199 protein-coding genes, 5 tRNA genes, 1 other RNA gene and 2 pseudogenes (2 of these 207 cut by a window edge) are annotated in these 225,834 nt (G+C 67.9%); 94 read left to right on the top strand and 113 right to left on the bottom strand.

Annotation, left to right across the window (positions count from 1 at the left end; genetic code table 11):
- On the bottom strand, nt 1–42 hold the start of the coding sequence (locus tag ACQE3M_RS02320; RefSeq protein ID WP_430503853.1) for a DsbA family oxidoreductase. The gene continues 594 nt to the left of window position 1, outside the view; only the first 42 of its 636 coding nucleotides appear in the window; it begins with the start codon at nt 40–42; its stop codon lies off the left edge, out of view.
- A 93-nt stretch (nt 43–135) separates the two neighbouring features.
- The gene (locus ACQE3M_RS02315; RefSeq protein ID WP_430503852.1) at nt 136–1,353 is read right to left on the bottom strand and encodes an RNA-guided endonuclease InsQ/TnpB family protein; all 1,218 of its coding nucleotides are present in this window, start codon (nt 1,351–1,353) and stop codon (nt 136–138) included.
- A 237-nt stretch (nt 1,354–1,590) separates the two neighbouring features.
- Here ACQE3M_RS02315 and thiD point away from each other — a divergent pair, with 237 nt between their 5' ends.
- Complete coding sequence (gene thiD, locus ACQE3M_RS02310; protein WP_430503851.1) at nt 1,591–2,511, top strand: bifunctional hydroxymethylpyrimidine kinase/phosphomethylpyrimidine kinase; 921 nt, start codon at nt 1,591–1,593, stop codon at nt 2,509–2,511.
- 161 nt (nt 2,512–2,672) lie between these two features.
- On the opposite strand, the gene ACQE3M_RS02305 is transcribed toward thiD, so the two are convergent.
- Nucleotides 2,673–2,795: a hypothetical protein gene (locus ACQE3M_RS02305; RefSeq protein ID WP_430503850.1), complete on the bottom strand. Its 123-nt coding sequence runs from the start codon at nt 2,793–2,795 to the stop codon at nt 2,673–2,675.
- A 151-nt stretch (nt 2,796–2,946) separates the two neighbouring features.
- On the opposite strand from ACQE3M_RS02305, the gene yciH reads away from it, so the two are divergent.
- Complete coding sequence (gene yciH / locus ACQE3M_RS02300) at nt 2,947–3,240, top strand: stress response translation initiation inhibitor YciH (protein ID WP_430503849.1); 294 nt, start codon at nt 2,947–2,949, stop codon at nt 3,238–3,240.
- 32 nt (nt 3,241–3,272) lie between these two features.
- On the opposite strand, the gene ACQE3M_RS02295 is transcribed toward yciH, so the two are convergent.
- Nucleotides 3,273–3,479, bottom strand: coding sequence for a hypothetical protein (locus ACQE3M_RS02295; RefSeq protein ID WP_430503848.1), 207 nt, complete (start codon nt 3,477–3,479; stop codon nt 3,273–3,275).
- On the opposite strand from ACQE3M_RS02295, the gene ACQE3M_RS02290 reads away from it, so the two are divergent.
- Complete coding sequence (locus tag ACQE3M_RS02290) at nt 3,478–5,634, top strand: CARDB domain-containing protein (protein WP_430503847.1); 2,157 nt, start codon at nt 3,478–3,480, stop codon at nt 5,632–5,634. The genes ACQE3M_RS02295 and ACQE3M_RS02290 overlap by 2 nt on opposite strands.
- 37 nt (nt 5,635–5,671) lie before the next feature.
- Here the strand turns inward: ACQE3M_RS02290 and ACQE3M_RS02285 are convergent, their stop codons facing one another.
- The 4 genes from ACQE3M_RS02285 to ACQE3M_RS02270 all read right to left on the bottom strand — a co-directional run bounded on the left by ACQE3M_RS02285 (nt 5,672) and on the right by ACQE3M_RS02270 (nt 8,031).
- Complete coding sequence (locus ACQE3M_RS02285) at nt 5,672–6,034, bottom strand: rhodanese-like domain-containing protein (RefSeq protein ID WP_430503846.1); 363 nt, start codon at nt 6,032–6,034, stop codon at nt 5,672–5,674.
- Nucleotides 6,034–6,360 (bottom strand): cupin domain-containing protein, encoded by a 327-nt coding sequence (locus tag ACQE3M_RS02280; RefSeq protein ID WP_430503845.1) that lies wholly within the window; start codon nt 6,358–6,360, stop codon nt 6,034–6,036. The genes ACQE3M_RS02285 and ACQE3M_RS02280 overlap by 1 nt, the downstream gene beginning before the upstream one ends.
- Before the next feature lie 127 nt (nt 6,361–6,487).
- On the bottom strand, nt 6,488–7,144 hold the full coding sequence (locus tag ACQE3M_RS02275; protein ID WP_430503844.1) for a DUF4382 domain-containing protein: 657 nt from the start codon (nt 7,142–7,144) through the stop codon (nt 6,488–6,490).
- A gap of 53 nt (nt 7,145–7,197) precedes the next feature.
- Nucleotides 7,198–8,031, bottom strand: a complete 834-nt coding sequence (locus ACQE3M_RS02270; RefSeq protein WP_430503843.1) for a carboxypeptidase-like regulatory domain-containing protein — start codon at nt 8,029–8,031, stop codon at nt 7,198–7,200.
- Between the two features lie 192 nt (nt 8,032–8,223).
- Between ACQE3M_RS02270 and ACQE3M_RS02265 the strand changes: the two genes are divergently transcribed.
- Nucleotides 8,224–8,667 (top strand): hypothetical protein, encoded by a 444-nt coding sequence (locus ACQE3M_RS02265; protein ID WP_430503842.1) that lies wholly within the window; start codon nt 8,224–8,226, stop codon nt 8,665–8,667.
- A gap of 901 nt (nt 8,668–9,568) precedes the next feature.
- Here ACQE3M_RS02265 and ACQE3M_RS02260 read toward each other — a convergent pair.
- Entirely contained in the window at nt 9,569–10,246 is a 678-nt protein-coding gene (locus ACQE3M_RS02260) for a class I SAM-dependent methyltransferase (RefSeq protein ID WP_430503841.1), read from the bottom strand.
- Nucleotides 10,247–10,378: 132 nt separating this feature from the next.
- On the opposite strand from ACQE3M_RS02260, the gene ACQE3M_RS02255 reads away from it, so the two are divergent.
- The 3 genes from ACQE3M_RS02255 to ACQE3M_RS02245 are packed head-to-tail and all read left to right on the top strand — an operon-like array spanning nt 10,379 to nt 13,613.
- Nucleotides 10,379–12,358 (top strand): ATP-binding protein, encoded by a 1,980-nt coding sequence (locus tag ACQE3M_RS02255; protein ID WP_430503840.1) that lies wholly within the window; start codon nt 10,379–10,381, stop codon nt 12,356–12,358.
- Nucleotides 12,359–12,361: 3 nt separating this feature from the next.
- A complete protein-coding gene (locus ACQE3M_RS02250; RefSeq protein WP_430503839.1) occupies nt 12,362–13,135 on the top strand; it encodes an HAD family hydrolase in 774 nt (257 codons plus the stop codon).
- A 58-nt stretch (nt 13,136–13,193) separates the two neighbouring features.
- Entirely contained in the window at nt 13,194–13,613 is a 420-nt protein-coding gene (locus ACQE3M_RS02245; RefSeq protein ID WP_430503838.1) for a universal stress protein, read from the top strand.
- A 1,178-nt stretch (nt 13,614–14,791) separates the two neighbouring features.
- Here the strand turns inward: ACQE3M_RS02245 and ACQE3M_RS02240 are convergent.
- Nucleotides 14,792–16,222 carry a KaiC domain-containing protein gene (locus tag ACQE3M_RS02240; protein WP_430503837.1) on the bottom strand — a complete coding sequence of 477 codons (1,431 nt, stop codon included), beginning with the start codon at nt 16,220–16,222 and terminating at the stop codon, nt 14,792–14,794.
- A 224-nt stretch (nt 16,223–16,446) separates the two neighbouring features.
- Here ACQE3M_RS02240 and ACQE3M_RS02235 point away from each other — a divergent pair, with 224 nt between their 5' ends.
- The 3 genes from ACQE3M_RS02235 to ACQE3M_RS02225 all read left to right on the top strand — a co-directional run bounded on the left by ACQE3M_RS02235 (nt 16,447) and on the right by ACQE3M_RS02225 (nt 18,659).
- Nucleotides 16,447–17,268, top strand: coding sequence for an NAD(+)/NADH kinase (locus ACQE3M_RS02235; protein ID WP_430503836.1), 822 nt, complete (start codon nt 16,447–16,449; stop codon nt 17,266–17,268).
- A 1-nt stretch (nt 17,269) separates the two neighbouring features.
- On the top strand, nt 17,270–17,851 hold the full coding sequence (locus ACQE3M_RS02230) for a hypothetical protein (protein WP_430503835.1): 582 nt from the start codon (nt 17,270–17,272) through the stop codon (nt 17,849–17,851).
- Between the two features lie 148 nt (nt 17,852–17,999).
- Complete coding sequence (locus ACQE3M_RS02225; protein ID WP_430503834.1) at nt 18,000–18,659, top strand: DUF7119 family protein; 660 nt, start codon at nt 18,000–18,002, stop codon at nt 18,657–18,659.
- 51 nt (nt 18,660–18,710) lie between these two features.
- Here the strand turns inward: ACQE3M_RS02225 and ACQE3M_RS02220 are convergent, their stop codons facing one another.
- The gene (locus ACQE3M_RS02220; protein WP_430503833.1) at nt 18,711–20,123 is read right to left on the bottom strand and encodes a M20/M25/M40 family metallo-hydrolase; all 1,413 of its coding nucleotides are present in this window, start codon (nt 20,121–20,123) and stop codon (nt 18,711–18,713) included.
- A 99-nt stretch (nt 20,124–20,222) separates the two neighbouring features.
- Between ACQE3M_RS02220 and ACQE3M_RS02215 the strand changes: the two genes are divergently transcribed.
- A tRNA-Lys gene (locus tag ACQE3M_RS02215) sits at nt 20,223–20,326 on the top strand.
- 1,230 nt (nt 20,327–21,556) lie between these two features.
- On the opposite strand, the gene ddh is transcribed toward ACQE3M_RS02215, so the two are convergent.
- Nucleotides 21,557–22,504 carry a D-2-hydroxyacid dehydrogenase gene (gene ddh, locus ACQE3M_RS02210; protein ID WP_430503832.1) on the bottom strand — a complete coding sequence of 316 codons (948 nt, stop codon included), beginning with the start codon at nt 22,502–22,504 and terminating at the stop codon, nt 21,557–21,559.
- 48 nt (nt 22,505–22,552) lie between these two features.
- Nucleotides 22,553–23,695 (bottom strand): thiolase family protein, encoded by a 1,143-nt coding sequence (locus ACQE3M_RS02205; RefSeq protein WP_430503831.1) that lies wholly within the window; start codon nt 23,693–23,695, stop codon nt 22,553–22,555.
- Nucleotides 23,696–23,941: 246 nt separating this feature from the next.
- Here ACQE3M_RS02205 and ACQE3M_RS02200 point away from each other — a divergent pair, with 246 nt between their 5' ends.
- The gene (locus ACQE3M_RS02200) at nt 23,942–25,294 is read left to right on the top strand and encodes an ATP-binding protein (protein WP_430503830.1); all 1,353 of its coding nucleotides are present in this window, start codon (nt 23,942–23,944) and stop codon (nt 25,292–25,294) included.
- A 1,263-nt stretch (nt 25,295–26,557) separates the two neighbouring features.
- On the top strand, nt 26,558–27,775 hold the full coding sequence (locus tag ACQE3M_RS02195; protein WP_430503829.1) for a metal-dependent hydrolase family protein: 1,218 nt from the start codon (nt 26,558–26,560) through the stop codon (nt 27,773–27,775).
- A gap of 68 nt (nt 27,776–27,843) precedes the next feature.
- Here the strand turns inward: ACQE3M_RS02195 and engB are convergent, their stop codons facing one another.
- From engB to ACQE3M_RS02170, 5 genes are all read right to left on the bottom strand, one after another.
- Nucleotides 27,844–28,467, bottom strand: coding sequence for a GTP-binding protein EngB (engB, locus tag ACQE3M_RS02190; RefSeq protein ID WP_430503828.1), 624 nt, complete (start codon nt 28,465–28,467; stop codon nt 27,844–27,846).
- Nucleotides 28,468–28,576: 109 nt separating this feature from the next.
- On the bottom strand, nt 28,577–29,155 hold the full coding sequence (locus ACQE3M_RS02185) for a magnesium transporter (protein WP_430503827.1): 579 nt from the start codon (nt 29,153–29,155) through the stop codon (nt 28,577–28,579).
- Nucleotides 29,155–29,733, bottom strand: coding sequence for a magnesium transporter (locus tag ACQE3M_RS02180; protein WP_430503826.1), 579 nt, complete (start codon nt 29,731–29,733; stop codon nt 29,155–29,157). Before ACQE3M_RS02180 ends, ACQE3M_RS02185 begins: the two co-directional genes overlap by 1 nt.
- Before the next feature lie 113 nt (nt 29,734–29,846).
- Nucleotides 29,847–31,547, bottom strand: coding sequence for a GTPBP1 family GTP-binding protein (locus ACQE3M_RS02175; RefSeq protein WP_430503825.1), 1,701 nt, complete (start codon nt 31,545–31,547; stop codon nt 29,847–29,849).
- A 144-nt stretch (nt 31,548–31,691) separates the two neighbouring features.
- Nucleotides 31,692–32,231 carry a J domain-containing protein gene (locus tag ACQE3M_RS02170; RefSeq protein ID WP_430504030.1) on the bottom strand — a complete coding sequence of 180 codons (540 nt, stop codon included), beginning with the start codon at nt 32,229–32,231 and terminating at the stop codon, nt 31,692–31,694.
- Nucleotides 32,232–33,288: 1,057 nt separating this feature from the next.
- Here ACQE3M_RS02170 and mutS point away from each other — a divergent pair.
- Both mutS and mutL read left to right on the top strand, forming a co-directional pair.
- Nucleotides 33,289–36,138: a DNA mismatch repair protein MutS gene (mutS, locus tag ACQE3M_RS02165; protein WP_430503824.1), complete on the top strand. Its 2,850-nt coding sequence runs from the start codon at nt 33,289–33,291 to the stop codon at nt 36,136–36,138.
- A gap of 2 nt (nt 36,139–36,140) precedes the next feature.
- Nucleotides 36,141–37,859, top strand: a complete 1,719-nt coding sequence (gene mutL / locus ACQE3M_RS02160; RefSeq protein ID WP_430503823.1) for a DNA mismatch repair endonuclease MutL — start codon at nt 36,141–36,143, stop codon at nt 37,857–37,859.
- A 21-nt stretch (nt 37,860–37,880) separates the two neighbouring features.
- Here mutL and ACQE3M_RS02155 read toward each other — a convergent pair whose 3' ends face one another.
- From ACQE3M_RS02155 to ACQE3M_RS02135, 5 genes are all read right to left on the bottom strand, one after another.
- Nucleotides 37,881–38,222 carry a DUF7573 domain-containing protein gene (locus ACQE3M_RS02155; RefSeq protein WP_430503822.1) on the bottom strand — a complete coding sequence of 114 codons (342 nt, stop codon included), beginning with the start codon at nt 38,220–38,222 and terminating at the stop codon, nt 37,881–37,883.
- Complete coding sequence (gene lysS, locus ACQE3M_RS02150) at nt 38,222–39,907, bottom strand: lysine--tRNA ligase (RefSeq protein ID WP_430503821.1); 1,686 nt, start codon at nt 39,905–39,907, stop codon at nt 38,222–38,224. Before lysS ends, ACQE3M_RS02155 begins: the two co-directional genes overlap by 1 nt.
- On the bottom strand, nt 39,904–40,623 hold the full coding sequence (gene pyrH / locus ACQE3M_RS02145) for a UMP kinase (RefSeq protein ID WP_430503820.1): 720 nt from the start codon (nt 40,621–40,623) through the stop codon (nt 39,904–39,906). The genes lysS and pyrH overlap by 4 nt, the downstream gene beginning before the upstream one ends.
- A 1,299-nt stretch (nt 40,624–41,922) precedes the next feature.
- On the bottom strand, nt 41,923–42,966 hold the full coding sequence (locus tag ACQE3M_RS02140; protein ID WP_430503819.1) for an ATP-binding protein: 1,044 nt from the start codon (nt 42,964–42,966) through the stop codon (nt 41,923–41,925).
- 87 nt (nt 42,967–43,053) lie between these two features.
- Nucleotides 43,054–43,527 carry a deoxyuridine 5'-triphosphate nucleotidohydrolase gene (locus ACQE3M_RS02135; RefSeq protein WP_430503818.1) on the bottom strand — a complete coding sequence of 158 codons (474 nt, stop codon included), beginning with the start codon at nt 43,525–43,527 and terminating at the stop codon, nt 43,054–43,056.
- Between the two features lie 325 nt (nt 43,528–43,852).
- Here ACQE3M_RS02135 and ACQE3M_RS02130 point away from each other — a divergent pair, with 325 nt between their 5' ends.
- Entirely contained in the window at nt 43,853–45,841 is a 1,989-nt protein-coding gene (locus ACQE3M_RS02130) for an aconitate hydratase (RefSeq protein ID WP_430503817.1), read from the top strand.
- A gap of 330 nt (nt 45,842–46,171) precedes the next feature.
- On the opposite strand, the gene ACQE3M_RS02125 is transcribed toward ACQE3M_RS02130, so the two are convergent.
- The 5 genes from ACQE3M_RS02125 to ACQE3M_RS02100 form a co-directional block, all read right to left on the bottom strand.
- The gene (locus ACQE3M_RS02125) at nt 46,172–46,738 is read right to left on the bottom strand and encodes a hypothetical protein (protein ID WP_430503816.1); all 567 of its coding nucleotides are present in this window, start codon (nt 46,736–46,738) and stop codon (nt 46,172–46,174) included.
- A gap of 54 nt (nt 46,739–46,792) precedes the next feature.
- Entirely contained in the window at nt 46,793–47,248 is a 456-nt protein-coding gene (locus ACQE3M_RS02120) for a hypothetical protein (RefSeq protein WP_430503815.1), read from the bottom strand.
- The gene (locus tag ACQE3M_RS02115) at nt 47,245–48,489 is read right to left on the bottom strand and encodes an outer membrane protein assembly factor BamB family protein (RefSeq protein ID WP_430503814.1); all 1,245 of its coding nucleotides are present in this window, start codon (nt 48,487–48,489) and stop codon (nt 47,245–47,247) included. Before ACQE3M_RS02115 ends, ACQE3M_RS02120 begins: the two co-directional genes overlap by 4 nt.
- A gap of 7 nt (nt 48,490–48,496) precedes the next feature.
- Complete coding sequence (locus ACQE3M_RS02110; protein WP_430503813.1) at nt 48,497–49,144, bottom strand: hypothetical protein; 648 nt, start codon at nt 49,142–49,144, stop codon at nt 48,497–48,499.
- Nucleotides 49,145–49,541: 397 nt separating this feature from the next.
- Nucleotides 49,542–49,733, bottom strand: a complete 192-nt coding sequence (locus tag ACQE3M_RS02100; RefSeq protein WP_430503811.1) for a hypothetical protein — start codon at nt 49,731–49,733, stop codon at nt 49,542–49,544.
- Between the two features lie 92 nt (nt 49,734–49,825).
- On the opposite strand from ACQE3M_RS02100, the gene rimI reads away from it, so the two are divergent.
- Complete coding sequence (gene rimI / locus ACQE3M_RS02095; protein ID WP_430503810.1) at nt 49,826–50,305, top strand: ribosomal protein S18-alanine N-acetyltransferase; 480 nt, start codon at nt 49,826–49,828, stop codon at nt 50,303–50,305.
- Between the two features lie 130 nt (nt 50,306–50,435).
- Nucleotides 50,436–52,232: an oligoendopeptidase F gene (gene pepF, locus ACQE3M_RS02090; protein WP_430503809.1), complete on the top strand. Its 1,797-nt coding sequence runs from the start codon at nt 50,436–50,438 to the stop codon at nt 52,230–52,232.
- A 15-nt stretch (nt 52,233–52,247) separates the two neighbouring features.
- On the opposite strand, the gene ACQE3M_RS02085 is transcribed toward pepF, so the two are convergent.
- On the bottom strand, nt 52,248–52,541 hold the full coding sequence (locus ACQE3M_RS02085) for a hypothetical protein (RefSeq protein ID WP_430503808.1): 294 nt from the start codon (nt 52,539–52,541) through the stop codon (nt 52,248–52,250).
- A 228-nt stretch (nt 52,542–52,769) separates the two neighbouring features.
- On the opposite strand from ACQE3M_RS02085, the gene ACQE3M_RS02080 reads away from it, so the two are divergent.
- The 11 genes from ACQE3M_RS02080 to ACQE3M_RS02030 all read left to right on the top strand — a co-directional run bounded on the left by ACQE3M_RS02080 (nt 52,770) and on the right by ACQE3M_RS02030 (nt 69,038).
- Nucleotides 52,770–53,111 carry a DUF8134 family protein gene (locus tag ACQE3M_RS02080; protein ID WP_430503807.1) on the top strand — a complete coding sequence of 114 codons (342 nt, stop codon included), beginning with the start codon at nt 52,770–52,772 and terminating at the stop codon, nt 53,109–53,111.
- 196 nt (nt 53,112–53,307) lie between these two features.
- Entirely contained in the window at nt 53,308–54,702 is a 1,395-nt protein-coding gene (locus tag ACQE3M_RS02075; RefSeq protein WP_430503806.1) for a GntP family permease, read from the top strand.
- 89 nt (nt 54,703–54,791) lie between these two features.
- Nucleotides 54,792–55,238, top strand: coding sequence for a universal stress protein (locus ACQE3M_RS02070; RefSeq protein WP_430503805.1), 447 nt, complete (start codon nt 54,792–54,794; stop codon nt 55,236–55,238).
- Between the two features lie 310 nt (nt 55,239–55,548).
- A complete protein-coding gene (locus ACQE3M_RS02065) occupies nt 55,549–57,339 on the top strand; it encodes a nitrite/sulfite reductase (protein ID WP_430503804.1) in 1,791 nt (596 codons plus the stop codon).
- Nucleotides 57,339–57,632 carry a DUF6360 family protein gene (locus tag ACQE3M_RS02060; RefSeq protein ID WP_430503803.1) on the top strand — a complete coding sequence of 98 codons (294 nt, stop codon included), beginning with the start codon at nt 57,339–57,341 and terminating at the stop codon, nt 57,630–57,632. The genes ACQE3M_RS02065 and ACQE3M_RS02060 overlap by 1 nt, the downstream gene beginning before the upstream one ends.
- 488 nt (nt 57,633–58,120) lie before the next feature.
- Entirely contained in the window at nt 58,121–60,196 is a 2,076-nt protein-coding gene (locus ACQE3M_RS02055) for a PrkA family serine protein kinase (protein ID WP_430503802.1), read from the top strand.
- Entirely contained in the window at nt 60,193–62,487 is a 2,295-nt protein-coding gene (locus ACQE3M_RS02050; protein ID WP_430503801.1) for a PrkA family serine protein kinase, read from the top strand. The genes ACQE3M_RS02055 and ACQE3M_RS02050 overlap by 4 nt, the downstream gene beginning before the upstream one ends.
- Entirely contained in the window at nt 62,478–63,794 is a 1,317-nt protein-coding gene (locus ACQE3M_RS02045) for a YeaH/YhbH family protein (RefSeq protein ID WP_430503800.1), read from the top strand. Before ACQE3M_RS02050 ends, ACQE3M_RS02045 begins: the two co-directional genes overlap by 10 nt.
- Complete coding sequence (locus ACQE3M_RS02040) at nt 63,791–67,000, top strand: SpoVR family protein (RefSeq protein WP_430503799.1); 3,210 nt, start codon at nt 63,791–63,793, stop codon at nt 66,998–67,000. Before ACQE3M_RS02045 ends, ACQE3M_RS02040 begins: the two co-directional genes overlap by 4 nt.
- 229 nt (nt 67,001–67,229) lie before the next feature.
- Entirely contained in the window at nt 67,230–68,456 is a 1,227-nt protein-coding gene (gene pan2, locus ACQE3M_RS02035; RefSeq protein WP_430503798.1) for a proteasome-activating nucleotidase Pan2, read from the top strand.
- 102 nt (nt 68,457–68,558) lie between these two features.
- A complete protein-coding gene (locus tag ACQE3M_RS02030; RefSeq protein WP_430503797.1) occupies nt 68,559–69,038 on the top strand; it encodes a pyruvoyl-dependent arginine decarboxylase in 480 nt (159 codons plus the stop codon).
- Nucleotides 69,039–69,948: 910 nt separating this feature from the next.
- Here ACQE3M_RS02030 and ACQE3M_RS02025 read toward each other — a convergent pair.
- Together ACQE3M_RS02025 and ACQE3M_RS02020 are read right to left on the bottom strand one after the other, a co-directional pair.
- The gene (locus ACQE3M_RS02025; protein WP_430503796.1) at nt 69,949–70,407 is read right to left on the bottom strand and encodes an NOB1 family endonuclease; all 459 of its coding nucleotides are present in this window, start codon (nt 70,405–70,407) and stop codon (nt 69,949–69,951) included.
- Nucleotides 70,407–70,652, bottom strand: coding sequence for a PRC-barrel domain-containing protein (locus ACQE3M_RS02020; RefSeq protein ID WP_430503795.1), 246 nt, complete (start codon nt 70,650–70,652; stop codon nt 70,407–70,409). The genes ACQE3M_RS02025 and ACQE3M_RS02020 overlap by 1 nt, the downstream gene beginning before the upstream one ends.
- A 171-nt stretch (nt 70,653–70,823) precedes the next feature.
- Between ACQE3M_RS02020 and infB the strand changes: the two genes are divergently transcribed.
- The 3 genes from infB to ACQE3M_RS02005 all read left to right on the top strand — a co-directional run bounded on the left by infB (nt 70,824) and on the right by ACQE3M_RS02005 (nt 73,713).
- Nucleotides 70,824–72,617 carry a translation initiation factor IF-2 gene (gene infB, locus ACQE3M_RS02015; protein ID WP_430503794.1) on the top strand — a complete coding sequence of 598 codons (1,794 nt, stop codon included), beginning with the start codon at nt 70,824–70,826 and terminating at the stop codon, nt 72,615–72,617.
- A 267-nt stretch (nt 72,618–72,884) separates the two neighbouring features.
- Nucleotides 72,885–73,322, top strand: a complete 438-nt coding sequence (locus tag ACQE3M_RS02010; protein WP_430503793.1) for a DUF8015 family protein — start codon at nt 72,885–72,887, stop codon at nt 73,320–73,322.
- A gap of 70 nt (nt 73,323–73,392) precedes the next feature.
- Entirely contained in the window at nt 73,393–73,713 is a 321-nt protein-coding gene (locus ACQE3M_RS02005) for a DUF8015 family protein (RefSeq protein WP_430503792.1), read from the top strand.
- Between the two features lie 72 nt (nt 73,714–73,785).
- Here ACQE3M_RS02005 and ACQE3M_RS02000 read toward each other — a convergent pair whose 3' ends face one another.
- Complete coding sequence (locus ACQE3M_RS02000; protein ID WP_430503791.1) at nt 73,786–74,169, bottom strand: DUF5811 family protein; 384 nt, start codon at nt 74,167–74,169, stop codon at nt 73,786–73,788.
- Between the two features lie 184 nt (nt 74,170–74,353).
- Here ACQE3M_RS02000 and ACQE3M_RS01995 point away from each other — a divergent pair, with 184 nt between their 5' ends.
- From ACQE3M_RS01995 to ACQE3M_RS01985, 3 genes are all read left to right on the top strand, one after another.
- Nucleotides 74,354–75,148, top strand: a complete 795-nt coding sequence (locus ACQE3M_RS01995; protein ID WP_430503790.1) for a molybdopterin synthase — start codon at nt 74,354–74,356, stop codon at nt 75,146–75,148.
- Nucleotides 75,149–75,572: 424 nt separating this feature from the next.
- Entirely contained in the window at nt 75,573–75,833 is a 261-nt protein-coding gene (locus tag ACQE3M_RS01990) for a DUF7123 family protein (RefSeq protein ID WP_430503789.1), read from the top strand.
- A gap of 227 nt (nt 75,834–76,060) precedes the next feature.
- On the top strand, nt 76,061–77,200 hold the full coding sequence (locus tag ACQE3M_RS01985) for a site-2 protease family protein (RefSeq protein WP_430503788.1): 1,140 nt from the start codon (nt 76,061–76,063) through the stop codon (nt 77,198–77,200).
- Nucleotides 77,201–77,225: 25 nt separating this feature from the next.
- Here the strand turns inward: ACQE3M_RS01985 and thiL are convergent, their stop codons facing one another.
- The gene (thiL, locus tag ACQE3M_RS01980; protein WP_430503787.1) at nt 77,226–78,122 is read right to left on the bottom strand and encodes a thiamine-phosphate kinase; all 897 of its coding nucleotides are present in this window, start codon (nt 78,120–78,122) and stop codon (nt 77,226–77,228) included.
- A gap of 135 nt (nt 78,123–78,257) precedes the next feature.
- Here thiL and ACQE3M_RS01975 point away from each other — a divergent pair, with 135 nt between their 5' ends.
- Nucleotides 78,258–79,286 (top strand): lysylphosphatidylglycerol synthase transmembrane domain-containing protein, encoded by a 1,029-nt coding sequence (locus ACQE3M_RS01975; protein ID WP_430503786.1) that lies wholly within the window; start codon nt 78,258–78,260, stop codon nt 79,284–79,286.
- Between the two features lie 76 nt (nt 79,287–79,362).
- On the opposite strand, the gene ACQE3M_RS01970 is transcribed toward ACQE3M_RS01975, so the two are convergent.
- Nucleotides 79,363–80,610 (bottom strand): RNA-guided endonuclease InsQ/TnpB family protein, encoded by a 1,248-nt coding sequence (locus ACQE3M_RS01970; RefSeq protein ID WP_430503785.1) that lies wholly within the window; start codon nt 80,608–80,610, stop codon nt 79,363–79,365.
- Between the two features lie 287 nt (nt 80,611–80,897).
- Here ACQE3M_RS01970 and ACQE3M_RS01965 point away from each other — a divergent pair, with 287 nt between their 5' ends.
- The gene (locus ACQE3M_RS01965) at nt 80,898–81,353 is read left to right on the top strand and encodes a 30S ribosomal protein S19e (RefSeq protein WP_430503784.1); all 456 of its coding nucleotides are present in this window, start codon (nt 80,898–80,900) and stop codon (nt 81,351–81,353) included.
- 129 nt (nt 81,354–81,482) lie between these two features.
- Here ACQE3M_RS01965 and ACQE3M_RS01960 read toward each other — a convergent pair whose 3' ends face one another.
- The 7 genes from ACQE3M_RS01960 to ACQE3M_RS01930 all read right to left on the bottom strand — a co-directional run bounded on the left by ACQE3M_RS01960 (nt 81,483) and on the right by ACQE3M_RS01930 (nt 87,197).
- Entirely contained in the window at nt 81,483–82,247 is a 765-nt protein-coding gene (locus ACQE3M_RS01960; protein WP_430503783.1) for a Nif3-like dinuclear metal center hexameric protein, read from the bottom strand.
- A gap of 72 nt (nt 82,248–82,319) precedes the next feature.
- Nucleotides 82,320–83,675: a glutamyl-tRNA reductase gene (gene hemA / locus ACQE3M_RS01955; protein WP_430503782.1), complete on the bottom strand. Its 1,356-nt coding sequence runs from the start codon at nt 83,673–83,675 to the stop codon at nt 82,320–82,322.
- The gene (locus ACQE3M_RS01950) at nt 83,672–84,355 is read right to left on the bottom strand and encodes a precorrin-2 dehydrogenase/sirohydrochlorin ferrochelatase family protein (protein WP_430503781.1); all 684 of its coding nucleotides are present in this window, start codon (nt 84,353–84,355) and stop codon (nt 83,672–83,674) included. Before ACQE3M_RS01950 ends, hemA begins: the two co-directional genes overlap by 4 nt.
- Complete coding sequence (ahbB, locus tag ACQE3M_RS01945; protein WP_430503780.1) at nt 84,352–85,449, bottom strand: siroheme decarboxylase subunit beta; 1,098 nt, start codon at nt 85,447–85,449, stop codon at nt 84,352–84,354. Before ahbB (ACQE3M_RS01945) ends, ACQE3M_RS01950 begins: the two co-directional genes overlap by 4 nt.
- Nucleotides 85,450–85,521: 72 nt before the next feature.
- Nucleotides 85,522–85,989: a DUF7112 family protein gene (locus ACQE3M_RS01940; protein WP_430503779.1), complete on the bottom strand. Its 468-nt coding sequence runs from the start codon at nt 85,987–85,989 to the stop codon at nt 85,522–85,524.
- Nucleotides 85,990–86,003: 14 nt separating this feature from the next.
- The gene (locus ACQE3M_RS01935) at nt 86,004–86,393 is read right to left on the bottom strand and encodes a 30S ribosomal protein S6e (protein WP_430503778.1); all 390 of its coding nucleotides are present in this window, start codon (nt 86,391–86,393) and stop codon (nt 86,004–86,006) included.
- Between the two features lie 72 nt (nt 86,394–86,465).
- The gene (locus ACQE3M_RS01930; protein ID WP_430504029.1) at nt 86,466–87,197 is read right to left on the bottom strand and encodes a lipoate--protein ligase family protein; all 732 of its coding nucleotides are present in this window, start codon (nt 87,195–87,197) and stop codon (nt 86,466–86,468) included.
- Between the two features lie 129 nt (nt 87,198–87,326).
- Here ACQE3M_RS01930 and ACQE3M_RS01925 point away from each other — a divergent pair, with 129 nt between their 5' ends.
- On the top strand, nt 87,327–88,208 hold the full coding sequence (locus tag ACQE3M_RS01925; RefSeq protein WP_430503777.1) for a DUF8155 domain-containing protein: 882 nt from the start codon (nt 87,327–87,329) through the stop codon (nt 88,206–88,208).
- A gap of 138 nt (nt 88,209–88,346) precedes the next feature.
- On the opposite strand, the pseudogene ACQE3M_RS01920 reads toward ACQE3M_RS01925, so the two are convergent.
- The 3 genes and pseudogenes from ACQE3M_RS01920 to ACQE3M_RS01910 all read right to left on the bottom strand — a co-directional run bounded on the left by ACQE3M_RS01920 (nt 88,347) and on the right by ACQE3M_RS01910 (nt 92,038).
- Nucleotides 88,347–88,819, bottom strand: a pseudogene (locus tag ACQE3M_RS01920) (DUF4385 domain-containing protein).
- Nucleotides 88,820–88,856: 37 nt separating this feature from the next.
- Complete coding sequence (locus ACQE3M_RS01915; RefSeq protein WP_430503776.1) at nt 88,857–90,797, bottom strand: molybdopterin biosynthesis protein; 1,941 nt, start codon at nt 90,795–90,797, stop codon at nt 88,857–88,859.
- Nucleotides 90,794–92,038 carry a molybdopterin molybdotransferase MoeA gene (locus ACQE3M_RS01910; RefSeq protein ID WP_430503775.1) on the bottom strand — a complete coding sequence of 415 codons (1,245 nt, stop codon included), beginning with the start codon at nt 92,036–92,038 and terminating at the stop codon, nt 90,794–90,796. Before ACQE3M_RS01910 ends, ACQE3M_RS01915 begins: the two co-directional genes overlap by 4 nt.
- A gap of 251 nt (nt 92,039–92,289) precedes the next feature.
- Between ACQE3M_RS01910 and ACQE3M_RS01905 the strand changes: the two genes are divergently transcribed.
- The 4 genes from ACQE3M_RS01905 (at nt 92,290) to serS (ending at nt 96,212) form a co-directional block, all read left to right on the top strand.
- Entirely contained in the window at nt 92,290–92,646 is a 357-nt protein-coding gene (locus tag ACQE3M_RS01905) for an Hsp20/alpha crystallin family protein (protein ID WP_430503774.1), read from the top strand.
- 3 nt (nt 92,647–92,649) lie between these two features.
- A complete protein-coding gene (locus tag ACQE3M_RS01900) occupies nt 92,650–94,323 on the top strand; it encodes an ABC1 kinase family protein (protein ID WP_430503773.1) in 1,674 nt (557 codons plus the stop codon).
- Nucleotides 94,324–94,538: 215 nt separating this feature from the next.
- The gene (locus tag ACQE3M_RS01895; RefSeq protein WP_430503772.1) at nt 94,539–94,733 is read left to right on the top strand and encodes a hypothetical protein; all 195 of its coding nucleotides are present in this window, start codon (nt 94,539–94,541) and stop codon (nt 94,731–94,733) included.
- A gap of 105 nt (nt 94,734–94,838) precedes the next feature.
- Nucleotides 94,839–96,212, top strand: a complete 1,374-nt coding sequence (gene serS, locus ACQE3M_RS01890; RefSeq protein WP_430503771.1) for a serine--tRNA ligase — start codon at nt 94,839–94,841, stop codon at nt 96,210–96,212.
- Nucleotides 96,213–96,251: 39 nt separating this feature from the next.
- On the opposite strand, the gene ACQE3M_RS01885 is transcribed toward serS, so the two are convergent.
- The 5 genes from ACQE3M_RS01885 to ACQE3M_RS01865 all read right to left on the bottom strand — a co-directional run bounded on the left by ACQE3M_RS01885 (nt 96,252) and on the right by ACQE3M_RS01865 (nt 102,173).
- Nucleotides 96,252–96,578: a nuclear transport factor 2 family protein gene (locus ACQE3M_RS01885; protein WP_430503770.1), complete on the bottom strand. Its 327-nt coding sequence runs from the start codon at nt 96,576–96,578 to the stop codon at nt 96,252–96,254.
- 878 nt (nt 96,579–97,456) lie between these two features.
- Nucleotides 97,457–98,356, bottom strand: a complete 900-nt coding sequence (gene gnd / locus ACQE3M_RS01880; protein ID WP_430503769.1) for a phosphogluconate dehydrogenase (NAD(+)-dependent, decarboxylating) — start codon at nt 98,354–98,356, stop codon at nt 97,457–97,459.
- Nucleotides 98,357–98,463: 107 nt separating this feature from the next.
- Nucleotides 98,464–100,191 carry a phosphate ABC transporter permease PstA gene (gene pstA / locus ACQE3M_RS01875; protein WP_430503768.1) on the bottom strand — a complete coding sequence of 576 codons (1,728 nt, stop codon included), beginning with the start codon at nt 100,189–100,191 and terminating at the stop codon, nt 98,464–98,466.
- Nucleotides 100,191–101,123 carry a phosphate ABC transporter permease subunit PstC gene (gene pstC / locus ACQE3M_RS01870; protein ID WP_430503767.1) on the bottom strand — a complete coding sequence of 311 codons (933 nt, stop codon included), beginning with the start codon at nt 101,121–101,123 and terminating at the stop codon, nt 100,191–100,193. The genes pstA and pstC overlap by 1 nt, the downstream gene beginning before the upstream one ends.
- A gap of 54 nt (nt 101,124–101,177) precedes the next feature.
- Nucleotides 101,178–102,173: a phosphate ABC transporter substrate-binding protein PstS family protein gene (locus ACQE3M_RS01865; protein ID WP_430503766.1), complete on the bottom strand. Its 996-nt coding sequence runs from the start codon at nt 102,171–102,173 to the stop codon at nt 101,178–101,180.
- A 310-nt stretch (nt 102,174–102,483) separates the two neighbouring features.
- Between ACQE3M_RS01865 and ACQE3M_RS01860 the strand changes: the two genes are divergently transcribed.
- Nucleotides 102,484–103,596: an aminopeptidase gene (locus ACQE3M_RS01860; protein ID WP_430503765.1), complete on the top strand. Its 1,113-nt coding sequence runs from the start codon at nt 102,484–102,486 to the stop codon at nt 103,594–103,596.
- 45 nt (nt 103,597–103,641) lie between these two features.
- Here the strand turns inward: ACQE3M_RS01860 and ACQE3M_RS01855 are convergent, their stop codons facing one another.
- The 6 genes from ACQE3M_RS01855 to ACQE3M_RS01830 all read right to left on the bottom strand — a co-directional run bounded on the left by ACQE3M_RS01855 (nt 103,642) and on the right by ACQE3M_RS01830 (nt 113,227).
- Nucleotides 103,642–104,721, bottom strand: a complete 1,080-nt coding sequence (locus tag ACQE3M_RS01855) for an anthranilate phosphoribosyltransferase (protein WP_430503764.1) — start codon at nt 104,719–104,721, stop codon at nt 103,642–103,644.
- Nucleotides 104,722–105,912: 1,191 nt separating this feature from the next.
- On the bottom strand, nt 105,913–106,287 hold the full coding sequence (locus ACQE3M_RS01850; protein ID WP_430503763.1) for a DUF7268 family protein: 375 nt from the start codon (nt 106,285–106,287) through the stop codon (nt 105,913–105,915).
- Between the two features lie 4 nt (nt 106,288–106,291).
- Nucleotides 106,292–107,254, bottom strand: a complete 963-nt coding sequence (locus tag ACQE3M_RS01845) for an ABC transporter permease (protein WP_430503762.1) — start codon at nt 107,252–107,254, stop codon at nt 106,292–106,294.
- Nucleotides 107,255–108,298: an ABC transporter permease gene (locus tag ACQE3M_RS01840; protein WP_430503761.1), complete on the bottom strand. Its 1,044-nt coding sequence runs from the start codon at nt 108,296–108,298 to the stop codon at nt 107,255–107,257.
- Between the two features lie 189 nt (nt 108,299–108,487).
- A complete protein-coding gene (locus tag ACQE3M_RS01835; RefSeq protein WP_430503760.1) occupies nt 108,488–110,167 on the bottom strand; it encodes an ABC transporter substrate-binding protein in 1,680 nt (559 codons plus the stop codon).
- A 183-nt stretch (nt 110,168–110,350) separates the two neighbouring features.
- Nucleotides 110,351–113,227, bottom strand: coding sequence for an ABC transporter ATP-binding protein (locus ACQE3M_RS01830; RefSeq protein WP_430503759.1), 2,877 nt, complete (start codon nt 113,225–113,227; stop codon nt 110,351–110,353).
- A gap of 115 nt (nt 113,228–113,342) precedes the next feature.
- Between ACQE3M_RS01830 and ahbB (ACQE3M_RS01825) the strand changes: the two genes are divergently transcribed.
- The gene (gene ahbB, locus ACQE3M_RS01825; RefSeq protein ID WP_430503758.1) at nt 113,343–114,419 is read left to right on the top strand and encodes a siroheme decarboxylase subunit beta; all 1,077 of its coding nucleotides are present in this window, start codon (nt 113,343–113,345) and stop codon (nt 114,417–114,419) included.
- A gap of 36 nt (nt 114,420–114,455) precedes the next feature.
- On the opposite strand, the gene ACQE3M_RS01820 is transcribed toward ahbB (ACQE3M_RS01825), so the two are convergent.
- A complete protein-coding gene (locus ACQE3M_RS01820; RefSeq protein ID WP_430503757.1) occupies nt 114,456–115,148 on the bottom strand; it encodes an enoyl-CoA hydratase/isomerase family protein in 693 nt (230 codons plus the stop codon).
- 59 nt (nt 115,149–115,207) lie between these two features.
- Here ACQE3M_RS01820 and ACQE3M_RS01815 point away from each other — a divergent pair, with 59 nt between their 5' ends.
- Complete coding sequence (locus ACQE3M_RS01815; protein ID WP_430503756.1) at nt 115,208–115,849, top strand: DUF7114 family protein; 642 nt, start codon at nt 115,208–115,210, stop codon at nt 115,847–115,849.
- Nucleotides 115,850–115,942: 93 nt separating this feature from the next.
- On the opposite strand, the gene ACQE3M_RS01810 is transcribed toward ACQE3M_RS01815, so the two are convergent.
- A complete protein-coding gene (locus tag ACQE3M_RS01810) occupies nt 115,943–117,184 on the bottom strand; it encodes an RNA-guided endonuclease InsQ/TnpB family protein (RefSeq protein WP_430503755.1) in 1,242 nt (413 codons plus the stop codon).
- Between the two features lie 295 nt (nt 117,185–117,479).
- Here ACQE3M_RS01810 and ACQE3M_RS01805 point away from each other — a divergent pair.
- Nucleotides 117,480–117,551, top strand: a tRNA-Thr gene (locus ACQE3M_RS01805).
- Nucleotides 117,552–117,632: 81 nt separating this feature from the next.
- Here ACQE3M_RS01805 and ACQE3M_RS01800 read toward each other — a convergent pair.
- Complete coding sequence (locus ACQE3M_RS01800) at nt 117,633–118,889, bottom strand: GAF domain-containing protein (RefSeq protein ID WP_430503754.1); 1,257 nt, start codon at nt 118,887–118,889, stop codon at nt 117,633–117,635.
- Nucleotides 118,890–118,913: 24 nt separating this feature from the next.
- Nucleotides 118,914–120,395 (bottom strand): PAS domain-containing protein, encoded by a 1,482-nt coding sequence (locus ACQE3M_RS01795; protein WP_430503753.1) that lies wholly within the window; start codon nt 120,393–120,395, stop codon nt 118,914–118,916.
- Nucleotides 120,396–120,539: 144 nt separating this feature from the next.
- On the opposite strand from ACQE3M_RS01795, the gene ACQE3M_RS01790 reads away from it, so the two are divergent.
- Nucleotides 120,540–122,015 carry an ATPase domain-containing protein gene (locus ACQE3M_RS01790; protein ID WP_430503752.1) on the top strand — a complete coding sequence of 492 codons (1,476 nt, stop codon included), beginning with the start codon at nt 120,540–120,542 and terminating at the stop codon, nt 122,013–122,015.
- Nucleotides 122,016–122,869: 854 nt separating this feature from the next.
- On the opposite strand, the gene ACQE3M_RS01785 is transcribed toward ACQE3M_RS01790, so the two are convergent.
- Nucleotides 122,870–124,315, bottom strand: coding sequence for an MATE family efflux transporter (locus ACQE3M_RS01785; RefSeq protein WP_430503751.1), 1,446 nt, complete (start codon nt 124,313–124,315; stop codon nt 122,870–122,872).
- Between the two features lie 139 nt (nt 124,316–124,454).
- Between ACQE3M_RS01785 and lipA the strand changes: the two genes are divergently transcribed.
- Complete coding sequence (gene lipA / locus ACQE3M_RS01780; protein ID WP_430503750.1) at nt 124,455–125,393, top strand: lipoyl synthase; 939 nt, start codon at nt 124,455–124,457, stop codon at nt 125,391–125,393.
- Nucleotides 125,394–125,475: 82 nt separating this feature from the next.
- Nucleotides 125,476–126,726: an MBL fold metallo-hydrolase gene (locus ACQE3M_RS01775; RefSeq protein ID WP_430503749.1), complete on the top strand. Its 1,251-nt coding sequence runs from the start codon at nt 125,476–125,478 to the stop codon at nt 126,724–126,726.
- Nucleotides 126,727–126,751: 25 nt separating this feature from the next.
- On the opposite strand, the gene ACQE3M_RS01770 is transcribed toward ACQE3M_RS01775, so the two are convergent.
- The 12 genes from ACQE3M_RS01770 to ACQE3M_RS01715 form a co-directional block, all read right to left on the bottom strand.
- Nucleotides 126,752–127,036: a DUF5808 domain-containing protein gene (locus ACQE3M_RS01770; protein WP_430503748.1), complete on the bottom strand. Its 285-nt coding sequence runs from the start codon at nt 127,034–127,036 to the stop codon at nt 126,752–126,754.
- A 747-nt stretch (nt 127,037–127,783) separates the two neighbouring features.
- A complete protein-coding gene (locus tag ACQE3M_RS01765; protein WP_430503747.1) occupies nt 127,784–129,406 on the bottom strand; it encodes a bifunctional N(6)-L-threonylcarbamoyladenine synthase/serine/threonine protein kinase in 1,623 nt (540 codons plus the stop codon).
- Between the two features lie 18 nt (nt 129,407–129,424).
- Nucleotides 129,425–129,748, bottom strand: a complete 324-nt coding sequence (locus ACQE3M_RS01760; RefSeq protein ID WP_430503746.1) for a 30S ribosomal protein S24e — start codon at nt 129,746–129,748, stop codon at nt 129,425–129,427.
- Between the two features lie 90 nt (nt 129,749–129,838).
- On the bottom strand, nt 129,839–130,408 hold the full coding sequence (locus ACQE3M_RS01755) for a GTP-dependent dephospho-CoA kinase family protein (protein WP_430503745.1): 570 nt from the start codon (nt 130,406–130,408) through the stop codon (nt 129,839–129,841).
- A gap of 87 nt (nt 130,409–130,495) precedes the next feature.
- A complete protein-coding gene (spt4, locus tag ACQE3M_RS01750) occupies nt 130,496–130,693 on the bottom strand; it encodes a transcription elongation factor subunit Spt4 (protein ID WP_430503744.1) in 198 nt (65 codons plus the stop codon).
- Nucleotides 130,693–131,280 carry a DNA-directed RNA polymerase gene (locus tag ACQE3M_RS01745; protein WP_430503743.1) on the bottom strand — a complete coding sequence of 196 codons (588 nt, stop codon included), beginning with the start codon at nt 131,278–131,280 and terminating at the stop codon, nt 130,693–130,695. The genes spt4 and ACQE3M_RS01745 overlap by 1 nt, the downstream gene beginning before the upstream one ends.
- Nucleotides 131,281–131,287: 7 nt before the next feature.
- The gene (locus ACQE3M_RS01740) at nt 131,288–131,755 is read right to left on the bottom strand and encodes a PIN domain-containing protein (protein ID WP_430503742.1); all 468 of its coding nucleotides are present in this window, start codon (nt 131,753–131,755) and stop codon (nt 131,288–131,290) included.
- Nucleotides 131,719–132,948: a translation initiation factor IF-2 subunit gamma gene (locus ACQE3M_RS01735; RefSeq protein ID WP_430503741.1), complete on the bottom strand. Its 1,230-nt coding sequence runs from the start codon at nt 132,946–132,948 to the stop codon at nt 131,719–131,721. Before ACQE3M_RS01735 ends, ACQE3M_RS01740 begins: the two co-directional genes overlap by 37 nt.
- Nucleotides 132,949–133,111: 163 nt before the next feature.
- Nucleotides 133,112–133,546, bottom strand: coding sequence for a DUF5809 family protein (locus ACQE3M_RS01730; protein WP_430503740.1), 435 nt, complete (start codon nt 133,544–133,546; stop codon nt 133,112–133,114).
- A gap of 37 nt (nt 133,547–133,583) precedes the next feature.
- The gene (locus tag ACQE3M_RS01725; protein ID WP_430503739.1) at nt 133,584–134,045 is read right to left on the bottom strand and encodes a DUF5810 domain-containing protein; all 462 of its coding nucleotides are present in this window, start codon (nt 134,043–134,045) and stop codon (nt 133,584–133,586) included.
- Nucleotides 134,046–135,006: 961 nt separating this feature from the next.
- Complete coding sequence (locus tag ACQE3M_RS01720; RefSeq protein ID WP_430503738.1) at nt 135,007–136,539, bottom strand: sodium:solute symporter family protein; 1,533 nt, start codon at nt 136,537–136,539, stop codon at nt 135,007–135,009.
- Nucleotides 136,539–136,766: a DUF3311 domain-containing protein gene (locus ACQE3M_RS01715; RefSeq protein WP_430503737.1), complete on the bottom strand. Its 228-nt coding sequence runs from the start codon at nt 136,764–136,766 to the stop codon at nt 136,539–136,541. Before ACQE3M_RS01715 ends, ACQE3M_RS01720 begins: the two co-directional genes overlap by 1 nt.
- A gap of 240 nt (nt 136,767–137,006) precedes the next feature.
- Here ACQE3M_RS01715 and dnaG point away from each other — a divergent pair, with 240 nt between their 5' ends.
- Nucleotides 137,007–138,650 carry a DNA primase DnaG gene (dnaG, locus tag ACQE3M_RS01710; RefSeq protein WP_430503736.1) on the top strand — a complete coding sequence of 548 codons (1,644 nt, stop codon included), beginning with the start codon at nt 137,007–137,009 and terminating at the stop codon, nt 138,648–138,650.
- Between the two features lie 66 nt (nt 138,651–138,716).
- On the opposite strand, the gene ACQE3M_RS01705 is transcribed toward dnaG, so the two are convergent.
- Nucleotides 138,717–139,196, bottom strand: a complete 480-nt coding sequence (locus tag ACQE3M_RS01705) for a GNAT family N-acetyltransferase (protein ID WP_430503735.1) — start codon at nt 139,194–139,196, stop codon at nt 138,717–138,719.
- A complete protein-coding gene (locus tag ACQE3M_RS01700) occupies nt 139,193–140,557 on the bottom strand; it encodes a DUF92 domain-containing protein (RefSeq protein ID WP_430503734.1) in 1,365 nt (454 codons plus the stop codon). Before ACQE3M_RS01700 ends, ACQE3M_RS01705 begins: the two co-directional genes overlap by 4 nt.
- A gap of 197 nt (nt 140,558–140,754) precedes the next feature.
- On the opposite strand from ACQE3M_RS01700, the gene ACQE3M_RS01695 reads away from it, so the two are divergent.
- The 4 genes from ACQE3M_RS01695 (at nt 140,755) to rnpB (ending at nt 144,645) form a co-directional block, all read left to right on the top strand.
- Nucleotides 140,755–141,363, top strand: coding sequence for an undecaprenyl diphosphate synthase family protein (locus tag ACQE3M_RS01695; RefSeq protein WP_430503733.1), 609 nt, complete (start codon nt 140,755–140,757; stop codon nt 141,361–141,363).
- Between the two features lie 1,361 nt (nt 141,364–142,724).
- Nucleotides 142,725–143,180: a ferritin-like domain-containing protein gene (locus ACQE3M_RS01690; RefSeq protein ID WP_430503732.1), complete on the top strand. Its 456-nt coding sequence runs from the start codon at nt 142,725–142,727 to the stop codon at nt 143,178–143,180.
- A 67-nt stretch (nt 143,181–143,247) separates the two neighbouring features.
- Complete coding sequence (locus ACQE3M_RS01685; RefSeq protein WP_430503731.1) at nt 143,248–144,087, top strand: QcrA and Rieske domain-containing protein; 840 nt, start codon at nt 143,248–143,250, stop codon at nt 144,085–144,087.
- Between the two features lie 147 nt (nt 144,088–144,234).
- An RNA gene (rnpB, locus tag ACQE3M_RS01680) (RNase P RNA component) lies at nt 144,235–144,645 on the top strand.
- A gap of 1,019 nt (nt 144,646–145,664) precedes the next feature.
- On the opposite strand, the gene arcD is transcribed toward rnpB, so the two are convergent.
- Nucleotides 145,665–147,107, bottom strand: a complete 1,443-nt coding sequence (gene arcD / locus ACQE3M_RS01675) for an arginine/ornithine antiporter ArcD (RefSeq protein WP_430503730.1) — start codon at nt 147,105–147,107, stop codon at nt 145,665–145,667.
- Between the two features lie 187 nt (nt 147,108–147,294).
- On the opposite strand from arcD, the gene ACQE3M_RS01670 reads away from it, so the two are divergent.
- On the top strand, nt 147,295–148,272 hold the full coding sequence (locus tag ACQE3M_RS01670; protein WP_430503729.1) for an NOG1 family protein: 978 nt from the start codon (nt 147,295–147,297) through the stop codon (nt 148,270–148,272).
- Nucleotides 148,273–148,395: 123 nt separating this feature from the next.
- Here ACQE3M_RS01670 and ACQE3M_RS01665 read toward each other — a convergent pair whose 3' ends face one another.
- From ACQE3M_RS01665 to ACQE3M_RS01650, 4 genes are all read right to left on the bottom strand, one after another.
- Complete coding sequence (locus ACQE3M_RS01665; protein ID WP_430503728.1) at nt 148,396–149,652, bottom strand: chloride channel protein; 1,257 nt, start codon at nt 149,650–149,652, stop codon at nt 148,396–148,398.
- 111 nt (nt 149,653–149,763) lie between these two features.
- Nucleotides 149,764–150,186, bottom strand: coding sequence for a universal stress protein (locus ACQE3M_RS01660; RefSeq protein WP_430503727.1), 423 nt, complete (start codon nt 150,184–150,186; stop codon nt 149,764–149,766).
- A gap of 100 nt (nt 150,187–150,286) precedes the next feature.
- On the bottom strand, nt 150,287–151,267 hold the full coding sequence (locus ACQE3M_RS01655; protein WP_430503726.1) for a nucleoside recognition protein: 981 nt from the start codon (nt 151,265–151,267) through the stop codon (nt 150,287–150,289).
- 1,144 nt (nt 151,268–152,411) lie between these two features.
- Nucleotides 152,412–153,179, bottom strand: a complete 768-nt coding sequence (locus ACQE3M_RS01650) for a DUF6517 family protein (protein WP_430503725.1) — start codon at nt 153,177–153,179, stop codon at nt 152,412–152,414.
- Between the two features lie 112 nt (nt 153,180–153,291).
- Here ACQE3M_RS01650 and ACQE3M_RS01645 point away from each other — a divergent pair, with 112 nt between their 5' ends.
- Both ACQE3M_RS01645 and ACQE3M_RS01640 read left to right on the top strand, forming a co-directional pair.
- Entirely contained in the window at nt 153,292–154,266 is a 975-nt protein-coding gene (locus tag ACQE3M_RS01645; protein ID WP_430503724.1) for a DUF5787 family protein, read from the top strand.
- Nucleotides 154,267–154,365: 99 nt separating this feature from the next.
- Complete coding sequence (locus ACQE3M_RS01640; protein WP_430503723.1) at nt 154,366–154,620, top strand: hypothetical protein; 255 nt, start codon at nt 154,366–154,368, stop codon at nt 154,618–154,620.
- A 4-nt stretch (nt 154,621–154,624) separates the two neighbouring features.
- Here ACQE3M_RS01640 and ACQE3M_RS01635 read toward each other — a convergent pair whose 3' ends face one another.
- Together ACQE3M_RS01635 and ACQE3M_RS01630 are read right to left on the bottom strand one after the other, a co-directional pair.
- Nucleotides 154,625–155,452, bottom strand: coding sequence for an MBL fold metallo-hydrolase (locus tag ACQE3M_RS01635; RefSeq protein WP_430503722.1), 828 nt, complete (start codon nt 155,450–155,452; stop codon nt 154,625–154,627).
- Nucleotides 155,453–155,524: 72 nt separating this feature from the next.
- Nucleotides 155,525–155,848: a DUF7091 family protein gene (locus ACQE3M_RS01630; protein ID WP_430503721.1), complete on the bottom strand. Its 324-nt coding sequence runs from the start codon at nt 155,846–155,848 to the stop codon at nt 155,525–155,527.
- A gap of 401 nt (nt 155,849–156,249) precedes the next feature.
- Between ACQE3M_RS01630 and ACQE3M_RS01625 the strand changes: the two genes are divergently transcribed.
- The 3 genes from ACQE3M_RS01625 to ACQE3M_RS01615 all read left to right on the top strand — a co-directional run bounded on the left by ACQE3M_RS01625 (nt 156,250) and on the right by ACQE3M_RS01615 (nt 159,308).
- Nucleotides 156,250–157,176 carry a replication factor A gene (locus tag ACQE3M_RS01625; protein WP_430503720.1) on the top strand — a complete coding sequence of 309 codons (927 nt, stop codon included), beginning with the start codon at nt 156,250–156,252 and terminating at the stop codon, nt 157,174–157,176.
- Between the two features lies 1 nt (nt 157,177).
- The gene (locus ACQE3M_RS01620) at nt 157,178–157,783 is read left to right on the top strand and encodes an RPA family protein (RefSeq protein WP_430503719.1); all 606 of its coding nucleotides are present in this window, start codon (nt 157,178–157,180) and stop codon (nt 157,781–157,783) included.
- A 1,099-nt stretch (nt 157,784–158,882) separates the two neighbouring features.
- Nucleotides 158,883–159,308: a DUF8146 domain-containing protein gene (locus ACQE3M_RS01615; RefSeq protein ID WP_430503718.1), complete on the top strand. Its 426-nt coding sequence runs from the start codon at nt 158,883–158,885 to the stop codon at nt 159,306–159,308.
- Nucleotides 159,309–159,460: 152 nt separating this feature from the next.
- Here the strand turns inward: ACQE3M_RS01615 and ACQE3M_RS01610 are convergent, their stop codons facing one another.
- The gene (locus ACQE3M_RS01610) at nt 159,461–159,916 is read right to left on the bottom strand and encodes a DUF5814 domain-containing protein (RefSeq protein WP_430503717.1); all 456 of its coding nucleotides are present in this window, start codon (nt 159,914–159,916) and stop codon (nt 159,461–159,463) included.
- Nucleotides 159,917–160,128: 212 nt separating this feature from the next.
- On the opposite strand from ACQE3M_RS01610, the gene ACQE3M_RS01605 reads away from it, so the two are divergent.
- From ACQE3M_RS01605 to ACQE3M_RS01580, 6 genes are all read left to right on the top strand, one after another.
- Nucleotides 160,129–160,201, top strand: a tRNA-His gene (locus ACQE3M_RS01605).
- A gap of 115 nt (nt 160,202–160,316) precedes the next feature.
- The gene (locus tag ACQE3M_RS01600) at nt 160,317–160,790 is read left to right on the top strand and encodes an FKBP-type peptidyl-prolyl cis-trans isomerase (RefSeq protein WP_430503716.1); all 474 of its coding nucleotides are present in this window, start codon (nt 160,317–160,319) and stop codon (nt 160,788–160,790) included.
- 175 nt (nt 160,791–160,965) lie between these two features.
- On the top strand, nt 160,966–161,358 hold the full coding sequence (locus ACQE3M_RS01595) for a hypothetical protein (RefSeq protein WP_430503715.1): 393 nt from the start codon (nt 160,966–160,968) through the stop codon (nt 161,356–161,358).
- Nucleotides 161,355–162,140, top strand: a complete 786-nt coding sequence (locus ACQE3M_RS01590) for an NUDIX hydrolase (RefSeq protein ID WP_430503714.1) — start codon at nt 161,355–161,357, stop codon at nt 162,138–162,140. Before ACQE3M_RS01595 ends, ACQE3M_RS01590 begins: the two co-directional genes overlap by 4 nt.
- Before the next feature lie 92 nt (nt 162,141–162,232).
- Nucleotides 162,233–163,075: an NAD+ synthase gene (locus tag ACQE3M_RS01585; RefSeq protein WP_430503713.1), complete on the top strand. Its 843-nt coding sequence runs from the start codon at nt 162,233–162,235 to the stop codon at nt 163,073–163,075.
- 74 nt (nt 163,076–163,149) lie between these two features.
- A complete protein-coding gene (locus tag ACQE3M_RS01580) occupies nt 163,150–163,776 on the top strand; it encodes a non-canonical purine NTP pyrophosphatase (protein WP_430503712.1) in 627 nt (208 codons plus the stop codon).
- 112 nt (nt 163,777–163,888) lie between these two features.
- Here the strand turns inward: ACQE3M_RS01580 and ACQE3M_RS01575 are convergent, their stop codons facing one another.
- The 4 genes from ACQE3M_RS01575 to ACQE3M_RS01560 form a co-directional block, all read right to left on the bottom strand.
- On the bottom strand, nt 163,889–164,539 hold the full coding sequence (locus ACQE3M_RS01575) for a hypothetical protein (RefSeq protein ID WP_430503711.1): 651 nt from the start codon (nt 164,537–164,539) through the stop codon (nt 163,889–163,891).
- A gap of 312 nt (nt 164,540–164,851) precedes the next feature.
- Nucleotides 164,852–165,520, bottom strand: coding sequence for a DUF7384 family protein (locus ACQE3M_RS01570; protein ID WP_430503710.1), 669 nt, complete (start codon nt 165,518–165,520; stop codon nt 164,852–164,854).
- A gap of 7 nt (nt 165,521–165,527) precedes the next feature.
- Nucleotides 165,528–166,625 carry a putative sulfate/molybdate transporter gene (locus ACQE3M_RS01565; protein WP_430503709.1) on the bottom strand — a complete coding sequence of 366 codons (1,098 nt, stop codon included), beginning with the start codon at nt 166,623–166,625 and terminating at the stop codon, nt 165,528–165,530.
- A gap of 371 nt (nt 166,626–166,996) precedes the next feature.
- Nucleotides 166,997–167,653, bottom strand: a complete 657-nt coding sequence (locus ACQE3M_RS01560) for a potassium channel family protein (RefSeq protein ID WP_430503708.1) — start codon at nt 167,651–167,653, stop codon at nt 166,997–166,999.
- Between the two features lie 198 nt (nt 167,654–167,851).
- Here ACQE3M_RS01560 and ACQE3M_RS01555 point away from each other — a divergent pair, with 198 nt between their 5' ends.
- The 4 genes from ACQE3M_RS01555 (at nt 167,852) to ACQE3M_RS01540 (ending at nt 171,908) form a co-directional block, all read left to right on the top strand.
- Nucleotides 167,852–168,463: a VOC family protein gene (locus tag ACQE3M_RS01555; protein WP_430503707.1), complete on the top strand. Its 612-nt coding sequence runs from the start codon at nt 167,852–167,854 to the stop codon at nt 168,461–168,463.
- Nucleotides 168,464–168,681: 218 nt separating this feature from the next.
- Nucleotides 168,682–169,908 carry a GAF domain-containing sensor histidine kinase gene (locus tag ACQE3M_RS01550; protein WP_430503706.1) on the top strand — a complete coding sequence of 409 codons (1,227 nt, stop codon included), beginning with the start codon at nt 168,682–168,684 and terminating at the stop codon, nt 169,906–169,908.
- A gap of 935 nt (nt 169,909–170,843) precedes the next feature.
- Nucleotides 170,844–171,350 (top strand): hypothetical protein, encoded by a 507-nt coding sequence (locus ACQE3M_RS01545; protein WP_430503705.1) that lies wholly within the window; start codon nt 170,844–170,846, stop codon nt 171,348–171,350.
- Between the two features lie 87 nt (nt 171,351–171,437).
- On the top strand, nt 171,438–171,908 hold the full coding sequence (locus ACQE3M_RS01540) for a DUF5812 family protein (protein ID WP_430503704.1): 471 nt from the start codon (nt 171,438–171,440) through the stop codon (nt 171,906–171,908).
- A gap of 64 nt (nt 171,909–171,972) precedes the next feature.
- On the opposite strand, the gene ACQE3M_RS01535 is transcribed toward ACQE3M_RS01540, so the two are convergent.
- A complete protein-coding gene (locus ACQE3M_RS01535) occupies nt 171,973–172,314 on the bottom strand; it encodes a hypothetical protein (protein ID WP_430503703.1) in 342 nt (113 codons plus the stop codon).
- 317 nt (nt 172,315–172,631) lie between these two features.
- Between ACQE3M_RS01535 and secF the strand changes: the two genes are divergently transcribed.
- The 3 genes from secF to ACQE3M_RS01520 are packed head-to-tail and all read left to right on the top strand — an operon-like array spanning nt 172,632 to nt 175,497.
- Entirely contained in the window at nt 172,632–173,531 is a 900-nt protein-coding gene (secF, locus tag ACQE3M_RS01530; protein WP_430503702.1) for a protein translocase subunit SecF, read from the top strand.
- Nucleotides 173,532–175,145: a preprotein translocase subunit SecD gene (locus tag ACQE3M_RS01525; RefSeq protein WP_430503701.1), complete on the top strand. Its 1,614-nt coding sequence runs from the start codon at nt 173,532–173,534 to the stop codon at nt 175,143–175,145.
- A 43-nt stretch (nt 175,146–175,188) separates the two neighbouring features.
- Nucleotides 175,189–175,497, top strand: coding sequence for a hypothetical protein (locus ACQE3M_RS01520; RefSeq protein WP_430503700.1), 309 nt, complete (start codon nt 175,189–175,191; stop codon nt 175,495–175,497).
- A gap of 45 nt (nt 175,498–175,542) precedes the next feature.
- Here ACQE3M_RS01520 and rnhB read toward each other — a convergent pair whose 3' ends face one another.
- The 4 genes from rnhB to ACQE3M_RS01500 form a co-directional block, all read right to left on the bottom strand.
- Complete coding sequence (gene rnhB / locus ACQE3M_RS01515; RefSeq protein WP_430504028.1) at nt 175,543–176,178, bottom strand: ribonuclease HII; 636 nt, start codon at nt 176,176–176,178, stop codon at nt 175,543–175,545.
- Nucleotides 176,179–176,512: 334 nt separating this feature from the next.
- On the bottom strand, nt 176,513–177,796 hold the full coding sequence (locus ACQE3M_RS01510) for a tRNA pseudouridine(54/55) synthase Pus10 (protein WP_430503699.1): 1,284 nt from the start codon (nt 177,794–177,796) through the stop codon (nt 176,513–176,515).
- 1,065 nt (nt 177,797–178,861) lie between these two features.
- Nucleotides 178,862–179,770 (bottom strand): Vms1/Ankzf1 family peptidyl-tRNA hydrolase, encoded by a 909-nt coding sequence (locus ACQE3M_RS01505; protein ID WP_430503698.1) that lies wholly within the window; start codon nt 179,768–179,770, stop codon nt 178,862–178,864.
- Between the two features lie 94 nt (nt 179,771–179,864).
- The gene (locus ACQE3M_RS01500; RefSeq protein ID WP_430503697.1) at nt 179,865–180,209 is read right to left on the bottom strand and encodes a DUF5802 family protein; all 345 of its coding nucleotides are present in this window, start codon (nt 180,207–180,209) and stop codon (nt 179,865–179,867) included.
- 200 nt (nt 180,210–180,409) lie between these two features.
- On the opposite strand from ACQE3M_RS01500, the gene ACQE3M_RS01495 reads away from it, so the two are divergent.
- Nucleotides 180,410–180,862, top strand: coding sequence for a universal stress protein (locus ACQE3M_RS01495; protein ID WP_430503696.1), 453 nt, complete (start codon nt 180,410–180,412; stop codon nt 180,860–180,862).
- A gap of 5 nt (nt 180,863–180,867) precedes the next feature.
- On the opposite strand, the gene ACQE3M_RS01490 is transcribed toward ACQE3M_RS01495, so the two are convergent.
- Together ACQE3M_RS01490 and ACQE3M_RS01485 are read right to left on the bottom strand one after the other, a co-directional pair.
- Nucleotides 180,868–181,437, bottom strand: a complete 570-nt coding sequence (locus ACQE3M_RS01490; RefSeq protein ID WP_430503695.1) for a YqaA family protein — start codon at nt 181,435–181,437, stop codon at nt 180,868–180,870.
- A gap of 127 nt (nt 181,438–181,564) precedes the next feature.
- Nucleotides 181,565–182,131 carry a peptidylprolyl isomerase gene (locus ACQE3M_RS01485; RefSeq protein WP_430503694.1) on the bottom strand — a complete coding sequence of 189 codons (567 nt, stop codon included), beginning with the start codon at nt 182,129–182,131 and terminating at the stop codon, nt 181,565–181,567.
- A 92-nt stretch (nt 182,132–182,223) separates the two neighbouring features.
- On the opposite strand from ACQE3M_RS01485, the gene ACQE3M_RS01480 reads away from it, so the two are divergent.
- Nucleotides 182,224–182,424: a XapX domain-containing protein gene (locus tag ACQE3M_RS01480; protein ID WP_430503693.1), complete on the top strand. Its 201-nt coding sequence runs from the start codon at nt 182,224–182,226 to the stop codon at nt 182,422–182,424.
- Between the two features lie 1,071 nt (nt 182,425–183,495).
- Here ACQE3M_RS01480 and ACQE3M_RS01475 read toward each other — a convergent pair.
- Complete coding sequence (locus ACQE3M_RS01475) at nt 183,496–183,975, bottom strand: DUF302 domain-containing protein (RefSeq protein WP_430503692.1); 480 nt, start codon at nt 183,973–183,975, stop codon at nt 183,496–183,498.
- 204 nt (nt 183,976–184,179) lie between these two features.
- Nucleotides 184,180–184,283, bottom strand: a tRNA-Arg gene (locus ACQE3M_RS01470).
- 101 nt (nt 184,284–184,384) lie between these two features.
- On the opposite strand from ACQE3M_RS01470, the gene ACQE3M_RS01465 reads away from it, so the two are divergent.
- Together ACQE3M_RS01465 and ACQE3M_RS01460 are read left to right on the top strand one after the other, a co-directional pair.
- The gene (locus ACQE3M_RS01465) at nt 184,385–185,002 is read left to right on the top strand and encodes an AAA family ATPase (protein WP_430503691.1); all 618 of its coding nucleotides are present in this window, start codon (nt 184,385–184,387) and stop codon (nt 185,000–185,002) included.
- Nucleotides 184,999–185,475: an RNA-binding domain-containing protein gene (locus ACQE3M_RS01460; protein WP_430503690.1), complete on the top strand. Its 477-nt coding sequence runs from the start codon at nt 184,999–185,001 to the stop codon at nt 185,473–185,475. The genes ACQE3M_RS01465 and ACQE3M_RS01460 overlap by 4 nt, the downstream gene beginning before the upstream one ends.
- A gap of 24 nt (nt 185,476–185,499) precedes the next feature.
- On the opposite strand, the gene ACQE3M_RS01455 is transcribed toward ACQE3M_RS01460, so the two are convergent.
- Nucleotides 185,500–186,246, bottom strand: coding sequence for an SIMPL domain-containing protein (locus ACQE3M_RS01455; protein WP_430503689.1), 747 nt, complete (start codon nt 186,244–186,246; stop codon nt 185,500–185,502).
- Nucleotides 186,247–186,375: 129 nt separating this feature from the next.
- Nucleotides 186,376–187,659 (bottom strand): TIGR00341 family protein, encoded by a 1,284-nt coding sequence (locus ACQE3M_RS01450; RefSeq protein ID WP_430503688.1) that lies wholly within the window; start codon nt 187,657–187,659, stop codon nt 186,376–186,378.
- Nucleotides 187,660–187,764: 105 nt separating this feature from the next.
- On the opposite strand from ACQE3M_RS01450, the gene ACQE3M_RS01445 reads away from it, so the two are divergent.
- From ACQE3M_RS01445 to ACQE3M_RS01435, 3 genes are read left to right on the top strand one after another with little or no spacing between them, the layout of a single operon-like run.
- The gene (locus tag ACQE3M_RS01445; protein WP_430503687.1) at nt 187,765–188,826 is read left to right on the top strand and encodes an ABC transporter substrate-binding protein; all 1,062 of its coding nucleotides are present in this window, start codon (nt 187,765–187,767) and stop codon (nt 188,824–188,826) included.
- A complete protein-coding gene (locus tag ACQE3M_RS01440; RefSeq protein ID WP_430503686.1) occupies nt 188,823–189,629 on the top strand; it encodes an ABC transporter permease in 807 nt (268 codons plus the stop codon). The genes ACQE3M_RS01445 and ACQE3M_RS01440 overlap by 4 nt, the downstream gene beginning before the upstream one ends.
- Complete coding sequence (locus ACQE3M_RS01435) at nt 189,626–190,486, top strand: ABC transporter ATP-binding protein (RefSeq protein ID WP_430504027.1); 861 nt, start codon at nt 189,626–189,628, stop codon at nt 190,484–190,486. Before ACQE3M_RS01440 ends, ACQE3M_RS01435 begins: the two co-directional genes overlap by 4 nt.
- A gap of 37 nt (nt 190,487–190,523) precedes the next feature.
- On the opposite strand, the gene ACQE3M_RS01430 is transcribed toward ACQE3M_RS01435, so the two are convergent.
- Entirely contained in the window at nt 190,524–191,267 is a 744-nt protein-coding gene (locus ACQE3M_RS01430; protein ID WP_430503685.1) for a 5-formyltetrahydrofolate cyclo-ligase, read from the bottom strand.
- A gap of 176 nt (nt 191,268–191,443) precedes the next feature.
- Between ACQE3M_RS01430 and ACQE3M_RS01425 the strand changes: the two genes are divergently transcribed.
- The gene (locus ACQE3M_RS01425; RefSeq protein WP_430503684.1) at nt 191,444–192,805 is read left to right on the top strand and encodes an LLM class flavin-dependent oxidoreductase; all 1,362 of its coding nucleotides are present in this window, start codon (nt 191,444–191,446) and stop codon (nt 192,803–192,805) included.
- Nucleotides 192,806–194,287: 1,482 nt separating this feature from the next.
- On the opposite strand, the gene ACQE3M_RS01420 is transcribed toward ACQE3M_RS01425, so the two are convergent.
- The 9 genes and pseudogenes from ACQE3M_RS01420 to ACQE3M_RS01380 form a co-directional block, all read right to left on the bottom strand.
- A tRNA-Leu gene (locus ACQE3M_RS01420) sits at nt 194,288–194,372 on the bottom strand.
- A gap of 72 nt (nt 194,373–194,444) precedes the next feature.
- The gene (locus tag ACQE3M_RS01415) at nt 194,445–194,966 is read right to left on the bottom strand and encodes a hypothetical protein (RefSeq protein ID WP_430503683.1); all 522 of its coding nucleotides are present in this window, start codon (nt 194,964–194,966) and stop codon (nt 194,445–194,447) included.
- 78 nt (nt 194,967–195,044) lie between these two features.
- On the bottom strand, nt 195,045–196,880 hold the full coding sequence (locus ACQE3M_RS01410) for a hypothetical protein (protein ID WP_430503682.1): 1,836 nt from the start codon (nt 196,878–196,880) through the stop codon (nt 195,045–195,047).
- Between the two features lie 194 nt (nt 196,881–197,074).
- Nucleotides 197,075–198,028: pseudogene (locus ACQE3M_RS01405) on the bottom strand (ABC transporter ATP-binding protein); the annotation flags it as partial.
- 38 nt (nt 198,029–198,066) lie between these two features.
- On the bottom strand, nt 198,067–199,377 hold the full coding sequence (locus ACQE3M_RS01400; protein ID WP_430503681.1) for an ABC transporter ATP-binding protein: 1,311 nt from the start codon (nt 199,375–199,377) through the stop codon (nt 198,067–198,069).
- Complete coding sequence (locus ACQE3M_RS01395; protein WP_430503680.1) at nt 199,377–200,405, bottom strand: ABC transporter permease; 1,029 nt, start codon at nt 200,403–200,405, stop codon at nt 199,377–199,379. The genes ACQE3M_RS01400 and ACQE3M_RS01395 overlap by 1 nt, the downstream gene beginning before the upstream one ends.
- Nucleotides 200,406–200,408: 3 nt before the next feature.
- Nucleotides 200,409–201,356 carry an ABC transporter permease gene (locus ACQE3M_RS01390; protein WP_430503679.1) on the bottom strand — a complete coding sequence of 316 codons (948 nt, stop codon included), beginning with the start codon at nt 201,354–201,356 and terminating at the stop codon, nt 200,409–200,411.
- Between the two features lie 33 nt (nt 201,357–201,389).
- Complete coding sequence (locus ACQE3M_RS01385; RefSeq protein WP_430503678.1) at nt 201,390–203,096, bottom strand: ABC transporter substrate-binding protein; 1,707 nt, start codon at nt 203,094–203,096, stop codon at nt 201,390–201,392.
- 289 nt (nt 203,097–203,385) lie between these two features.
- Nucleotides 203,386–203,727 (bottom strand): ferredoxin, encoded by a 342-nt coding sequence (locus tag ACQE3M_RS01380; RefSeq protein WP_430503677.1) that lies wholly within the window; start codon nt 203,725–203,727, stop codon nt 203,386–203,388.
- A 136-nt stretch (nt 203,728–203,863) separates the two neighbouring features.
- On the opposite strand from ACQE3M_RS01380, the gene ACQE3M_RS01375 reads away from it, so the two are divergent.
- The 6 genes from ACQE3M_RS01375 to ACQE3M_RS01350 all read left to right on the top strand — a co-directional run bounded on the left by ACQE3M_RS01375 (nt 203,864) and on the right by ACQE3M_RS01350 (nt 209,172).
- Complete coding sequence (locus ACQE3M_RS01375) at nt 203,864–204,616, top strand: hypothetical protein (protein WP_430503676.1); 753 nt, start codon at nt 203,864–203,866, stop codon at nt 204,614–204,616.
- 85 nt (nt 204,617–204,701) lie between these two features.
- Nucleotides 204,702–205,976, top strand: coding sequence for a molybdopterin-dependent oxidoreductase (locus tag ACQE3M_RS01370; RefSeq protein ID WP_430503675.1), 1,275 nt, complete (start codon nt 204,702–204,704; stop codon nt 205,974–205,976).
- An 80-nt stretch (nt 205,977–206,056) separates the two neighbouring features.
- On the top strand, nt 206,057–206,371 hold the full coding sequence (locus ACQE3M_RS01365) for a hypothetical protein (protein WP_430503674.1): 315 nt from the start codon (nt 206,057–206,059) through the stop codon (nt 206,369–206,371).
- 62 nt (nt 206,372–206,433) lie between these two features.
- On the top strand, nt 206,434–206,967 hold the full coding sequence (locus ACQE3M_RS01360; RefSeq protein ID WP_430503673.1) for a DUF5815 family protein: 534 nt from the start codon (nt 206,434–206,436) through the stop codon (nt 206,965–206,967).
- A 165-nt stretch (nt 206,968–207,132) separates the two neighbouring features.
- Nucleotides 207,133–208,014, top strand: coding sequence for a cell division protein CdpA domain-containing protein (locus ACQE3M_RS01355; protein ID WP_430503672.1), 882 nt, complete (start codon nt 207,133–207,135; stop codon nt 208,012–208,014).
- Nucleotides 208,015–208,119: 105 nt separating this feature from the next.
- Nucleotides 208,120–209,172: a disk-shape morphogenesis protein volactin gene (locus ACQE3M_RS01350; RefSeq protein WP_430503671.1), complete on the top strand. Its 1,053-nt coding sequence runs from the start codon at nt 208,120–208,122 to the stop codon at nt 209,170–209,172.
- Nucleotides 209,173–209,220: 48 nt separating this feature from the next.
- Here the strand turns inward: ACQE3M_RS01350 and ACQE3M_RS01345 are convergent, their stop codons facing one another.
- Both ACQE3M_RS01345 and ACQE3M_RS01340 read right to left on the bottom strand, forming a co-directional pair.
- The gene (locus tag ACQE3M_RS01345; RefSeq protein ID WP_430503670.1) at nt 209,221–209,388 is read right to left on the bottom strand and encodes a hypothetical protein; all 168 of its coding nucleotides are present in this window, start codon (nt 209,386–209,388) and stop codon (nt 209,221–209,223) included.
- A 44-nt stretch (nt 209,389–209,432) separates the two neighbouring features.
- The gene (locus ACQE3M_RS01340; protein ID WP_430503669.1) at nt 209,433–210,503 is read right to left on the bottom strand and encodes a S66 family peptidase; all 1,071 of its coding nucleotides are present in this window, start codon (nt 210,501–210,503) and stop codon (nt 209,433–209,435) included.
- A gap of 139 nt (nt 210,504–210,642) precedes the next feature.
- Between ACQE3M_RS01340 and carB the strand changes: the two genes are divergently transcribed.
- A complete protein-coding gene (gene carB, locus ACQE3M_RS01335) occupies nt 210,643–214,005 on the top strand; it encodes a carbamoyl-phosphate synthase large subunit (RefSeq protein ID WP_430503668.1) in 3,363 nt (1,120 codons plus the stop codon).
- A gap of 160 nt (nt 214,006–214,165) precedes the next feature.
- The gene (locus tag ACQE3M_RS01330; RefSeq protein ID WP_430503667.1) at nt 214,166–215,539 is read left to right on the top strand and encodes a M28 family peptidase; all 1,374 of its coding nucleotides are present in this window, start codon (nt 214,166–214,168) and stop codon (nt 215,537–215,539) included.
- 112 nt (nt 215,540–215,651) lie between these two features.
- Here the strand turns inward: ACQE3M_RS01330 and ACQE3M_RS01325 are convergent, their stop codons facing one another.
- The 3 genes from ACQE3M_RS01325 to ACQE3M_RS01315 form a co-directional block, all read right to left on the bottom strand.
- On the bottom strand, nt 215,652–215,831 hold the full coding sequence (locus ACQE3M_RS01325) for a ribbon-helix-helix domain-containing protein (protein WP_430503666.1): 180 nt from the start codon (nt 215,829–215,831) through the stop codon (nt 215,652–215,654).
- A gap of 1,012 nt (nt 215,832–216,843) precedes the next feature.
- Nucleotides 216,844–218,052, bottom strand: coding sequence for a tRNA sulfurtransferase (locus tag ACQE3M_RS01320; RefSeq protein WP_430503665.1), 1,209 nt, complete (start codon nt 218,050–218,052; stop codon nt 216,844–216,846).
- 89 nt (nt 218,053–218,141) lie between these two features.
- Nucleotides 218,142–218,828, bottom strand: coding sequence for a helix-turn-helix domain-containing protein (locus tag ACQE3M_RS01315; RefSeq protein WP_430503664.1), 687 nt, complete (start codon nt 218,826–218,828; stop codon nt 218,142–218,144).
- Between the two features lie 262 nt (nt 218,829–219,090).
- Here ACQE3M_RS01315 and ACQE3M_RS01310 point away from each other — a divergent pair, with 262 nt between their 5' ends.
- The 5 genes from ACQE3M_RS01310 to ACQE3M_RS01290 are packed head-to-tail and all read left to right on the top strand — an operon-like array spanning nt 219,091 to nt 225,524.
- Complete coding sequence (locus tag ACQE3M_RS01310; protein WP_430503663.1) at nt 219,091–220,764, top strand: ABC transporter substrate-binding protein; 1,674 nt, start codon at nt 219,091–219,093, stop codon at nt 220,762–220,764.
- Nucleotides 220,764–221,720, top strand: a complete 957-nt coding sequence (locus ACQE3M_RS01305) for an ABC transporter permease (protein WP_430503662.1) — start codon at nt 220,764–220,766, stop codon at nt 221,718–221,720. The genes ACQE3M_RS01310 and ACQE3M_RS01305 overlap by 1 nt, the downstream gene beginning before the upstream one ends.
- Complete coding sequence (locus ACQE3M_RS01300) at nt 221,717–222,787, top strand: ABC transporter permease (RefSeq protein WP_430503661.1); 1,071 nt, start codon at nt 221,717–221,719, stop codon at nt 222,785–222,787. The genes ACQE3M_RS01305 and ACQE3M_RS01300 overlap by 4 nt, the downstream gene beginning before the upstream one ends.
- The gene (locus tag ACQE3M_RS01295) at nt 222,784–223,917 is read left to right on the top strand and encodes an ABC transporter ATP-binding protein (protein ID WP_430503660.1); all 1,134 of its coding nucleotides are present in this window, start codon (nt 222,784–222,786) and stop codon (nt 223,915–223,917) included. The genes ACQE3M_RS01300 and ACQE3M_RS01295 overlap by 4 nt, the downstream gene beginning before the upstream one ends.
- Nucleotides 223,914–225,524 (top strand): ABC transporter ATP-binding protein, encoded by a 1,611-nt coding sequence (locus ACQE3M_RS01290; RefSeq protein WP_430503659.1) that lies wholly within the window; start codon nt 223,914–223,916, stop codon nt 225,522–225,524. The genes ACQE3M_RS01295 and ACQE3M_RS01290 overlap by 4 nt, the downstream gene beginning before the upstream one ends.
- Before the next feature lie 33 nt (nt 225,525–225,557).
- On the opposite strand, the gene ACQE3M_RS01285 is transcribed toward ACQE3M_RS01290, so the two are convergent.
- Nucleotides 225,558–225,834, bottom strand: partial view of a formate/nitrite transporter family protein gene (locus ACQE3M_RS01285; protein WP_430503658.1) — the final stretch only. The gene runs 545 nt beyond the window's last position; only the last 277 of its 822 coding nucleotides appear in the window; its start codon lies off the right edge, out of view — the gene reads right to left on this strand; it ends in the stop codon at nt 225,558–225,560.

The raw sequence follows: 225,834 nt of genomic DNA, 5'->3' as shown, positions 1-225,834 counted from the left end.
GGAGACGACGGTGATCTCGTTGGCGGACTGCGCTTGACTCATGGGTGTCGGTAGTTGCTCGCCGCGGTAAAAGACCGCGACTCCCCTGTAAATCGCCTCGGGGTCAGCCCCGAGACTTTCGCGTGGACTCCCGTTCTATGCCTCAGCCGAGGCAGGGGATACGTACTCCCCACTCACGTTCAGCGTCCCGCGATTCAAGCGCACATCTACGGGTGCGCCTCCATCACCTGCATTTTGCCGACGACGGAGATACTGCAAACCGATGTTCTTCGAGGCGTTGTAGTCGGCGTGGTTCTCGTACCCGCACTGCTGACACCTGAACGTCTCACCCGACCGATTGTCGTCGTGGGTAAACCCACATGTCGAACATCGCTTCGACGTATTGCGTGGGTCAACCTGTACGACTTCGATGGCGTGTTCTTTGGCTTTGTATTCGACGTACTCGTAGAGGCGTCGGAATGCCCAGATGTGTTGCCACGTCGCCTCGGGGATGTTATCCCGGATATGGGTCAAATCCTCAAACACGATGTGCGAACAATCGTATTCGACTGCCTCCTCGATAAACTCGTTCGCTACCGTATGGAGGTATATCTCGAAGCGTCCGTACTCTTTCTGCCCGATGCTCTCGATGTTCTCGTGGGCGTGTCGAGAACCACACTGCTGGAGTGATCCACGACGTTTCTCGTACTCTCGACGCCAGTGGTTGAACTCGGCTGCCGACCAGAACCGACCCGTCGAAGCGACGGCGAGGTTGTTGACGCCTAAATCCACACCAAGGACTGTTCTGTGCTTGGACTCGGATTCAGACGACACCTCATCTGCTTCGACTTTCCGCATTGAGGCGTGGAGATACCAATTACCATCGCGGTACTGCAAGTGCGCCATCCGAAACTCGAAATCATCGTCGGAGACGTACTTGGTCGGCGGTGTCTCCGAGTCGTCGGGCAGGATGTAGTCGCACTCGATTCTTCCGTCTACGGTGGAGAGGGATACGTAGTCGCGGTGGAACGTCGCGCTCCGCTTGTCGTAGACCGCGCTGTCTGACGAGAAATGCGGTTTCGACGTCTTCTCGCCACGTTTGAGGCGTTCGGTGCCGCTTTTGACCGCTTCGACCGCTCTACGAATCCCTTTCTGGACGAGGTTCGCGGTAAGGTCTGTTTCGTCGCGGAGTTGGTCGTAGAGCGCGCGTTCGGCTTTGGCTTTCGAGGTGACGTGGTAGCCGTCGTCGCCGTGCCAACACCATTCGCTGGCGGTGTTGGCGCAGTGTTTGAACTGCTCGACAGTCTCTCGAAGCGAATCGTCGGCCCCTTCGGGAGTGTCGAGTTTGATGACGGCGGTACGCCGGTATTCCACGGTGATTTCTCATATACGTCTACTGTCACTTTAACGTCAGGGGGTCGATCTTCCATCGTAACGTGATTTGAGCCATCGGTTGTCGGCCTCCTCCCCGACCTCAAGGGTCGGGGCATCCGCCTTCTCATTCTGTGAGCGGGCCACGCACAGCAGCGACCGCGGACCGAACCGAGTCCACGCCGAAGGATTAACAAAGAATATCACCTCTTAATATCCCCCATCGACCAGGTGACGCATATGACCGACGAATACGACCCCGTCTCGACGCCCGTCGCGCTCACCGTCGCGGGTAGCGACAGCGGCGGTGGCGCCGGGATCCAGGCCGACCTGAAGGCGATGACCGTCCACGACGTGTTCGGGACCTCGGTCGTGACAGCGACGACCGCCCAGAACACCGAGGCCGTCCACGACGTGAACCCGCTACCCGCGGACCACGTGGCCGCCCAGTTCGACGCCGTCCTCGACGACTTCGCGGTCGAGGCCGTCAAAACCGGGATGCTCGCGACGGCGGGGATCGTCGAGACGGTCACCGACGCCCTCGCCGACTTCGACGGCCGGTCCGTCGTCGACCCGGTGATGGTGGCGGCGACGGGTGACCGCCTCCTCCCGCCCGAGGCCGAGGCGGCCTACGATGACCTGATCGCCGAGGCCACGCTCGTGACGCCGAACGCCGACGAGGCCGAGGTGCTGACCGACCGCGAGGTCGACACGCCCGATGACGCCGCCGCGGCCGGTCGCGAGCTCGTCGATCTCGGCGCCGACGCCGCCCTGGTCAAGGGCGGCCACCTGTCGGGCGAGACGGTCGTCGACACGCTCGTCCTCTCCGAGGCGCTGGCGGAGCGCAAGGCCGACGCCGACGACGCCGACGACGCCGACGACGCCGACGACGCCGCCGAAACCCCCGACGCCGCCGACAACCCCGACACCGCGGAGGTCGCTCGCTTCGAGGGCCCGCGCGTCGACACTGTCGCGACCCATGGCGCGGGCTGCACGCTGTCGAGCGCGATCGCCGCCCGCCTCGCCCGGGGCGAGCCGCTCCGGGGCGCCGTGGCCGCCGCGACCCGCGGGATGACCGACGCCCTCCGGCGCGGCTACGACGTCGGAGAAGGGCCGGGAGCGGTGAACCCGACGCAGCTCGCCGCCGACGAGAGCCGTTGAGTGCGGCGGTCCGGCGGTCCATTTATAAACCCCCCTGCGACGGGAAAGCTTCAAACCGCCGCCGAGGCGAAATACCCTCGTCACGTCGGTCGACCACCGGGTAGGGGCCTGGCTCGGCCGCCGTGACATCGATAGCCCGTGAGCGGCGGCGCCGACGTTTTTCAGGGGCAGCGGGGCCGGGTGGCCGCGACGAGCGCCGCGACGACTGCCGCGACGAGCGCCGCGACGACTGCCGCGACGAGCGCCGCGACGACTGCCGCAACGACTGCCGCGACGACTGCCACGACGACTGCCGCGACTCGTCGCGGGGAGTAGCCGTTCCACTGCTTCGGTTCGGGTCGCCCTGCCGGGACCCGGAGAGAGCCGGGCGTGGTGTCTCGCTACCGGGGCTTCCCGACACTATTTAATACCGCCATCCAGTAGCAACTAACTGTAATGTCTGAGGTCTGCTCGACGTGTGGGCTGCCTGAGGAACTCTGCGTCTGCGAGGACGTCGCCAAAGAGTCTCAGCAGATCAGCATCCGCATCGACGAGCGCAGATACGGCAAGGAGGTAACGGTCATCGAAGGATTCGACCCCAAGGACGTCGATCTCGACTCGCTGTCGTCGGATCTGAAGTCCAAGTTCGCCTGCGGCGGCACCGTCGAGGACGGCGCCATCGAGCTGCAGGGGAACCACTCCGGACGCGTGGAGGAGTTCCTCCGCGACAAGGGGTTCAACGTCGCGTGACCATCACCTAACCACCCACCGTCGAGCGCTTTTCATTCCGCAACGTCGCGAGCGACGGCGTTGCCGATAGCGGCGTCGATACCACCGCCGATAGCGGCGTCGATACCACCGCCGATAGCGCCGTCGATCATTGCTCCCGACCGCCGCTCCTGATCGTCGCTCCCGATCATCACCCGACAACGTTTCGGGTTTGCCAGGACCCGGGATTTGAACCCGTTCGCGTCCGAGGTGACGACCATGCGACCATCGTTCCGGGCACTCGCCGTCGCGGCCCTCCTCCTGTCGAGCGTCCTCGCGGCGCCAGTGCTGGCGATGCCGGCCGGCACGGCTCCGGACGCCGGCTCGCTGGCGGCTGGCAGCACCGAGGCCGCCGGCGTCGACGACGGCGGCGCACCCGACGTGATCGAGGCACCGACCAGCGACGTCGAGAGCGACGTCGAAAGCGACGGAATCCGCGAGGGCGGCGAGTCGCTCGCCGCGGGCCACGCCGCTCGCCCACGGTCAGCAGCGTCCGACGGGGACCGGATCCACCTCCGCAACGCGCTGCGGCAGGCGTCGCCGAACGGCGAGTACGCGGTGACCACGCGAGTGACCATGCCCGACCGGGTGACCGAGCTCCGGCTGTCGCTCCCGAGTCAGGCGAAAAACGTCGAGGCGACCGGCTTCACGAAGCAGGACGGCGAGTGGGTCTGGGACGGCGAGACCGACGGGCCGACGCTGGAGTACCGGATGCCGGCCAATCAGACGACGCGGGACGGCGGGCCGCTGGCGGGCGAGGGGAACTACCTCTTCGTCGACGTCGGCGACTGGGCCATCGTGCGGCCGCCCGGGATCGGCGTCGGATATGCCTGGATTGGTACTCAACCGACCGTCGAACGCCGGAACGTCGTCGACGGCGACGGCGCCGCGAGCGAGGCGATGGCGTACCTCGGCGACCACGAGACGTACACGCACGAGGCGAACGGCCAGGAGTTCCGGCTGATCGTTCCGGACGCAGCCGACCTCGAGGAGTCGCCCGACGCCATCTTCGAATCGCTCGGGCACGCCGCGGGGGCCCTCCAGGTCGGCGACCGGGATTCGACGGTGTTCCTGATCGCCGCACCGACGAGCCGGGTCGGCTGGGGCGTCCGCGGCCTCCAGACCGGTGACACCGACGCCTGGGTGCGGGACACCGAGCGGCTGGCGACGGCGGACAACGTCTGGGTCCACGAGTACGTCCACACTCGCCAGGGCTTCCGGACCGCGACGTCCGGGAAGTGGTTCACGGAGGCGACGGCCACCTACTACGCCGCCCTCCTCCCCCTCGAACGGAACCGGATCGGCTTCGACGCGTTCCGTGACGTTCTCGCGCGGGGCGAGGCGGACCCGCAGGCCTCGGCCGTGCTCGCTGACCCGGGCACGTGGGAGAACAACGCCCAGTACACGAAAGGCGCGCTCGTCGCCGGCGATATCGACCGCCGGATCCGGCTGGCGACGGACAGCTCCCGGACGCTGACGAGCGTGTTCCGCGACATGAACGCCCACGACGACCCGATCCGCAACGAGGACGTCCTCGGCGCCGTCGCCGACGCGAGTACGACGTCCGTGACGGACGAGGCGGAGCGTCTCACGACGACCGAGGCGACGGCGAGCGCCTGGGACCGCGAGACCCACAACGAGGCGTTCGGCCAGCAGCCGGCCCGCATCGTCTTCTCCATCGACGATCCGGACGCGGTCGTCGCGACCGGCGAGTTCGGAACGCGATCGATCGACCGCAACCCGGTCAGGCTCGTGACGGGCGAGACGCTCCGCGTCGCCGTCACCGTCGAAAACACCGGCGGCACGACCGGCGAGTACGACCTGTCCCTCGTCGTCGACGGCGAGGCGGTCGCGACGCGGACCGGCCGGCTCGACGCCGGCAACGCGACGGTCGAGACCTTCGAGAGAACGTTCGAGAAGCCGGGCGAGTACGAGGTGCAGACCGACGGCCAGCGGCTCACCGTCGTCGTCAGCGAGCCCGCGCCGCTCACGGTGAGCGACCTGACCGTCGAGCCGGAGACGATCACCGCCGGCGAGACGGTGCGGGTAAGCGGGATCGCGAGGAACGACGCCACGATACCCGGGAAAGCGAACGTCACGCTCACGGTCGACGGGGAGCGGACGGTCCTCGAGCCGATCCGGCTGGGGGCCGAAGACCGGACCGTCTTCCGGCGGGATCTGACCCTCGAAACCGCCGGTGAGGTCACCATCACCGTCGGTAATCGGAGTCGGACGATCACGGTCACCGAACCGGAACCGTCGACGACGCGGACAGCGTCGGACGGGGCGATCCCCGGCCTCGGGCCGGCCGTCGCCGCGGTCGCACTGCTGGCCGCGTCGCTGCTGGCGAGTCGGAGCGGTCGATCCGGGCGCTAGTGCGAGGGCGGCAGGCCGCGAACGGCGACACCTGCGCCTAGAACGGCGCTTCCGGCCCTTCGTCGGGGCTTTCCGCGGGGGTTTCGGTAGCTTCGAGCGACCCGGACCAGGCCTCGAGGCCGCCGCGCAGGCTTTCGACGTGCGCGTCGACGGTGCCGGTGTACGATCCGATGAGCTGGGCCGCCTGCCGGCTGGAGATCCCGTGGGGGCAGACGGTGACGATCCGGTCGGCACCGTCCAGCTCCGCGACGCGGGTCGTCAGCTCCGGGAACGGGATGTTCTCGCTGCCCGGGATGTGGCCGCGGTCGAACTCGCGTTGCGAGCGGATGTCGACGATCCGGAGGTCGTGGTTTGCGTCGAGCAGGTCGGCCAGCTCGTCGGGGTCGATCTCGCCGTCCATCAGGGAAGCGGGCAGAGGCTGGCGGTGAACACCGCGCGCTCGTCGGTCTCGTTGCGGGCGCCGTGCGCGTCGCCGCGCTCGTTGAGCACGACGGCGGGGGCGCTGAGCTGCTCCTCGTCGTCCTCGCGGATCACGGTCGGTTCGCCCTCCACGACGTGGAAGACGTTGGTCGCGTCGGCGTGTTCGTGCGGGTCGAGTTCGGCGCCCGGCCCGAGAGCGAACGCCTTCACGAGGACGTCGTCGGTGACGACCAGCTCTGCGGTCTCGACCTCGCCGTCGGCGGGGTCGAGGTCGGCGATGGCGTCGGCATACCGGTCGAGTGTCATACCGACTACTGGGTCGTCATCGGGTAAAAACCGTCGGAGACCCGTGGTGGTGTCGACGGCGACGGCGCCGTCGCTATGGGGATAATAAACAAAAAGCGAACGGGCCGAGCGTCGCCCGGGGACCGCGTTACGCGTCCGTCGTCGCGGTCGACTCCGCCGAGCTGTACGTCACTTCGATCTCCTCGGGCACCGGCTGGATCACGTACTTCCCGGTCTGGCCGCGCTTGACCGGCGTGAAGTCGGCGGTGAAGCTCGTCCGGGTGTCCTCGCGGATTTCGAACGGCTCGTTGAACGTGATCGGGGCCTCACCGGGGGTATCGACCTCCGGCTCGCCGCCGTCCTTCAGCGTCCCGTTCACGGCGCCGACGTCGAGCTGGAGGTAGCCGTACTCGCCGACCGCGAGCTCGCGTTCGTCGATGAGCTGCGTCTTCTCGCCCTGGAGCTGCACGAGGTCGGCCTGCTGGGGCTCGTCGAGCTCGAAGTACTCGCGACCGTCCTCCTCGTCGGTCCCGTCGTCGTTCTCGGTGCCCTCCTCGGTCTCGGTGCCCTCCTCGGTCCCGCTCTCGGTGCCGCCGTCCTCGCCGGCGGGGCCGAGCCAGAAGCCGACGATCTCGACGATCAGCTCCTCGAAGTCGTCGATGTCGCTTGGCTGGTCGGACACCTTCGTCGCGAGCGTGCCCGTCGCTTCGCCCATGCAGCCGGCCAGCGCGGTCGTTCCGAGCGCCGCAGCGCCGGTTGCCTGGAGATACGTCCGCCTGTCGATGTTCGTGGTTTTGCGTGTCATTGTGTGTAAAATGTTGTATCGTGTACCTGAAGAACTACCGGTCGACAGCTACGTTAGCTGTCGGAGTCGTCCTCGGTGTCGTCGTCTTCAGTCTCCTCTTCCTCGTCGTCGTCCTCGTCGTCTTCGTCATCGTCGTCAGCGTCCTCGTCGTCCTCCTCAGCGTCGTCCTCGAAGTCGAACTCGTGTTCGCCCTCGAGCTCGACCGCCTCGTCGTCGCTCTCGGACTCGTACTCGGCTTCGACCTCAACCTCGTCGCTGTCCGGGAAGTCGACGGTGATCTGGCCGTCGGCGTTCGTCGTGCCGACGTCCTCACCGTTGACCGTCACCGTCGCGTTCTCGACCGCGGAGCCGTTCGCGTCGGTCACGGAGAGGGTAACCGTCTCGTTCGGGGCGGCCTCGCCCTCGACCACGTTGATCGAGAGCTCGTCGTCGTCAGTCTCGTTCTCGTCCGACTCGTTGGCCTCCTCCGCGCCGACGTCATCCTGGCCCGGCGTCACGATGCCGTTGATGGCCTCGCCGAGGTTGTCGATCTCGCCGTCGAGGAAGGCGTTGATCGTCTCGTGGATCTCGGAGACGTGATCGGGCGCCTGCTCGGGCATGTCGCTCGGCGGGCCTGCGTCACCCGACTCGTTCGGGCGCTCGGACTCGTTTGCGGCCTCGTCAGGTGCGCCCTGCTCGTCGTCGGCCTCGTCGGAGTCGTTCTCGTCCGCGTCGTCAGCGTCCGCCTCGTCAGCGCCTGCGTCGTCGCCCTGACCCGGGGCATCGTCGCCGGGCGTTTCCTGGGAACTGTACGCGTCCGCGGGTGCCGCGCCGCCGACCGCGGCGCCGACGCCGGACACGGCGACCAGCGCGACGACCGCGATGACGGTGAGCTTCTTTGCGTTCATTGCACTCGGGTCAATGGCCGAGACCCATATTAACCCATATTCCCCTGAACCCGGATTTGAGTTGTTTGAGGGCGTCTAAAGCCGATTTAAGCCGAATTAAACTCGGGTTAACTGACGGTTGCAGCCCGCGAAAGCAGCGGTCTCCGGATCCCGGCCATCATGCTTACGCGCGGGCCCGCCGAAAGCCGAGTCATGACCGACGACGAGGCGACGAGCGAGGGCGGGAGCCAGGGGGGCGACGCCGATTCGGAAGCGGCATCTCGGTCCCGGCCGCTCCCCGACTCGTGGACGGAGGTCCGCGAACACGACTTGATCGTCGAGAAGTACGACCCGCGCGACCCGACCCTCTTCGTGCGCGAGGACCGCGAGCGCGCGGTCCACATCCTCCCCACGGAGCCGAACGTTCCGCACGCGGACACCCACGAGTGGCGCGTCGGCCTCGTCCGGGGCAACGTCGACGAACTGCTCGACGCCGAACCGATCGCTCGCGTCCACGGCCGGGAGAACGCCTACCACGTCGCCGTCACGTTCATGGCGGCCTACGAGGAAGCCGTGCCCGACGAGGGCGACGACGTCAACGCCATCGCCTACGCGATGGAGCAGGCCGAGCTGGAAGCCGATCGAGTTGAAGAGTGAACGCCGGGGGTCGGGCGATTGCGTATCGGAAGCGACGACACCACTCGGCGCACACGGAAAGCCCCAGCCGCTTTAGCGCGCGTTTATAAACAGATTCTACCTTCCAAGCCGGTGATACCACTCAACATGCCCAGAAAGCCCCAGCCGCTGAGTCGGTCGTGCTTATAAATAGAATAGGTCGTCGTCGCTTCTGACACCACTCGGCATACCCAGAAAAGCCCCAGCCGCTGACCGGTCGCTCTTATAAATAGAGTCGGTCGTCATTGCTGGAGACACCACTCAGCACACCCAGAAAGCCCCAGCCGCTGAGCGCTCGCGCTGCTCGCTGCGCGCCTCACGGCTCACTCGCTCCCTGCGGTCGCTCGTTCGCCGCTCCGGTGCTAGCGTCGCAGGGCGTCCCGCGCAGCGGCTGCCCCTTTCAGTCCCGCCCGGGAGTGGTGGCCGGGCGTCGCTCACGGCGGCTGGGGCGCCGACGACGTCCGCCGGCTGGCCGGCGTGCGGTGCGGGGCGGCCGGCGCGCGCGAGCAACGCGCGCGAGGGTGGCTGGTGGCGCGACGATGCGGTGCGGGCCGGCGACGAAGCGAGCGAAGGCCGGAAAGTCGCAGCGCGGCAGCCCGCTACTGCAGGCAGCCCGGCCCGTCTTTCGCGGCGGAGAGCGCGGATATGTCGCGTCGCGAGAAATCTTCGGTTTTCGAGGACAGCGACCGCGAGCGGCCGAGGGCTTTCTGGCTGTTGCGAGTTAGTGTAGCAGCGTCTGCACCTGCACATTCAATTTATAAACAAGAGCGGCCGGGCACGTTCCGAGTGGACGCCTCTCCATCGACAAAAACAACCGCCACACTCAAAAGCGGAGTTAGCCACGAAAACGGCCTCGAGGTCTTTCACCACCGGCGTTTCCGACTCAGGCGTCCGGCGGGCGGAACGCACGCAACGTATCCCGGTCGAGCTCCGCGACGGCGACCTGCTCGCAGCCGCGGTCCGTGAACACGGCGTTCCAGTCGCGGTAGTACAGCGGGAACTCGTCGTGCACGTAGTTGACCGCCTCGGCCGCCTCGGCCGCCGTCGCCTCCGCGTCCGTCGCCTCCGTGTCCGCCGTTTCCGCGTCCGTCGCCTCCGCGTCGCCCGGACCTTCGTGCTCGACCGTCACGATGAGGTCGTCGGCGATCCGGACCAGTTCGTCGAACACCCACTCGTTCTCCGGGTGGACGTGCTGGAGCGTCTCGACCGAGAAGACGGCGCCGAAGGCGTCGTCGTCGAAGTCGGGGACCACCTCCTCGATCGGGTCGGCGTAGAACCGCATCGCGTGCGCGAGTTCGGGGTACTCCTCGACCATCACCTCGAACGCGTCGGCGTTGACGTCGATGCCGTGGAGGTCGTCGTAGCCTTCCTCCTGGAGGTGTCGCAGGTGCCGACCTGAGCTACAGCCGAGTTCGAGTACCGGGTCCGTCGTGTCGACGCGCTCGTCGAGGAGCGCGCGGACGCGCTCGCTGGTCTCGTCCGGCCCGTAGTAGGCGTAGTAGTCCGGCGAATATGCCCCGGACCGGTCCGCCCACTCGTCGAGCACGTCGTTGGATTTCACTACCGTGAGAACACGACCAAGGGGGATAATCCCACTGGCTCGGTCGTCGTCCCTCTCCTCGGGCCAGAGCGCCGCCCGCGGCGCGCCGGACGTGGGGAAAGCGATTTGCCCGTGCGCGGTCGTGTGGCAACCATGACTCTCGAGGACTTCACCGACTTCTCCGAGGACGACTCGGCCGACGACGCCGACGACACCACGGAGAGTGCCGGTGAGCCCACTGACGCCGGCGCGACCGACGAGGCCGCGGAGACGGCCGACGCCCCGACCGACGACGGCGCGGAGGTCATCGACTCGGTGCCGGACTTCGACGAGGCGGGCGACGTCGCCGCCGACGACGCAGGATCCGGCTCCGGATCCGGATCCGGAGCGAACCCGGCGACCGCCGAGCGCGACGACGACGCGGCTGACAGCTTCGAGCGATTCGCCGCGGAGGCGACCGGGCAGGACGCGGGCGTCGGCGTCATCTCCGTCTCGCAGGGGCTCCGCGTGTCCGAGGAGGAGGACGAGACGACGCTCCGGGCGTTCATCACGACGGACAACCGCGAGTCGGTCCGGCTGGGGAAGTACCTGCTCGTGCCGTATCCGGACGGCGAGCGCCTGTTCTGCCGGATCACGGGCCTCGAGTACGCCCAGGAGTTCCAGTCGGACGACGCGACGGAGATCCACGCCCGCCGACAGATGCGCCGCGACGAGTTCGAGGAGCGCGACTACAAGTTCGTCGCCGACCTCGAGCCCGTGGCGGTCATCTCCGGCGAGGACGACGACCTGACGCGACGGATGACCGACCGCGTCCCGAAGCCGGGCGCCGTCGCCGAGGAGGCCAGCGACGCCGCCGAGATCAAGACCGGGCTGAAGATCCCGGAGGAGGGCGTCTTCGTCGGCCACCTCTCCGTCGGCGGGGAGAAGGTCCGGACCGCGGCGGAGCCGCCGACGGTCGATTACCGCGTGACGGACGACTACACCGACGGCGACCCGCTCGTCTTCCGGCACACGCTCGTCGCGGGCGGAACCGGGGCCGGGAAGACCCACGGCTCGAAGAACATCCTCCGGCAGTACCTCGACAAAGAGCGGACGTATCCGATGGACGACGGCCGCGAGGCCAGAATGGCGGTCGTCCAGTTCGACCCGCAGGACGAGTACGCGCAGATGCACGACGACAACCCGGACCTGGACGACGAGTTCGCCCGCCGGCTGGAGCGCGAGAACGTCGCGTACGGCGGCCACGACGACACCGTCGCGCTCGTGCCCGCGGTCGCGAACGCGTCGTACCCGGGGAACGGCCACCGCGCCGAGCAGGTGGAGTTCACCATCCCGTTCTCTCTGGTGCAGGACATGCCGTGGCTCGTCGCCGGGTCGAGCCTCAACGACAACCAGTACCCCGCGCTGCTGACGCTCATCAACCGGTTCTTCCGCGATTACGGCGACGACGGCACGTACGAGCAGTTCGTCTCCTACCTCGACGACCCGGCGCTGAAGGAGGAGCTCGACGAGTCCGGGCGGATCCACGAGGCGACCTTCGACGCCGTGAAGCGCCGGGTCCGGGGCGTGCCGAGCGGCGTGTTCGACCAGGACGCGAAGCCGATTACGGAACTGGACCACACCCTCGTCCGGCCCGGCGGGCTGACCGTGATCCCGACGTACCACCTCCCGACCTCGCGGGTGAAGGAGATGATCGTGCTCGCGACGTCGGCGTTCCTCATCGACGACAAGCTGTCGAACGACCCCGCGAGCGACCGGATCAAGGAGACGCCCCTCCTGGTCGGGATGGACGAGGCCCACAACTTCCTCACGGACGCGGACAACGTGCAGGCGCGGAAGGTGATCGAGAAGTTCACCGAGGCCGCCAAGCAGGGGCGGAAGGAGCGGCTCGGCCTGTTCCTCATTACGCAGGACCCGCAGGACATCGCCGAGTCCGTCTTCAAGCAGATCAACACGAAGATCGTCTTGAACCTCGGCGACGAGGACGCCATCTCCAGCGTCAACATCCCCTCGAACCTCGCGGGCAAGGTCCCGTACATGGAGAAGGGCCAGATGGTCGTCTACTCGCCGGACAACTCCGAGCCCGTCGAGCTGATCGGGCTCTCGAAGTGCGTCACGCGACACGGGGACTGAGCGATGCCGGCGACACCACCTGCGGACGACGCGTCGCCCGCGGACGACGCCGCCCCGGCCATCGAGACGGTCCTGTTCGACCTCGACGACACGCTAGTTGAGTACCGCCGGTCGCCGGGCGAGGTGCTCCAGGCCAGCTTCGAAACTGTCGGCGTGGAGGAGCTGTTCCCGGTCGAGGCCTACTACGGCCGCTTCGAGGAGTTCGCCGAGAAGACGGAGTCGATGGCGGAGCTGCGGGCGGAGTGTTTCGCCGCCCTCGCCGCGGACCGCGGGAACGACCCGGACCTCGGCCGCGCCGTCGCCGACGCGTTCGACGAGGAGCGCGACCAGTCGAACGTCGAACTCCGGCCGGGCGTCGCCGAGACGCTGGACGCGCTCGCGGCGGACCACCGGCTCGGGATCGTCACCAACGGCGCACCGGACGCCCAGCAACGCAAGATCGACGCCGTCGACCTCGACCGCTGGATAGAGACGACCGTCGTCGCCGGCGACGAGCTCCCGGCGAAGCCCTCGCCGGCGCCCTTCGAGCGCGCGCTCGACGCCCTCGACGCGAGGCCCGAAACGACCGTCCACGTCGGCGACTCGATCGACTCGGACGTCGCGGGCGCGGCCGCGGCCGGGCTCCACTCGGTCTGGGCCGCGGACCGCGCCGACCGCGCCAGCGACGACGTCGCGATCGAGCACGACCCAACCTATCGGGTCGACGCCGTCGCCGACCTCCGGACGCCGCCCTGGCGAACGGGCTCCCCGTCGGGTCGGTCGTTGCCGTCGCGCTGACACCGGTCGCCCGAAACGGGGAGTTCCTTTTTAAGTGTGGCTGCAGGAACGTTCTCACATGTCGAAACGAATCCTGGTCCCGCTCGACGGGTCGGAGCTGTCGATGCAAGCACTCCAGTTCGCCGCCGACGAGTGGCCCGACGCGGAGCTGACGCTGCTGCACGTCGTCAACCCGGCGGACGCGACGGCCGGCGCGGAGGGCGGCTTCCCGAACGCCGTCGAGCAGTGGTACAGCGGTGCCCGCGAGCGCGCCGAAAACGTCCTCGACGAGGGCGCCGCGTCCGTCGACCGCGACGTGGAGACGAAGATCGAGGTCGGGCGCCCCGCCCACACCATCGTCGACGTCGCCGAGGACGAGGGGGTCGGCCAGATCGTCATCGGCAGCCACGGCCGCAGCGGGCTCCAGCGCGTCGTCCTCGGCAGCGTGGCCGAGGGCGTCATGCGGAAGGCGGATATGCCCGTGACGGTCGTTCGATAAGCCTGATCGGGAACCGCCGCCTGGAAGAGCTTCGCTGAATCGGGCCGGCGATTTCGGGAGACGCGCGTCGGCTACTTCTACGTCGCTCCTGACGACGCGTGAAACGGTATCGTTGCTGGCGACACCACTCGGCACACGTGATAAGTCCCGGGCGCCGAGCGGTCGCACTTATAAATGAAAACGGGCGTCGTCGCGAGCAACACCACTCGGCACCCCCAGAAAGCCCCAGCCGCCGAGCGGTCGCTTTTATAAACAAATTCGGCTGTCGGTGCTTGCGAAACCACTCAGCATGCCCAGAAAGCCCCACCCGCTGAGCGCTCGCACTTATAAACAAACTTGGCTATCGTCGCTATCGAAACCACTCGGCACACCCAGAAAGCCCCAGCCGCTGAGCGCTCGCGCTGCTCGCTGCGCTCCTCTCGGCTCACTCGCTTCGCTCGTTCGCCGGGTTGCGGTGCTAGCTTCGCAGGGCGTCCCGCTCAGCGGCTGCCCCTTTCAGTCCCGCCCGGGAGTGGTGGCCGGGCGCGTCGCTCGCGGCGGCTGGCGAGCGGTCGCGGCGCGGGTGCGGTGGCGCGCGCGAGCAACGCGTGCGAGGGAGGCCGTGGCGCGCCGAGCGGTGCTGTGCCGGCGCGCCCCGGTCGAGGCTGGGGAGGGCTGAGGAATCGCGGTTGCTGTGCGGTGCTGTCGCGGTGCTGTTGCTGTCGCGGTGCTGTTGCTGTCGCGGTGCTGTTGCTGTCGCGGTGCTGTTGCTGTCGCGGTCGCTGTCCTGGCGGACTGAAAGGGCGAGTGCCGGTCGCGCCGGAGGGGAGTCGCTGAGCCGACCCCTATCCGCGCCGGGCGGTGTCTTCGTGAACGCAGTGAACGAAGGCCAGAAAGTCGCAGCCCGGCAGCCCGCCACTGCAGGCAGCCCGGACCGTCTTTCGCGGCGGAGAGGCGCGGATATGTCGCTTCGCGAGAAATCGAAGATTTCTCGGAGCCCGAAAATCTCCGATTTTCGAGGACAGCGACCGCGAGCGGCCGAGGGCTTTCTGGGTGTTTGCGGTGCTGTCGAGCACAGCAGCGTCTGCACCTGAGCATTCAGTATATAAACAAGAGCGGCCGAGGGCTTTCTGGATGGTTGCAGTGCCGTCGAGAGAAGCAACGTCTGCACCAGTTCAACCAACTGCAAAACCACAGAATTAGAAGATGTTCGCCTGCTGATAGACCGAGATCCCCTCGTCGGTGATCTCGTACGGCTTCGTCTCCCGGGAGTGGTTCGCATCCCGGATCTTCTGGATCTCGACGGCGAGTCGCGTCTCGCGGAAGTCGGAGGGGCGGACGTACTGGAGGATAAACACCGCGTCCGTCAGGTATTCGACGATGCCGTGGCGTGAGACGTAGGGGTTGTCCTCGCTCGCCTCGGAGGTGAGCATCGTCGTCACCCCGGCCTCCTTCAGCGAGCGCGTGAAGTCGAACACCTCCGAGCGGCGCTTCGCGGGGTGGTCGTACATCATCTCGAGCAGCGAGACGGAGTCGAGGACGAGCCGCTCGGCACCGAACTCGTCGATGAGCCGTGAGAGGTCGTTCCGGATGGACGCCAGCGAGTTCGCCATCTCGATGGGGTCGATGGCGACGACCGCGAGCAGGCCCTCCTCCTCGTACTCCCGGAAGGACCAGCCCTTCTCCTCCGCTGTCGAGAGGATGGCCTCGCGGCTCTCCTCCAGGGTGATGTACACCGCGTTCTCGCCCGCGCGGAGCGCCTCGTGGAGGAAGTGGAGCGCGAACGTCGTCTTCCCCGTCCCGGCCGAGCCGATGGTCGTGATCAGCGACCGCTCCGGCACGCCGCCGAGGATCATGTCGTCGAGCCCCTCGATCCCGATCTCGATGCGGTCGATCTCGGACTCGAACTCCTCCTCGTCGAGGTCGGTCGACGGGGTCGGACCGCCGCCACCCTCGCCGAAGTCGCCGAACCCGAACTCGTCGCCGCCGACTGACGGCGTCTCACCCCCGCTCAGCTCCCCGCCGCCACCGCCACCGAAGCTGGAATCCCGCGGACCCCCGAAGTCCGCCCGGCCGCCGGGCGTCCCCGGCTCCCCGGATTCCGCCTCCCCGGATTCCTCCTCGCCGAGGGCCTTGAAACCGAACTCGTCGCGCTGGCCGCCGCCCGTACCGGCTTGCTCGGGTTCGCCGGACGTGCCACCGAACGGGCTGGGTTCCTCGGCTTCACCGCCAAACGGGCCGGCTTCCTCGGACTCGCCGCCTGGCGGCTGTGTCTCGCCGCTCGAGTCGCCCGCCGGTTCGGATGGCTCCTCCTCGTCCGCCGGCGGCCCAGCCAGTCCGCCGAACTCCGCCTCGGAGGGCTCCGATTCCTCGCCCGAACGCCGCTTCCCGAACGTCTCCTCGACGTCCGTCGCCCAGTCCGGTTCCTCCGAGTCCGCAGCCTCCCGCTCGGGTTCGGCCGCCGTCTCCCCGGGTTCGGCCCCGGACGCAACTTCGGATGCCGACTCCTCCTCGGCCGCGGCTTCAGCCTCGGCTGTTTCCCGATCCGTCAGCTCCTCGGAGGGCTCGCCGCCCTCCTCGATCTCCTTGACCGCGCGCTCGAACCAGTCCTCCTCTTCCTCGTCGCTCATGGTGGGAATGACCGGCTTACTCGAACGGCGAGACCGTTCATACCCTGCAAGAGGTGGGCCGCACGTTTGAACCTTTATCCCGGAACGGTCGCTGGCGACTAACCGTTCGGGCAGTCGAGGGGCCGCAGCGGTCGGTGGGCGGTGGCCGGCTGACGGTCAACCGCAGCCGTCCGGCGTCCGACGGTACCCGACGGTTTTTGTCCGGGGCCGGAGAAGCGGGACGTATGCAGGTCGGCATCGTCGCGCAGAAAGGGAACCCGCGGGCGGCGTACCTCGCAGACGACATCCGAGAGGCCCTTTCCGACCGCGACGTCACGGTGTGGCTGGACGAGGCGACGGCGACGGCGCTCGGCGCCGACGGCTACGGAATGGACCGATTCGAGTCCTGCGACTGCATCGTCGCTATCGGCGGGGACGGGACGTTCCTCTACGCGGCCCATCACGCCGGGGGGACGCCCATCCTCGGCGTCAACCTCGGCGAGGTCGGCTTCCTCAACGCCATCTCGCCCGACGACGCCGAGGAAGCCATTCTCGAAACGGTCGAGGCGCTGCAGGCCGGGGAGGGGACCGTTCGCGAGGTGCCCCGGCTCGTCGCCCGGACGGACGAGTGGGCGTCGAGCCCGGCCGCGAACGAGATCGTCGTCCAGGGACCCCGTCGGGGGCGCGGCGGCGGCGTCGACTACGAGATCCGCGTCGACGGCTCGCTCTACTCCGGCGGGCACGCGGACGGCGTCATCGTCGCGACGCCGACCGGATCGACCGCCTACAACCTCTCCGAGCGCGGGCCGATCGTCCATCCCGGCGTCGACACGATCATCGTCAACGAGATGGTCGCGGAACGAGGGATGCCGCCGCTCGCGGTCCCCCTCGACAGGACGGTCTCGGTGACACTGACGGGCGCGGAGACGGGCGTCGTCGTCAGCGACGGTCGGGACCCGAAGGAGCTGTCGGTGCCGGTCGAGATCGCGATCGAGCGCAGCGGCCCGCCGATGCGGATGGCCGGACCGAGCCCGGACTTCTTCGAGGCGCTCGGCAAGCTCTCCTGAGATGGAGCGCCCCCTCGGCCTCGCGTCCTTCCGGAAGCAGACCCGCGCGGAACACGTCACCGTCGTGCTACTTGCCGGCATCGCGTGCGCCGTCGCGTACGTCGGTGCCGCGGTCCTGCTCTTCGGCCTCGGCGCGCTCGACCACGGCGTCGACCGAACGGCGCGTCGCATCGCGGGGGCGTTCGCGTCGATCGCGTGCTGGAGCGTCTTCGCCGTCGCGTTCACCCGGGGCACGGGCGGCCCCGTGCTGAACGCGGTGGTGTACCCCGTCTTCACGGTCGGGCTGGTTCCGTTGCTGGTTCGCTGGGCCGTCTTCGGTCCGAACCTGGCGGGGATCCGCCGGCGGTTCGAGTTCGCCCTGTTCCGGCCGGGCCTCCTCGTCGACGCCGCCGCGCTGCTCGCGCCGGGCCTCCTCGCGTTCGCCTCCATCCTCTCGATCTGGGGCGCGCTACAGGGTGACGAGGCGATCCGGCGCTGGCAACGCGAGCACCTCGACCCCGAGTTCTACGACCGATTCGTCGACGTCGGCGACGACGGCGGCGACGCCGGCGACGACGACGGCGACGTCGGCGACGACGTGTAACTCGCCGATCGAGCGAGCGTCGACCACGACCGACAAACTCGCGGTACGGTCGTGTCATCGAAAGAAAGGAAGCTAGCCGGATCCCCGGGACACCTGCGAGTTCTGCCAACGGGCGAGGGTATTTTGAAGCAGAAAGCCAAGCGAAGGTATGAGCGAGGAGCAGCCCTTCGATCGCCGCTCGCCGGTCGGTGAACCGGTCGTCCGCGCGGATCCCGAGATAACCGGGGAGCGGGCGACCGACGCCGTCGGCTTCGACCCCGATGATCCCGAAAGCGTCGCCAGGGCCGCCGAGACGGTCCACGAGTTCGCCACCGGCGACGTCGGCGGCGACGACCACGTCCTGATGCTTCGCGGGGCCGCGGCGTGCGCAGCGCTCGTCCGCGGCACGGGGTCGTACAAGGCGGCCGCCGAGCGCGCCGGCGACGGGGTCTCCGTCTCCTTCATCCGGAAGTGGGCTCGCGTCCACGACCTCCCGCAGGCGATCCGTCGCCACGTCGCCCGTGGTCTGATCGCGCCGACCGCCGCGAAGCACATCGCTCGCGTCGGCGGCGAGGACCGGCTCCTCCTCGCCTGGGCGATCCTCGACGACGACCTCACCGTCCGGGAAATCCGCGCCGTCGCCTCCGCGGTCAACGACGACCAGACCGCCGAGGAAGCCCTCCGCGAACACGGCGCGGACCCCGGCCGCATCACCCTCGACCTCCCCGTCGAGGAATACGTCGAGCTTCGACGACGCGCGTCGATGCGCAACGAGAAGCCCGGCGAGGTCGTCGCGGAGACGCTCCGGGACGCCTTCGACGACGAGTAGAACCTCGCGGACGAGGCTGTCGCCCCCGATGGACCAGGGAACCGCCGCTTCTCAGTCGTCCCGTCGTTCGGGAGCCGCATCGTCAGCGACCGCAGCGGCAACGTCGGCGGCAACCGTCTCGTCGTCACCGAGGAAGGCCGCGGCCGCCGTCGCGATGGTCCGCCGGCTCCCCTCGACCTCCGGCCAGTAGACCGTCTCGTTCGGGAAGTGGGCTTCCTCGATCGTGCCGGGGCCGAACAGGACCGTCGGGATCCCGGCCTCGATGTAGTGCCGGGAGTCCGCGCCGTACGTCGCGCCCTTCGGCTCCGTCGCGTGGAGGTCGGTCGCGCGCATGCCCGCCTGGACGGCCTCGACGACGGGCGTCGCCGGGTCGACCTCGGCGGGCTCGAACTGCACCGAGAAACGCTCGAAGCGGGGCGGGTGCTCGCGGAGCCACGGGTCATCGGCGGCGACCGCGGCGAGGCGCTCGCGGAACTCCGCTTCGACCTGGGCGACGGTTTCGCCCGGGGCGACGCCGATCCGGAACGCCGCCGTCAGCGTTGCCGGAACCGTCGACGCCCACGACCCGGCTTCGACGCGCCCGGCGACGACCGGCCAGGGGACCGGGAACTCCGCGTAGAGCGGGTGCGTCACGCGCTCGCCGCGCTCGGTCTCGAGCTCGCGGAACGCCGCACGGATCCGCTCGAAACGCGGGAGGACGTCCTCGCCGACCCAGCGCGTCGCCGCGTGGGCGCTCCGGCCGGTCAGTTCGAGCTCGGCCATCAGGCTCCCCTCGCAGGCGACGACGGGGCGGAGCTCGGTCGGCTCCGCGACGAGCGCCGCGTCGCGCTCGAAGGGGTACGGGTTCGCGGCGGCTGCCGTCGCCGCGCCGTAGCCGCCGTCCTCCTCGCCGGCGACGCCCTCGACGACGACCCGGGCGTCGAGATCGACGTCGTCCGCTTCCACCGCGTCGCGGAGGTCGAGCGCGGCCCCGACGCAGGCCGCGAAGCCGGCCTTCATGTCGGCTGCCCCGCGAGCGGTGAGGGTGACGCCCTCGTCGCGGTCGGCGGTCGGCTCGCCGTCGCGGTCGCGCCACTCGGGCTCGAAGGCGTCGGTGTCCCACTCGTCGGGTTCGGTCGGGACGACGTCGAGGTGGCCGTTCAGGACGAGCGTGGGGTAGGGGTCGGCGGCGTCGGCGGCATCGGCATCGGCGGCATCGCCGTCGGCTCCGTCACCATCGAGCGTCGCCTCGCCGAAGGCGAACGCGCCGGCGACGCTGGTTCGGCCCGCGACGTCGTCCGCGTCGAGGTCGTCGGGGAAGGAGGGGTGGTCGGCGAGCAGGGTGGCGTCGGCGTCCCAGGTGTACGTCTCGAAGCCCAGGTCGGCGAGCTGGTCCCGGACCCACTCGGCTGCCGGGGCCTCGTGGCCGGCGGTCGTCGGGAACCGACAGAGTCGGTCCGTGAACGTCCGGAGATCGAAGGTCATTGCCAATGGGAGGGGAGAGGCCGGGAAAAACCGTTTGGGTCGACGGCGGGGCGCGGTTTTGTAAACGCTTATGCGTGCCCTGTGGCTATGGTAACTCGAGGGCCGGTAGCTCAGTTAGGGAGAGCGTCCGGCTTTTAACCCGATCACGTTTCGTGGTGGGGAAAGTCACCGGACGGTCGGGGGTTCGAATCCCTCCCGGCCCGTTTGCTGCCGCGAGCAACGTCGCGAGCGGCAGCACTACGCTGGGAGGGTTCGAATCAGGGAGCGGAGCCTGCGGAGCGACCGTGGTTCGAATCCCTCCCGGCCCGTTTTTAAATCGTAAACCGGCGAGTATCCGGGTTCTGCGTGTTTTCGTCGGTTCCGGATCGCTGGGTCGAATGATCGGCTATCGTCGACGGCGAGGCCACTCGATATGCCCGGTAAGCTCCAGCCGCTGTGCGCTCACATTTATAAATCAGATCAGCCGTCGACGCGAATGACACCACTCAGCGTGCTTCGAAAGCCTCAGCCGCTGAGCGCTCACACCTATAAATACGTTCGCTCGTCGCCACTAGTGACACCACTCGGTGTGCTTCGAATGCCCCAGTCGCTGAGCGGTCGCTCTTATTGGTATAATTGGCCATCGTCGCCGGCGACACCACTCGGCATGGTTAGAAAGCCCCAGCCGCTGAGCGGTCGCGCTGCTCGCTGCGCTCCTCACCCGGTTCGCTCACTGCGTTCGCTCGCCGGGTTGCGGTGCTAGCGTCGCAGGGCGTCCCGCGCAGCGGCTGCCCCTTTCAGTCCCACCCAGGAGTGGCGGGCCCGGCGTCGCTCGCGGCGGCTGGCGGGCGGTCGCGGCGCGGCAGCGGTGGCGCGCGCGAGCAACGCGTGCGAGGAGGCCGGGGCGCGCCGGAGCGGTGCTGTCCCGGCGCGCCGGAGCGGTGCTGTCCCGGCGCGCCCCGGCCGAGGCTGGGGAGGACTGAGGAGTGCGGTTGCTGGGCGGTCGCGGTGCGGTTGCCGTCGCGGTCGCTGTCCTGGCGGACTGAAAGGGCGACGGCCGGTCGCGCCGAAGGGGAGTCGCTGAGACAGGCCCTATCTGCGCCGGGCGGTGCGGAGAGGCGCAGATATCCTGCTCAGCGACCGCGAGCGGCCGAGGGCTTTCTGGATGTTGGCGGTGCTGTCGAGCACAAGACCGTATCACCTGTTCAAATTTGCTTATAAAGAGCGGCCGAGGGCTTTCATGCTGTTCTGGTCCAGCGAAGCGGCGTCTGCACCTGTCCATCCGGTCTACAAGCAAGAGCGGGCGAGGGCTACCAGATTATTGTCGTCCAGTGGAACAGCGTCCGCACCCGGAGATTCAACTTATAAACGGAACCGGTCGAGATATACCTCGCCGGGGAAACTTTGTAAACCAAATCTACACAAATAGCTACCAATGATATAGATCTTGCAGCTCAAACAACCCGGTTCGCGTAGCCCTCGCCACGCGCCTGTCGCCGCAGACTCTCGACCACGATAGCACCGACTCGCTCGCCGTACTCCCGGTGCGCGGCCGCCGCGTGGGGCGTGACGATCACCCCCTCGAGGTCCCAGAGCGACGAGTCCTCGGGAAGCGGCTCCGTCTCGAAGACGTCGAGGGCGGCGCCCGCGATGATCTCGTCGTCGAGGGCATCGACGAGGTCCTGCTGGGCGACGACCTCGCCGCGCGCGACGTTGATCAGGTAGGCGTCCTCGCGCATCGCGTGGAGCTCGTCGGCGCCGACGAGTCCCTCCGTCTCGGGGGTGAGCGGGACCGCGAGCGCGACGAAACGGGCGTCCGCGATGGCCTCGTGGAGCTGGTCGCGGCGGTACACCTCGTCGACGCCCTCGACCGGCGTGGGCGTACGTTTGACGCCGACGACGTCCATCCCGAGCGCGTCGGCGCGGGCGGCGATACCACGGCCGAGCCCGCCGAGCCCGACGATACAGAGGCGCTCCCCGCGGAGCGAGAACGGCTCGTCGTGGGCGGGCCACGACCACTCGCGGTCGTGCTGTTGGTCACGGAAGCGGTGGAGCCGCCGGGCGAACGAGAGCATGTAGCCGGCGACGGTGTCGCCGACGCTGTCGCCGTGGATCCCCGTCGAGTTCGTGAGCGCGACGTTCCGGGCCTCCAGCTCATCGAACGGGAACCGGTCGACGCCGGCCTGGACGGAGTGGATCCAGTCGAGATCCGCCGCCAGGAACGCCTCGTCGTACGCGAACGTCACGAGGGCGTCACAGTCAGCGAGCGCGTCGCGGTCCCCGGCCTCGACGACGACCACGTCGAGATCGGGGCTGGGTGCCTCCTCCCTGAGGTACGCCGCGAGGGTCTCCGGGGGGAACACCTGCGCCACCGAGTCGTGGATACCGAGCGTCTCGATCATAGCTGTGACTGCGCGGGAGGGGCTGTTAAAAGGTGGCGAGCCGGCGAACTAGCGGAGGAACTCGATCGCTGCGCCCTGGCCGAAGCCGACGCAGAGCGTCGCGAGCCCGCGCTCGGCGTCGCGCTTCTGCATCTCGTGGATCAGCGTGACGGGCAGGCGCGCGCCGGAGGCGCCGAGCGGGTGCCCGATGGCGATGGCGCCGCCGTTGACGTTGTAAATCTCCTCCGGGACGCCGAGCTCGCGGCGGGCGTACTCACACTGGGAGGCGAACGCCTCGTTCAGCTCGACCAGGTCGTAGTCGTCGATGGAGGTGCCGGCGCGGTCGAGCAGGCCGCGCGTGGCGGGCACCGGGCCGATCCCCATCACGGTCGGGTCGACGCCGGCGACGTTGTTCGTGCCGACCTCCGCGAGGATCTCGAGGTCGTGGTCCTCCGCGAACGCCTCGCTCGTGACGAGCGTGAGCGACGCGCCGTCGGAGATCTGGGAGGCGTTGCCGGCGGTGACCGTCCCGTCGCTCTGGAACACCGGATCGAGGCCCGCGAGCGTCTCCGGCGTCGTGCCCGGGCGGATCCCCTCGTCCTCGGTGACGGTCCCCCCGTCGGTCTCGACGGGGACGATCTCGTCGTCGAAGCGGCCGGAGTCCGTCGCCTCCGCGGCGCGCTGGTGGCTCCGGGCGGCGTACTCGTCCTGGGCCTCGCGGCTGACGCCGTACTCCTCGGCGACCTTCTCGGCGGTCATCCCCATCTGGAGCGCGGAGACGTTGTAGTGCTCCGAGAGCTCCGGGTGAAGGTGCCCGTACGACTCGCCGTCCATCGGCACGCGGGACATGTTCTCGACGCCGCCGGCGATGACGCAGTCGCGGTTGCCCGCGGCGACCGCGTCGGACGCGGAGATGACCGCCTGCATCGAGGAGGCGCACCACCGGTTGATCGACGTCGCGGGCACGTCCTCGCCCAGCTCCGAGAGGAGCGCGATGACGCGCGCGACGTTGTTGTCCTGCTCCCCGCGCTGCTGGGCGACCCCCCACATCAGGTCGTCGACGTGGTCGCTGGTGAGCCCCGTCTCCGCGAGCACGTGGTCGATGAGCGTCGCCGAGAGGTCCTCGCTGCGAACGTCGCTGAAAACGCCGCCTTCCCGTCCCTGGGGTGTTCGGTACGCCGCCGCGATGACCGGTGTGGTTTCGCTACTCATGGTGGAGATGCGTGCCTTAACAATGATAAATGCAGGGGGAACCAGCGGGAACGGAGGCGGGGTTGTCGCGAAACGCCGCGGAACACCGGGAAATGTTTCGGAACACCGGGGGAGACGTCGCGCATCGGCCAGCACCAGGTCGCGCATCGGCCAGCAGCACGCCGGTCTCGGACGACTCGATCGGATTTTTGCCGCCGGGTGGGCGGTTCGACGGCCTTAAACGCCATCCGTCCCAATTTGTGTGAGATGAGTGACCCGGCCCTCGACGTGGTCGAGTTCGTGTTGACGACGCACCTCTACACGGAGCAACGCGACCTCGACGAGAACGATCTTCCGCCCCGTATTCGGCAGGTTTTCTGGAGCGGTGGCGATGCGGACTCGGAGGACCCCGGCGGCGTCGAACGACCGCTGAAGGCGACCAATAGCAACGCGCGCACCGCAACCGGGGTCGATCACCCCTGGGAAGCGGTCTCCGACCAGCTGTTCACCCAGCGCACGGAGTTCTCCGGCGAGATCTCGCTGACCCAGCCCGAGATGGCGCTGGACTGGTACGCGGAGCGCGCCGACGAGGAGCAGATCCGCACGAACCCGACGATCGTCGCCGCGCTCGAGGCCGACGACGACCTCGAGGCGCCGGTCTCGCACGCGGAGGCGCGGGACAACAACCGGCCGATCCACGCGGACCGCGTCTGGATCGACGCGCTGCTCGACCAGTACTTCGACGAGGAGGAGGACGCCGAGATGCTCGACCTCGTCAACGTCCGCGCGCCCGAGGAGATCGAGACGACGCTGAACGACCTCGTGCTCACGGGCGACCAGGAGGGCGAGATCCAGAAGATCGTGAAGGCGATCGAGCACCGCGAGTACCTCAAGGACATCGGCCTCCGCGAGATCGGGAAGCTGCTGTTCGTCGGGCCGCCGGGCACCGGGAAGACGACTATCTCCCGGGCGCTCGCCCACGAGCTCGGGCTCCCGTTCGTCGAGGTGAAGCTCTCGATGATCACGAGCCAGTACCTGGGCGAGACGGCCAAGAACGTCGAGAAGACGTTCGAGGTCGCCAAGCGCCTGTCGCCGTGTATCCTCTTCATCGACGAGTTCGACTCCGTCGCGAAGACGCGTCGCTCCGACGAGCACGCCGCCCTGAAGCGCGCGGTCAACACCCTGCTGAAGTCCATCGACGACGTCTCGCTGATCAAAGACGAGGTCCTCCTCATCGGCGCGACGAACCACCCGGACCAGCTCGACGCCGCCGCCTGGCGGCGCTTCGACGAGATCGTCAACTTCCCGAAGCCGGACCAGGACATGCGCGCGGACATCCTCACCGTCGTCACCCGCGACATGCAGATCGCGGACTTCGACCCGATCGAGGTCGCCGAGCGTACCGAGGGGCTCACCGGCTCCGACCTGCGGATGGTCCTCCGGGAAGCCGTCCTCGAGGCGCTCACCGAGGACCGCCGGACGATCACCCAGGAGGACGTGATGACCGCCGTCGCCGACTTCGAGGAACGGGACAACCTGAAGAATATGGACATGATCGACGGGGAGGGCGCGGAGGTCGTCGGCGACGGCGGCCACGATCACGACCACGATCACGAGTAGCGACCGGCGCTGAATTTTTGAGCAGTTTTGTAGACCGGTTTGCAGAGGTTTGAGGTGTGGACGCTGCCGGAATTGACAGTGACAGCCAGAAGCTCTCCGACCGCATTTTATAGGTATATTTAAACAGAAGACGCGGTCTTGCTCTCCACAGCACCGCAAACTCCTCGAGAGCCCTCGGCTGCTCTTCCTTATAAACCGGAAGCACAGGTGCAGACGCTACTGCACTTGACAGCACCGCAAACACCTGGAAAGCCATCGGCCGCTCTTGATTATATAATGGATGCACAGGTGCAGACGCTGCTGCGCTCGACAGCACCGCAGACACCCAGAAAGACCTCGGTCGCTCGCTATGCACGGGCTAGAATAGGTTATACGGTATTGCTCTTGACAGCACCGTAGACACCCAGAAAGCCCTCGGCCGCTCGCGGTCGCTGCACGACATATCCACGCCTCTCCGCACCGCCCGGCGTGGATAGGGGTCGGTGCAGCGACTCCCCTCCGGCGCGATCGGCCGCGCCCTTTCAGTCCGCCAGGACAGCAACCGCGACAGCAACGGCACCGCGACAGCACCGCCCAGCTACCGCAAACCTCGACCCTCCCCAGCCTCGGCCGGGGCGCGCCGGGACAGCACAGCATCGGCGCGCCCCGGCCTCCCTCGCACGCGTTGCTCGCGCGCGCCGGCCGCCCCGCACCGCACTCCGGACAGCCGGCGAGTGACGACCGCCGAAGAACCGTCGCTCGCGACGCCCCGGCGACCACTCCGGGGTGGGACTGAAAGGGGCAGCCGCTGAGCGGGAAGCTCTGCGACGTAAGCACCGCAACCCGGCGAGCGAACGCAGTGAGCGAGCCGGGTGAGGAGCGCAGCGAGCAGCGCGACCGCTCAGCGGCTGGGGCTTTCTGGGCATGCTGAGTGGTGACGATGAAGACGATAGCCAATCTTGTTTATAAGTTCGACCCTCTCACCGGCCGGGGCTTTCCGGGTGCGCCGAGTGGTGGCCCTGGCAAAGATAGCTGATACCATTATAAGTGTGACCGCTCAGCAGCTGGGGGTTTTCTGGGCATGCTGAGTGGTGACGCCCACGGCGATACCCAAACAGACCACGCAAAACGCGACCATCTCACCGTCTGAGCCTTTCAAGATGTGCCGATCGGTGTCGCAAGCGGTGATAGCCGTCCCTATTTATAAGCACAAACGTGCGACGACGCTCTTAACGAGTTTCCGCCTCACAAACACATTTCCCGCATCCTCCGAAACCAGGTTGCATGCGAGTTATCGACGCGGATCTACTTATCACCGGACGCGACGAGGAACCGATCGAGGCCGGCCGCATCGTCGTCGCCGACGACGGTACCATCGACGCCGTCGGGACCCAGGAGGACGTCGCCGCGCCCGCTGACGCCGACCACGAGGCGCATCCGGTCGCGATGCCGGGGCTCATCGACGCTCACCTCCACCTTCTCGGGGTTCGCGACATGGAGCCGATGACCTGGCTGACGGAGTCCTCGGAGCTCGGGGCCGCGCGGGCGACGGCGGACCTCCGGGACCTCCTCGCGGCGGGGTTCACGACCGTCCGCGACGTCGGCTCGACGACCGCGCTCGGCCTCCGCGACGCCGTCGCCGAGGGCGAGATTCCCGGCCCACGCGTGTTCACGAGTGGGCAGAGCATCAGCCAGACGGGCGGCCACGGCGACCTCCACTTCCTGCCGTACGACTGGGTCGAGAAGAGCGACCAGGGCGTCGGCACGCTGGCCGACGGCGCCGACGAATGCCGGAAGGAGGCCCGCAAGCGGGTCCGCCAGGGCGTCGACGTCCTGAAGATCATGACGACGGGCGGCGTCCTCAGCGAGAAGGACGCGCCGGACCAGACCCAGTTCACGGATGCCGAGGTCGAGGCGCTCGTCGAGGAGGCCCACCGTGTCGGGATCCCTGTCGCCTCCCACGCGCAGGGCGCCGGCGGCGTCAAGTCGGCCCTGCGCAACGGCGTCGACACCATCGAGCACGGCTTCTACCTCGACCAGCGCTGCTTCGACCTGTTCCACGAGACGGGCGCGACGTTCGTCCCCACGCTGGCGATCATGCACCGACTCGTCGAACAGGGCGCGGACCACGGCGTCCCGGAGTACGGCCTCGAGAAGGCCCGGGAAGCCCGCGAGGCGCACTTCGACTCCGTCGAGCGCGCGTACGAGGACGACGTGCCCATCGCCGTCGGGACGGACTTCCTCGGGCCGGAACTCATCCCCCACGGCGAGAACGCGCTCGAGCTGGAGCTGCTCGCGAACGAGGTCGGCATGGCCGAGCGCGACGTGATCCAGTCAGCCACGCGCGTCGCGGCCCGGACCGTCCCCGCCGACGACCTCGGCACCCTCGAAGCGGGCAACGCGGGCGACGTGCTCGCGCTCGACAGCGACCCCCTCGCGGACATCTCCGCCGTTCGCGACGTCGCAGCCGTTTATAAGGGCGGGGAGCCGGTCGAGCTGTAGCTGGTCGGGACGGCGATCCGGTGGTACTGCAGCTGGTCGGAACGGAGATCTGAAAAACCGAGCGACGCTTACGAGACGAATTTCAGGAGGTCGTCGCGGTTCTCCTCGCGGAAGCGGTTGCCGAGACACTCCTCTAAGGCGCCGATGGAGCCGCGCTTCGCGCAGATGGGGGCGACCGTCTCGCCCTCCCACTGCTGCCACGGCGGGTAGAAGCCGAGGCGGTCGCAGATGGCGTCGAGGCGCTCGTCCTCGTCGTCGACCTTGTCCATCTTGTTGACGGCGACGATGGGCTCGATGCCGTTCGCCTGGAGGAACTGGACCATCTCGACGTCGTGGGGGATGTTGCCGCGCTCGCGGTGGCGGTCGATGATGTCGACGGCGCTTTTCCCGTCGAGCACGACGACGCCCGCGAGGATCTGCTCGGCGTTGTCCTCGAGGTAGTGGACGATGTTCTCCTTGATCGCCTCGCGGTGCTCGTCCTCGACGCCGGACATGAAGCCGAAGCCCGGCAGGTCGGTGAACATGAAGTCCTCGCCCGCCCAGTCGTAGTGGTTCGGCTGCCGCGTCACGCCGGGCTTGCCGCCCGTCGAGAACGAGTGGCCCGTCAGCTCCCGCATCAGCGTCGACTTCCCGACGTTGGAGCGGCCGACGAGCACGACCTCCGCGTCGCGGTCCGGCCGGTCTTCGAACATACCCGAACTAGCCCGCGGACCCTTTTAAATAGCGCGTCGTGGCGGGTCGAGTGGGAGCGGGCGGTTGCGGGCGGTTGCGGGCGGTCGCGGTCGCGGTCGGTCGCGCGCCCTACAGCACGGCGATGGCGACGGCCGAGAGGATCACCACGCCGAGGATGTCACAGAGGTTCGTCACGACCGGGATCGTCGTGTCGTCCGGGTCGTAGCCGCGGACGAAGGAGACGTACGTCGCCGCGATCGCCAGCAGGATCGCGGAGCCAGTGAGCAGCAGGCCGCTGATGACCGACACCTGCAGCAGGTCGACGATGGGGAGCGGCGAATCCGTGATCACCTGGCCGACGACCCAGGCCGCGAGCCCGAGCATGACGAAGATGGTCGTCCCGAGCCCGACGACGGCGACGACGTTCGTCCACAGCGTCTCGTCGGTCAGGTCGAAGGAGAGCGTGCCGAGGTGGAGCCGCGTCGAGAGCCGCGAGGCGAAGATCGACCCGAGGTTCCCGCCCATGCCGATCATCACCGGAACGAGGACGAACAGCGTCGGGTTCGTGAGGTACGTCTCCTCGACGCTCTCGAGCACCATCCCGGAGATCATCTCGAGCCCGGAGAGCACGATCAGCAGCGGGAACATCGTCGCCACGATGTTCCGGACGGTCCACGCGTTCCGGCCGCTCTCCGGCGGATCCGCCATCAGAGCACCCTCCCGGTGATCGTCACGGCCACGAAGAGGAAGACGACGCCGAACACGTCCCCGAGCGTCGTCACGATGGGGCCGATGAGGTTGTCCGGGTCGACGCCGCGGCGATACCCCTCGAAGACCAGCAGGAGCAGGCCGCCGATGAGCACGATGGACGTGAGCACGCCCGAGATGAGGGTGATCAGGACCAGCTCGGCGAGCAGCGCCGGGTCGCGGCCGGGCAGCAGGTGCACGACGACCCAGGCGAGGACGCCGATGAAGACGGAGATGCCGATCCCGTTGACGAACGAGGAGGCGACGGCAGCGATCAGGCGGTCGTCCCGGCTGAATCTGGGTTCGAGGAGCCCCTGGTGGAGCCCCGAGGAGATCCGCGCGCCCATCGCGCCGTAGACGTTCCCGCGCGTCGCGAGGAACGCCGGCAACAGGAGGAGGAGTCCGGGGTAGTCGGTGAACGCCGCACGCATGCCGTCGGTGCCGAGCACCGTCCCGGCGAGAATGCCGCCGACCAGACTCACCACGAGGATCGGCAGCGACTCGCGGTAGATCCGCCACGCCTCCTCCCGGTCGAGCATGTGGCATCAAACACGGGTTCGCTCCATAAACCCACGGCCCGGACGCCGGGCCAGCGCCGACCGGTTGCACGATTCGGTTCCGGGCGAGCGCGGATGGCTCGCCAGCGACGCGCTCAGTCGTCGTCGGCCGCGACGTCGACGTTGCCGCCGGGGTTCACGTCGGTCACAGTGCCGACGCCCTTCGACTGACCCTCGCGGAAGACGAACCGCTGCCCCTCCTCGACGAGGTACGGGCGGAACTTGAACCGGACGCGCGTCCGGCCGGTGTCCCCCGGGAGCAGGCGGCCGCCCGCGGGCGAGAACTTCGCGGCCTCGCTGGCCGTTTCGAGGTGGACGACGGGCTCGTACCCCTCCTGGATGCGCGTCGGGTGGTTCAGGACGACGACCTCGGCCTCGAACTCGCGGACGGGATCGGGGTTCGCTTCGCGCGGGAGCAGCACCATCCCGCGCTTGACGTCCGCCTCGTCGACGCCTTTTAAGGCGATCCCGACGATGCGGCCCGCGGTCGCGCGGTCGACGCGGTGGTAGTGCATCTCGATCGAGCGAGCCTCGACCGGCCGGAAGGAGCCGTCCGGCATCGGCCCGAGGAGGAGCTCGTCGCCGGCCTCGACCGCACCGGAGTTGACGGTGCCGGAGGCGACGGCGCCGACACCCTTCACGTCGTACGTCCGGTCGATGTACATCCGGAACTCCTCGCGGTCGGGGGTCGCGCGCTTCGGGAGCGCACGGAACAGCTCGTCGAGGTCGTCGATGCCCGACTTCTCCACGGCGCTCGTGCGGAACACCGGGACGACGGAGTCGCCGATCTCGTCGACCGCGGCCTCGACGCCGTGGCGCTCGACCGGCAGCGGCGTCTTGCCGACCTCGCGCAGCATGGATTCGACCTCCCGGACGACCTCGTCCGCGCGCTCGTCGTCGACGGCGTCGACCTTCGTGATGGCGACCACCGTCGGCAGCTCCGTCGCCAGCAGGATCCCGAGGTGCTCCCGGGTCGTCTCCGTCGGGCCGTCGTCGGCCGCGACCGCAAGCAGGCCGTAATCGAGCTTCTGGCCGACGAGCCCGCGGATCGTCGTCCGGAGCCAGGGCTCGTGGCCGACGGTGTCGACGAAGGAAACGAGCCGGTCCGCCTCCTCGACGACGCGCGCGCGGTCCTGCTTCCGGTGCGGGTTGTCCATCCGGACCGGGCCGTCGTCGCCGAAGCCGTAGACCGCATACGAGAGGTCCGCGGAGAGCCCGCGCTCGACCTCGTGGGGCTGGACGTCGAGGAAGCCGCGCGTGCCGCCCTGCCCGTCGTCGGCCATCCCCGTCACGAGCGTGCCGACGAGCGTGGACTTCCCGTGGTCGACGTGGCCCGCGGTGCCGACGACGATGTGGTCGTCGTCGGTTTCGAGCATGGCGCCCTCGCGGATCGTCGCGAGGCCGACGAGGCCGGTGTCGCCGTTCGCCTCCTGCTCGGCCGTGGTATCGCCGGGGCGCTCGACCGCGACCCCGCCGTCGACGTCGCCGACGCTCCAGGTGTCGACGTCGTCGATGTGCGCGCCCGCCTCCTCGGCGAGGAGCGAGAGCACGTCCATGGTCTCCGAGAACACGTCGGGGCTGATCCCGGCGAGGCCGCCGTCGTCGGTGACACCGACGACGTACGTCGCCTCGCCGTCGCCCGAGAGGACGCGGTGGCGGAGCTGGGCCGCCAGCGACTCCATGCGGCCGTCCGCGAGGTGGACCTCCCGGGTGAGGCGCTCCTTGAACTCGATGGCGCCACCGTCCTGCTCGCCGCGCTCGATGGCCCGCCGAAGGACGGACCGGTCAGCGCTCATGCCCGTCCGTAGGCGAGTGACCCCTATAACGGTTTTCGTGCAATGGGTACTCGTGTCACGCGTAATATCGAGGAGCAAGCACCACTGAGGACGTCGTTTCGGGAAATGAGCGACGGTGCTCGGGCCACTCCGCCAGTTCGGCTGCTACTCCACCCGTTCGTCGAGCAGCTCATAGGCCGCGGTGAGCTCCTTGAAGGCCTCCTCGTCGCCGTCGGCCGAATCCGGGTGGAGCTCCTTCGCCCGCTCGCGGTAGGCTCGTCGGACATCGCCCGCGGAGGCGCTCGGGTCGAGGCCGAGCGTCGCGTACGCCTCCTCGACCGTCGGCCCGCTGTTCGCTCGCGGTGCGCGGTCCCGCGGGTCGCCGGCGCCGCTGCCACGTCCGCCGCTTTCACCGCCGACGAAGCGCTCTCCCCGCGCCCCGGCGGTCGCACGCTGCCCGTTCCGCTTCGCGCGAGCGCGCCGGCGGGCGCGTTCCCGCTCGCGGCCGGTGCTCCGACTCGCGCGCTGGCGAATCCGGTCAGCGAGCCGGCCGCTGGCGTGCTCCCAGAGCAGGTAGGCCGCGACGCCGAACGGGATCGCGACGAACAGCAGGAGGGGGTTGACGACGATCCCCGAGACGACGAGCACCGCCGTCAGCCCGATGAACGTCCCCGCGAGCCCGATGACGAGTTGCTTGTGCGCCACATTCCATGGGAGGGGTTCGACGCCCGTAAGCATCCCGCTCATACGGATTCTGCTTGGGTTTTGATTGGGATCTGAGAGGAGAAGTTGGTATATTCGGAGAGCTAGCGTGTTCTATCGACCTGCGAGTTGATTGAAAAACCACGGACACGCTTGTTTATAAGGAATATATAAAAGAGCAGCCGCTGCTGCGCTTGCCAGCAACTCAAACATCCAGAACGCCCTTGTCCGTTCTTCGTACGCGAATAGCTGGACAGGTGCAGAAGCCGCTGTGCTCGACAGCACCGCAAACGCCCAGAAAGCCCTCGGCCGCTCGCGGTCGCTCCGCGACATATCCGCGCTCTCCGCACAGCCCGCGCGGATAGGGGCCGCCGGAGCGACTCCGTTACACCGCGACCGGCCGTCGCCCTTTCAGTCCGCCAGGACCGCAACCGCGACAGCAACAGCGACCGCAACCACGACAGCCACCGCAACCACGACAGCGACAGCACCACCCAGCTACCGCAAGCCTCGGCCCTCCCCAGCCTCGGCCGGCGCCGGCCTCCCTCGCACGCGTTGCTCGCGCGCGCCAACCGCACCCGCACCGCGACCGCCTACCAGCCGCCGCGAGCGACGCCCAGGCCACCACTCCCGGGCGGGACTGAAAGGGGCAGCCGCTGAGCGGGACGCCCTGCGACGCTAGCACCGCAATACCGGCGAACGAGCGACCGGAGGGAGCGAGTGAGCCGGGTGAGGAGCGCAGCGAGCAGCGCGACCGCTCAGCGGCTGGGGCTTTCTACGAGTGCTGAGTGGTGTCGCCGTCGACGTGAGCCGACCACGTTTATAAGCGCGACCGCTCAGCGGCTGGGGCTTTCTGGGTATGCTGAGTGGTGTCGTTCACGACGCGAGCCGATCTCATTTATAAGTGCAACCGGTCAGCAGCTGAGGTTTTCCGACCGTTCCAACTGGAGTCGACAGCGACGATACCCGATCCGAATCACACGGCAACTAGCAAAAACCCCCATTTCCGAACGAGAATCGGTCCGTGGCGTTTATTTCCGTCGGCGACCCGGTTCGGGACATGCCTACGGCGGATCACGAGACGGTCACGGGTCTGCCGCCCGGAATCGCGGCGGTCCGGGACGACCTCACGCCGATGCTCTCCCAGTACGCCGACCTCTGTGCCGCCCACGAGGACGCCCTCGTCCTCTTCCAGGTTGGCGACTTCTACGAGGCCTTCTGCGAGGCCGCGGAAGCGGTCGCCCGAATCTGCGAGGTGACGCTCACCCAGCGCGAGGACTCGACCGGCGAGTACCCGATGGCGGGGATCCCCATCGATAACGCCGCCTCCTACCTCGAATCGCTGCTCGACGAGGGGTTCCGCGTCGCCATCGCGGACCAGGTCGAGGACGCCGAGCAGGCCTCCGGGCTCGTCGACCGCGCGGTGACGGAGGTCATCACCCCCGGAACGGTTGTCGACGACGAGCTCCTGAACTCGGGGACGACGAACTACGTCGCCGCCGTCGCCCGCGAATCCGGCGCGGCCGACGCGGCCGGCGGGACCGGCACAGCGAACGAGGACCGCTACGGGCTCGCCGCCGTCGACGTCGCCACGGGCGAGTGCCTCGTGACGGACGGCGACCGGGCGACCATCGCCGAGGAGCTCGAGCGCGTCGACCCCGCGGAGCTGCTGACGGGCCCGGAGACGGCCCCCTTCACGCCGGCCGACGCCGAGACCGGCTGGATGGAGTCGTCGATGGCGGGCGACGTCTTCGAGTACCGCACGGCCGTCGAGCGGCTCGAGCCGTACGTCGCCGCGCCGGAGAACCGCTTCGGGAGCGAGGCGGAGCTCCGCGCTGCCGGCGCGGTGCTGGCCTACGCCGAGTACACGCAGGGCGACGACGGGCCGCTGGAGTACGTCGCGCGCATCCGGCGGTACGACCCGCGGGAGCACCTCCGGCTGGACGCGACCGCCCAGCGGAGCCTCGAGCTGTTCGAGAACCGCGGGCTTGGCGCGAGCGCGACGCTGTTCGACACGCTCGACGAGACGTCCTGCGCGCTCGGCCGCCGCTGCCTGGAGCGCTGGCTCCGCCGGCCGCTCGTCGACCCCGAGCGCATCCGCTCGCGGCACGACGCCGTCGAGGAGCTCACCGAGCGGGCGTTCGCCCGCGACGCCGTCGCCGACCACCTCTCGGCCGCCTACGACCTCGAGCGGCTGGTCGGCCGGATCTCGCGGGGCCGGGCGAACGCGCGCGACCTCCGGAGCCTCCACGCGACACTCGCCGTCGTCCCCGAGATCCGTGAGGCGCTGGTGCCGGCGGCGGGCGGCGACGACGGCGACGACTCCGCCGCGGAGCCGCACGCCGACCACCTCGCTGACCTCGTGGACCGGCTCGACACGCTCGCGAAGATCCGCGATCTGCTCGACCGCGCCATCGTTCCCGACCCACCGCAGGAGATCACCGAAGGCGGCGTCATCCGCGAGGGGTTCGACGACGAGCTCGACGACCTGCGCGCGACCGAGCGCGAGGGGCGCGAGTGGATCGCCGACCTGGAGGCCCGCGAGCGCGAGCGCACGGGCATCGACTCCCTGAAGGTCGGCCACACGCAGGTCCACGGCTACTACATCGAGGTGACGGACGCGAACCTCGAGAAGGTGCCCGACGACTACCACCGGCGCCAGACGCTGAAGAACTCCGAGCGCTACTACACGCCGGAGCTGAAGGAGCGGGAAGACGAGATCGTCGGCGCCGCCGAGCGCGCGGACGCGCTGGAGTACGAGCTGTTCACCGAGGTCCGCGACCGCGTCGCCGACGAGACCGAGCGCATCCAGGCGCTGGCCGACGCGCTGGCCGAGCTCGACGCCCTCTGCTCGCTCGCGACGGTCGCCGTCGACCGCGATTACGTCCGTCCGGAGATCGTCGACCCGGAGCAAGACCCCTCCGCCGGCATCCGGATCGAGGCCGGCCGCCACCCGGTCGTCGAGCGCCAGGGCGAGTTCGTCCCGAACGACGCCGGCCTCCCGCGGGGCAGCGTCGCGGTGATCACCGGCCCGAACATGAGCGGGAAGTCGACGTACATGCGCTCCGTCGCGCTCGCGGTCGTGCTCGCGCAGATCGGGAGCTTCGTCCCGGCCCGGAGCGCGAGGCTGCCGGTCCTCGACCGCGTGTTCACCCGCGTCGGCGCCTCCGACGACATCGCCGGCGGGCAGTCGACGTTCATGCGCGAGATGAGCGAGTTGACGGAGATCCTCCACGACGCCTCGCCGAACTCGCTGGTCCTTCTCGACGAGGTCGGCCGCGGCACCTCGACCGCCGATGGCCGCGCAATCGCCCGCGCCGCCGCGGAGTTCCTCCACGACGAGCTTGGCGCGACGACGCTCTTCGCGACGCACTACCACGACCTCACGGACCTCGCGAGCGAGCGCGAGCGCGTGTTCAACCTGCACTTCACCGCGACGAAGGAGGACGGCGACGTGACGTTCCTCCACCGCGTCGCCGAGGGCGCGGCCTCCTCCTCCTATGGCGTCGAGGTCGCCGAGCTGGCGGGCGTCCCGCCGGCGGTCGTCGAGCGGTCCCGGGAGCTGGTCGACGGCGGAGCCGACGACGGTGTCGCATCGGGGACTACCGAGGCCAACGTGGAACAGACAGCCGACCCGTCGACGGCGGCCGACGAGGAGCCGGACGCGACGCTGGCGGACTTCGCGGCCGACGACGACCTCGCCGAACCGGTGACCGCCGACGGCTCCGGCTCGGGGGCGGATCGCCGACACGACGGTGCCGAGAACGCCGCCGTCGACGACGACACCGCAGCCGTCGTTGACGACGCCACTGCGGAGGCCCTCGACGCCCTCCGAGAGCTCGAGCTGGCGACGATGACGCCGATCGAGGCGTTGAACACGCTCCACGACCTACAGGACGACCTCACGTGAGGATGCCCGAGAACCAGCCCGCCGGCGACGAGGTCCGTCGGCTCTCCGAGGCGACGGTCGACCGCATCGCGGCCGGCGAGGTCGTCACGCGCCCGGCCCGCGTCGTCGCCGAACTCGTCGACAACGCGCTCGACGCGGACGCGACCCGGATCGAGATCGCCGTCGCCGGCGACGGCACCGAGCGCATCGAGGTCCGCGACGATGGCCACGGGATGAGCCGCGCGGACGCCGCGCTCGCGGTCGAGCGTCACGCGACGAGCAAGCTCCGGGACGGCAAGGACCCGGTCGGCGTCGCCTCACTCGGCTTCCGCGGCGAGGCGCTCCCGGCCATCGCGGACGCCGCGCGCCTCGAGCTAACGACGAACGACGGCGGCGAGGTCGGCACGCGGGTCGTCGTCGACGGCGACCCAGGGGACCCGGACGCCACGCGAGTCGGCGACGCTGGCCGGGGCCGCGGGACGACCGTCGTCGTCGAGGACCTGTTCCGGAACCGCCCGGCGCGGAAGGACGCGCTGGCGGAGTCAGCAACCGAGTTCGCGCGCGTCTCCGACGTCGTCGCCGACTACGCTCTGGCGCGTCCGGACGTCGCCTTTTCGCTCTCTCACGACAGCCGGGAGACGCTATCGACGCCCGGTACCGGCCCCAGCGACGCACTTCTGGCGGTCTACGATCGCGACGTGGCGAGCCAGTCGACCGAGTTCGACGGGCGGGCAGCGGTCGAACTCGATGGCGACATCGAGCACGGTGGCGAGTTCGACGGCGACGCTCGCGAGGTCCGGGTCACGGGCGTGCTCGGCTACCCCTCCGTCACGCGCGCCAGTAGCGACCACGTCCGGGTCGCCGTCAACGGCCGCCCGGTCGAAAACGCCGGCCTCCGGCGCGCGGTCCGTGACGGCTACGGCCGGCTCCTCCCGAGCGGTCGCGAGCCGATCGCCGCCGTCGACGTCGAGCTGTCTCCCGAGCTGGTCGACCCGAACGTCCACCCGGCCAAGCGCGAGGTCGACCTCCGTCCGGGCGACGCCATCGCTGACGCCGTCGAGACTGCCGTTTCGGACGCCCTGACCGGGGCCGACCTCCGTCGGCGGGCCGAGGTCGCGACGGACCTCGAGAGCGCGCTGGGTCCCGTCGACGGCGACGCTCCCTTCGCCGACGTCGAGCCCATCGGGCAGTTTCGGGACCTCTACCTGCTGTGTGACGCCGGCGACGAGCTGCTCGTGATCGACGGCCACGCGGCCCACGAGCGGGTCAACTACGAGCGCCTGCGCCGGGCTGTCACCGACGAATCGGTGCCGACCGCAACGCTCGACCCGCCGCTGACCCTCTCGCTGTCGGACTCCGGGATGGCGACCGTCGAGGCGAACCGGGAGACGCTCGCCGACCTGGGCTTCGACGCGGAACCGTTCGGCGGCGGGACGGTCCGACTCCACTCGGTGCCGGCCCCCTTCGGTCGCACGCTCGACGCCGAGGCGTTCCGCGACGCCGTAGACGCCCTCGCCACCGGGGAGTCGCCGGCGAACGCGCGGGACCCACTGCTGGCCGACCTCGCCTGTCACCCGTCGCTCAAGCGGGGCGACGAGCTGTCGACGGCGGAGACCCGGCAGCTGCTCGACCGGCTCGGGGAGTGCGAGCAGCCGTACGCCTGCCCACACGGCCGGCCGACAGTGCTGTCGGTCGACGAGGCGACGCTGGCGGACGGGTTCGAGCGGCCGCCGCGACGGTAGTTTCTTTAAAAGTAGAGCGCCCTACCAGTCCTTGCAGTCCGCACAGACGTAGTCGCCGTCGCACGCCCAGCGGCGCTCGACCGCTGCGTCGCAGCGCTCGCACGCGACGCCGTCGGTCGCCCAGGTCGCCGTGATCGACGGGGGTTCGACGGTCTCACTATCGTCGGCCTCGCTCCCCGCGATCGCTTCGTTGCCGTCGGCGTCCTCCGTATCGTCGGCCGCAGTGTCTGCTTCGTCGACAGCGACGGCTTCTGATTCCGCGTCATCGACGACTTCCACTTCGTCGCCTTCCGTCGTCGCTTCGGCCGCCTCCTCGGACGCGCTCGCGCCGGCGAAGTCGTCGAGCGAACGGTCCTCGGGCATTATGCCTCCCGGCGCAGGCGCTCGACGACGAACTCCTGCTCGAGCTCGCCGAGGAACTCGCCGAGGCGGGGCCCCTGCGTCTCGTCGAAGAAGAGCCGGTAGCCGGCCGCGAAGAAGTCGGAGACCTCGATGTCGTGGCGCCGGGCAACTTCGTACATCTCGCCCTGGATCTCCTCGCCGTCGTGGCCCTCGGCGACGAAGTCGGCAAGCTCGTCGAGCGCGGCGGCGACGTCCGCGTCGAGGTCGACGTCCGGGAGCTCGGTCTGGAGCCGGTAGTTGTACTCGTTGTCCATGCGCTCGGCCCAGTTGCGGGCCCTCTCGACGCGCTTGAGGGCGTCCTCGATGGCCCACTCCGGGGTGTCCTCGTCGAAGTGGCCCTCGTCGCGGGCGAGCTGTTCGCGGAAGTCCTCGTCCTCGACCATGCCGAGGACGGCCGCGAAGGTGTAGGGAAGGCGGACGCGGCCCGCCTTCGGTTCGTCCACAACGAAGGGGTATGCGCGCTCGGCGAAGCGGGTCAGCTCCTCGTCGTCGACGTCGCCGAAGTAGGCGCGCTCGAAGCGGTCGAAGTCGTCGACGAGCTGGTCGAGTCGCTCCAGGTCGAGGTCGCGGGCCTTCTTCGGGTGGAGCGCGAAGAAGTACCGGAGCACCTCGGGCTCGAGCAGCTCGAGGATCTCCGGGACGGTGACGATGTTGCCCGCCGACGAGGAGAGCGCCTCGCCGTTGAGCGTGAACCACTCGTACACCATCGGAACCGGCGGCTCGATGCCGAGGACGTTGCGCGCGATGTCGACGCCGGAGGGCCACGAGCCCTCGGCGTGGTCCTTCCCGAAGGGCTCGAAGTCGACGCCGAGCACCTGCCACTGGCCGGGCCACTCGAAGCGCCACGGGAGCTTCCCCTCGTGGAACGTCGCGGTGCCCTCGTGGCCGCAGCCCTCGATGACGTCCCCGCCGGCCTCGAGGTCGGTGCACTCGTAGTCGACGGTGCCGTTCTCGACGTCGACGGCGGTGACCGTCTCGGTCACCTGCCCGCACTCCTCGCAGATGGGGTTGAAGGGGACGTACGACTCGTCGACCTTGTCCTGGTACTGGCCGAGGACGTCGCGGGAGTTGTCGAGGTCCGCGAGCGCCTGCTCGATGACGGGGTCGAAGGTGCCGTCCTCATACAGCTCCGTGTTCGAGACCATCTCGACGGGAATGTCGAGCCGGTCGGCGTCGGCCTTCAGCAGGTCCGCGAAGTGGGCCGCGTACGACTCCTTCTCGCCGAAGGGGTCGGGGATCTCGGTGTACGGTTTGCCCAGGTTGCGCCCGAGCGCGCCGGCGTCGACCTCGCCCAGGCCGACGATGTTGCCGTCGGGGTCCGCGAGCTTCCGCGGGACCTTCCGGAGCGGGTCGCGGTCGTCGGAGGTGAACACCTGCCGCACGTCGTGACCGCGCTCGCGGAGCACCGCCGCGACGAAGTAGCCGCGGATGATCTCGTTGAAGTTGCCGAGGTGGGCCACGCCCGACGGCGAGACGCCGCCCTTGATGACGATGGGCTCGTCGGGGTCGCGCTCCTCGACGCGGTCCGCGACCTCGTCGGCCCAGAACGCGTGGTACTCGCCGCTGGCTTCCTCGCCCTCGGAGTCGGCGAGAATGTGCGGCGAGTCGACGTCGGGTTCGTTCTGATCCGCGTTCTCGGAGCTCATTCTCCCTGGGCCCAGTAGGTCGGTTCGCCCGTGCCGCCGGGGACGATGTCGGTCCCGCTGTGCTCGCCGCGGAGGACGGCGTCGACGAGTACCGAGGGGTCCGTACCGTCGAGGACGATGGAGCGCAGCCCCGCGCGGTCGATCAGCTTCGCCGCGAGGATGTCGACCGGCGCCGATGCGCCCGCGTCCCGGCTCATCGGGACGACGATGTCGACGAGTTCCGTCGGCGTGAGCTGCTCGTGTTTCTCGGCGTCGGGGTCGACGTTCGGGTCGGCCGTGTAGACGCCGTCGGCGCTCGTCGCGTAGACGAGCAGGTCGGCGTCGACGGACTCCGCGAAGCCGGCGGCGACGGCGTCGGTCGTCTGGCCCGGCATGACGCCGCCCATCACCGACACCTCGTCGCGCCGGAGCGCCTGCGCGGCCTCGTCGTAGTCCGTCGCGGGCGACAGCGTCGCGCGCTGGCCCAGCGCCGCGATCAGCAGCCGGGCGTTCAGGCGCGTCGTGCCGATGCCCAGCTGGTCGAGCTGGACCTCGTTGGCGCCCAGCTCGCGGGCGGCCCCGATGTAGTCGCGCGCGACGCCACCCCCGCCGACGACGACGCCGATCTCACACCCCTCGTCGGCCAACCGTCGGATAGCGTCGGCGTGAGCTGCGACCCGGTCCGCGTCGAGGTCGGGCGCGAGGACACTCCCGCCGATAGAAACGACGACTCTCATTGCTATCTGGTACCCCTGTCGGACTCTTAAGCATTATTAAGAAGCCCCCGTAGCTCGCGTTGTAGCGGCCTGGATGTTGAATTTCGTGACGGGCGTTGCTGGGCAGTGTTCGTGGAACTCTCGAGAGTAGTGGCGCTTCTCTCGACCGTCGTCGAGTCCTCGGCTGCTGGACAGTCGCATTCTTCGGTTGACTGGCCGGCGTTGCTTGCGGTCGTTTAGGTCTAGTTGCTGCTGAACCCACCCGGCATGCGAGGAAAGCCCCAGCATCTGACCGGTCGCACTTCTAAATGGGATCGGCTATCGTCGCGGGCGACACCACTCAGCACACCCGGAAAGCCCCAGCCACTGAGCGGTCGCGCTTATAAACAAACTTGGCAATCGTCGCTATCGACACCACTCGGCACACCCAGAAAGCCCCAGCCGCTGACCGGTCGCGCTTATAAACAAACTTGGCAATCGTCGCTATCGACACCACTCGGCACACCCAGAAAGCCCCAGCCGCTGACCGGTCGCGCTTATAAACAAACTTGGCAATCGTCGCTATCGACACCACTCGGCACACCCAGAAAGCCCCAGCCGCTGACCGGTCGCGCTGCTCGCTGCGCTCCTCACAGCTCGCTCCCTTCGGTCGCTCGCTGATTGCGGTGCTTGCGTCGCAGAGCGTCCCGCGCAGCGGCTGCCCCTTTCAGTCCCACCCCGGAGTGGTGGCCGGGGCGTCGCGCGCGGCGGTTGCTGAGCGGTCGCGGCACGGGGGCAGTCGGCGCGCGAGCAACGCGCGCGAGGGAGGCCGGTGGCGCGCCGAAGCTGTGCTGTCCCGGCGCGCCCCGGCCGAGGCTGGGGAGGGCTGAGGCTTGCGGCAGCTGTGCGGTGCTGTCGCTGTGGCGGTTGCTGTCCTGGCGGACTGAAAGGGCGACGGCCGGCCGCGCCAACGGGGAGTCGCTGAGACAGGCACTATCTGGGCCGGGCGGTGCCTTCGTGAGCGGAGCGAACGAAGGCCAGAAAGTCGCAGCCCGGCAGCCCGCTACCGCAGGCAGCCCGGACCGTCTTCCGATGCGGAGAGGCCCAGATATCCTGCTCAGCGACCGCGAGCGGCCGAGGGCTTTCTGGGCGTTTGCGGTGCTGTCAAGCGCAAGACCGTATCACCTGTTTAAATCCGCTTATAAAGAGCGGCCGAGGGCTTTCTGGACGTTTGCGGTGCCGTCAAGAGCGAGACCGCATCATCTGTTTAAACCCGTTTATAAAGAGCAAAATCCCCTCACGACCGACAATATCGCCACCCAATACGGAACCAGTTCGAACTTATCGATATTCACGCTCGTCGACGCTCCCGTTGGCCGGTCTGAAGGCGAGTTCGAAGGCTGCGCCGTCGTCGACGTTTTTCGCGTTGGCCTCGCCACCGTACAGCTCCATCAGGCGGTCGACGAAGAACAGGGAGAGCCCGTCGCCGTGGGCGACCTGGGAGGACTCGTCACGGCCGAACGCCCTGTCGTGGTGTTCGGGGTCGATGCCGGGGCCGTTGTCCCGGACCGAGAGCAGGACGCGATCGCTGTCGACGCGGGAGGTGACCTCGACGCGGGGGGTTTCGGAGTCGTTGTGCTCGACGGCGTTCTCGACGAGCGCGCGGACCGCCGGAACGAGCGTGTCGTTCGCGACGACGCGGATGCGGTCGACGTCGGTCTCGATCGCGACGCCGCTGTCGTGCGCTTGCGTGATCGCGCGGTCGACGGCCTCGTCGAGCCAGACGTCGCCGAGGGGGTCCGGCCCGCCGGCGGCGAAGACGTCGGAGAAGGTCCGGGCGGTCTCGCCGCGCCGGAGCAGGCGCTCCACGCCGCCGAGGGCGTCCTCGACCGCCGCCTCGGCCCCCGCGTCGTCAACCTGGTCGAGCGCGTTCTCGAGGTGGCCGAGGACGACGTTGGCGTCGTTCCGGAGGTTATGCCGGAGCACGCGGTCGAAGATCCGGATCCCCTGCTCGTACTGCCGGCGGCGCGTCAGGTCGTGGAAGGTAAAGGCGTAGCCGAGCAGGTCGTCGCCGTCCGCGATCCGGCGGGCGACACAGCGCGTCGGCACGCGGCGGTCCGAGCGCGTGACCAGCTCGACGTCGCCCTGCCAGACGTCGCCCGTCGCGAGCGCGTCCGTCGCGGCGGCGTACCGGTCGGGGTCGTCGAAGAAGACGATCGGCGTTTCGCCCCTGACCGCCTCGCGAGGATAGTTCGTCAGCGACACGTAGGCGTCGGTCGCCTCGAGCACCTCGAGGTCCGTGCCGGTGACGAGCGCCGGGCTCGCCAGCATGCGGAACGCACGCTGGAAGTCGGCGTCGGCCGAGCGTCGTTCGTCCCCCCTCATCGGTAGGCGTCCGGCGGTCCCACACCGTGAACGGAGTCGTGTTTCAGTCGGGGGGATAAGTTCGTTACGTCAGACACGCGTGGGTGTTTATAAACGTTCGCCCTGGTAGCTGCCGTCGTAGGTGCCGTCGTGGTCCGCGTCCGCGAGCACCAGCTGCGCGATCCGCGCGCCTGCCTCGATCTCGATCGGCTTTCCGACCTGAAGGAGCCCCTCCCCGACGCCCTCGTACCCCGCGTCCCAGACGGCCGTGTTGAGCATACAGGAGTTCCGCAGCAGCGAGGAGCGTGGGTAGACGAATCCCACCGTCCCCTCGGGGATCTTCACCGGCTCGCCGTACTCGACGACGTATGCGCCGGGGTCCAGCTCGTAGACGCCGTCCTCCGGCTCCAGCGTCGCCCGCTCGCCGACCGTCTTGCCGTCCGTCCCGATGCGCCCCGCTTCGACCTGCTCGTACACCGCGCCGGCCGTGAGGTCGACGCCGTTCGGTTGCCGCTGCGCGTCGTCGAGGTCGGCGCCCGCGGCCTCGAGCGCTCGCGCGACGGCCGTGCCCGATTCGAACATACCCGGCGTTGCGCTCGCCCCGAGAAAACCGTATCGACCGCGGGCGATGCGGAACGACGCCGGCCTCATCGACTCACCGGCTGGCCCATCGACGTCGCGCGCGACGAGTGCCGCGTCGCCGGCGACGAGAGACCCGATATTCCGGGGGTAAACCGGCAAACGAGGATATTGAGTCCTCGAAGACTACACCACGATAAAATTAACCACGGTGTGTGACAACGTGGTCGTCTCGCCCCGAGAATTGCCGCATACCGGGGTTGTACACGGTCGATGTGGATGAAAACTCGCGGGATTTATATCCGAGGCGAGACGACCCCCGGACGATATGGGACAGACGATCACGGAGAAGATCCTTGATGACCATCTCGTCGAGGGCGAGCTAACGCCCGGCGAGGAGATCGGCATCGAGATCGACCAGGTCCTTACACAGGACACGACAGGTACCATGGTCTGGCTCCAGTTCGAGGCGCTCGACCTCGACGAGGTCCAGACCGAGCTGGCCGCGCAGTACTGCGACCACCAGACGTACCAGTTCGACTTCAAGAACACGGACGACCACCGCTTCCTGCGTTCTGCAGCCGGTAACTTCGGCGCGTACTTCTCTCGGCCTGGTAACGGCATCTGCCACCAGGTCCACAAGGAGAACTTCGCGGCGCCCGGCAAGACGCTGCTCGGGTCCGACTCCCACACGCCGACGCCCGGCGGCCTCGGCCAGCTGGCGATCGGCGCGGGTGGCCTCGACATCGCCGTCGCGATGGGCGGCGGCGCGTACTACGTCGAGATGCCGGAAGTCGTCAACGTCCACCTCGAGGGCGAGCTGCCCGAGTGGGCGACGGCGAAGGACGTCGCGCTCCACCTGCTCGGTGAGCTGACCGTCAAGGGCGGCGTTGGCAAGATCTTCGAGTACACCGGCCCCGGCGCCGAGTCGCTCACGATCCCCGAGCGGACGACGATCACGAACCTCGGTACCGAGCTGGGCGCCACCTCCTCCATCTTCCCGACCGACGAGAAGACGAAGGACTGGCTCGCCCGGCAGGGTCGCGAGGACGAGTTCGTCGACCTCTCGCCCGACGAGGACGCCGAGTACGCCGACCAGATCACGGTCGACCTGAACGAGCTCGAGCCGCTCATCGCCGCGCCGTCGATGCCGGACAACGTCATGCCGGTCAGCGAGGCCAAGGGCACCGAGGTCGAGCAGGTCATCGTCGGCTCCTGTACGAACGGCGCCTACGAGGACATCCTTCCGGCTGCGAAGATGCTGGAGGACCGCGAGGTCGCCAAGCACACCGAGATGATCATCGCGCCCGGCTCCAAGCAGGCCTCCGAAATGCTGGCCCGCGAGGGCTGGACGGCCGAGCTGATGGCTGCCGGCGTGAACTTCTCGGAGGCGACGTGTGGTGCCTGTATCGGCATCGGCCACGTGCCGGCCTCCGACTCCGTCTCGCTGCGCACCTTCAACCGCAACTTCGAGGGGCGCTCCGGCATCGAGGACGACTCGGTGTACCTCTGCTCGCCGGAAGTCGCCACCGCGGCGGCCATCGCCGGCGAGATCGTCGACCCGCGCGACCTGGCCGACGAGCTCGGCGACCTCGAGGCGCCCGGTCTCGAGATGGGCACGAAGTACTCCCAGGGCATGGGTGAGGACGACCCCGACATCATCAGCCCCGAGGAGTCCATCGACGACGAGCTCATCAAGGGCCCGAACATCGGCGACGTGCCGATCAAGGACGGGATCGACTCGGACATCGGCGGTGAAGCGCTCCTCAAGATGGAGGACAACATCACCACCGACCACATCATCCCGGCCACGGCGGACATCCTGAAGTTCCGCTCCAACATCGAGAAGCTCTCCGAGTTCACGCTCTCGCGCGTCGACGACACCTTCGCCGAGCGCGCGCTCGACGCCGACGGCGGCGTCCTCGTCGCCGGCGAGAACTATGGCCAGGGCTCCTCGCGCGAGCACGCGGCCCTCTGTCCGATGTTCCTCGGCATCGAGGCCGTCTTCGCCCAGAGCTTCGCCCGCATCCACAAGGCGAACCTGTTCAATTTCGGCATCGTCCCCCTCGCCATCGACGAGGAGACGTACGAGCAGATCGACCAGGGCGACGACGTCGAAATCGTCGACGACGTGCCCGCAGGCGTCCGCTCCGGCCAGGAGGAGTTCACGGCCCGCGTGAACGACGACTGGGAGTTCACCGCCGAACTCGACGCCTCCGAGCGCGAACGCGAGATCCTCGCCGCCGGTGGCAAGCTCTCGTGGACGAAGCAGCAGCACGAGTCGAGCGGCTCCGGCGCGGCGCCGGCCGACGACTAACGACTGTTCGCGTCCGCGTTCGATTTCTCTTATTTTCTGCGGTCTCGGTAGGTCGAGTAGTGGCTTCGTTGCGTGCAGGTGGGTGTTCGATTCCGTCGCCGGCGACGTCTACTCGAAGGAGCTGTCGGCCAGGGTCAGAGCAACCCGAGCTCGTTCAGGAGTAGCCGAATTCGTTCGTGGAGACTGAAGGGGGATGGACTCGGACGGGTGACGGTTCGGGAGTCGTGCTTGTCGACGTGGTAGTGCTTGGTTCTCGTCTTTCGGACCAATCACGCTAACTCTGTCCTGATAAAACGACTCTGACGTTCCATCGGCGGTATATTGGGTAGATTACTCAGGACCCTCCGATTCGACGTGCTCAGCCGCCAGTTCGCGTTTTGTTCCGATCCGAACGGCGAAATCGGCTGCACAGACGTCCGCCAACGCAGCTTCGAAGCCCTGCTGATCGAGATAGTCGCGGATTGCCCAACAGGCGTAATCGAATTCCTGTTCCATTCCCCAGGAGAACTTTTTCGCGTCGTCAACGCGATCGAACACGTCGCCGGCCCGCCCGTAGGCCTCCAGCGACTTCGATGATTGCTCGATCAAGTAGCTATCCCCGGTCCACTCGTGACACAATCCTCCGAGACACTCGTCGTCGGTCTTCGTGGCAATGAATTCGAACAGGGTACGCGCAAGTCGACCGAGCAGTCTCGCTGCAGCAGCGTCGTTCCCACGTGCTGCACAGCTCTGTGCCTGAAGCAGATGTGTCGACGCGACGTTGACCGACGTGTTGTCGGTGATTCCCTCCTCGGATAACGTGTCGCAGGCAAGTCGAAAGTAGCTGTCCGCCGCCGAGAGATACTGCTCTTTCTCCTCGAAACGGGATGCTTCCTCGAATCTATCGGCTCTATTCATCGGTTCCCCCGAGTATCGTCGCGTTCTCTGGCACCCTCATCGGACCCGATCGAATCATGAAGCAGTTTCGACATCGTTCGTTATCTCCTCGTACAACGCCTGAAATCTACTATTCAATACGTTCGTCAAATAGGCAAATGCTTCATCGTGGCGCTCGCTTGTCGATTGCGTATCTAACTGCTGGAAGATCCCGGACAGCACCGAGCCGATGCAGTCTTCGAGTGAAGCATATGTCGTTGGTATGGAAGAATCCAAATACCGATGCTCGAGTGCGATTTGGTCGTCCTTTTCTACGATCGCGGTTGAGACCTCCCAGTTCCGTTCTGCTGAGGGGGTCCGGTCCCGGGCACACAGATACAGTCGCACGAGGTCCGTCAGGTCGTCCTCGAGTTCGTATTTCCCGTCCTCTGTCTCGATAGTATAAATTAGCTCATCCGGGGCACCGCCGACCGTCACCCGCCACCAGTCGGTAACTTTCGAGACTGATTCTACGTCACAACCACATATCATGACGTTTCATCTGATTGGAATTGCTTTATCAGGGCGTATCCACCCAGCCCGCCGAGCGCGGCGAGTGGACCGAAGCCCGGGACGTCAACTGCCGATTCAGACGCCGAGAGCGCGTTCACACCACCGTTCGTCGACGTGACGTACACGGTCCCGTCAGCAACCGCGGGTGCTGACAGTCGCCCCTCGTCGGTCACGCCCTCCGTTGCACGTACGTCACCGGTGTCAGCGTCCAGCGAAACCAGCTTTCCAGACACTGTACTCGCCAGCAGCGTCGTCCCGTCGACGACGGGGCTCACGTCGACCTGGTGATCGATGTCCGTCGACCACTGTTCCGTGCCAGCGTCGGCATCGAGACAGGTGAGTGTACTTCCGGACTCACGGCGTGCGAATACGTAGATTCGACCGTCGTCAACGGCGGGCGACGGCGTCAGCTGTCCCTCGAAATCGGCGGTCCACGAGACAGCGCCGGTGTCCGTATCGAGTGCGAACAGTCGACCGGCCGTGGCACCGCTGCCGATGAATACGTGGTCCGACGTCGCCGTCGGCGCGTGCCGAATCGGGCCGACCAGTTCCGTACGCCACTCCTCGGGACCATCGTCGTCGAATCGGACGAGGTGTCCATTACCGTCGTCGACGAACACGGCGCCATTCAGCATAGCCGGGGCGTTCCCGACGTGATTGTCGAACTCATGTGACCACAACACGTCGCCGGCTTCCGCGTCGACGCTGACGAGCCGATGCCCGCTCAGTGCGACCACCGTCCCGCCATCCGCGACGAGGGCGGCTTTAGGCCTCGGCGACGTTTCGACCCGCCATCCGAGCGTCCCGTCGTTCGCGTCGACGGCGACGAGATCGCCCTCGAACGTCTGGACGAAAAGCGTCGATCCGACGAGTGCGGGCGTCGCGCCGATCGTCCCCAGTTCGGGCGCGCGCCATTCCTCCTCTCCCGACGTTGCGTCGATGCTCACTACCCCTCGGTTATCCCCACCAACGTACACGGACCCGTGGCCGACTATCGGGGACGCTATCATCGGGTCCCCGTACTCGAACGACCAGTCGGTAGCGAGGCGCTGTGGGATCGCTTCAGCCGTTCCGGTGTTTCGCGAATCTGCTTGCTGCTGCCTCCACGTCGACGACGTCGCACTCGCGGCAGTTGCCGTTGCTCTCCCTGTAGAGGTCGAGGCGAGAGCCGCCCCAGTGGCGCAAGCGAGGACCGATCGGCGCGAGAGATGGTTCGTCACTGGGTACTCACCGACCGTAGGCAGCGAAATCCTCAGCAGTCAATTCCTCGATTGCAGTCCTGAACTCGTCACGCTTCATGTCGACTCGAATGGGAAGTTCGTCCATGTGCGCCTTTTTGAAACGGCGACTGTCCGGCGTCAGTCCTGCCGCTATCATCAGGTCTTCGACGTAATCAATGGCCGACGTGAATTCCGGTTCCGGAATCCATTTGTCGCCGTCGGGGACCTGGTCGTAACAGTCGAGTGCGGCGTCGTATGCCTGTTCGTGGTCACCGAGCACGGCGACGTAGCGAAGGTCGCCTTTGAGCTCGTGACAGAGCCCTCGTCGCCCTGCCGATTCCGTCACGGATGGGTGGTGGTTGACCAGTTCTTCGATGACCGCCACTCCCTGGCGTGCAACCGCCCGAGCGTGGCTACGCTCGTCCTCGAACCGCCGACAGAGGATCGAGAACAGCCGATTCCGAACGGAGTGGGTGAGGTATCTGAGTCGTAGATAGTCAGGGGCATGCCCCTTTTCGAGCATGGACGGCGAGTACTGCATCGAGGCCAAATATCCGTTAGCGGCAGCATTGTAGTAGTCACCTGCAAGGTCGATATCGTTCTGTTTTCGGAACTCGTCGGCCTTGTTCCTATACAAATGTGCGCCAGTGATCATTTATGATTCCTCAGATCGTTTGAGGTAGGCGTATCCACCCAGCCCGCCGAGCGCGGCGAGCTCTCCATCGTAACTCGCGACGTACGCCCGATTGCCGGCGGGCGCCGCTCCCGCATAGATCTTTTCGGCGATGGTGGCCGTCCACCGAGTCGACGGGGTCGAGGTCGGGAGCGAGGCGTTCGTTCGCCCCCGTCGGCCCGAATTTCCTTGGAGCGTCGACCAGTCGCCACTTGATTCAGCTGCGGTTGGTGCCGATATCGCAGTCGCTGTACCGCCAACACCTGCGAGCAGGGACCGCCTTGAGAGTTTCATTTGGGTTGCCTCACTACCCCGCAACGAGATGGTTGACGCCGATACAGAGCGGTCACGGAACAATCATTTAATAGTTCTCCTGCGATTATTCTATCTTAGAATGGTGGAAAAGATCGGCCGCGTCGACCTCGACGCCGGTTTCCGCGTTGCTGTTGGTCGTCGTGTACGTCTCGGTGCCGTCGAGGACGCCATCCCCGTCAGTGTCGTTCTGTGCTGGGTCCGCTTCGACGCGGAGTTCCTCTCCAACGAAGTCGGTCGCTGTCGTCGTCGGCAGCAAGTGGGTCCCCAGCGGGCGACGACACCAACTCCCCCGACGACGCGACGGTCGCGGGCCGCGGAATTTAACGCCGCCGAGCGCGAACCCTAGCTGTGTCCGAAGTCCCGCAGGTGACCGTCCGGAAGGTAACCCGTGCTGACCTTCTGGCGGTCCACCGGATCGAGCAGGCGAGTTTCGGCCAGCCGTGGCCCTACGACGCCTTCGAGAACCTGCTCGACGAGCCCGCGTTCCTCGTGGCCGAGCGCGACGGGGCCATCGCCGGCTACGCCGTCGCCGACGTGACGCCGAACTTCGGCCGCGACGTCGGCCATCTCAAGGACATCGCCGTCCACCCCGAGGCCCGTGGCGAGGGCATCGGGCGCCGCCTGCTGCGCTCGACGCTCGTCCGGCTGCGCGCGCAGGGCGCGATGGTCGTCAAGCTCGAGGTGCGTGCCGGCAACGACCCGGCGAAGGCGCTCTACCGGTCGGAGGGCTTCGAACCCCTGCGTCGCGTGCCGCGGTACTACCAGGACGGCGAGGACGCCGTCGTGATGGTGCTGGACCTCGCGGAGTGGAACGGCCCGCGGAGCTGAGGCGCCGCTTCTCCCCCCCCCCTCGCGAATGACCCACTGAGCCAGCAACCCACCAGCCTTGCCGCAACTCGCCCCAACTCGCCGCTATCGTTCAGCAAGGCTTAGGGGCAGTCACGCCTGCGCTCTTCGTATGAGTACGGTTCCCGAGCGGAGCGAGATCGACGCGGAGTACAAGTGGGACCTCGAGAGCATCTACGCCACCGACGAGGACTGGGAGGAGGCCTACGAGCAGGTCGCCGACCGGATCGACGAGCTGCGCGCCTACGAGGGCCGGGTCACCGAGGACGCCGAGACCCTCCTCGAACTCCTCCAGCTGCGCGAGGAGATCATGCGCGAGGTCGCGCAGGTGACGACGTACGCCCGCCTCCGCAGCGCCGAGGACACGCGGAATCAGGAGTACCAGGCGATGGCGGCGAAGGGGTCCTCGCTCCGCTCGGACGCCTCCAGCGCGATCTCGTACCTCGAACCCGAACTGCAGGAGCTAACGCGCGAGGACATCGACGAATTCGTCGAGGCCGAACCGGCGCTCGTCGAGTACGACCACTACTTCGACGACGTCCTCCGGCAGAAGGCCCACACGCGCTCCGCCGAGGTCGAGGAGGTGCTGGCGGACCTCTCGGACGTCACCAGCGCGCCCTCCGACATCTACTCGATGCTGACGAACGCGGACATGACCTACGGCGTCGTCGAGGGGCCCGACGGCGAGGACGTCGAGATCACGCAGGCGAACTTCACGAAGCTCCAGACGAAGCCGAACCGCGAGTTCCGCGAGCGCGTCCACGAGACGTTCTACGAGGAGTGGGGCGACGTGCGCAACACGGTCGGGACCTCCCTCGAGAAGGCCGTCCGCGAGCACGTCACCAGCGCCGAGATCCGCGGGTACGACAGCGCCCGGCAGGCCGCCCTCGACAGCACCAACGTCCCGGTCACGGTGTACGACAACCTCGTCGACGGCGTCCACGACAACCTCGACGCGCTCCACCGCCACGCCGAACTGAAGGAGCAAGCCCTCGGTGTCGACGAGCTGCAGAGCCACGACCTCTACATGTCGCTAACGGGCGAGGAGGGCCCCGACGTGGAGTACGAGCGGGCGAAGGAGTGGGTCATCGAGGCCGTCGCCCCGCTCGGCGAGGCGTACCAGGAGCGCATGCGTGAGGGGCTCGAGAGCCGCTGGGTCGACGTCTTCGAGAACCGGGGAAAGCGCTCCGGCGCGTTCTCCTCGGGGACGTACGACACCCAGCCGTTCATCCTGATGAACTACCAGGACGACATCGCCTCGATGTTCACGCTCGCCCACGAGCTCGGCCACTCGATGCACTCCGAACTCGCCGGCGACGAGCAGCCGTGGCACGACGCCAGCTACGAGATCTTCGTCGCGGAGATCGCCTCCACCGTCAACGAAACCCTGCTCACGAAGCACCTCCTCGAGACGCTCGAGGACGACGAGCTCCGGACGCACGTCCTCGACGAGTACCTCGAACGCTTCCGCTCGACGCTATTCCGCCAGACGATGTTCGCGGACTTCGAGCAGCGCATCCACGACCGCGTCGAGAACGACGAGGCGCTCACGCCCGACGCCCTCGACCAGGTGTACGGCGACCTCAAGCGTGAGTTCTACGCGCCGGCAACCCTCGAGGGCGGCATCGAGCGCGAGTGGGAGCGCATTCCACACTTCTATTATAATTTCTACGTCTACCAGTACAGCACCGGCATCGCCGCCGCCGCGGCCATCGTCGACCGCATCGAGCGCGAGGGCGACGACGCCGCGGCCGACTACCGCGAGATGCTGAAGGCGGGCGGCGCCGACTACCCGCTGAACGTCGTCGAGCGCGCGGGCATCGACATGGCCACGCCCGAGCCGATCGACGCCGCGATCGGGATCTACCGCGACTACCTCGACGAGATCGAGACGCTGCTGGACCTCTAGGCAGCGAGAAACCAGTTAGTTTTCGACCGTCGCGTCCGGTTCGTCCTGCGTTGCGTCCGGCTCCGGTTCCGACGCCGACTCCGACTCCGCGTTCTCCGCCCGCTTCTCGGAGAGGTGGTCCCAGATCTCCGTGCAACCGGCCCCTTCCTCGACGTCGTCGAGGTGGTCCGTTCGCGGTTCCGCGTCGTCACCGGCGTTCGTCTCGTCGTCCGTCGCGTCGGCCTCAGTCCGGGAAACCCCGGAGCCGTCCGTCGCGTACAGCTCGGGCGCGACGTCGGCAGAGGCGTGTTCTCGGGGGTCGTTCGTCATGCTTCCACGTAGGAACCCCTACTCAAAGAACCCGGCCGGCTCCGTCAAACGTTCGGGAGGCTCCCCGAAAGCGTCGAATGCTGTCGCTATCCCGGACGCGCTGACAGGAGTCGGCGGTCGGGTGGCCCCGGAGGCGACGGCAACGACGACTGTCGCTCGCATCTCCGGCTCGGCGGTAACGCTTGTGCAGGTCGCCGTGGTAAGGACCCCGGCCCACGAAGGGCGGGTATGGCACCATCCGTTCGCGTGTTCGACGACGGCGCGTGGATCTCCGTCGGCGGCGACCGCGTCGTCGGCGTCGGGGAACTCTGGCGGCTCGAGAACCACTCGCTGTGTGACTGCGAGGACGACCTGATCGTGGAGGGGTTCGACGACGCCGACCTCGTCGCCCGCGAGGACCGAGCGGGAGACAGCGAGCGCGACGTCGTCCGCGCGCGCACGCTCGGCCGCTGTCTCGAGTGCGGCACCCAGGGCTTCGTCGGCTGGGTCGACGTCGGCCGCGTCGCCGATGGCTCCTTCGCCAGGTTCGACGAACCGACCGTTCCGGAGGACGACGTCCTGCACCGGTAGGACGAGGGCCGCCACGTCATCGTATTCGTTACCACGCCGACGGCCCCTCAGGACGCTTCGGGTCGCCGACGATTTGTATCGTCCGCAAAGTTTCTACGTAAACCGCATAAAAGAAGATGAAATATACCATTATTAATATTTACTCAGTTTGGGGAAAACTTTTTGGCGCCGAGTACAGGGTGCCGAAGTGTAACACATGGCAATTGAATTCGCGCACAGTCCGTTGTTGACGTTCGCGATCGGACTCGCTGTCGTCGTACTACTACTGGTCCAGCTCGACCTCCCGGCGTTCGTCGGGCTGACCATCGCAGCATTCACCGTCGGCCTCGTCAACGCCGCGTTCGTCCCCGACTTTACGGCGGCACAGGCCGCCACAGAGACCGCCACCGCCTTCGGTAACGGCATGGCAGGTATCGGCATCCCCATCCTGATGGCGGCCATCATCGGGAAGTCGATGCTCGAGAGCGGCTCCGCCCAGCGCGTCGTCCGCGGCTTCCAGTCGCTGGTCGGTAGCGAGAACTCCGACATCGCGCTCTGGGGAAGTAGCTCGCTGCTCGCCATTCCGGTGTTCTTCGACTCCGTGTTCTACCTGATGGCGCCGCTCGCGCGCTCCATGCGGGCGCGCGTTGGGAAGAACTACGCGCTGTACCTCGTCGTCGTCGGCGCCGGCGCCGCCACCACGCACGTGTTCGTGCCGCCGACCCCCGGCCCGCTCGCGGTCGCCGACACGATCGGCGTCGACCTCGGGATGACCATCCTCGTCGGCGTCGCCGTTGCCATTCCCGCCGGACTCGTCGGGGGCCTCGGCTACGGCCGCTGGATCAACGCCCGCCTTGACATCCCGCTGCGTGACGCCATGGGTACCTCCACCGAACAGCTCGAGGAGCGCGCGCAGCGCGACACCGGCGACCTCCCGGGTATCCTCGAATCGCTAGCCCCCATCGCGCTGGCGGTCGTGCTCGTCGGCTCGTTCACCGCCGTCGACACCTTCGAGAGCGTCTACCCCGCGCTGTCGGGCCTGAAGCCGGTCGTCGCGTTCCTCGGTGACAAGAACGTCGCGCTCACCGTCGCCGCGCTCGCGGCCGCCGTCACCTACCTCCGATGGACGGGCCTGTCGCGGTCCGTCTGGGAGGACGAACTCACCGAGGCGCTCAAAAGCGGCGGCAACATCGCCGCTATCACCGCGATGGGTGGCGCGTTCGGCGCGCTGCTGGCCGCCTCCAACATCGGGCCGTACATCGCGGACGCCCTCCAGGACGTCGGCATCGGCCTGTTGCTCACCGCGTGGCTGATCGCCGCCGTCGTCCGCGTCGCGCAGGGCTCCGCGACCGCCGCGATGCTCACCGCCGCCGGCATCATGGCGCCGCTCGCCGGCCAGCTCGACGTCAACCAGGCGTATCTCGTGATGGCCATCGGTGCTGGCGGGAACATCTTCTCGTGGTACAACGACTCCGGGTTCTGGCTGGTCAAGGAGATCGGCGGCCTCACGCAGGCCGAGACGCTGAAGACGTGGACCGCACTCACCACCGTCATCTCCGTGACCGGCATCATCACCGTGATGGTGCTGTCCACGCTGTTCCCGCTCGCATGACTTACGCAGCCACCGCCGCCACGACGCCAGCGCGCTGCGACGCCGCATAGCCCCAAAACAAACCACGTTTCCCCCAAAACCACTCACTCATGGAACGCGCACTCGCCGTAGTCGACCCGACCGACGCAGCGAAAGACCTCGTCCGCGAAGCCGGTACGCTCGCCGCCGGCGTCGGCGCGGACGTCGTGGTCATCCACGTCACCACCGAGGACGAGTACAGCGGCCGCCGGGAGGCGATGGAAGCCATCCCGAACGGCACCACCAACTACACGCCCGAGGAAGCCGAAGCCGGCGCGACGCAGTTCGCCCGGGACGTCGCCGAGGAGACGCTCTCCGACGTCGACGTCGACTACGAGGCGACCGGCTACCTCGGCAAGAAGGCCCAGAAGACCCTCGAGGCCGCCGAGGAGCACGGCTGCGACCACGTCTTCCTCGCCGGCCGGAAGCGCTCGCCCACCGGCAAAGCCATCTTCGGCGACGCGACGCAGCAAGTCATCCTCGACTTCGACGGGCCCGTCACCGTTCTGACGTCCTGAGCGAGGCCGCCGAACCGCTCCGCTCGTCGGACGCCCACTCAACTCGTCGTTTTTTGTGCGAGTCGAGCCGACGAGGTCCTCCAGCGCCGCGTGCGGCCGACGACGCGGCGGACACCCAGCCGACGACGCGGCGGATTCCCCGGCCGACGACGCGGCGGATTCCCCGGCCGACGACGCCGCGAACACCGCGAGCGACTCGCAATAGTTTCCGCTTTCCGGTGGCACCGGGGAGACGTGACCCTACCTCGGTGCCGCGGGAAGGCTTGACGCGGCGCTTCCCACTTTTTGTTATCCCCCCGAACGTGGAGGTATGCCCACGGACGTGGAGGAGTGGAAGGACGAACTGTACGGCGAGGACATCCGCGACGCCATCGAGCGCTTCGCCGAGGACGGCTGGGAGTCGATCCCGGACGATGAGCGCGACGCCTGGTTCGAGCGCTTCAAGTGGTACGGCCTGTACCACCAGCGCTCCGGCCAGGAGAGCTACTTCATGATGCGGATCGGCCCGCCGGGCGGCATCCTCGAGCCCGGGCAGTTCCGGACCATCGCGGAGATCGCTCGCGACTTCGCGACCGGGCCCGTCGAGAACCCCGTGTTCGGGAACGGCTGGCTCGACGTGACCACCCGTCAGGCGGTCCAGCTCCACTGGATCAACATCGAGGACGTGCCGGAGATCTTCGACCGCCTGGAGGAGTCGGGCCTCACCACGAAGCAGGCCTGTGGCGACTCCTGGCGCAACATCGTCAACTGCCCCGTCGCCGGCAAGGACGAGGCCGAGTTCGTCGACGCCGGCAGCCTCGCGAACCGGCTCCACGAGACGTTCAAGGGGAACGACGACCACGTGAACCTCCCGCGGAAGTGGAAGGTCAGCGTCACGGGCTGTCACGAGGGCTGCGGCCAGGGCGACATCAACGACCTCGCGTTCGAACCCGCGGAGAAGACGGTCGAACGAGAGGACGGCACCGAGGAGACCGTCCGCGGCTACAACGTCCGCGTCGGCGGCGGGCTCGCGCGCAACGAACCGCGCTTCGCGAAGGGCATCGACGTGTTCGTCACCGAGGACGAGGCCATCGAGGTCGCGGACGGCCTCAGCGCGCTGTTCCGCGATTACGGCAACCGCGAGGACCGCTTCAGCGCCCGCATGAAGTTCCTCGTCGACGAGTGGGGACCGGAGCAGGTCCGCGAGACGCTCCAGGACGAGTACGTCGACTTCGAGATCGAGACCGCCGGCCGCGACCTCCGCGAGCAGTACTCCTACAACGCCGGCGTCGACCACGGCCACGCCGACCACGTCGGGGTCCACGAGCAGGCCGACGGCGATAACTACGTCGGCCTCAACGTGCTCGTCGGCCGAATGGACGCCGACGACGCCGCCCGGATCGCCGACCTCGCGGCCGAACACGGCTCCGGTGAGGTCCGGCTGACCCAGCGACAGAACATCGTGCTGACGGACGTCCCGGACGAGAACCTCGACGCCCTGCTCGACGCCGAACCGCTGCAGGAGTACAGCCCGGACCCGTCGCCGTTCAAGCGCGGCTCCATCGCCTGTACGGGCACGGAGTTCTGCTCGCTGTCCATCGTCGAGACGAAGAACCGGCAGGTCCGGTTCTCCCGCTGGCTGAAGAGCAACGTCGACCTGCCCGAGGACGTCGAGGATTTCCACATCCACCTCTCGGGCTGTACCGCCTCCTGCGCGCAGCCGCAGATCGCCGACATCGCGCTCCGCGGGATGAAGACCCGGAAGGACGGCGATCCCGTCGAGGCGCTCGACCTCGGCATCGGCGGTGGGCTCGGCGAGGACCCGAGCTTCGCGCGCTGGGTCGCCCAGCGTATCCCCGTCGACGAGGTGCCCGGCACGATCAAGAACCTCGTGGCGGCCTTCGCCGAGGAGCGCGAGCCCGGCCAGACGTTCCGCGAGTTCGCGGCCGAGCGCGACGAGGACGAGCTGGCCGCCCTCGTCGAGCCCGAGGAGACCTCCTACGAGGACCCGTACATGCACAACACCAAGCGGACGTGGTACCCGTACGCGCCCGAGGACGACCTCGACGCGACGCCGGCGCCGACCACCCCGGACGACACGCCGCTGGCAACCGACGACTGATGGTCGACCGCCTGCTGAAGGTCAACGCGTACACGACGCTCGACTACGTGGAGGCCGAGGTCGAGGGCCACGACCTCGCTGACGAGGCCCCGGCGGTCCTCAACGTCACCGCCGCGAGGGAGGACCCGGACCACGTCGAACTCGCGTTCGAGCTCGACGACGCGCTCGAGGACGTGCCGCACCACGTCGACCGGGTGCCGCTCTCGGCCGACGAGGCCCGGAAGGTCGCCGCCGACCTGGAGCGCCACGCCGACCGCGTGGAGGCGGCGGCCGCGGACGACGGCGGCGAGTAGGTCGGGCTCCCGTCACGGGTCGTGAGCATTTTCCGCCGAACTCGCGGGCGATCCCCGCGAACTGCATGATAGTTCTGTGAGGGCTTTGACAGTGAGGCCAGCCAGCCGCGCGTCAAACTATTGAAACCTGCCGGTGGCCGAAACCGTTGGGCGACCGAAAGCACCCCGAGACGGGCCACCGCGAAGGTCTGGCCCGAGTTCGTGGGACCTCATACGGCTCTTGGTCACGTCAGAGCTGTTAGTAATTCGCGAAGCTGTGGGTGGCAGAGTATGACAGCACATAAATAATTCTGCCGGCGCGGCGAAATTTGATCCCTGTAAACCTGGCGCAAAGGTTAACCGTGTATAACTCGTTCTATTTACGTCTACGGAAAAGGCATGTCAACACACCACACGACGGAAGCGCTGCAATCGGCCTCGACAACCCGCGAGGCAGGGACCCGCGAGTTCCCGCCCGTGCCGTTCGACGCAACCCACACGCATCGACCATGACAAGCGAAATTGCCCCCCTGGACGACCTAGCGGAGGAGTATCGATCGTCGATCCCGGACGACCTGCGAGCGGCGCACAGCTTCGACTGGTACCTCTCGGAGCTGGAGTCGGACCCGAAGATCGCCCGGAATGCCCACCAGCGGTTGGCGGACATGTTCGACTACTACGGAACGGAGTACGACGAGGACGCCGGCATCGCCAGATACCGGCTGGCCGCCGACGATCCCCTCGACGACGGGGAGAACGTGTTTTACGGCGACGAGGTCCACCGCACGATCCACGAGTTCGTCAATAAGCTCAAGAGCGGGTCCCGCGGGCTCGGCCCCGAGCGCCGCATCAAGCTCCTGCTCGGCCCCGTCGGGTCCGGCAAGTCCGACTTCGACCGACAGGTGCGCCGCTACTTCGAGGCGTACACCGCCACCGAGGCGGGGCGGATGTACACGTTCCGGTGGGTCGACCTCTGTCGCGTCATCGACGACCAGGACCCCGCCGACGACGTGGTCCGGTCGCCGATGAACCAGGACCCGCTGGTGTTGCTCCCGCCGGACCAGCGCCAGGGGGTGATCGACCGGCTCAACGAGACGCTCGACGCCCCCTACTCGATCCGCAACGAGCAGTCGCTCGACCCCGAGTCGGCCTTTTATATGGACGAGCTGCTCGCCAACTACGACGACGACCTGACCGAGGTGTTCACGAACCACGTCGAGGTCGTCCGCCTCGTCGCCGACGAGAACAAGCGACAGTGCATCGAGACGTTCGAGCCGAAGGACAAGAAGAACCAGGACGAGACGGAGCTCACCGGCGACGTCAACTACTCGAAGCTGGCCGTCTACGGCGAGTCCGACCCGCGCGCGTTCGACTACTCCGGCGCGTTCTGTAACGCGAACCGGGGCATCTTCTCCGGCGAGGAGCTGCTGAAGCTCCAGCGGGAGTTCCTCTACGACTTCCTGCACGCGAGCCAGGAGGGAACGATCAAGCCGAACAACAACCCGCGGATGGACATCGACCAGGTGATCGTCGGCCGGACGAACATGCCGGAGTACCGCGAGAAGAAGGACGACGAGAAGATGGAGGCGTTCAACGACCGGACGAAACGCATCGACTTCCCGTACGTCCTCGAGTACGACGCCGAGGCCGACATCTACCGCAAGCTCCTGCGGAACGCGGACGTCCCCGACGTCCACATCGAGCCGCACACCCACGAGATGGCCGGGCTGTTCGCCGTCCTGACGCGCATCGAGGAGCCGGACTCCGGCGCCGTCGACCTCCTCCAGAAGGCGAAGGCGTACAACGGCGAGGTCGACGAGGGCGACGAGATCGACCTCACGAAGCTCCGCGAGGAGGCCGCGGACGTCGCGGAGGTCGCCGAGGGGATGGACGGCATCTCGCCGCGGTTCGTCGGCGACGAGATCGCGGAGGCGATCATGAACGCCAACCACCGCGACCGCGGCTACCTCTCGCCGCTTTCCGTCTTCAGCCACTTCGAGGAGAACCTCGAGATGCACGGCTCGATCCCGGCTGAGCGGTTCGAGGAGTATTACCGGCACCTCGAAACCGTGCGCGAGGAGTACCGCGACCGCGCCATCGACGACGTCCGTGGGGCGCTCGCGTACGACGTCGAGGAGATGCGGACGCAGGGCGAGAAGTACATGGACCACGTCATGGCCTACATCGACGACGACACGGTGACCGACGACCTGACCGGGCAGGAACAGGAACCCGACGAGTCGTTCCTGCGCGCCGTCGAGGAGAAGCTCGACATCCCCGAGGACCGGAAGGACGACTTCCGGCAGGAGGTGTCGAACTGGGTCTCCCGGCGCGCCCGCGAGGGCGACACGTTCGACCCGCAGGACAACGCCCGGCTCCGCCGCGCGCTCGAACGGAAGCTCTGGGAGGACAAGAAGCACAACGTCAACTTCTCGGCGCTGGTCTCCTCGAACGAGGCCGACCGCGAGGAGCGGAGCGCCTGGATCGACGCGCTCCAGGAACAGGGCTACTCGGAGGCGGGCGCCCGCGAGGTCCTCGAGTTCGCCGGCGCCGAGGTCGCCAAAGACGAGCTCGACGACGAATGACTCACCCCCACGCCGAGCGTTACGTCGCCGACGCCGACGAATCGCTCCGGGCGACCTACGAGCAGCCGATGAGCCTGGCGGCGTACGTCGAGCGCATCTTCGAGAACCCCACCGTCGCCTCCCACGCCGCCCGGTACCTGCTCCTGGCCATCGAGTCGGCGGGGACCCGAACCGTCATCGAGGCGGGCGAGGAGCTGGAGCGCTACCGCTTCTTCGACGACCCGTTCAACGACGGCGAGCACGCCGTCCTCGGCAACACGGCGACGCTGAATGACTTCGTCGAGGACGTCCGCACCATCGCGTCCGAGCGCGGCAAGGAGGCGACGATCAGCTGGGTCGCCGGCCCCACGGCGACGGGGAAATCGGAGCTCAAGCGCTGCCTGATAAACGGGCTTCGGGAGTTCTCCCGGACGCCCGAGGGGCGCCGCTACACCGTCGAGTGGAACATCGCCCGGACCGGCACCGCGGAGACGCGCGGGCTCTCCTACGGTGACGAACCCGCCGCGGACGAGGACGACTGGCACGAGAGTCCCGTGCAGGCGCATCCCCTGAGCGTGTTCCCGCCCGCGGTCCGCGAGGCGGTGCTGGCGGACGTGAACGACCGCGTCGACGACGTGCCGGTGCGGGTCGACCAGCGGCTCGACCCGTTCTCCCAGGAGGCGTACGACGACCTCGAAACCGAGTACCGTCGCGCCGGGACGAACGACCTTTTCTCGGCGATCACCGACGAGCAACACCTCCGCGTCAAGAACTACGTTATGGACGTCGGCCAGGGGATCGGCGTGTTGCACGCGGAGGACGGCGGCACGCCCAAGGAGCGGCTCGTCGGCGGCTGGATGCCGAGCCTCCTCCAGGAGCTCGACTCCCGCGGGCGAAAGAACCCGCAGGCGTTCAGCTACGACGGCGTGCTCTCGCAGGGGAACAACGGCGTCACCATCGTCGAGGACGCCGCCCAGCACGCCGACCTCGTCCGGAAGCTGCTGAACGTGCCCGAGGAGAAGACGGTGAAGCTCGACACGGGGATCAGCATGGACGTCGACACCCAGCTGATCCTCATCTCGAACCCGGACCTGGAGGCCCAGCTCAACCAGCAGGAGGACCGCCGCGGCGAGGACCCGCTGAAGGCGCTGAAGCGACGCCTGGACAAGCTCCAGTTCACCTACCTGACCAACCGGAGCCTCGAGGTCGCGCTCCTGCGCCGGGAGCTCGCGGACGAGCAAACCGTGCTGGCCGACGTCGACGCCGACGAGCGCGACGCCTACGTCCGTGAGCCCGTCGAGCTCGCCGTGCAGTCGGACGACGGCGGGACGACGACCCGCGAGTTCGCGCCGCACGCGCTGGAGGCGGCCGCGCTCTTCGACGTGGTCACCCGGCTCGACGCCGACGACGTGCCGCCCGGACTCGACCTCGTCGAGAAGGCGCTGTTGTTCGACCGCGGGTACGTCGGCGACGGCGACGACCGACGCGAGGCCGACGAGTTCGACTTCTCGGCTGACGCCCGCGACGGCGAGCACGGCATCCCAGTGACGTACACGCGCGACGTACTCTCGACGCTCGTCTCGGCGGACCGGGACCGCTCGCATCCGTCGCTACCGGTCGAGACCGTCGTCATGCCCGACGACGTGCTCGACGCGATGGTCGAGGGGCTCGGTGACGCACCGGTGTTCGCCGGGAGCGAGGCCGGCGAGTACGAGAACCGGGTCGGCGACGTCGCGGCGCACGTCCGTGAGCGCCAGGAGGCCGACGTCCTCGACGCGATGCTCGCCCGGCACCACCCTGACGAGGAGACCGTTGCGGAGTACATCGAGCACGTCTACGCGTGGGCGACCGGCGAGCAGGTCGAGACGGAACGCGGGACGACGATCGATCCGGACCCGCTGACGATGAAGGTGTTCGAGATCGAGCACCTCGGGCGCTTCGGCGAGGCCGATTACGACGGCACCGACCCGACCGACGCGGTGGCGTCGTTCCGGCGCGAGGAGGTCGTCACCGCGCTGAACCGCCAGGCCTGGGAGCAGCGGGGCGAGGACTTCGCGGTCGCGGCGATCGATCCCCTCGAGATTCCCGCCCTCGAGGAAACGCTCTCTGCTAACGACTGGGACGACGTTCACCGCGTCTTCGAGGACTTCGACCCCGCGCAGTGGGCCGACCCGCCATCCGGGACCGAGACGGCACGACTGAAAAAGGAGACCGTCGACCGCCTCTGTGAGGGGGACTACTCCCGCGCGGCGGCGGAGCTCACGACGCGCCGCGTCGTGGCCGACGCGGCGAGGGGGAACCCATGGGACTGAAAGACGACCGCCGGCGCTTCGCGGAGATCGGCGAGGAGCGGCGCGAGGACCTCGCCGACTTCATCACCCACGGCGACCTCGGCCGGAGCCGCGGGGACGCGGTGCGGATCCCCATCAAGATCGTCGACCTCCCGGCGTTCGAGTACGACAGGCGCGACCAGGGTGGCGTCGGCCAGGGCGACGCGGAGGTCGGCGACCCAGTCGAGGTCCCGGAGGCGGAGCCGGACGACGGGGACGGCAACGGCGACGAGGACGGGGACGAGCCCGGCGACGAGCCGGGCGAGCACGAGTACTACGAGATGGACCCCGAGGAGTTCGCGCAGGAGCTCGACGAGGAGCTCGGGCTCGACCTCGAACCGAAGGGGAAGCAGGTCGTCGAGGAGACGGAGGGCGACTTCACGGACGTCGCGCGCACGGGCCCGCACAGCACCCTCGACGTGGAGCACTTCTTCCGCGAGGGGCTCAAGCGCAAGCTCGCCGTCGACTTCGACGAGGAGTTCGTCCGCGAGGCGCTCCGCGTCGACGGCTGGGGGCCCGACGAGGTGTTCACGTGGGCGCGCGACCGGCGGATCCCCGTCTCGAAGGCGTGGCTCCGCGAGGCCGCCGCCGACGTCGACGAGCCCGACCGGTGGGCGAGCATCGAGGCGATGACCGACGCCGTCGACCGAACGACGACGGCCGAGCGGGTCCGCGAGGAGGGGATCGACCAGCTCCCGCTCCGCCGCGAGGACCAGCGGTTCCGCCACCCGGAGGTCGTCAAGGAACACGAGAAGAACGTCGTCGTGGTGAACATCCGGGACGTCTCCGGGTCGATGAACGAGGAGAAGCGCGAGCTGGTCGAGCGCGTGTTCACGCCGCTCGACTGGTACCTCCAGGGCAAGTACGACAACGCGGAGTTCGTCTACGTCGCCCACGACGCCGACGCCTGGGCAGTCGACCGCGAGGAGTTCTTCGGCATCCGCTCCGGCGGCGGGACGAAGATCTCCTCGGCGTACGAGCTCGCCCAGGAGTTGCTGGCGGAGTACCCCTGGAGCGAGTGGAACCGCTTCGTCTTCGCCGCGGGCGACTCCGAGAACACGGCCAGCGACACCACGGAGGCCGTCATCCCGCTGATGGAGGCGATCGACGCGAACCTCCACGCGTACGTCGAGACGCAGCCCGGACGGTCGCGACGGAGCGCGACGCACGCCCGGGAGGTCGACGACCACTTCGAGGACGGCGACGACGTGGCCGTCGCGCGCGTGTCCGAGCCCGACGACGTGCTCGACGCCATCGAGACGATCCTCAGCACGGAGACGGAACTATGACTCGCAACAAGCGACGCGAACGGAAGCGTATCGCGCGGGAACTCGAACCGGTCGTGAGCGACGCCCGGTTGCTGGCCGCGAAGCTCGGCCTCGACGGTCACCCGGTGAACTACTGGATCGTCGACTACGACGAGATGAACCAGCTCATCGCCTACGACGGGTTCCCGGAGCGCTACCCGCACTGGCGCTGGGGGATGAAGTACGAGCGCCAGCGCAAGCAGGACCGCTACGGCGCCGGGAAGGCCTTCGAGATCGTCATCAACGACGACCCGGCCCACGCGTACCTCCAGGAGTCCAACAGCCTCGCGGACCAGAAGGCCGTCATCACGCACGTCGAGGCCCACGCCGACTTCTTTAAAAACAACCGCTGGTTCCGGCCGCTGGGCGAGTCCGTGAACGCGGTCGACATGCTCGAACGCCACGCCGACCGCATCGAGTCGTACATGCGCGACCCGGAGATCGACCGGGAGGCGGTCGAGCGCTTCATCGACAGCGTGCTTACGCTCACAAACACCATCGACCAGCACCAGCCCGTCGACCAGGTGCTCGGCGACGAAGGCGCGCCCGAGGACCTCGACGAGCCGTTCGAGGCGCTCGACCTCTCCGAGGAGGTTCGAGAGGAGGTGTTCGGCGAGTCGGCCGCAGCCGATGGCGACGACGCCGCGGACGAAGCCGATGGCGACAGCGAGAGCGCCGCAGGCGACAGCGAGAGCGCCGCAGCCACCGCTGCCACCGACGGCGCCCGCGACGTGCTCGCGTACCTCCGCGAGCACGGCAAGCAGTACGACGCGGACGCCGAGCGCGCCGTGGAGATGGCGGACTGGCAGACCGACGTCCTCGAGATGCTCCGGCGGGAGGCGTACTACTTCGCCCCCCAGCAGATGACGAAGGTGATGAACGAGGGGTGGGCCTGTGTCGCACCGGATACACCCATCTTCACTTCGGATGGGCTTATCCCGATGAAGGAGGTCGTTGATCGCGAAGTCGCTGTTTCTGACGGCGTATCTGAACAGCCGGTCTACGACTCAAACATCATCCCCGATCACGATACCGTAACAATCCGCACGCGCCGGGGCTTCGAGCTGAGCGGTTCGGTCACCCACCGAGTCCGCCGGCCCGATGATTCCTGGATCCGGCTCGATAAACTCGACGAAGGCAGCGAGATCGAGATTTCGGGCGGTAATGGTGTTTGGTCCTCTGAGTACGTCCCGATCGAATGGGAATCTCCGTCGCATGTCACACTCCACGACGTTGCTGACGACGCTGGCGTCTCCATATGGACCGTCATGCGATACAGGGACACAGGGCGTGCACGACAGGCAGACGCCATCGAAGAGGCGCTTACCTCTTACGAGGGCGAAAACCAGCGTGCTGCACAACTCGCTGCGATTACCGTTCCGGACAAAGTCACGGAAGCATTTGGCCGTTTCCTCGGACTACTCCTCGGCGATGGTCACATCGCAACTGATTCACGCCACGTCGGATTCACTTCAGACACTGAGGCACACGCGGAGGAGTTCGCTGATCTGGTCAGGAAGCTTTTCGACGTCGATCCGACGGTCGAGAAGCAGGGACGCCGCTGGCGAGTCTACGCTTACTCGGAGAATCTGAAGGATATCCTGATGGAGGAGTTCGATCTTCCAGAGGGGAAGGCTGCCGGCAGAAAGTCCGTTCCTGAGGCCATACTTCGCTCACCGAGGTCAGTCGTCGCCGAATTCCTCTGTGGATTATTCGATGCGGACGGATATGCCGGCGACCAGGGCGTGATTCTGAGCACGAAATCAGAGGACATGAGCCGCGTCGTCCAGTTGTTGCTGACGAACTTCGGCATCCTCAGTCGCCGACGCGAGCAATCGGATGGCTGCTATCACGTGCATATGACCGGGTGGTCCGCTAACAAATTCGCCGAGCAGATCACGTTCGGCTACTCAGAGAAACAGGAGAGGCTGCGCTCCTACGTCGATGACCTCGCCTGGTTCGAGGAGGAATCGTGGACTGACGAGGTCGTTGAAGTCGAGACTGGGACCGGAACCGTGTACGACATCTCCGTCACGGAAACGCACCGATACGCCGGTGCCGGGTTCATCAATCACAATTCGCACTGGGAGTCGGTCATGATGGGCGAGGAGGCATTCGCGGACGCTGACGAGTTCCTCACGTACGCCGAGCACCAGGCGCGCGTCCTCGGATCGGAGGGGTTCAACCCGTACAAGCTCGGCACGGAGCTGTGGGAGCACGTCGAGAACGTGACGAACCGCCGCGAGGTCGTCGAGCAGCTGCTCCGCGTCGACGGCGTCTCGGCGCACACCTTCCACGACGAGGTCGACGTGGACGCGGTGCTCGACGAGCTCGAACCGACGCCGCCGCTGGACGCCATCTCGGCGGACTCGCTCGACCGCCTGGCCGAGCTCGACCCCGCGAAGGTGGATCACGAGGCGCTCGACCGGGCCCGGTCCGGCGAGCTCGACGTGCGCGAGCAGCCGTGGCGCGTGCTGACTTATAAAGGACTCGCGGAGCGGCACTTCTCGCTCACGAAGCCGCGGAACCGCGGGTTCCTCGGGCGGATCGACCACGCGGAGCTAGAGCGGATCGACCGCTACCTGTTCGACGACGCCGTCTACGACAGCGTCGCCGACGCGCTCGCGGACGTCGACTACACCGCGGGCTGGGACCGGCTCTACGAGGTCAGGGAGAGTCACAACGACGTGACGTTCCTCGACGAGTTCCTCACGCCGGAGTTCGTCCGCGCGAACGACTACTTCACCTACGAGTACAGCCACGCGGCCGGCGAGTACCGCGTCTCGGGGACCGACCCCGACTCCGTCAAGCGGAAGCTCCTGTTGCAGTTCACGAACTTCGGGAAGCCGACCGTCGTCGTGGCCGACGGGAACTACGAGAACCGCAACGAGCTCCTCTTGCACCACGAGTACAACGGCGTTCAGCTGGACGTTTCGCAGGCGACGGAGACGCTGAAGCGGGTCTTCGAGCTGTGGGGGCGGCCCGTGAACCTGAAGACCATCGTGAAGACGACCGACGAGGCGGACGACCGGGGGCGCCTCGGCGACGAGCCCAACCGGAGCGAGGAGGGCAAGCTCCTGCGGTACGACGGCGACGCGGTGGAAATGGCGGACCTCGCGTGGCACGAGGTCGAGGACGTCGTCGCCGAGGGCGTCGACTACGACACGAAACCGGACGAGTGGCTCTGAGGGACTGGGTGGTGGGTCGCCGCCAACCCTCGGCCCGCGGGCGCCAACCCTCGACCTGCGTCGTCGGACGCTCGCGTGCGCTCCGTCATCGGAGCCCGCACCTCGCGCCGGCGGTTCCGGACCGTTCGACGGCCGTCGAGTCCGGCGATTGGCTCGACACTGGTAACCCCGTCGCCCGTTTCGCCGACCCAAAGGCACATTTACGCGCGCCCCCAAACGTGGATAACGAATGTCCCAGAGTCCGTCACTGCCCGACCGTCCCCGTCTCGAGCTCGATCCCGAGATGAGCGAGACGGAACGGCTCGAAGCGATCCGGCAGCACTTCGAACGGATCGTGCAGGTGAACGAGGAGCTCGAGGAGCGCCTCGACGCCGCCCAGGAGCGCCGCGGCGATCTGAAGACCGACGTCGACAAGCTGAAGCGCGAGAACGAGGTCCTGAAGACCTCCTCGCTGTACATCGCGTCCGTCGAGGAGCGCACGGACGACGGCGTCGTCATCAAGCAGCACGGCAACAACCAGGAGGTCCTGACGGAGGCGTCGAGCCACCTCGAGAGCGACCTGGAACCGGGCGACCGCGTCGCGATCAACGATTCCTTCTCCGTCCAGTCGATCCTCGACGACGAGACCGACGCGCGGGCGCAGGCGATGGAAGTGATGGAGTCGCCGGACGTCACCTACGCCGACATCGGCGGCATCGACGACCAGATCCGGGAGGTCCGCGAGGCCGTCGAGGACCCGCTCGACAACCCCGAGCTGTTCGACGAGGTCGGCGTCGACCCGCCGAGCGGCGTCCTGCTCCACGGCCCGCCGGGCACCGGGAAGACGATGCTCGCGAAGGCCGTCGCCAACGAGTCCGACGCGACGTTCATCAAGATGGCCGGCTCCGAGCTCGTCCGGAAGTTCATCGGCGAGGGCGCGCGCCTCGTGCGCGACCTCTTCGAGCTCGCCAACGAGCGCGAGCCCGCCGTCATCTTCATCGACGAGCTGGACGCCGTCGCCGCCAAGCGGACGGACTCGAAGACCTCCGGCGACGCCGAGGTCCAGCGCACGATGATGCAGCTCCTCTCGGAGATGGACGGCTTCGACGACCGCGGCGAGGTCCGGATCATGGCCGCGACGAACCGCTTCGACATGCTCGACGACGCCATTCTCCGCCCCGGCCGCTTCGACCGCCTCATCGAGGTGCCGAAGCCGAACGCCGAGGGCCGCGAGAAGATCCTGGGCATCCACACGCAGGACATGAACGTCGCGGACGACGTCGACCTGGCCGAGCTGGCCGCCGACCTCGACGACGACTACAGTGGCGCGGACGTCGCGTCGCTGGCGACGGAGGCCGGCATGTTCGCCATCCGCGACGGGCGGACCGAGGTCCGCCACGAGGACTTCGAGGACGCCCGCGAGAAGCTCGCGGAGGCCGACGAGACGGCCGACCGCGCGATCAACTACCAGTACTGACGGGCCCAGTACTGACGGGCTCCGAGTTTTCGACGCGCGCGAACCGATTTCGCGACCCGCAGTTCGTAACCTCTTAGCGCCGCAAGCGTCTACGATCACCCAATGAGTACCATTCACGTCGCCAGCGGGGTCGGGGTGGCGCCCACGGAGATGGCCGCCTACGACGCCGCGCTGGCCGACGCAAACCTCCACAACTACAACCTCGTCACGGTCTCCTCCATCGTCCCCGCGGACGCCGACGTCGAGCAGGTCGACACCGCGCCCGACCTCGGCCCCGCGGGCAACCGGCTGACGGTCGTCCAGGCGCGCGACGTCGCCGAGCCGGACGAGGACGTCGACGAGCTCGCCGCGGGCCTCGGCTGGGCGACCGGCCCGGGACCCGGCCTCTTCTACGAGGTCTCCAGCGGCGACCGCGACGGCGTTCGCGCGGCGATCCACGACGGGCTCGACGCCGGCGCGGAGCTTCGCGACTGGGAGCTGACCGACCGGGAGCTGTGTGTGGAGTCGGCCGAGGCGGCCGAGGACGCGTATACGTGTGTGATCGTGCTGGCCGCGTACGGCGACTCAGAACCGATTCTGTGAGTGGTGGGCGGCGGGGTCGGTTCTATCCGAATGGTGATGTGGCGAACTGATAGAAACGCTGTTGCACTTGCCAATACGGCATATTCCTCGTCTGCGCTCGGTCGCCTTTTATAAGCGTGTTTGCACAGGTGATACGGACTTGCCCTCGACAGCACCGCAAACACCCAGAAAGCCCTCTTCCATTCGCTATGCGTCGGTTTGGGCAGGTGATACGGACTTGCTCTTGACAGCACCGCAAACACCCAGAAAGCCCTCGGCCGCTCGCGGTCGCTGAGCGACATATCTGAACCTCTCCGCACCGCCCGGTTCAGATAGGGGTCGGCTCAGCGACTCCCCTGCGGCGCGACCGGCCGTCGCCCTTTCAGTCCACCAGGAACGCGACCGCACAGCAAACGCGACCGCGACAGCACCGCCCAGCTACCGCAATTCCTCAGTCCTCCCCAGCCTCGGCCGGGGCGCGCCGGCCCCGCAACGCCGCGGCGCGCCCCGGCCTCCCTCGCACGCGTTGCTCGCGCGCGCCGGCCGCACCGCATCTCGACTGCCCGACAGCCGCCGCAAGCGACGCCCGGCCACCACTCGGTGGGCGGGACTGAAAGGGGCAGCCGCTGAGCGGGACGCCCTGCGAAGCTAGCACCGCAACCCGGCGAGCGAACGCAGTGAGCGAGCCGGGTGAGAAGCGCAGCAAGCAGCGCGACCGCTCAGTGGCTGGGGCTTTCTGGGCATGCTGAGTGGTGTCGCTAGCAACGATTACCGTTTTTATTTATAAGCGCGACCGCTCGTCGACTGGTACTATTTAAAGAAATACTGAGTGACGTCGCCGGCGACGATAGCCAGGTGAGCAAAAAGCGTGCGTTCAGCCAGTCTGATCGCTCTATTCACACAATCCCCAAATAAACGACGCAGTTACGTTTTAAGCCGGGTTTTTACGCGTCAGGTCGCTGCCGCAGATCGGGCAGCGGTCCTTCTGCTCGTCGAAGGTCCGCCCGCAGCCCGCACACTGGAACTTCCACTCGCGCTCCTCGGTGATCCCCTCTCGGGCGATGACGTCGACATCGACGTCGAGTCGTTCCGCGACGTTCTGCATCGCGTAGTCGTCGGTGACGAGGGTCGCGTCCAGTTCGAGCGCGGCGGCGATGAGTCGGAGGTCGGTGTCGGAGAGCTCTTCGAGGTCGCCCGACTCCCTCGCCGCCTTCTCCACCTGTCTGCAGGAGTCGTCGGAGGGAACGTGGACGTGCATCCCGGAGCCTTCCTCCGCGTCAAAGCGGAGGGCGCTCTCGTCCTCGAGTTCCTCCTTCACGGCCGGGATGGAGGCCGTCGGCTCGTCCGTGTGGTACTCGTGGATAAACGCGGAGCTATCGAGCAGTTGCATCAGCGGGCGACGACGATGTAGTCCTTGACTGCCTGCACGGAGCTGACGGGGACGCGGAGCCGACCGCGCTCGTCGGTCTCGAAGCCGACGCGGGCGGGGTCGAGCTGCTCGTTCGGCGAGACGAGGAGGTCACCCAGCTCGCCGGACCGAAGGTCCATCGTGATGTTGTACAGGTCGCCCAGTTCCATGCCGTCGGAGCCCATCACGGCCTTTCCCGAGAGGTTTTCCGCGAGGATGTCTGCCATGAGCGATATGTTCCACCGAATCGTCTTAAACGCCACGGGGCTGTCCGACGGCTGACGGACAAATCCGGCGGATCGATGGGGCGAACGCGGAAACGCGGCGACCCGCGTTCTGAAACACTTAACTGGCGGCCGCGTCTCCTTTCAGTAAGACCCTTCTCGGAGTGATTTCTCATGGCTGACGACACACACCCTGACTCCCTGCGAACCCCCATCGTCGCCGTGCTCGGCCACGTCGACCACGGCAAGACGAGCCTGCTCGACAAGATCCGCGGCTCCGCCGTCAGCGAAGGCGAGGCCGGCGCGATCACCCAGCACATCGGCGCGACCGACATCCCGCTGTCGACCATCTCCTCGATGGCCGGCGAGCTGGTCCAGCCCGAGGACTTCGACCTCCCCGGGCTGCTGTACATCGACACGCCGGGCCACCACTCGTTCTCGACGCTGCGCGCCCGCGGCGGCGCGCTCGCGGACATCGCGGTCCTCGTCGTCGACGTCAACGACGGCTTCCAGCCCCAGACGGAGGAGGCGATCGACATCCTGCGCCGGACGGGCACGCCGTTCGTCGTCGCCGCCAACAAGATCGACACGACACCGGGGTGGAACCCCCGCGACGGCGCGCCGATCCAGGAGTCGTACGACGCCCAGTCCGACCGCGCGCAGTCGATGCTCGACGAGAACCTCTACGAGATCATCGGCGAGCTCTCGGACGCCGGCTTCTCCGCGGACCTCTACTGGCGCGTCCAGGACTTCCAGAAGAACATCGGCGTCGTCCCCGTCTCCGCGATGACCGGCGAGGGGATCCCGGACCTGCTCACCGTCCTCATGGGCCTCTCGCAGCGCTTCATGAAGGAGGAGATGGAGATCGATGTCACCGGCCCCGGCGAGGGGACGGTCCTCGAGGTGAAAGAGGAGCGCGGCTTCGGCGCCACCGTCGACGCCGTCGTCTACGACGGGAAGATCGAAACGGGCGACCAGATCGTCGTCGGCGGGCAGGCCGACCCGATCGTCACGGAGATCCGGGCGCTGCTCCAGCCGAAACCGCTCTCCGAGATCCGGACCCAGAAGGAGTTCGAGAAGGTCGAGGAGGCCTCGGCCGCGTCCGGCGTGAAGGTCGCCGCGCCCGAGCTCGAGTCGGCGATGGCCGGCGCCCCGATCCGGGTCGTCCGTGACCGCCCCGTCGACGAGGTCGTCGAGGAGGTCGAGGCCGAGCTCGCGGAGATCGAGGTCGACACCGAGGAGGACGGCGTCGTCGTCAAGGCCGACACGCTCGGCTCGCTGGAGGCGATGGCGAACGCGCTCAAGGAGGCCGAGGTGCCGATCCTCCGCGCCGAGGTCGGCGACGTCGCCCCGCGCGACATCGCCATCGCGGAAACCGCGAACCAGGACGAGCACAAGGCCATCCTGGGCTTCAACGTCGACGTGCTCTCGAACGCGGAAGACGAGCTGGAGACGGCCGACGTGAAGCTGTTCACCGACGACGTCATCTACCAGCTCATCGACGAGTACGAGACGTTCGTCGAGGAGCGCGAGAAGGCCCAGCAGGAGACGGTGCTGGACAAGATCGTCCGCCCCGCACGGTTCCGCATCCTGCAGGACCACACGTTCCGGCAGAACGACCCCGCGGTCGTCGGCGTCGAGATCACCTCCGGCACCCTCCAGAACAACCGGAACGTCGCGAGGTTCGAGGGCAACGAACCGGAGCGCGTCGGCCAGCTGTCGGGGATTCAAAAGCAGGGCGACGACGTCGACGAGGCCCGCGCCGGCGAGCGCGTCAGCGTCGCCATCGACGGGCCGACCGTCGGCCGCGACATCGAGGAGGGCGACGTGCTCTGGGCCGAGATCCCCGAGAAGCACGCGAAGATCCTCGAACAGGAGCTGTCCGACGACATCACCGCCGACGAGCTGGAAGCCCTCCACAGCTACCTCGACAAGCGCCGGAGTCGCGACCCCTTCTGGGGGAAGTAGCCAGCTCGGTTCCGGTCGCGTTCCCCTTCGTCAGGCTCGTCAGTGTCAAAGTGCCACAGTAACGCGGTTTGCGTCTTTTAGAGATCACTTCCGACTAGCTAAGAACGTGATCGAAGTATCCAATATTCCGCTGTGCAAACGTCGACGTTCATCGGCTACTGTGGCGGAAATATTTGTATTATCGGGTTTATTCGCGATGAAACATCCAGATTATAGCAAAAATAATTAAGTAGGTAGCGTGCGTTAGATTCTACTGGTGGTATCGATATGTCCGTGCAAACCGACCCCCTTAGCGACAGCATTGACGCGCTCAATGGCTCACGATACGACTGGTTGCTCGTCGCGATCCCCGTGCCGTTGATACTCGGTTTGGCCGTTAGCGCGACACTGCCAGTCGCAACTGAGGTCGGTTTGGGTCTGGGCGCCGTCCCCGCAGCGCTCCTCGTCTGCTACGCGCTCTTCGTTGACGCCCCCGTCGTTGACGCGCCCGTCGTCGGGTCCGGCACGCCGGCCGACGTCGAACTCGAGTCGCGACCCGACGACGGTGCCTTCGACGTCGACCCCGAGTCGCAACCCGGCGACCCCGAGTCTAGTACCGCCGGCGTCGACGGCACGGTCGACAGTGCAGTCGAGAAGACCGTCGACAGTTTCGGCGGATCCACCGGTGGTCCCCGGTCCGGGTCCGTCCCCGGATCGGACGACTGATCGGCGTCGAAAGGTCAGCTGTAGCTGGTTCCATTATCTTTTTTATCGGTTGACGAAAAGACCTGCGTAGATGCGACTCCGCGCCGCCACCCGAGCGTTCGACCGCCAGCTCGGGTACGACCTCCTGCTGGTCGCCGTGCCAGCGGCGCTGCTGGCTGGCGAGCTGGTCGGCATCCTGACCGGATCGACGGTTGCCCGCGAGGTCGGCGCGGTCGTCGCCGCCGTGGTGGTGCTCGACGCGCTGTTCGTGCACGCGCCCCGGGTTCGGTCGGCGCCACCGAAGGGCCGAACGCTGGGCGACGTGCCCACGAGCCGGCTCGAAAAGGTGCGCCGCGTCGACGGGACGACGGCGCGGCCGCTCGAGGCGATCCGACGCGACATCTCCCCGTAAAAATAGCCACGTCGTCGCTACCGCAGAAGTCACGTTATACCGCTACGCCAACGCCGAATTCCGCTCGCGTAGCTACTTCGCCGTCGGCGTCACGTCGCCGATCGCGTTCATGACCTGATGGGCGGCGCTGGCCGCGAGCCCCTTCGCGACCTCGTCGGCGTCCTCGTCCGTGAGGCCGGTTTCGAGGTCGTCCACGTCCGGCGTGAAGCCGGCCGAGACGGGGTGGCCGGCCGGCGGGTTGACGGCGACCATCGCTTCCGGACCGTCGGAGCCGATGGACAGCTCGGAGCCGACGACGTACGCGTCCGGGAGATAGGATTCGGTTCGGGTGACGATTCCGGCGACAGCAGCGCGGAGCTCGCGTTCCTGGTCGGCCGTGAGATCAACCGATGCCGTATCCGGTTCGCCGGCGTTCGTCGTGCCTGGCGGCCCCGCATACGGGTTATTACCGTTCATTTGAAGACGCCGATCATAGGCGAACAGCGGGTAAAAAGCCGTCGCCCCTGCGCACGTGTAACGGGGTCTCGGATCGAGTACGCCCGGGTCGACGCGGGTTTATCAGGGCTACCGTCGGCATCGCGGCCGATTGAACTGCCGAGTACTGGAAAGCACTAAGCCGATGGATCCCTCCATATCAAGCATGCAACCGCTCTCCGTTCTCGGAGCCGACGCGACGTCGCTCGCGGACGCGCTCGTCAGTCGGCTCGATGGCCGCGTCGTCATCGTCGAGCAAGGCGCCTCGGGCGCCGAGCCACCGGGCAAGGCCGCGGCCGAAGTACGACTGGCCCAGGACGGCTCCTGGCAGGCGGCCGGCGATGACGCCGACTTCGACGAGCTCCTCGATCGCTTCGCGCCGGCGTACGACTACCTGATCGCCGTCGGCCATACTCGGCTCCGCGTGCCGACGGTCCTCGTAAGTGCGGACGAGGACCCGGGCGACGTCCCAGGTGAGGTGATCGCCGAGGCCGACGCGATGGCCGACGTGGACGTCGACGCGCTGATCGACGACCTCGACGACGCGACGCCGTGGATCACGCTCCAGGAGCTGATCGAGCAGGCGAAGGCGGATCCCCAGGCGGAGCGGTCCGGCGCGATCGCCTCCTTCACCGGCCGCGTGCGGGCGAAGGACGCGCCGGACGACGACCGGACGACCCACCTCGCGTTCGAGAAGTACGAGGGCGTCGCCGCCGACCGGATGGCGGCCATCGAATCCGAACTGGAGGAGCGCGACGGCGTCTTCCGCGTGCTGATGCACCACCGGACGGGCGTCATCGAGGACGGCGAGGACATCGTCTTCGTCGTCGTCCTCGCCGGCCACCGGACGGAAGCGTTCGAGACGGTCGAGGACGGCATCAACCGGCTGAAGGACGAGGTGCCGATATTCAAAAAGGAGACGACGGAAGCCGAGGAGTTCTGGGTCCACCAGCGCGATTGACATCCTCCCCGCCCTGAAGGGCGGGTTTTAGCCTTGCAACTTCCATAAGGAAGGACGGTCGCTCGATCACTCCCTTCGGACCGTCGTCACTCCCTCCTGACCGACCGTCGGCCTCGGTCGGCCAGCTTTTCTGACACCGCCGCGGCGACGAGCCGGCTCCGCGCGCAAGAGCAGCCAGCCGCCGACGTGACAGTATTTGCCGGCAACTCCCGGAGAAGTCGGCCGCTATCTCGTCGCGATCGGGGACCAGCACGAATCCACTATTGCGCCCTCAGAAGGCGCTATAAATATTCTACGCGGTTTTACGCCCGTTGTAAAAGGTGGTTTCACGTCGTTTTACGCACCGCATATCGTAAAAGCAGTTGAACGTCTCCGAACGTTGTGGCCTTTATATCCCCATCCGGGCAGTACGCTGGAATGCACAATGAGCGCAACCGCGACACCCTCCAACGACGCAGGCACCACCGACGACCGCAGCAAGGAACAGCGGCTCAAGGAGTACCTGCTCGAGCGCGCGGAAGACGGCGAGATGTACTTCAAGGGCAAGTTCATCGCCGAGGACGTCGACCTCTCGCCGAAGGAGATCGGCGCGCTGATGGTCAAGCTCCGGGACTCCGCCCAGGAGCTCACTGTCGAGAAGTGGTCGTACACGGGCGCGACGACGTGGCGCGTCGAGCCGGCGTAATCGCGCCGACTCAGCGTACTCGACGAGTCCCCGCTACCGACGACGTGCCACGCGGGCGTCACCCCCGACGCACCGAGCTGAAACCGACTGCGGCTGTGCTCGGACAGGTCCCCGAGCGACCCCCCTACCTCCCCTTTTGCAGTATCGCGGTCAGCCGCTTGCTCGACGACGCCGCCAGCGACGTGGCCGACGCGGGGTTTAAATTTCGTCACGACCAATCGACAGTAATGGCAGACAGCGAGGACGCGACGCCGTCCGAGTACCCGCATCCGGAGGCGCTGGAGACGTTCTTCCACCTCGAGGACGTGCGCCACGACGGCGACCGGATCCGGTACGTCGGCGAGTCGCTCGTCCCGGAGCGAGCGCTCTTACGCGAGGTCTCCCCCGCGTTCCACCGCGCCGGCTACGAGGTCGAACTCGACGCGACCGACGGAGGCCACGTCCTCGTCGCCCGGCCGCAGGGGAGCCGCCCGGAAGGCGTTCCGTGGCTCAACGTGGCCATGCTCCTCGCGACGATCGTCTCGACGCTGTTCGTCGGCGCGTACGGCTGGTACTACGTGCCACTGTCCGCGATCACCGACAACCCGCTGGTCCTGCTCCAGGCGTGGCCGTTCACGGCCGCCGTGCTCGGCGTCCTCCTCACGCACGAGCTGGGCCACTACGCTGCCGGGCGCTACTACGGCGTGAACGTCTCGCTCCCGTACGTCATTCCCTTCATCTTCCCCTTCGGGACGCTCGGGGCGATCATCCGGATGAAGGGGCAGATGCCCTCGCGAAAGGCGCTGTTCGACATCGGCGCCGCGGGGCCAATCGCGGGCCTGTGCGCGACGGTCGTCGTGACCGTGATCGGCCTCTCGCTTGACCCGATCACCGTCCCCGAGCGGATTCTCCAGCAGTCCGGCCAGGTGATCGTCTTCAACGACCCGCCGTTGCTGGCCTGGATCGCCGACGCGCTCGGGCAACCGACCTCCTATCAGGACCGCGCGAGGTCCGTGAACCCCGTCGTCATCGGTGGCTGGGTCGGGATGTTCTTCACCCTGCTGAACCTGCTCCCGGTCGGCCAGCTCGACGGCGGGCACATGGTCCGCGCGATGCTGGGCGAGCGGCAGGAAACCGTCGCGTCGCTCGTCCCCGGCGCCCTCTTCGCCATCGCGGCGTACCTCTACTGGGTCCTCGGCTACGGCATCAACGAGTCCGTCGGCCTCTGGACGTTCTGGGGCTTCTTCGCGACGCTCATCGCCTTCAACGGCCCGGCGAACCCCCTCGACGAGACCGAGCTCGGCTGGCCGCGGCTGCTCGTGGGCGTCCTCACGTTCCTCGTCGGCGCGACCTGCTTCATGCTCGTGCCGATCCAGATCGTCGGCTAAGCGCCGCCGCTTCTGCGACGGCCTTCTAGTAGCCGTCGCCGTGCGTGTACCCGCGGTCCGGCAGCGCCTCGCCGTCGACAGTGATCCCGGCAGCCGACGGTTCGACCGTGCCGATCCGGGTGATCGGCGTCGGCGACGCCTCGCGAACGGCCGCCAGTTCGGCTTCGGGGACCGTCGCGACCAGCTCGAAGTCCTCGCCGAAGTGCGCGGCCAGCTCCCAGCGGTCCCCAGGGCCCTCGGCGACGTCCGAAACGGCCTCGTGTGCCGGGACCGCGTCGCGGTCGATGCCGAAGCCGACCTCGCTCGCCTCCGCAAGCTGGTGGAGCGACCGGGCAAGCCCGTCGGAGGAGTCCATCATCGCCGTCGCACGCCCGCTGAGTGCGCGGCCGGCAGCGACCCGGGGCGTGAATCGGAACAGCTCGTTCGCGCGCTCGACGGCCGCCTCGTCGCCGGCCTCGAACAGCCGCAGCGCCGCCGCGCTGCGCCCCCACTCGCCGGTGACGCAGACAGCGTCGCCGGCGCTCGCGCCGGAGCGGTAGACGGGCCCGGCCGCCTCCCCGAACGCCGTCGTCGCCGTGGTGAACTCCTGGTGGGTGTCGAGGTCGCCGCCGACGTACTCCGCGTCGACGGCGGCACAGACGTCCCGGGCGCCCTCGAGGAAGGCGTTGAGCTCGTCCGGGTCGAAGGCGACGTCCGCGTAGACGGCGACGGCGGCAGTCGCGTCCGCGCCCATCGCCGCCACGTCGGAGAGGGAGGCGCCGACCGCCCGCCAGCCGGCGGTGTAGCGGGTCGTCCCCGAAGGGAAGTCCGTCCGCTCGTGGAGCATGTCCGTCGTGATCACCGTCCCGTCGACGACGGCGGCGTCGTCGCCCGCGTGCGGGAGGTCGGTGGCGAGCCGGCGCAGGGCCTCGCGTTCGTCCATCGTCGGCGCTTCGCCGCGAGCCCTCAAAAAAGGCGCCGACCCGGGGACGAGCGCACCCGTCGAACGTCGCGGGAGAACGCCGTATCTTCGCTCCGTAGCGTCGCCTTTTACACCATCCGCGGCCGATGACGGGGCATGACCCGTCCCCAGCTGCGGACGTTCGTCGTCGGCTTCGCGGCCGCCGCCGTGGTGCTGGGGTTGCTCGCCTCCCTCGTCGGCGTCGAGGACCTGCTACAGGAGCTTTCCCGGGCTAACTCCCGCGACGTCGCCGTCGTCGTCGGGCTCCACGTGATCTGGCTCGTCGCCTGGGGGCTCGCACTTCGGGCGGTGCTCGCGGCGCTTGACATCTCCGTCAAACCGGTACAGTCGATCCTCCTGTTCACCGCCGGGATGGCCACGAACAACGTGACGCCGCTCGGGCAGGCGGGCGGGGAGCCGTTCACGGCGCTGCTGTACTCCAGCGAGTTCGGCGTCGACTACGAGGAGAGCCTCGCGGCCGCCGTCAGCGCGGACACGCTCAACTTCGTCCCGTCGGTGGCGCTCGCGCTCGGGGGCGTCGGCTGGCTGGCGCTCACCGCTTCGGTCGACGACGACCTCCTCACGGTCGTGCTCGCGGCGGCCGCGGTGGCGTTCCTCGTCCTGCTCGCGGCCCGCCCGGTCTGGCGCCGGCGGAGCAGCGTCGCCGGACGCGTCGCCGACCTGCTCACGAGCCCGTTTCGGAAGATCGGGGGAGTGATTCCACGCATCTCCCCGCCGACGCGGGAGGGGATCGTCCGCCGAATCGAGGGGTTCCTCCGGGCCGTCGAGCGCGTCGGCACGGACCCGCGTCGGCTCGCGTTCGCGTTGACCTTCTCCATCGCCGGCTGGACGATGCAGGCGCTCGGCCTCTGGGTCGCGTTCGCCGCCGTCGACGCGTCGATCCCCTTCGCGCTGGCGGTCGTCGCCGTAACGCTCACGCCGCTGGCGGGGGCGACGCCGATGCCCGGCGGCACCGGCGGGATCGAGGCCGCGCTGATCGCCCTGTTCGTCGCCGCGCCGTTCGGGGTCGGCACGTCGACCATCGCCGCAGCGGTCGCGATCTACCGCGTCGTGAACTACTGGCTGCCGACGCTCTCGGGTGGCGCCGTCGCTATCGCGGTCGCCTCGCGGTCCGACCGGATGTAAACTACCCTACCCTACTTCGCTCACCCATACGGGGTTCGCTCGTTGAGGGTAGGGCTTTGATGTGGACTCCCGGCAATCAGTCCCCGGCAATAGGCCGGTGGCTCTTGCCGTTCAACGTCCCACCATTCACACGCAGGTCTACTTCTGCGTCTCCGCTCCCCGACTTGGGCGAGGAACGGAGTCTGTGTGTGCGCTTTCGAGCGTACCGTAGCCCGATGTTCTTCGCGGCGTTGTAGTCCGCGTTCACTTCGTACCCGCATTTCTGGCACTCGAAGTGTTCTCCGCGGCGGTTCGCTTTGTGTGTGAACCCACAGTCCGTCCGAGAACAGCGTTCAGATGTGTGGTTCGGCTCGACTTGCTCCACGGAGACGCCCTGTTCGGGCGCTTTGTAGGAGACGTACTCGTACAGGCGTCGGAACGCCCAGACGTGGTGCCACTTCGCCTGCGGAAGCCGTTCTCGGATGTCCGTTAGCTCCTCGAACGCGATTACGTTACAGCCGTGGTCAACGGCTTCTGAGACGAGTTCGTTGGCGACGGTGTGGATGTACTGTTTCCGCCACGCTTCTTCGCGCTTGCCGAGGCGAAGCAATGCGTTGTGCGCGGCTTGCGTTCCGCGCTGTTGCATCTCGCCGCGTCGCTTCTCGAACTCACGGCACCAATGGTCGTAGTCGTCTCCGTGCCAGAACGTGCCGGTTGAGGAAACAGCGAGACTGTTGACGCCGAGGTCGATACCGAGGACCGTCTGGTCGGAGTGCTCAGTATCTTCCGAAACCTCGGCGTCGTCGCCAGTCCGCCGCGTTGAGATGTGGAGGTAGAACTCATCAGCCGCCGTGTCGTACCGAAGCGTACTCTCGCGGAACTCGTAATCCTCGGAGAGTACGTACCGCTCGTAGGGCGTCGGGCTGTCCGAGGGGAGAACGAAATCGGGTTCGACCCGGCCCTCAACGGTCGCCAGAGACACCTTGTTGCGGTAGAAGGTCGCGCTCCGCGCGTCGTAGTCCATCGTTTCGGCGGTGAACGTCGGACGGGAGACTCGCTGTTCCTTCTTCCAGCGTTCGATAACGCCTTTGACGGCTTCGACGGCGCGTTTGATGGCGGCTTGGACGAGTTGTGCCTGTAGGTCGGTTTCCTCTCGCAGCTCGGAGTAGAGCGCGTCTCGGACCTGCCGCTTGTTGGTCTTACACTCCGTGTAGGAGGTTTTCGACCAACAGTAGTCGGCGGTTCGGTTCGCGCAGTATAGGTATTGTTCGGCGGTTCGGTGGAGTGCGTCGCGTTGCTCGTCGGAAACGGTGAGTTTCACGACGGCGGTTCGACGCACATCCATACTTCAGAGAAGGACCGACGGTACTTATAGCTCCGGGAGTCGGCCGGTCGCAGTATGCCGGTTGCGTCGTACCGTGTCGGCTTCCTCCCCGACCTACTTGCTCCCTTCACTACGCTTCGGTCGCTCCTTGAGGTCGGGGGCTCCACCTCGAATTACGCTGAGTGATCGGTCACCGATCCCTGAACCGGCGTAGTCGGCGGCGAGGCGTCCGAACCGGGTGGAAGCGGTTCCCACGCCGCCTCTCGAATACGATGGCTTTAAACTTCGCAGGAGAGAATCAGTTGGCAATGGTAACCATCTATGACGTGCCGGCGGAGGACCTCATCGAGGAGGCCGCCGCGCGACTCGAGGACCGCATCGACGAGCCGGACTGGATCGACTTCACGAAGGCGAGCTCGACCAACGAGCTGCCGCCCGAGCAGGAGGACTTCTGGCACGTGCGCGCCGCCAGCCTCCTCCGCAAGGTCGCGAAGAACGAGCCGATCGGCGTCGAGCGCCTCGCGACGGCCTACGGCGGCAAGTCGAAGGGGTCGAACCGCTACATCGTGCGCCCGGGCAGCCACGAGGGCGGCTCGCGCAACATCATCCGCACGGCGCTCCAGCAGCTCGAGGACGAGGGTCTCGTGAGCACCGCGCAGGGTGAGGGTCGCCGCATCACCGACGACGGGAAGGCATTCCTCGACGAGGTCGCCGAGGACGTCATCGACGAGCTCGACCGGCCCGAGCTCGAGCGCTACGCCTAACGCCGAACTCTTTCACTTTCTCTTCGCCCGACGAGTGACGACGCCGTCGTCAGCGACGGAGCTATCGCTTCGGAGGAGCACCTCGTCACAGCAGGTCCGCCACCTGAAACGCCCTCGCCGAACCCGGCCTCAGAGCCCGGTCGGGTGGTCGACGTACGTCGTCTCCAGCTCGTAGCGGTCGGCGAGGGCCTGCAATCGCCGGACGCCGAACGTCTCCGTCGCGTAGTGGCCGGCGAGGAAGACGGTGATGCCGGCCTCCCGCGCCTCGTGGTACACCTTCCCCTTCCCCTCGCCAGTCACCAGCGCGTCGACGCCCTTCTCGACGGCCTCGTCGAGCCAGTCGCTCCCGGAGCCGGTGACGACGGCGACGCGCTCGATCAGCTCCGGGCCGAACTCGAGGACCTGCGTCTCCTGGTCCCCCTGGTCGAGCTCGTCGAGCAGGGATTTCACCTGCGCCGTCGCCAGCGGCTCCGCGGCGGTGCCCAGCGTCCCGATGTGCTCCGGGCCGACCTCGCCGAACGGCTCCCGGTCCTCGAGGTCGAGCTCGTCGGCGACGCCGGCGGCGTTCCCGTGCTTCTGGTGGCCGTCCAGCGGGAGGTGGGAGACGTACAGGGCCACGTCGTTCTCGATAAGCGGCGCGATGCGCCCGTAGTGGCGGCCGGTCACGCGCTCGATCCCGCCCCAGGAGAGGCCGTGGTGAGTGACCAGGACGTCGGCGTCGGCCTCGACGGCCGCCTCGATCGTCGCTTCGGCGGCGTCGACGGCGAACGCGACGTGCTCGATCTCTTTGTCGTCGGGGCCGACCTGGAGCCCGTTCGCGCTGGCGTCGAGGTCGGCGTACGCGTCGGTCCGCAGTCGGTCGTCCAGTCGATCGACGAAGGTGGACAGTTGCATGTGCGCCACCACGGCTGGGGGTGGCTTGAAATCGGCGGCTCGGCGGCGGCGAAAAGACGGGGCCGCGCGCCGTCAGTCCTGCAGTTCGTCCGCGAACTCCTCCGGCTCGCCCTCGACGCCGTCGAGATCCTGCCCGGCGTCGGAGCCGGGCGACGCGGTCGTGGCGCCGAGCGTCTCCGGCGGGGCGTCGAACTCGGGGTCGAACAGCTGGAGGGCGGTCTGGATCGTCGTCCAGTCGTCCTCGCCGGCTGCCTCCCGGAGCGACTTCGTCGGCGCGGCGAGCAGCTGCCCGACCAGGGCGTCGGCCATGTCCGCGACCGTCTCGCGCTGCTCGGCCGTGAGCCCGCCCTGGGCCTCCAGCTGGGAGATGGCCGTCTCGACCTCCCGCGTCTTCATGTCGTCCGCCGACTCGTACATCGCCGAGATGACCTCGTCGGCGCGCTTGCGCTTGTAGGACTCGAGGAGGCGGTCGAACTCGTCCTCGATGATGGCCTCGACCTCCCGGGCCTCGCTCTCGCGGCGCTCGCGGGTGCGGCGCGTGACCGACTCCAGCGCGTCGATGTCGTACAGCGTGACGCCGGGAAGCTCCTCGACCTCCGGGTCGACGTCCCGCGGCTGGGCGATGTCGATGCAGATCGTCTCGCCGGCGTCCGTGAGGTCGCCGGGGCCGACGACCGGCTCGGGGCTCCCCGTCGCGCTGATGAGGAGGTCGACCTCGGGCACGACGCCGACCAGGTCCGCGAGCGGGATCGCCGCCGACTCCGTGCCGATCTCTCCGGCGACGTGTTCCGCGTGCGAGACCGTCCGGTTGGCGACGTAGAGCTCGTCGACGGCGGTGTCGTCGAGCGCGCGGGCGGCGAGCGTCCCCATCTCGCCGGCGCCGACGACGAGCGCCGTCGCGTCCGCCAGCTCCGTCTCCCGGGAGGCGAGGCGGACGGCGGCGGAGCCCAGCGACACCACGCCGTCGTTGATCGCGGTCTCGTTGCGGGCCCGCTCCCCGACGTGGATCGCCTTCGTGACGGCATCCTCGAGGACGGGGCCGATCCCGCCGGTTTCACGGACCGTCTCGTAGGCGTCCCGGATCTGCCCGATGATCTGGTCCTCGCCGAGGACGAGCGATTCGAGCCCCGCGGCAACACGCATGAGGTGTTCGAGGCTCTCCTCGTGGTCCATTCGGCGGATCGATCCGTCCGGTACGTCGGGGGCGAAGTTCTCGAGCGCAGCGACGCCTTCGGACGCGCGGTCGGTGACGACGTACGCCTCCGCGCGGTTGCACGTCGACATCGCGAACGCCTCCTCGACTCCCTCGCGGGCCAGCAGGTCGAGGACGGTCGCGCGCACCGAGTCCCCGCCGGCGGCGTCGATCTCGTCGACGCTCGCGCGGGTGTGTGCGACGCTTACGCCCGTGAGTACGCCAGTAGTGTTCATGAGTTCCTGCACGTCTTCTGGACCACCCTCTCGGCTTCTTGTCGAGCGTTCGTATCGCCTGCTTGTAAAGCCTTCCAAACCGGGGACGACCGCACGACGGCGCGGATAGCGTCCCGACGGACGTCGGGGTCGACCCCCTCCGCCTGGAGCTCCTCGCGGAGCTCGCCGGTGAGTTCGGCCATCGCCCCGGCCCCCTCGATCTCGGCCTCGATCCGCTGCCGGAGGTACCGCGACAGCGCCGGCGACGTGCCGCCCGACGAGATGGCGACCGTCACCGGGTCCTCCTCGACCGTCGCCGGCACGACGACGCTGTCGGCGTCGCGAGCGCCCGACTCGTCGGTCCGGTTTATAAGGGCACCACGCTTCCGGGCTGCCGCCTCCGCCGCGGCGTTGATCGCGGCGTCGTCGGTCGCGGCGACGACGAGGGCGGGGTCCGTGCGCTCGACCCAGGTATCGACGTCGTCGGCGTCGACGGCCTCGCGAACGAGCTCGAGCGATCCCCCAACCGCCGCATCTCCGTCTGTCCCGACCTCAAACTCGCGGAGGTCCTCGGCGAAGCGCGGGCTCACGACGACGACGTCCGCCTCGCTCGCGAACCGTCGGGCCTTGCGACTGCCGACGCTCCCGCCGCCGACGACGAGGACCGTTTCGCCGGCGAAGTCGTGGACGAGCGGGATCACGAGTCGCTCTCGCCCGTGTTCGAGTCGGCCCGCTCGTCGAGACGGATGCCCGTCTTCTTCAGGATACGCGTGGAGAACAGCGTGTCCCAGTCGTCGGCGCCGACGTCCCAGTACTCGTTCATCAGCTCCTTCACCTCCTGGACGCGGCGCTCACTTTCCGTCTCCGTGCGCCCGTGGGTCATCGCGAAGAAGTTGTACTCCCAGACGCCCGCGTGGCGCGGCCGCTGGTAGCAGTGGGTAACGAAGTCCAGCGACGCGACGGCGGGGCCGACTTCGTCGAGGACATCCTCGGGCACGTCCCAGACGGTCATCCCGTTCTCCGTGTAGCCGAGCGCGTAGTGGTTCGGGATGACGCCGACGCGCCGGACCTTCCCCTCCCGGTTGAACCGCTTGAGCGTCTCGATGACCCACTCCGTGTCGGCGTCGACGGCGTCGGCGACGTCGGCGTACGGCGTTTCCGTGATCGGGAGCCCGCCCTGCACCTCGACGACGAGGTCGCGCTCCGCGGGCGTCAGCGTCTCGCGATCGGTCGGCTCGACCGCGGGCCCCTCGTCCGAGAGGTCCAGGTCGCCGTCGGCGACGGGCCCGTCGAGGAGGAACTTCGCGCCGACGTGGAACTCCTGCTGTTTCGGCAGGTTGTACGTCTCCTGGCCGGTCACGTCCTCGACGTCGGCGAGGACCTCCTCGACGCGGTCGGTCGCGTCCTTCCCCGGGTCCGGGTGGTCCGCGACGCTCACGACGAACCACATGTTGAGGTGCGGATGCTCGCGCTCGTAGTTGTGCGCGACCTCGGTGAAGTCGTTGACCTGTTCCGCCACTTCCTCGTAGCGGTCCTCCGGGGCGTGCATCGCCACGAGCGAGGCGGCGCCGCCGATCTCCTCTGCGTTGACCAGCGCGCCGAACCGCGAGAGGACGCCCTCCTCGTCGAGGTCGCGGACGCGCTCGCACAGTTCCGACCCCGTGACCTCGACGCCGCGCTCGCGCAGCGCGGCGGCGGCCGGTTCGAACGGCCGTTCGGTGACGGGAAAGCCGCCCTGGAAGGCGTTGACGATGGCCCGATCGAGCGTCGTCAACTCCGCGTCGACCTGCTTCATACGGGCACTGGGGCCCAGGAGAGAATAAGCGGTTCGACTATCCCACGAGCCGAGGAACCGCCGCCTCGGCCCTTACCCGTCGACGTCGCGGGCGATGTCCCCGAGCGAATCCCGCGGGCCGGCGTCGACGTCGTAGACGGTCCGCTCGCCCGGCAGCCGGAGCCCGTAGGCGTCGCCCGGCGCCACCACGTCGAGCAGGAGCGCATCGCCCTCCTCGCGACCGTGCTCGCTCAGCCACTCGACGAGCCGGTTCTCGCCCTCGCCGCTCGTGCGGGCGAGCCGGCGGTTGTCGAAGGCCCCGCGGAGTAACCGTCCCTGCGTGTCCGCGTCGACGCGGGCGTGGTACTCGTCGCGGTCGATGATGACCCGGATCAGGTCGCCCGCCTCGACGTCGAGCGTCTCCCGTGAGCCGCTCTCGAGCCGGTCGGCGAGCTCGTCGTCCGCCGGGAGTCGGACGCAGGGGCGGCGGGTCCCACCGCTGCGTGCGACGCGGACGCGGACGGACGCGAGGCTCGGGTCGTCGGACGGAAGACGCGCCATCGCGGGAGAAAACCTTACTCCTCGTCGCCTTCGCCGAGCGCCTCGGCGACGTCGCCCTCGCCTTCGACGACGCTGGCGTTGATCTGTGCGATGTCCTCGTCGATCTCCGCGCCGCGGACGGTGACGCGCTTGCGCTCGCCCTCCTGGCTCGGCTCGAAGCCGACGCCGCCCTCGAGGAGGATCTCCTTCAGGGCCGTGCCGGGCACGTCCTCGCGCATCGGGCGCCCCGTCTCGTCGGAGCCGCCCGTGATCTCGAGCGTGAACCCGTCGAGCCCGACCGCTTCGCCGTCAACCTCGTCGCCGAGGCTGCGGCCCATGAAGCGATTGGCGTCCTGTCCGTCGACTTCGACCTGGAACGTGTCGCCAGTGTCGGGGTCGGCGACGACGACTTTGAATTCAACCATACGGGAAGGAGACTCTGGCGAATAAAAAGCACGTCGAAAGCCCCTCCGGGCGCTCACGCCGCGCGTCGGGGCTCAGTTCTCCGCCACAGCCGGCGCGTCGAGGTCGTCGACCGAGACGACCCTTCGGGTGTCGTCACCCCACGCGCCGTCGACGAAGGCCGCCTCGAGCGTGCGAGCGGCGTCGCTCGGCGTCGCCGATCCGCCGGCGCCGGCGACGCTGCCGACTGATGCCGGATCGAAGTCGACGTCGAGCGCGTCGTACACCGGGTCGAGTACCTCGGTGATTTCGGGCTCGTCGGCCGCGGCGACGACGAGACAGCCGGAGACGAGCACGACGTCGGTCCGGACGCGCTGTGCGAGGCCGGCGACCTTCCCGCCGTCGACGACGCGGATCGAGTGCGACCCCGGGCAGTACGACGCGGGCGGTTCGCCCGGTTCGACGTCGGCGCCCAGCTCACGGAGCCCGTCGAGGACCGTCGCCGTCGCGGTCCGATACCGGTCCTCGATACCGGAGCGGCAGTCGTCGGCCATGATCGCGACGGCAAACGCGAGCGTCCGGCCCGTGTACGCGACGGCCCGACCGCCGACGCTCCGCTCGACCGGCGAGAAGCCGCAGTCGCGGGCGGCCTGCACCGCACCTTCGTAGTCCGCGGCGTTGGTGTCGCGCCGCCCGAACGCGACCTGTCTGGGCGGTTGCCAGACCCGAACTGCCGGCTCCCCGCTCTCGGCGGCAGTCGCGAGCATCGCGCTCGTCGCGCCTCGGTCCGCCTCCAGCGTCGGCCCCCGACCGCGGATCACGCGCATACCGACGTCTTGGGTAGCGAGGGCCATGATTCCTCCGCTCTCGCCGATCAGATCGGTGCGTGAGCGGCAGGCAGCTCGGCGATGGCGTCGAGCGACGCGCCTTTTACTCGCCGGCGCCGAGAGCCGACGATGATCACGTTGCCGGGGGACGTCGTCCGGCGCTACCCGCGATTCTCACTGTACAACTCCCCGTATCCGGCCCACGACAGCGGCCACGCGATCGACCTGTATCCGGAGAGCAACGCCGGGCTCTCGCCGGTTTCCGGCGTCGTCCGCGACACCCGCACGGTCGGCTGTCCCGACCGGCCGTACGCCGTCAACCACGACCACCTCATCATCCTCGACGTCGACGACGAGTGGGCGAACGAGGCCGGCGTCGACCGCGATCTCGTGGCACGGATCCTCCACGTCGACCCGGTCGTGGAGTCCGGCGACAGCGTCGCCGTCGGCGACTCGCTCGGGCCGATGATCCGCTCGGGCTTCTTCGGCCAGTGGGTCGACAACCACGTCCACCTGGGCTTCCGCGACGCCGACACGAACCCGTATCGGGCAAGCGGGTCGCTCCCCGTCGGCGTCGACGTCGACGTTCGGCCCCTCGCCTGGGACGGGACGGGCGTCGTCCGCGAGGTCGGCGAGACGTACGCGCTGCTGGACGCGCCGACACACCCCGAGCCGACGGCCGCTTACGCGGCGATCGCCAGCGACGGCGGCGTCCCGCTCGACGGCGGACTGGCCCACTACGCCGGCGGGGGAGCGCTCGGCGGCGCTGACGGCACGGTCTCGCTGTTCGGCCAGGCGCTCGGCGAGGCCGAGTCCCGGAACCTCGCCTGGAACGACGTCGACGTCCTCGCGAACGGCACGCGGATCACGGGGCTGTCGCTGTTCGCGTCCCGCGACGACGCCTTCGGCGCGAAGCTCGTCTGCCCGGACGAGGAGTTCGGCGTCGGCGAGGAGGTGGTGGTCGACGTCGTGCCGAGCGACGCGCCGATCAAGCTGGGCGTGGGACGGTAACGCCGCTCGCGCTTATAAAAGAGCGAACAGTCGGCGCGGCGGATCGATCCCGCGACGGGGTGCCGAGCTCCCGTCGAGTTCGTCGCGGGCGACGGATCAGGGCACGCGGCGAGTTGAGTTCGGTATCGCAGAAAAACCTCAGCCCCAGCGCTTGCGGTGGAGATCCTTCGCCCGCTGATAGTAATCGTCCCCGCGCACCCGGTCGAGGTACGCCTCGAACACCTCGGCGGCCGCTCGTTTCTCGGGGTCGGCCCAGTGCTCCGGGTCGCGCTCCGTGCCGTCTTCGTCGTACTTCTGCCCACCGGGATATTTCGCGTAGCGCATCGCTCGCGTGTATCCCATCTGCAGGTACTTCCGGGCCATGTCCATGCCGACGAAGTCGCCTGGTCACGGTACTCGCGGAACCGCTCGTAGATAGCTTCGGCAGCGGCCTCCGCAGTCTCGCGGTCGGCGTACCCCCACAGCGACAGGAGTTCGGATTTGTACGGTTCGACCTTGAACACACCCACCTCGCCGCGGGCGACGCGGTACAGCTCCGGGTGCTCCCGGAAGTCGACGGCGTACTCGGGGCCATCGTCGCGCGTCGGGAGGTCGGGCCAGGGGTCGGCCATGGAGTTGGGTCGAAACTGGAGGGGCGCGGTCGCCGGCTCAGTCCTCGTAGCCAGGCAGTTCGTCGACCACGGCGCCAACGTCGTCGAGGGCGTCCTCAAGGCCGGCGACGCCGGCGGTGTCGACGCGGTCCGGGTTCGCGCGGACGACGATGTCCTGCGTGCCGAGCGAGACGAATCCGAGGCCGAGCTTCTCGGCGGTCGCACGCAGGCCGAGACCGACGTCCGCGTCGCCGCTCGCGACGCGGCGGGCGGGGCTCTCGAACGCGCGGACGGTCAGGTCGAAGCCCTCGACGGCCTCGACGAGCGCGTGGCGGTCCACGTCGCGGGCGTCCGCGAGCGCGGCGACCTCGTTCCCGAGGCTCGTCCGAAGCCCCGAGTCCGTCGTCCGGTTGACGAACCGGAGGTCGTCGTCGACGAGGTCGGCGACCCCGGTCACGTCGGCCGGGTTGCCCGCGGGGACGACGAGGCCCCACTCGCGGGACCAGCGGCCGAGTTCCACGCTGTCGACGTCGCGATCGACGGGGCCGGCGGTGACCGCGACGTCCGGGAGGCCGTCGCGGAGGCGACGGAGCCCCTCGCGGGAGCCGACCGGGAGGTAGCGCGGTCGCTCGACGCGGTCGAGCAGGCGGTTCAGCGCGGGGTCGTCCTCGCCGACGCCGAGCAAGGTCGGCGGGCGCACGTCCGGCGAGAACAGCGTGACGTCGACCGCCTCGCCCTCGTCGAGGACTTCGGTGTCGGGGTCGACCGTGACGACGCCGTCGGCCTCGACGAGGCTCGTGGTCGCGCCCGACCCCTTGTCGACGGGGTAGACGAGCGGCGGGCGGTCCTCGCGTTCGAGCAGGCCGACCGGCATGAGCCGCATCCGGCCCTCGCTGTAGCGCTCCTGCACGCCCATCTCGCCGGTGATGGTCGCGGTGCGGGGGTCCGGCTGGCCCGCCGCCTCGCGGATGGCGGGCGCGACGAACGTCCGGAAGATGGTGAGCGCGGAGACGGGGTACCCCGGGAGCCCGACGTACGCGGACGCCCCCGTCCGGGTCGACTCCGTGGAGCGTTCGAGCCGGCCGATGAGCATCGGCTTGCCGGGCTTGACCGCGACGCCGTGGAGGAGCAACTCGCCGCGGTCCTCGATGACGCGGTAGATGACGTCGACCGCGCTCGCGGAGGTCGACCCCGAGGAGAGCACGAGGTCGCACTCGTCGGCGGCCCGCGTCAGGAGCCGCTCCATCTCCGCGTAGTCGTCGCCGGCATGGGGGTAGAGGACGGGCTCCCCGCCCGCCTCCTCGACGCCCGTCGCGATCGTCGTCGAGTTGACGTCGTAGATCTGGCCGCGGTCGGAATCGAGCGGCTCGCCGGGGCGGACGAGCTCGTCGCCCGTGGAGATGATCCCGACTTTCGGCTTGCCGCGGACCGGGACCTCGTCGACGCCGAGCGCGGAGAGCAGGCCGATCTCCCTGGGCGTGAGTCGCGTGCCGGGCCCGAGCGCCCGGGCGCCGGCGGCGATGTCCGCGCCGGCGACCATCACGTTGTCGCCGGGGGCGACGGAGGTGCGGATGGCGACCCGGTCGGGGGTGTCGGTTCCCGCTGATCCCCCGTCGTCGCGCTCCTCCGTCCGCTCGACCATCACCACGGCGTCGGCGCCGTCGGGCATCACAGCGCCGGTCGATATCTCCGCGCAGGTGCCGGGTTCGACCGTCACGTCCGGCTCCGCGCCGGCGTGAACGGCGCCGACGTAGTCGAGTTCGACCGGGTCGGCCTCGTCGGCGCCGAAGGTGTCGCGGGCGCGCACGGCGTAGCCGTCCATCGACCCGCGGTCGAAGCCGGGCACGTCGAGGTCGGCGTCGATCCGCTCGGCGAGCACGCGGCCGCGGGCGTCCTCGAGCGGGACGTGTTCGGGCCCCGGCGCGAGGTCCAGCGAGTCGATGGCGGCGTGGGCTTCTTCGGGCGGCGCGAGGTTGCGGAACTCCTTGCGCTCGGTCATGCTATCGCCTCCCAGATCTCCACGTCGACGACCTCGCCGGCGTCGATCCCCTCGCGGCCCTCGGGGACGACGACCCAGCCGTCCGCGAGCGCGACGCTCGAGAGGACGCCGGAGCCGCTCGCGCGCGTTGGCGTCGCCTCGAGGTCGGTGGTGCCGTCCGCGGCGTCGCCGCCGTTCGAATCGCCGGAGAGCTTCACCCTGGCGTACGTCCGCGTGCCGGGCTCGCTGGCGATCTTCCGGGTGAGCGTCGCGCGGCGCGTCGGATGCGGTTCGACCGGGAGCCCGCCGGCCGTCTTGAGTGCAGGTCGGAGGAACTGCACGGCGTTGACGATGCAGGCGACGGGGTAGCCGGGGAGGTTGATGACGGGCGTCCCGTCGATCTCGCCCATAGCGACGGGGTGGCCCGGGCGGAGCGCGACGCCGTGGACGAGCACCTCGCCCAGACTGGCGACCACTTCCGGGAGCAGGTCGCGCTCGCCGACGGAGGAGCCGCCGGTGGTGACGACCACGTCGGCATCGAGGTCGCGCTCGATCGCGTCCGCGAGGCGGTCCTCGTCGTCGGTGACGACGTCGCGATAGCGGGCATCGCCGCCCCAGCGCTTGACGAGCCGGGAGACGGTGAGGCCGTTGGTCTCGATCACCTCGCCGGGGGCGGGGTCTTCCTGGACCAGCTCCTCGCCGGTAGGGATGACCGCGACCTCCGGCGGTTCGAAGACGGGGACCTCGGTGAGGCCGACGGACTTCAACAGGCCGAGGTCGGAGGGCCGCAGGCGGTGGCCGGCGTCGAAGAGGCGCTGCTCCTCGCTGACGTCCTCGCCGACGTCGCCGACGTTCTCGCCCTCGGCGACGGCATCGAACACCTCCAGCTCCGCGTCGAGCTCCTCGACCTCCTCGATCATGACGACGGCGTCGGCGCCCTCGGGGAGGTCGCTCCCGGTGTGGACCCGGGCGGCCTGATTCGGGCCGACGGTGTCGTCGCTTCGGCGGAGGATCGTCGGAGAGCGGTCGGACGCGCCGAAGGTGTCCTCGGCGCGGACCGCGTAGCCGTCCATCGCGGCGCGGTCGTAGCCCGGGACGGGGTTCGGCGCGGAAAGCGGTTCGGCGACGGCACGCCCGTCGGCCGCGCCGAGCGGGACCCGCTCGACGCGGTCGTGACGGTCGACGGCCGCAAGCAAGGTCTCGCGAGCGGCCGCCACCCGGGTTCGTTCCTTGAACCCGGCTTCGTGTCGGTCGTGGCTCATACCCGGGGTAGGCGCTCCGGAGGCAAAAACCCCGACGGGTGCGGAAATCGGCGGGCGGGCGTCGCGGTCTCGGCGGGTGGGCGTCGCGGTCTCGGCGGGTGGGCGTCGCGGCCTCAGCGGGCGGGCGTCGCGATCGTGACGGGCAGGAGCCGCGGGTCGAGGCGGGCGGGGCGGCCGGTCGCGACGTACCGCCGCGGATCACCCCCGCCGGATACATCACCTTTTTCGAGCCAGCGCCCCAACCCGCGTGTATGTCAGCGCTGCGTGATGCGCTCCGGGACCTCCCGGACGCCGTGTTCGCGGATCTCCTCGAGTCCGACGACGAGTACGTCCTCGTCATCGACCTGCCCGGCGCCACGAGCGACACCACGGACCTCGTCGCCGACGAGGGGCGGGTCACCATCGAGGCCCGCCGCGAGAAGGAGACGCCGGAGGGGTTCCGGTACGTCCGCGAGGACCGACCGCTGTTCTTAGACGCGGAATTGCCGCTTCCGCCGGACGCCCTCGGGGACGAGGCGGATGCGGAGATGGATCGCGGGGTGCTCGAACTGACGATCCCCAAGCGAGGCGACGAGTCGACCGGCGAGCGCATCGAGATCGACGACTGATGGGTGGTTACGCTGGTTAACCTCAAGGCCTACTGGCGGTTCCTGGTCACGATCCGGCAGTTCTCCCCGCTGATCGTCGCATACTGGCGCGACCGCAAGCGATTCTTCCTGTTCGGGAGCGGCCGCGACGTCGGGCCGGAGACGCAACAGGAGCGCGCGGAGACGCTCCTCGATATCCTGCTCACGCTCGGCCCGACCTTCATCAAGCTCGGGCAGCTGCTGTCGACGCGCCCGGACATCCTCCCGCCGGCGTACATCGACGTCCTCTCGCGACTCCAGGACGACGTTCCGCCGGCACCGTGGGAGGAGTCGAAGAAGGTCATCGAGGCCGACCTCGGGTCCGTCGAGGAGACGTTCGACGACTTCGACACCGAGCCCATCTCGGGTGCGAGCCTCGGGCAGGTGTACACCGCGACGTACGACGGCGACCCCGTCGCCGTGAAGATCCGGCGGCCGGGCATCGAGGCGCTCGTCGAGGCGGACCTCCGCGTCGTCAAGTGGTCGCTTCCGGTCGTCAAGCGCGTCATCGGCGAGGGCCGCGCCTTCTCGCTCGAGAACCTCGCCGACGAGTTCGCGAAGACGATCCGCCAGGAGATGGACTACCGTCGCGAGCGCGAGATGCTCGAGGAGATCCGCGACAACTTCACCGACGACGAGGCGATCCGGATCCCGAACGCCTACCCGACCGCCTCGGGCCCCCGCGTGCTCACGATGCAGTACATCCCCGGGACGAAGATCAACGACGTGGACCAGCTGGAAGCCGAGGGGCACGACCCGACCGCGCTGGCGACGGCGCTCCAGCGCGCGTACCTCCAGATGATCATCGACGACGGCGTCTTCCACGCCGACCCGCACCCCGGCAACCTCGCCGTCGACGACGACGGCGCCATCGTCTTCTACGACTTCGGGATGTCCGGCCGCGTGGACCCGTTCATCCAGGGGAAGATCGTCGACTTCTACGTCGCGGTCGCGAGCCAGGACATCGACGCTATCCTCGACACACTCGTCGACATGGGGACGCTGTCGCCGGAGGCCGACCGCGAGGTGATGGGCGACGTGATGGAACTGGCCATCGCCGACGCGCGCGGTGAGGACATCGAGCAGTACCGCGTCAACCAGATCATCCAGCAGGTGGAGTCGACCATCTACGAGTTCCCGCTCCGGCTGCCACGGAACCTCGCCTTGGTCCTCCGCGTCGCCACCGTCGTCGAGGGGGTCTGTGTCACCCTCGATCCGGAGTTCGACTTCATCGCGACGGCGACGGACTACCTCCGGGAGCAGGGCTACTACGAGGAGACCGCCCGCGACCTCGCCCGCGACGCCGGCCAGCAGGTCCAGGACACCGCGGAGGCGCTCGTCACCGTCCCGCCGAAGCTCGACGACGTGCTCGACCGCGCGCAGCGGGACGACCTGCAGTTCACCATCGTCCTCGAGGACGACACCGGCGTCCTCGACAAGCTCGCGCTCCGGATCGCCTTCTCCGTCCTCTTAGCGGTCGGCGTACTGTCGGCGACGATCCTCTACTCGTTCCAGGACGCGTGGCAGCTGTCGGCCGTCGTTCTCGCGCTCTCGTCGCCACTCGCCGTCGCACTGTATCGGTCCTTCCGCGAGAAGAAGGGGATCCGCGCCCAGCCGCAGTTCACGCGCCAGCAGATGCGCCAGCGTCGGGAAGACTGACGAGCGGGGCCGTTTTCCACGCCGGGAGCACGACGCAGCGCTCGGGGGTCGGTGACGAATGTCCGGCAAGCGGGAAGGGACCCCCACGAAGCCACCGGCGGACCGCACGGCCCGCCCGCGTGGCCGTGCCAACAGGCGACCGCCCTCGGGCGCAACTCACCAGGTGAACTGCGTTTCACTCGAACCTATTTATACCAATAGGTCAACTAGCCGTCATGGAATTCCGCTGTGGGTGTGGTGAGGTGGTGTCGATCCAGGAGGACGGGGGTGACTCGGAGCTGAACGTGCAGGCGACCTGTGAGGCCTGTGAGACGAACTACGCAGTGACGATAACGCCGTTCGGCGTGGAAGCGGATGACCACGGAAGGATGGCCGACGATCCCGCCGGCGAGGTCGTCGGTCCCGAGTAGCCGACACGAGCGACGACGGAAGACCGGCTCCCAACGGCCCGCCGTTCGCGGACCCTTGCCGATGCTCCGATACGGTTTTCCGCCGGCCCGACAAGCCTGTAGCAAATGCTGTCGCGACAGTTCGTCCGTGAGAACCCCGAGACGGTGCGAGAAGCCCTCGAGAAGAAGGGCGTCGACGTCGACCTCGACCACATCCTCGAGGTCGACGAGGAGTGGCGCGAGCTCAAGGCCGAGGGCGACGACCTTCGCCACGAGCGCAACGAGGTCTCCGCGAAGATCGGCGACCTCAAGCAAGCGGGCGAGGAGGAGGAAGCCCAGGAGGCCATCGAGCGCTCGCAGGAGCTCAAGGAGCGACTCCAGGAGGTCGAGTCGCGGGCCGACGAACTCGAAAGCGAGCTCGAGGAGGCGCTGCTCCGACTCCCCCAGATCCCCGACGACTCGGTGCCGGTCGGCGCCGACGAGTCCGAGAACGTCGAGCGCCGCCGCGAGCTGTACGAGGACCGCCACGAGCTGCCCGACGACGTGGTCCCGCACTACGACCTCGGCGAGGAGCTGGAGATCCTCGACTTCCAGCGCGGCGCGAAGGTCTCCGGCGAGGGGTTCTACTTCCTGAAAGGCGACGGCGCCAGGCTCGAGCACGCGCTCATCCAGTTCATGCTCGACGTCCACCGCGAGCAGGGCTACCAGGACGTCTTCCCGCCGATCCCGGTGAACAGCCGGTCGATGGAGGGCACCGGCCAGTTCCCGAAGTTCACGGAGGACGCCTACCGCGTCGAGGGCCGGAACGACGAAGAGTACGAGGACGACGACCTCTGGCTCCTCCCGACCGCGGAGGTGCCCGTCACGAACCTCCACCGCGACGAGATCCTGCTCGACGAGGACCTCCCGCTGAAGTACCAGGCGTACACGCCGAACTTCCGGCAGGAGGCGGGCGAGCACGGCACCGAGACGCGGGGGATCGTGCGCGTCCACCAGTTCAACAAGGTCGAGCTCGTCAACTTCGTGCCCCCCGAGGAGAGCTACGACCGCTTCGAGGAGCTCGTCGGCGAGGCCGAGTCGGTGCTCGACCGGCTCGGACTCCCCTACCGCATCCTCGAGATGTGCACCGGCGACCTCGGGTTCACGCAGGCGAAGAAGTACGACATCGAGGTGTGGGCGCCCGGCGACGACATGCCCGAAGGGCCCGACGCCGGCGGGCGCTGGCTGGAGGTCTCCTCGGTGTCGAACTTCGAGGCGTTCCAGGCGCGCCGCGCGGGCATCCAGTACCGCGAGGAGCACCACGAGGCCGCCGAGCACCTCCACACCCTGAACGGCTCGGGCGTCGCGGTCCCCCGCGTGATGGTCGCCATCCTGGAGTACTACCAGAACGAGGACGGCACGGTGACGGTGCCCGAACCGCTCCGCCCGTACATGGGCGGCCAGGAGGTCATCGAGGGCCACGAATCCGTCGGCGAGGCCGCGCTCGGCAGCGACGACTGAGGACTACTTAAAAGGGCCGCCGACCCGCGAGCCGCCTTCTCACTTCGTGTACGTTTCCAGCGCCGCGAGCGCGCCGTCCTCGACGGTGAAGACGTCGACGAACGCGAACAGCTCCTCACCCGCGGGGTCGCGGAGGCAGCCCTGCACGGCGACGCCGTCGCCCTTCGTGTAGACGCCGCCGACGTCGTGGTCGGTGTCGGTCATCGGCCGCTCCTCGCGCATGAACCGGACGAACTCGCCGCGCCCGTCGAGGGTTCGGTCGGGGCGGTAGTGGGTGAACTCGGGGGCGAGAAGCTCCGCGAGCCGCTCGTAGTCGCCGGCGTCGATCGCGTCGTAGTACGCGCGGGCGAGGTCCTCGGCGTTCATGTGTACCGGGTGGGCTGGCGAGCCGAATAAACGTACGGCTCAGTACGCTTCGTCGACGCCTGTTTATAAGTCAGATTGCTCGACGCTAATTGTCGTTGGATTTGGTTCGAAATCGGATGAATAGGTGCAGACGCTGCTGCGCTGGACAGCACCGTAGACTCCATGAAAGCGCTTGGCCGCTCTTTATAAGCAAATTTTACCGGGTGATACGGTCTTGCTCTTGACAGCACCGCAAACGTCCAGAAAGCCCTCGGCCGCTCGCGGTCGCTGAGCGACATATCTGGACCTCTCCGCAACGCCCGGTCCAGATAGGGGTCGACTCAGCGACTCCCCGTTGGCGCGACCGGCCTTCGCCCTTTCAGTCCGCCAGGACGACACCGCACAGCAACTACGACAGCACCGCACAGCAACCGCAGTTCCTCAGCCCTCCCCAGCCTCGGCCGGGGCGCGCCGGCACCGCAACGCTCGGCGCGCCCCGCCCTCCCTCGCACGCGTTGCTCGCGCGCGCCAGCCGCCCCGCACGCCCAACAGCCGGCGAGCGTCGCCGGCGAACCAGCCGCCGTGCGCGACGCCCCGGCCACCACTCCGGGGCGGGACTGAAAGGGGCAGCCGCTGAGCGGGAAGCCCTGCGAAGCAAGCACTGAGCCGACGAACGAGCGAAGCGAGTGAGTCGGCGAGGCGCGCAGCGAGCAGCGCGACCGCTCAGCGGCTGGGGCTTTCGAGGTGTGCTGAGTGGTGGCGCCACCGGCGCTGCCCGCCTTTATTTATAAACGCGATCGCCAGGCGGCTCTCCTTTTCAAGACTTATCGAGTGGTGTCGACAGCGACGGTCCCAAATCAACTACTTATAAAGAACCGATCTCAAACTCCAGATATTCGCTATTCGTCGACGCGCTTCACGTCGTGTCGCCCGAAGCCGTACCGCAGCCGGTTCGCCAGCTTGCGCGAGAACCGGCCTTCGTTCCGGGAGTCGAAGCGCTCGGCGAGCGCCTGGTAGATGAGCGGGACCGGGACCTCCTGCTCGAGGGCTTCCTGGACGGTCCAGGTGCCCGTCGAGCCGCCGGCGACGTGGTCCGCGACGTCGCCGAGGTCGTTGCCCTCCTCGCGGAAGGCTTCCTCACAGAGCTCAAGGAGCCACGAGCGGATGACGGCGCCGTTGTTCCAGGTGCGCGCGACGGACTCCATGTCGAGGTCGAAGCGGCCGTCCGCGAGGAGCTCGAAGCCCTCGCCGTACGCCTGCATCAGGGCGTATTCGACGCCGTTGTGGACCATCTTCACGTAGTGGCCGGAGCCGGACTCACCCATGCGGTCGTGGCCGGCCGGGCCGGTGGCGACGGCGTCGAAGACGGGAACGAGCGCCTCGTAGGCCCACTCGGGACCGCCGACCATCAGCGAGAAGCCGGCCTCGGCGCTAGCGGGGCCGCCGGAGGTGCCGCAGTCGAGGTAGGCGGCGTCGGTCGCCTCGGCGCGCCGGAGCGACGCCTCGAAGTGGGAGTTCCCGCCGTCGACGACGACGTCGTCCGCGTCGAGGTGGGGTTCCAGATCCTCGAGCGTCGCGTCGACCGCGTCGCCCGCGGGGACCATCAGCCAGATCCGCATCTCGTCGCCGAGTCGGTCACAGAGGTCGGCGACGGAGTCCGCGGGTTCGGCGCCCGCTTCCGCGGCTTCCGCCGTCGCTTCCGCCGAGAGGTCGAAGGCGACGACGTCGTGGCCCGCGTCCAGCGAGCGGTCGACGACGATCTGTCCCATCCTGCCGAGGCCGATGACGCCCAGTTGCATACCGGATGGGTCGATACGACGGGAGGTAGTGGTTGCGGTTCACCGAGAAAAGCACGCCCAGCGGCCTGATGCACGAAGTCGTTAGCCGCCGGGTGCGCGAGGTCGCCTCAGTCCGTCCGCTGGTACTTGTTCCGGATGACGATCGCGGTGCCGTTCATCACGAGCAGCACGACGAGCAGTGTGACGACGCCGGCCGCGAGCACGCCGTAGCGGAACGCGGGGTCGATCTCGGAGGACCAGGTGAAGATCTGCCGCGGCATGGCGCTGAACTTCGCGAAGAAGCCGTCCGGTGCGGTCCGGACGCTCGCCGCCGCGCCGATCATCAGCAGCGGCGCGGTTTCGCCGATGGCGCGGCCGAGCGCGAGGATAGTGCCGGTGAGGATCCCGGGGAGCGCCTCGGGAAGGACGACGTTCCGGATCGTCTGCCAGCGCGTCGCACCCATGCCGTAGGAGGCCTCCCGCAGCGAGTCGGGCACCGCGCGGATCGCCTCCTGAGCCGAGATGATGATGATCGGGAGGATCAGCAGGCCGACGGTGAACCCGCCGACGATGACCGATCCCGTGGGGAGGCTGATGGCCCGGATGAAGATCGCGAGCCCGAGCAGCCCGTAGACGACGGAGGGGACGCCGGCGAGGTTCCCGATGTTGATCTCGATGAGCGTGACGAGCTTGCCGATCGGGCCCGTGTCCGGCGCGTACTCCTCGAGGTAGATCGCGGCGCCGACGCCGACCGGGAACGCGGAGACGATGATGACGACGAGCATCAGCACCGACCCGACCAGCGCCGGGTAGATGCCGGCGTCCTGTGGCGACCGCGACGTCGCGCTCGTGATGAAGCCCCAGTCCAGCCACGGGTCCGGCCCCGCGAAGCCGAGGGCGTTCGTGACGGCCGCGCCGAGCAGCGCGCCGGCGACGACCACGACCGGGAAGGCGACGCCCCTGACGCCCTCGTCGCGGCGAACGACGCCCTCCAGGTAGTACCCCAGCGGGATCAGCGTCGCCGTGGCGATGACGACCCAGTACTGGCTCTTGAGGCCGAACAGCGGCGCGACGAACGCGCCCACCGCGACCACGACGACGCCCGCGGCGAGCGTCTCCCGCAGTCCACGGCCGTCGTCACGCCGCCCGGCGATGGCGCGTCCGAAGACGGTCGCGGTGGGCAGCGTTACGGTGGCCAACAGCAGCATCCAGTCGAGCGGGATGACGGGGAGCGAGAGGAACAGCTCCGGGACGCTCGGCAGCAGCGCCGGCGTCGTGAAGGCGATCCGGAACAGTTCGGTCCGCGTCATCGGAGTGACGAACGCCCAGTCGACCGTGATCGAGGGGATCCCGAACAGCGTCAGGAGCGGCGCGAACACCATCACGAACAGGCGTTCGAGCGCCGCCTTCGGCCGGTACGTCCGGTGCGCGTAGAGGATACCGGCAGCGAGTAGTACCGCGATCACCATACCGAACCACTTCCCGGCCGTGACGACTGTCGAGAACAGGACGACGAGGCCGCCGCCGGCGAGCAACCCAACGATCGGCAGGCCAAGCGTCACGTACGCGACCTCCCCGGCCGGTTCGTCGCGTCGGTAGTAGTGAACCGCAAGCGCCGTCGCGGGCACGACGAGCGTCAGGAAGAAGACGAGGTGCCAGCCCGGGTCCGCGCTGAACGGTCGGATCGCGTCGTTGGCGACGTATAACAGCAGGATCGCGACCATAAACAGGCCGAAGACGGTCGCCCCGAAGGTGACACCCTCGAAGAGGATGCCGCGAAGGCGACTCACCTCGCCCATCTCGGTCGCGTCGGCGTCGGCGGCGTCGGTCTCGCCGCCCTCGGTTGTCGTCGCCATCAGTATTCCTCCCTGTACCGCGCGGCGATTCTGTTGCTAGCGAAGTTCATCGCGAAAGTGATTGCAAACAGCGTCAGTCCGAGCGCAAACATGCTCTTGTACGTCGCCGATTCCGCGGACACGTCGCTCGTGACGGCCTGGACCATCGCGGAGGTCATCGTCTGGCCCGACTGGGTCAGGCTCTGGAGGGGGCTCGTCAGCTCGAACATGCGCGGGCGCAGGCCCATCGCCATCACGACGACCATCGTTTCGCCGATCGCGCGCGACAGCGCGAGGATGAACGAGGAGAAGATGCCGGAGACGGCCGCCGGAACGACGATGCCGGTCGATACCTCGAACTTCGTCGCGCCGAGCCCGTAGCCGGCCTGTCGGAGGGAGTCGGGGACGGAGCTCATCGCGTCCTCGCTGAGGCTCGACACCATCGGGATGATCATGATCCCGACCATGATCGACGCGCTCAGGACGTTGAACGTGCCGAGTTCGAGCCCGAAGTTGCGGAGGAACGGCGTGAGGTAGATCAGTGCGAGGTAGCCGTAGACGACCGTCGGGATGCCCGCGAGGATCTCGAGGCCGGGCTTGAGGACCGACCGCGCGCGATCGCTGGCGTACTCGCTGAGGTAGATCGCCGACGCGACGCCGATGGGGATCGCGACGAGCGCGGAGACGACCGTCACGAGCAGCGTCCCGGACACGAGCGGCAGGACGCCGTACTTGTCACGAGAGATGACCCACTCGGTGCCGGTGAAGAAGGCGACCGGATCCACCATCGCGAAGAACTTGGTCGCGTCGACGGCCAGCGAGAGGATGATAGTCACCGTCACGACGACGGACAGCGCCGCACAGAGGAACAGCAGCCAGCGGTACACCTGCTCCCTGGCGACACGGCTCCGTTCCTCGCCGGCCAACTGGAGACGCGGCGTTTCGTTACTCATTGATTGGGTATTGGAAATCGGAGATACGTAACTACCGCGGTCCGGAACGGCAGGTTAGTTCTCGACGGCGTCTTCGAGCGTGCTGAGGTTCTCCTCGACCTGGTCCGAGCTGGAGGGGACGTAGCCGATCTCCTTGACGCGGTCGGATTCGGCCTTCTCGAGGTAGAACTTCGTGAACTCGTAGACGGCCTCGTCCTGGAGCGATTCCTCGTTCGCGTAGATGAACAGGGGCCGCGCCAGCGGGTAGGAGCCGTCCTTCGCGTTGTCGAGGCTCGGCGGGGTGCACTCGCCGTCGTCGCCCTTCTTGATCTCGACGGCCTTCACGAGGTCCTGGTTCTCGCTGTAGTAGGCGTAGCCGAAGTACCCCATCGCGTACTTGGAGTCCTGGATCCCCTGGACGATGAGGTTGTCCTCCTCGGTCGGCTCGTGGTCGGTGGTGTGCTGGGTGTCCTCGCCGAGGACGTGCTCGTTGAAGTAGTCGTACGTGCCCGAGGTAGAGGCGGGCCCGAACAGCTCGATCTGCTCGTCGGGCCAGTCGTCGCGGACGTCGGACCACTTCTCCGCACCGTCGCCCATCCAGATCTGGCGGAGCTCGTCGAACGTCATGCAGTCGACCCAGTCCGCCTCGTTGTTGACGGCGACGGTCAGTGCGTCGGCGGCGATCTCGAACTCGACCGGCTCGACGTCGTTGCCCGTACAGTTCTCCACTTCGCTGTCCGTGATCGGGCGCGAGGCGCCGTTGATGTCGGAGTTGCCCGGACAGAAGTGGTTCTCGAACCCACCACCGGTACCGGTGGAGTCGACCGTCACGTTCACGTCCGCGTGTTCCTCCATGAACAGCTCGGCCATCGTGTCGCTGACGGGGAACACCGTCGAGCTGCCAGTGATGACGACCTCTCCGGACAGGCCGGCCTCCGTGCCGGTTCCCTCACCCTGGTCCGTCGACGTACAGCCCGCGAGGCCAACGGTTGCCGCTGCACCTGTTGCCGTCAGGAAACGCCGCCGGTTCATGGAATCGGACGCGTCGGTTGGGTCGGTTTCTGCCATCATCAGAGGAGAACGGGCGTCGACATATGAACGGTGCTATGAGTACTCCAGTGATCTCATATCGCTATATAGTGGTATATACTCACGATGGTCGATCGGTATGGCAGGTCCAGATCCCGACTGTGACCCACTAACGTCGCGTGGTTTTAACGGATAATATCGACGAACGAATCCATAATGAGGTCGGTAGCGATCGCTCCGAAGAAAGCGAATAGCGGTCGGCACCGGAAAGTTAGCCACTCTATATACACGATCGCTCACGTTCGAACCCGCTTCCGCCGGGGTTTTGCCCCGCCGGTGCCAGCCGAGGTGTATGGACCAACGCGTACGCGAGCACGCGCAGGTGCTCGTCGACTGGAGCGCACGCATCGACGCCGGCGACGACGTCGTCCTCTCGGTCGCCGAGGACGCCCACGAGCTAGGGGTCGCCGTCGCGGAGGAGCTGGGCGAGCGCGGCGCCAACGTCGTGACGACGTACGGCTCCGACGAGGTGTCCCGGGCCTTCCTCCGGGGCCACGACGGCGACTTCGAGGAGGACCCCGCCCACGAGCTCGCGCTGTACGAGCACGCCGACAGCGTGCTCCGGCTCGGCGGCGGTCGCAACACCACCGCCACCGCCGACGTACCGAGCGACAAACGACAGGCCTACTCGAAGTCCCGGACCGGCGTCCGGGAGGCGCGCATGGACACCGACTGGGTCTCGACCGTCCACCCGACCCGGAGCCTCGCCCAGCAGGCCGGGATGGCCTACGAGGAGTACCAGGACTTCGTCTACGACGCGATCCTCCGCGACTGGGAGTCCCTCGCCGACGAGATGGCGAGGATGAAGGACGTCCTCGACGACGCCGCGGAGGTCCGGATCGTCAAGGAGCGCGAGGACCAGCCGCCGACGGACCTCACGCTCGCGATCGACGGGCGGACCGCGGTCAACTCCGCCGCGTCGGTCGACTACGACTCCCACAACCTCCCCTCCGGTGAGGTGTTCACGGCGCCGTACGCCACCGAGGGCGAGGTGTTCTTCGACGTGCCGATGACGATCAACGCCCAGGAGCTGCGCGACGTCCGGCTCACGTTCGAGGACGGCGAGGTCGTCGACTTCGAAGCCGGGCAGAACGAGGACGAACTCGCGGCCATCCTCGACACCGATGCGGGCGCGCGCCGCCTCGGCGAGCTCGGCATCGGGATGAATCGCGGTATCGACCGTTTCACGGACAACATCCTCTTCGACGAGAAGATGGGCGACACGATCCACCTCGCGGTCGGGCGCGCCTACGACGCCTGCCTGCCCGAGGGCGAGGCCGGCAACGACTCCGCCGTCCACGTCGACATGATCACCGACATGTCCGAAGACTCCAGAATCGAGGTCGACGGCGAGGTCGTCCAGCGCAACGGGACCTTCCGGTGGGAGGACGGGTTCGAGGGATAGGCGGCGAAAATCGGTGGATTCCTTTTTAAGAGGTAAGCGATCCGTTTAGAAGGCGCACAGCTCCTCGAGGGTCGCGGCCGCGCTGCCGTCGGCGATGACGTCACGCGCCTGCTCCAGGCCGGCCTCCAGCGAATCGGCGTCCTCGCGGGCGTAGATCCGGACGGCCGCGTTCAGCGCGATGGCGTCCGCGAAGCGGTCCTCGCGGTCGCCGGCGAGGACGGCCTCGGTGATCTCGGCGGAGTCGACGGCGACGTCGTCGACCTCCAGATCCTCGCTCTCGAAGTCCATCCCGTACTCGGCGGTCTCGATCTCGAAGTCGTCGAAGTCGGGCTCAGCGCCGTCCGCGCCGGCGTTCCACTCCGCGACCTTCGTGTAGCCCGGGCGGATGTCGTCGTAGCCCTCCATCCCCTGGAACATGATGACGCGGTCGAGGTCGTGGAACTCGCTCGCCGCGAACGTGTCGGTCACCTTCTTCGCGAACGTGAGGTGGTAGAAGGAGCCGAGGTGGACGTCCGCGCCCGCGGGGTTCGCCAGCGTCTCGACGGTGTTGACGAACGTGCGCACGCCCATCTGGTCGCGCCGGTCGAACAGGTCGTCGATGGCCGGGTTGAACGCGGGCTGGTAGTAGAAGCCGAAGCCGGTCGCGTCGACCATGTCGGCCGATTCCTCCGGCGAGAGATCCGTCCGGACGCCGAGCTCGTCGAGGACGTGCTTGTACGCGTCGCCCTTCGAGGTCGGCACGCGGTCGCCGGAGTGGGCGACGACGGGCGTGCCGGCCGCGGCGGCGACGATGCCCGCCGCGGCGCCGAGGATGGCCGAGTCGGTCTTGCCGTCGTAGTTCGCGCCGCAGTCGACGGGGTCGACCTCGGGCGTCGCGTACTCGACGCGCTCGCACATCACGTCGACGTAGGCCGCCAGCTCCTCCGCGTTGTTGCGCTTCCAGCGGTTCGCGAGCCAGAACCCTCCGAGCGTGGTCGGGTCGGGCTCATCGGCGAGGATGCGCTCGAACGCTTCGGTCGCCTGTGCGCGCGTGAGGTCCTCGGCCGACTTCGGGCCGGAGCCGCAGACCTCCGTCATGAGCCGCTTGAGCGGCCAGTCGCCGAACTCCTGGGTCGTCTGTGACATGGGTGTGGGTTGGGGGTCTCGTGCCTAAAGGCTCCCGTTCGTATTCGGCGACGTCTCGTAGGTTTTCGCGGTTGGTGAAACGGTGATTGCGCAGGTGAACCCACCCAGCACACCTCGAAAGCCCCGGCCGCCGAGTGGTTGCATTTATAAATAGGATCGGCTGTCGTCGCTTTCGACACCACTCAGCATGCCCAGAAAGCCCCAGCCGCTGACCGGTCGCGCTTATAAACGAATTCGGCTGTCGTTGCTTGTGCCACCACTCAGCATGCCCAGAAAGCCCCAGCTGCTGGCCGGTCGCGCTTATAAACGAATTCGGCTGACGTTGCTTGCGCCACCACTCGGCACACCCAGAAAGCCCCAGCCGCTGACCGGTCGCGCTTATAAACGTGGTCGGCTCACGTCGTGAACGACACCACTCAGCATACCCAGAAAGCCCCAGCCGCTGAGTGGTCGCGCTGCTCGCTGCGCTCCTCACCCGGCTCGCTCCCTCCGGTCCCTCGCCGGGTTGCGGTGCTTACGTCGCAGGGCGTCCCGCTCAGCGGCTGCCCCTTTCAGTCCCACCCCGGAGTGGTGGCCGTGGCGTCGCGCGCGGCGGCCTCCGAGCTAGCGACGTGCGCCGGCTGGCCGGCGAGCGGGGTGGGGCGGCCGGCGCGCGCGAGCAACGCGTGCGAGGGAGGCCGGGGCGCGCCGATGCTGTGCGGGGCCGGCGCGCCCCGGCCGAGGCTGGGGAGGGCCGAGGCTTGCGGTCGCAGTGCTGTCCCGGTCGCGGTCCTGGTGGACTGAAAGGGCGACGGCCGGTATCGTGAGCGGAGCGAACGAGAGCTTGGAAGTCGCAGCCCGGCAGCCCGCTACTGCAGGCAGCCCGGAACGTCTTCCAGGGGTCGCGCCGCAGGGGAGTCGCTGCGACGGGCTCTATCTGCGCCGGGCGGTGTCTTCGCGAGCGCAGCGAGCGAAGGCCAGAAAGTCGCAGCCCGGCAGCCCGCTACTGCAGGCAGCCCGGACCGTCTTTCGCGGCGGAGAGGCGCAGACATCCTGCTCAGCGACCGCGAGCGGCCGAGGGCTTTCTGGGTGTCTGCGGTGTTGTCGAGGTCAAGACCGTATCAGCTGGCCAAATAAACGCATAGCGAGCAACCGAGAAATCCCCACACAATCACGACGTTATCTATGGAGGTAACGCCGACACCAACAACCTCAGATCAACGTCCCCGTAATCGCACTCCCGACCATCAACCCGAACCCGAACCCACCAACACGCGCCATCGCCCGACGCGACTTCCGCTCGGTCCAGTTCGATCCGGTCGCGAGGTACGTCTGCATCGCCTCGATGCCCCGGCCTGCCATCGCGGAGCCGGACCACCCGAGCAGGCCGAAGCCGAACGCGAGGGTCCCGGCCAGGAACACGCTGTCAGTGTATCCGGGGGCGCCGACGAGCGTCAGGATCACGACGGCGACGGAGCCGGCGACGGCGCCGACGCCGACCGCGGTGCCGACGAGACGGGCTCGGCGGATGAGCGCGTCGCGAAGGCCCGGACGCTCCTGCTGTCGGGACTGGTCTCCGGGACCCATTTCCCTAGTCCACCGCCTCGCGCATCCGGGGGTCGAGCGCGTCGCGCATCCCGTCGCCGAGCAGGTTGAACCCGAGGACGGTTAGCGCCAGGAACAGCCCGGGGAAGAAGGACATCCACCACTTCCCGGTGAGCAGGCCGTTCTCGACGCCCTTCGCGAGCATCAGCCCCCACGACGGCGTGCCGGCCTCGGCGCCAAAGCCGAGGAACGACAGCGCCGCGAGGTCGATGATCGCCAGGCCGAAGTTCAGCGTCGACTGGACCGTGATCGGCGCGAGCGTGTTCGGGAGGATGTGCCGGACGAGCACGCGTGGGTCCGTCGCGCCGAGCGCGACCGTCGCGTCGATGTACTCGTCCTCCAGCACTTTCAGCGCGGCGCCGCGGACGACGCGCGCGAACCGGGGCGTGTACACCAGGATGAGCGCGATGACGGCCTGCCAGAGCCCCGCGCCGAAGATGGCGACGAGCGCCAGCGCGAGCAGGAGCGACGGGAACGCCAGCAGGACGTCCATCGTCCGCATAATGACGTTGTCCGTGACGTCCCCGTAGTAGGCCGCGATGATCCCCAGCCCGATGCCGAGGGCCGTCGAGACGCCCACGATGATCGTGCCGAACTTTAGGGCAATCCACGCGCCGTACAGCGTCCGTTTGAAGATGTCGCGGGCGGCCGCGTCGGTCCCGAACAGGTACTCGGTGGCGGGCGCCGGACCGATCCAGCCCGGCGGTGCCCGGTCCGGGATGCTCGTCCCGAGCCGGGAGCTCGCCAGCGCGTTCACGTCGAAGAACAGCCGGGAGTACACCGCGATCACCGCCATCGTCAGGATGATCGAGATGCCGAGGACCGCCAGTCGGTTCGAGAGGAGATCCGAGAGGAACGGCGACGCCCGGAGCCGCTCGACGATGCCTCGCTCGATGCCGGAGTCGTGGTCGGCGGAATCGGGGTCAGCGGAGTCGGTATTGGTGGCCATCTATTGTGAGATCCGTGGGTCGAGGTAGCTGTACGTGATGTCCACGCCGAGGTTCACGAGCGTAAACAGCAGCGCGAAGGTGAGGACGGTCCCCTGGACGAGCGGGTAGTCCGACGCGCCGATGGCAGCGACGAGCATCGTTCCGATGCCGCCGATGCCGAACACCGTCTCCGTCAGCACCGCGCCGCCGAGCAGCGTGCCGAACTGGATGCCGATGACGGTGACGACGGGGATGAGTGCGTTCCGGAGCCCGTGTTTGAGGACCGTGATCTTCGCGCCCTGGCCCTTCGCGCGGGCGGTCCGCATGTAGTCCTGCCGGACGACCTCCAGCATCGACGAGCGCATCATCCGGGAGATGAGCGCCATCGAGTAGACGCCGATGGTGACCGCCGGCAGGAACAGGTGATGGACCGCCGAGAGCCAGGCGCCCAGGTCGCCGATCAGCAGCGTATCGATCGTCACCATCCCCGTGAGCGGGAGCTGCATCCCGAACAGGGTCCAGTGATCCGGGAGGAAGACGGTCGACCCGATGCGCCCGCTCGTCGGGAACAGCCCGAGGTACGCCGAGAAGAACAGGATGAGCAGCGGACCGGACCAGTAGATCGGGACGGAGATGCCGGTGAGCGCACCGATCCGGGTCACGTGGTCCGTCAGCGAGTCCTGTTTCACTGCGGAGATGACCCCGAGCGGGATCCCGAGCAGGATGCCGATCGCCTGTCCGTACAGGGCCAGCTCGATGGTAACCGGGAGCTTATCCGCGAGCACCTGTCGGACCGGGACGCCCTTGGCGATCTGGTAGGAGTCGCCGAACTCCAGCCGCGCGGCGTCCGCGAGGAAGCTGAGGTACTGGATCCAGAGCGGGCGGTTGAGCCCGAGCTCGCGGCGTACCTGCTCGACCTGCTCCTGGGACGCCCGCTGACCCACGATCACGAGCGCCGGGTCGCCGGAGCCGGCGTGGAGGATCGTGAACACCAGCGTTGCTACCCCAAGGAGGACGGGGACGAGCAGCAGAAGCCGCTTCACCAGAAAGCGTTTCGAGACCATTTCGTGCTAATATCGATAGGGACCATCGTTCGGTTAAAGACTTCTGTTCAGCTGGCTCGTTCGACCGATCTGTCGGAATAACCCCCTGTGCAACCCGGGTTCGCCGACGACGGCGGGAAAGGCGGCCTCGAGAGGTCGAGGGCAGCCGCGCGGCCGCCGGGGACCCGGGAGGCCGCCGGGGCGACCGAGTTACTCGAGTTCGACCTGCTCGAGGAACGGGCCGCCGACGGAGCTCACCGTGTAGGAGCCGTCAACGACGGCCTCGTTGACGCCGCGCAACGTCTGCGCGTAGTCGACGAAGATCCACGGCGCCTCGTCGTGGGCGATCTGGTTGGCCTCCTTGTACATCTCCTCGCGCGCGGCGTCGTCGTAGGTCGCCTGCGCCTCGCGGACGGTCTCCATGAACTCCGTGTTGGCCCAGCCACCGACGTTGAGGGTGCTGTACCCCTCCGTGTCGAAGCTGACCCAGTCCTGGTCGTCCGGCACCTTCTCCATGTCGACTTTCGGGTCGAGCAGGACGTACAGGAAGTTGTCCGGGTCCGCGTTGTCGGTGTACCAGCCGAGGAAACACGCGTCGTGCTTGCCGGCAGACGTGTACTCGAGGTACGAGGAGAACGTGGAGAACTGGTTGATCTCCACCGTCAGCCCGATCTCCTCCAGGTCGGACTTGACCTGGTTCGCGGTCTCGACGGGACTCGGGTTGTAGCCGCGTGGGTTCGAGAACGTCGCCAGCTCGAACTCGATGTCGGTCGCGTCCGCGTCCTCGAGCAGCGACTGTGCCTTCTCCTTGTCAGTCGGGTACGGCTCGAGGTCCTCGTTGTGGCCCATCACGTCCGGCGGGAGCGGCTGGTCGGCCTGGGAGGCGAAGCCCTGGTAGATCTGGTCGACGATGGCCTTCGTGTTCACCGCGTAGCTGATGGCGCGGCGGACCTTGCGGTCGCGGAACGCCTTCTTCCGGGCCATGTTGAACGCCATGTAGCCGACGTTGATCCCGTTCTTCGACGCCAGCGTCGCCGTGTCGCTGTCCTGGAGCTGCTGGGACGACTGGGAGTCGAGGTTGTCGGTGATGTGGGAGCCGCCCTCGATGACGTCCTGGGCGCGGGTGGAGTTCTGGCCGATCGTCTTGAAGACGACCTCGTCGACGTTGGGGCCGTCGCCCCAGTAGTCGTCGTTGGCGGCCAGCCGGACGCGCTGGTTGCCGTTGTCGAGTTCCGCGAAGGTGAACGCGCCCGTCCCCTTCGGGTCGGTGCCGAGTGCCGCCTGGTCCTCGGGCGACGCGCCGAGGCTCTCGATCTGCGCCTTCGAGAGGATGGCCGCCGCGAACATCGCCAGGTTGCGCAGGAACGGTGCGTATTTGTCCTGGAGCTCGATTTTTAGCTCGTAGTCGCTGCTCGCGTCGATGCTCGCGACCCAGTTGCCGAAGGTGAACGGCCCGTAGCCGGACCGGTTCTCGTCACCGAGGTAGTAGTCGTACTCCGAGTCCGTGAAGCGCCGGATCGTCGCCTTCGCGTCGGCCGCGGTGAACTCCTCGCCGTTGTGGAAGGTGATCCCCTCCTTGAGCTGGAGCGTCGCGGTCGTCCCCTCCAGCGAGTAGTCCTTTGCCAGCCCGTCGGTCAGCTGCCCACCACTGCCGGGCTCGAACTTGATGAGCTGATCGAAGATCTGGTTGGTGACCTTCGCGACTTCCCCGCTCGTCGTCTGCTGGGGGTCGTAGTTCTGCGGGTGGTCACCGCGGGCGTACACCAGCGAGCCGCCACCGTCGCCGCCGTCGCCGCCACCGATACAGCCGGCAGTCGCGGTCATGGTCGCTGCGGCCGCGGCGCCACCGGCGGACTTGAGGAACGAACGTCGATTCAGCTGTTCCGACATGGTGCTTACTGCTGACATATGCTATATAAAAATACCGATGGAACGCCGAGGATTTTACAACTGTTCAAAGAATTCTCTTCGATCGGTCGATTATGTCCGATACTGGTCGTACACCTGCGATCCTATAGCCGCCAGGATCAGAAACCATCAATTTCGGTGCCGAGAGTACCGGGCACCAGTGCCCTAGTCGACCAGGTGACAGGCGGCGGGATGGTCCGCCTCGCCGAGCTGGGGATCCTCACGTTCACAGATGCTCTCGAAGGTGTCGCGGAGCGTCGACGCCGCCGTTTCCCAGTCGTTGCGGGCGAGGGCGTGGAGTGCCTCGTCGACGGCGGCTGCCGCCGCGCCATCGAGCGCTGCGTCGCTCAGGAACCGTGCGCGCAGCTCGGCGACGACGTCGCCGTCCGCGATCCCGCCGTCGGCGGCGGCCTGGCCCGTCGCGGTCGCGTCCCCGCCTTCGGCGGCCTCCTCGCGGATCGCGTCGAGGTCGATCGCGCGGTCCTCGACGCGCTGGCGGAGATCCATCACGGCGCGGAACGCCGACTGGTCGATATCGAGCGCCGTCGGCGGGATTACCTGTGGGCACCGCGTCCGGAAGTGGCAGCCGGAGGGCGGGTCGATCGGCGAGGGGACGTCGCCCTCAAGGATGATCCGGTCGCCCGTGTCGACGGTCGGGTCCGGGACCGGGATCGCCGACAGCAGCGACTGTGTGTACGGGTGCCGCGGGTCCTCGAAGAGGTCGGTCGTCCGGGCGACCTCGACGATCTCGCCGAGGTACATCACGGCGATCCGGTCGCAGATGTGCCGGACGACCGAGAGGTCGTGCGCGATGAACAGGTACGTAAGCCCGAACTCGTCCTGGAGGTCCTCCATGAGGTTGAGGATCTGCGCCTGCACCGAGACGTCCAGCGCCGAGACCGGCTCGTCGGCGACGATGAAGTCCGGGTCGACCGCGAGTGCCCGCGCGATGCCGACGCGCTGGCGCTGGCCACCCGACAGCTCGTGAGGATACCGCCCGCGCTGGCTCACGTCGAGCCCCACCGCCTCCAGCAGCTCGTTCACGCGCTGGCGACGTTGCTCGCGCCGGCTCGTGTCCTCGGGAGGCGCCTCCTCAGGCAGGTCGTGGATCTGCAGCGGTTCCGAGACGATCTGGCCGACGGTCATCCGCGGGTCCAGGCTCGACATCGGGTCCTGGAAGATCATCTGCATGTCCCGGCGCTTCGCACGAAGGTCGCTCCCGCTCAGCCCGGCGACGTCCTCGCCGGCGAAGAGGACCCGGCCGTCGGTCGGTTCGAGGAGGCGAAGGACTGTCTCGCCCGTGGTCGACTTCCCGCAGCCGGACTCGCCGACGAGCCCGAGCGTCTCCCCCTCGAACACGTCGAAGTCGACGCCGTCGACGGCCTTCACGCTGGCCGGGTCGCCGAGCAGCTCGTCGAGGTACCCCTCCGCCTTCGAGAAGTGCTTTTTCAGGCCCTCGACCTCGACGAGGGGGTCGCCGATCTCGCGGTCCGCCCGCGTCGCCGCCTCGTCGGTGCCGTACTCGTCGGTGTCGAAGTCGTCGAGGATGCACTTCGAGCGATGGTCGACGTCCTCGGGGCCGTGCTGGAGGTACGGGATCGCGCCCTCGGTACACTCGGGCTGCTCCCACGGGCAGCGGTCGGCGAAGTGGCAGCCCTCGGGGAGGTCGATGAGGTCCGGAACGTTGCCCTCGATGGGCGTGAGGCGGTCGGCGTCCTCGGTCGGGATCGATTCGAGGAGGGTGTAGGTGTAGGGGTGCGAGGGGTTACCGAAGATCTCCTCGACCGGCCCCTCCTCGACGATCTCGCCGGCGTACATCACGGCCACGCGGTCGCAGGTCTCGGCGACGACGCCGAGGTCGTGGGTGATCATCAGCATCGCCATCCCCAGGTCCTCCTGCAGCTCGTTGATCAGGTCGAGGATCTGCGCCTGGATGGTCACGTCGAGCGCGGTCGTCGGCTCGTCGGCGACGAGCAGCTTCGGGCGGCACGCCAGCGCGATGGCGATGAGCACGCGCTGGCGCATCCCGCCGGAGAACTCGTGGGGGTACTCGTCGACGCGCGCGGTGGGCTCCGGAATGCCGACCTCGGTCAGGACCTCGATGGTCCGCTCCAGTACGTCTTCGTCGACGTCGCTCCCGCCGACTTTCGGGAGTATCTCGCGGACGGCGTTCCGCCAGTTGTCCTCCCGGCGCCCGCCGTACTGGTGGAGCTGGAGGCTCTCGGCGACCTGGTCGCCCACGGTCAGCGCGGGGTTGAGCGACGTCATCGGATCCTGGAAGATCATGCTCATCTCCCCGCCCCGGACGTACCGCATCGCCGCCTCCGGGGCGTCGGTGAGTTCGATGCTGGCCGCCTCGATGTGTACGTCACCCGCGTTCGCGTCGTCGGTGTTCGCGTCGTCGGCCTCGCGATCGCCGGCACTCCGATCACCCGGACTCACGCCGACGACGCGCTCCGGCGACTGCCGGACCATGGCTCTCGGATCCGTCTCGGCGGTACCGTCGCCCTCGACGGTGACCTCGTCGAGGAAGAGGAACCCGTCGCTCGCGTCGGCGGCGACGGCTTCGAGGTCGGCGGCGACGTCCTCGGGTGAGGCCCCCTCCGAAAGCCGAGTGGCCGCGTCGTCGACGCGCGGTGCCAGGTCCTTGGGGTCGGCCTCGCTTCGGAGGTCCGCCGCGATGCCATCGAGTTCCGCGGCGACGCCGGCGACCTCGTTCGATCGGAGGGTGTCCGCGAGCTCCGTCAGGGCGTCCGGGAGGGCCTTCGGATAGGCGGCGACGCCGTCGGCGAAGCGCGGGAGGAGGTTCCGAGCGAGCGATGCCGACGAGAACGTAACGTCGCCGGCGACGATCTCGCCAGGCTCATCGACCAGGTCCATCGCCGACAGGGCGGTGACGCTCTTACCGCTCCCGCTCTCGCCGACGAGGCCGACGGTTTCACCCTCCTCGATGGTGAGGTCGACGCCGTCGACCGCCTTGACGTCGCCGCGGTCCGTCCGGAACTGGGTGTGGAGGTCCGCGAGCGAGAGCAGTTGGGACATACCGATGGCATCTCAGGGGCTCTTAAAAATAACTTTCTACTCAGCAACCGATGAACGAATTCGGCGAGCGCGCTCGTCCGAAAGGAGTAGGTACACCGACCACCTACCCCGGGTAATGAGTCTCGAGGGCGACTGGCGCGCCGGGATCGACGACGTCGACGCCGTCCTGATCGACGAGTACCAGAGCGGCTTTCCCGTCGAGCCGCGTCCCTTCCAGGCGGTCGCCGACACCCTCGCCGAACGGACCGGGGCCGACCTCACCGAGGCGGCGGTCGTCGACCGCGTCCAGGCCCTCCGCGACGCGGGCGTCTTCCGGCGGTTCGGCGCCGTCCTCAACCCGCCCGTCGTCGGCTCGTCGACGCTCGCGGCCGTGAGCGCACCCGAAGAGCGGTTCGACGAGGTCGCCGAGGTGATCAACGGCTACCGGCAGGTGAACCACAACTACCGCCGGGACCACGAGTGGAACATGTGGTTCGTCGTCACCGCCGCCTCCCAGGCCCGCCGCGACGAGATCCTCGCCGAGATCGAGGACCGGACCGGCTGTGAGGTACTGAACCTCCCGATGCTGACGGACTACTACATCGACCTGGAGTTCCCCGTCGTCAACGACGACCGGTTCGCCCGGGAGTCCGTGGCCGAGACCGAAGTTTCCGCGACGCGGATCTCCGAGGCGGCCCGCAGCGACCTCTCCCCCCTCGAGGCCGCGCTGCTCGTCGAGATCCAGGACGGCTTCCCGCTGTCGACGACGCCGTACGCGGACGTCGCCGACGCGGTCGCCGAGACCGTCGCTGCAGTCGACCCCGCAACTTCCGACGTCATCGACGCGGTCGACTCCCTGCTCGACGCGGGCTGTATCAAGCGCATCGGCTGCGTCGTCAACCACGTCGTCACCGGCTTCGAGAACAACTGCATGGTCGTCTGGGACGTGCCCGACGACGAGCTCGACGCGCGCGGCGAGGCGGTGGGGAGCCTGCCGTACGTCACGCTGTGTTACCACCGCCCGCGCCGCCCGGACCAGGACTGGCCGTACAACCTGTTCACGATGATCCACGGGCGCGAGGCCGACGCCGTCGACGCGAAGATCGACGAGCTTGCCTCCGAGCACCTCCCGTTCGCGCACGAGCGCCTCTACTCGACGGAGACGCTGAAGCAGACCGGCGCGCAGTACGAGGAGCTGCTCGCCGACGAGTAGCGCTGCTCGCCGACGAGGAGGTCGGAATCCCCCGCTTCACTCGGTCAGTTCCTGCAGGTCGTCGCGATGCGCCGCCACCAGCTCCGCGAACGCCGTCGCCTCCGCGTCCTCCTGCGTCGACTGCGGTCGCCGGTCGCGCAGGCGCTCCTGCAGCACGCCGAGCGCATCAGGGGCGTTGCCGGCGATCTCGTGGGCGACGGTCGCGGGGTCCGGCACGACCCGCGAGACGAGGCCGGTTCGGTTGGCTTCCGCCGCGTCGAGGACGCGCCCGGAGAGCGCGAAGTCCATCGCCTCGCCCTCGCCCATCACCCGGGGCAGCCGGACGGTCCCGCCCCACGCGCCGAAGAGGCCGAAGGTGGCGCCGGGCTCGCCGAAGGTCGCGTCGGGGGTCGCCACGCGCACGTCGGCCGCGAGCGCGAGCTCGACGCCGCCGCCCCGGGCCGCGCCGTCGACGCCGGCGACGACGACCGGGTCGGCCGACTCGATCGCGTTCGCGACGCGCTGGCCGCGGCGGGCGAAGGCCTCGGGGTCGTCGAGGGCGGCGACGACGTCGAGGTCGGCGCCGGCACTGAACGCGTCGCCGGCGCCGCGGAGCAGCACGACGGGCTCGGTGGCGTCCTCGACGGCGGCCGCGAGCGCGTCGAGGTCCGCCGGCCGGAGGGCGTTCCGACGGTCCGGGCGGTCGATCGTGACGACGCGGACGTCGCCGTCGCGCGAGCTGCGGATCATAGCGACGACTGGCGGTCGTTTCCAAAGGTCTTTGCCATACCCAGCCCTTTTTGCAGGCGATGGACGACGCCGTGCTGGCACGGACTGCCGCGCGTGAGGCACTCTCGGACGTCGAGCCGGCGCGGCTCCACGCGGAGCTCGACGACAGGCTTGCCGACGCCGCCGTGACCCCGGGCGTCCTCGCGCTCGTGACGACGCGCGCGCTGGACCCGACGGTCGACCTCGACACCGTCTCCGACCGCGCGGCCGGCGTGCAGCTGATCTACGAGGGCCTCCGCCTGACGCGCAGCCTCGCCCACGAGGAGCCCTGGGCGACGACGACCACCGAGGGCGAGGACATCGAGGCCGACGTGGAGATCCTCGCCGCGGACGTGCTCGTCTCCCGCGGGTTCTACCTGCTCGCGCGCACCGACGCCGCCGCGGCCGCCGTCGACGTCGTACGCGACTTCGGCCGCGACCAGACGCTCCGCGAGCGCGAGGACGCCGACGCCGAGGCCCTGGACCGCAACCTCGAGGCGGACGTGTTCGAGCTGGCGGTCATCGCCGGCACCACCGCCGTCGACGGCGCGGCTCCGGAGGACCTGCTCGCGTACGCCCGCGACCTCGCGGCCGACTTCGACGGCGGGTTCCCGCCCGCCGGCCAGGCGCTCTCGGAGGGCACCGCCGACCGGATCGCGGCGCTGTCCGGCGACAGCGCGTGAGCAGTGGGTTTGTTTATAAGCAGGTAGCGACAGCGAATCGTGAGACGGCGTGGCGACCGGCGGTCGGATCGAAACGCGTGGATCTCCTCAGGATCAAACCCCAAGGTTTCCCGTTTCTACGACGTGACTTGCAGTCACAGACTCAATCTGAGTCGTGTCCGTAGCGGCCACAGTCTCCACGGGCGTTGATTCGGGCCATCCCAGCCCTAATTCAGAAAACCCTCTTTGCAACACGTTTATGGCCGCATTCGCATCCCGATCCGTCTCGAAGCCACACGACGGGCACGAGTGTTCCCTGACCCAGATGGGTTTTGCCGTCTCTACACCACACGACGCGCACTCCTTCGTCGTCCCTCGTGCTTCAACCTGCACGACGTGCGTTCCGTACAAGGCGGCCTTGTATTCGAGTAGTGTGATGAACTGTCGCCACGCTGCGTCCTGTTTGTTGCGGGCGTTTCCGTCGCCTTGAAGCATCCCCGCTATATCGAGGTTTTCCACGAACACAGCATCGTATTCTCTGACTAGACACGTCGTGATTTTGTGCTGGTAGTCCAGCACCTTCCGACGGATGTGACGCTCCACTTTTGCAACTTCCTGACGTTGCTTCTCGTAGTTATTCGACCCGTGTTCCTTACGCGAGAGTTTGCGTTGCTCGCGGCAAAGACGCTCGTACTCGTCTTCGAGGTCAAGCCAGTCCACGGTTTTCCCGTCAGACGTGTGGATGTAGTTCTGAATGCCGAGGTCGATACCGACGCTGTTGCTCGCATCGAGCGAGTTGACATCAGGTCTATCAGGCAGGTCAGCGTCGTCAGTTTCTAATCCAAAAGAGATGAACCACTCTCCGGTTGTTTCCTTCTTGAACGTGGCCTCTTTGATGGAAGCGTGTTCGGGAATCGGACGGTGGTAGCGGATCTTCATCCAGCCGACTTTGCTGAAACGGACGTACGCATACCTGTCTCGGCCCCTCTTTTCATCGAGGTCGAAGCCTGACTGGTTGTACGTAACGCTCCTGTAGTCGCTGGGTGATTGCCGTTTGAGCCGACCAACGTTGTACCCTTTCTCTGTCCTCTCGCGAAGACTTGAGAGATTCCGATGGAAACGGGCGACAGTTGCTTGTGCAGCTTTCGAATACGTCTCCGTGAACACTGGCCACTTACGTTTCCACTCGGGGAGTTTGTTGTTTTGTTCGTATTCACTCGGCTTGTCGTCCTCTCGACTGTTTTCGTAGTCCCAGCGGACGTGGTTGTAGAGTTGGCGATGAATATTGAGTTGATATTCCAGTCCTTCCGCTACCTCTTGTTCCGGGTAAGCACGGTAGCGGTGACTGTGTTCCATCGCTATCTCTTGATTTGGGACATGTTCAGTTAATGGTTTGTCCTACCAGCTATCGGCTTTATTTTCGACGTCAAGCCCGGGGGATCCCTCCTCGAGCACTGAGGAAAATACTGTTATGGTGGTTCGTGAGTCGTCTCCTGTGTATCGCTTCATCGGAAGTGGGGTCTTCGTCAGATTACCCCGCAGTTTGCGGATTGGCACGTCACGGTGCGGCACAGCCGGTAGCTTTCATCACATTCTTATACGGCAGTGTAGTAGAATCGGATGCAGAAAACGGGTGTACAACCCAAAGCATGCCTGGGTAGCTTAGCGGTAAAGCGCGTCCTTGGTAAGGACGAGACCCCGGATTCAAATTCCGGCCTAGGCTCTTACTTCTACTACTTCACGAGTAGCGTGGCGTGTGACCGGGTTCGATACTCGTTCGAGCAGGCACACCGTCACGACCGACCTACTCCCCGTCCTTCCCACCAGCAACCCGCCGAACCACGCCCGTCACGTCGGCCTGCGCCCCTTCGACGACGTCGGCGACGGCGACGCCGCTGACCTCGCAGGGGACGGTCTCGCCCTCGACCGTCCGGACCGGCGTTTCGAGGTAGTTCGGCTCCCGGTCGGTCGACGGCCCGTCCCCGGAGAGACTCTCGAGGGCAGGGTCGTCCGCGGCGAAGACGAGCGAGGCGTCCGCGCCGATCATCTCGTCGCGGTCGTAGCCCGTGAGCGTGACCATCGCGTCGTTGACGAGGACGAACTCCCGGTCGTCGAGGACGAAGATGGCGTCCGGGATCAGGTCGAGGACCTGCTTGTACGACCGGAGCTCTTGCTCGTGCTCCTGGCGCTCGACCATCCCCGCGATCCACCGGGTCACGAGGTCGACGAACGTGCGGTCGGCCTCGGTGAACGGGCGGTCGCGCGCCTCGCGATCGACGAAGCAGACCGTCCCGTACAGCTCGCCGTCGACCTCGACCTTGCCGCCGATGTACGCGGCGATGTTCCACCGCTCGTATGCGGGGTCGTCGCCCCAGCCCTGGGCCGCGGCGTCGCTGACGGTGAGGATCCCCTCCGAAAAGATGGTTCGCCGGCAGAACGTTTCGCCGAGGTCGGTGATGGCGTCCCCCTCGACGAACTCCGACCCCGCCGCGACCCGCACCTCGTGGCGGTCCGACTGGCGGTCGATCCGGACGACGTGCCCGTTCTCGAGGCCGAGCCGCTCGCAGCCGAGCTCGAGCAGCCGATCGAGCTTCTCCGCGACATCGAGCCCCGGGTCCGAGGTGATCCGATACAGCTCCCGCCGGTAGCGCTCACTCCGTTCGAGCTCCTGGCGGTCGCGGTGCTTGACGACGGCGTTCCGCACGCGGTTGGCGAGCAGCCGGTACTGGTCGGTTCCGGGCCGCTTCTGCAGGTAGTCGGTCGCGCCTCGCGTGAGCGCGTCGCTGGCGACGGTCTCGCTGCACTTGCCCGTGAAGAAGATGAACGGGAGGTCCGGATGGTCCTCGCGGACCGCGTCGAGAAACGCCAGCCCCGACATGTCGCGGAACGTGTAGTCGCTGACGACGCAGTCTACGGCGGCGGAATCGAGGTACGCGAGAGCCGCCTCGGCCTCCTGTTCGGAGACGACCGCGAAGTTCCCTTCCCGCTCGACGAACTTCGCGGTCAACTCGGTGAACTGACAGTCGCCGTCGACGTGGAGGATGGTGATCGAGTCGGTCATGGGAAGCTCCGTGTGTCCTGTGGGTCAGCGGTGTGCTGGGATGCGTAGCGTCAACAGCGTTCCCCCGGATTCGATTCGCTCGACGTCGAAGATCCCCCCGGCCTTGCTGACGACCCAGTAGATCATCCAGAGGCCGAGGCGGTCGGCGTGAACGAGCGAGGTTTCCCCTTCCCGGAGGACGCTGATCTCCTGTTCCGGGATACCGGGCCCGTCGTCCTCGATCTCGACGTCGATCCAGTCCTCGGACCGCCGGACGACCCGGATCTCGACGGTCGGCTCCGGGGAGTCGTTGTGCTCGACGGCGTTCTCGACCGCCTCCTCGATGGCGGAGACGATCCCGGTGACGGCCACGTCACAGTCTCCCTCGCTCGGCAGCGACAGCCGGAAGGTAGCTTCCGGGTAGCGATCGTCGAACGCGCTGACCAGCTGCTCCATCACCCGGTCGAGCGCGACGACGGTTTCCGACGGGCCGGAGAGCGTCCGCTCGATGTCACGAACGGTATCCGCTAGCCCGATGACGTCCTCGGCCGCCTCGTCGATCTTCACCAGCGACAGGGGACGCTCGTCCGCCCCGAACTCGTCGTTCAGCAGGGCGACGTACCCCTCTATCACGTTCATCTTGTTCCGCAGGTTGTGACTGAGGACGCGATTCAGCACCTCCAGCCGGCGCTCCCGGATCTTCCGGTCGGTGATGTCCGCCTGAAAGCCCACGTAGTTCGTGACCTCGCCGTCCGCGTTCCGAATCGGCGCCACGTCGACCTTGTTCCAGAACTTCCGGCCGTTCTTGCGGTAGTTGACGATGTCCACGGAGACGGACTCCTCCGCGTCGATCGCCGTCCGGAGTCGACGCCGCGGCTCGTCGCTCGTCTCCTCGCCCTGGAGGAATCGGCAGTCGCGTCCCAGGATGTCCGACTCCTCGTAGCCGGTGAGGGTTTCGAACTCCGCGTTCGCGTACACGACCGGGTTATTCCCTCCGTCCGGGTCCGCGATGGTCAGGCCCACCGGCGCCTCGTCGATCGCTCGCTCCTTCAGCTGCAGCTCCTCGACCGTCTCGGCCAGTTGCTCCTCGCGCTCGGCGAGTTCGACGCTCGTCAGCCGACGTTCGACCAGGTTGTCGATCCGCGCCGACAGCTCCGCCTGCTCCACGGGCATCTCGATCACGTCGTCGACGTAGTCCCAGACGTCCGCGGGCGCGCTCTCCCGCGTCTCCTCCCGGACGAGCAGCACGAACGGCAGGAACACCTCCGCGGCGGTTTCCCGCCTCGACCGCACCGTCTCGGCCGCGTCGGCGAACCGTCGCTCGCCGACGATACAGCAATCGAACGCGCCGTCGAGCCGGTCCTGGTCGGACGTCGCCTCGACGCGGTACACCTCCTCGAGCACCTCCGCGAGCAGGGTCCGGTTACGGCCCGCGTCCATCAACAGCAGGATCCGGGGTTCGTCGTCAGGGGTTTGGTCGTCACCGGCGGTCGCCGGAGACCCGGTCTCGACCCCGTCCGGTGCCATTACGATTCATTATGAAAGGGGTGCTTATTGTTCTGACGCCGGTTTTTGTCAATCAGTAATCGGGTATTCCGGTGACAGATGGTCAACGAAATGTCGTTTTATCCCGGTTATTTAACCTCTCACGCTATAGATGCCGACAGAACCATGTCATCGGAACTTGCCGGCCGCCTCTCGACGGGCATCGCCGGACTGGACGAGATCCTCAACGGTGGTGTCATTCCGGACCGGAGCTACATGCTCCGGGGGCACGCCGGTGCCGGAAAGACGATCGTGGGGCTCCACTTCCTCGAGGCCGGAATCGAGGCGGACGAGACGAGCCTCTTCATCAACCTCGAAGAGGACCTGTCGGACCTGAAGGCGAACGCCGAAGCGCTGGGCTTCGACACGGAAGCGATCGAGTTCCTCGATCTGAGCCCGTCCGCGGACGTGTTCACGCAGGACCAGTCGTACGACGTGTTCGCCGCCTCCGAGGTCGAGCAGGAACCGCTCACGGAGCAGATCGTCGAGAAGGTCGAAGCCGTCGAGCCGGACCGGGTCGTCGTCGACCCGATCACGCAGCTGCGCTTCCTCACCTCCGACGACTACCAGTTCCGCAAGCAGGTCGTCGGCTTCATGCGTTTCCTGAAACAGCACGGGGCGACGGTGCTGTTCACGGTCCAGGAGACGAAGAGCCTGCCGACCGAGGACCTGGAGTTCATCACCGACGGCACCGTCGTCCTCGAGAGCGCCTCGTACGGGCGAACCGTCCGCGTGCCGAAGTTCCGCGGGTCCGGCACGAAAAGCGGGGATCACGCCTATCGCGTCACGAGCGAGGGAGTCAGGGTGTTCCCGGCGCTGTCGCCGGGCAGTCACGTGCAGGACTTCACGGCCGACCAGATCTCCTCGGGCGTGCCGGAGGTCGACGAGCTCCTCCACGGCGGCGTCGAGCGCGGCACCACGTCGATCATCAGCGGCCCGACCGGCGTCGGGAAGACGACGCTCGGGACGCAGTTCATGAAGGAGGCTGCCGGCCGCGGCGAGCGCTCCGTCGTCTACCTCTTCGAGGAGAACAAGAAGACGTTCGTCAACCGGTCGAAGGCGATCAACATCCCCGTCGACGACATGATGGAGCGCGGGACGCTGGAGGTCAACGAGGTCGAGGCGCTCGAAATGTCGCCACAGGAGTTCGCGGCGAGGGTCCGCGAGGAGGTCGAAGAGCGCGACGCCGGAATCGTCATGGTCGACGGCATCTCCGGGTACCGGCTCACCCTCCGCGGCGACGAGGAGGGAATGTTGCCCAGGATGCACCGGCTCGGTCGCTACCTGAACAACATGGGTGTCACCGCCATCTTCATCGACGAGACCGAGAACATTACCGGGGACTTCAGTGCCACCCAGCAGAACATCAGCTACCTCGCGGACAACATCGTCTTCCTCCGCCACCTCGAGATGGGCGGCGAGCTCCGGAAAGCCATCGGCGTGCTAAAAAAGCGGACGAGCGACTTCGAGCGCTCGCTCCGCCGCTTCGAAATCACCAGCCACGGTATCAAGGTCGGCGAGCCCCTCACCGGCATGCGCGGTATCCTGAGCGGCACGCCGGAACTGGTCGAGGAACGGACGGAGCGCTCCGACGAGGAATAGCCGTTCGGCGAGCGGGTGGTTCGGTCGCTTTTCATCGCTGCGTGCTACACCACTCGGCATACGTAGAAAGCCCCACCCGGCGAGCGGACTCACTTATAAATAGGATCGGCTGCCGTTGCGAGCGACACCACTCGGTACACCCAGAAAGCCCCAGCCGCTGAGCGCTCGCGCTGCTCGCTGCGCTCCGCACCCGGCTCGCTCCCTCACTTCGTTCGGTCGTTCGCCGGGATTGCGGTGCTAGCGTCGCAGGGCGTCCCGCGCAGCGGCTGCCCCTTTCAGTCCCGCCCAGGAGTGGTGGCCGGGCCGTCGCGTGCGGCGGTTGCCGGGCGGTCGCGGCGCGGGTGCGGTGGCGCGCGAGCAACGCGTGCGAGGGAGGCCGGGGCGAATTGAGGAATTGCGGTTGCGGTGCTGTTGCAGGCGCGGTTGCTGTCGCTGTCGCGGTCCTGGCGGACTGAAAGGGCGATGGCCGGTCTCGTGAACGAAGTGAACGAGAGCTTGGAAGTCGCAGCCCGGCAGCGCAGCGTAGTGAGCAGCCCGGACCGTCTTCCAGTGGTCGCGCCGGAGGGGAGTCGCTCCGGCGACCCCTACTGGGCCGGGCGGTGTCTTCGTGAACGCAGTGAACGAAGGCCAGAAAGTCGCAGCCCGGCAGCCCGCTACTGCAGGCAGCCCGGAACGTCTTTCGCGGCGGAGAGGCCCAGATATGTCGCGGAGCGACCGCGAGCGGCCGAGGGCTTTCTGGACGTTTGCGGTGCCATCAAGCGCAGCAGCGTCTATTCTTTTAAACATCGTTTATAAACGGGGGCCGCCGAACGTATTCGAGCGGTTTCTCGAAGCGACTACAAAAACCGCCTCCACTAATCCGCACTCGCGGACTCGGAGGCTCGCTCGGCGGCGCGGTCGAACATGCCGTCCCGCGCGGTGTACACGAAGTAGCTCCCGACGCCGACGAACGCGAGGACGTTCGAGACGGTGACCGCCCAGAAGACGGCCTCGACGCCCCAGCCGAGGCCGGGTGACACGGCGACGCCGTACGCGCCGAGCGTGACCGTGGCCGGGATCGCGACGAGCGCGACCGGGAGTCGAATACCCCAGTACTTCACCACGTCGACCACCATGGAGGTCTTCGTCCGCGAGGCGCCGTTGAAGCCGGCGAAGACGAGGTAGGTCGCGCCCATCGCCGGGTAACCGATGGCGAGCACCCGGAGGTAGAAGACGGTCAGGTCGCGGGCACGGCCGGAGATGTCCGGAACGAGCCCCGAGACGATCAGCTCCGGAAGGAACCACTGGATGCCGCCGAGGACCGTCAGGAGCCCGCCCGCGAGCGCGACGCCGACGGTCGTCGTGCGGAAGGCGCGGGACGCCTGGTTCGCGCCGAGGTTCTGGCCGATGATCGACTGCGCCGCCTGCTGCATACCGGAACAGGGGACGATCGCGATCCCGGCCACGCGTGCGCCGACCGTGTACGCGGCGACTGCGGGTGCACCGCCGGCGATGGTGACGAGCCCGATCACCATGACGCGGACCGTCTGGCCGATGACGCGCTGGACCCCGAGCGGCGCGCCGACGTCGAGGATCTCGCGAACGTCGCCGAGATGGACCGATAGCGACTCTCGCGTCAGCTGGAACGTGTCGCGGTAGCCGGAGATGTACGCGACCGTCAGGAAGGCACCCACGGTCATCCCGACGCCCGACGCGATCGCCGCGCCCTGGACGCCGAGTTCGGGGAACACCCACCAGCCGAAGATGAGGAAGGGGTCGAGCGCGAAGTTGACGGCGGCGGTGAGCACGTTGATGTGGAGGCCCGCGCGCGAGTCGCCGACCGCGGTGTAGGCGTACTCCGCGGTGTCGCTGGCGGCGGCGACGGGGTAGAAGGCGATGAGCGTCGCGAGGTAGACCGCCGCGAGGCCGGCCAGCTCGGGGCCGGCGCCGATGAACCGGAGGATATCCACCGCACCCAGGATGACGACGGCCGCGACGGCGGAAAACAGGACGAACGTGAGGAGGATCCCGTTGAAGGTGACGCGTCGCGCAGTCGGGCGGTCCTCCGAACCGATGTGCTGGGAGACGACGATCTGGGTGCCCCCGGACGCGAGCACCTGGACCGCCGCGAGCAGCGCGACGATGGGGACGTTCAGCCCGACCGCGGCGACGGCCGTCTCGCCGACGCGCCCGAGCCAGAACGTGTCCACGATGCTGTTGACGACGTGGACGATCTGCATGCCGATGATGGGGACGGAAAGCACGACGAGCGCGCGCGAGATGGATCCCTCGGTGATCGACTCCTGTGAGAGATCGAACATCAGTATCGTTCCATGGTTTTGACGGAATAATATAACTTTATCGGTGGGGAAGCAACCCGACGCTGTCGGGAAGTCCCACCGTAACCGCCGCTGCGAGATGGATCCGCACGCTTTTGCCCCCGGCGTCGTAGGAACGACTATGAGCAGCAGGCGGCGGAAGCCCGACTGGCTCAAGATGCGACCGCCCTCCGGCGAGCGGTTCACGGAGATCAAGTCGACGCTCCGCGACCGCGACCTCCACACCGTCTGCGAGGAGGCGAACTGCCCGAACATGGGCGAGTGCTGGTCCGGCGAGGACGGCCCGGGAACGGCCACGTTCATGCTGATGGGCGACCGCTGCTCGCGCGGCTGTAACTTCTGTGACGTCGAGACCGGCGGCATGGAGCCGCTCGACCCCGACGAGCCCGCGAACGTCGCCGAGGCCGTCGCCGAGATCGGCCTCGACTACGTCGTCTTGACCTCCGTCGACCGCGACGACCTCGCGGACGGTGGCTCCCGGCACTTCGCCGAGACGATCCGCGAGATCAAGCGCCGCGACCCCGATATCCTCGTCGAGGTCCTCATCCCGGACTTCGGGGGCGACCCCGACGCTGTCGACCGGATCATCGACGCGAACCCGGACGTCATCGCGCACAACGTCGAGACCGTGGAGCGCCTCCAGTGGCCCGTCCGCGACCGCCGCGCGAACTACGAGCAGTCCCTCTCCGTCCTCGAACGCGTCAACCGCGAGTCCGACATCTACACGAAGACGAGCCTCATGCTCGGCGTCGGCGAGTACGACCACGAGGTGTACCGGACGCTCTCGGACCTCGCCGAGATCGACGTCGACGTCGTCACCTTCGGCCAGTATCTCCAGCCGTCGCGCTCGCACCTCGACGTCTTCGACTACGTCCACCCGGACACCTTCGACGTCTGGCAGCAGGTCGCGGAGGAGGAGTTCGGCTTCCTCTACTGCGCCTCCGGCCCGATGGTCCGCTCCTCGTACAAGGCGGGTGAGCTCTTTGTCGACGCGCTGATCCGCGACGGGAAGTCGCCGGAGCAGGCCCGGCGGGAAGCCCGCGCCGCGAGCGGCGACTGAGCGCCAGTCGCGGTCGGCGTTTCACTCCCCCACCCCTCCCGGACCGACGAGCACTAACGCCGCGGTCCCCAACAGACGACAAATGGATCTGCAGTTTCTCGGCGGCGCGCGCGAGGTCGGCCGCTCGGCCATCCTCGTCGACGACCGCCTCCTCCTCGATTACGGGCTGCTGACCGGCGACCCGCCGCAGTACCCGGTCGGCGACCCGGACCCCGAGGCCGTCGTCGTCTCCCACGGCCACCTCGACCACGTCGGTGCCGTCCCCGCCCTGCTCAAGGGCAGCGACCGACCCGACGTTCACTGGACGCCGCCGACCGCCGACCTCGCGCGCGTGCTCGCCCGCGACACGCTGAAGCTGAACGGGAACAGCCCGCTGTGTCCGTTCTCGGAGGAGCACGTCCACCGGCTCGGTGAAGTGGACACCCGGCACGGCTACCGCGAGCCCTTCCCGGTCTGTGGCGGCATCGACGGCGGTGGCTACGAGGTGACGCTGTTCAACGCGGGTCACATTCCCGGCTCCGCGCACGTCCTCGTCGACGACGGCGACACGCGGCTGTTCTACACCGCGGACTTCCACACCGACGACCAGCGCCTGGTGTCGGGGACGACCGCGCGCCCGGACGCGGACGTCGTGCTCTGTGAGTCGACGTACGCGAACGTCGACCACGAGGCCCGCGACGCCGTCGAGAAGCGGTGGGCCGACAGCGTCCGGACGACCATCTGGGAGGGCGGCGCGGTCGTCGCGCCCGCGTTCGCCATCGGGCGCACGCAGGAGCTCCTGCTCGTCGCGGACGCCCACGACGTCGACACCTACGTCGACGGGATGGGCGTCGAGGTGACGCGGATCGTCCGGCAGTACCCCGAGTTCCTCCGGGACCCCGACGCGCTCGACAGCGCGCGCGGGAACGCCCGCACCGTCACGGGAAAGGACGGCCAGCGCGAGCGGATCGCGCAGGGGAACGACCTCATCGTGACCACGTCCGGAATGTTAAACGGCGGCCCCGCGATGACGTACATCCCCGAGATCCGCGACCGCCCGACGAACAAGGTGACCATGACGGGCTACCAGGTCGAGGGCACCCCCGGCCGCCAGCTCCTCGAAACGGGCCGCGCCGAGATCGACGGCCGGATCATGCAGGTCGCCGCGAAGACCGAGTCCTACGACTTCTCCGCGCACGCCGACCACGACGGCCTCCGCGAGTTCCTGGCTGCCTACGAGGACACGCCGATCCTCGTCAATCACGGCGACGAAACCGAGGCCTTCGCCGCGGAACTCGCGGCCGACGGCTACGAGGCGAGCGCGCCGGCGCTCGGCGAGACGGTGACGGTTTAAAAGGAACGCTGTCTGGCAGTGCGCCTCAGTCGACGACGACTTCGACCGGGCCGTCGTCGCCTTCGTCTTCCGCTTCCACGTCCTCGGACGCGTCCGACTTCGACTCGTTCAGGTAGAGCGCGGCGGCGACGGCGAGGACGGCCCACGAGCGCCACGACGCCAGGTTCAGCGTGTAGCCGATGCCGAACGGCTTCTCCACGAGCATGCCCTCGCCGGGCTCCCAGTGGGCGTCGATGAGCCGGCGGAGGCTCGGCCGCTCGAAGTTGTACGGGATTCCCAGGATCTCACCGGAGGACGGTTTGTCTGCCATACTCGGTGTAACGCGGGCCCGGCGTAAACCGTTTTGGCTCGGTGTGAATACGCGACGGTCGTTATAGGCGGGTTGGGATTGGGTGTAGGCGGCGGCGCTTGCGATACCGCGAAATCGAGGGATGGTGACCGTTCTCATTTATAAATAAGGTCGGCTATCGTCGGCAGCGACACCGCTCAGCATGCCCAGAAAGCCCCAGCCGCTGAGCGGTCGCGCTGCTCGCTGCGCTCCTCACAGCTCGCTCCCTTCGGTCGCTCGCTGATTGCGGTGCTTACGTCGCAGGGCGTCCCGCTCAGCGGCTGCCCCTTTCAGTCCCGCCCGGGAGTGGTAGCTGGGCGTCGCTCGCGGCGGCTACGTCGCCGTCGACGCGCGCCGGCTTTCGGGCGCGCGGTGCGGGGCGGCGGCGCGCGCGAGCAACGCGTGCGAGGGAGGCCAGTGGCGCGCCGCGCGGTGCGTTGCGGTGCCGGCGCGCCACCGGCCGAGGCTGGGGAGGACTGAGGAATCGCGGTTGCGTCGCTGTCGCGGTAGCGGTGCTGTTGCGGTCCTGGCGGACTGAAAGGGCGAGGCCGGTCGCGCCGAAGGGGAGTCGCTGAGACAGGCACTATCTGAACCGGGCGGTGCGGAGAGGTTCAGATATCCTGCTCAGCGACCGCGAGCGGCCGAGGGCTTTCTGGGTGTTTGCGGTGCTGTCGAGCACAGCAGCATATATACTTCCAAATTCGCCTTATAAACAGAAACGACCAACCACTACTGATACCGCCCACGCCGTTCGATCGTCCGCAACCGCTCAATAACGGCCTCGTCGCCTTCACCCCGATAGCCGGCCTCAAACGCGCTGATCAGCGGCTCGGGGTCGGTCGTCGTGCCCGCGATCGACCCCTCGAACACGTGGAGGTCCATCGAGTGGTCCTCGACGTGGCCGGTGTGGTAGCCGAGGCCGAAGTCGATGAGGTAGGTGCTGGCGGCGACTTCGTCCGGCGATGCGTCCTCAACGATTCGCACGTTCCGCGTCGTGGGGTCGCCGTGAACGAAGCCGGCGCCGTGGATCCGCGCCAGGTGCTCCCCCACGGCTCGAACCCGGGCCTCGGTCGGCTCCTCGGCGAGGTCCACGTCGCCAACGTACTGGAGCGTCAGCGCGGCGTCGGCGACGTCGACGTCGTGGACGAGCGGCGTCGGGACGCCCGCGCGGCGCGCCTGGCTCGTCAGTCGCGCTTCGAGCACCGTCCGATCTCGGCGGAGCGTCCGGTCCAGCTCCGGATGCCGGTAGGCCTTCTCGACGCGCTGTTTCCGGACGTACTCGCCGTCGATTATCTCGACGAGCGCCTCGGCGCCGCGGAGGTCGTTGGTCTCGCCGGCCGCGAGCCCGCGGGCGACGGAGGCCTCGCCCTCGCGCCAGGTGACGGGCACCTGGTCCGGGCGGAAGTTCGGGTCGACCGCGGAGTCCGGGATGGGGAGCGTGTCGCCCGCTGCGGCCATCTTCGCGCCGAGAACGGCGATCATCCCGGCGTTGTCGCGGAGGAAGCGGGGCTCGGGCGCGTAGAAGTCGGCGCCGCGGGCTTCGCACATCGTCTCGAGCATCTCGCGCAGGCGGTCGTTCTGGCCGACGCCGCCGCCGAGGACGAGCTCGTCGGCGCCCGTGAGCGAGAGCGCGCGCTCGGAGACCTCAGTGAGCATCGCGAAGACGTGCTCCTGCAGGCCGAAGCAGATGTCCTCGACGGGTGTTCCCTGGTCGTACTCGTCGTTCGCGGCGGAGGCGATGCCGGCGAAAGAGAAGTCCATCCCCTTCACGACGTACGGGAGGTCGACGAACTCGCCGTCCTTGGCTGCTTCCTCGACCTTCGGCCCGCCTGGGTGGGTCCAGCCGACGTGGCGTGTGAACTTGTCGATCGCGTTGCCGACGCCGGTGTCCATCGTCTCGCCGAGCACCCTGTACCGGCCGTCGTGGAAGCCGAGCAGGTGGGCGTTCGCGCCGGAGGCGTTCAGGCAGACCGGGTTGTCGAAGCCGGACTGGTGGCGCCCGATCTCGAGGTGCGCGACCATGTGGTTGACGCCGACGAGCGGCACGTCGAGCGCGCCCGCGAGCGAGCGCGCGGCGGTGCCGACGGTCCGGAGACAGGGCCCGAGGCCGGGCCCGCGCGAGAAGGCGACGGCGTCGATGCTGTCCGGGCCGTACTGGGTCTCCGCGTAGCCGAGCGCGACGTCGACGACCTCGGGGATCGCCTCCGTCATGTGCTCGGCGGCTTCGCGCGGGTGAATGCCGCCGCTGTCCGGTTCGTAGGCGTCGGACTCGATAAAGACGGAATCAGTCTCGGTATCGTAGACCGCGGCGCTCGCACACCACGCCGTGCCCTCGATGCCGAGAACGCGCATTAAGAAACTACGCGCTGATCAGGCTTCCGCGTCCGCGTCGGCCTCCTCGGCCTCGGCTTCCTCGGCGCCGATCTTGTTCCGCTCGAGCATGTGGTCCTGTTCGACGTCCTGCGCGTCCTCGGGACTGTCGTAGGCCTTCGCGTAGCCGACCGTCTTGCGCATGCCGAACTTCGTGTCCAGCTCGTGCACGACGACCTCCGAGCTGTCCTTGTCGAGCGCGGCGGCCAGAGAGTCACGAACCGAGAGACGCGACGGGGTCGCTTCCTCGTGGGTGATCTCGAACCGGATGTCCGTACGGTGCAACATGGGGTTCTCGTCTTCGGAGATGATGTCGACGTCCATAGTCAGTTACCCCTAACTCCCCGCGAAAGGAGTAAAAGGATTTCGAAGGGGGGCGGAGAATACGGCGGGTATATTCGATTTCGGGACGAACTACGCCTGCTCGACGCCGAGCGCGTCCAGCGCGGCGTCGACGTCCCCCTCGAACCGGTGGAGCAGCGCCAGCGACTCGGATCGGGTCTCCTCGTCGACGGCGACGTGGACCATCCCGACGCCCGGCTGGCCGTAGACGACGGTCGCGCCGTCGGGGGCGACGATCAGCGCCGGCAGTGTTGCAAGGTCCTCCTCGCCGATCACCTCGATGACGGTCGCGGGCGACGAGTGGACCGCCTCGTACAGCGTCTCCAGCAGCTCCAGGGAGAGTTTCCCGGCGGGGTTCGCCACCTCGACGTGCTCCTCGCCCGCGTCGGGGTGGGCCTCCCGGATCGCCGCGTCGACCTGCTCGCGTTCGGTCATCCCGTCGACCATTGCGACGTCCGGCTCGCGGCCGGCCTTCCGGAGGTGGTAGGTGACGACGTCGCCGATGGCGATGAGGGGGGCCTCGGGCGCGTCGTGGGCCTCGCGATGGGCGTCGACTGCCTGGAGGAGTGCCTCGACGTCGGTCGTCACCGGGCCGAGCGGCTCCTTGAACGCGTCGCGGAGCTCCGGCGGGAGCGTCAACATGGTGTCGTGAGTCGGGTCGCGTCTGTTCGGCGCGTTCGGCGGGCCGGCGCGTCCGGCGCGTCCGGCGCGGTCCGCGCGTTCGTCCCGTTACCGGACCTTCAGCGCGTAGGATCCGGGCTCGGAGACGTTCATCTCGTCGGCGATTTCGCTCTCCTCGGGATGATTGACGATGACGTAGCCAGCCCAGTCCTCGGTGAGCGAGGAGGAGCCACACAGGTCACACGTCTGTGAGTCGGGGTCGTTGACGAAGTGGCATTCCCGACAGGCGAGCCGGTCTTCGGCCATCAGCTACCCTCCGCAGCGGCGTCGCCGCCCTGCTGCTCGCGGCCCCGCCGCTCGGATTCGAGCCACTCGTGCTTGCCGAGGCCCGGCTGCTTGGCCGTGAGCCCGATCTTCGAGTCGCGCGGGTTCCGCTCGTCGATGCTTTTCGTCACGATCCGGACGCGCACGGCGTCGTCGACGCCGAGCGACTTGTCCGAGTCCGCGGAGGCCAGCTGCTGGTTCTCCGCGTCGAACGTGAGATACTCGTCGGTGATCTGAGAGACGTGGAGCAGCCCGTCGACCGGGCCGATCCCCACGAAGGCGCCGAACTCGACCGTCTCCACGACGGTGCCGTCGACGACCTCCTGCATCGCCGGATCGAACGTGAGCGCGTCGAACTCCGCCTCGTAGTAGACCCCGGGGCGGTTGGGCAGCACGGCCCCTTCCCCGATGTCGTGGATCTCCACGACGCTGACGACGCTCCCGACGTCCTCGTCCATCCGTCCCTCTAGTTTGTCCTGGAGCAGCTCCTTGACGCGCTGCTCCGAGACGTCCGCCAGATGCTTCGGCGGGACCTCTACCGTGTCCTTGAGTCGAACTCGCTTGTACATACGTGCGCTATGGTTCCGTTATCCCCAGTGCGTTCCGACCCCTTAAACCGATTACTGGTACGCCGCGCGCCAGCACCCGGTTCCGCAGGGGCCTGTCGTTCGTGACGACGTAGTCGACCTCGCCGGCTTCCGCCAGCGCGACGATCGCGTCGTCAGCGTGTGGTTGCTCCGCGTCGCCCTCGGCCGTCTCGACGGTGTCGACCCGGGTCGCCAGGTCTGCCCCGACGCTCGCAGCCGTCGCCGCCTCGCCGGCTCCGTCCTGGAGCCGCTCGAGCTCGGCGACCACCGCGTCGGGCACGACCGCCCGATGGTCGGGGAGGAGCCGGTCGAGCTCCTCGAACAGCCGGAGGCCGGTTTCGACCGGCGCCATCAGCGCGCTCGCGTCGAGCGCGACGATGGGGGCGTCTTTCTGCTCCTCGACGCCCGCGTCGTCACCCGTCACTCCTTCAGCGTGCCGACGCCGATGAGCCGCCATCGCGCGCCGACCCGGCGGTTGATGGCGATCTGGGCGCCGGCCTCGGCACAGACCGGACGTTTGAGGTTCACTTCACACTCGCCCTCGCGGGCGCTCGTCACCGCGCCGACCGTGGTCGCCGTCCCGACGGTCAGCATGAGCGGCTCGCCCGTCGAGATCTCCTCGACCTCGCCCTCGCCGACGATGCGGTCGAGGAGGTCGACGTCCATCTCGAACGCTTCCCGCGTCGGCGGGAGCGTGCCGGGGTCGCCGACGACCTGGCCCGCGAGCGCGTCGCCCTTCGTGAGGCTCGGGTCCAGGCCAGTCCCGACGCCGAGCAGGCCGCCGGGGCCCGCCTCGTCGACGCTCTCGTTGCCGGACTGCAGCGAGCGGATCGACGTCTCGAGCGGCTCCCAGCGGGTCTCCCCGCCTTCCTCGACCTCGCGGCCGGGGCGGAGCTCGATGTCGTCGTCGACCTCGAGGGTGCCCTGCACGAGCGACCCGCCGACGACGCCGCCCTGCAGCTGGTCCCAGGTGGCGCCCGGGCGGTTGATGTCGAACGAGCGCGCCGCGAACATGCGGGCGTCCTCGCTCGGGTCGCGCTCGGGCGTCGGGATCTCCGACTCGATGGCGTCGATGAGGAGGTCGAGGTTGACCTCCTGCTGGGCCGACACCGGGACGATGGGCGCGTCCTCGGCGACGGTCCCCTCAACGAACTCCTGGATCTGCTCGTAGTTCTCCACCGCGCGGTCGCGGTCGACGAGGTCGACCTTGTTCTGCGCGATGACGATGTTGTCGATGCCGATGATGTCCAGGGCCATCAGGTGCTCCTCCGTCTGGGCCTGGGGCACGTCCTCCGTCGCGCTGACGACGAGGACTGCGCCGTCCATGATCGCCGCGCCGGCGAGCATCGTCGCCATCAGCGTCTCGTGGCCGGGCGCGTCGACGAACGACACCGTGCGAAGCGGCTCGCTCTCGGAGCCGTCCGCGCACTCCTCCTCGACGGTGTACTTCTCGGGCGCGTCCATCCCCGGGCACTGGCGGAACGTCGCGTCCGCGTAGCCCAGTCGGATGGAGATCCCGCGCTTCATTTCCTCGCTGTGCTGGTCGGTCCACGACCCGGACAACGCCTGAACGAGCGTCGTCTTGCCGTGGTCGACGTGACCGACGAGTCCGATGTTCACCTCCGGTTGTGTGTGCTCTCGTGTTACCATGAATCTCCTGTGGGAGTAATCTTGTGTGAACTTCGCCCCGTGCAAGTGATAAAGTTGCTGTTATGGCTCCGGTTGCGGGCGATGTAGCCGCGTTTCATCGCCCGAGGGGGCCGGTTCGGGGCAGTTCGGCCGCCTTCCGGGGCCGCTCGTTCGGCGGAGCGACTCACTCGCCGGGCTGTAGTCGATCCGCGTACACGCGCCCGAACGCGTTCCGCCGGAGCGTCGCGACCGCGGCCTCGGGTTCGTTCTGGAAGGTCGCGGCGACGACCGCGTCGGCGAACCGCGCGTCGTGCCAGACGACGTTCTCGACGTGTTCGGATCCGAGCAGCGTGAGGGCCTCGTCGTCGACGTCCTCGGCCGCCAGCCACTCGTCGAACTCCTCACGGTCGCCGACGTGGACCGCGAGCAGCGAGGCGAAGATCGCGTCCCGGGCGGTCTCGATAACGTCGCCGTCGACGCGCTCGTCGTATTCCTCGGGAGGCAGCTCCATCGCCTTGGCCGTCTCCCTGACGACGACCTGGGCCGCCGGCCCCGCGGTGTCGTACTGCTCGCGTGCCTCCTCGATCGTCGTCGGCGCGAAGACGCCCCTGCGTTCCATGGACGGCCGTTACGCGGGGACTCAAAAGGGGTTTCCGCTACGCGTCCGCGTCGGTGTCGGAATCGGCAGCCTCGGGGTCGGCATCGGCGGCCTCGGGGTCGTCGGCAGCGTCCGTCTCGCCGTCGTCCTCGCTCAGCATCTCCCGCGTCAGCTCGCGTGCCTCCTCCAGGACGGCCGCCGTCTCGGCGTCGACGTCCTCGCCGCGCGTGTCGATGTTGTGCCCCATCCCGCCCTGCCCGTGCTGGTGGCCCACGTCCGGTCGCCCGCGGTCGTGGTCCTGGGTCGTGTCCTCGAACACCTCGTGGTACTCGGCGTCCTCGGCGTGCGGCGTCACGTCGGCGGCGAGCGCCTCGGGCTCGCGCTCGGCCCAGTCGTCGACGTGGTCGTCGAGCCACGCCTCGTGGTCCTCGCCGTGGAGCATCGCCGTGAACGCGAGATGATGCGCGAGGTGTTCGCCGTCACGCTGCGGGATCTCGCAGACGGGGCACGCGTATCCCATTACTACGTTGGAGTTGGACGAGGAGCGGTTTGAAGGCACTGACTACGCGCTGGAGCTGTTGAAAGGGGCCTGCATGGCTCCAGTTTATAAATGGAATGTGCAGATGCAGACGACGCCGTGTTCGAGGGTTTCACAAATGTTGGAGATGGCCTCGGCCGCTCTTGCCTATAAGAGGGTTTGGGCAGGTGAGACGGTCCTGCGCTTGACAGTACCGCAAACATCCAGAAAGCCCTCGGCCGCTCGCGGTCGCTGAGCGACATATCCACGCCTCTCCGCACCGCCCGGCGCGGATAGGGGTCGGCTCAGCGACTCCGTTACACCGCGACCGGCACTCGCCCTTTCAGTCCGCCAGGACAACGACCGCGACAGCAACCGCAACCGCGACAGCCCAGCTACCGCAAGCCTCCCCCCCCCAGCCTCGGCCGGGGCGCGCCGGCACCGCAACGCATCGGCGCGCCACCGGCCTCCCTCGCACGCGTTGCTCGCGCGCGCCGGCCGCCCCGCACCGCATCGCACCCCGACAGCCGGCGAACGCAACCCTCAACGACCGCCGCGAGCGACGCTTCGCCACCACTCCGGGGCGGGACTGAAAGGGGCAGCCGCTGAGCGGAACGCCCTGCGAAGTAAGCACCGCAATCCCGGCGAGCGACCGAACGAAGTGAGGAAGCGAGCCGGGTGAGGAGCGCAGCGAGCAGCGCGACCGCTCAGCGGCTGGGGCTTTCTGGGTATGCCGAGTGGTGGCGTTAGCGACGATAGCCAATCTTGTTTATAAGTACGACCGCTCAGCGGCCACTCCTCTTAAACCATACTGAGTGATGTCGCCGGCGACGCGCCAGCATTCCAGTGGCAAACTGCTCGCAACCCACTCCACGCGAGGGTTTAAATATCAAACCGCGACCAATGAGCCATGGTCGAGCACCGAGACGAGAAATACGGCGACAGACGAGGCAACTAAAACCGCTCAATCATCCGCGACAGCAAATCGGTCGGGGTCGGCGTCGGCGACGGGCGTGGTCAGCTTCGAGACCCCGACCGTCAACAGGGCGGCGAGGACCATCAGGGCGAGGGCGACGTCCCAACCGCCGTAGCTGCGGGCGAACAGGGGCACGCCCGCGACGGGCGTCGCGGGGACGAAGACGTGCGCGAGGTAGACGACCTGCGGCACAGCGATGCCGACGAGCATGCCGTCGCGCGTCGCCCCGGGCCAGTAGAGCGCGACGAGGACGACCGGCGCGAGGAGGGCAAACCCGGAGAAGGCGGTGCTCCCGACCTCGATGAGCGTCCCGGGGCGCGTGAGGCTCGCACCGAAGGCGAGGACCGCGAAGACGGCGACGCCGACGCGGGCGACGAGCGCCTCGCGGTCCTCGCTGGCGTTCGGCCGCCAGAACGGGCGGTAAAGGTCCCGGGTGAAGTAGGAGGAGCCGGACAGCAGCATCGAGTCCGACGAGGACATCATCGCCGCCATCGCGCCGGCGATGACCAGCGCCGCGAACCAGGTCGGCGTGTACTCGTTGAGCAGGACCGGAAGGACGTTCGCGCCCTCCGGCACGTCGATGGGCAGCCCAGCGGCCCACGCGCCGAGCATGAACGCCGGGACGAACAGCAGCAGCACCAGCACGGGCCACAGCGCGAACGAGCGCTTCAGCACCGTGCTCGACTCCGCGACGAAGAAGCGCTGGTTGATCTGCGGGAACATCGTCACGCCGAACGCGATGGTGACCGCCGTCGAGATGATGAACTGCGGGGAGTACAACCCCGTACCGAGGGTGGCGAAGTCCGGCCGCGCCGTCACCATCGCTTCCGTCGCGGCGCCGACGCCGCCGACGCCGGCGAGCACCCAGGCGACAGCGACCCAGACGACCGAGAGCATGAAGAGGCCCTGCACGGTGTCGGTCCAGGCGACGCCGCGGAGCCCCGAGAGCACGACGTAGACGATCATGAAGCCGGTGATGAGCGCCGCCCCGCCCCAGTACGGGACGGCGCCGCCCGTCAGGCCGACGATGGCCTCGCCCGCGCCCATCTGCTGGAGCATCACGTACGGGAACAGCCAGAGGAGGCTCACGCCCGCGACGAGCGCGCGGAGCGCCGGCGAGCCGAAGCGGTCCCCGAGCATCTCGCCGAGCGTAACGTAGCCCTGCCGCTGGCCGACCAGCCACTGCTTGTACCCCATCACGTACCAGAGGATCGCGAAGAGGACGCCGTCCATCACGCCCATCACGAGGATCCACTCGGGCCCGGCCGCGTACGCGAGGTTCGGGCCGCCGAAGAAGGTGAACGCCGACAGCAGCGTCGCGAACGTCGTAAACAGCAGCACGAGTGTCCCGATCGACCGACTCGCGAGGTAGTAGTCCTCCGCGCCGCGCTCGGCGACGCGGTACGCGACCAGCCCGATCGCGAGCGCGACGACGAGGTACGCGACGACGATGCCGAGCTGGAGCCCGAGGTTGCCAGTCTGGAGCAGTGCCACGGAGGGACCGCCGCCGAGGCCGGGCATCAGTTACGACCCCCCTCTACGTCGACGCCCATCAGGCGATCCCACGCGCCGCCCGTGAACCGGTAGAAGACGAGGGCACACAGCCCCATCCAGCCGACGTGCCACCACACCCAGACCGGCAGGCCGGCGACGACGTCGTCGACGCCCCACAGGAACCACGGGACGGCGAAGATCACCAGGATAGCAAACACCGGGATCCACACCAGATCGCTCTTCGAACGAACCATTATCTATCGTTTACCACAAACAACCCCTTAAAAGCTATTGATACTGAACATAGTTGCGTTTCGAAGAAAAATATTCATCAAAATCGCCGGACGCTCGGCGTTCGCGCCGATCCGATTCGACCGTTCGATCGGTTTGGAGGCCGGTACGATAGCTATTTCCGGCGCACGACCGTTATTTTTGAACGTGACGGCAGCCGCCGTCCGTTCATCATCACCATCACCCCCGGGAGGGGATCTCACATGGAAGACACAGCCAAATACCTCATTCACGTCACCATCGCGGCCGACGGCGTCGTCGAACGCAGCGACGTCGTCGGCGCGGTGTTCGGCCAGACCGAAGGGCTCCTCGGCGAGGAGCTGGACCTCCGTGACCTCCAGGAGTCCTCGAAGGTCGGCCGCATCGACGTCGCGATCGAATCGGAAAACGGCCAGTCGTTCGGGGAGATCACCGTCGCCTCCAGCCTCGACAAGGTGGAGACGGCGATCCTCGCCGCCGCGCTCGAAACGATCAGCCGGGTCGGCCCCTGTCGGGCCTCCGTCGAAGTCACCAGCATCGAGGACGTCCGCGCGGCCAAGCGCCGCCGAGTCGTCGACCGCGCGAAGGAGCTGCTCGCCGACGGCTTCGAGGAGACCGCGCTCTCCAGCGACGAGGTCCTCGAGGAGGTCCGCGACTCCGCCCGCGTCGAAGGCATCACGGACTACGAGGGGCTTCCCGCCGGCCCCCGCGTCGGCGATTCCGACGCGGTCATCGTCGTCGAGGGACGCGCCGACGTTCTGACCCTCCTCGATGCGGGGATCAAGAACGCCATCGCCGTCGAGGGCACCGACGTCCCCGACGCCGTCGCCGACGTAACGAAGGACCGGACCGTCACCGCGTTCCTCGACGGCGACCGCGGCGGCGAGCTGATCCTCCGCGAGCTGGGACAGGTCGGCGACGTCGACTACGTCGCCTTCGCGCCGGCGGGCAAATCCGTCGAGGAGCTCGACCGCGGCAGCGTCCTCGAGGGACTGCGAGGTAAGGTCCCCTACGAGACGCTCGCCGACGAGCCGAACCTTCGCGAGGCGGCCGGAGACCCTCCGACGGGGTCGCCGACGACTGAGTCGTCGACCCCCGCGGAGGACGGCCTTGCAGACACCAACGCCGCTGACACCAGCACCGACACCCTCGACGCCAGCGCCACCGACGTCGACGAGGCCGACGCGGACGTCGTGAACGACCTCGTCGAGGAAGTCGCGAAGTCGGCCGCGAGCGCCGGTGCCAGCGCGACCACCGATTCGACGGCCGACGCGACCGGGAGCGGGGCCAGCGCGGACGTCGGCCCCATCGACGCGACCGCGGAGGCGGACGCGACGGGAGCCGGCGCGGAAGTTGTCCCCGACGCCGACGTGGAATCGGCGCAGGGAACCGAGCCGCACGCGAAGTACGAACTCTCGGCCGAGCCGGCGTCGGAGTCGGCCTCGGAGCCCATCGAGGAGACGGAAACGGCGGAAGCGCCGGACCCGGAACCATCCGCTGACGCGGAATCGGCCGCTGACGCGGAATCGGCCGCTGACGCGGACGCCGACTCGGACTCGACGAGCGGGTCGAACACCCTCCGTGACCACGTCCGGGCAGTCGTCGACGGGAGCGGTCGCGCGCGCTTGCTTGACCGGGACGGCGTCGTCCTCGAGGAGGTCGACGCCGCCGACGCGTTCGACGCCGTCGAGTCCGCCGATCCCGTTCCGCACGCAGTCGTCGTCGACGGCGAGATCGACCAGCGCCTCCTCGACGTCGCAGCCCAGCGCGGCGTCGCGGAGCTGTTCGGCACCGGCAACGGCGAGTTCGTCAAACAGCCCATCGGGACCCGCGTCCGCACGGCTGCGGACCTCGGTATCGAGGCCTGAGACGGCTGCGGCGCTGTTTCTTTGGACGTCGTCCACCGTCGGACGCGACGGCTTCGGGGGGACGAATTACCGTTCGAGTCGATAGCAGAGCGCGTCGCCGTTACCTTCGGCGTACGCCTCCGGCCGTCTGTCGACCACCTCGAAGCCGAGGTCGTCGTAGAGCGCTCTTGCGGCGTCGTTTTCGGGCGCGACCAGCAGCGTCACCGGACCGGTAGTTTCAGCCAGGACAGTCTCCATCAGCCCGCGAGCGCGACCCTCGCGCCGAGATTCGGGGAGCACCGCCATCTCGGCAAGGTGGATCGCGTCCTCGCCGTCGACCGGGAGGAGGTAGCCTACTGGCGCGCCCGCGGTGTCGACGGAGACCCGGAGCGCGTCGACCGCGAGCCCGTACTCGAGCAGGTCGGGGCTCGGCTCGCGGAGGTGCTGCTGGATGCGGGCGAGGACCTCGGCCTCCCCGGGGCGGGCGCGTCGCACGCGCGGGTCCGGGGTAAACGCCGCGTCGGATCCGGATCGGTCGTCGGTCGGGGATGCGTCTGGCGGGGTCATGGCAGTGGGAGGAACGCGGTTGCGAGGCCGACGGCGACCAGCGCGCCGGAAAGCGTCGCGAGGAAGTTGACCTGCTGGTTGCCGATGCGGTCACCCTCGACGAGCGCGCCCAGGAGGCTGTCGGCGGTCATCCCCGCGAAGCCCGCGAAGACGACGACGCCGCCGCCCACGAGCGTGGAGCCGAGGGGCATTCCGGCTGCGGCAAGCAGGCCGATCAGGAGCGCACCGCCGATGCCGGCGAGCTCGCCCTGGAGCGTCACCGCGCCGTCGGTGCCGGGGTCGACGGGCTCGAACGTCGTCACGAGCCGCGGTTCGTCGAAGAGCCCGCCGATCTCCGAGGAGAGCGTATCAGCCATCGCCGTCGCGACCGCGCCCGCGAACGCGTACGCGAAGACGAACGCGGGGACGTCGACGTGCTGGGTCGCCGCGTAGCCGACGACCGCCGCGAGCGCGACGGCGGAGTTCGCGAGGACGTTGCCCGTGCCGCGGGCACCCTGGTTCTCCTGGGCGACGCCGCGGGCGGCCTTCTCCTCGAACCGGAACTTGGCCGCGAGCCCGCCGACCGCGTAGAAGGCGATGAGGACGACGAACCACCCGACGCCGCCGAGGACGATCGTGAGGAGTCCCAGCAGGACGCCGGTCAGCATCCCCGCAATGGAGGCCGTGCCGAGCGCGTAGGAGACGTAGCCGAGCGCGACGGTGACGCCGAGCGCCAGCACGATGCCCTCGGGGCTGACGGTCCGGACGAGTTCGGCGAACAGCCAGAGGAGGAAGCCGGTCGAGAGGATGACGACGGGGTCGTCGCGCGCGAGTAACACCGCCCGGAGGAGCGCCCCGGCGAGGGCGCCGACGGCCGCGAGGAACGCGAACAGCGGCAGGTCGAGCGCCGCGCCGGTCTGGAGAACGACGACGACCTGCGCGGCCACGCCGCCGAGGAAGCCGCCGGCGACGAAGCCGGTAACCAGCAGGAAGTCGTCGTCGGTCGCCAGCCGGGCCAGCTCCTTGCCGACGTTGCCGACGGCGACGACGAGGACGGCCGCGGCGAAGACGAACGTCGGCATCGGGACCGCGGGGATCGTCGCGAACAGCGCGAGCCCGGCCGCGGCGAGGGAGAACCCGGCGAGGCCGTTGAGTCGGCGGTCGCGTCGGTCGCCCGGTCGGGCGAACAGCTCGAAGAGCGGCCCGTCACGAACGCCGAAGGCGGCGAGGGCCGCGACGAGGCCGAACGGGGCGGCTGCAGCCCGCCCTAATTGGGGGGCCACGAGCGCGAGCAGCGCGACGGCGGCGAAGGCGCCGGCCCGTCGAAGCCTCGAAGTCACGTGTCCGGGATATCGGCGACGCGCACTTAACGGTCCCGACATGCGGGCTTTCGGGGTGATACCGCGATCCACACACCCGCGTCGGGGGGCGGAGGCCTGAATCGAACCCGCGCACCCCGGACTCGCGGACTCACGAACTCACGGACCGGCGGGCCGGCGGGCCGGCGGACTCGCGGACCGGCGGACTCGCGGACCGGCGGACCCGCGCGTTTTTGCGTTCGGCCGACGTCCTGTCGAGCGTGGGAGCGTACGACGCCTATCTCGCGGTGCGCCATCGGCTCCACGACGCGGAGTCGCCCAGTCACGTCGCCGTCGTCATCACGGAACGGGACCTGCTGGAGCAGGGGGCCTACGACACCCTCGAACGCTTCCTGACCTGGGCCGTCGAGTACGGTGCCGAGCGCGTGACGGTGATGGTCTCCGTCCTCGACGAGGCCGTCGTCTCGACGCTCACCCGCCAGCTCAGCGACCTCGAGGCCCCCCGGCAGGTCGCCGTGCGCGGCCCGGACGACACCGAGCGCGCGGACGCGCCGATCACGATCAGTATCGGTCTCGGCGGCAAGCGCGAGTTCGCCGACGCGGTCCAGGAGATCGCGGCCGACGTCGACGCCGGCGACCTCGCCCCCGACGAGATCGACGAAGCCGAGATCTCGGACCGGCTGGTGTTCCCGGCGGAACCGGACCTGCTGATAAAGACCGGTGCCGAGCGCCTCTCCGACTTCGCCATCTGGCAGTCGGTGTACTCGGAGCTCTACTTCACCGACGTCAACTGGCGCGACTTCCGGAAGCGCGACTACCTGCGCGCAGTGCTGGACTACCAGAACCGGCAGCGTCGCTTCGGCCGATAGGGAATCGGTTCAGGTCGGTTCTGAGTGTTCCTGATAGTAGGTGGGCAGCCGATCCTTTCTCGGGAGCGGCCGGGGTTGCCCGATAATGACCCATCGGTTGATCGGTCGTCGTCGCTGGCGACACCACTCAGTATTTTAAAAGCTTCAGTCGCTGAGACGGTTATGCTTATAAATGAAGTCGGATTTCGTCGCTGCTTGCGACACCACTCGGCACGCCCAGAAAGCCGCAGCCGCTGACCGCTCACGCTTATAAATGAAGTCGAGTAATTTCGCGGGTGACACCACTCGGCACACCTCGAAAGCCCCAGCCGCTGAGCGCTCGCGCTGCTCGCTGCGCTCCTCACAGCTCGCTCCCTTCGGTCGCTCGCTGATTGCGGTGCTTGCGTCGCAGGGCGTCCCGCGCAGCGGCTGCCCCTTTCAGTCCCGCCCCGGAGTGGTCGCCGGGCGTCGCTCGCGGCGGTTCTTCCGCGGTCGTCGCTCGCCGGCCATCCGGCCTGCGGTGCGGTCGCGGCGGCGCGCGCGAGCAACGCGTGCGAGGGAGGGCGGGGCGCGCCGAGCGGTGCCGTGCCGGCGCGTCCCGGCCGAGGCTGGGGAGGACTGAGGAATTGCGGTTGCTGTCGCGGTCGCGGTGCTGTCGCCGTCGAGGTCCTGGCGGACTGAAAGGGCGACGGCCGGTCGCGCCAACGGGGAGTCGCTGAGTCGACCCCTATCCGCGCCGGGCGGTGCTGAGAGGCGCGGATATGTCGCTCAGCGACCGCGAGCGGCCGAGGGCTTTCTGGGTGTTTGCGGTGCTGTCGAGAGCAAGACCGTATCACCGATTCAAACCTGCTTATAAAGAGCGGCCGAGGGCTTTCTGGGTGTTTGCGGTGCTGTCGAGAGCAAGACCGTATCACCGATTCAAACCTGCTTATAAAGAGCGGCCGAGGGCTTTCTGGGTGTTTGCGGTGCTGTCGAGAGCAAGACCGTATCACCGATTCAAACCTGCTTATAAAGAGCGGCCGAGGGCTTTCTGGGTGTTTGCGGTGCTGTCGAGGGCAAGCCCGTATCACCTGTTCAATCTTGCTTATAAAGAGCGGCCGAGGGCTTTCAGGGTGTTTGCAGTGCTGTCGAGTACAAGTCCGTATCACCTGTTCAAACCTGATTATAAAGAGCGGCCGAAGGCTTTCCCGGTGTTTGCGGTGCTGGCAAGAGTGGCAGAGTCTGTATCTTTAAATATAACTTATAAACGAAAGCGTCCGAAGAGCGTCAAACAGCCCACCTCGCTGTCGAGAGAACGAACGGAGAAGGCATCCGGAATTCGACGGGCAAATTCGACCGAACGGTCGTCATCTATAATCACCTGTGCGCTGAACTACGGACGCATGTCATCGGAACAAGTCGTCGAGCTGCTCAAGAAGGCGTACAGCGACGAGATCGAGACCGTGATGAACTACCAGACCAACGCCATCGTCCTGGACGGCGTCCGGGCGGAGGAGATCAAGGAGAGCCTCCAGGCCGACGTGCAGGAGGAGCTCGGACACTCCGAGATGCTCGGCCAGCGACTCAAGCAGCTGGGCGCGCGGCCGCCGGGATCCGCCGAGTTCGAGGCGCAACAGGACAGCCTGCAGCCGGTCGAGGACTCGACGGACGTGCTCTCGGTGATCGAGGGCGTCATCGACGCCGAGGAAGGCGCCATCGAGACCTACCGGTCGCTCATCACGGCGGCGGAGGAGGCGGACGATCCGGTGACGGAGGACCTCGCGGTCACGCTCCTCGCGGACGAGGAAGCGCACCTGACCGAGTTCAAGGGCTTCCGGAAGGAATACCGACAGGACTGACGACGCAACAGCCCTGGAGCGACTAACGCTTCGTCATGCTTTTTACTGCGCCCTCGAAGGGATGCACATGAGCGAGAGCGACAAATATCCGGCCGAGTCCGATCGCCGACGGTTCGTGAAGGGTGTCGTCGGCGGGGCGGCGCTGGCGGGCGTCGGCACCGCGGGGTCGGTGACGGTCAACTCTCTAACGTCGGCTGCTGGTGCTGGTGGTGGCCAGACGACGGCGATGGCCATCGAGAACACGGGCGGTCCGGCACCGCGCGGGATGCCGCAGATCCCGGTGGAGATCACCGACGACGGCTTCCTCCGCGGGAAGTGGCCGGAGGTCACCACTGAAACCCAGCAGGGCGTCGAGATCCAGGTCGCCAAGGAGGACATGCCGGGCGGCGTCACCTACTCCGGCGAATGGTTCCAGTACTGCGGGCTGGAGGGCTACGAGAACATCGAACCCAACTACGAGTCGGACAACATCTTCCGCGCGTCCTCGACCGGCTACGACTGGCAGACCGAGGAGTACGAGGCGGGCGAGAAGGTTCGCGCCGACTCGTTCGAGAACTACAAGGAGTGGGGCAACGGCATCGGGGAGGCCGGCGTCGGTAAGCCCATCTCCGCGACGTGGCGCTCCCAGGACGCCAACAACACGATCCCCGTGGTGGTCATCCGGTCCGAGCTGATCGAGGAGGCCGCGAAGGACAACGAGTGGCTGCAGGCCTCCACCGAGAACGGGTTCATCGCCTGGCTCAACGTCTGTACCCACTTCTGCTGTGTCCCGGGCTACAAGACGACCGGGGACTCGGCCAGTTACGGCGCCGAGAACGGCGTCTACTGTCCGTGCCACCAGTCGACCTACGACCCGTTCAGCATCGTCGAGACCATCTTCGTCGCCAACCCCCGCCCCGACGACTGATCGGCGCTTCGTCGTCACCGACCGCGGTTTCTCTTCGGATTTCGCCACCTCGAGAGCTCGAAACGCTGCCCCGTTTTCGTCGTCGAGCGCTGGTTCCAATCCCCACGACCGAACCCCTTATTCGGGTCCAGCGACTACCTTTAAATGGACAGAGGGAGCCCGACTCCCGTGCGCATTCGCGCATGAGGAAAGTCCCCCCACCGGCTGGACAGGCGACCGGGCACAAGCCCGGAGTCGGAGACGGCTGGCTCTGGAACAGCAACGACACCCCCCGCCCCGACCGATGAGGTGCGTCGGCCGCATCGCGGTCGCCGGCGCACGCGGCCTCGCCGCGTGCGTGCGAACCGTCCCGCAAGGGAAGGGAGCTAACCCACCGAGGGCGCGTGGTGCCTCGCACCACGTCCGGCGCTCGCGGCCTCGCCGCGAGCGCGACGGGCGGGAAAGGATGGAACGGCGAATCCTCGCCGGTGCAAGTCCGTGCCGTTAGGTAGTCCGGCCAGGGCGCGGACGCTTAGCCGAATGTTGGGTCGAACAGAAGGGGGCTTACTCCCCTCAGTCCGTTCTTTCAGTCATGAGCGAAGCGGCTATTCTGATAAATAGCGTCGGCTAGCGGCGCTGGCGACACCACGCAACGTGTCTTGAAGGTCCAACCCGAGCAGTCGCGCTTATAAAGTAAGTCGGGTGTCGTCGCCGGCGACACCACTCGGCACACTGGGAAAGCCCCAGCCGCTGAAGCGGTCGCGCTGCTCGCTGCGCGCCTCGCCAGCTCACTCGCTGCGCTCGTTCGCTGGCTCGGTGCCTGAGGCGAAGCCTCAGACTAGCGAGAGCTTCGCTCTCGCGTCGCTTGCGTCGCAGGGCGTCCCGCGCAGCGGCTGCCCCTTTCAGTCCCGCCCCGGAGTGGTGGCCGGGCGTCGCTCGCGGCTGTGGAGTCGACGACGCTTGCCGGCTGTCCGGTGTGCGGTTGTGGCGGCGCGCGCGAGCAACGCGTGCGAGGGAGGCCGACGCTGAGGCGGGTTCTGTATTCAGAAATAGGCTGAAACAGCCATTACAGGAAGATTGCGGATCCATTACGCTACAAACCGATCCCAGCAAGGATGACCAGACAACCGATCCCGAAAAAGAAAATGCCCAAGAGACGGGAGTATAACTTCTGCTTCTGTTCCGCTCTCTCGGGATTGGTCCGCCACTGTCGGGGAGTCGCGTGATTTCGTACTTGCTGGGGAAAGTAGTAGGAGTAGATCCCACAGACGACCATGACGAGGCCTACGATAATATCAAAAGGGTCCATCAGTCCCGTTTAATCAATACTCGGTGAAAAGAATAGCTCAGTAACCACGGAAAGTTCGTTTCCTGAACAGACCGAATCAGGAGACGCAATTTCGTCATCAACACTGAATACAGCACTGTATTCCCAACTACCGATAAGCAAGAGTGGGGAGGGCTTGCCCCGTGCGGTGCTATCAAGTGTAGCAGCGTCTGCACCTGTTCAGTCGCCTTCGGAGTACTGCAGTCGCTATCGAGGGGTGCCGTTTATAAAAAGAAACGAAAGATGGAGGGCCGAAACCGTCCGATAGCGGTCAGTCGTCGGCGGGCGCCGCGCCGGACGTATTCCGCGTCGTCTCCGGGATGTCGAACCCGGCGAGGGCCATCCCGAACAGGATCAGCGGCGAGAGGAACCCGAACAGGTAGAACGGCGCGTACTCCAGCGTCGGGACGCCGGTGACGGAGGCCATGTAGACGCCGCCGGCGTGCCACGGGATGAGCGCGCCCGTCGGCGTGCCGGCCGCCTCGACGGCGCGGGACAGCTGGTCGCTGTCGAGGTCGTACTCGTCGTAGAGGTTCCGGAGCGTCACGCCCGGCAGGACGATGCTCATGTACTGCTGGGCGGTGAGCAGGTTGATCGCGATGGCCGAGAGCCCGGTGCCGGCGACGAGGCTGCCGGAACTCCAGACGCGCTCGGCGAGGTCGTGCGCGAGCACCGCGAGCACGCCCGTCTTCTCGAGGAGGCCGCCGAGCGTCAGCGCCGCGACGACGACGGTGATCGTCCACGCGGAGCCGGTGAGGCCGCCGGAGCCGAGCAGGTTGTTCACCAGGTCGCTCCCGGTTTCCGGCGACGTGCCGTACATGAAGATCTCCCAGGCGGCGACGAAGCCCGCGCCCTGCGCGAGGATCGTCGTGAAGACGCCCGCGAAGACGCCGGCGACGAGCGCCGGGAGCGCGGGGTAGCCCCGCAGCGCGAGGCCGAAGGTGACCGCCAGCGGGACGAAGACGACCAGCGAGAGGTTGTACGTGCCCGAGAGGGCGGTCTGGATCTCCGACAGCTGGTCCGCCGGGATCGCGCCGGCGGTCTGGAGGCCCAGCGCCGCGAAGGCGACGACGGCGATGCCGAACGCGGCCAGCGTGCCGGTCCGCATGCGGTAGATGTGGTCGTACAGCGACGTGTTCGTCACGCCGGCCGCGAGGTTCGTCGTGTCCGAGAGGGGCGACTGCTTGTCGCCCGCGTACGCGCCGGAGAGGACGGCGCCGACCGTCATCGGACCGGAGACGCCGAGGCCGGCGCCGATGCCGACGAAGGCGACGCCGAGTGTGCCGACGGTCGTCCACGAGGAGCCGATGGAGAAGGCGACGACCCCGGAGAGGATCGCCGCGGCGGGGAGGAACGTCTTCGGGGTGAGCAGCTCCAGCCCGTAGTACATCAGCCCGGGGATGGTGCCGGCGCTGATCCACGTCGCGATCAGCGCGTAGATGGTAAAGAGGATCAACAGCGCCTGGAGCCCCATCAGGAGCCCGTTGGCGACGCCGTCGAACAGGTCGTCCCAGCTGTACCCTAAGTAGAGGCCGACGCCGGCGACGAAGACGATACTCCACAGCAGCGGAACGTGGGGGTCCAAACCGAGGACCGCGGACCCAATACCGAGGAACGCGACGATCGCGAGGACCGGGATCAGCGCCAGCCGAAACGAGGGCCGACGGGAGGGATCCAGCTCCTCGTACGTCGTCGGAGTGAACTCACGTGTCATCACCCGGTATATGCCCTTGAAGCATATATACACATTGGATTATGTCCAGTAAGAATGTGTGCGGTTCTCACGGGGGCTGGTGGCACGGGACTAGCGGAGTCGTCACCCTCGGCACGTCCGGAGGGAGCGGCGGCCTAGCCGGGCAAACGGACGCGTTTATCCCCGCGGGCCGAGTATCCCCGGTAACATGATATTTGAGGGCCTCCCGACCACGCCACGTGCGGAGGAACTCCTCGACAAGGCGTTCTCTCGTGCGTCCCGGGCCGGCCGCGCGAAGGATGGCCGCGAGGCGCAGGAGTCGATGCTCCGGACGTCGGGGAACATCCTCTCCGACAACCTGGAGAACGTCGTCACCGCCTGGCCGGACTTCGAGTACGACGTCAGCCCGTTCTACTACGAGCTGGCCGACGCCATCGTCGACGTCGACGAGCTCCGCCAGGCGCTCTCCGAAGTGATGTGGGCGAGCCGCCAGATCGAGGACATCCGCGACGAGTACACCTCAAAGGTCCGGAAGACGGACGTGGACACCGCGCGCAAACACCGGAAACAGGCGTTCGCCCGCATGGCGGACATCATGGACCAGATAGAGGACGAACTCCGGACCATCGGTGACGCCCGCGACGCGCTGCGGGACCTGCCGGACATCCGCACCGACGAGCCCGCCATCGTCGTCGCTGGCTACCCCAACGTCGGGAAGTCGTCGTTCGTCAACATGGTCACTCGCGCCTCCAACGAGATCGCGGAGTACCCGTTCACGACGCGCGGCATCCAGATCGGCCACTTCGAGCGCGACCACATCCGGTACCAGATCATCGACACGCCGGGGCTGCTCGACCGCCCGCTGGAGGACCGCAACGACATCGAGCTGCAGGCCGTCTCCGCGCTCGAACACCTCGGGGACTGCGTGCTGTTCATGCTCGACGCCTCCGGCAACTGCGGGTACCCCGTCGACGTCCAGCTGGAGCTGCTCGACGAGCTCGAGGACCTGTTCGGCGAGGACATCGAGATCCTCACCGTCTGCAACAAGAGCGACCAGTCGACCGACGTCGAGGCCGACTACTACATGAGCGTTGCCGAGAACGAGAACGTCGACGAGGTCCTCGACGCCGCCGTCAGGGCCGTCGACTACGAGCCGGAGCTGCCGAGCCGCGGCGAGCAGGACTGAGCAGCGCTCCTTCTTTACAAAGGGCAGTCGCACGTTGCCAGCGACGCGTCTCCGTTCGTCGCCAGCAACCGTCTATCCTCACCCGTCGCCAGCGATGGGTCTCCGTTCGTCGCCGGCGACGACTCACTCCTTCCCGTTGATGTGGAAGTCCGGCGACTCCGAGCGCGGGGCGGCCTCCTCGAGGAAGCGAACCGAGGGGCTCGCGACGAAGGCGACGAGGGACGCGAGGAAGACGGGGGTGATCGCCGCGCCGTCCGTGAGCGCGATGGCGATGAGCGCCGACGAGAGCGGCGTGCCGGTGACGACCGAGTTGAACGCCGCCATCCCCGCGAGCATCGCGAGTATCGGCGGGAGCCCCGGAACGACTAACGCGGCGGCCTGCCCGACCAGCGCGCCCATGAACATGTGCGGGATGATCAGCCCGCCGATCCAGTTACCGTGGATGGTGAACGCCGCGGCGACCATCACCGCGGCGAGCGTGAGCAGGAGCGTCGTCAGCGAGAGCTCCCCGACGCCGCTCAGCAGGACGTTCATCTTCTGTCCGCCGTAGAAGTACGAGAGCGGGACGAGCCAGCCGAGGACGCCGATGACGCCGCCAGCGACGGTCGTCCGGACGTACACCGCCAGCGACGCGCGGCGGAAGGCGCCGCCGACGAGCGAGAACGACCGCGAGTAGACGAGCCCGAACGGGATACAGATGGCGCCGACGCCGACGGCCCAGCCGAGCTTCGGGATCGTCGTTGCCCCGATGGAGGCCGCCGTCCACCTCGGGAACAGCGCCATCCCGCCGATGGAGGCCTCGACCAGATAGCCCGCGAACGACGCGACGAACGTCGGGATGATCGCCTCGTAGTACTCCAGCCCGCGCTCGTGGGGAAGCTCCAGCCAGAGCAATGCGCCGCCGATGGGCGCCCCGAGGATCGTCCCGAAGCCGGCGCCCATTCCGGCCAGCGTTAGCAGCTTCGTCGAGTTCTCGAAGCCGAACAGCTCGGAGACGTACGTCCCGAAGGACCCGCCGACGACGGACATGACGCCCTCCGGCCCGGCGTTCTGCCCGGCCACGAGCCCGATCAGTCCGACCGGAAGGATCGGAACGTTGTCCGCCATCTCGACGCGACCCTCGGTGTGGAACTCCTGGACGAGCGTCGAGAGCGCGCCAGGGTAGAACGTCGAGTAGAGGATGCCGCCGATGAGGATCCCGGCGCCCAGGCTCACCGGGACGCGCCAGAAGGTCGCGTCGAACGTCGCCCAGAGGTGGTGTTTGACAAAGAGCCAGCCGACCCGGAACCCCGTCGCGACGAGCCCGACCGCGATGCCCAGCACGGCGGCGACGACGAGCAGATGGTGGAACTCCTGTTCGTCCAACTGACCGGTTTCCATTACGCGACGGTTGGGGCGGGAGCATGGCTTGATTTACGTTCCGCGGCGCGCTCGCCAGTCGGTGCCGCGTCGCGAACGTCGGTCTCGTCACCGCCGGATGCCTGGATATCGTCACCGCTGGACGGCCAGGACCGGCACGTCGCCGTCGCGGATCACCTGCTCCGTGACGCTGCCCCGGAGGAACCGACTGACGCCGGAGCGCCCGTGGGTGCTCATCACGACGAGGTCGACGTCGTTGGCCGCCGCGTACCCGAGGATCGCTCGGTCCGGGTTCCCGAACTCGACGGCGCCAACGACGTCGACGTCGCGCTCGCGCGCCTCGTCGACGATGCGCCGCGTGGCCTCGCTGCCCTGCTCGTGGAGGGTCTCCAGCTTCTGGTTCCCGCGGCCGACGATGGCAGCGCTCTCGCTCGTCTCGAGGACGGCGAGGACGTGGACCGTGGCGTCGTAGCGCTCCCCGTGGCTGAACGCGTGCTCCGCCGCGTCGAGGGCCGCCTCGCTCCCGTCCGTCGGGACGAGGATCGCGTCGTACATACGAACCACACTGGACTGGAGGGACAAATAGGCTGTCGCGGACGACGGCCTGGGGCAACAGCGTTCGCGTGCGACGGCCTCGAGCGGCCGATCCCCGACGTCAGGGTGCGAGCAGCAGCCCCGCGACGGCGATACTGATAAACACGAGCTTCATTGCGGTGTTGAGGACGACGACTTTCAGCCCGAACTCCGGCCCCCAGATGCCGAACTGGAACGGGATGGAACGCTTGAACGTCGACACCGCGAAGGAGACGATCCCGCCGAGCAGCATCGTCGCGACCGCGGTCCGCGGGGTGAAGGTCGTCCCGATGAGCGGCGCGATGGCGGCCCCGCCCGCGGTCGTGTCGAGCGCGTAGACGACGATCACCGGGACCGCCGCGCCGGGGAGCCCGACCAGCGAGGTGAGCGGGTCCGCGAGCGCCGTCAGCGACTCCAGGTCGTAGTAGGTCGTGAAGGCGACGACGAGCGTGTAGATCACGGCGAGCCGCGGAACGATCCGGCGGAGCGTGCCCGCGCTCTTCGCCGCGGCGTTGCGAACGCGCTCGCGACGCGTCGCGTCGTCACCCTCCGGCCCCGCCGCGTCGACGTCGGCGAGCGCCGCGCGGTCGACGTTGCGCTCGGACAGCAGCACGCCGCCCGCGAGAATGCCCGTCACCGTGATCGCGAGCGAGATGCCCGCCCGCGCGGAGACGTACATGACGCCCGTGTACGTCCCGAGGATGGGGATCAGGACCGGGACGTAGTAGGTGAGGACGTGCTGCAGAAAGCCGAAGAACGTGTTGATCATGACGGCGATCAGCGTCGCGCTGTCGTCGAGGAACCCGGACTCACGGTACTCCGCGAGCGTCGCGTAGCCGGCCGTGGTCGACGCCGCCGTGGTGAGGATGGCCGTCCCGACCTCGTCCGGCAGGTTCGCGGGCCGGGTGAGGTACCCCGCGACGCCCGCGACGTACTGGATCAGCCCGAACGCGACGGCGACGTTGGCCACGAAGACGCCCGCCGTGATGAACACCGTAATCCGCAGGAGGCGCGGGACGACCTGCGAGAGCAGCGCCGCGAGTTCGCCAACGACGGATTGCACGTCTTCGCGGAGGGGTTCGGTGGTAAAAGGCGCGTCGAAGAATGCGACTGATTCGAGTTCGGATGATAAAGTGCGGACGCAGCTGTGCTTGCCAGCAACGGAGACTCTTTGAAATCCCCTTGTCGCTCTTTATAAACAGAGCTGAACAGGTAATACGGGCTTGCGCTTGACAGCACCGCAAACGTCCAGAAAGCCCTCGGCCGCTCGCGATGCCCAGGTTTGGACAGGTGGTACGGGCCTGCTCTCAACAGCACCGCAAACACCCAGAAAGCCCTCGGCCGCTCGCGGTCGCTGCGCGACATATCCGCGCCTCTCCGCCGCGAAAGACGGTCCGGGCTGCCTGCAGTAGCGGGCTGCCGGGCTGCGACTTTCTGGCCTTCGTTCGCTCCGCTCACGAAGGCACCGCCCGGCGCGGATAGGGGTCGACTCAGCGACTCCCCTGCGGCGCGACCACTGGAAGACGGTCCGGGCTTCCGTTACGTCTCTCCGCACCGCCCGACGGACGGGTCCGGGCTGCGACTTCCATGGTCTCGTTCGCTGCGCTCACGAGAGCGGCCGTCGCCCTTTCAGTCCGCCAGGACCGCGACAGCAACAGCAACCGCGACAGCACCGCCCAGCTACCGCAAGCCTCGGCCCTCCCCAGCCTCGGCCGGGGCGCGCCGGGACCGCACCGCGGCGGCGCGCCCCGCCCTCCCTCGCACGCGTTGCTCGCGCGCGCCACCGCACGCCGCACCGCGACCACCCGGCAGCCGCCGCGGTCGACGCGCCGGCCAGCACTCCTGGGCGGGACTGAAAGGGGCAGCCGCTGAGCGGGACGCCCTGCGACGCTAGCACCGCAACGGCGAACGAGCGAAGCGAGTGAGCCGTGAGGAGCGCAGCGAGCAGCGCGACCGCATCAGCGGCTGGGGCTTTCTGGGCATGCTGAGTGGTGTCGCTCGCAACGGCAGCCGATCCTGTTTATAAATGCGACCATCTTAGCGACGTGGATCTTCTACGTGTGCCGAGTGGTGTCGCTCGCGACGACAACCAATCAACCGGAGCAAGGAGATCAGCCGGAAACACAAAATCGCCGGAAGAAGCCCGGAAATCGGGGTGACAAACCGAGATCGGAAACTGACTCAACCAAACACTCCACCAGGCGCCGTTACTCGACGCGGGTCATGAGCCCGAACAGCTCGTCGCGGTACTGGTCGGGAGTCAACCCGAGGTCGATGTCGACGGTCACCTCGATCGCGGAGGAGAGCTCCCGCGTGACCTCGCGGGCGAAGTTCTCGCCCGGATACGCACCGCCGGCGACGAGGACGCTGTCCTCGTGGTGCCAGACGCCGAGGTGCCCGGCGATCGTGATCTCGTCGGCCTCGAGCGTCACCGTCCGGTCGTCGTCGACCGGGAACTCGATGGGCCCGAACCGGAGGACGCCCTCGAAGTTCGTCTGCCGGGCGTCCTCGCCCGTCTCGACCTGGAACGATCCCGCGTCGGACTGGCTGACCTCCTCGACGCCGGCGTTTTTCATCTGGTCTCTCAGCTGCTGGCGGGACTGGGACTCGATCTCGTCGACGATCGACTCGCGACCGACACCGGCCGGGAGACTCGTGATGTCCGGGTCGAACGTGACCCGGCTGGCGAAGAAGGACGCCGGCGCCTCGGAGATCTGGCCGAGCGTCTTCTCGGCCAGCTGTTTCCGGAACGCCGCGTCCGCGTAGATCTCGGTCGTCGCCGTCGCCGTGAGCTGCTGCCCGGCGTACTCCCGTTCGAACACCGTCCGCTGCTCCTCCCGGGCGAGCTCCCAGCCGCCCTCTTCGAGCCGGCTCTCCGGGACCTCCGGCGGACGCGCCCGCGCGCTCGCCACGCAGCCCGAAAGGCCCGCGAGTCCGACTCCTGCCGCCGCACCGATGAACGTCCGTCGATCCATGTGAGTTTCATCTGCACTCGCCACTGAAAAACACATCGCGAGGCTGAAGCATCGGCCACTCCGAAGTAGCCGCTGACGAGGGGTTTTAGCGGCCTCATCACCACGATCCCCCATGGAGTACCGGTTCGAGCTGGCGCTGTGTGCGGCCCTCGAGCAGCCGGACCGGATCGTGGCTCGCCAGCTCGGCGCCGCCGTCGACGTGCCGGGCAGCCGGATCGTCGACACCTGCCTGCTGGAACCCGGACCCGACTTCGCGGACCGCGCGGCGATCTCCCCCGACGTGATCCCCCCGGCGGCCGTCGAGAGCGACGTGGGGCCCGGGACGGCGGTCCCGGTTACGGAAGCGATCGACCGGCCGCCGGAAGCCGCCCGCCGCGTCGCCGAGCGCGCCGTCGAGGTCGGCTACTTCGAGCGCGACCGGCGCGACGGTGACGAGTGCGTGCGCGCGACGACCCGTTATCCGGACGACTGGTTCGACTCGCTGGTCGCCATCGAGAACAAGCCCGACCTCGGGACGCCCGGCGACCTGGAACTCCAGCTCCGGTTCGACGTCGCGCTCGGCCTGTTCGAGGAGGTGTACCTCGCGACGGAATCGTACGTCACGCGAGCGCACCTGAACCGCATCCCCGACGCGGTCGGTGTCTGGCGGTTCGACCCGGAGACGGGCGAGCGAGAGGTGGTTCGCGAGGCCGAGACCGCCGCGGCGTCGACCGCGGTCGACGAGCCCGGGATCGAGATCCGGGAGGAACATGGGCTCCGCACGGACGTCGCCGTGGTTTCCCCGGCGGCGAAGGCGCGCAAGCGACGGCGGATCGCCGAGCGGGCGTACGGCCACGGCTGGCGCCCCACGCCGCCCGCCTGCGCCGCGGCGACGACGACGGCCGACGGTCGTCCGTACTGCACCGAGTACGAGCGCGTCGTCGACCCCGGCGCCGACTGCGGGACCGACTGTCCCGCCTACGCCGCAGCCGACCCACCCGAGACCGAGCGCGAGACGCTCCGGGCCGAGCGGTCCGCCTGGGTGGCCGACGCCGACGTGGCCCCTCGACGACAGGCGGGGCTCGGCCGGTTCGTCGACGCGGAGTGAGGGGAGTGGCGGTCGGGCGGGCGACTGGGCGGCGTTCAGAGCCGGGCAGCCGTCCGCGACGGCAATCACGAATTTCCCTTCGCCGGGCGAAGCGACCCCATGTCCGACGGTCCAGCTGGCCCGGGGAGTCGCGACGACCTCCCGAGCCACGAGCCGGAGCTGCGCGAGGACGTTCTCAGCATCGTCGAGCACAACCAGGGCTATCCCGCCTCGGGGATCGCGTCGATCGCGTCCGACCAGGGCCACGAGAAGTCGCGCATCCGCGACGTGCTGGCGGACCTCGTCGAGCGCGGGAAAGTCGTGAAGGAGGAGGGCCGCTACTGGCCGGCCGAGCACCTCGGCGAAGAGGAGTAGCGGGCTACAGGTCGTACCGCTCGCCGTCGACCGCGAGCGGCTCCTGGAAGGCCTCGTCGGCGGGGTAGAAGTGCGCGACGTGAACCAGCCGAGTCCGGTCGGCGTCGAGGTCGTCGGCGAGCGCGAGCGCGCCCTCCCGGGTCATGTGCTTGCTGCCGAAGGTACGCGGGACGCCGTCCGGGCCGTGGTGGCGCCCGCCGAGCGGGTGGTGCTCGCAGGCGGACGCGGGGACGATCGCGTCCGCGAGGAGCAGGTCCGGGTTCCGGAGCGCGTCGCGGGATTCCGCGGGGATGTCGTAGCTGGAGTCGCCCGTCAGCGACAGCTTCGCCCCCGTCTCCGGGTCTTCGACGACGACGCCGTAGCAGAGCAGCGGCGGGTGGTCGACCGGGACGAACTGGACCTCCAGCCCGCACGTTTCGAAGGGCTCCAGGGGCGTCCGTGCCTGCACGCCGACCCGGTCCTCGAGGTAGTCGTACTTCCGGCGGATCGTCTCGGCGACGCTCTCGTCGGTCGCGGGATCGACCTCGTTCGGCGCGTTGACGGGGAGCGCGTCGAACAGGCGATAGGCGTTGCCGAGGCCGTCGAGATGGTCGAAGTGGATGTGCGTAACGATGCCGACGTCCGGCAGCGGGACGTCGTTGTCGAGGAACTGCTGTCTGAAGTCGGGGCTGAAGTCGATCAGGAGCGACTCGCCGGTCCGCTCGTTCTCGACGTGGACGGAGAAGCGCGAGCGGGAGACGCCCCGCTCCCGGGCCTCGGTGCAGGTGTCACAGTCGCAGCCGACTGTCGGTGTGCCCGTCGTATCGCCCGTCCCCAGGAGGGTTACCCGCATCTCGTCGGAACGTCGGCGTGGAGGCCCTTAGTGTGTCGGTTCACCGTCGGTGTCGGGTAGGTCCGCGCCTCCTTAGCCCTGCCACGTCTCCACGACGCCTTGCCGGACGTCCTCGGCGCAGCCCTCGCAATCGGGGTGCGTCGGGTCGAAACACGCCGGGCGGCCGTCCCCGGCGACGGCGACGGCGCGTTTCTCCGCGTAGCGACGGCAGACGATTCGCGCGTTACCGTCGTCGTTCGTCGGGAGGTCGAACGAGCTGCTCTCGTTGGCCTCGGCGCCGGTGTCGGAATCGGCTGTGCTCTCCTGTGCCTCGCTGTACGCTCGCTTCGCCTCCTCGAACTGGCGGCCGGCCTCCCGGAGCTGCTGGCGAATGACGCGTCCGAGGCGGTCGTCCATACCCATGGTTGCAGCGCGGCCGACATAGGTTCGTCGCCGTCGGCGAGTAGTCTTTCGCTACGTCGCCGCCGACGAGCTGTCCGTCGTTACGTCGTCGCCGACGAGCCCCAGTAGCTTTCGGCCTCCAGCTGCGCTCGTCCGAACCCTCGGGGTTGGTTGCGAGTGGACGACTCCAGATCTCCCGATCGCTGGACAGCTCCGTATGGTACACTATCTCAATGGCCTTTCCAGCTGAAACGCCGCCCGCGTGCGTCAGACGCACGTCAGCCGCCGTCCGGAAAGGTGGAGAATAGACGGGTTATCCGCCGATTCCACTTCCGCCGCGCCTACGGAACTTTTTATACTACTAGGCACCAACCACCATGTGCCTCCCACTGAACAATGACCGGAGGCAGTACACCATGACCGATTTGCGTACCCATGCGGAAGAGATCGCGGAACAGTTCTCGGACCATCTCGACGTCGAGGTCGACGAGGTCGAGGAGAAACTCGAGAACCTGGTGAACGAGTACCGGGTTCCCGTCGACGAGGCGAAGCGGAGCGTCACGAACAGCTACCTCGACGAGGCCGACCTCGAACGCGACGAGCTCGGGCGCGGCGGCTCCGAGCAAGTGAAGGTCAACGACATCGACGAGGACGAGCAGTGGGTCGACCTGCGCGTCGAGTTCGTCGACGCCTGGGAGCCCCGGAGCGACTCCATCGCCCAGGTGGGCCTGCTCGGCGACGAGTCCGGCACGATCAAGTTCGTCGCCTTCGAGACCTCCGACCTCGAGCTGCTCGAGGAGGGCCAGACCTACGAGCTCTCGAACGTCGTCACCGACGAGTACGAGGGCTCCTACTCGGTGAAGCTCAACCGGACGACGACGATCACCGAGATCGACGAGGACATCGAGATCGGCGACAACGCCGACACCGTCGAGGGCGCCCTGGTCGACATCCAGTCCGGCTCCGGCCTGATCAAGCGCTGCCCGGAGGAGGACTGCACGCGCGTCCTCCAGAACGGTCGCTGCTCGGAGCACGGCCAGGTCGAGGGCGAGTTCGACCTCCGGATCAAGGGCGTCATCGACGACGGCGAGGAGGTTCACGAGGTCATCTTCGACCGCGAGGCCACCGAGGAGCTCACCGGGATGGGTCTCGAGGAGGCCAAGGACATGGCGATGGACGCGCTCGACACGAGCGTCGTCGCCGAGGAGATGGCCGAGGGCGTCCTCGGACGCTACTACCGCGTCTCCGGCCCGACGCTCGGCCGGTACGTGCTGGTCGACGACCTCGAGGTGCCCGGCGAAGTCGATGCCGAAAGTGCGCTGATCAAAGCGAGGTCGATCTGAGATGAGCCAGAACGCCCCTACCCGAGAGGTCGCCCGGCGCGTGTTCGCCACCGAGTTCAACGACGCCGGCTACACGTTCAAGGAGTCCGACGACGAGCGCGCCCCCGTCTACACGCTGCTCCCGACCGGGGAGTCCGCGAACCGCGTGTTCTTCGTCGGCACCCTGACCGAGAAGGAGGACGTCGGCGAGGACGACGAGTACTGGCGCGGTCGCATCGTCGACCCGACGGGCACGTTCTTCGTGTACGCCGGCCAGTACCAGCCCGAGGCGGCCTCCACCCTCCGCGATCTCGAACCGCCGGCCTACGTTGCGGTCGTGGGCAAGCCCCGGACCTACGAGACGGACGACGGCTCGATCAACGTCTCCGTCCGTCCCGAATCCATCAGCGTCGTCGACGCCGACGTGCGTGACCGCTGGGTCGTGGAAGCGGCCGAGCGCACGATCGAGCGCGTCGCCGCCTACGACGACGAGGGCAACGAATACGCCCGGATGGCCGACGAGCAGTACGATCTCGACCCCGAGACCTACCGCGCCGCCGCGCTGTCGGCCCTGGAAGGTCTCGACGAGACCGACGAGCTCGACGCGGAAGCGCCACCGGAAGCGTAGCTGCCTCCACTCACAGCGTTCGTTTTCTTTCAGGGCCTGGATAGCGTTGCTTGCGACGTCGCTCAGTTCATGATGAAAGCCGTATTCGTGAAGTGGTTGCGTTTATAAAGGAAAATGGCGTTCGTCCCGGGCGACACCACTCGGTACAGGTCAGAAACCTCTGCGAGTGGCCGCTCTCGCTTATAAATAGGATCGGCTATCGGCGCTCGTGACACCACTCAGCATGCCCGGAAAGCCCCAGCCGCTGAGCGGTCGCGCTGCTCGCTGCGCGCCTCGCCAGCTCACTCGCTGCGCTCGTTCGCTGGCTCGGTGCTTACGTCGCAGGGCATCCCGCTCAGCGGCTGCCCCTTTCAGTCCCGCCCAGGAGTGGTAGCCGGGCGTCGCTCGCGGCGGTTCTTCGGCGGTCGTCGCTCGCCGGCTGGCCGGCGTGCGGAGCTGGGCGGTTGGCGCGCGCGAGCAACGCGTGCGAGGGAGGCCGGTGGCGCGCCGAGGCGGTGCGGGGCCGGCGCGCCCCGGCCGAGGCTGGGGAGGGCTGAGGTATTGCGGTTGCTGTGCTGTCGCGGTGCGGTGGCGGTTGCTGTCCGGTGCTGTCCTGGCGGACTGAAAGGGCGACGGCCGCTCTCGTGAGCGCAGCGAACGAGACCATGGAAGTCGCAGCCCGGACCCGTCCGTCGGGCGGTGCGGAGAGACGCAACGGAATGCCCGGACCGTCTTCCAGTGGTCGCGCCGAAGGGGAGTCGCTGAGGCAGGCACTATCCGTGGCGGGCGGTGCGGAGAGCCGCGGATATCCTGCTCAGCGACCGCGAGCGGCCGAGGGCTTTCTGGGTGTTTGCGGTGCTGTAAAGAGCAAGACCGTATCACCTGTCCAACCCTGCTTATAAAGAACGGCCGAGGGCTTTCTGGGCGTTGCCAGTGCTGTCAAGAACGCTCCCGTATAACCCTTTTAACCCAACATACGGCGGATGGCCGAGTGGCGTCAAGCGGCCCACGTTGTAAGCGCGGTATAAACCGCGTCAGCTGCCCAAATTCGAGAAGAAACCGGATCCGATCACACCCGTCTGACAAATCCTTAAGTACGAGGCTCCGCGATTAGCTGCCAATGGGCAACAAGAACAAGACCATCTCGTTCCGCGTCAACGAGGACGCGTTCGAGACCCTCCGCGAGATCGCGGAGGAACGCGACCTCTCGCTATCAGCCGTCTTCCGCGACTACGTCGACAAGCTCGTTGCCCACGACGGACAGGTGCAGGTCGTCCCCGAGGGCGAGCTCGAGACGATGGGCGAGGACGAAACGTCGTTCCCGCCCAAGGTGGAGGTCCCGAAGAGCTTCATCCGCGAACACGAACGGCTGGAGCTCGAAGCGGACCACCTCCGCGAGCAGCTGGAGGAGCACAAACGCTACGTCAACCACCTGCGCGAGCAGCTGGAGGACGAGGGCGACGACGTGATCCAGCTGGAAGAGCTCGACGGGGAGGTCGAGGGGATGGACAGCGACCCCGACGACCCCTCGTTCCGCCTCGGCTAACCTCGGCGCCAAGTCGGTTCGAGCCGCTTCGTCCGTCGTGGCCCGCGTGAAGCGCTGCCGCTGGCGACCGTAGCTACCGCTGGCGAGAGTATCCGTTGTGAACCGAAGTGCCCTTTTAAATACCGTACGGCATCCTCCCGCGGAGCGACCGCTTACCGGGTAAGTTCCTTCCGCGCGTCGGCGGCGTCCTGCGCCATCTCCGTCTCGCCGTCGACGTCCGCGAGCGCCTCGACGGCGTCGAGCTGGCGGACCGCGTCGTCGAGGAACGACCGAATGTCGCCGGTGTAGGCGTACACCATGTAGTCGTCGGTCATCACGTCGACGATGGCGTCGGGGCTGAACCCCTGCGCGCGCAGCTCCAGGATGTACGTGACGAACTTCTCCTCCGGGTGGCCGCAGTAGGGGTTGTTGTCGCAGTCGCAGTCGAGGAAGTCCTCGGCGAACTCGAGGACGCGGTCGCGCGTCGCCGAGTCCAGCTTCTGGATCCCCTCGCCCGTGAACAGCAGGTCGAGCGTCGCCCCCGAGAACGCCCCCTTCGGGATCGACGTCTCGAGCTGCGAGGCGATCTGCCGGTGGTTCTTCACGTAGATCTTGTCCGTGATGGCCACTGTCGACCGACAGTAGGTCACGATCGGTTAAAAGGCTCCTGATGCGGTGGATCGGCGGTCGGTCACGGCGACGGCGACGCGACCAGCGGTGGCGATGCCAACGGCGAGACGACCAGCGGTGACGACGATCGCCGGACGAAGTGTCGGTGCGTCCCACGCACCGACCGATTCGTAACGTATATCAGTCGCACCCGGCTAGCCTGAAACACGTGTCCGGGGTAGGGTAGTGGACTATCCTTCAGCCTTGTGGAGGCTGAGACGCGGGTTCGATTCTCGCCCCTGGACCTTTTCCGACGACTAAAGGTAGGAGTGGAAACGCCGGCGACGGCCGACCGCGAACCGCGCTCAGCCGCCGGCCGGCGATACCATGTGTTTTCACGCTGGAGTCCCTCCTCGACGTGTGACGATCACAACTGGCGATTCCGTGACGATCGAGTACACTGGCCGACTGAACGACGACGGAGCGATCTTCGACACCTCGCTGGAATCCGTTGCCGAGGAGACCGGACTGGCCGAGCAGCAGCCGGACCGCGAGTACACGCCGATCACGGTCGAGGTCGGTGCCGGCCAGGTCATCGAGGGCATGGACGAGGGGCTCGTCGGCCTGGAAGCGGGCGACACGGAGACGCTCGTCATCCCGCCGGAGGAAGCCTACGGCGAATGGGACGAGGAGCACGTCCAGGAGTTCGAAACCGACGACCTTCGGGAGATGCTCAACGGACAGACCCCCAGCGAGGGCGACGTCCTCGAAGCCCAGAACGGTCGTGAGGGAACCGTGACACACGTCGACGACGAGGTCGTCGAAGTCGACTTCAACCCCCAACTCGCCGGCGAGACGCTGGAGTTCGAAGTCGAAGTCGTCGACGTCAACTGACGACGACCACGCCCCGTCCACGGGCGACTTCGGTTCGAGCGTGCCCATCGAGGCGCAAACGCTCATCCGCATCCGCACTTTCTCCCGACGGCTACGACGACGAGTGACGTCGCCGTCGACGGCGAGCGACTGCTTCGAAACCGGTATTCGGGCTCGCCCCCTACCGGCGCAACATATGCGTCGCGTGACGCGGAACCTGATCGTCGCCATCGTCCTCGTCGTCCTGGCGCTGCTCGCGCTGGGCGCGCTCCCGAGCTACCTCGGCGCCGGCGAGCCGTACTACCTCACCGTCGAGGCGACCGACGCCGAGGGGACGGCGATCGACGCGAACAACGTCAGCGAGCGTCGGTTCCCGTATCTGTCCGAAGCGCTCCGCTCCGCGGACGGCCGGTCCGAACCGTACCAGGAGGGGCCCTACGGCGTGAAGGAGCACTTCACCCACACGCCGTTCGACGAGGTGAGCGCCCTCCAGCGGCGGGTTCCCGAAGCCGTAGCCGACGACGGCCGGGTGCTGGTCAGATACGAGGGGCAGCGGTACTACGTCGACGTCGTGCGGGGGGAGCCATGACCGGCCGCCCACGGTATCCCGGCAGCGTCGACCCGAGTGAACGCGGCGTCGCCGCCGACCTCGCCGAACTGGACGCGTTCGACGACGGGCGTAGCCACTCGCTCCCCGGCGAGCCCGAGTGGCCCGTCGAGGACGTCGTCGTCGAGTACGAAACCGGCTGGGTGACCGCCGGCTACGACCTCGTCGTCCAGCCCGACGGCTCCCGCAAGAAGTACTACTGGGCGGAGCTCCCGCCCGCGGTGGTCGTCGTCGCCATCGGCGACAGCGACGGGCGGTACGACGAGGGGGACAACAAGAGCGGTAGCGGCAACGACACCGCCAGCGACGGCAACGGCACCGACGACGACGCCGACGACAACGACCCCGCCAGCGACACCGACACCGACGCCGACCACCCGAACGTCGCCGGCGAGGTCCTCTTCGTCGAGCAGTATCGGCCAACGATACGGCAGACGCAGCTCGAACTCCCCGCGGGCATCGTCGAACGCGAGGAGACGTACACCGAGGCGGCGAAGCGCGAACTCCGGGAGGAAACGGGGTTCGCGGCCGAGTCGGCGGACCTGCTCCAGGAGGTCTGGTGTACGACCGGGCTGCTCCGGCACAAGCGCGGCTACGTCGTCGTCGAGGGACTCGACCCGGTCGACCAGTCGCTCGACGAGAACGAGTTCCTCACGCCGCGGGCCGTGCCGGCCCCCGACGCGTTCGAGGTCGCCCGGTCGCCGCTGTCGAACGAGGCAACGCTCGACGGCCTGCTGCTCGCCGAAGCCGACGGCTATCTGTAGGCGACCGGGGGAACTCCACGGCGAATCCAACGCCCGTCCAACTTTCCGACCGATCGAGTGCCTATTAGTCGCTCGCGTCACACTCCCGTACCATGACGCAGGCCAGCGATACGTCCGTGTTGCTCTCGGAGTCGCCGCCGCTCGACCTCCGGCTGTCCGTGGAGGAACTCGAACGCACGCGAGAGCGGATCGTCTCATTCATCGAGTCCACCGTCGCCGACGCGGGCGCCGACGGGGCCGTCCTGGGGCTCTCCGGCGGCATCGACTCCACGCTCACAGCCTACCTCGCGGTCGAGGCCCTCGGCAAGGACGGGCTCCACGGGCTGACGATGCCCTCCGAGGTGAACGACCCCGAGACCATGAGCGACGCCGAGCGCGTCGCCGACGAGCTCGACGTCGAGTACGACGTCGTCGAGATCCAGCCCATCGCCGAGCAGTTCTTCGACGCGTACCCGGGAGGGGCCGACGACCGGATGGCGACGGGGAACGTCTTCGTGCGCACGCGGGCGGTGCTCAACTACTTCGTCGCCAACGCCGAGAACCGGATCGTCCTGGGTACCGGCAACCGTGCGGAGGCGGCGACCGGCTACTTCACGAAGTTCGGCGACCAGGCCGTCGACTGCAACCCCATCGGCAACCTCTACAAGATGCAGGTTCGCCAGCTGGCTGCCCACGTCGGCGTCCCCCACGACCTCGTGATGCAGGAGCCGACCGCCGGCATGTGGGCCGGACAGACGGACGAGGAAGAGATGGGCGTCGACTACGACACGCTCGACGCGATCCTGGCGGCCCACGTCGATGGCCCGCTCTCGAAGTCGGCGACGATCCGCGAGCTCGGCGTCACCGAGGGCCAGATCGACGCCGTCGTCGACCGCTACGAGGCGAGCGCGCACAAGCGGTCGATGCCGCCCGCGCCGGAGCCGCTCGACCACTGACCAGCAGACCCACCGCAGTCACCATCGTCGGCCGCCATCGACGGCTATTCCCGCCTCCCGCGTCGACTCCGGGTATGCTCAGGTACGTGACGACGAATCCCGGGAAGATCCGGGAGGCGGAGCAGTACCTGCGAGATGGCTCCGTCGAGCAGCTCGACTTCGACTACACCGAGATCCAGAGCGACGATCTCGGCCCCATCGCCGCCCACGGCGCGCGCCAGGCCTATCGCCGCGCGGGCGAACCGGTGATCGTCGACGACGCCGGGATGTTCGTCGAGGCCCTCGACGGCTTCCCCGGCCCCTACTCCTCGTACGTCGAGGACACCCTCGGCGTCGAGCGCGTCTGGGAGCTCGCCAGCGACCTCGAGGACCGCCGGGCCTCCTTCCGCTGCGTGCTCGCGTACTGTGACGGCGAGGCGTTCGACGCCAGCCCCGACCCCGTCGACCGCGAGGACCGCGTCGCGGCCGCGGCCGCCGGTCCCGAAGCCGACGACGCCGACGAGCCGCTCCCTGTCAAGCTGTTCGAGGGCTACGTGCCGGGCGAAATCGTCGCGCCCCGCGGGGAGGGCGGGTTCGGCTACGACCCCATCTTCGAACACGACGGGACGACGTTCGCGGAGATGGACACCGAACAGAAGAACGCCATCTCCCACCGTGGCCGCGCGCTCGCGAAGTTCGCCGAGTGGTACGCCACGCGCTAGCTCGCGCGTTCGCGGAACTCAGTCGAACGCGTTCGAACGCTGAAAAGGGGCTTTCTGGAGGATGGCGAAACGGCCGGGGGATCGGAATCGGACCGAAACCGCGAGCCCTCGCTTACAACTCGAGCGTGGCGTATGCCGTCCCCGAAGCGACGAGGCCCGCGGGAATCGATGCGGGAATACCGTTCGAAAGGGTTGCTCCGAATTCGGGTGACACCGGAATTCCCGTCCCACCGAGGAACAGCACGAGAACGAACATCACCAGGTACCCGAGGAAGGAGCCGACGCCGGCGCCGATGGCCACTTTCTTCGCCGATCCCTGGTCCCGGAGTCCGCTTACGATGCCGGTCACTGCTGCCACGAACGGGCCGGCGATGAACATGAACAACAGCGCAAAGACGCCGACGAGCGCTTCGGAGGCCGCGCCGGAGAACATCCCCAACATGTCGCCGCCCATCTGGCTGGTACCAGTGTTCGTCATTTCGTCCAGCCCGAATATCGCTCCGATATCCGGAGCAACGGCGCCGATAAGCAAGAGGCCAACCCCGACGATCGCGAACACGCTCACGTGATACTTCATGATCGACTGAGTTGATTCGTCCTTGAGGATGGCCTGAATTCCTTCGTCGGTTTCCGCAGCTGCGTCCGGGGCACGCGGCTCCGTCGTGCCGGTCGTCCCTTCCGCGGAACCAGCTGCGGTTCCTCCGTCGGCAGTGCTTTCCGCCTCCATTTTATCACTCTCGTTATCAGCTTCTTTGTCTGACATTCGATCTACGTTCTCGAACGCTGGTACTTATATCCTCACAAAGTATCAAATTAGATCGGGAAATAGCCGATCGGACGGTTACGACCCGCACAAATACAGGCTGACGCTATCCTAACTGCACCTTGTTCCTCGGCTAATGTGTCTAGCTTCAGTGTATTCTCTACTTTTCAACCACTACGTAATCTTATGCGGGATACCGCGCAAATTCCGGTTTATGCCCGAATACACTGCCCCGGACCGGTTCGCGGGAGTGCGGTACGCCGCTCCGGGGGCCGCGGTGACCGCCTGTACATCGAACGGGAAGAGAACGCCTCACCAGCGTTGATCCCGGTCAGGGCCGGGATACTCGCCGTCGACGACGCTCGGGTAGAGACGTTCGGCGTCGAACACCGTCTCAAAGGCCCCGGGTGTCCGCACGCTCAGCTCGACGCGCCCCTTCAGCGTCGTTCCAGCGGCGGCGCTGGTGAGCTGCTCGTCGAAGGAGATGACGTGCATCGCGCCACCCCGATATGCCGAGGCCAGCGCGGGGTGGTCCTCAGGAGGATGCTCGACCCGCTCCCGCCAATCCGTCACGGCCGCGAGCCAGTCCCGGGCCAGTGACGCGTCGCCGAGTGCCGCGACGACGGCCGCGGCGTCGTCCAGCAGCGCGTCGCTAGCGACGAGCGTCATCCACGAGTGGCAACGCAGCTCGTCGAGCGCCTCGCGGGCGGCACCCCCGACGAGGAGGTCCGCAGCCAGCACGTCGGCGTCGGCGACCACGCGTTCCGGACTCGGGTCTGGTCGCTCGCCGTCGCCGGCGGGCTGTCCCGATTGCTCGTCCGGACCGCTCCCCGACGACGACCGCCAGTCGTCCGGATCGGCCGACTCGCCCTCGGCGGTCAGTCGCTCGTCCTCGGTACGCCTCGTCGCCAGCGCGTTCCGGACGTCAGCCTCGTCGACGTCGAAAGCAGCCGCGCGCTCGAACAGCTCCGTCCAGGTCACGCATCGGTCAACGCGAGCCTCGCACATCGAACTTGCGAAGCAGGCCGCTCGCGACGGCACCGGCGAGGAAGGCGATCCCGACGTTCGTGGCGACGCCGAGAACGCCGATAGCGACGGTGATCAGCCGGTCGTCGCTCCGGAGCGCGGTGCGCCCGAGATCGACGGCGACGAGCAGGAGCAGCACACCGAGCATCGCCATCGGGAACGCGATGACCACGCCGGCCACGAGCGCCAGCAGCAGGTAGCCGGTCCCGAGCAGGACGTTCGCCCCGCCGGTCCGTGCCCCGAACGTGTGCTTGCCGGCGAGGCCACCGCTGCCGTGACACATCGGTAACCCGCCCGCTGGCACGGACAGCAGCGACATGACGCCCATCGACGTCGCGAGGCGGTCGGCGGAGACCGAGCGGTCGAACAGGTCCGAGCAGAGCAGCGCGGTCGCGACGGCCGCGTTGCCGACGGTCATCGCGAGCTGGGCCGCCGTCGCCTCCACGGCACCGAACGTGAACGACGGCCCGCCACCGGCGAACGTCGTGAGTTCCGGTATCGAGGGGGTCGGCACGCCAGCGGCGTGGACGGCGACGATTCCACCCACACCGAGGACGACGAGCGCGCTCGCGTCACCGTACCCAAGGAGCAGCGCACCGGCGACGAGGACCGCGGCGGCGGCTGCGACGGGCGGGTTCGAGAGCGCGAGCTCGACGCCCGTCACCGCGAGCAGCAGCGCGACCGCCAGCTGGACGCCACGAACGACCGGGAGTCCGACCAGCCGCTCGATCGCACCCACGGAGCCGAGCCGCCCGGCCGCGAGCAGCACGACGCCCGCCAGCAACCCCGCCGCGACGAGCTCGCCGTAGGTGATCGTGCCCGCGATCGCGAGGCCCGCGATCGCCTTCATCGGCTCGACCGACATCGGCAACCCGTACACGAGTCCCCAGACGATCTGGAACACGCCGAACGCGAGGAAGGTGTGCGGGAGGGAGAGCGGCGTCAACAGCGCGAGGGCGACGACGATCGGCAGAACCGTAACCGAATCCCCTAACGCCCCGGTGAGCTCGTTCACGTCGAACCGAAGACCGACGTTTGGCGGTCGATACGGGAACTCCATCACTGACTACGATCCACTCCGCCAATAAAGGCGTTCTCAGAAATTGAACGTCCGAACGTAATCGATATATTGTAACCATCCACAGTTACTTCTGCAGATCGGAAGATGTGGCTGAGGACCCACGAGACCGCAAGCGATGTGGTGGAAGGAAGCGCAACCTGATCGGTCAATTTTGTCGTCGTGACCGGATCCGTCCGCCAGTTTCGTAGGACGCGCGTCTTGCGTCTGACGCGGTTTTATGTCGGTCGCAGGAAATCGCCCGATGGGCACGCAATCGGCCTCAGTTTCCATCCACCCATCCTGCGTGCCCGACACCCGACTCCCACTGTGGCGGTGTCCTCGGCCGCCCACTTTTCGGGGTCCCCCGGTTCTCAGTCGCCAGCGAGCGTCGCTCGAACGCCGTCGACTGCGTCGCTTTCCGCCAGGAGCGCGATTCGGTCCCCCGGTTCGACGATCGTTCCCGGCAGCGGGATCGTCAGGGATTCGTCCTCGCGACCGTGCGCGTAGATCCGGCCGGCTTCACCGAGGTCGATCTCGTTGACGTGTTCGCCGACGATCGGTGCGTCCTCCGGAACGGGAAACACGAGGATCTGCAGGTCCTCGGTGAGTTCACCGAGGGCGTTGAAATCCCCCCCGAGCAGCGCGGTCTTGGCGCCGGCCGCGCCGAGTCGTTCGGGATAGATAACCTCGTCAGCGTCCTGGGCGTACCGGGCGTACTCCTCGGGATCGACGTCCTGACTGATCCGGAGGACCGCCCGACAGCCGTAGTCGCCCGCGAGCTGACAGATGGTGTGGTTGACGTCGAGGTCGCCGGTGAGCGCGCCAACGGAGTCCGCCGTCTCGACGCCAGCCTCCTCGAGGACGCCGATCGTCGACCCGTCGCCCTCGACGACGGTGAAGTCCCGCTTCCGGGCTCGCTTGACCTTCTCGTAGCTGTTGTCGACGACGGTGACGTCGTGGCCCTCCTCCTGTAGCACGCGAGCCGTCCGGGAGCCGACCCGGCCGAACCCGACGACGATGACGTTCATACTCCCCTTCTAAACGGAGCGGGAGCAAAAAGGTGTGTCCCGGTGACACACCGCGTGGTGCGTTCGCCGCGTCCGGTGCGTCCGGCGCATCCGGCGCATCCGGTGCGTCAGGTGCGTCCGCCGTGTCCGCCGCTTCCGGAAACCGGCGTGGTGTGCCGACACCGGAAACTGAAGGTGCGGGCGCCATCATTGATCCCTATGGACCCAGAGGTCACCGCGGAACGGCCGGACAGTCCGATCCACACGACCGGAACCGACCACATCACGATCGTCGGCAGCAACGTCGAGGACACGATCGAGTACTACCGCGACCTGCTCGGGATGCCACTCGTGCTCCGGCAGCCGAACCTCGACCAGCCGGAGGTCACCCACCTCTTCTTCGACACCGGTGACGGCCGCATTCTCACGTTCTTCGTGACGGAGGACCGCCCGTCGGACCCGCGCCCGCAACAGCAGCAGATCGGCGGCGTGCACCACCTCGCGTTCAAGGTGGAAGCGAGCCGCCTCCCGGAGATCAAGCAGGCGCTCGACGACGCCGGCTACGGCTTCAACGAGTTCGATCGCGGCGCGTTCCACTCGCTGTACACCCAGGACAACAACGGCCTCACCATCGAGCTGGCGACGGACAAGTTCGTGATTCCAGACGAGAAGCGCGGGCTCGTCCTCGCGCACGCGCAGGCGGCCCGGGTGGAGGACGGGTCGGAGTACGTCAAGGACGAGCACATGGAAGCCGCGCTTGAGGAGCTCGGCCTGGAAGTCGAGCGGACGGAGACCCCCGACGCCGCGAGCGGCGCCGGCGGTATCGAGTAGCTCGCTCCACCAGGCCCGGCCGGCACGACGGAACCGGATCGCCCGATATCACCGTTGTCGCAGAGCTGTTCTGGAGCCACCTGTGTGTGGGAGGGCGGACGCGCCGTCGGCCGGCGAGAGCGCCGTGGGGTGTCAGTTTCAGTCGGGTTACAGGTTGCAAAACACCTATGAGTGAATCTCTCTTTCTTACGAGAACTGCCGATTTCCCGCCGACACAAATGACAGACACCGAACTCGACGCTGACGAGGCCCGCCAGCAGCTCTACGCGACGATGAAATCGGATCTCCCGTTCGAGGACAAAGCCGAGAGAGCGCTCAGTATCGGGACGACGTATCTCGGGGTCGAGAGAGGCTACATCAACAAGATCGACCAGGAGACCGATTACTGGAAGACCATCGCGAGCACGGACAGGGAGGATGGGGTTGCCCCGCCGGGGACCCGACTCGACCTTAACAAAACGTACTGCCGGCGGACGCTACGCGAGGACGACTCCATCGCGTTACACGACGCGCCGAACCAGGGCTGGGCGGACGACGTCGCCTACGAGGAGCACGGTCTCCGCTGTTATCACGGCACGACGATCGAGGTTGCCGGCGAACCCTACGGAACGGTCTGTTTCAGCTCCGACGGTCGGCGTTCGGCCCCGTTCACCGAGGAGGAGACGATGTTCGCGGAACTGGTCGCCCGGTTGCTCGAACACGAGCTCGAGCGCCAGCGCACGGAGGCGAAGATCGCGCGATTGGACCGCTTCGCCGGCGCCGTCTCGCACGACCTCCGGAACCCCCTGAACGTGGCGATGGGGCGCCTCGAAATGGAGCGCGAGAAGCGGGACACCGAGAACCTCCGGGTGGCCACCAGCGCGCTCGACCGGATGGAGGACCTCATCACGGACGTGCTCACGATGGCCCGTCAGGGACAGGACGTCTCGGAGATGGAGTCCGTCTCGCTCGCCTCGATCACCGAGGGCTGCTGGGACTCGATCCGGTCCCCCGACTCGGAACTGCGCGGCGTCGGAGACCTCACGTTCCGCGCCGACCAGGACCGACTCAAACAGCTGTTCGAGAACCTCTTCCGGAACAGTGTGGAGCATGGCTCCACAAGCAGCCGGACGGGGTCCGGCGACAGCGTGGAGCACGGCTCCACGAGCGATCGGCAACGAACCGAGGACAGCACCCTCGTGCGTGCGGATACGGGCGTAACTATCACTGTCGGCGCCCTCGCCGACGGCGACGGGTTCTTCGTCGCGGACGACGGCCCCGGCATCCCCGAGTCCGATCGACAGGCGGTGCTCGAACCGGGCTACTCGACCGGCGACGAGGGGATCGGGCTCGGGCTGGCCATCGTCGATAGCATCGCCAGCGCGCACGACTGGGAACTGACCATCACCGAGAGCGACGCCGGCGGCACCCGCTTCGAAATTCGCGACGTGATCACGAACGAATAGCGGTCAGTCGTCGACGGGGTGATAGCTGGAGACGAAGTCGGTGTGGTTAGAGATTCCGCTTATAAGCCGGTTTAAATAGCTGCTGCGGGCCCATCCCTGACAGCACTGCTGACTGCATGAAACCCCTCGGCCGCTCCTTATAAGCAGATTTGGACAGGTGACACGGTCTTGCGCTGGACAGCACCGCAGACGCCCAGAAAGCCCTCGGCCGCTCGCGGTCGCTGAGCAGGATATCTGCGCTCTCCGCACCGCCCGCGCAGATAGGGCCTGCTCAGCGACTCCCCTCCGGCGCGACCGGCCGCGCCCTTTCAGTCCGCCAGGACCCCAACCGCGACGGCAACGGCGACCACACCGCGACCGCACAGCAACCGCAATACCTCAACCCTCCCCAGCCTCGGCCGGGGCGCGCCGGCCCGCACCGCCTCGGCGCGCCACCGGCCTCCCTCGCACGCGTTGCTCGCGCGCGCCGACCGCCCCGCTCCGCACGCCGGCCAGCCTGCGAGCGACGACCGCCGAAAAGCCGACGCGAACGACGCCCCGGCTACCACTCCTGGGCGGGACTGAAAGGGGCAGTCGCTGAGCGGGACGCCCTGCGACGTAAGCACCGCAACGGCGAACGACCGGAGGGAGTGAGCCGTGAGACGCGCAGCGAGCAGCGCGACCGCTCAGCGGCTGGGGCTTTCGAGGTGTGCTGAGTGGTGTCGCAAGCAGCGACAACCGTGTTTACTTATAAGTGCGTCACAGCGGCTGGAGCAGTCGAGACATGCCGAGTGGCATCGCAGGCGACGATAGCCGATCTCGTTTATAAGCCCAAACAGTCAGCGGCCGGGACTTTCCGGGGTTACCGAGTGGTAACTTCCGCGACGAGGGACGATCCATCGAAGAAAAACGATATTTCGCGGAGATTAAACGGTACCGAGCCCGTATTCGGAGTAATGGCTGAAAGCTACGGTGGGGTGTTCGGCGCGATCCCGTACGCGTTCCGCGAAAGCGACTCGTGGTTCTTCCGGATCTACGTGGTCGTCGGGACGTTCGCGGCGCTGTTCGTCGCCGTCCTGACCGCGCTCGCGCTCGTCGTCGAGCTGGGTCGCACCGAGGGGCTGACCCAGGGAGGGCTCGCCGCCTTCTCGCGGTCGCTGTTCGTGCTGCTCGGCTTCGCCGCCGTCGCCCCGTTGCTCGCGCCGACGCTGCTCGTCGCCCGTCGCCATCGGCGCGACGATCGGGTCCACGAGTTCTACGACCAGGCGCTCGCGGTCGCCGGCTACGGCTTCCTCGCGTCGCTGTACCTCGCGCTGATCATCTCCGTACCGGCGGAGTTCCAGGAGCCGACGTCCTCCGCGTTCGTCCGGACGCTGTACGCGCTCCCGCGGCTGACGGCGATCGTCCCGCCCGTCCTCGCCGTCGGCGGCATCGTCGTGGCACATCGGAAACTCCGCAGGTAAGCTCGCATCGACGGGACATTGTCAGAGGCCACCACGGTGACCACCTCCCCGAAACCCGGAAAAGGGGCGACGGACTACGTGAGCGTAATGACCGACGAGAAGGAGAGTACGTTCCTCGTGACGCACGCCGAGGACGACTCCGCCGTACTGAAAGACGTTCACGCCGGCCAGGTCCACACGCTCAGCTCGAATCCGGGCCTGCAGGTCGACGAGGTCGTCGAGTGTACCGTCGCGCCGGACCCGCCGATGGAGGTGACCTACCAGGTGATCGAGGTCGCCGACCGGTACGCCGTCGACATCGAGGAGAGCCCCGAACCGCCGACGACCCAGGAGCAGGACATCGCCAGCGACCAGCCGGTCGGCGAGATCACGAAGCAGCCCCGCGCCGGCGAGGGCGAGATCCACGTGCTCACGGTCCCCGAGGAGACGACCGAGTCCGCCGTCGAGGACGTCGTCGAGGACCGCGAAGCGACGCTCTCGCGGGCGGCCCGGCTCGGCGTCGAGCGCGTCGAGGTCCGGTCCGCCCCCGGCGTGGTCAGCGTGCGCTACATGCCCTGAACTCGGCCCCTTCTCACAGCCCGTATATCTCGTTTTCCGAGTGGCTAGCGGCGCTAGCGGCGGGTCACGTCGGCCCAGCCCGACTCTGGACGCGCCAGCCGCCCGCGACCTCGTCGTCGGCGCTGCTCTCGCGAGTCGTGTACTCGATTTCGGTCTCGTCGCCGACGGTCGCCGCCTCGACGTCCCCGTCCGGCGTCTCGACCCGTTCGACGCGGAACGGGATGTCGAGGCTGTCGCCGCAGCAGCCGACGTCGACGAACTCCTCGGTTACGCCACCGAGGGCGACGTCGTCGAGGACGCGCCGGAAGTACCCCCGGAAGTGGTCGGACTCGAACTGGTCGCGCGCCCAGTCGCTCACGTCGTCGGGCACCGAGAGGACGACCCGGGTCGCGGTAGGTCGTATCATACCTCCACATAGTATCCGGGCCGTGGAACGTGTTTCGGTGACGCTTCCGCCACGAGGCTGAGGGGATGACGGAAGTGCTTCTGGGGTCGACGCCGCTGAACGAAGACCGTGGCCCTCGAGCGGCGGCAATTGGTTCGGCCGAACTGACTGGACCAACGATGGCGCCACCTCCCTCGAGAACCACCTCCCTCGAGAAGACGCTTCCCCGCGAGCGCCGCCCCGATCGCGAAGCGAGGTGCCGGTTCCCGGGTAGCTGAGGCCCGCGTATCGGCGTCAACGGGAAGGCTTATTCGGGGCGCAGGAAAAGCGGTCAGCATATGGTAGAGATCGAGGTACCGGAGGTCGACTACACCGACTACGACAACCGGCAGCTCGTGGCGATCCCCGTGGTCGTCCTCGTGCTGGCGCTGTCGATCATCGGTGGCTGGTATCTCGTCACTGGGGCACCAGCGAACCTCGGGGTCGAGTTCACCGGCGGCGCGGAGCTCCGACTTTCCGCCGACGACGCGGGAACGGACGCGGCCCGGGAGCGGCTCGAGAACGCCTTCTCGGCCGAGCCGTCGTCGGTCCAGTACATCGCACAGGACGGAACGTACGTCGTCACCTTCCGGGCGGAGGACCTGCCCGAGAACGCTGACAACGGCGGGTTGGGCCCCCTCACCGATCAGGCCCAGGACGCCGGCTTCAGCGTCGAGGGGCAGACGTTCGTCTCCCCGAGCTTCGGCTCCGGGGCGGCGGTCGAGGCGCTCGGCGGCGTCGCGCTCGCGTTCCTCGGCATGAGCGTGCTCGTCTTCGCGATGTTCCGCACGTTCGTCCCCTCCGTCGCGGTCGTCCTCTCCGCGTTCTCCGACATCGTGGTCCCGGTCGCGATGATGAACCTGCTCGGCATCGAGCTGACGCTCGGCACCGTCGCCGCATTGCTGATGCTGATCGGGTACTCGGTCGACTCGGACATCCTGTTGAACAACTCCGTGCTCCGGCGAACCGGGAGCTTCTACGAGTCGGTCCAGCGGGCGATGCGAACCGGCGTGACGATGACGATCACGTCCATCTCCGCGATGATCGTCATGGCCCTCGTCGCGACGGTGTTCGGCGTCGACCTGCTGCGGAACATCGGGATCATTCTCGCTATCGGACTGAGCACTGACCTCATGAACACCTACTTGCTCAACGTCGGCCTGCTTCGCTGGTACAAGTTCGAGGGGGTGAGCCGATAGATGCTCGGACAGATCAAGAAACACTGGCGGGTCGTGTTGCTGGTGGTCGTCGTCGTCGCCTCGACCGTCGTGCTGTTCGCCCCGCAGTTCGCGCCCGAGGAGCCGGCGGCGCCCGGCAGCGAGGGCGCCAACGCCGCGACGGGGGTGACGAACCTCCAGTACGGCCTCGACCTGGCGGGCGGCACGCGCGTGCGAGCCCCGCTGCTCGGACACACCGCCAGCGACGTCGCCTTCGAGAACAAATCGACGGCGCAAGTCGCCAGCGACGTGGCCGCGGAGCTCCCGAACACGACGAGTACGGACGTGAAGGCGCGCGTCCGCGACCCGGCCAACGGTGGCACGGGCCAGGTCGAGGTCACTGACGCCGCCGTCAACGAGTCGGAGTTCGAGACCGCGCTGATCGAGGCGGGCTACGAGCCCGGCGAGATCCGACAGGGCGTGACCGAGGAGACGCGCCAGGCCGCCGTGCAGGTCATCGAGGGCAAGATCAACGAGGCAGGGCTCTCCGGCGGCAGCGCACGCGTCGTCACGAACACGGAGGGTCGCCACTTCGTCCTGGTCGAGGTGCCCGGCGAGGGGCGTCAGGACGTCATCAACCTCCTGGAGGAGCGCGGGACCGTCCGGATCGACATCTACTACGACCAGAACGGCAACTACTCGACGGAACAGGCCGTGCTCTCGCAGGGCGACTTCGCGAGCGTCGGGACGGCGAGTCGCGACCGGAACGACGTCGCGTACGTCCCGGTGACCGTCGTCGACGACGCACCGGAGGGCCAGCAGTCGCCCGCCGAGCAGTTCGAGTCGGCCGCCGTCGAGTACGGCGTCGCCCAGTCCGGCGGTTCCACCTGTACCTACATGCAGGAGCCGGTCGGCGAGACGCAGGACCCCTGCCTGCTGCTCGTCGTCAACGGCGAGGTCGTCAACGCGTTCGGCATGCAGGCCAACCTGGCCCGGAGTATGCAGAACCAGGAGTGGTCGACGGACCCGCAGTTCCGGCTGACCACGGGCCGCGGCGGCGACTCCTACGAGCGCGCCCAGCAGATCTCCATCGACCTGCGCGCCGGTGCGCTGCCGGCCCAGCTCGGGATCAGCGAGGGCTCCGTCTCCTACATCTCGGCGACCCAGGGCGAGTCGTTCCGCTCCTACTCGCTGATCGCCGGGGTGCTCTCCGTGCTGGCGGTCGCGGGTATGGTGTTCCTCCGCTACCGCGAGCCGGAGGTCGCGCTACCGATGATCGTGACGGCGCTCGCCGAGGTGTACGCGCTGCTCGGCTTCGCCGCGCTGGTCGGGTACCCGATCAGCCTCCCGGTCATCGCCGGCTTCATCGCCGTAGTCGGGACCGGGGTGGACGACCTCGTCATCATCGCGGACGAGGTGATGAGCGAGGGCGACGTGCGGTCACAGACCGTCTTCGACTCCCGGTTCCGGCGGGCATTCTGGGTCATCGGCGCCGCGGCGGCGACAACGATCATCGCCATGTCGCCGCTGATGGTGCTCTCGCTCGGCGACCTCTCCGGGTTCGCCATCTTCACCATCATGGGCGTACTGCTCGGCGTCCTCGTCTCCCGCCCGGCGTACGGGGACATCCTCCGGACGCTGCTGACCGAGCGGTAGCGACCCCACGATTTTACCCTTCTCCCGACAGTACGCTGTCCCCATGAGCGACGAGGTAGACGCGGGCCGGGCCGGAGACGCGGGCCGGGCCGGGCAGGACGATTTCCCCCGGGACCGGGTCGAGTCCGTGGTCAGGGACGTGCTCGACGAGGAGCTCGGCGCCTACGAGCGGGAGGTGACAGTCGTCGTCGCCGCCGTCGTGGGCGGCGGACTGATGTTGCTGTCGGCGTTCAGCGTGGCGGGCGTGGCGCTTTTGGCCCCGAACCCGCTGGTCGTCATCGGCGTGTTGCTCGCGGTCGGCGCGCTGCTGTTGCTCGCCGGTCTCGCTCGCGCCGGCACGCGTCGCCGCTAATTCGACAGGGCGCGCGGCGCCGCGAATCCGGATCGGGCGAGCGCCTCAGAATTCGTCGAGACCGGACTGCTCGGCCTCGGCAAGCACCTGCTCACAGGTACTCCAGCTGCGCCGCGCACAGTCCGGGATCTCCCCGGTGGCCGCAACGTACGCTTCCAGAAAGCCCCGCGTCGTCGGGTCGCTCGGGTACCCGCTCCCGACGTCGTACTCCGGGTACTCGTCGTCGATGGCCGCGACTCGCGCGTCGCGCTCGACCTTGGCGACGATGGACGCGGCGCTCACGGTCGGGTACGTCTCGTCGGCGCCGTGCTCGGCGTCGACCGAGACGTCGCGGGCGACCCGATCGGTGACCGCGTCCGCGACCCGGCGGCCGAACCGCGATTCCGAGACGTCGCCGGCGTCGACGACGGCTTCGGGGTCTCCGTCGTCGCCCGAGTCCGCGTTGCCAGCGCCGACCACGGATTCGATGGCCCGGGCCTGCGCCGTCACGGTGAGCGAGTTCATGTCCGTCTCCGGGTCGTCGATCTCGGCGGGATCGACGACGCCGATGCCGACGCCGACGTCGTCGCGGTCGCGGAGCTCCGCGGCGATCGCCTCGCGGCGGTCGGGAGCGACCTGCTTCGAGTCGTCGACGTCGGCCGGTAGCACCGCCGGGTCACAGCGGACGGCCGCGGCGACCATCGGCCCGATCACGGGTCCCTTCCCGGCTTCGTCGGCTCCAATCACGGGACTGACGACGTGCCCGTGGCCATAGACGTTATTGGTTCGCCCGCGGCACAACTACTCGTCATCGGTCAGCCGGGCGCCTGAAAAAACCACGAGGCCGTCGCTGCCCAGACAGAAACGGCCGCCGGCGGATCGGGGAATCCACCGGCCACCAGTGGGCGCCCTCGACCGGTGACGCGCGCATTTTCCGAGGAGCGCCCACGAGCGGGTAGTGTGGCGTTCTACCTAAAGTTACGGTTCCGATTCACCCGGATCTTCGTCCACGGGCGTCAGCTGGTCGACCGGTCGATCAGTCGCGGAAGTACTCCGCCTGCTCGAACGGCTCCGCCTCGCCCTCGACGGCGAGGACGTCGAGCGCCGTGACGCCGGCGTCGACGCCGAGGAGCCCGGCGAGGCTCGGCTCGGTTCGGCCCTCGTCCGAGGAGATCAGCTCCTTGATGTAGAGCCCGCCCTCGCCGTGGATGTCGACGACGGCGTGGCGCTCGTCCTTCAGTTCGGCCTCGATCGAGTACACCTCGCGCTCGCGGGTCATGCTCGCGCGGCGGTGGTCGACGCGGCTCGGCGTGTACTGCTCGACGGTCGCCCCTTCGAGCTCCTCGACCGCGGCCTGGAGCTCCGCTTCGGAGACGTCGTCGTCGAACTGGACCTGCGCACGGTACTCCTTGGAGGCGTCGTGGCCCTTCACGCGCTCGACCATCTCGTGGGTGGCGAGCCGGAGCCCCTCGACCTCGACGCGGCCCTCCGCGAAGGCGTTGATGTCGGCCTCGAGCCGGTCCGTGTCGACGCGGCGGCGACGCGGCTCCTCGACCTCGATGACGAACGGGCGGCCCGTCCCGAGCATGCGCGCGTCCACGTCCTCGCGGCCGGCGCCGTGGAAGACCGCCTCGGTGCCGTCCATCACGTCCTCCACGACGGGCGCGGTCAGCTCCTCGACGCTGTCCTCGTAGAGGTAGCCCGTGCCGTCACAGTACTCGCAGGGCTCGCGCCCCTGGCGCCCGGAACCGTGGCACTCGCGGCAGGGCCACTCCGTCTGGGGGATGTCGCGCTCGAGCTTCCGGTAGCGACCGTAGACGAACGTCGAGTTGATCTTCGTCGCGAGGTCGTCCTCCGCCAGGTCGATAGTGAACTGGACGTCCGGGCGGTCGAAGGAGACCTCCGAGTCCGTTTTCCGGCCGATACGCTTGCCGACTTCCCGGTTGAACTCCGACTTGAACAGCTCGCCGGCGTCCTCGTCGAGCCCGCACTCCTCGCGGAGGAGGATCTCGTTCTCCTCGACGAGCGGCGACGGGCGCGTGCCGACGTTGTACGTGGCGAACTCGACGTCTTCGACGGCCTCGGCGGCGCGCGAGGCCCACTCGTCGAAGTCGGCACAGTGGCCCTCGCACACCCAGCAGCTCTCGGTCGGCGTCGGCTCGAACTCCTCGTCGCGTTCCAGCGCGAGCGACACGCGAAGCGAGCGCCCGCGCTCGGCGTTCGTCAGCCCGAAACTGCGGTCGGCGAGGAGCCGGCCGAGGCAGGCGTCACAGACCGGCCCCGTGGCGTCGGCGTCCGCGGCGACCTCGAGTACGTTCATATCCGGTCAAACAGCCCGGGAGGTAACTGTCTTGCTAAAGGCGGGTGGATACGGTGTTGGCCGGGTTTCTCTGGATGGCGATGCCCTCGCTCTGCTCCAGATCTTTTTGAATCCGGTACCCGTTGAGCACTCGTACTTATAAATAAAATCGGGTGTCAACGCTACAGACACCACTCAGCATGCCCAGAAAGCCCCAGCCGCTGACCGGTCGTACTTATAAATAGAACTGGTTATCAGCGCTGGCGACACCACTCGGCACACCCAGAAAGCCCCAGCCGCTGAGCGCTCGCGCTGCTCGCTGCGCTCCTCACCCGGCTCGCTCACTGCGTTCGCTCGCCGGGATTGCGGTGCTTGCCTCGCAGGGCGTCCCGCTCAGCGGCTGCCCCTTTCAGTCCCGCCCGGGAGTGGTGGCCAGGCGTCGCGCGCGGCGGTTGATTCACGTCTATCGCTGTGGGGCGTGCGGTGCGGGGCGGTCGGCGCGCGCGAGCAACGCGTGCGAGGGAGGCCGGGGCGCGCCGCGCGGTGCGTTGCGGTGCCGGCGCGCCCCGGCCGAGGCTGGGGAGGACTGAGGTATTGCGGTTGCTGGGCGTTGCTGTCGCGGTGGCGGTTGCGGGGCGGTGTTGTCCTGGCGGACTGAAAGGGCGATGGCCGGTCTCGTGAACGAAGTGAACGAGAGCTTGGAAGTCGCAGCCCGGCAGCGCAGCGTAGCGAGCAGCCCGGACCGTCTTCCAGTGGTCGCGCCGGAGGGGAGTCGCTGAGGCAGGCACTATCTGCGCGGGCGGTACGGAGAGCGCAGATATCCTGCTTCGCGAGAAATCGAAGATTTCTCGGAGCCCGAAAATCTTCGATTTTCGGGACAGCGACCGCGAGCGGCCGAGGGCTTTCTGGGTGTTTGCGGTGCTGTCGAGCGCAAGACCGTACCATCTGTTCAAACCTGCTTATAAAGAGCGGCCGAGGGCTTTCTGGGCGTTTGCGGTGCTGTCCAGTGCAGAAGCGTCTGCACCCGTTTATTAGGTTTATAAATACGAACCCCTAACCACCCCGAAGATCGCTCGACCAAATGATTCAGATCCCATACACTCGCGTCGTCCAGAAGCGCTCGAACGCGTCCTCGAGCGCCGGCTCGGGATCGCCCGTTGCGTCCGACACGTCGGTCACGTCGGCGACGTCGCTCACCTCGCCGAGGATGCTCTTCTCGCCGACGACGACGAGCCGGTCGGTGTCGCCCGCGACCCTGTCGAGCACCTCACGAACCTCCACCAGGTGCTCGTCGATCTGCTCGTCGCGTCGGCGCTCGAAGCGGTCCTGCGAGAAGCCGCCCTTCGAGTGGGCGCCCATCACGTCGCTCCCGAACCCCTCGAAGTCGACGCGGTCGCCGTCCTCGTAGGTCCCGACGGCGAAGAGGTCGGACCGGACGAGCGCGAACCCGACGCGGCCAACCGGGCGGAACCAGGCGTCGTCGAGGTGGAACTCGGTGTCCCACTCGCAGAACTCCTCGTCGGGCGCGATCGGGGGCCGGAGCGCGGCGGCGACGAGGCTGGCGTCGTCCGCGACGACGACCGCGGGCGCCGCCCGTCGCACGAGGGCAGCGTGGTCCCCGAAGAGGTCCGTCACGGCGGCGGGAAGCGCGTCCGCGTTCGGGACGGACGCTGTGAGTGCACCCTCCTGCCCGGCGTCGACGCCACGGAGTCGGTCGAGCAGGTCCGCGGTTCTGGCGCCGGTCGCGTCGCTGACCTGGCGGAAGTCCAGTTCCGCTTCCGCCTCGTCGCCCGAGAGGCGCTCGACGCGGTCCTCGAGCTCCTCGATGCGGTCCTCGAGGTGGTTGACGCGCTCCTCAGCCGCCTGCTTGTCGGCGACGGCGTCCGCACGCCGCTCCTGCTCGGCCTCAAGCTGCCGTTCGAGGTGGTGCTTGTCCGATTCCAGCTCCTCGATCCGGTCCTTCAGCTCGGCGCGGCCGAGCAGCTTGTCGAGCATACCGGTAGGGCACGTCCCCGTCGGTTAAAAGATGCGTCGGCGGACGGGCCGATCACCGCCGCGCCCGCCGACCAGTTGCCGTCGTCCGCGTCCCTCAGGCGTTGACCGTCGGCTGCCAGCCCTCGTATCGGAGAAGCTCGCGAGCGCGGTCCGCGTCGGCCAGGAGGACGCTCCTGGCCGTCGGGAGGCGGTCGTCGGCGACGTCCCGGGGCACCGCGAGCGTGCCCGTCGGGACGTCCTCGTCGCCGGCGACCGGGAGGTGTCCCTCGTCGAGCTTCATCACGAGCGGCGCGTCGAGTCGCTCGACGCCGTCGCCGCTGGCGTAAAGCTGCTCGTTCACGCGCTCGTGGTCCGCCTGCTGGATGACTGCCCGGTCGCCGTCATGGGGTTCGACGTAGAGTTTCCCCACGTAGTAGCTGCTGGAGAACCGTTCAAACATGCTGTGCGCTAAAGGTTACCACACACGCACTCATAAGCGTTACCGGAAACGTTTTTGTGGGCGTGCAATTCGAGGACTGTACCGACCCGGCGGAACTGCAGCTACCGGCCGGCCCTGCAGCCGGCGGCCGGGACTACAACCAGCTGCCCTGCCTGCACCCGCCACGTCATTTAAGCGCCAGCCGCGCATGGCACCGAACCATGTACGACCGGATCCTGCTGCCGACGGACGGAAGCGAAGGCGTCTCCCGCGCCATCGACCACGCGATCGACGCCGCCGAGCGCTATGACGCCGAGCTGCACGTGCTGTACGTCGTCGACGCGCCGGCGGTCAACGCCTACTCCGGCGACGAGTTCGTCCACGAGTTCGAGGGGATGGAGCAGACGCTCGAGGACGAGGGGATCGACGCGGTCGGCGAGATCGCCGCGCGCGCGGAGGACGCCGGCGTTGACGACGTCGTCACCGAGGTCGTCCACGGGACGCCGTACGAGCAGATCCTCCGCTACATCGACGAGCACGACGTCGACCTGACGGTCATGGGCACGAAGGAGCGCTCCGGCGATTACCGGCGCATGCTCGGCAGCGTCACCGAGCGCGTCTCACGGCTCTCCTCGCGGCCGGTCAGCATCATCAAAACGGCCGTGGAGGAGTAGGCCGTTCAAAAGACCGTGATGACGCCGCCGATCAGGAGGAGCGTCACGAGCAGGCGCCCGATGCTCCCGACGAACGTCGCGGCGCCGAACTTGACGTAGTCGTTCTCGAGGACCGCGAACGCGTAGATGGAGACCGTGTCCGGGAAGAAGGGGACACAGAGGGCCAGCGCCATCCCGACGTAGCCCCACTTCTGGGCCAGCTCGACGGTCCGCTTCTCGGACCACTCGATCACGTCGAACCGCGAGTTCTCCAGCCAGCGGACGACCGGCCCGGAGCTTTTCGCCTCCTGGCCGACGTGGAAGGCGACGAGGCTCCCGGCCATCTTACCGAAGGCGCTGACGCCCATGATCCCCGCGAGCGTCAGCCAGCGCGGGAGCCCGATGTCGATCGGGGCCGCGAGGACGACCTCGCTCGGGCCGGGAAGCACGAACGCGATGAGGAACGAGTAGGTGAAGATGACCCCGAGTCCGCCCCAGCCGGTCGCCGACTCGACGGCCGCCTTGGAGAACTCGACGACCGCGGACCAGGCGGTGTCGAGGAACGCGGCGGACAGGAGGGCCGCTTCGAAAGGCATCACCGGATCCTAATTCACTGCCGTAATTAAGCGTTACCGTCAGGGCCGGACCGGCAATCGACGTCCGGCGGAACGCTGCCGCGTCGCCCGCGACGAGAAGACGCCGCGAATGCTGCCTGCTGCCTCGTTAGTCGTGGATCTCGACGCGCTCGATGACGGCCTCCTGCATCGGCTCGTCCTGGCGGTCGGTCGGCAGCGAGCCGATCTCCTCGACGACGTCCATGCCGTCGATGACCTGGCCGAAGACGGCGTGCTTGCCGTCGAGGTGCGGCGTCGCGTCCAGCGTGATGAAGAACTGCGAGCCGTTCGTGTTCGGCCCGGAGTTCGCCATCGAGAGGATGCCCGCGCTGTCGTGGGTCAGCTCGTCGTGGAACTCGTCGTCGAACTCGTAGCCGGGGCCGCCGCGACCGGTGCCTTCGGGGTCGCCGCCCTGGATCATGAAGTCGCCAATGACGCGGTGGAAGGGCACGCCCGCGTACAGCGAGTCGCCGCGGACCTCACCGCTGTCGGGGTCCTCCCACGTCGGCGTCGACGGGGCGGGCTCGGCGTCGGCCGCCGGCTTGTCCTTTGCGAGCTTGACGAAGTTCTCGACCGTGCGCGGCGCGCGGTCCGCGAACAGCTCGACCTCGATGTCGCCGTGGTTCGTGACGATCGTCGCCGTCGGGTTCTCCGGGTTGTCGATGTCGTGTCCCATGGGCGCACACTGGCTGGCGAGTCGGAAAACAGTACCCATCCATCGGCATCGTCACGGATCGTTTATAAGCGAACGCCGCCGACGTGCACCTCGTGACTTCGACTCTCACTGTCGCCCTCCTCGCGACGTTGACGGGCCTCACCGTCGGCGCGCTCTTCGCGTTCCTCCGGGTCCCGATCCCGGCCCCGCCGGAGCTGCCGGGGATCATGGGCATCGTCGGCATCTACCTGGGGTACAAGCTCGTCCAGTACCTCGGCGTGGGCTGGGATCTGCTTGACGCGCTCGGATTCTAGCGAAAATGCGCGGGTATCGGAAGAGATATTTAAAACATGAGTGGCGACGCAGCTAACGGTGTCTCCGAAACCGCGGAAGCGCCGGTCACTGGGCAATTGTACTTATAAATAGGGTCGACTATCGGCGCCGACGACACCACTCAGCATGTCTCGAAAGCCCCAGCCGCTGAGCGGTCGCGCTGCTCGCTGCGCTCCTCACCCGGCTCGCTCCATCCGGTCGCTCGCCGGGTTGCGGTGCTTGCATCGCAGGGCGTCCCGCGCAGCGGCTGCCCCTTTCAGTCCCGCCCGGGAGTGGTGGCCGGGCCGTCGCTCGCGGCGGCTGGGTCGCCGGCGACGTTCGCCGGCTGTCCTGCATGCGGTGCGGTGCGGGCGGCGCGCGCGAGCAACGCGTGCGAGGGAGGCCGGGGCGCGCCGCGCGATGCGTTGCGGTGCCGGCGCGCCCCGGCCGAGGCTGGGGAGGACTGAGGCTTGCGGTAGCTGGGCGGTGCTGTCGCGGTTGCTGTCGCGGTGCTGTCCTGGCGGGCTGAAAGGGCGACGGCCGGTCGCGGTGGAACGGAGTCGCTGAGACAGGCACTATCCGCGGCGGGCGGTGCGGAGAGCCGCGGATATCCTGCTCAGCGACCGCGAGCGGCCGAGGGCTTTCTGGGTGGTTGCGGTGCGGTCAAGTGTAGCAGCGTCTGTACCCGTCCTTCCAGTTTATAAGCGACAGCGGCCGAGGGCTTTCTGGGTGGTTGCGGTGCGGTCAAGTGTAGCAGCGTCTGTACCCGTCCTTCCAGTTTATAAGCGACAGCGGCCGAGGGCTTTCTGGGTGGTTGCGGTGCGGTCAAGTGTAGCAGCGTCTGTACCCGTCCTTCCAGTTTATAAGCGACAGCGGCCGAGGGCTTTCTGGGTGGTTGCGGTGCGGTCAAGTGTAGCAGCGTCTGTACCCGTCCTTCCAGTTTATAAGCGACAGCGGCCGAGGGCTTTCTGGGTGGTTGCGGTGCGGTCAAGTGTAGCAGCGTCTGCACCCGCGCATCCAGTTTATAAGTAGAAACGGCCGATTACGTGCGCCGAAGCCTCGAAACCCCGGAATTACGGCTCGTATTGCTCGATGTTCTCCCACACTTCGGTCATCCGTTCGCCCGTCAGCTCCACCAGCTCCTCGACGTCGTCCTCGCAGTCGCCGGGCGCACAGCCCAGATCACGGATCGCCTTCGTCGTCGAGAGGTGGTGGACGTGGACGCAATCCTCGCCCTCGCGCTCGTAGATAGCCGTCGTGCACGGGAGCATCCCGGCGAGCTGCTGGTCGATGTTGATGGCGTCGCGGGCGATCTCGGGGTGACAGACCACGAGCAGGGCCGTGCGCTCGACGTCGTCCCCGAGCATGCCCTCGATCATCTGGTCGAGCCGGGTCACCTGGACGGTCTCGAAGTCCGCGAGCTCGTGCTCCAGCTGGACGAACGGGATCACGTCCTCGAAGTCGGCGTCGAGCGTCGTGTGCAGGGCCTCCTCCGCGGTCGGGGCGGGGGTCGGGGTGTCGGCCGCGTCGCCCGCGTTCGGCGCGTCGCTCATGGAGACGGGTGGGCAGGCCTGCGATAAAAAGACTCGCGTGGACCGCGGCCTGCTCAGGTCGATAGCCCAGTTCGATAGATGGACACGGTGGGATTCGAACCGGAGGAAGACTGTCCGGGCTGCTCGCTTCGCTGCGCTGCCGGGCTGCGGCTTCCAGGGTTCGAATCCCCGGTGCCGCTGCTCCTCACGTTCGTTCGGAGACAGCGGGCACGGTGGGATTCGAACCCACGACCGTCGGATAACTTCCCACACGACGGACGTCGCGCGGTTAGAAGTCCGACGCTCTATCCAGGCTGAGCTACGTGCCCTCACCCCGGATTCTCTCCCGCTGGTAAAAAGGCGTTAGGTTCCGACGGCGCGAGGCCCCGCTCCGCAGGGCTTAACATCGCCGCCGGCGGATTTCCCGTCAATGCGCGTAATCGGTACCGTCGGGCTGCCCGGCAGCGGGAAGGGCGAAGCCGCGGCAGTCGCGGAAGCGGAGGGGATCCCCGTCGTCGTCATGGGCGACGTCATCCGCGAGGAGTGTCGCGAGCGCGGGCTCGACCCGGCCGAACACCACGGCGAGATCGCCGGGACGCTCCGCGAGGAGGAGGGCGACGACGTCATCGCGGCGCGGACGATCCCCCGCATCCGCGAGGCCGCCGCGGACGCCGACGCCGACGCGGTCCTCGTCGACGGCCTCCGGTCGACGGTCGAGGCCGAGCGCTTCCGCGACGCCTTCGGCGACGACTTCAAGCTCGTCGCCATCGAGGCGCCCTTCGAGGTCCGCGCGGAGCGACTCAGCGAGCGCGGGCGCGACGAGTCCGACATGGACCTCGAGGCCCTCCGCGAGCGGGACAGCCGCGAACTCGAACTCGGCCTCGGCGACACGATGGCCGAAGCCGACCTCGAGATCGACAACACCGGCACGCTCGAGGCGTTCCGCGACAAGGTGCGGGACGTCCTCGGCGTCCTCGGCGAGGCCGGAAAGCTCGATGCGACGGCGGACGGCGAGGCTGATAATTCGGAACTGGAGGCAGACCAATGATCTACAGCATCGACGTCCACATCGAGGCGCCGGTCCGTGACACGGAGGTCACCGACCGCGTCGCCGACGCGGTGACGAACGTGTTCCCGAACGCCGACCTCACGCACGAACCCGGTAAGCTCGTCGCGGAGGGCCACTCCCTCGACGCCTTCGCCGACGTGCTCCACGAGCAGGAGATCCTCGACACTGCCCGCCGCGAGTTCCACAACAACGCGAGCGAGGACGGCTTCTCCTTCGCCTTAAAAAAGCAGGCCGCCTACGAGGGCGTCGTCAACTTCTCCGTCGGCAACCCCGACGAGCTCGGCGACATCGAGGTCGACGTGACCGTCCGCGACCCCGACGTCCACGACTTCATCGACTACCTCGTCCCCGAGACCGAGGAGGGGACGCCGGTCGAGGGCGGCCGCGAGTACGGCGAGCGACGCGACGAGCAGCGCGAGACGCGCCGTGACCCCGACGCCGGCGAGTACTGACGCGAAAGCACGCGTCACCGGCGATCAGGACGCTTCTGCGGCCCCGTAGACCACCCGAATCCGCACTTCGACGCTGACATCACCCGGTTCGACGCTCGTCGCCGCGTCGCCGGCGGTTTCCCGCAACGGCGTGGCGTATCCCGCGTGGACCGTGCGCGTCTCGGCCGTCGACGCTGACTGGACGCCGACGAGTTCGAGGCCGGCGCTGTCGGCGATAACCGTCGCGTCGGCGTCCGCGTTCGCCATGGCGTCCTCGAGCGCCTGCTCGCGGACGTCGGCCGCGCGCTCCTCGCTCAGTCCGAACTGGATCCGGTCGACGCGGTCCGCCTCGTTGCCGATGGCGACGTCGATCACCTCGCCGACGGCGTCGACGTCGTGGATCTCGAGCGCGTACGTGTGGACCCCGACGTAGGAGACGTTCCCGTCCCGTTTCCGGGGCTCGCGCTCTTCGCGCACGTCGTACCGAACCGTCCGGATCTGGTCGTCCGCCAGCCCCCAGTCGCGCAGGGCGGCGAGCAACGCCTCGTCATCACTCGCGAGGTCCTCCCGAACCGCTTCCGGGTCCGGGCCGGTCGCCCGGACCGAGACCCGGACGGTCGCGCGGTCCGGATCCGCCGTTGCCTCGCCGTTCGCCGCAACCTCGATCGTTCGATCCGGTGCCGTCGTCGCGTTGTCGCCCGGGTCGGTCCCACCCGTCGTTGCCAGCCCGGCACAACCGGCCAGCAGGACGAGCGCGACCACCGCGAGGACGCCGCTGAGTCGCTGGTCCATATCCGGAGCGACGCCCGGAGCGACCTAATAAGAGCCGGTAGCACAAAGAGCGGTTTGTCCAATCTGCCGCGTTTCAGTCGTTCGAAACGTCCGTTCTGCCGTCGCCGGCGGGGCGCGAGCGATGCGGCCTCACGAGGACGTTTCCATCGTCACGACGCGGAGCTCGACCGTAACCGACTCGTCGATGACGGCCTCGATCCGCTGGGCGAGCCCGTCGATAGAGCCCCCCGGTTCGATGCCGACGGTAACCACCACGCGTTCGGTTTCCCGGGGCGGGATCGTCCCCGTCCGCTCGATCTCGAGGTCGACGAGCTGGAGCTGCGCGTCGGCCTGCTCGAGCTCCGTCACCACAGCGTCGGTGATCTCGGCTTCCGTCGTCGCCGCGGCGTAGGAGTCGTAGGTGACGCCGCCGAGGAATAAGGAGAGCACGGCGATGGCAACGACGAGCACCGACGCTCGCTTGACGAGCGCGGCCCTCGCCTCCTCCTCGCGGAACCACGCTTCCGGGCGATACCCCTCGTACCAGAGCATCAGCAGGGCCGCGAGGTTGATCGAGAGCACGTTGACGAGGATGAGGACGCCCGACCCGAGCGCGAGACGGGGGATCCGGAACGCGATGCCGATGCCGACGGCCGCGGCCGGCGGGATCAACGCGACCGCGATCATGACGCCCACGAGCGCGGAGGAGACGCCGCTCATCAGCGAGACGATGCCCGCGATCCCGGCGCCGATGGCGACGGCGAGCACGAGCACGTTCGGCGCGACGCGCTCGGACACCTCGGAGAGCGCGAGCGGATCGAGGCCGGGCGGGACGAGGTTCAGCCCGCGCAAGGCCGCGGCGAAGACGGTCGCGCTGACGACGGCGACGGCGACGCCGAGCGCCTGGAGCCGGATCCCGGTCCGGAACAGCTCCTCGTCGTCGACGACGGTGCCGACGGCGGCGGACAGCGCCGGCCCGATCAGGGGAGCGATCACCATCGACCCCACCACCGTCGCCGGCGAGTCGAGCAAGAGACCCGCCGTCGCGATCACCGCTGAGATCACCGTCATCAGCACGTACGTCGGCGTGTTGGAGACGAGGTCCTCCGCCTTCGTCTGGAGCTCTTCGCGGGCGATCCGGTCGCTCCGGTACTCGGAGTCCTCCTCGTACTTCTCCTCGAGCTGCTCGAACCGGCGGGAGATCACCGTCTCGGCTTCGGTGACGACCGTGTACGTCGATTCGTCGATGCCGGCCTCCCGGAGGGTGTCGAGGACGGGTTCGACCGCGGCCGTCGGGATCGGGAAGGTGACGACGGCCGTGAACTCCCGGCCGCTCGTCTCGTCGGTCACGACGTAGTCGATCCCCTCCTCGTCGAGCGCCTCGATAACCGCCTGGCGCTTGCCCGCCGGGATCATCACCTGTACGAGTCGCACACTTGGCTCTCGGCGCGGTATGGCTTAAAAACGGGGGACCACGAAGCGGCGCCCCCCACGGGCAGGAGACGTGGGTTCAAGTCGCTCCGCCCAGAAATCTACCTCGTGAAACGGGACCGAACGGAGATCGCCGATCCAGGGCGAACGACGTCGCGACGAGCCGCACTGAAGGCTGCAGGCGGGCTGGGAGTTGCTGGGCTGGCCGGCTGTCTCGGTGGGGGCGACCAGACGCCGGACAGCATCACGCTCGGCACGCTCAACGTGTTCCCGATGATGCAGTGGTTCGTCATCGAGCAGCAAGGCTGGTACGACGAGGCGCTCGACGTCGAGGTGAACGTCGAAACCTTCGGCGGCGGCCCGGGCGTCATCCAGGCGTTCGCCAGCGAGGAGATCGACTTCGCGTACGTCGGCATCAGCCCGGGCGCGATCGCGATCGCGAAGGGCATCCCCTCGAAGGTCGTCGCCGCGAACGTCGTCGAACCGAACGTGATGGTTGCCAACGAGACGTTCCGCACCCTCTGGGCCGAACACGGCAAGGACGCCTTCGCGAAGTTCCGCGAGCAGGAGGGGCGCCGCCCGTCGTTCGCGACGCTCCCCGCGGGCTCGACGCCGGACGTGTTCCTGCGGTACTGGATCACCGAACAGCTCGGCCTCGACCTCGAGGAAGCCGTCAACGTCAAACGGATGGGAGCGAGCGCGCTCCGCTCCACGCTCGTCTCCGGACAGGTGGACGGCGGCAGCGTCATCGAGCCGATCCGGACGCTCCTGATCGAGAACACCGAGGGGATGCGACCGTTCCGCTACGCCGGCGAGATCATGCCTGGCCAGCCAGGGGCGGTGCTCCAGCCCAGCCAGTCGCTCATCGACGAGCAGCCGGGGATCGTCGGCTCGCTCGTCGAACAGCACGTCCGCGCGACGGAGTTCATCAGGGCGAACCGAGAGAAAGCGGCGGCCATGGCCAGCGAGTCGGTCGGCGAGGACGTGTTACCGGAGGACGTCTCGAAACGAGCGATCAAGTCGCCGGCGTCCACCTTCATCAGTGACCCGCACCGGATCGTCGACAAGACGCTCGTCTACAACGATTTCCACCAGCGGATCGGCAAGGTCGACGAGGACCTCTCGGAAGGGGACGTCTTCGACCACAGCTTCTACGAAGACGCCACATGAGCGCTGACTCGTCGGTCGCCGAGGGGACCTCCGGCCTCCTGCTTGGGGACGCAGAACGCGCGAACGGGGTTCGAACGCTGGGGATCCAGCTGGGCGCGCTCGTCGCGTTCGTCGTCGTCTGGTGGCTCGGTGCGTTCGTGAGTCCGCCGCGGATCCTCCCGGCGCCACCGGCGGTCGTCGCCGTCCTCACCGCGGACGTCCTCTCGGGACAGCTGTTCACGCTCATCGTCCAGAGCCTGCTCCACTACGTCCCCGGCCTGTTCATCGGTAGCGCCTTCGGGATCGCAGCCGGGTTCGCCGTCGGCTGGAGCCGCCTCGCCGAGCTCACGATCGGGACGGTGGCGCAGGTGCTACGCCCGATCCCGCCGCTCGCGTGGATCCCCTTCGCGATCATCTGGTTCGGCCTGAATCACGCCAGCGCGGCGTTCCTCGTCGCGATCGTCACGTTCTGGATCACCTACTACAACGCCGAGGGCGGCGTGCAGGCGGTCGACCAGCAGTTCCTCGACGTCGCCCGGTCGCTCGGGACGACGAGCGACGCGCGGCTCCTGCGGAAGGTCGTCTTCCCGAGCGCGTTGCCGGAGCTTTTCACCGGCTTCCGGACCGCGGCCGGGCAGGCCTGGATGGTGATGGTCGCCGCGGAGCTCATCGGTGCCCCCGGCATCGGCCGACACCTGTGGGACGCCGCGAGCTTCCTGAGCACGGACGTCGTCATCGCGTACATGCTCGTCATCGGCGTCCTGTTCCTCCTGACCGACCGGCTCGTGCTAGCAGTCCAGCGCCGGGTGATAACATGGCAATGAATGGCGCCGGTGCCGGCGCTGACGACGGCAACAGCAACGACGGCAACAGCAACGACGGCAACAACAACGACGTCGGCGGCGACGTCGTCACCGACGGCGGCGCCGAGGCTACCCGCGAGATCGAGGTCGACGACGTCTCGAAGGTGTTCAGCGAGGACGGCGGCGCGATACAGGCCCTCGACGGTGTCGACTTCGACGTCCACGAGGGGGAGTTCGTCTGTATCGTCGGCCCCTCGGGCTGCGGGAAGAGCACGCTGTTCCGGATCATCGCCGGCCTCGAGACGCCGACCGAGGGCGAGGTCCGGGTCGGCGGGCGGCGCGTGACCGACCCCGGCCCGGACAGGGGGATGGTGTTCCAGGACGACGCGCTGTTCCCGTGGCGGACCGCCTACGAGAACGTCAAATACGGCCTGGAGGAGGTCGGCCCGCCGGCGGGCGACACCGTCGCGGAGCGGGCGGAGTACTGTCTCGAGCTGGTCGGACTGGCCGAGTTCGCCGACAGCTACCCGAAGACGCTCTCCGGCGGGCAGCGCCAGCGCGTCGGCATCGCCCGCGCGCTCGCGGTCGACCCGCCGACGCTACTGATGGACGAACCCTTCGGCAGCCTCGACGAGCGCACGAAGACCTCGCTGCACGCGGAGCTGCTCGACATCTGGTCGACGACCGAGAAGACGGTCCTCTTCGTTACCCACGACGTCGAGGAGGCGGTCTACCTCGCGGACCGAATCGTCGTGTTCACCGACCGACCGGGCTCCGTCGCGGAGGAGATCGACGTCGACGTCCCGCGCCCACGCGACCGCACGAGCGACGCGTTCGTCGAGGTCAAATCCCGCGTCCTCTCGCACTTCCGGGAGTAGCGTCCCCCGTCCGCCCGGCTCCGAGACTCCCTCTCTACTATCGGTCCGGCGCCCTCTCCGCCAGCACCGGTATCTCCGCCAGTCGCTCGTCCTCGAGCGCGTCCCAGTCGACGCCGTCGGGGCGGTCGTCCGGCGTGGCCGTCCGGATCGTCCGCTCCGGCGTAACGATCAGGTCCATCGGCACGTCGTGGGCGTCGGGCGCCGGCGCCGCCAGCTGCCCTGACACCTCGGAATCCCCTTCGCCGGCGACGATCTGGCGTTCGTGGACCGTCGTCGCGACGGTCGTGTCGGCGTCGACGGCGTCGATCTCCCGGAGCAGCGCCCACTCGAGGTCGCTGTACCCCTCGCCCTTCCCGATCCGGGCGCCCTGTTCGGTGACGGCGACGGAGCCGGAGACGACCAGGTCGACGTGCGCGACCTCGTCCGGACCGACCGGCGTGCCGTGCGTCGAGATGCCCGAGACGGTCGTCGCGTCGTCCACGTCGTCGACTTCCGCCGGGTCGAGTTCGAGGAACGGCTGCGCGTCGCGGAGCCGCGGCTGGGCGACGTAGAGGGTCTTCCCGGCACGGAGGGCGGCGCGGCGCACGGGCAACTGCGGCGCGTCCGGGTTCGCCTTCACCGTCTCGGCCGCGTTCCACGCCGGGGTGTCGGCGAGTCGCTCGGCCGCGTCGTCGGCGCCCGCGAAGTTCGGGATCCGGTCGTGGGGCGGGAACGGGAATCGGGCGATTCCCTCCTCGTCCAGCGCGTCCCAGATCCGGTCGCGAACGACCTGTTTCTCCATGCGCGTTGCTATGGCGGCCGGATCCAAAGGGGTCGCGATCCGGAGGGCTAGGGAGGGCGGGGAGGGGCCGGGCCACGGCCGGGGCAGGGTCGGAGTACGGTCGCACACGGACAGAGAAAGTCACAGCACCTGCCACTACCTCCGGCCTAATACGGGCAGGCCACGTACGTCCCAGCATGTCCGACCGCATGCATCTGAATCTCTTCACCATGAACTCGGTGGAGCACGTCTCGCCGGGCTCGTGGCGGAATCCGGGCGACCAGTCCCACCGCTACACGGACCAGGACTACTGGACCGAGGTCGCGCGCACGGCCGAGCGCGGCGGCTTCGACGCGGTGTTCTTCGCCGACGTGCGCGGCATCTACGATGTCTACGGCGACGACCGGGACACGGCCATCGAGAAGGGCGTCCAGACCCCGGCCAACGACCCGCAGCTGGTCATCCCGGCGATGGCGGAGGTCACCGACGACCTCGGCTTCGCCGTCACGCGCTCGACGACGTACACCCACCCCTACCAGCTCGCCCGCGAGTTCTCCACGCTCGATCACCTCACGGACGGTCGCGTCGCGTTCAACGTCGTCACCTCCTACCTCCAGTCGGCCGCCGAGAACCTCGGGCTTCACGAACGCATGGACAAACAGACGCGCTACGACCGCGCGGACGAGTTCCTCGACGTCTGCTTCAAGCTCTGGGAGGACTCCTGGGAGGACGACGCCGTCGAGATCGACCGCGAGACCGGGCGTTACTCCGACCCGGAGAAGGTCCACGCCATCGACCACGAGGGCGAGTTCTTCGACGTGCCCGGCCCCCACGGCTGCGAGCCCTCGCCCCAGCGGACGCCGGTGATCTACCAGGCCGGCTCCTCGGACCGCGGGCGGGACTTCGCCGCGCACAACGCCGAGGCCGTCTTCGCCAGCCAGCCGACCGAAGAGGGCGTCCGCGAGTACGTCGAGGACGTGAAGGGCCGGGCGGCCGACGCGGGCCGGGACCCCGAGGCGCTCCGCTTCTTCATCGGCGTCGTTCCCGTCGTTGGCGAGACGGAGGCGATCGCGCAGGCGAAGTACGAGAGCTACAAGGACAACGTCGACGTCGAGGCCACGCTCGCGCTGCTCTCGGGCTTCCTCGACATGGATCTCTCCGAACTCGACCCGGACCAGAAGGTCGAGCACATCGAGACGGACGCGATCCAGGGCACGATGAACGCGTTCACGAAGGCCCAGCCGGACCGCGAGTGGACCGTCCGCGAGGTCGCGGAGTTCTGCGGGCTCGGTACCACGTCGCCCAAGATCGTCGGCACCCCGGAGCAGGTCGCCGACGAGCTGGAGTACTGGTACGACGACGTCGGCGTCCACGGCTTCAACGTGAAGGAGGTCGTCCGCCCCGACTCGCTGCAGGACTTCGTCGACCTCGTCGTCCCCGAGCTGCAGGAGCGCGGCCTCGCCCGTGACCCCGACGACTACGAGGGCGACACCCTCCGCGAGCGGCTCCAGGGTGCGGGCAACCCCAACCTGCGCGACGACCACCCCGCGAAGCAGTAGGGCCCAGGCGGTTTCCGAATTTCGGCTGTTTCGAGACTCTCGGGCACTTGATCGACAGAAACGGATCACAACGTGTCGGGGATTGCTGCCGCCCCCGGCACCCTTAAGTAATCGCACCCGTTGGATTCAGGTGACGCTTCGTCTGGAGGGCCGAAGCGTCAGCGGGGACCTATCGGGCGGCACGCCAGGGCCGTTTTTGGCCGGGCGTGCTGCCTTTCCTTTCGACGCTATACTGGATAGCGGTGGCTTTCGTATTCGTGTCGTTCGGGTCAGGTGCCGAGCCATCGCTATGCTTCGGTTGGTCGGCTATTGGCGGCGAACCACTCAGCATGCCCGGAAAGCCCCAGCCGCTGACCGGTCGTGCTTATAAATGAACTTGGCTGTCGGCGCTAGAGTCACCACTCGGCACACCCAGAAAGCCCCAGCCGTTGCGCGGTCGCTCTTATAAATGAACTTGGCTGTCGGCGCTAGAGTCACCACTCGGCACACCCAGAAAGCCCCAGCCGTTGCGCGGTCGCTCTTATAAATGAACTTGGCTGTCGGCGCTAGAGTCACCACTCGGCACACCCAGAAAGCCCCAGCCGTTGCGCGGTCGCTCTTATAAATGAACTTGGCTGTCGGCGCTAGAGTCACCACTCGGCACACCCGGAAAGCCCCAGCCGTTGCGCGGTCGCGCTGCTCGCTGCGCGCCTCGCCAGCTCACTCGCTTCGCTCGTTCGCTGGCTCAGTGCTTACGTCGCAGGGCTTCCCGCACAACGGCTGCCCCTTTCAGTCCCGCCCCAGAGTGGTGGCCGGGCGTCGTTCGCGCCGGCTGGATGGCCGGCGACGTGCGCCGGCTGGCCGGCGTGCGGTGCGGGGCGGCCGGCGCGCGCGAGCAACGCGTGCGAGGGAGGGCGGGGCGCGCCGAGCGGTGCGTTGCGGAGCCGGCGCGCCCCGGCCGAGGCTGGGGAGGTCCGAGGTATTGCGGTTGCTGTGTGGAAGCGGTTGCGGTGGCGGTTGCTGTGCGGTCGCGGTCCTGGCGGACTGAAAGGGCGACGGCCGGTCGCGGTGTAACGGAGTCGCTGAGCCGACCTCTATCCGCGCCGAGCGGTGCGGAGAGGCGCGGATATGTCGCTCAGCGACCGCGAGCGGCCGAGGGCTTTCTGGGTGTTTGCGGTGCTGTCCAGCGCAGCAGCGTCTGCACCTGTTCATCCACCTTATAAACGAACCCGCTTGAACTAGTCATATATAAAAGGCACAGCCAATCGCGAGCGACGCAAGTGCGGGAGAAGGGATTTGAACCACGGTCGCTCCACCGCACTGCAGCGCTCCCTGATTCAAATCCCTTCACGGCGACGAGCTCGCCGCTCGCGACGGTGCTCGCGGCGAGAATGCGGGAGAAGGGATTTGAACCACGGTCGCTCCACCGCACCGCCGCGCTCCCTGGTTCAAATCCCTTCACAGCGACAAGCTCGCCGCTCGCGACGTTGCTCGCGGCGAGAATGCGGGAGAAGGGATTTGAACCCTCGAACCCCTACGGGAGCGGGTCTTAAGCCCGCCGCCTTTGGCCAGGCTCGGCCACCCCCGCGCATGCCGTGATTTCGGTGGGATAGCCAAACCCCTTTCGATAGGCCGAGTCCGGCGAATCCGGCGCCCGACGCTATCGCTCGACCGTGATCGTCGTCTCCGCGGTCAGCCGCTCGGCGCCGTGCACCGCGCCGATACCGACCGAGAGGGTGTGCTCGCCGGGGTCGGCGGCGCGCCACTCGGTCTCGGACTCCTGGATCCGCTGGGACCAGGTCCGGTGGAAGCGCTTGCGCTCGGCCCGGTCGAACTGGAAGCGCGTCTTCTCCTTCGCGGGCGGCTCGTGGACGGCCGAGGACTCGACGTTGCCGTCGACCGCCCACGTCCAGCGGAGCGGCGTCTCCGTCACGAGGGTGATCGGGAACGGCAAGCGATTGCGGAAGGTGACCCGGAACGGCACCGGCTCGTCGACGGCGAACCGGTCACGCTGGGTCTCGATGTCCACGTCGATCGCGAACGGCCGGAGTCGCGTGGGAACCAGCGCGTGACTCAGGTTCCCCCAGTTGACGTGCGAATCGGAGCTCTCCAGGGACTCGCTCGGGGAGAACGGGTCCTCGTCGTCGCGACGGAGCGCCTCCGATTCGTAGATACGTCGCATACGTGGGGAGAGGCGGTCGGCGTGGGTAAATCCAGCGTTCGACGGGCTGTCCGCCGTTTCGGACGTTCTCGGGCGCGGTTACAGGAACGCCGGCGTCGCGGTCGCCCACAGCGCGACGGACTGGCAGTAGCCGAAGATGAACGACAGCTTCCACGGGTTCGACGTCCCGCGGAGCCGGGCGACGGCCAGCGCGGCGACGAGCCCCAGCGCGGAGATGCCAAACGGCGCCGCGCCGGGGATGCCGGGCACGCTCGCGCCGCCGCCCAGGTACCGGAAGAGGGCGACGTTAACGACGGCGAACGCCGCGAACCCGACCCACGGCGGCGCCGACTGGACGGCCGACCGGACCTGCGTGGCGTCGACGTCGCGACCGCCGACCCGCGCCAGCCCGGCGACGAACCGCCCGAGCGTCGAGAGCGCGGCCCGCGTCGTCAGCAGGAAGCCGAGCAGCAGCGGGCCGGCGACCCAGGGTAAAAGCGGCACCGTCACCACGGCCAGCACCGCGGAGACGGCCGCCACGAAGCCGAAGCGCGTCGGCGAGTCCGCGAGCCGTGTGACGGAGCCGGTCTCTCCGGCGCCGGTGTAGCCCGCAGCCAGCAGACGGTAGTTGCCCCCGCGCTCGAGCCAGACGACGGCGGGGCGGTCCGCCAGCGCGAACGGCGCGCCCGTCAGCGCGTTCGACGATAGCCGGGAGACGTGCCCGGTTTCGACCGCGTCGGTCCCGGCGGGCGACCGCGCAAAGACGAAGTCCAGCCCGCTCGTCGGGTCCGACTCCGTCCACGTCGCGGTCCACGCGCCGGCGTCGCCGACGATCCGGAGCTGCCCCCCCGAGCCGAAGCTCGCCGCCTCGTCCCCTGACGCTCCGACCTGTACGATGGAGAGATCGGTCCACGCGAGCACCGGCGCGGCGCCGTTGCCCTCGCCATCGGCCGAGCCGGTCCCGCCACTGCCGCCCGTCGCGCCCGCCGCGACGTCGATGACGGGCGGGCGGTTCGTCGACCCGAGCGAGGACGCCCCGCTTCGAGCGTCGCCGACGCGCTCACCGGTGATCGGACCACTCCCCGTCGAGTCCACGACGGCGAGGTAGACCCCCGTCGTCGAGGCGTTCCCCCAGGCGACCGCGAGGTCACCGTTCGGCTCGGCGTCGATCGCCGGCGCGTTGCGGCCGGTCGTGGCACCGGGGATCGCCCGGCGATCGATGGAGGCGTTGCCGTCGGTGGTGCCGTCGTCGCCGGCGGACGCGGTCCCGTCGACGAACGCGACCCGCCCGACGAAGCCGCCGTCCTCGTACGTGCGCCAGGCCACGGCGGTCCGATTCGGGAGGAGCGCGACGTCGACGTACTCCGCGCGAGTCGTTCCCGCCACCGAGACGCGTCGGAACGAGCCGTCGCCGGTCTCGGCCGCCTCGGTGGCAGCGTTCGCGTCGCCGGCGACGACGCTCGCGGGACCCTGCCAGAGGAGGACCTCGTCGGCGTCAGCGTCCTCGACGCCGACCGCGAGGCGGTCGCCACGGACGGCGACGTCGACGTCGCGCAGCTCCGCGTCCGTCCGGAGGAGCGTCCGCGTCCCCGTCACGACGACGTCGCCGTCGATCCGTTCGAGGCCCGCGAGTTCGACCCGGTAGCCGTCCGCGTCGCGTTCGACCCAGGCGACGACGCTGGGGGCCTGCCCGTCCGCGCTCCCGTCGGCGGCGTCGCCGCCGCTCGCGGCGCCAGTGCCGTTGCTGGGGCCGGCCGCGGCGACGGCGGGGACGTCCGTGGCGGCGCTTTCGCTCAGCGTCGCCAGTTCGGTCGGTTCGGACCAGTCGCCACCGAGTTCGCGACCGACGTCGGTGTACGCGAGCTGTGCGCCGACCGCGAGCGAGAGGACGACGGCGGCGATCAGGAGGATGCGGGCGTATTTGCGGGGAACCATTGGATATGAATGTGAATCTGCTGCTGGGCGGGCGAAACGCCGTCGGTTGAAAAGCGGTGCGTCAGTGCAGGGGCGCGGACACGGCGTCGGCGGGCTGCCGGCGGATCGACGACCGGGACTGACGCCGGTCGTCAGTCCATGCCGGTTTCGACTTCCTCGTAGTACGGGCAGCCGATCCCGTGGGTACCGCCGGCGTCGACGAGGTCCGGGTGGTCGTCCCACTCGGCACACTCGTCGTGCGCGATGGGACACCGCGTGTGGAACTTGCAGCCGTTTGGCGGGTCGATCGGCGAGGGGACGTTCCCCTCGAGGATGACCCGGTCGCCCTCCCACAGCGGGTCGGGCTCGGGGATCGCCGACAGCAGCGAGCGCGTGTACGGGTGGTACGGCGGCTCGAACACTTCCTCCGCCGTGCCGAACTCGACGATCTCGCCGAGGTACATCACGGCGATCTTGTCCGCGATGTGCTCGACGACGCTCAGGTCGTGCGCGATGAACAGGTACGAGAGCCCGAACTCCTCCTGGAGGTCCTCCAGGAGGTTCAGGATCTGCGCCTGCACCGAGACGTCCAGCGCCGAAACGGGCTCGTCGCAGACGATGAACTCGGGCTCGACCGCGAGCGCGCGGGCGATGCCGATCCGCTGGCGCTGGCCGCCGGAGAACTCGTGGGGATACCGCGAGGCGTGACTCGCCTGCAGGCCCACGGTCTCCAGCAGCTCCTCGACGCGCTCCTCGCGCTCCTCGCCCTCGGCGAGGCCGTGGATGTCGAGCGCCTCCCCGACGATGTCGGAGATGGTGAGCTTCGGGTTCAGCGAGGCGAACGGGTTCTGGAAGATGAACTGGACGTCGGTGCGGTAGTCCCGCAGCTCCGACTCCGAGAGCTCGGTAAGGTCGACGCCGTCGTAGTAGACGGAGCCCTCCGTGGCGTCCTCGAGGCCTAACATTGTGCGGCCGAGCGAGGACTTGCCACAGCCGGATTCGCCGACGAGGCCGACGGTCTCGCCCTCGCCGATCTCGATGTCGACGCCGTCGACGGCCTTCACCCATTCCTGCTCGCCGAGCATCCGGTCGAGGAACCCCTCCGTGTTCGGGTAGTGCTTCTTCAGTCCCTCGGCGCGGATGAGCGGCTCCTCGCCCTCGTTCGCCATGGGCGTCTCCATACTGTCCGTCGTCGCGTCGTCAGTGCTCATTGGTCACCTCCATCGTCGTCGCGAATTTCGATGTCGAAGTCGAGTCCCTCCTCCAGGTCGCCCGTGTACTCGAGACAGGCTGCGGAGTGGACGGACGGGTTTGCCCCCTCGACGGTCTGGCCCGTCTCGGTGTCGACGAGCGCCGGGTCCTTCTTCGTACAGGCCTCCTCCGCGTAGGGACACCGCGGGTGGAAGCTACAGCCCGGTGGTAACTGGACGAGGTCCGGCATCGTACCGGGGATCGTGTCCAGCCGATCGCGGTCGTCGCCGATGCGGGGGATCGACCCCATCAGCCCGACCGTGTACGGGTGTTTCGGCTCGTAGTACACCTCCTCGACCGGCGCCTTCTCGACGGCGCGGCCGGCGTACATCACCATCACGCGCTCACAGAGCTCGGCGACGACGCCGAGGTCGTGGGTAATGAGCTGGATGGCGACGCCGAACTCCTCGGAGAGCTCCTCGAGGAGCTCGAGGATCTGCGCCTCGATGGTCACGTCGAGCGCCGTCGTCGGCTCGTCGGCGATGATCAGGTCGGGGTCACACGAGAGTGCGATGGCGATCACCGCGCGCTGCTGCATCCCGCCCGAGAACTCGTGCGGGTAGTCGGAGTAGCGCTCCTCCGGATCCGGGATACCGACCTTGTCGAGCATCTCGACCACGCGGTCGCGGACCTCGTCGTCGTCGAGGTCCATGTGGGTCCGCACGGCCTCGGCGATCTGCTCGCCGACCGTGTACACCGGGTTCAGCGCGGCCTCCGGCTCCTGGAAGATCATCGCCATCTCGCCACCGCGGAGGCGGCGCATCGCGTCCGAGGGCGCGTCCAGCAGGTCGACGTGGCCTTCCTCGACCGTGATCGACCCCTCTTTGAACTCCGTGGCGACCTCACCGGAGCGGTCACGCACGATCTCGCCGGGGTCACCGGCCGTGTCGGGACCGGAGACCTCGTCGATGTGGATGTAGCCGTCACGCGTCTCCGTCGCGACGCCCTCGGGGAACTCCCGGGCGAGCTTCGCGACGGCAAGCTCGGAGTGGAAGCGGATCTCGCCGGACTCGATGCGACCCGGCGACTCGATGAGTCGCATCAGCGACAGGCTGGTCACGGACTTGCCGGCACCGGACTCCCCGACGACGGCGAACCGCTCGCCACGGCCGATGGTGTAGGAGATCCCGTCGACCGCTTTCACTTCGCCCTCCTCCGTGTAGAAGGAGGTCTCGAGCCCGTCGACCTCGAGCAGCGGTTCATCGGCCGAATCGAGGTCCTCGAAGCCCTCGGCGGGCGTGGACTCGGCAGCGTTACGGGACGCCATTAGCGGACCCCCCGGTCGCCGCCGGACTTGTCTTGCGGATCGAGCGCGTCGCGGACGCCGTCACCGACGAGGTTGATCGAGAGCACGAACAGGAAGATGGCGAGACCCGGGAACACCGTGATCCACCACTGCCCCTGTACGAGCGTCTCGCGGCCGGACGAGAGCATGCTTCCCCACTCGGAGGTCCCCGGCTGGAGCCCCAGCCCGAGGAAGCCGAGCGCCGCCGCGGAGAGCACGATCGTCCCGATACCGAGCGTCGCCTGGACGATGACCGGGGCGAGCGCGTTCGGGACGACGTGCCGGAAGATGATCGAGCGGTCGCGGGCGCCGAGCGCCTCGGCCGCGGTCACGTACTCGTTCTCCTTGACGGAGAGGATCTCACCCCGGATCAGGCGTGCGTAGCTGATCCAGACGACGAGCACTAACGCGAGGATCATCTTCCAGAACCCCTGGCCCAGCACCGAGATCAGCGCGATCGCCAGCACCAGGAAGGGGAACGAGTAGAGCACGTCAACGATGCGCATGATAACCTCGTCGATCCAGCCGCCGTAGTAGCCGGCGATGGAGCCGAGCGGCACGCCGATGCTCAGCGCGATAGCGACGGTGATGAAGCCGACGGAGAGGCTAAAGCGGCCGCCGTACATGACCCGGGAGAAGATGTCCTTCCCGGACCAGTCGGTGCCGAAGGGATGCGTGAGCGACGGCGGCTGCTTCAGCGCGTCGAAGTTCGACGCGCCGGGGTCGTACGGCGCCAGCGAGAACGGCTGGACCGTGAAGCCGGCGACGTCGATCGGCCGCGCGAAGACGGCGGCGAACGCCATGATGGCGATGATCGCCACGCCGATGAGGGCGGTGCGGTTTCGTTTGAAGCGGCGCCACGCGCGGGCCCGCCGGGAACGGGCCATGTCGCTGCCTTCGGGCTCCCACTCGTACAGCTCGCCACGCTCGGCGAGCTGTTCGGCGTCGAAGCCCTTCACGCGGATACGACCGCGGTCGTCAGTCGGGGAACGTTGGGTTTCCTGAGACATATATCAGTATCTGATTCTGGGATCGAGCCAGGCGTAGGTGAGATCGGCGAGCAGGTTCGCGAGGACGATGGTCGTCGCGATCAGCATGACGATGGCCTGGATGATCGGGAAGTCACGCTGGATGATCGCGTTGATCAGCATCCGTCCGAGACCGGGCCAGGAGAACACCTGCTCGACGACGACGGCGCCGTCGACGAGGAAGGCGATCTGCAGAGCGGCCACGGTGACCACGGAGATCATCGAGTTCCGCAGGACGTGTTTCAGGATCACCGTTCGCTCGGAGAGGCCCTTCGCGCGGGCCGTGCGGACGTAGTCCTTGCTGAGCTCCTCGACCATCGACGAGCGCGTCAGGCGCATGATCAGGGCGGCCGAGGCCGTCCCGAGCGTGATCGCCGGGAGGACGCTGAACTTCATCATCGCGAGGCTGAACAGCGGCTTGTCCGGGGGAATAACCCGGAACAGCTCCAGCTTCACGGAGAAGACAAACAGGAGCATCAGGCCCAGCCAGAAGTTCGGCGTCGCGATGCCGAGCAGGGCGGCCACGCGGCTCACTTCGTCGGCGGTCTCGCCGTTCTTGACGGCCGAGACGATCCCCAGCGGGATACCGATCCCGATGGCGATGAAGAAGCCGAAGAAGCCGAGCGCGAGCGTGTTCGGGAGGGCGCCGGCGATCGCGGCCGAGACGGAGCGGCCCGAGATCACGGACTCGCCGAAGTCGAAGACTGCGGCACCCTTCAGCCAGAGCCAGTACCGCACGTAGATGGGTTCGTCGAGGTTATACTGGGCTTCGAGTTGTGCTCGCAACTCCGGCGTCGAGTCCTGAAACTGCAGAACGTAGTCCACGACGTTGCCCGGGAGCAGCTCCACGAGCGAGAACGTAAGCAGTGACACCCCTAGCAGGACCGGGATGGTCACGAGCACGCGTTTGATGAGATATCGTTGAAGCGACATACGTTGGAGGGGAAGGGAAGTCGGACCGCGGCGTTACTTGTCGACGTAGGTGAACTGCTCGGCGGACGCCGAGAAGATGCCCTTGTACTCGCCCGAGTCGATCGGGTACGTGTTGAAGCCGTGCACCGCGTCGTTGCGGTACGCGTTCATCGCCTTGCCGAAGCGGATGTACGTGGAGGGAGCGTCCTTACAGAGCTTCTCCATCATCTGCTGGTAGATCTCCTTCCGCTCCTCGAGGTCGTACGTCTGGAGCCCGTCTTCGATGAGGCCGTCCACCTCGTCGTTCGCGTAGTGCGACCAGTTACAGCAGGCCGGCGTCTTCTGATCGCTGTGGAAGAGGTTGTGGACGTACGCGTCGGCGTCCCAGCCGGCGGACCAGCCGACGGCGATGAGGTTGTTCTGCTTGTGGGAGTCCTCCGCCAGGATCTTGCCGATGTAGGTGTTCCATTCGAACTGCTCGATCTCGACCTCGAAGAACTCCGTCGAGTTGAGCGACTCCTTGATGAGCTGGACCCACTTCACGCGCTGTGGGTTCTGGTTCGTAATGATCTTCGTCTTGAACGGCTTCTCGATGCCGGCCTCGTTGAAGCCCTCCTCGAGCAGCTGCTTCGCCTTCTCGGTGTTGTAGCCGAGGTACTTCTCGCCCATCTCCTCGTTGAACTCCTGGGAGGTGAACTGCTGGGCGAGCGGCGAGATCGGCGAGTACGCGGGCGTTCCGATGCCCTGGTACACCGACTTCACGATGGCGTCACGCGGGATGAGTCGGGAGACGCCGCGGCGGGTCTTCGCGTTCGTGAACGGCTTGACCGACAGCGGGAAGCCGAGGAGGTCGAACCCACCCTGGGTCCGCTCGGTGACCGTGACGTTCTCGTTGTCCTTGAGGTCCTGGTAGCTGTCCGCCGGGACGTTGTTGATCATGTCGACGTCGCCGCCCTGCAGCGCGGCGAGCTGGGAGGACTGCTCGACGATGATGCGGAACGTGATCGTCTCGATCGGCGGCTTCTCCGGCATGGACTCCGAGCCGGTGAACCAGTAGTCCTCGTTCCGCTTGATGCGGAAGAGGCTATCAGCCTCGTGCTCGACGAACGTGTACGGGCCGGTCCCGACCGGGTTCTCGGAGAGCTTGAGGTCGCCTTCGGCGACCGCCTTCGGCACGATCGGCACGGCGCCGAGCGCGAACTTGAGCGGGGCGTACTTCTCCTGCAGCTTGATGTCGATCGTGTAGTCGTCGACGACGGTGGAGGAGTCGTACCAGTCGTACACGTCGGCTTCACGCGGGGTCCCCTCGTAGCGCTCGAACGTGGCCTTCACGTCCTCGGCAGTGAGCTCGGTGCCGTTGTGGAACTGCACGCCCTCGCGGAGGGTCGCGCGCCACATCAGGTCCTCGTCCTTCTGGACGACTTCCTTCGCGAGGACCGGCTTGGGTTCGCCGTCGAAGCCGGTCGCGAGGAGGGACTCGTACACGAGGCCGAACGCCTTGGAGGAGGTCGTGTCGTTGTGCTTCGTCGGGTCGTAGTTCTTCACGTCGGCCCCGAACGTCGCGATGAGCTCGCCGCCCATCTTGACCTGCTCCTTGTCGGCCTGGGTGGCCGTGTTGGCGTCAGTGTCGACCGGTTCCTCGGTCGCGCCGGAGTCGCCGCCCGCACAGCCGGCGAGTCCCGCGACACCTGCTACGCCCAGCGATTGGACGAGCTGACGTCGATTAACGTCGAACTTCTCGCGCATGCCTTCTTGCGACATATCATCAAGGGTCTTCTGGTCGCCTAAAAGCCTGCCGATAGCTCTTTATCGGCCGTTAGGGACCCGAACGGGCGCATCTGGCATCTCAGAGCCCCTAATACGGAAGAAAAACCGTGATATTCCCCATAATAAAGCTCTTGTTTAGAGAAATTATCACCCAACAAAACATGGCACCACCCGGGCTACTCGAGCGGGTTCGAGAAAACGGCATCCAGAGCGCCACCGCTCACGGCGCGGGGACCGCCGACCGGGCGGAACCCGGACCCTCGCTCGGGAACGCCGACGAGTGCTACCAGTCGACCGAGAGCGTCCCGTCGCCGTGCGGGTCGGGGGCGATCTCCTCGTCGGTGCGGCGGTCGACGACGTGGATGACCCCTTGCTCCTTCTTCGCGGGACACAGCTCCGCCGCGCGGACGTTCTCGTCGAGCTCGTCCTCGTCGATGTAGTAGGACTTCGGCGTCGCCAGCCCGCTGGCCAGGTCCATCTCCCAGTTGTCGGCCGCCTCCGCACAGCGCCCGGCGCCGAAGCACTTGTTCGCCTCGAAGATGATCTTGTAGGGCTTCTCCTCGACGGGCGGGCCGTCGCCGCCGACGTCGCTCGGGGCGACGACGTCCTCGCGCTCCTCGCTCATACCTCCCCCTCAGGGCGGGGCTACCTTTCGTCTGTCGGTCCCGCGGGTCCGGTTCGCCCTGCCAGCAGCGCCTGCTTCGGCCGCGAGTGACCCCCGCATCCGACACCCTTTATCCGATCAACCGCCTAGATCGTCCGTGATCGTCGTCGCCACCGAGGACTTCCGGCTCTACCACGAGGCCGTCAGCGCGCTCCGGGAGCGGAGCGCGACGTTCACGACGGTCGAGCCCGACGAGGAGCTGCCGGCTCGTGCGTCCGTCGTCGTTGCCGCACCGACCGACGACGTCGACCTCCCCGCGGACGCGTCGGTGACGCGCGTCGACGTCGACCCGGACGACGTGCGGAGCGGCGTCGACGAGGCGCTCGCCCTGCTGGAGGGTGGCGGCGGCCGAACGATTATCGGCGTCGACCCGGGCCCACAGCCGGGCATCGCGGTGCTCGCCGGCGACACCGTCGTGACGGTCTACCAGGTCCCGCTCGGCGACGCCGTCGAGACCATTCGCGAGGCGATCGCGGACGCGACCGACCCCCTCGTTCGCGTCGGCGACGGCGACCGGCTGAAGGGGGCCCGCATCGTCAACGAGCTCGAGGACGTCCCGGTCGAGCTCGTCGACGAGACGCGGACGACGCCGTACCTGGGCGACGGCGCCCGGGGGATGGCCGACGTGCTCGCGGCCGTCAACATCGCCGGTCGCGAAGGCGAACGCGTCGAGTCGCGGGAGCTCGACCCGACCGAGGGCGAGCTCCAGCGGATCAAGACCGAGTCCCGGAAGCGCTCCGCCGGCGACCGCACCATCGACGAGCCGCTCGCGCGCCGCGTCGCCGACGGCGAGCTGACGCTCGACCAGGCGATCGCCGTCCATCGCGACGGACGACATCGGGACGAGTAGCGCAACGAGGCGATTTTTTCCCGCAACGAGCTCGCTGGCGCGATCCGCCACATCCTCTTTCACGGTCGGCTGCGTCGTCCCGACGATGACGAACGTTCGCGACGTCTCGCGACGCGAGCTGTTCACGGAGTGGCTTACCTCGGTCGAGGACCACCACGTCTCCCAGCACGGGGACGTCCCCGACGTCGACCCGGAGATCTGGACAATCTCGCTCACCGGCGACCTCGGCGACCCCGCCGAGATCACGGTCGACGAGCTCCGCGAGGAGTACCCGTCGGTCACCGTCGCGCACACGATGGAGTGTGCCGGCAACGGCCGGGCGTTCTTCGAGGGTGACACCGGGAGCCCGAACTGGACCGTCGGCGGCGTGAGCACCGCCTTCTGGACCGGCGTGCCGATCCGGGAGGTCCTCGAACGGTACGGCGCACTGGATGACGGCGGTGCTGAAAGCGACGGCGACGGCGGCGACGGCGACGGCGCCGACAGCAACGGCGGCAGTACCGACGGCGACGCCGACAGTACCGACGGCGACAGCGCCGACGCCGACCGCACCGACGCCGACCGCTGGATCACCGCCGTCGGCGGCGACCGCCCCACCGACGAAACGGCGTTCGCGCGCTCGATTCCGGTGTCGAAGGCGGCGGACGACTGCATCCTCGCGTACGCGATCAACGGTGATCCGCTCCCGCTGGAGCACGGCAAGCCGGTTCGCGTCATCGTCCCGGGTTGGTACGGCGTCAACAGCGTCAAGTGGGTGACCGAGTTGCGCGTCATGGACCGGATGGTGGTCGGGGACGCCTGGGACGACGACCTCGACCGCGCGCACTGGCAGCAGGACCGCTACCGGATCCACCCGGCCGACGAGGAGCCGACCCACCGCGAGACCGTCGACACCGTCGACACGGAGGCCCAGCTCCACGACGCCGCCGTCGACCACCCTTACACCTTCGACCAGCTCCCGAAGTCGATCGTCGGCTATCCGACAGACAGCGAGACGGTCGCACCCCGTCGCGACGGGCAGGTCGAGGTCCTCGGGATGGCCTGGGCCGGGGACGCCGCACTGGAGACGGTCGAGGTCTCGACGGACGGCGGCGAGACCTGGGACGAGGCCTCGTTCCTCGGCCCGGACTACGCCGGCGCGTGGCGGCTGTTCCGCTTCCTCTGGACGCCCGAGCCCGGCGACCACACCCTGGTGAGCCGCGCTGCCGACGACCGCGGCCGCCGACAGCCGCCGCGGCTCTCCGACCCCGTCGAGCGCCTGGACGAGGCCGGCGCAGACGAGTTCCCGTGGAACCAGGACGGCTACGGCGCGAACGCGTCGCTCCCGCACGCCGTCGAGGTCACCGTCGCCAGTGAGTGAGTGGCTCGGACCGGCGAGCGGCAAGCGGCGAGCGACGAGCGGCGAGTTCATTTATAAATACTCCCGTGCTACCGACGCCCATGACCGACGAGGTAACCGTCGACGTCGAGATCGAGGTCGAGGTCGACAGCGACGAACTGGAGGTCGAACGGGACGACGCCGAACTGATCGAAGCCACCTACTCCGCGGAGGGCGTCGAGATCGAGGTCGAAGCAGAGGTAGAGGTCGAGGAGGGGGACGTCGAGCAAGCGGAAGCCGAGACGGGGACCGAGGACGGAGCCGACGAGGAACCGGCCGAAACGGAACCGCTCGAACCCGAGGAGCCCGAGTCGCTGGCGGCGACCGACAGCGAGGTCGGCGAGTCCGACTTCGACGCGACGGACGAGTACGAGTAGGCCGGCGCCGCCACGGACGCCGGTTTCGCGCCTTTTAACGGCGCGCGTCGCTAACGCCGACTATGGCTGAGCCACGCGTTCCCGGCGACGACACCGACGCCCTCGATCTCCCGTGCGGGGAGACGATCCGTCTCGGGGACCTCGATCTGGGGATGCGCGACTTCGAGTGCGACTGCGGCGACACCCACGCCGTCGTGATGGACGTCCACCCGCCGGACCGCTTCCTGCCGGAGTTCCTCGTCGAGGTGCTCCAGGAGGCCGTCGAGACGACCAGCGAGGAGATGCCGGAGTTCGGCACGCCGCACCTGCTCGGGATCGCGATGGAGGAGTTCCCGGAGCAGATCGTCTCCGCGGACGCGTCCGACGACGGCGACGTCGGCTACGCGCTGCTGTGGGTCGCAGCGTTCGACTCCCGCCGGCTCCACGAGATCATCGTCGAGCTCGTGATCGAGCTGATGGAACACGCCGTGAGTCACGGCGACGACGAGGCCGCCTTGACCGAGTTCGAGGAACAGATGCTGGAGTTCGACGTCAGCGAGTTCGTGGAGACGTATCGCGCCGAGCGCGACCTCGAAGCCGAAGACCCCTACGCCTGATCTCCGCCCGACGGCACCCCCTTCTCGACGCCGAACTCGCTCGGTTCCGCGTCCAGTTTCCGCTGCAACGGAGCCGTTAACCGGCTGTTTTCGGCTCTGCCACCGATACCGCGTCAGCCGCTGCTGGGGAAAATAATGATATCCGTGGGGTGTGAAATCGATGACATGCCCGCCTCCGATCGACTGCTCGAGTTCTACCGCCGATACGTCGGCGACCCCGACCGTACGGTGGACGTGTACGTGGGGTTCGCCCTGTTCTTCCTCGGGATCGCGCTCGGCGGCGTTGGCGTCGTCCTGTTCCTCCTGAGTACCCGGTACGGCGACAGCCTGACCGCGTATGCGATCCGCGAGGTGGCCGTCGTCGCGGCGGCGGTCGGCCTCCCGACGCTGTTGGGGAGCGTCGTCGTCCTCCTGCCAGTCGACCAGCGGATGCTCTACGTGACCGGCGGGGGGAGTACCGTCTGTCTGGCCGCGGTCGCCCTGTTCCTCAGGGCCTACCCCTACAACTGGAACGTCGAGACCAGCCCCGACCACAGCGCGACCGGCGTCGCGATCTACAGCCTCGGCATCGCCGGCGTCGTCGCCGCGACCGGCGCGTCGCTCGTCGCCCACCACGTCGAACGGACGAGCGAGGCTCCGTCGCCGACGCCGGAGGGGGCGGCGGCGAGCGCCGAGGAGACCGTCAGCGACGCGGCCGTGCGCGACGACATCGAGCGCGAGCTCGCCGACGCGGAACTCTCGTGGGGCGGGGTCGAGAAGACGGAGAACCGCCGGCTCGAACTCGAAACCGGCGCCGCCGAGGACGTCGACGCCGGAAACATCGATCCCGAGTCGGCCACCGTCGCCCGCGCCAACGGTGAGAACGTCGACGCGGCCGTCGAGAGCCTCCAGGCGTTTCAGGGCGGCAACGCGGAGACAGCCAGCAGCAGCGGCGTCGACGACCAGACCGCCGCGCTTCGGGAGCTCCGCGAACGGCAACGCGCCGAGGACGCCGCGGAGCCGGACGGACTCTTCGGTCGCGTCAGGCGATTGTTCCGGAGCGATTGATCCGGTGAGAGCGGATAGCCCATGGCACCCGGCGTGTTCGTCGCGAGTCACCGAGCCACGAATCGGCGATGAACGTTATAAGTGTGAGATTCGTAACCAATCGACATGGCTAAAGGACTCGACGTTGGCACGATGAACATTCTCTCCTCGGCACAGGAGAGTTCGGACACGGTGTTCGTCCAGCAGCGGAACTCCTTCGTGGAGATCGAGTACAGCGACATGGCCGAGCAGATGCTCTCGCGGAGCGACGTGCTCCACATCCGGAAGGACGACCAGGTGTACGTCGTCGGCGACGACGCCCTCAACTTCGCGAACATCTTCAACGAGGAGACGCGGCGTCCGATGCAACACGGCATCCTCTCCAGCGAGGAGTCGTCCGCGATCCCGATGATCAAGCTCATCACCGAGCAGGTGGTCGGGGAGCCGGACTCGCCCAACGAGCGGCTCTACTACTCCAGCCCAGCGGACCCGATCGACTCGGAGCTCTCGACGCTGTACCACGAGAAGACCCTCGAGTCGATGCTCGGCGACATGGGGTACGACCCGGAGCCGATCAACGAGGGGATGGCGGTCATCTACTCGGAACTGGCTGACAACGACTTCACCGGGCTGGGCGTCAGCTTCGGGGCGGGCATGACCAACGTCTGCCTGGCCTACTACGCCGTTCCCGTAATGACCTTCTCGATCGCCCGGGGCGGCGACTGGATCGACGAGCAGACGGCGGGCGCGACGGGGACGCCCGTCGACAAGGTGACCAGCATCAAGGAGGACGACTTCGCGCTGGACTTCCGCACGGACGTCGGCGGCGTCGAGGGCGCGCTGGCGATCTACTACGAGAACCTCCTCGATTACGTCATCGAGAACATCGCCCGCGAGGTCGACGAGGAGGACGTCGAGGAGGGGCTCGACGTGCCGGTGGTCGTCACCGGCGGCACCTCCAGCCCCGACGGCTTCGAGGACCTGTTCGCGGACCATCTCGCGGGGGAGACGGTTCCCTTCTCGATCAGCGAGGTCCGCAGCGTCGACGAGCCGATGTACAGCGTCGCCAGCGGCGCGCTCGTCGCCGCGCGGTCCGAGGAGGACGAGGAGACCGGCAGCAACGGATCGACGGCCGAATCGAACGACGGGAGCGAGCCGGAAGCCGAGGCCGAGGACTGAGGGAAAGGCGAGGACTAAAGGGAAGCCGAACGCCCGCGGCCCGTCGAATCACTCCTTGCGAAACCGCCGGAGGGCTTCCTCCCACGACTCCACGACGACGGGCTCGTCCCGGTGTTCGACGTCGACGCCGACGTAGCCGCACTGCTCGCACACCTGTGCGCGGCGCCCGTCGAGCTCGTACCGTCGGAGCGTTGCCTCACAGCGGGAGCAGTCCATACTGACACGTCGCGTGCCGAACACTATAGCCTTCCTGCCGGTCGCTATCCGAAGCGGAGCGTCCCGTCCGCCCGGATCGTGGCCCGCGCCCCCAGCGGCAGCGGAAACGCCGGTGCCGTGTGGCCGAAGTCGTAGCCGAAGCCGACGACGGCACTCGGATTGTAGCGAAACACCTCCCGCTCGACGACCGACCGCAATTGTGCTGGATACGCCTCGCAGTCCGGCTCCCATTCGACGTACGGGGAGAAGGTCTGCGGGCGCCCGACGGCGACGCCGTCGAACCGCTCCAGCAGCCCCCGCTCGCCCATCGCGCGCAGCGTGTAGCCGACCTCGCGAGGCACCGGGACGTCCTCCGAGGTCTCCAGCGCGAGGATCGCGCCGTCGAGCGCGGCAGGATCCGGCAGATAGCGACCCGTCTGGAGGTGCCACTTCACGATCGCGTAGCTACCGCCCCAGAGTCGGCCAGTGACCTCGCCGTCGGGCGCCTCGTCACCCCGGCTGACCGTCGGGCCGGGGTTCTCGTACCACTCCCGCGGCTCGGGATCCTCGAAGTCGTACCAGTCGTCGGTCCACTCGTCGGCCGGGTCGACCGTGCCGAGTGACTCCTCGAAAAGCGCACGCCGGAGGTACCGCTCCGTGTACGCGTTCAGTTCCAGGTCACACGCGAGGTCCGGGTGCAGCTGGATCCCGTAGCTGACGACCCCCTGGTTCCACAGGAAGAGCCGGAGATTGTCGTTGTCGCTGTAACCGAAGAATCGCGTCGGGTTGGCTGCGAGGACGTCGCCGTCGAGGTGCGAGAGCACCCGGATCTGGTCGTCGCCGCCGCTGTAGGCCATCACTGCACCGATTTTCGGATCTCGAAACGCGTCCTCGAGCTCCGCGGCGCGGTCGGCGGGCGGGGCCGGCTCGTCGGCGTCGGTGCGCTCCGCGGTGGGTAAGACGGTCGTTTCGAGGCCCAGGCTCTCCAGCCGGTCGCGACCGATCGACAGCTTCGGCTCGCTCGGCGGCCGCGACGGCGCCGTGATTGCGACGATGTCACCCGGTTCGAGGGGCGGCGGCGTCGTGAACGCGGAATCGACGCGATCGGTGGCCGATTCGCCGGTATCCGAACCCATACCGTCGCGTGCGACGGCACCCTCTTAAAGAATCGGCAGCCGTGCTACGTCACACCATAGCTTGCGAATTTCGCAAATAGGTTGCGAGAATCGTATTCTATCGCCGGCCTTATTACGATGTGCGTACTCCGAACTGGTAATGAGCGACTCACAGGTATCCGCGGACGCCGACGCGGGGGCATCCGAGGATCGTACGATCCTGCTCATCGGTAGTGGCCCGATCCAGATCGGACAGGCAGCCGAGTTCGACTACTCCGGCGCGCAGGCCTGTCGCGCACTCCAGGAGGAGGGGGCCCGAGTCGTGCTCGTCAACTCGAATCCCGCGACGATCATGACCGACCCCGAGATGGCCGACCGGGTGTACATCGAGCCGATTACGCCCGAGGCCATCAGCGAGGTCATCCGGCAGGAGAACCCGGACGGCGTTATCGCCGGCCTCGGCGGCCAGACCGGGCTGAACGTCACCGCCGAACTTGCCGAACAGGGCATCCTCGAGGAGTACGACGTCGAGATCATGGGCACGCCGCTCGACACCATCTACGCGACGGAGGACCGCGACCTCTTCCGCCAGCGCATGGAGGAGCTCGGCCAGCCCGTCGCCGCGTCGACGACCATCTCGCTCGACGAGGACGAGTCCGTCTCCGACTTCGACGAGGAGGCGTTCCGCGGGCGCGTGCAGGACGCCGTCGACGAGGTCGGCGGCCTCCCGGTCATCGCGCGGACGACGTACACGCTGGGCGGCTCCGGCTCTGGCGTCGTCTCCGAATTCGAGGAGCTCGTCGACCGCGTGCGCAAGGGCCTGCGCCTCTCTCGGAACAGCGAGGTGCTCGTCACGGAGTCCATCTCCGGCTGGGTCGAGCTGGAGTACGAGGTGATGCGGGACGCCGACGACTCCTGTATCATCATCTGCAACATGGAGAACATCGACCCGATGGGGATCCACACGGGCGAGTCGACAGTCGTCACGCCCTCGCAGGTCATCCCGGACGACGGCCATCAGGAGATGCGCGACGCGGCGCTGGAGGTCATCCGCGACCTGGGCATCCAGGGCGGCTGTAACATCCAGTTCGCGTGGCGCGACGACGGGACGCCCGGCGGCGAGTACCGCGTCGTCGAGGTGAACCCGCGCGTCTCCCGCTCCTCCGCCCTGGCGTCGAAGGCGACGGGCTACCCCATCGCCCGCGTCACGGCGAAGGTCGCACTCGGCAAGCGCCTCCACGAGATCGACAACGAGATCACCGGCGAGACGACCGCCGCCTTCGAGCCCGCCATCGACTACGTCGTCACGAAGGTGCCGCGCTGGCCCATCGACAAGTTCGAGGACGTCGACTTCGAGCTCGGCACCGCGATGAAGTCCACCGGCGAGGCGATGGCCATCGGCCGGACCTTCGAGGAGAGCCTGCTCAAGGCGCTCCGCTCCTCCGAGTACGACCCCGCCGTCGACTGGGACGACGTGAGCGACGAGGAGCTCGAGGAGGACTACCTGATCACGCCGACCCCCGACCGCCCGTACGCGATGTTCGAGGCGTTCGACCGCGGCTACACCGTCGAGGAGGTCGTCGAGCTGACGGACATTTATGAGTGGTACGTCGAGCGCTTCGCCCACGTCGCCGAGGCCGAGGAGCGCGCCCAGCACGGCGAGTTCACCGAAGCCGCGACGACCGGGCACACCAACGCGGAGATCGCCGAGGTCGCGTCCGGCGGTGCGGACAGTGACGCCGCGAACGGCGACGGCGACGTCGCGACCGACGGCGGCGACACGGCGACGGCGAACGGCGGTGGCGACGGTGACACGGCAACGGCCGACGTCACCGTCGACGACGTCGAGAGCCAGGTCCCCCACCGCGAGTACAAGCAGGTCGATACCTGCGCCGGGGAGTTCGAGGCGACGACGCCGTACTACTACTCCGCGCGCCAGCCCGAGTGGATGGCGGGTGACGGGCGCCCCGAGGACGACTGGGGCGAGCTCCGCGTCGACCCCGACGTCGAGAGCGTCGTCGTGGTCGGCGGCGGCCCGATCCGCATCGGGCAGGGCGTCGAGTTCGACTACTGCGCGGTCCACGCGGTCCGCGCGCTGCGCGAGCAGGGCATCGAGGCCCACGTCGTCAACAACAACCCCGAGACGGTCTCGACCGACTACGACACCTCCGACGGGCTGTTCTTCGAGCCCATCACCGCCGAGGAGGTCGCCGACGTCATCGAGGCGACCGGCGCCGACGGCGTGATGGTCCAGTTCGGCGGCCAGACCTCCGTCAACGTCGGCGAACCGCTCGAGGAGGAGCTCGAGCGTCGCGGACTCGACTGCGAGATCATGGGCACGAGCGTCGAGGCCATGGACCTCGCGGAGGACCGCAACCGCTTCAACGAGCTGATGGAGGAGCGGGGCATCAGCCAGCCGATCGGCGGCACGGCGACGAGCCGCGAGGAGGCCCTGGAGCTGGCCCACGACGTCGGCTACCCGGTCCTCGTGCGCCCCTCCTACGTGCTCGGCGGCCGCGCGATGCGCGTCGTCCACGACGACGAGGAGCTGGAACACTACATCGACGAGGCGGTCCGCGTCTCGCCGGACAAGCCCATCCTCGTCGACAACTACCTCGCGGACGCGGTCGAGCTCGACGTCGACGCCGTCGCCGACGGCGAGGACGTCCTGCTCGGCGGCGTGATGGAGCACGTCGAGGCCGCCGGTGTCCACTCCGGCGACTCCTCCTGTATGATTCCGCCGCGCTCGCTCTCCGAGGAGACCCTCGGCCGCGTGCGCGAGGTGACCGAGGAGATCGCCCACGCCCTGGACACGGTCGGCCTGCTGAACGTCCAGCTCGCCGTCACGGGCGTCCACACGGACGAGGAGCCCGAGGTGTACGTGCTCGAGGCCAACCCGCGCTCCTCGCGGACGGTCCCCTTCGTCTCGAAGGCGACGGGCGTCCCCATCGCGAAGCTCGCGGCGAAGGTCATGGCCGGCGATTCGCTGGCCGACCTCGACGTTGCCGAGCAGATCCCGGAACACCGCAGCGTGAAGGAGGTCGTCCTCCCGTTCGACCGCCTGCCGGGTTCGGACCCACGCCTCGGCCCGGAGATGAAGTCGACCGGCGAAGTGATGGGCACGGCCCAGTCCTTCGGCCTCGCCTACGACAAGGCCCAGGACTCGACGGGCAAGCCCATCCCGCGCTCGGGCACCGCCGTCGTCGACCTCTCGGCCGAGGAGTTCCCGGACCCCGAAACCGAGGCCGGGCAGGAACTCGTCGACGGCTTCACCGAGCACTTCGAGCTCTCGGAGGCGGTCGACCTCGTCGAGGCCGCCCGGAGCGGCGACGTCGACCTCATCATCTCCCGGAAGCGCGAGCTGCTGGAGGTCGCCGTCGAGGAGGAGATCACCTACTTCTCCACCCCGGCCAGCGCGAAGGCCGCGCTGGAGGCGCTCAACACCGAGCGCCCGGACGACCTCGACGTGATGGCCGTCTCCGACCGGCCGAAGCGGACGGCGCACTGGGGGAAGTCGGAGTAACGCGAGGAGACCAGCAGTACGCCAGCGACGACGCCATCCACTTTCCTGACCAGCGCTGGGCCTGTGCCGCCCTGGAGCCCGCGCGTTTCGCGGCTCCGGGCCGACCGAAGGGTCGGCCGGTTCCCACACGCCCTTAAGACCGGGCCACGACCCTCCCGACATGCCCGAACTTCCGGAATCAGTCGTCGGTGACGCACAGACGTCGTCGTTCGCCTGGGACCTCCTCACGGACCTGGCGGACGTCGGCAACCGCATGGCCGGCCAGGCGGGGGAGCGCCGCGGGGCCGAGCGCGTCGTCGAGGCCTACGAGGAGGCCGGCCTCCGTAACGCCGGCCTCGACGAGTTCGAGATTCCCGGCTGGTGGCGCGGGGACTCGGCACTCTCCGTCTCCGGCCCCGTCGAGCGCGAGTACGAGGGCAGCCACGCCGTCATCGCGCTGCCCGGGACCCCGAGCGGGACGGTCGAGGCGCCCGTCGTCGACGTCGGCACGGGCACGTACGAGGAGTTCGAGGAGCGGAGCGACGAGCTCGAGGGGGCCATCGCGATGGCCTCCTCCGACACGCCGGAGTCGCACGACCGCTGGCTCCACCGGATGGAGAAGTACTCGCAAGCGGCCGAACACGGCGCCGTGGGGTTCGTCTTCCGGAACCACATCGAGGGCGCGCTCCCGCCGACCGGCGAGATCGGCTACCACAACCGCCCGGGCCCCATCCCGGCCGTCGGCGTCTCGAAGGAGGTCGGCGAGCAGCTCGCGCGGTACGCCGCGGCGGCGGAGGGGACGGACGGCGACGACGAAGCGACGACGGTCACCCTCGACGTCGACTGCCGCAACGAGGAGACGACCTCGGTCAACGCCGTGGCGGACGTCGGCCCCGAGACGGACGAGGCGGTGTTCCTGACGGCCCACGTCGATTCCCACGACATCGCGGACGGCGCGAACGACAACGGCGCGGGCTCGGCGCTCGTCGCGGAGGTCGGCCGTCTGCTGAAGTCGGTCGAGGACGACCTCGAGACCCGGGTCCACCTCGTCACCTTCGGCGCTGAGGAGACCGGCCTCTGGGGCGCCTACCACGCCGCCGAGACGACGCCGCACGACGAGATCAAGTGCGTCGTCAACCTCGACGGCGCCTGTAGCTCCCGGAACCTCCGCGTCGGCTCGAACGGCTTCGAGGCGATGACTGAGGTGTTCGAGTCGGTGACGGACGCGTTCGACGCGCCCCTCGAAACGGGCGACACCATCTCCCCGCACGGCGACCAGTGGGCGTTCGTCCAGGAGGGCGTCCCGGCCGTAATGACCTCGACCACCTCCGAGCAGTCCGGTCGCGGCTGGGGCCACACCCACGCGGACACGCTGGACAAGCTCGACTCGCGGGACCTGCGGGACGTCGCGACGCTCGTCGCGGAGGCCGTCTTCCGCTTCGCGAGCGCCGACGTCGAGACCCCGCACCGTTCCCGTGAGGAGATCCAGGAGGACATCCCGGAGGGCTACGTGCAGGAGCTGAAAACCGGCGGGCGCTGGCCGTACGACGAGTAGGGCCGCGTCGCCCTCGTCGCCCCCGTCGTCGCCGTCGACGGTGCCACCTTTTTAAAACGAGACGGACGGCGTCGCTATCCTCGGAGCCGGCCGGAAAAGCAGTGGGTCGCGGTCAGTCCTGGTTGCCGTCGCAGACGCCCAGCGGCAGGTCCTCCTGCGTCGGGGTGGCGCCGTCGCAGGCGTCGTCGACGAGGACGGCGATCTGCTCCTCGACGGTGCAGCCGCGGGCCGCCGCGAGCCCCTCGAGTCGCTCGTAGCGCTCCGCCGAGAGGGTGACTGTGTGGTCGGTCATGTGTGAACGCTCGCGTCCAACACGCAAAAACCCGATCCCCAAGCGAAACACTGCCGGTATTTGCGACGCTCAGTGACTGTTTCGGGGCGTTTTGGGTCCGGTCGTTTCTGGGCTTATTAATGACGCCGGCGAGTTGGGTGAGAGTTTATAAATAGAGTCAGCCATCGTCGCCGGCGACACTACTCGACGTGCTCGGAAAGCCCCAGCCGGTGACTGTTATTCTTATAAATGGGATCGGCCGTCGTCGCGAACGAAACTACTCGGAACACCCAGAAAGCCCCAGCCGCTGAGCGCTCGGGCTTATAAATAGGAACGGCAGTCGTCACGAACGACACCACTCGGCACACGTAGAAAGCCCCAGCCGCTGAGCGCTCGCGCTGCTCGCTGCGCTCCTCACCAACTCGCTCCCTCCGGTCGCTCGTTCGCCGGATTGCGGTGCTTACTTCGCAGGGCGTCCCGCGCAGCGGCTGCCCCTTTCAGTCCCGCCCACCGAGTGGTGGCCGGGCATCGCTCGCGGCGGCTGGTTCGCCGCCGTCACTCGCCGGCTGGCTGGCGTGCGGTCCGGCGGCGGTCGGCGCGCGCGAGCAACGCGTGCGAGGGAGGCCGGTGGCGCGCCGCGCGGTGCTGGGCCGGCGCGCCCCGGCCGAGGCTGGGGAGGGCTGAGGTATGGCGGTAGCTGTGCTGTCGCGGTCGCGGTGCGGTTGCTGGGCGATGCTGTCCTGGCGGACTGAAAGGGCGCGGCCGGTCGCGCCGAAGGGGAGTCGCTGAGTCGACCCCTATCTGAACCGGGCGGTGTCTTCGTGAGCGGAGCGAACGAAGACCAGAAAGTCGCAGCCCGGCAGCCCGCTACTGCAGGCCGCCCGGACCGTCTTTCGAGGCTGAGAGGTTCAGATATGTCGCTCAGCGACCGCGAGCGGCCGAGGGCTTTCTGGGCGTTTGCGGTGCTGTCAAGAGCAAGCCCGTATCACCTGTGCAAATCTGCTTATAAACAGCGTGAGAGAAATCGCCTCTCTCACTCAAGCGAGACGCGCTCAGCCGCCTCAGCAACCTCTTTTGCTCGCTCTTCCAGCCAGTCGGGCTCGATGTCGGCCATCTGCGCGAGGCCGGCACGAGTCTCGGGCTGGTCCGGGGCGAACCGGTTACACCCTGCAGGAATTTCCGCCGCAGTATACGTCCCGATCCGCTTCGCCCGCTCGGTGATCTCGTCCTTGTCGACCGTCAGCAGCGGCCGGTGGATCGGGAAGTCGGTCACGGAGTCGAGCACGGACATGTTCTGCGTGGTCTGACTGCTCTTCTGCCCGATCACTTCGCCCGTGACGACGCCCGTCGCGCCCCAGTCGGCCGCGAGGTCGGCGGCGACGCGGTAGATGAACCGCCGGAAGACGAGCATCCGGCCCTGCTCGAGGGTGTCGGCGAGCTCGCGACAGACGTCGCCGCCGTCGACGACGTGGAGCGCGTCGACGTGGTTCGGCGCGTACTCGGCGAGCGTCCGCGCGGCCGCCTCGGCACGGGCGCGGTGGTCCGGCCCGCCGTAGTCGCCGAGGTCGACGTAGACCGGTTTGACCGGCGCGCCGCGGCGCAGGATCTCGAAGGCGGCGACGGGCGAGTCGATGCCGCCGGAGAGCAGCGTGACGAGCGGGCGCTGGCTGCCGACCGGGAGCCCGCCCGGGCCCTGGTGCTTCGGGCCGAAGACGAACGCCTCGTCGGGGTAGATCTCCGCGCGGAAGACCGTGTCCGGGTCGTCGAGATCGACTTCGGGGTCGTCGGCGTCGACGGCGTCGTAGACGGCGGCGCCGCCCTCGCGCTCGACGTCCTCGCTGTCGAAGGGGTACTCGACGCCGACGCGGTTCACCCGGACCGCGAAGCTCCCGTCGAGGCCCTGGTCGGTTGCGATGGTCGCCAGCGCGTCGGTGACGGCGTCCATCGTCGGCTCGACGGAGCGGGCCGGGCTCGCGGAGACGACGCCCGGTGCGTCGGTGACGACGGTCGTCGCCGCCGCCGGCTCGGTCGTCCGGACGACGGGGCGGTTCCGCCGGTGGACGACGGTGCCGTCGACCTCGCGGTCGTCGAGGAGGTGCGTCAGGTTCGCGGCGAGCTGTGACTGCATGTCGTAGCGGACGCGCTCGCTCTTCGTGGCCGCCTCGCCGACGCGGACGAGGACGCTGTCGGCCTCCGGGGGCACCGCCGCGGGCGGGACCGGCTCGGCGGGGACGTGACTCATTGGGGATGAGTAGCGGGAGGAGACTGATAGCCGTGCCGACCTCGGGGCGGGAGCACGGCGACGCGCTCGGCAAGCCGTCGGTACCGCCCTCAGGCGCCGATGTGGTCGGCCAGCCCGGCCATCACCTTCGACTCCGCGCGGGAGAGGTGCTCCCAGACGGTCGTCGAGGCGAGGTCGAGCTCCTCGGCGACGGCCTCGACGCCGACGTCGCCGCCGTGGTCGTAGTAGCCCATCCCGATGGCGGTCGAGAGCACCTCGCGCTGGCGGGGGCTGAGGTCGTCGAGGAAGCGCGTCACCTCCAGCTGCGGCGGGCGGTCGACTTCGCTCAGGGCGACGTTCCGGACCAGCTCCACGTCGTTGCCGGCGTCCTCCAGCGACTGGATGAGCGCCGAGAGGTCGTCGTCCGGTTCGATGTAGACGGTCCACCGCTCCCAGCCGTCGTTGATCGTCGTTCCCATCCGGTAGTGGATCCCCCTGTCGGAGAGCCGCTGGGAGATGCTGTCCCAGCTGTACGAGTCGACGATCAGCGCGACGTACACGCGGGATTTCCCGAGCGGGGAGAGCGGTTCGGCCTCGGTCACGGCGTCCGCCTCGCGGAACTCGGCGAGGAACTCGGGGATCGAATCGGCGTCGCCGCTGAGCTCGATGATGCGTTTCCGCTCCGCCCCGCGACCGGTCATCGAGGAGACGGACCGGATGGTGACGTCCGGGTAGCGGCCGCTGATCTCGGACTCCGGCTCGCCGTTGTGCCGGATTCGGAGCGTCACCTCGCGCATACGTGGACGCAGGACCCCGATCGACTTACGCGCTTCGTACCGACGTAAGGGAGTTGCCCGGGCACCAGTGGCGGGCCAGCTTCGGAAGCGCCCGGACGGGCCCCGGATGAGTCCCCAGCCCCGCCCCCGGCCCACGGTCCGCAGGTCACTCGATACCGTGGTATCGCCGGGGAGACGCCACAATTCTTGCGAAACCGCGGGGTGACCGGATATATTTGGTGTACAACTCATGGCCGTGTGACCGGACCTGTAACGTAGAACCATGGGAAGCGATATCGATACCGAAGCGCTCGACGGACCAAAAGTCGACAGGCGGACTGCCGTCCAGCTGCTCAGCGCGGCCGGGCTCGGTGGGCTGGCCGGCTGTGCGGGCGGTGGCGGCGACGGGGGCACTGAAGCCGGCGGCGACTCGGACGGCTCCGGCGACGCGACCGAGGGCGGCGACGGCGAGGTCTCGACCGGTGGCCGGCTCCAGGCCGGCTGGTTCACCGGCAGCATCGACACGCTGGACCCGCCGTACATCAGCGTCGCGCAGAACTTCCAGCTCGCCGGCAACGTCTTCAACGGGCTCGTCACGCTGAAGCCGGACCTCACGGTCCGCGGCGACCTCGCGAAGGACTGGACGGTCGAGGACGGCGGCGCGACCTACACCTTCGACCTGCGCGAGGGCGTCACCTTCCACAACGGTGAGGAGTTCACCGCCGCGGACGTCGAGTACACGCTCCGGCGGACGATCGAGGAGGAGACCCCGGCAGCCGGCAAGCTGGGCGGGCTCAAGCCGATCGACGACGGCGGCGTCGAGATCGTCGACGACTACACGGTGACCCTCCGCTGGGAGGAGCCGAACGTCGTCGCGCTGATCTACCTGACGCGGGGGCCGGGCCGCGCCGGCACCATCGTCAACCAGACCGCCATCGAGGAGATGGGCGCCGACCAGTACGAGGTGGCGCCCGTCGGCACCGGTCCCTTCGAGATCGTCGAGCACGACGTCGGGTCGAGCATCACGCTCGACGCCTACGACGACTACTTCGAGACCGACGAGAACGGGAACCAGCTGCCGTACCTCGACGGTATCGACGTCCAGCCGATCCCGGAGCCGTCCTCGCTCGTGAACGCGCTCCGCTCCGGCGACATCCACTTCGCGAACCTGCTGCCGCTCCAGAACCTCGACCAGGTCGAGAGCTCGCAGGACGCGAAGGTCGACGTCGCGCCGGGAATCAACTGGTACGGCCTCGCGATGAACCAGGAGCGCGAGCCGTTCGGCGACAAGCAGGTCCGCCGCGGCATCGCCAAGAGCATCGACAACGAGGAGTTCGTCGAGACCGCCTACTTCGGCAACGCGCTCGCCGACACCGGCCCCATCAACAAGGGGACCGAGTGGGTCTGGCGCGACGACAAGCCGGACGACCAGGACTACGCGCCCGACGAGGGCAAACAGCTGCTCGAGGAAGCCGGCGCCGACAGCGCGAGCTTCTCCATCCTCACGACGGAGAGCACGCTCCGGCAGGCGAAGGCCATGCGCCAGCAGCTCAACGCCGCCGGCCTCGACGTCGACGTCGAGCAGGTAACGACCTCGACCTACTGGACGCGCTACGAGGAGGGCGACTACGACACGACCATCAGTGGCAGCGTCGTCGACCCCGACCCCGAGCAGTCGCTGTGGAACTTCTACCGGCTCCGGAGCGAGGACGGCGTCTGGAACTGGGTCAACTACGAGAACGAGGAGATCCACCAGCTGCTCGCGGAGCAGCGCGCGGAAACTGACAAGGAGAAGCGCAAGGAGCTCCTCTGGGAGATCGAGGACAAGCTCATCGCCGACGTGCCGCACGCGTACCTCATCCACCAGGACGACGTCGCCGGCGTTCGCAACGAGGTCCAGGGCTTCCAGCACATCTCCGGGCTCCGGAACTTCCACACGGTCTCGCTCGACGAGTAATGTGGCGGTACATCGCAAAGCGTACCGGGCACGCCCTCTTCGTGATGTGGCTCGTCGCCACCACGGTGTTCTTCGGACTGCGAGCCGTGCCGGGCGGCCCCGTCCGCGCGATGCTCGGGCAGGAAGCGACGCCGGAAGCGGTGGCGGCGCTCAGACAGCAGCTCGGCCTCGATAAACCCCTGCCCGTCCAGTACGTCGACTGGCTGACCGGCATGCTCGTCGGCGACTTCGGGCAGAGTATCACTTCCGGCGAGTCCGTCGGCACGCTGCTCGCGTCGGCCGCGCCGAAGACGTTCTCCATCGCGGCCTTCGGCGTCGTCGTCGGCCTCGGCATCGCCATCCCCGCGGGCGTCATCGGCGCGACGCGGCGCAACGAGCTGGCCGACTACGTCGCGACGCTCGGCGCGTTCCTCGGCATCTCGATGCCGGCCTTCTTCGTCGGCATCCTGCTCGCCATCCTCTTCGGCGTGCGCCTCGGCTGGTTCCCCGTCGTGGGGTACACGCCGCTCTCGGAGGGCGTCGGCCCGTGGCTCCGCAGCATCGTGCTGCCGGGCGTCGCCGTCGGCCTCCCGTACGCGGCCGGCGTGACGCGGATGATGCGCTCCTCGCTCATCGAGACGCTGAACGAGGAGTACATGCGCACCGCCCTCGCGAAGGGCGTCGGCTCGCGCACCCGGCTGTACAAGCACGCGCTCCAGAACGCCATGATCCCGGTCGTCACCATCGCGGGCATCCAGCTCGCGCTGATCCTCGGCGGGAGCGTCACCGTCGAGATCGTCTTCGGGATCCAGGGGCTCGGCCGGCTGCTCGTCAACTCGATCCTCGAACGTAACTACCCGGTGACGCAGGTGACGATCCTGCTCATCTCGGGCGTGTTTATCTTCATGAACCTACTCGTCGACATCGCCTACACTGCTATCGACCCGCGCATCCGCTACGGAGGTGAGAGCGCATGACTGACGATTCACCCGGTCGGACTGACGGCGGCGACGCACCTGCCCGTACCGACGGCGGCGACGCACCTGCCCGTACCGACGGCGGCGACGCCCCCGCGTTCGGCCGCCAGCAGGGCGAGTTCGGCGTCGGCGAAGTGCCGGCGGAGTACGAGACCGACCAGTCAGTCGAGGAGTACCGAACGACGGCGGACCGGATCGTCTCGGTGCTGAAACAGGACAAGCTCGCGCTCGCCGGCGCGCTCGTCGTCGTCCTGTTCGTCGTCACCGCGGTCTTCGCGCCGGTCGTCGCGCCGCACCCGCCCGAACAGACGTACAACTTCATGCAGCCGCCGATGAGCGAGTCCGTCGGCGACTTCGACGACGACGGCCAGCAGGAGACGGTCACGCACGTGCTCGGCACCGACTCGTTCGGGCACGACATCCTCTCGCGGATCGTCTTCGGCGCGCGCATCTCGCTGCTCGTCGCGCTGGCCACCGTCGCGTTCGCGTTCACCGTGGGCACCATCCTCGGCATTCTCGCGGGCTACTACGGCGGCTGGATCGACTCGGTGATCATGCGGTACGTGGACTTCCAGTGGGCGTTCCCGGAGATCATCCTGGGCGTCGGCATCATCGCCGTGATGGGCGGCCTCGGGGTGGTCAACGTCGTGCTAGCGATCGGCATCGCCTTCATCGACGACTTCGCCCGGCTGATACGCGGGGAAGTGCTGTCGATACGCGAGGAGGAGTACGTCACCGCCGCGCGCGCGGTCGGGATGGGCGACCTCCGGATCATGTTTAAAGAGATGCTGCCGAACGCCGTTGCCCCGCTCATCGTGCAGGCGACGCTGATGATCCCCTTCGCCATCCTGGCGGAGGCCAGCCTCTCGTTCCTCGGGCTCGGCGTGAAGCCGACGACCCCGACCTGGGGGCTGCTCATCTCCGGCGGCCGACAGTTCATCTCGCAGGCCTGGTGGATCTCCGTGATGCCCGGCCTCGCGATCATGGTCACCGTCCTCGCGTTCAACACCCTCGGCGACGGGCTGCGTGACGCCTTCGACGTCTCCGAAGGGGAGGTGGGCCAGTGAGCGACGCTGCGCCCTCGGCCGGCGCGGCCGGCACGACCGACCGCGACGGCGATGCGGCCGGCGACGCCGTCGGCACCGCCGGCGACGACACGCCGCTGCTCGGCGTCGAGAACCTGCAGACGCAGTTCCCCACCGACCGCGGGGTCGTGAAGGCGGTCGACGGCGTCGACCTCACCATCGAGTCCGGCGAGATCGTCGGCCTCGTCGGCGAATCCGGCTCCGGCAAGAGCGTCCTCGCGGAGAGCGTCGCGGGGATCGTCGAGGAGCCGGGCGAGATCGTCGGCGGCGACGTGCGTCTCCACGGCGACTCGCTCGTCGACAAGACGGAAGCCGAGCTCGAACGGGTCCGCGGCGGCCAGATCTCGATGGTGTTTCAGGACCCGATGAACAGCCTCAACCCGACGCTGTCCGTCGGCGAGCAGATCGCCGAGACGGTCCGGCTCCACCAGGACGTCGGCGAGTCGGTGTCGCTGTCGGCGGAGATGAAGCGGAAGATCGTCGGCGCGGCCAAGAACGGCGAGGCCTGGCGCCGCGCGATCGAGATGCTGGAGGCGGTGGAGATCCCCGAACCCGAGAGCCGGGCGACGGACTATCCCCACCAGTTCTCCGGCGGGATGCGCCAGCGCGCGATGATCGCGATGGCGCTGTCCTGCGAGCCGGACCTGCTCGTCGCGGACGAGCCGACGACCGCGCTCGACGTGACGATCCAGGCGCAGATCCTCGAAGAGCTGACGGGGCTCAAAGAGGAGTTCGACACCTCGATCCTGCTCATCACGCACGACCTCGCGGTCGTCGCGGAGACCTGCGACCGCGTGAACGTGATGTACGCCGGCGAGATCGTCGAACGCGCGGAGACCGAGGAGCTGTTCAGCAATCCGCAGCATCCCTACACGCAGGGGCTCATCGCGAGCACGCCGCGGATCGACGTCGAGGACCAGGACCTGACGCCCATCGAGGGCAACGTCCCGGACCTCATCGACATCCCGTTCGCCTGCCACTTCGCGCCGCGCTGTCCGGAGGCCGAACGCGAGTGCTTCGAGATCGATCCGGAGTTCCGCGACGTCGGGGAGGGCGGCACGGACCACGAGGCGGCCTGCCTCCGCCGCGGCCCGGAAGGTGATCGGCTATGAGCTCGGAACCACACGCCACGAGCGACGAGGTCTCGACGGGGACCGACGCGGGCCCCGACGACGCGAACGACGTCGTCCTCGAGGCCCAGGGCCTCAAGAAGCACTTCGACCAGTCCGACGGCCTCGTCGACAAGCTGCTCGGCGCCGGCGGCGACGTGAAGGCCGTCGACGGCGTCGACCTGCAGGTGAAGGACGGCGAGACGCTCGCCGTCGTCGGCGAGTCCGGCTGCGGGAAGTCGACGCTGGGCGAGACGCTGTTGAACCTCCAGACGGCGACGGAGGGGACGGTCCGCTACCGCGGCGAGGACATCACCGGCCTCACCGGCCGGAAGATGCGCCCGTACCGCAAGGACCTCCAGATGATCTTCCAGGACCCGCTCGCGTCGCTGAACCCGCGCCAGACGGTCGGGGACATCATCACCGCGCCGATGGAGGTCCACGACTTCCCCGTCTCCGACCCGGACGTCCGGACGACGGCGGACGTGACCGTCGCCGACGACGTGACCGACCCCGTCTCCGTGACCGTCGCGGACGACGTCGACCGCGCGGTTCGGGCCGAAGGTGGCGTCTCCGTCGTCGACGTCACGGTTCGGTCGGCCGAGGAGGCCGACGGCCTGACGGTCGACCTCGGCTTCGACGACGACGTCCTGTCGGCGACGGTGACGGAGGAAGGGGACGGCTACGAGATCCGGGTCGCGGTCGACGCGTCCGAGAACGAGCTCCGCGTACACCGCGCCGAGCAGCTCTTAGAGCTCGTCGGCCTCAAACCGGGCCACATGGACCGGTATCCCGGCCAGTTCTCCGGCGGGCAACAGCAGCGCGTCGGCATCGCCCGCGCGCTCGCCGTCGAGCCGGAGCTCATCGTCGCCGACGAGCCCGTCTCCGCGCTGGACGTCTCCGTGCAGGCGCAGATCATCAACCTGCTGGAGGAGCTCCAGGAAGACCTGGGACTCTCGCTGCTGTTCATCACGCACGACCTCTCGGTGGTGCGGCACATCGCCGACCGCGTCGCCGTGATGTACCTCGGCGAGATCGTCGAGATCGCGAACACGCAGGAGCTGTTCGAGAACCCGCAGCACCCCTACACGAAGTCGCTGCTCTCGGCGGTCCCGCGCATCGACCCGGAGACGCGGACGGACCGGACGATCCTCTCGGGTACCGTCCCGTCACCGATCGACCCGCCGTCCGGCTGCCGGTTCCACACCCGGTGTCCGGCCGTCATCCCGCCCGAGGACTGGGGCGGCGACCAGGCGGCCTTCCGGGACGTCTTCGCGTTCCGCAACCGGATCCTCGACGACGCCATCGACCCCGAGGCCGCCGCTCAGCGGATCGGGTCCGAGTCGGAGGACGCCGTCGCCGACCACCTCATCGAGCGGTCGCTGGACCGCGACCTCGAGGAGCTACCGTCGGACGCGGCGGACGTGGTCCGGGAAGCCGCCCTGGCGCTCGCCGGCGGGGACGTCGAGGACGCCGCCGACATCGTCGGCGACGCGTTCACGTCTCCGTGCGAGGAGCAGCGCCCGAGCCGGACCCACCGCGAGACGGAAGGGTGGGCGAGCTGTCACCGACTCGACCCGGACGCGCCCGGGTCGGCGGAGATCGAGTAGCGGCCCGCCCAGCCGAGTCCTTTTAAATACGCGTCAGTCGTCGGCGTCCGAAGGCCTCGCCGGCGCGGGGTCGCTTCCGACTCCCGTCCGCGCCTCGGCGTCGGCGACGTACCAGTAGGCGCCGCCCATCAACAGCGCGCCGCTGACGACGTTGCCGGCCGTGACGACGGCCAGGTTGTACGCCATCCCGGCCCAGGAGACCGCGCTCCCGTGCGGGAGCAGGTTCGCCATCGTGAGCAGGGTCATGTTGGCGACGCTGTGCTCGTAGCCGGAGCCGATGAACGCGAGGAGACACCACCAGATCATCAGC

The sequence above is a fragment of the Halosubterraneus shenae genome (assembly GCF_050510935.1).
Lineage (GTDB): Archaea > Halobacteriota > Halobacteria > Halobacteriales > Haloferacaceae > JBDGPU01.
The sequence above is the reverse complement of the archived record's forward strand: the minus strand, read 5'-3'. Positions and strand labels throughout refer to the sequence as shown.

Coding starts and splice junctions, on each gene's coding strand:
- thiD (WP_430503851.1), top strand. CDS start 1,591: ATGACCGACGAATACGACCCCGTCTCGACGCCCGTCGCGCTCACCGTC.
- yciH (WP_430503849.1), top strand. CDS start 2,947: ATGTCTGAGGTCTGCTCGACGTGTGGGCTGCCTGAGGAACTCTGCGTC.
- ACQE3M_RS02290 (WP_430503847.1), top strand. CDS start 3,478: ATGCGACCATCGTTCCGGGCACTCGCCGTCGCGGCCCTCCTCCTGTCG.
- ACQE3M_RS02295 (WP_430503848.1), bottom strand. CDS start 3,479: ATGGTCGTCACCTCGGACGCGAACGGGTTCAAATCCCGGGTCCTGGCA.
- ACQE3M_RS02285 (WP_430503846.1), bottom strand. CDS start 6,034: ATGGACGGCGAGATCGACCCCGACGAGCTGGCCGACCTGCTCGACGCA.
- ACQE3M_RS02280 (WP_430503845.1), bottom strand. CDS start 6,360: ATGACACTCGACCGGTATGCCGACGCCATCGCCGACCTCGACCCCGCC.
- ACQE3M_RS02275 (WP_430503844.1), bottom strand. CDS start 7,144: ATGACACGCAAAACCACGAACATCGACAGGCGGACGTATCTCCAGGCA.
- ACQE3M_RS02270 (WP_430503843.1), bottom strand. CDS start 8,031: ATGAACGCAAAGAAGCTCACCGTCATCGCGGTCGTCGCGCTGGTCGCC.
- ACQE3M_RS02265 (WP_430503842.1), top strand. CDS start 8,224: ATGACCGACGACGAGGCGACGAGCGAGGGCGGGAGCCAGGGGGGCGAC.
- ACQE3M_RS02255 (WP_430503840.1), top strand. CDS start 10,379: ATGACTCTCGAGGACTTCACCGACTTCTCCGAGGACGACTCGGCCGAC.
- ACQE3M_RS02250 (WP_430503839.1), top strand. CDS start 12,362: ATGCCGGCGACACCACCTGCGGACGACGCGTCGCCCGCGGACGACGCC.
- ACQE3M_RS02245 (WP_430503838.1), top strand. CDS start 13,194: ATGTCGAAACGAATCCTGGTCCCGCTCGACGGGTCGGAGCTGTCGATG.
- ACQE3M_RS02240 (WP_430503837.1), bottom strand. CDS start 16,222: ATGAGCGACGAGGAAGAGGAGGACTGGTTCGAGCGCGCGGTCAAGGAG.
- ACQE3M_RS02235 (WP_430503836.1), top strand. CDS start 16,447: ATGCAGGTCGGCATCGTCGCGCAGAAAGGGAACCCGCGGGCGGCGTAC.
- ACQE3M_RS02230 (WP_430503835.1), top strand. CDS start 17,270: ATGGAGCGCCCCCTCGGCCTCGCGTCCTTCCGGAAGCAGACCCGCGCG.
- ACQE3M_RS02225 (WP_430503834.1), top strand. CDS start 18,000: ATGAGCGAGGAGCAGCCCTTCGATCGCCGCTCGCCGGTCGGTGAACCG.
- ACQE3M_RS02220 (WP_430503833.1), bottom strand. CDS start 20,123: ATGACCTTCGATCTCCGGACGTTCACGGACCGACTCTGTCGGTTCCCG.
- ddh (WP_430503832.1), bottom strand. CDS start 22,504: ATGATCGAGACGCTCGGTATCCACGACTCGGTGGCGCAGGTGTTCCCC.
- ACQE3M_RS02205 (WP_430503831.1), bottom strand. CDS start 23,695: ATGAGTAGCGAAACCACACCGGTCATCGCGGCGGCGTACCGAACACCC.
- ACQE3M_RS02200 (WP_430503830.1), top strand. CDS start 23,942: ATGAGTGACCCGGCCCTCGACGTGGTCGAGTTCGTGTTGACGACGCAC.
- ACQE3M_RS02195 (WP_430503829.1), top strand. CDS start 26,558: ATGCGAGTTATCGACGCGGATCTACTTATCACCGGACGCGACGAGGAA.
- engB (WP_430503828.1), bottom strand. CDS start 28,467: ATGTTCGAAGACCGGCCGGACCGCGACGCGGAGGTCGTGCTCGTCGGC.
- ACQE3M_RS02185 (WP_430503827.1), bottom strand. CDS start 29,155: ATGGCGGATCCGCCGGAGAGCGGCCGGAACGCGTGGACCGTCCGGAAC.
- ACQE3M_RS02180 (WP_430503826.1), bottom strand. CDS start 29,733: ATGCTCGACCGGGAGGAGGCGTGGCGGATCTACCGCGAGTCGCTGCCG.
- ACQE3M_RS02175 (WP_430503825.1), bottom strand. CDS start 31,547: ATGAGCGCTGACCGGTCCGTCCTTCGGCGGGCCATCGAGCGCGGCGAG.
- mutS (WP_430503824.1), top strand. CDS start 33,289: ATGCCTACGGCGGATCACGAGACGGTCACGGGTCTGCCGCCCGGAATC.
- mutL (WP_430503823.1), top strand. CDS start 36,141: ATGCCCGAGAACCAGCCCGCCGGCGACGAGGTCCGTCGGCTCTCCGAG.
- ACQE3M_RS02155 (WP_430503822.1), bottom strand. CDS start 38,222: ATGCCCGAGGACCGTTCGCTCGACGACTTCGCCGGCGCGAGCGCGTCC.
- lysS (WP_430503821.1), bottom strand. CDS start 39,907: ATGAGCTCCGAGAACGCGGATCAGAACGAACCCGACGTCGACTCGCCG.
- pyrH (WP_430503820.1), bottom strand. CDS start 40,623: ATGAGAGTCGTCGTTTCTATCGGCGGGAGTGTCCTCGCGCCCGACCTC.
- ACQE3M_RS02140 (WP_430503819.1), bottom strand. CDS start 42,966: ATGAGGGGGGACGAACGACGCTCGGCCGACGCCGACTTCCAGCGTGCG.
- ACQE3M_RS02135 (WP_430503818.1), bottom strand. CDS start 43,527: ATGTTCGAATCGGGCACGGCCGTCGCGCGAGCGCTCGAGGCCGCGGGC.
- ACQE3M_RS02130 (WP_430503817.1), top strand. CDS start 43,853: ATGGGACAGACGATCACGGAGAAGATCCTTGATGACCATCTCGTCGAG.
- ACQE3M_RS02125 (WP_430503816.1), bottom strand. CDS start 46,738: ATGAATAGAGCCGATAGATTCGAGGAAGCATCCCGTTTCGAGGAGAAA.
- ACQE3M_RS02120 (WP_430503815.1), bottom strand. CDS start 47,248: ATGATATGTGGTTGTGACGTAGAATCAGTCTCGAAAGTTACCGACTGG.
- ACQE3M_RS02110 (WP_430503813.1), bottom strand. CDS start 49,144: ATGATCACTGGCGCACATTTGTATAGGAACAAGGCCGACGAGTTCCGA.
- pepF (WP_430503809.1), top strand. CDS start 50,436: ATGAGTACGGTTCCCGAGCGGAGCGAGATCGACGCGGAGTACAAGTGG.
- ACQE3M_RS02085 (WP_430503808.1), bottom strand. CDS start 52,541: ATGACGAACGACCCCCGAGAACACGCCTCTGCCGACGTCGCGCCCGAG.
- ACQE3M_RS02080 (WP_430503807.1), top strand. CDS start 52,770: ATGGCACCATCCGTTCGCGTGTTCGACGACGGCGCGTGGATCTCCGTC.
- ACQE3M_RS02075 (WP_430503806.1), top strand. CDS start 53,308: ATGGCAATTGAATTCGCGCACAGTCCGTTGTTGACGTTCGCGATCGGA.
- ACQE3M_RS02070 (WP_430503805.1), top strand. CDS start 54,792: ATGGAACGCGCACTCGCCGTAGTCGACCCGACCGACGCAGCGAAAGAC.
- ACQE3M_RS02065 (WP_430503804.1), top strand. CDS start 55,549: ATGCCCACGGACGTGGAGGAGTGGAAGGACGAACTGTACGGCGAGGAC.
- ACQE3M_RS02060 (WP_430503803.1), top strand. CDS start 57,339: ATGGTCGACCGCCTGCTGAAGGTCAACGCGTACACGACGCTCGACTAC.
- ACQE3M_RS02055 (WP_430503802.1), top strand. CDS start 58,121: ATGACAAGCGAAATTGCCCCCCTGGACGACCTAGCGGAGGAGTATCGA.
- ACQE3M_RS02050 (WP_430503801.1), top strand. CDS start 60,193: ATGACTCACCCCCACGCCGAGCGTTACGTCGCCGACGCCGACGAATCG.
- ACQE3M_RS02045 (WP_430503800.1), top strand. CDS start 62,478: ATGGGACTGAAAGACGACCGCCGGCGCTTCGCGGAGATCGGCGAGGAG.
- ACQE3M_RS02040 (WP_430503799.1), top strand. CDS start 63,791: ATGACTCGCAACAAGCGACGCGAACGGAAGCGTATCGCGCGGGAACTC.
- pan2 (WP_430503798.1), top strand. CDS start 67,230: ATGTCCCAGAGTCCGTCACTGCCCGACCGTCCCCGTCTCGAGCTCGAT.
- ACQE3M_RS02030 (WP_430503797.1), top strand. CDS start 68,559: ATGAGTACCATTCACGTCGCCAGCGGGGTCGGGGTGGCGCCCACGGAG.
- ACQE3M_RS02025 (WP_430503796.1), bottom strand. CDS start 70,407: ATGCAACTGCTCGATAGCTCCGCGTTTATCCACGAGTACCACACGGAC.
- ACQE3M_RS02020 (WP_430503795.1), bottom strand. CDS start 70,652: ATGGCAGACATCCTCGCGGAAAACCTCTCGGGAAAGGCCGTGATGGGC.
- infB (WP_430503794.1), top strand. CDS start 70,824: ATGGCTGACGACACACACCCTGACTCCCTGCGAACCCCCATCGTCGCC.
- ACQE3M_RS02010 (WP_430503793.1), top strand. CDS start 72,885: ATGTCCGTGCAAACCGACCCCCTTAGCGACAGCATTGACGCGCTCAAT.
- ACQE3M_RS02005 (WP_430503792.1), top strand. CDS start 73,393: ATGCGACTCCGCGCCGCCACCCGAGCGTTCGACCGCCAGCTCGGGTAC.
- ACQE3M_RS02000 (WP_430503791.1), bottom strand. CDS start 74,169: ATGAACGGTAATAACCCGTATGCGGGGCCGCCAGGCACGACGAACGCC.
- ACQE3M_RS01995 (WP_430503790.1), top strand. CDS start 74,354: ATGCAACCGCTCTCCGTTCTCGGAGCCGACGCGACGTCGCTCGCGGAC.
- ACQE3M_RS01990 (WP_430503789.1), top strand. CDS start 75,573: ATGAGCGCAACCGCGACACCCTCCAACGACGCAGGCACCACCGACGAC.
- ACQE3M_RS01985 (WP_430503788.1), top strand. CDS start 76,061: ATGGCAGACAGCGAGGACGCGACGCCGTCCGAGTACCCGCATCCGGAG.
- thiL (WP_430503787.1), bottom strand. CDS start 78,122: ATGGACGAACGCGAGGCCCTGCGCCGGCTCGCCACCGACCTCCCGCAC.
- ACQE3M_RS01975 (WP_430503786.1), top strand. CDS start 78,258: ATGACCCGTCCCCAGCTGCGGACGTTCGTCGTCGGCTTCGCGGCCGCC.
- ACQE3M_RS01970 (WP_430503785.1), bottom strand. CDS start 80,610: ATGGATGTGCGTCGAACCGCCGTCGTGAAACTCACCGTTTCCGACGAG.
- ACQE3M_RS01965 (WP_430503784.1), top strand. CDS start 80,898: ATGGTAACCATCTATGACGTGCCGGCGGAGGACCTCATCGAGGAGGCC.
- ACQE3M_RS01960 (WP_430503783.1), bottom strand. CDS start 82,247: ATGCAACTGTCCACCTTCGTCGATCGACTGGACGACCGACTGCGGACC.
- hemA (WP_430503782.1), bottom strand. CDS start 83,675: ATGAACACTACTGGCGTACTCACGGGCGTAAGCGTCGCACACACCCGC.
- ahbB (WP_430503780.1), bottom strand. CDS start 85,449: ATGAAGCAGGTCGACGCGGAGTTGACGACGCTCGATCGGGCCATCGTC.
- ACQE3M_RS01940 (WP_430503779.1), bottom strand. CDS start 85,989: ATGGCGCGTCTTCCGTCCGACGACCCGAGCCTCGCGTCCGTCCGCGTC.
- ACQE3M_RS01935 (WP_430503778.1), bottom strand. CDS start 86,393: ATGGTTGAATTCAAAGTCGTCGTCGCCGACCCCGACACTGGCGACACG.
- ACQE3M_RS01930 (WP_430504029.1), bottom strand. CDS start 87,197: ATGCGCGTGATCCGCGGTCGGGGGCCGACGCTGGAGGCGGACCGAGGC.
- ACQE3M_RS01925 (WP_430503777.1), top strand. CDS start 87,327: ATGATCACGTTGCCGGGGGACGTCGTCCGGCGCTACCCGCGATTCTCA.
- ACQE3M_RS01915 (WP_430503776.1), bottom strand. CDS start 90,797: ATGACCGAGCGCAAGGAGTTCCGCAACCTCGCGCCGCCCGAAGAAGCC.
- ACQE3M_RS01910 (WP_430503775.1), bottom strand. CDS start 92,038: ATGAGCCACGACCGACACGAAGCCGGGTTCAAGGAACGAACCCGGGTG.
- ACQE3M_RS01905 (WP_430503774.1), top strand. CDS start 92,290: ATGTCAGCGCTGCGTGATGCGCTCCGGGACCTCCCGGACGCCGTGTTC.
- ACQE3M_RS01895 (WP_430503772.1), top strand. CDS start 94,539: ATGGAATTCCGCTGTGGGTGTGGTGAGGTGGTGTCGATCCAGGAGGAC.
- serS (WP_430503771.1), top strand. CDS start 94,839: ATGCTGTCGCGACAGTTCGTCCGTGAGAACCCCGAGACGGTGCGAGAA.
- ACQE3M_RS01885 (WP_430503770.1), bottom strand. CDS start 96,578: ATGAACGCCGAGGACCTCGCCCGCGCGTACTACGACGCGATCGACGCC.
- gnd (WP_430503769.1), bottom strand. CDS start 98,356: ATGCAACTGGGCGTCATCGGCCTCGGCAGGATGGGACAGATCGTCGTC.
- pstA (WP_430503768.1), bottom strand. CDS start 100,191: ATGGCGACGACAACCGAGGGCGGCGAGACCGACGCCGCCGACGCCGAC.
- pstC (WP_430503767.1), bottom strand. CDS start 101,123: ATGAGTAACGAAACGCCGCGTCTCCAGTTGGCCGGCGAGGAACGGAGC.
- ACQE3M_RS01865 (WP_430503766.1), bottom strand. CDS start 102,173: ATGATGGCAGAAACCGACCCAACCGACGCGTCCGATTCCATGAACCGG.
- ACQE3M_RS01860 (WP_430503765.1), top strand. CDS start 102,484: ATGGACCAACGCGTACGCGAGCACGCGCAGGTGCTCGTCGACTGGAGC.
- ACQE3M_RS01855 (WP_430503764.1), bottom strand. CDS start 104,721: ATGTCACAGACGACCCAGGAGTTCGGCGACTGGCCGCTCAAGCGGCTC.
- ACQE3M_RS01850 (WP_430503763.1), bottom strand. CDS start 106,287: ATGGGTCCCGGAGACCAGTCCCGACAGCAGGAGCGTCCGGGCCTTCGC.
- ACQE3M_RS01845 (WP_430503762.1), bottom strand. CDS start 107,254: ATGGCCACCAATACCGACTCCGCTGACCCCGATTCCGCCGACCACGAC.
- ACQE3M_RS01840 (WP_430503761.1), bottom strand. CDS start 108,298: ATGGTCTCGAAACGCTTTCTGGTGAAGCGGCTTCTGCTGCTCGTCCCC.
- ACQE3M_RS01835 (WP_430503760.1), bottom strand. CDS start 110,167: ATGTCGGAACAGCTGAATCGACGTTCGTTCCTCAAGTCCGCCGGTGGC.
- ACQE3M_RS01830 (WP_430503759.1), bottom strand. CDS start 113,227: ATGTCCCAACTGCTCTCGCTCGCGGACCTCCACACCCAGTTCCGGACG.
- ahbB (WP_430503758.1), top strand. CDS start 113,343: ATGAGTCTCGAGGGCGACTGGCGCGCCGGGATCGACGACGTCGACGCC.
- ACQE3M_RS01820 (WP_430503757.1), bottom strand. CDS start 115,148: ATGATCCGCAGCTCGCGCGACGGCGACGTCCGCGTCGTCACGATCGAC.
- ACQE3M_RS01815 (WP_430503756.1), top strand. CDS start 115,208: ATGGACGACGCCGTGCTGGCACGGACTGCCGCGCGTGAGGCACTCTCG.
- ACQE3M_RS01810 (WP_430503755.1), bottom strand. CDS start 117,184: ATGGAACACAGTCACCGCTACCGTGCTTACCCGGAACAAGAGGTAGCG.
- ACQE3M_RS01800 (WP_430503754.1), bottom strand. CDS start 118,889: ATGACCGACTCGATCACCATCCTCCACGTCGACGGCGACTGTCAGTTC.
- ACQE3M_RS01795 (WP_430503753.1), bottom strand. CDS start 120,395: ATGGCACCGGACGGGGTCGAGACCGGGTCTCCGGCGACCGCCGGTGAC.
- ACQE3M_RS01790 (WP_430503752.1), top strand. CDS start 120,540: ATGTCATCGGAACTTGCCGGCCGCCTCTCGACGGGCATCGCCGGACTG.
- ACQE3M_RS01785 (WP_430503751.1), bottom strand. CDS start 124,315: ATGTTCGATCTCTCACAGGAGTCGATCACCGAGGGATCCATCTCGCGC.
- lipA (WP_430503750.1), top strand. CDS start 124,455: ATGAGCAGCAGGCGGCGGAAGCCCGACTGGCTCAAGATGCGACCGCCC.
- ACQE3M_RS01775 (WP_430503749.1), top strand. CDS start 125,476: ATGGATCTGCAGTTTCTCGGCGGCGCGCGCGAGGTCGGCCGCTCGGCC.
- ACQE3M_RS01770 (WP_430503748.1), bottom strand. CDS start 127,036: ATGGCAGACAAACCGTCCTCCGGTGAGATCCTGGGAATCCCGTACAAC.
- ACQE3M_RS01765 (WP_430503747.1), bottom strand. CDS start 129,406: ATGCGCGTTCTCGGCATCGAGGGCACGGCGTGGTGTGCGAGCGCCGCG.
- ACQE3M_RS01760 (WP_430503746.1), bottom strand. CDS start 129,748: ATGGACGTCGACATCATCTCCGAAGACGAGAACCCCATGTTGCACCGT.
- ACQE3M_RS01755 (WP_430503745.1), bottom strand. CDS start 130,408: ATGTTGACGCTCCCGCCGGAGCTCCGCGACGCGTTCAAGGAGCCGCTC.
- spt4 (WP_430503744.1), bottom strand. CDS start 130,693: ATGGCCGAAGACCGGCTCGCCTGTCGGGAATGCCACTTCGTCAACGAC.
- ACQE3M_RS01745 (WP_430503743.1), bottom strand. CDS start 131,280: ATGTACAAGCGAGTTCGACTCAAGGACACGGTAGAGGTCCCGCCGAAG.
- ACQE3M_RS01740 (WP_430503742.1), bottom strand. CDS start 131,755: ATGGCGGCTCATCGGCGTCGGCACGCTGAAGGAGTGACGGGTGACGAC.
- ACQE3M_RS01735 (WP_430503741.1), bottom strand. CDS start 132,948: ATGGTAACACGAGAGCACACACAACCGGAGGTGAACATCGGACTCGTC.
- ACQE3M_RS01730 (WP_430503740.1), bottom strand. CDS start 133,546: ATGGAACGCAGGGGCGTCTTCGCGCCGACGACGATCGAGGAGGCACGC.
- ACQE3M_RS01725 (WP_430503739.1), bottom strand. CDS start 134,045: ATGGGATACGCGTGCCCCGTCTGCGAGATCCCGCAGCGTGACGGCGAA.
- ACQE3M_RS01720 (WP_430503738.1), bottom strand. CDS start 136,539: ATGCCCGGCCTCGGCGGCGGTCCCTCCGTGGCACTGCTCCAGACTGGC.
- ACQE3M_RS01715 (WP_430503737.1), bottom strand. CDS start 136,766: ATGGTTCGTTCGAAGAGCGATCTGGTGTGGATCCCGGTGTTTGCTATC.
- dnaG (WP_430503736.1), top strand. CDS start 137,007: ATGGAAGACACAGCCAAATACCTCATTCACGTCACCATCGCGGCCGAC.
- ACQE3M_RS01705 (WP_430503735.1), bottom strand. CDS start 139,196: ATGACCCCGCCAGACGCATCCCCGACCGACGACCGATCCGGATCCGAC.
- ACQE3M_RS01700 (WP_430503734.1), bottom strand. CDS start 140,557: ATGTCGGGACCGTTAAGTGCGCGTCGCCGATATCCCGGACACGTGACT.
- ACQE3M_RS01690 (WP_430503732.1), top strand. CDS start 142,725: ATGTCATCGGAACAAGTCGTCGAGCTGCTCAAGAAGGCGTACAGCGAC.
- ACQE3M_RS01685 (WP_430503731.1), top strand. CDS start 143,248: ATGAGCGAGAGCGACAAATATCCGGCCGAGTCCGATCGCCGACGGTTC.
- arcD (WP_430503730.1), bottom strand. CDS start 147,107: ATGACACGTGAGTTCACTCCGACGACGTACGAGGAGCTGGATCCCTCC.
- ACQE3M_RS01670 (WP_430503729.1), top strand. CDS start 147,295: ATGATATTTGAGGGCCTCCCGACCACGCCACGTGCGGAGGAACTCCTC.
- ACQE3M_RS01665 (WP_430503728.1), bottom strand. CDS start 149,652: ATGGAAACCGGTCAGTTGGACGAACAGGAGTTCCACCATCTGCTCGTC.
- ACQE3M_RS01660 (WP_430503727.1), bottom strand. CDS start 150,186: ATGTACGACGCGATCCTCGTCCCGACGGACGGGAGCGAGGCGGCCCTC.
- ACQE3M_RS01650 (WP_430503725.1), bottom strand. CDS start 153,179: ATGGATCGACGGACGTTCATCGGTGCGGCGGCAGGAGTCGGACTCGCG.
- ACQE3M_RS01645 (WP_430503724.1), top strand. CDS start 153,292: ATGGAGTACCGGTTCGAGCTGGCGCTGTGTGCGGCCCTCGAGCAGCCG.
- ACQE3M_RS01640 (WP_430503723.1), top strand. CDS start 154,366: ATGTCCGACGGTCCAGCTGGCCCGGGGAGTCGCGACGACCTCCCGAGC.
- ACQE3M_RS01635 (WP_430503722.1), bottom strand. CDS start 155,452: ATGCGGGTAACCCTCCTGGGGACGGGCGATACGACGGGCACACCGACA.
- ACQE3M_RS01630 (WP_430503721.1), bottom strand. CDS start 155,848: ATGGACGACCGCCTCGGACGCGTCATTCGCCAGCAGCTCCGGGAGGCC.
- ACQE3M_RS01625 (WP_430503720.1), top strand. CDS start 156,250: ATGACCGATTTGCGTACCCATGCGGAAGAGATCGCGGAACAGTTCTCG.
- ACQE3M_RS01620 (WP_430503719.1), top strand. CDS start 157,178: ATGAGCCAGAACGCCCCTACCCGAGAGGTCGCCCGGCGCGTGTTCGCC.
- ACQE3M_RS01615 (WP_430503718.1), top strand. CDS start 158,883: ATGGGCAACAAGAACAAGACCATCTCGTTCCGCGTCAACGAGGACGCG.
- ACQE3M_RS01595 (WP_430503715.1), top strand. CDS start 160,966: ATGCGTCGCGTGACGCGGAACCTGATCGTCGCCATCGTCCTCGTCGTC.
- ACQE3M_RS01590 (WP_430503714.1), top strand. CDS start 161,355: ATGACCGGCCGCCCACGGTATCCCGGCAGCGTCGACCCGAGTGAACGC.
- ACQE3M_RS01585 (WP_430503713.1), top strand. CDS start 162,233: ATGACGCAGGCCAGCGATACGTCCGTGTTGCTCTCGGAGTCGCCGCCG.
- ACQE3M_RS01580 (WP_430503712.1), top strand. CDS start 163,150: ATGCTCAGGTACGTGACGACGAATCCCGGGAAGATCCGGGAGGCGGAG.
- ACQE3M_RS01575 (WP_430503711.1), bottom strand. CDS start 164,539: ATGTCAGACAAAGAAGCTGATAACGAGAGTGATAAAATGGAGGCGGAA.
- ACQE3M_RS01565 (WP_430503709.1), bottom strand. CDS start 166,625: ATGGAGTTCCCGTATCGACCGCCAAACGTCGGTCTTCGGTTCGACGTG.
- ACQE3M_RS01560 (WP_430503708.1), bottom strand. CDS start 167,653: ATGAACGTCATCGTCGTCGGGTTCGGCCGGGTCGGCTCCCGGACGGCT.
- ACQE3M_RS01555 (WP_430503707.1), top strand. CDS start 167,852: ATGGACCCAGAGGTCACCGCGGAACGGCCGGACAGTCCGATCCACACG.
- ACQE3M_RS01550 (WP_430503706.1), top strand. CDS start 168,682: ATGACAGACACCGAACTCGACGCTGACGAGGCCCGCCAGCAGCTCTAC.
- ACQE3M_RS01545 (WP_430503705.1), top strand. CDS start 170,844: ATGGCTGAAAGCTACGGTGGGGTGTTCGGCGCGATCCCGTACGCGTTC.
- ACQE3M_RS01540 (WP_430503704.1), top strand. CDS start 171,438: ATGACCGACGAGAAGGAGAGTACGTTCCTCGTGACGCACGCCGAGGAC.
- ACQE3M_RS01535 (WP_430503703.1), bottom strand. CDS start 172,314: ATGATACGACCTACCGCGACCCGGGTCGTCCTCTCGGTGCCCGACGAC.
- secF (WP_430503702.1), top strand. CDS start 172,632: ATGGTAGAGATCGAGGTACCGGAGGTCGACTACACCGACTACGACAAC.
- ACQE3M_RS01525 (WP_430503701.1), top strand. CDS start 173,532: ATGCTCGGACAGATCAAGAAACACTGGCGGGTCGTGTTGCTGGTGGTC.
- ACQE3M_RS01520 (WP_430503700.1), top strand. CDS start 175,189: ATGAGCGACGAGGTAGACGCGGGCCGGGCCGGAGACGCGGGCCGGGCC.
- rnhB (WP_430504028.1), bottom strand. CDS start 176,178: ATGGTCGCCGCGGCCGTCCGCTGTGACCCGGCGGTGCTACCGGCCGAC.
- ACQE3M_RS01510 (WP_430503699.1), bottom strand. CDS start 177,796: ATGAACGTACTCGAGGTCGCCGCGGACGCCGACGCCACGGGGCCGGTC.
- ACQE3M_RS01505 (WP_430503698.1), bottom strand. CDS start 179,770: ATGCTCGACAAGCTGCTCGGCCGCGCCGAGCTGAAGGACCGGATCGAG.
- ACQE3M_RS01500 (WP_430503697.1), bottom strand. CDS start 180,209: ATGTTTGAACGGTTCTCCAGCAGCTACTACGTGGGGAAACTCTACGTC.
- ACQE3M_RS01495 (WP_430503696.1), top strand. CDS start 180,410: ATGTACGACCGGATCCTGCTGCCGACGGACGGAAGCGAAGGCGTCTCC.
- ACQE3M_RS01490 (WP_430503695.1), bottom strand. CDS start 181,437: ATGCCTTTCGAAGCGGCCCTCCTGTCCGCCGCGTTCCTCGACACCGCC.
- ACQE3M_RS01485 (WP_430503694.1), bottom strand. CDS start 182,131: ATGGGACACGACATCGACAACCCGGAGAACCCGACGGCGACGATCGTC.
- ACQE3M_RS01475 (WP_430503692.1), bottom strand. CDS start 183,975: ATGAGCGACGCGCCGAACGCGGGCGACGCGGCCGACACCCCGACCCCC.
- ACQE3M_RS01465 (WP_430503691.1), top strand. CDS start 184,385: ATGCGCGTAATCGGTACCGTCGGGCTGCCCGGCAGCGGGAAGGGCGAA.
- ACQE3M_RS01460 (WP_430503690.1), top strand. CDS start 184,999: ATGATCTACAGCATCGACGTCCACATCGAGGCGCCGGTCCGTGACACG.
- ACQE3M_RS01455 (WP_430503689.1), bottom strand. CDS start 186,246: ATGGACCAGCGACTCAGCGGCGTCCTCGCGGTGGTCGCGCTCGTCCTG.
- ACQE3M_RS01440 (WP_430503686.1), top strand. CDS start 188,823: ATGAGCGCTGACTCGTCGGTCGCCGAGGGGACCTCCGGCCTCCTGCTT.
- ACQE3M_RS01435 (WP_430504027.1), top strand. CDS start 189,626: ATGAATGGCGCCGGTGCCGGCGCTGACGACGGCAACAGCAACGACGGC.
- ACQE3M_RS01430 (WP_430503685.1), bottom strand. CDS start 191,267: ATGGAGAAACAGGTCGTTCGCGACCGGATCTGGGACGCGCTGGACGAG.
- ACQE3M_RS01425 (WP_430503684.1), top strand. CDS start 191,444: ATGTCCGACCGCATGCATCTGAATCTCTTCACCATGAACTCGGTGGAG.
- ACQE3M_RS01415 (WP_430503683.1), bottom strand. CDS start 194,966: ATGCGACGTATCTACGAATCGGAGGCGCTCCGTCGCGACGACGAGGAC.
- ACQE3M_RS01410 (WP_430503682.1), bottom strand. CDS start 196,880: ATGGTTCCCCGCAAATACGCCCGCATCCTCCTGATCGCCGCCGTCGTC.
- ACQE3M_RS01400 (WP_430503681.1), bottom strand. CDS start 199,377: ATGGCGTCCCGTAACGCTGCCGAGTCCACGCCCGCCGAGGGCTTCGAG.
- ACQE3M_RS01395 (WP_430503680.1), bottom strand. CDS start 200,405: ATGTCTCAGGAAACCCAACGTTCCCCGACTGACGACCGCGGTCGTATC.
- ACQE3M_RS01390 (WP_430503679.1), bottom strand. CDS start 201,356: ATGTCGCTTCAACGATATCTCATCAAACGCGTGCTCGTGACCATCCCG.
- ACQE3M_RS01385 (WP_430503678.1), bottom strand. CDS start 203,096: ATGTCGCAAGAAGGCATGCGCGAGAAGTTCGACGTTAATCGACGTCAG.
- ACQE3M_RS01380 (WP_430503677.1), bottom strand. CDS start 203,727: ATGAGCGAGGAGCGCGAGGACGTCGTCGCCCCGAGCGACGTCGGCGGC.
- ACQE3M_RS01370 (WP_430503675.1), top strand. CDS start 204,702: ATGACGAACGTTCGCGACGTCTCGCGACGCGAGCTGTTCACGGAGTGG.
- ACQE3M_RS01365 (WP_430503674.1), top strand. CDS start 206,057: ATGACCGACGAGGTAACCGTCGACGTCGAGATCGAGGTCGAGGTCGAC.
- ACQE3M_RS01360 (WP_430503673.1), top strand. CDS start 206,434: ATGGCTGAGCCACGCGTTCCCGGCGACGACACCGACGCCCTCGATCTC.
- ACQE3M_RS01355 (WP_430503672.1), top strand. CDS start 207,133: ATGCCCGCCTCCGATCGACTGCTCGAGTTCTACCGCCGATACGTCGGC.
- ACQE3M_RS01350 (WP_430503671.1), top strand. CDS start 208,120: ATGGCTAAAGGACTCGACGTTGGCACGATGAACATTCTCTCCTCGGCA.
- ACQE3M_RS01345 (WP_430503670.1), bottom strand. CDS start 209,388: ATGGACTGCTCCCGCTGTGAGGCAACGCTCCGACGGTACGAGCTCGAC.
- ACQE3M_RS01340 (WP_430503669.1), bottom strand. CDS start 210,503: ATGGGTTCGGATACCGGCGAATCGGCCACCGATCGCGTCGATTCCGCG.
- carB (WP_430503668.1), top strand. CDS start 210,643: ATGAGCGACTCACAGGTATCCGCGGACGCCGACGCGGGGGCATCCGAG.
- ACQE3M_RS01330 (WP_430503667.1), top strand. CDS start 214,166: ATGCCCGAACTTCCGGAATCAGTCGTCGGTGACGCACAGACGTCGTCG.
- ACQE3M_RS01325 (WP_430503666.1), bottom strand. CDS start 215,831: ATGACCGACCACACAGTCACCCTCTCGGCGGAGCGCTACGAGCGACTC.
- ACQE3M_RS01320 (WP_430503665.1), bottom strand. CDS start 218,052: ATGAGTCACGTCCCCGCCGAGCCGGTCCCGCCCGCGGCGGTGCCCCCG.
- ACQE3M_RS01315 (WP_430503664.1), bottom strand. CDS start 218,828: ATGCGCGAGGTGACGCTCCGAATCCGGCACAACGGCGAGCCGGAGTCC.
- ACQE3M_RS01310 (WP_430503663.1), top strand. CDS start 219,091: ATGGGAAGCGATATCGATACCGAAGCGCTCGACGGACCAAAAGTCGAC.
- ACQE3M_RS01305 (WP_430503662.1), top strand. CDS start 220,764: ATGTGGCGGTACATCGCAAAGCGTACCGGGCACGCCCTCTTCGTGATG.
- ACQE3M_RS01300 (WP_430503661.1), top strand. CDS start 221,717: ATGACTGACGATTCACCCGGTCGGACTGACGGCGGCGACGCACCTGCC.
- ACQE3M_RS01290 (WP_430503659.1), top strand. CDS start 223,914: ATGAGCTCGGAACCACACGCCACGAGCGACGAGGTCTCGACGGGGACC.